This is a genomic window from Burkholderia glumae LMG 2196 = ATCC 33617 (assembly GCF_000960995.1).
Lineage (GTDB): Bacteria > Pseudomonadota > Gammaproteobacteria > Burkholderiales > Burkholderiaceae > Burkholderia > Burkholderia glumae.
The window spans coordinates 2724057-2952816 of record NZ_CP009435.1 but is presented as its reverse complement, the minus strand read 5'-3'; the positions used below and the strand labels follow the sequence as shown (position 1 = coordinate 2952816).

Below are 228760 nucleotides of genomic sequence, written 5' to 3'. Positions count from 1 at the left end.
CGGTGCGTCGGCGGACGGCCGGCGCGGGCGGTCGAAGGCGGGCGCCGCATGGGAAAGATTTGCAATCGGGATGTAGCGATTGCCGCCGCCCAGCCGCGGCGCGGCGCGGGGGCCGCCCGCGGCGAGCCCGGCAGGCGCAGGGCGGGGGCCTGATGCGCGCCGCTGCGGCACGCAGGTTGCGTCCGGTTTGCCGAGGTTTGCTAATCGCCCGCGACGAAGGTGGACAGGGCGCCGGCCGCCGGTTCGTGGCCCGCGCGCCGGACCGCGCCACCGGCGCCGTTCCGCGTTCGCCGGCGGGCCCAGCCCACCCGACGATGCCGCCATGCGCAAGCGGCGGCACCGGCGATATGACAAGGAGCCCAGATGAACCAGCCCGTCAAATCCAATCCCTATCCGCAGCAGCAGCACGAGAAAGCCGGCCAGAGCCCGGTGAAGACGCCCGCCGCCGGCAAGGACCAGCCCGATGCCGGGACGCAGGCGGCCGGCTTCGCGAGCCGGCAGACGCCGGAGACGATCGCGGGCAAGACCCCCACCGGCCTGCCGCCGATCGAGCGCGGCGATCGCGGCGCGCAGCACGGCGATCCGGTGCGGCGTGCCGCCGAGCGCATCACCTCGCTCGACAATGCCAACATGGCAGCCACCGACAATGCAGTGGACGTGGACGGCAAGGGCCTGGAGGCGCGCCGCGAAGCCTCGCCGCGCCAGGACAACGTGATTCACTCCAACGCCTCGCTCGACGAAGCGACCCGGCCGCCCGCCGAGGGGCTCGGCGGCATCGACAGCCAGCCGCCGTCGGAAGTGCTCGCGCGGCCGGGCTGGCGCGTGGAAAACCGCGGCACCGTGACCGTGGAACACACCAACGGCGAGCGGGCGGAGCGAGTGTTCAGCTTCGAGCGTTCGTCGCACTGAGGTTCACCGCCGGCCGGCAGGCGCGACGCGCGGTTCCGCCGCCGCGCCTGCCCGCGTGCCGGGCCTTGCCGCCGTTCCCGATGCGCCGTTCCCCGCGCGGCGCCGCGGGTTTCGTTTCGTGCTAGGCTTCGCTGCGGCCCGGGCCTGACCGCCGGCCCGCCGTCGTGCCGGGCGCGGCGCGCGCTGGCCCGGCACGCCGGTCGATCCCGGCGCTGCCCCGAACCGGCGCGAATCCCATGATGCACGGCTTCGCGCCACGCCTTCGGGCTTCGCCGCCGGGCACCTCCTTTCGTCACGCTTCGTCTTTCCACTCATGTCGACTCTGCCTTCGTCGCCGGCACGCGCCCCGCGTGCGCTCGGTGCCATCAATCCGAAGTCACTCGGTTTCGCGCTGCTGCTCGTCGTGCTCGGTGCCGTCTATCTCGCGCGGGCCGTCAGCCTCCGGCAGGCCGCGCTGTATCTCGTCGGCGCGCTGCTCGGGATGACGCTCTATCACGCCGCGTTCGGCTTCACGTCCGCGTGGCGCGTGTTCATCGCCGACCGCCGCGGCGCCGGCCTGCGCGCGCAGATGCTGATGCTCGCGATCGGCGTGCTGCTGTTCTTTCCCGCGCTGTCGGGCGGCACGCTGTTCGGCCATCCGGTGACGGGGCTCGTCTCGCCGGCCGGCACCTCGGTCGTCGTCGGCGCGTTCCTGTTCGGCCTCGGCATGCAGCTTGGCGGCGGCTGCGCCTCCGGCACGCTCTACACGGTGGGCGGCGGCAGCACGCGCATGATCGTCACGCTGCTCGCGTTCGTGGCGGGTTCGGTGGTGGCCACCGCGCACATGCCGTTCTGGACCTCGATGCCGCAGTGGAAGCCCGTCTCGCTGGTGCATGCCTTCGGCGTGCTGCCCGCGCTCGCGCTGAGTCTCGCGGTGTTCGCCGCGATCGCCGCGCTGACCGTGGTGATCGAGACGCGCCGCCACGGCGGCCTGGTGCGCGAGGCGCGCGCACCGCACACCTCGCCGTGGCTGCATGGCCCGTGGCCGCTGCTGGCCGGCGCCGTCGCGCTCGCCTTGCTCAACTTCGCCACGCTCGCGCTGTCGGGGCGGCCGTGGGGCGTGACCTCCGCGTTCGCGCTGTGGGGCGCGAAGGGCTTCGCCGCGCTCGGCATCGACGTCGCGAGCTGGAAGTACTGGACGGCCGGCCCCAACGCCGCCGCGCTCGCCGCGCCGGCCAGCCACGACGTGACCACCGTGATGGACATCGGCATCGTGCTGGGCGCGATGGCGGCCGCCTCGCTGGCCGGCCGCTACGCGCCCGTCTGGCGCGTGCCGCTGCGCTCGCTGCTCGCCGCCGTGGCGGGCGGGCTGCTGCTCGGTTACGGCGCGCGGCTCGCGTATGGCTGCAACATCGGCGCCTACTTCAGCGGAATCGTCTCGGGCAGCCTGCACGGCTGGCTCTGGCTCGTCTGCGCGTTCGCCGGCAACGTGCTGGGCACGCGGCTGCGCCCGTGGTTCGGCCTCGAAGTGGAGCGCGTGAAGCCCAGCGGATGCTGAGCTCGCCGGGCGCCGGCTTTCTGCTACATTACGCCTCGCGCCGCTCGCAACGACGGCGCCCGGGCCGCGCTGCCGCCGCCGGCGCGCGCGGCGTCCGGCCAGAACGACATCCATCCGCTGAGAGAACAACCATGATCCAACAGGCAGTCCGGCTCGCATCGGCCGGCGTGGCGCTGGCCGCATCGGCCGCGTTGCTGTCGCCCGTCGCGCACGCGGCCGGGCCGGCAGTCAAGAAGGTCAAGCTGCTCGAACTCTATTCGCGCTATGCGCACGACGGCCAGTCGGTCACCGGCCTGCCCGAGTATGGCGACGGCAAGCGCATCCTGTTTACGGCGGTGGTGGTCGAGCAGTCGCAAGGATTGGTCGGCAATACGCTGCTGGTGGCGGCCGACCCGTCGCAGCCCGACGAGCCGCTCGCGCGCCTGACCGGCTACGACGAGAAGGAGGCGCGGAAGATGGCGGCGCTGCCGGCGGGCGCGAAGTTCAGCGCGATTTGCGCGCTCGCGCTCACCTCGGGCTCGGACTTCCTGGCGCTGCATGACTGCGTGGTGAAGCCTTGAGCGCGCCGCCGAGGTGCCGCTTGGCCGCCGTGCTGGGCGGCGTGGTGCTGGCCTGCGCGGCGCCGGCCGGCCATGCGGCCGCCAAGGCCGACCCGCACGCGCTGATCGAGCAGCTCGTGCAATGCCGCGCGTCGTTCGACGATCTGGTCAGCTTCAACGACCGCGTCGATGCGCATGCGGTGGGCTTTCCCGAGGCGAAGCCCATGCCCGGCACGTCCGGCCCGGTGTGGACCGTCAAGCCGGCGGTGAGCGCGCTCGGCGTCAGTTCCGACACCGTGCTGTTGAACAGCCGCAGCAGCGTGTTCGTGGTGGTGGCCTCGCCGCACGCCGCCGACGACGTGCTCGCGCTGGGCCAGCGCGAGGGCCTGGGCGTGGAGCTGAAGATGGGCGGCTACGCGGTCGTGCGCAAGGACCTGGACCAGCGTGCCGCGCGCGCGTTCAACATCGACGGCGGGCATTACGCGGCCGGCTGCGTCTATGACGAGCCGGCGTTCGACGCGGCACGCGCCGCGCGCTACAACGCCACGCCGCAGCGCCGCGCGGAGAAGAAGGCGCTGGAAAAGGCGCTGCAGCAGGCGCAGTGAGGCCGGGCCTGCCGCGCCGCGCGGGCGGGGCGAGCCGCCGGCTCAGTCGGGGCGCTCGAAATCGCGGGTGACCCAGCGCGTCGCGCTCGCCTTGTCGAGGCGGAAGCCGGCCTGCACGGTGGCCTGGCCGAGCTGCTCGCCGGTTTCGTCGAACGCCTTCAGCACGGCATAGGGCTCGTCGTCGTCGGGCACGATATCGAGCGTCACCGACACCGCGCGCGCCTCCACGTGCACCGTGACCTCCTTGTGCAGCATCGCCTCGCGCTGCTGCTCGTGGCGGCGCAGCACTTCCGAGGCGGTTTTCACCAGCGTGCGGAACGCCGCCGCGTCGAGCGGCTTCGGATTCTTCTTGTCGCGCCCCATCGTCCAGGGGCCGACCAGCGCCGGCTCTGCCTCGCCGTCCTTGATCATCGCGACGGCCCAGCCGTCGTCGTCCTCGTTCTTGATCACGCGCGCGGTCCAGCCGCTGTCGTGCCAGAGGCCGTCCTCGTGGATCGGGCTGTCGTCCTGGGCTGGGTCGGTATCGGTGGCGTGGTCGGTCATGAGGCGTCGGGCGCGGGTTCGGGGGCTTGGGTGGGCGGCTATTGTAAACGTTTCGATCGGCGGCAATGGTGCGCGCCGCCGCAGCTGGCCGTGCGGCCGGGTGGTGGCTGCTGAACCCTTTTTTCGGCAGAATGCGCGAGGGGCTGCAAAATCAATGGGTTAGCGAGAGGCGGGAAATTTGGGGGGTGCGAGGTGTCGGGCGGGAATTGGTTTTTGAATCAAGGGGGTAGGTGGGTTTTTGTTCAGTTATCTGCCGGGTAGGCAGCTTAGAAAGGGATCTCGACGTATCCGTTTCGCATGACGCGGTTATCTGCCGGGTAGGCAGCTTAGAAACTCGCGGTAAGTCATGCCGCGTCCCCGTTCGAGGTTCGCTGCCGTGTAGGCAGCTTAGAAATCAGGGCGACGTCAGAGAATCCTGTTGAAGCGCGTTCGCTGCCGTGTAGGCAGCTTAGAAATGCACGCACTGGCCGGTGCCGTGTGCGCTCGTGGTTCGCTGCCGTGTAGGCAGCTTAGAAAAGAGCAGCAGGCGCTCCAGTTCGCGCCGGTAGGTTCGCTGCCGTGTAGGCAGCTTAGAAAATGCTCGACGCCGCTCCCGACGTATTCGCCCGCCGTATTGTTGGCTGGCGCGTCAGTTCGTCGATGGCCACGGACTTCGTTCTTGATGCGCTTGAACAGGCGTTGTACGCACGCCAACCAAACGCCGACGGGACCTTGATACATCACTCCGATAGGGGGTCTCAATACGTCAGCATTCTCTACAGCGAACGTTTGGCCGAGGCGAGTATCGAGCCGTCCGTCGGCAGCCGTGGCGACAGCTACGATAACGCGCTGGCTGAAACGATCAACGGCCTGTACAAGACGGAACTGATTCCCGCCCGCCGAGGCTGAGGCAAACTACTACAGGCAACTCAGAAATGCTGCTGAAGTGCCTGCATCAACTTAAACCAACCGGCCTCCACGATTCCCGGTGCGGTTCACTCGCTTCGAGCGACGTGCCTACATTCACGAAGCATTCCTCAAACTTGGCTGCTCGATCATCTGTTGGAACATCTTCAGACGAGCTGAGCAGGGTTTTTGAACTGGCCTCTAAGTGGTTCAATGACAGCAAGGGTTTTGGTTTCATCACGCCGGACAACGGCGGCGAAGATCTGTTCGCGCACTTCTCCGAAGTCAGCGGCGACGGCTTCAAGACACTCGCTGAAAATCAGAAGGTCAGCTTCGAAACGAAGCGCGGCCCGAAGGGCATGCAGGCGGCTAACATCAAGCCGCTGTAAAGGTTGAAAAATCGGCACCTCGCCACAGGTGCCGAAGTACCGCGACACCCGCACGACGCTTTTCGCCAGAGGTCGATGCATTCGATCCTGGCTGCCCCGGCGAGCGATTCGCCGGGCGCTACATACCTCAGTTCCATCATCTTTCTTTGGCTTCAACGTCACTTCCTTGCGTTTCGCTGCGGCGGATTCAGCCCGCAAGCGCCCCGGAGCGACAGGTTTTTTGCGCCGCGACACGGCACTCGGCCGCACGCGAGCACGTGCTCGAGCAACACCAAAATTAAATGGCATAACGAACAAAATCAGCGGTGCAACGGCTACGCCGTCCATCCCACATCGCATCGGTCGCCGGACGGTAGCTTCTCATCCAACCTGCAGATCGAAGGCGTTGCAGGCCGCTACGAATTCTATTCGCTCGACTACTTCAGCAGCGAGGCACAGGCACTACAGCACTCGGCCCGTTGGGCTCGCGACTGAATCGGCACGCGCGGGTGACGGCGGTGTGCCCAGTTCGAGGCGAGTAGCGCATCCCGACCGTCTGCGCCCGATACTGGTGTGCCTGCTTGTTGCTGTGATTCACGATCACGCGGGCGTTCGCCGCCCGGTGCTCGTCGCTGCGCCCCCGGCGTGATATCGCGCATGGTGTTTCGCCGACTACCGAGGAACCGGAATGGCTAAAGAAGAACTGCTGGAACTCGACGGCATCGTTGACGAAGTGCTGCCGGACAGCCGCTACCGCGTCACGCTCGACAATGGTGTCGTGGTAGGTGCATATGCGTCCGGCCGTATGCGGAAGAATCGCATCCGAATCCTTGCCGGTGATCGGGTCACGCTGGAACTCTCGGTGTATGACCTGACCAAAGGACGGATCAATTTTCGACATAAGGATGAGCGTAGCGGCGGTGCAGCGCCGCGAGCTTCGTTCCGCCGCCGTTGATGGCGTGATTGCGAGCGCCTGCTGCGTGCCGGTGCCAAGAGGCTGCCGGTAAATCTACAACCATTGCTGCCCAATCCAAACCAAGGAAAAAAATGGCTACCATCATTCTGAAGCCCGACGAGCCCGTGGAAGTTGCATTACGCCGTTTCCGTCGCGGGATCGAGCGCACCGGCCTGATTCCAGAACTGCGTGCCCGGGCCGCCTATGAAAAACCAACGGCAGAGCGCAAGCGTAAGAAGGCCGCCGCGGTGGCACGCCTGAACAAGCAGATCAAACGGTCGTTGCCACCGAAAAAACGCTACTGATCGGTAGAAGTTCAGCCTTGGTCCGACAGCAAGGCCGTGCCAGATGTATCGCGGTCGCGCGCCTCTGCAAGCGCTCATCGCGGGCAAGCAGGTATGGCGTGAAAAAGCGAGCCGCCTGAATCCGATCTGACAGTCACGCAGCGTCGGAACGGGTAACTGTCAGATCGGGGCGCGACTTGTGCCGCTTACAACCCCATCCCTCACTTTCCCCCGTCGCATCGAGAAACGTCCCCGTAACGAACGATGCCTTCGCGCTCGCCAGCCACAGAATCGCGCGCGCCACTTCTTCCGGTTGCCCGCCACGCCCCATTCGCCTGCTGCGCGCAGAGCATGGGGCCGATCGCGTTCACGGCGAACACGCGCTGCATGCGTTCGAAGCCGAGGTCCTCCAGGCGCGACTGCCGCGCGATGATCGCGGCGTTGTTCACGAGTACGTCGATCCGGCCGAACTCGCGGCCGATCGCGGCAAACAGCACGGCCACCTGTTGCGGGTCCGCACTGTCGGCCCGCACGCGCCACCACGGCGCCGCGCGCCACCTGCCTGATCACGGCGCGCGCGGATGCCGGCGCAGCAGCAGCGCGAGCGGCAGCACGGCCAGCGCGGTGGCCGCCGTCGCCAAGGTGGCGCCGTGGACGCCGACCCGGTCGCCCAGGAACGCATAGGCAAGCGGGGAGAGCGCGCCCGACGCGATGGCGCCGGTGTAGAACAGCGCAAACGCGCGCTCGGTGTGCTCGACCGCCGTCAGTTCGGGCACGGTGCCATAGAGCACGGACGAGGTGCCGTTGAGCATCATGCCGAGCAGCGGCAGCAGCGCCATGGCCGGTGCCAGCGGCAGCCAGATCACGGCGAGGATCAGCGCGGCCGTGCCGCCTTCGGTCGCGAGCGCGGTGCCGATCACGCCCATCCGCGAGCCGAGCCAGCCGCAGACGAACTTGCCGGCGGCCCCGCCGATGAACACCAGCGCGAGCGCGGTGCCCATCATCGATGGCGAGATGCCTTTGTTCTTCATCAGGAACGGCAGGAAGGTGAGCAAGCCCATGCGCACGGCCGTGTCGAGCACGCCGATCGTGAGCAGCAGCGAGAAGCCGCCGCGCCAGCCAGCCGGCGGGCAGTTGCAGCGTGGCCATGGTGCCCGCGTAGATCGCGCGCAGCGCGGCCAGCGCGCCGTAGCTGAGCCCGAAGTCCGCCTGCCAGACCGGCAGCAGGGCGTAGATCATGTCGGTATAGCCGTCGTGCAGCGCATGCGCCGTGCATGAGAGCCACAACCCGCGCGAGCGCGGAACGTCGGCCGGGCGGCGGGCGGCGCCGGCCGCCACGCCCGGCCTCGGGCCGCCAAGACCGGTGCCGCCGCCGCCGAAGCGATCGCGGCATCCCCGCCGTCAATCCCGAAAAAGATCGACCTGACGTGCTCACCGGCGCCCACGCGGGTGAATCGTCCCGCTACAATGCGCCCTTTTTTCTCGAAAAAGACGCATGACGATGAAATGGTTAGCCGCGCTGGGCCTGCTGTCGATCGCGGCGAGCATCCACGCCGCGCCGTGTTCGCAGTTTTCCCCGGCGGGCCTCGAGCCCGAACTGACGAATCCGAAGATGGTCAGGCAGGCGCGCCTGCTCTGTTATTCCGACTTCGCGGTGCTGCACTCCGGCATCACGCACACGCCGCTCTGGTCGGCCGAGCATCTGACCGCCGCCCATCTGGCCGACGCCAGGGACGAGGTGCGCACCAATCGCTTCTTCGCGGAAACGCGCCTGCCGGCGGGCGAGGGCGCGACGCTGGCCGACTACCGGCGCAGCGGCTTCGACCGCGGCCACATGAGCCCGGCGGGCGACCGCTGGAACGATGTGGCGATGGCCGAATCGTTCTCGCTGGCGAACATGATTCCGCAGAACCCGCAGAACAACCGGCGCCTGTGGGCCCGCGTGGAGGAAGCGGTGCGCGCGATGGCGATGCGCGACGGCGAGGCCTACGTGGTGACCGGCCCGATGTTCCATGGCAGCGAACTGCAGACGATCGGCGCGAGCCGCGTGATCGTGCCGACCGAGATCTTCAAGCTGGTCTACCTGCCGGCGCGGCGCGTGGCGTTCGCGATCGTCGTGAAGAATGCCGACGTGAAGCGCTACGATATCGAAACCGTGCATCAACTGGAGGCCGCCAGCGGGCTGCGTTTCCCCGGCGTGCCGGAACGACTGAAGGATATGAAGGTAGGAGGGCTGTCCGGTGTCTAAGACGAATTTCCCCGCATTTGCCGACGACAGCACCGTCGTCAACCTGGCCGGCGACGCGCTGACCATCAGCAACGATCCGTCGCGCATCCGCGTGAGCGGCGAGCTCGAGATCGCCCGCGACCAGGCCGGGCTGAAGCGCGCCCAGGCGCTGCTGGCCGTGTTCGCCAGCATCGTCGAGGCGCTCGAGGCGGTGCCCGACCTGCCCGCGAAGCTCGCCGACGAGCCGCCGGCGCCCACCGGCCGGATCGCGAACCCGTTCTGAGCCGGCCCGCCGCGCCGGCCGCGCGGCGCCGTCACGGGCGCGGGCGCGGCGCGAATGCGGTATAAGGTACTGCTTCAGGACATCGACCTATCGGGGCCGGCCATGCATCGAATCGGATATCTGCTCAGCGACGGGTTTCAGATCATGGCGCTGGCGTCCCAGACCGTGTTCGAGGTGGCGAACCTGGTGGCCGGCACGCCGTTCTACGCGGTCGAGAATTATTCGATCGCGGGCGGCCCGCAGCGCTCGTCGCTCGGCATGCGGGTCGAGACACGGGCGCCGGCGCCGCGCGGCGGCGTCGATAGCTGGCTGGTGGTGGGCGTGATCGATCCGCTGGCGGTGCCGCCGCCGGACGATCTGGTCGCGTTCCTGCGCCGTTCCAGCGGCCGCGCGCGCCGGGTGGCGGGCATCTGCACCGGCGGCTTCGTGCTGGCCGAGGCGGGGCTGCTCGACGGGCGCCGCGCCACCACGCACTGGGCCTTCGCGCGGGCGCTGCGGCAGGCGCATCCGGCGGTCCGGATGGAGGACGATCGCATCTACATCGTGGACGGGCCGGTCTGGACCTCGGCGGGCATGACGGCCGGGCTCGACCTGGCGCTGGCGATGGTCGAGCAGGACCTGGGCGCCGACCTGGCGCGCTCGGTCGCGCACAAGCTGGTGATGCATCAGCGGCGCGCGGGCGGCCAGTCGCAGCACTCGGAGATGCTCGAACTCGCGCCGAAGTCGGATCGCATCCAGAACGCGCTGAACTATGCGCGGCAGAACCTGCATCGTTCGCTGTCGGTGGAGGAGCTGGCCACCGCCGCGCATCTGAGCCCGCGCCAGTTCAGCCGCGTGTTTACGCTCGAGACGGGGCAGTCGCCGGCCAGGGCGGTCGAGGGGCTGCGGCTGGAGGCGGCGCGCCTGATGGTCGAGCGCGGCACGCATCCGCTCGAGGTGATCGCGCGCGAGACGGGCTTTCGCGACCGCCGCCACCTGCGCGAGGCATTCGTGCGCGGCTTCGGCGTGCCGCCCCAGGCGGTACGGCGCGAGGCGCGCGGCGGCTGAGGCGGCCGCGCGGCGCCGCCACGGCGGACGGCGAGCATCCGGGCGCACGGCCGCCGCGCGTGGCGGCGCCGGCCCGATTCACGGCCTCAGTCCGGCGGCGCCGGCACCTCGATCGCGAGCAGCGCCGAGCTGACCGACTTGCCGTGGGCATCGAGCGCCAGCGAGCGCGTGACGCCGCCGCCCAGCGCCTCGCCGAGCACGAAATTGAAGGCGGCCAGCGCCGGCAGCTCGTGGCGCACCACCTCGCCCCGCACGAACGCGCCGAGCCAGGCCTTCACGCGCGCGGCGCTCAGATGCTCGCGCACATGGGCGTAGTGCCGCGGATCGCGGCAGATCACCGAGACGTTCAACGTGTTGCCCTTGTCGCCGGTGCGCGAATGCGCGAGTTCACGCAGTTGCATCGTCGGCCTCCACCATCGTGAAAACGGGCCGCACCAGCTCGCGCGGCAGCAGCACCGACTGCACGGCCAGCACCTCGCGCGCGGCCTTCGTCACGCCGCCGCCGCCGGCCGGCCCGTTGGTATAGAGCGTTTCCACCTCGTTGCCGATCCGCGCCGCGTCGGCCGCCGTGGCGGTGCGGCCCGCCACGCGCAGGCGCACTTCGGCGGGCTCGTCGCGCGGGCCGGCCAGCGTGTTGCCGTACAGCGCGTTCACGCCGATCAGGTCGATGCGCAGCTCGCTCACCGCCACGCCGGTCAGCGCCAGGCGCTCGCGCACGATCTGGCCGGCCAGCCGCGCGCGCGCCGTTGCGCCGGGGCCGCCATACGAGATCTGGCCTTCGCCGACATGGCCGTCGGTGTAGGCCACCGACACCTTCAGCGTGTCGGGCCGCGCGCGGCCGGCGCCGCCCGTCACGCGCACGCGGTCGGGGCCGTCGGGCACGACCCGCACGGCGCTGAAATCGGCGCTCACGTCGGGCTGCAGGTAGCAGGCCGGATCGTGGATCTCGTAGAGCAACTGCTGCTTGCAGGTGTCCACGCTCACGCAGCCGCCGGCGCGCGCGAGCTTGGTGATGGTCGCGGCGCCGTCGGCCGACACCTCGCCGATCGGAAAGCCGAGCCGCGCCAGATCCGGCACGTCCAGCCAGCCGGGATCGGCGAAATAGCCGCCCGTGACCTGGCCCGCGCATTCGAGCAGATGGCCCACCACGGTGGCCTGCCCGAGACGCGTCCAGTCGTCCATCGGCCAGCCGAATGCATGGATCAGCGGCGCGGCGAACAGCGCCGGGTCGGCCACGCGGCCGGTCAGCACCACGTCGGCGCCGGCGGCCAGCGCGGCGACGATCGGCTCGGCGCCGAGATAGGCGTTGGCCGCCACGATGCGCTCGCGATAGTCGGTCACCGCGTCGCCCGATTCGAGGAAGCGGAACGCGCCGCCCAGTACCGGCGCGAGCACGTCGTCGCCGCTCACGGCCGCCACGCGCAGCCGGCCCAGGCCCAGCGAGGCCGCGATCCGCGCGGTCTCGCGCGCGGCTGCGAGCGGGTTCGCGGCGCCCATGTTCGAGATGATCCGCACGCCGCCGGCGGCGGCCGCGGGCAGCACCGCGCGCATCCGCGCGCCGAGCAGCGGGTCGTAGCCGAGCGCGGGATCGGCGCGGCGCGCCTGCTGCGCGATCGCGATGGTGCGCTCGGCCAGGCATTCGAAGATCAGGTAGTCGAGCGCGCCGTGCTCGGCCAGCTCGACGGCGGGCTCGATGCGGTCGCCGGAATAGCCGGCGCCGGCGCCGAGCCGGATCGGACGATCCAGGGTAGGGACGGTCATGGTAAATGGTCCGGTTGCGCACGCAACGACAGGGATCGCGCCGTCATCGCGTCAGAGCGGGAACACGCCGAGCGCGACGGCGGCGATCGTCATCACGACGGAGGCGCCGAACAGCAGCGGGAACGTGAATTTCTGGTGCTCGGCCAGATCGATGCCGCACAGTCCGACCACCAGGAAGGTGGCCGGCGTGAGCGGGCTGACGGGAAAGCCGGTGGTCATCTGGCCGAGCAGGGCGGCCTGGCCCACCTGCACGGCCGGCACGCCGAGCCGCCCGGCGACCTCGGCGATCACGGGCAGCACGCCGAAGTAGAACGAATCGGGATCGAACAGCAGGCTCAGCGGCATCGCGAGCAGCCCGAGCGCGACCGGGATGTGGCCGGCCATCGACGGCGGCACGAAGCCCACCGCCGCGCCCGCCATCGCCTCGAGCATGCCGCTGCCCTGCATGATGCCGGTGAACACGCCGGCGGCGAGCAGGATGCCGGCCATCATCAGCGCGGCGCGCGCGTGGGCGTCGATGCGCCGGCGCTGCATCTCGACGTCGGGATAGTTGACCACCAGCGCGATGCAGAAGCCCACCATGAAGGTCAGCGCGGGCGGCACCCGCTCGCCCAGCACCACCATGCTGCCGAGCACCAGCACCGTCAGCGCCAGATTGAAGCCGAACAGGTGCGGGCGGCGCAGCGCCTGCTGGTCGGGCGTCAGCACCCGCTCGGGGATCGGGATCGCGCCGTGCGCGGCGATGCCGAGCCGCGCTTGCTCGCGGCGGCCCAGCCAGTACGCGGCGCCGAACACGAACGCGAGGCCCACGGCCTGCACCGGGATCAGCGGGTTGAACAGCGCGGAGACCGGCAGGTGCAGCGAGGCCGAGGCGCGGATCATCGGCCCCGTCCAGGGCAGGAAGTTGATGCCGGCCGCCATCGACACGGCCGCGGCGAGCACGCGCCGGTCCATCTTCAGGCGGTCGTAGAGCGGCAGCATGGCCGGGATCGTGACGAGGAAGCAGACGGCGCCCGAGCCGTCCAGGTGGATCAGCAGCGCGAGCAGCGTGGTGCCGACCACGATGCGCGTGGGGCGCGTGCCCACCGCGCGCAGGATCCGGTCGATGATCGGGTCGAGCGTGCCGGCATCGGTGATGGTGCCGAAATAGAGGATCGCGAACACGAACATGCCCACCACCGGCGCGAGATTCTTAAGCCCGCCCACCACGAAGCCGCCCACCTGCAGCCCGAAGCCGCCCGCGAGCGCGGCGGCCAGCGGCACCACGATCAGCGCCACGAGCGGCGAGAGCCGCCGCGTGAGGATCGTGCCGAGCAGCACGACGATGGTGGCGAGCCCCAGCAAGGGCAGCATCATGGTGTCTCCGGTCTTGTGTTTCGATGAGGGCGAGCGTAGTTTCGCCACCGCGATAACACAATTGAAATGATTTGATCGCAGCAATCACGCTTCGTTATGGATGAGACATGGACCTGAACCTGCGCGAGCTTCGCGCGTTCGTCACCGTCGCGCAGGCCGGCAACTTCACGCGCGCGGCCGCGCGCCTGCATCTCTCGCAGCCGGCGCTGACGGTGCAGATCCGGCGCCTCGAGCAGACCGTGGGCGCGCGCCTGTTCGACCGCAACAGCCGCAGCGTGGCGCTCACGCAGACCGGCCGCGAGCTGCTGCCGCTGCTGCAGCGCTCGCTCGACGACATGGAGCGCGTGCTGCGCGATGCGCGCGCGTTCGGCGACGGCACCGCCGGCACGGTGCGGCTGGCCTGCCTGCCGACCTTCGCGGCCAGCGTGCTGCCCGACCTGATCCGCGAGTTCCGGCGGCGGGTGCCGCAGGCGCGCTTCGAGATTCGCGACGTGGTGGCAAGCGCGGTGGACGCGCTGGTGCGCGGCGAGGAGGTCGATCTCGGGCTGACGGGCGGCGAGCGCGTGGACCCGGCGCTGGAGGTGCTGCACGCGGGCGCGGACCGGCTGGTGGTGGTGTGCCCGCGCGGGCATCGGCTCGCGCGGCGGCGCCGCGTGACGGCCGCCGACCTGCTGGCACAGCCGCTGGTGCTGACCGCGCGCGGCACCAGCGTGCGCGCGGTGGTCGACACGGCGCTCGCGGCCGCGGCCGGGGCCGGTCCCATGCCCGAGCTGGCCTGCGAGCCGACCTGCATGATGACGGCGGTGGCGATGGTGCGCGGCGGGCTCGGCGTGACGATCCTGCCGGCCTCGGCACGCGAGGTGCTGGCCGAGCCCGAACTGGTGGCGCGGCCGATTGCCGAGGCGGGCTTCGTGCGGCCCGTCGCGCTCGTGAAGCGGCGCGGCCGCACGCTGCCGCGCATCGCCGAGGCATTCGCGGCGGCGCTCGTCGCGCACGGGTTGCACGGCGCGGTGCAACCGCCGCCGCCCTGATGGAAAGCGACGGCCGCGCGTGCGCAAAGACGCGCGCCGGGCGGCAGCGAAAGGCGCCGAGTGCAACGGTGCAACCGATTGTTCAGTTGACTAGGTATCTTCGCGCGCGTGGGCGAAATCACCAAGCCGGACGGCTCGCCGGCTCCGTGACAGCCCCGTAGAATTCGCGCCAAACCCAGGCGTGACAAGCTTGTGACGGTCTTCCCCGGCGTGCCGCCGCTTTTCTCGAAATCGCTTGCCAAGGTTATTTTGTTCACCCATTCTTGTCTATACAAGATCAGCGTTGATCGTGGTGTGGCAGGGAAATTCCGAACCTATGGGGAATGTCGACATGAAGAGTAAGCACAGCCGTCTCGCAACGCTCGTGATCGGAGCGGTCCTCGGATCCGCGCTGATGGCCGGGTCCGTGCAGGCGAAGGACTGGAAGTCCGTCACGATCGCGCTCGACGGCAGCTATGCGCCGTGGAACCTGACCTTGCCGGGCGGCAAGCTGGGCGGCTTCGAGCCCGAGTTGGTCGAGAATCTCTGCGCGCACGCGCAATTGCAGTGCAAGCTCGTCACGCAGGACTGGGACGGCATGATCCCGGGCCTGCAGGCCGGCAAGTTCGACGTGCTGATGGATGCGATCTCGATCACGCCCGACCGCGAGAAGATCCTCGCGTTCTCGCAGCCCTACGCGGCCACGCCGGCCACCTTCGCGGTGGCCGACACCAAGATCCTGCCGAAGTCGTCGCCGGCGCTGGGCGCGGTGCGGCTCGACAACGACGCGCGCAGCGCCGCGCCCGCCATCGAGATGCTGCGCAGCGCGCTCAAGGGCAAGACCATCGGCCTGCAGTCGGGCACGATCTACACGGCCTTCATCAACAACAACTTCAAGGACGTGGCCTCGGTGCGCGTCTACAAGAGCGCGCCCGAGCGCGACCTGGATCTCGCCAACGGCCGCATCGACGCGTCGTTCGACGACATCACCTACTACACCGCGAACGCCGGCAAGTCGCACGTGGTGCCGGCCGGCCCGGTCATCACGGGGCCGGTGTGGGGGCAGGGCGAGGGCCTGGCGTTCCGCAAGACCGACACCGACCTGAAGGCGAAGTTCGACGCGGCGATCACGGCCGCGAAAGCCGACGGCACCATCAAGAAGCTGTCGATGAAGTGGTTCAAGACCGACGTGACGCCGTAAGCGTCGCGCCGGCTCTCGCGGCGCCGCGTGCCGCGCCCGGCGGGGCGCGCGGCGTCAGTCCGGTCGTGCTGGATCATCTGGTTTGCCTGGGGTAGCCGCCATGTCGTCTCTCATCACCATGCTCGGTTTCGGATCGCAGGGCTGGGGCAGCGTGCTGCTGCTCGGCGCGCTGATGACGATCGTGCTCACCTTGTCCGCGCTCGCGATCGGCTCGGTGTTCGGCGGCCTGGTGGCCGCCCTGAAGCTGTCGCGGCGGCGTACCCTGCGCGTGCTCGGCGATGCCTACACCACCGTGTTCCGCGGCGTGCCCGAGCTGCTGGTGATCTACCTGTTCTACTTCGGCGGCTCCTCGCTCGTCACCACGGTCGGCCAGTGGTTCGGCGCCGACGGCTTCGTCGGCGTGCCGCCGTTCGCGATCGGCGCGGTGGCGGTGGGCATGATCTCGGGCGCCTACCAGGCCGAGGTGTATCGCGCCGCGGTGCTGGCCGTCTCGCGCGGCGAGCTCGAGGCCGCGCGCGCGATCGGCATGCCGCGCCTGACGGCCGTGCGCCGCGTGCTGATTCCGCAGGTGCTGCGCTTCGCGCTGCCGGGCCTCGGCAACGTCTGGCAGCTGAGCCTGAAGGATTCGGCGCTGATCTCGGTGACGGGGCTGGCCGAACTGCTGCGCGCCACCCAGGTGGCGGCCGGCTCCACCCACGAGTATTTCCTGTTCTTCGTCGCGGGCGGCGTGCTGTACCTGCTGATGACGAGCCTCTCGAACCGCGTCTTCGGCACGGCCGAGGCGCGCGTGGGCCGCTCGTTCAAGCGCAGCTTCGCACGCAACTGACGTCACGGCGGCCACCTCATGCCTATCGATTTTCCGTTCCTGCTCGACACCATGCGGCAGCTGATCGCCGCCGTGCCGACCACGCTGGGGCTGTTCTTCCTGTCGCTGGTGCTGGGCGGGCTGCTCTCGCTCGTGATCGTCACGCTGCGCGTGTCGCCGCACTGGCTGCCGAACCGCTTCGCGCGCGCCTACATCCTGGTGTTCCGCGGCTCGCCGCTCCTGATCCAGATGTTCCTCGTCTACTACGGGCTCGGCCAGTTCGGCGTGATCCGCGAGAGCTTCCTGTGGCCGGTGCTGCGCGAGCCCTACGTGTGCGCGGTGCTCTCGCTCGCGCTCTGTACCGCCGGCTACACGGCCGAGATCATCCGCGGCGGCCTGATGGCGGTGCCGGTCGGGCAGATCGAGGCCGGCCAGGCGATCGGCCTGTCGGGCTTCGCGCTGCTGCGCCGCGTGATCGGCCCGATCGCGCTGCGCCAGTGCCTGCCGGCTTACTCGACCGAAGCGGTGCTGCTCGTCAAATCCACCGCGCTCGCGAGCCTGGTGACGGTGTGGGAGGTCACGGGCGTCGCGCAGCAGATCATCCAGCAGACCTACCGCACCACCGAGGTGTTCGCCTGCGCGGCGCTGATCTACCTGTTCCTGAACTTCTTCGTGGTGCGCGTGCTCGGCTGCGTCGAGGCGCGGCTCTCACGCCACCTGCGCGCCGCGCCGGCGCTGGCGGCGCCCACCGCCGCCACGCTCGAGGCGCGCCGCGCCGCGCCCTGAGCGATCGCCCCATTCCCAGTTGGAGACACGCATGCCTGCCGTCAATCCCGTCGCGCTGTCCGCGCGCAACATCCACAAGTCGTTCGGTGATCACCACGTGCTCAAGGGCATCTCGCTCGACGCGCACGAGGGCGACGTGATCTCGATCCTCGGCGCGAGCGGCTCGGGCAAGAGCACCTTCCTGCGCTGCCTGAACCTGCTCGAGATCCCCGACGACGGCGCCGTGACGCTGGCCGGCGAGGAACTGAAGATGACGCGCCGCCGCGACGGCACGCTGCAGCCGGCCGACCGGCGCCAGGTGGACCGGGTGCGCTCGCGCCTGGGCATGGTGTTCCAGAACTTCAACCTCTGGTCGCACATGACGGTGCTGGAGAACGTGATCGAGGGGCCGATGCGGGTGTTGAAGCGCAGCCGCGCCGAGGCGGTGGAGGAGGCCGAGGCGCTGCTCGCGCGGGTCGGCCTGGCCGAGCGGCGCGGCCACTATCCGGCGCATCTGTCGGGCGGCCAGCAGCAGCGCGTGGCGATCGCGCGCGCGCTGGCCATGCATCCGAAGGTGATGCTGTTCGACGAGCCGACCTCGGCGCTCGATCCGGAGCTGGTGGGCGAGGTGCTGCGCGTGATGCGCTCGCTCGCCGAGGAGGGCCGCACGATGCTGGTGGTCACGCACGAGATGGGCTTCGCGCGGCACGTATCGAACCGCGTGATGTTCCTGCACCAGGGGCAGGTGGATTCGGACGGCACGCCCGACGAGGTGTTCGGCGAGCAGAAGTCCGAGCGGTTCCGCCGCTTCGTGTCGGGCCACGAGGACCGCAATGCCAACTGATTCACCATCCGGACGAAGGTTGCGGATGCAACGGTAGTCCGTCCACCTCATCATCGTCCGATCCGCAGGTACCGCCATGGCCATCCTTCGTTCCGAGCGCCCGCTCGACTGGCGCGACATCGCCGCCGTCGCCGCCGGGGCGCCGCTGCACCTTTCCGACGCGGCGCGTGCGAGCATCGTCGCCGCGCGCGAGCTGGTCGAGCAGATCGTCTCGCGCGCGATCCGCGCCTATGGCATGAACACCGGCGTGGGCGCGCTCTGCGACGTGGTGGTGTCGCCCGCCGACCAGCACGATCTCTCGCACCACATCCTGATGAGCCACGCGGTGGGCGTGGGCGCGCCGCTCGGCCGCGAGGAGACGCGCGCGATCATGGCCGCCGCGATCAACAACTTCGCGCACGGGCATTCGGGCGTGCGCGTGGAGGTGGTGGAGCGGCTCGCGGTGCTGCTCGAGGCGGACTGCCTGCCCGAGGTGCCGGCGCTCGGCTCGGTCGGCTACCTGAGCCACATGGCGCATATCGCGCTGGTCTGCGTCGGCGCGGGCCACGTGCGGTGGCGCGGCGAGCGGCTGACGGGCGCCGACGCGCTGGCCCGGCTCGGGCTCGCGCCGCTCTCGCTCGGCGCCAAGGAGGGCCTGAGCCTCGTGAACGGCACGCCCTGCGTGACCGGCCTGGCCGCGCTCGCGCTGCAGCGCGCCGGGCGGCTGCTCGACTGGGCCGACGCCGTGTCGGCGATGAGCTTCGAGAATCTCGGCGGCCAGATGGCCGCCTTCGATGCCGAGGCGCTCGCGTTTCGCGTCTCGCCGGGGCTCGCCGAGGTGGGGGCGCGCATGCGCGCCGCGCTCGACGGCAGCGGGCTGCTCGCGGCCGCGCTCGGCCGCCATACGCAGGACCCGCTTAGCATGCGCACCATCCCGCACGTGCACGGCGCCGCGCGCGACGTGCACGCGGCCACCGCCGAGGTGGTCAACCGCGAACTGGCTTCCACCACCGACAACCCGATCGTGACGGGCACGCCCGACGCGCCGCGCGTGTTTTCCCAGGCGCACGCGGTGGGCGCCTCGATCGCGCTGGCGATGGACAGCCTGGCGGTGGCCGTGGCGCAGGTCGCGGCGATGGCCGAGCGGCGCATCGACCGGCTCGTCAATCCGCTGGTGAGCGGGCTGCCGGCCTTTCTCGCGCAGCCGGGCGGCACGCGCTCGGGCTTCATGATCGCGCAGTACACGGCGGCCTCGCTGGTCGCCCAGAACCGCCGCGAGGCGGCGCCCGCGAGCCTCGACGGCGGCGTGACCTCGGGCCTGCAGGAGGACCACCTGTGCCATGCCACGCCGGCCGCGCTGAAGGCGCTGGTGGTGATCGAAAATAGCTGCCGGATACTTGGGATAGAATTGCTCGCCGCCGCGCAGGCCTATGATCTGCAGCCGGTCGAGGCGGCGCGCGCGCCCTACACGGAGGCCCTGCATGCGCGGATTCGCGGCGAGATCGCGACCTACCGCGATGACCGGCCGCTCGCCGACGACATCGCGTTCGCGTTCCGGCTGATCGCCGACGGCGCGCCGCCGCCGCTGCCGGACCCCGTGACGGTGCGGCCGGTGGCGGGCACGCTGGTGTCGGATGCGGCGCCGCCCTCGGCGGGCGGCCCGCTGGCGTCGGCCAACGACGTGCTGCCCGCGGCGATCGGCGGCTGACCGGCGGCCTCCTGCGGTCGCGGCCGGCCGATCGCCCCTCACCGACGAAGTCGAGAACAACGATGATCAGGAATCCAGTGGACGATGCGCAGCAGCCGGCGGGGGGGCGCAAGCCGGCGCCCGCCTATGAGCAGATCAAGCGCTACGTGATCGGCCACATCGCCAGCGGCACCTGGAAGCCCGGCGAGATGATCCCGTCCGAAACCGAGCTCGTGAAGGAATTCGGCGTGGCGCGCATGACCGTCTCGCGCGCGCTGCGCGAACTGACCGCCGAACGCGTGCTCACGCGCGTGCAGGGCTCGGGCACCTTCGTCGCGCCGCGCGACGTCGAATCCACCGTGCTCGACGTGCGCAACATCGCCGACGAGATCGTGGCGCGCGGGCACCATCACAGCGCGAAGGTGCTGCTGCTGGAGGCGAGCCTCGATCCGCAGGCGTGCGCCGCGCTCGATCTGGCGGCCGGCCCGGTGTTCCATTCGCTGATCGTCCATTACGAGGAAGGCGAGCCGATCCAGTACGAGGATCGCTACGTGAACCCACGGGTGTTTCCGCAGTACCTGGAGCAGGACTTCACGGCCGAGACGCCGAACCGCTACATGGTGCGGCTCGCGCCAATCCAGCGCGCCGACTTCCGCATCTATGCGCGCAAGCCCGAGGCGCCGATCCGCCGCCATCTGTCCATGGAGATCGGCGAGCCGTGCCTGCTGATGTGGCGGCGCACCTGGGTCGGCGAGGCGGTGGCCACCGCCGTGCAGCTCTGGCACCCGGCCTCGCGCTTTCACCTGGCCGGCAGCATGTGAGCGCCGGGCGGGGCGCGCGAACCGTTGCCAAGCAAAACGCCCCCGCATCGAGACGATGCGGGGGCGTGGAGGGCGCAGGGCGCGGCGCCGGAAGGCAAGCGCCGCGCGCTGCTCGGCCCGGGCTTACTGCACCTTATTGCACCTGCCGCTGCCGGGCCACGAACTTGCCGTGATACCGCACCACCGGCCGGATCTGGCGCACCATCGACGGCGCGCCTGCCATCTGCCGCAGCGAGACCGCCGCCGGGCCGCTCACCGAGGTCAGCGCGGCCGTGCGCGAGGCCGGCGCGAGCTGGTTGCTGACCAGCAGCGCCGCGTCGTTGCGCAGGTTGGTCAGCAGGACCGGATCGGTCACGCGCGACAGTTGCGGCAGCAGCGCGCTCCAGGCGGTGTCGCTGTAGTTCGTCACGTAGTAGTCGAAGCCGGTGGGGTTCGCCAGCACCGCCGAGCAGCCGTCGAGCCGCACCTGCGTCTGCGTGTCGGAGAGCGCGAGCGTCTTGCGATTGATGAGGCCGTCGCCATACGCGAGCGTCACCGGGATCGTCCACTGCGTGCCGGGATAGGCGTTCTGATTCGGGAACGGTGCCTGTTTCAGCGTGACGACGTTCTGGTTCTTCGTCAGGTCGCACTGCGTGTCGAGCGACAGCAGCGGCACCCCGGTCTGGCGCACGAAGCTGTCGCCGATCGGGCCGACCTTCTGGCCGCTCGCGTTCGACAGCGCATCCCACAGCCGCTGCGGCGTGCCGTTGCCGAACGAATAGTCGGCCAGATACTGCTGCAGGCCCTTGCGCATCACCTCGTCGCCGAGATAGCCCTCCAGCATCTTCAGCACGTGGCCGCCCTTGTCATAGACGAAGGTGCCGGCGTTGATCACGAAGTCGTTCGAACCGAAGGCGTTGAAGTTCGGCTGCACCGGGAACGCCTTGGGGCCGATGTCGGCCTTGATCACGGCCGCCTTGTTGCCGGCGTCCTGCACCCAGGTGAACACGTCAGGATGGAACTGGATCGCGGTGCGCGTCTCGAAGTACGTCGCGAACGACTCGTTGAGCCAGACGTCGTCCCACCAGTCGAGCGTGACGAGATCGCCGAACCACTGGTGCGCGGCCTCGTGCGTCAGCACCGTGAGGCCATAGCGCGACATCGGCGTGCCCGGCTTGGGCAGGATGTCGTCGGCGAACTCCAGGATCGCCCCCCAGTTCTCCATGCCGCCGAAGTTCAGGTCCTTCTGCGCCTTGAACTTGTCGTTCGCGGCGATCGTGTCGAACTTCGTCAGCGGCAGCGGGATGCCGGTATAGCGGTAGTAGTAGTCGAGCGCCTGCTTGGTCTCGTTCATCGCCGGCTTGGCCCATTCGCTCATGCCGGGCGGCGTGAAGATGCGCAGGTGCAGACCCTTGCCGCCGGGCAGCGGGCTCGTGAAGTCGTCCTCCAGCGTATCGAACTTGCCGCCGCCGAAGAACAGCAGGTACGACGGCATCGGCGGGGTCTTCTCGAACGACACCAGCTTGTAGCCGCCACCGATGTTGGCGGCCGGTTTCTCGGCCGCGTTCGACACCACGCGCCACGCCTGCGGCACCTCGGCCGACACTTCATAGGTGGGGCGGAACGCGGGCTCGTCCCAACCCGGGAACCATTGGCGCGAGAGGTCCGATTCGCCCTGCGTGAGCACCGCGCCGCTGGAGGTGCCGTCGGTGCCGACCAGATCGACGCGGAACAGGCCCTCGGCGGCCGAGCAGCCCGGATAGGGATCGTTGTCGCAGCTGCCGACCGTGCCCTTGGCCGGATCGCCGTGCGAATCGAAATTGATGACGCCCTGCCATTCCATGTGCAGCGAGTAGCTGCCGCGCGGGATCGTGCCGCTGGCGGGGCGCAGCTGGTAGTAATCGCCCTGGCCCTGGGGCGTGGCGATCAGCTGGATGTTGCCGGGTTGCAGCGTGAGCTTGCCGTTGCTGAACTGGATGCGATGGCCGGCCACCACGATCGCGTTGACGTTCTGCTTGACGTTGATCTCGACGTCGGCGCGGCCCTGGAACTGGTTCAGGTCGTCGTTCGGACGGAACCAGAGCTTGTAGTTGACGGGCACCACGGTGTCGGGCATTTCCACCGGCGGGGTGCCGGGGTTGCCCGTGGCCTTGGTCGGCGCGGCGGTGCCGGCCGGGTTGTTCGCCGCGCCGAGCGAGACGGCCGACCCGGTGCCGCCGTCGTCACCGCCGCATGCGGCGAGCGCGAGCAGGCCGATCACGGAGAGATGACGGATGTTGCGGATGCGCTTCCACATACCGATGCCTCTGCAGTTGAAATGAACGGTTGATATCAGATTGAAACCGGCAGGCAATACCGCTCCCTCGCCGGTCGATTGCGGCGAAATGAAATGGCTGTCTCTCCGGATGAAGCGAAGGCGGGAATTACGCGTAAATCAGGTAATGAAATCCATGATCGAGAGCCCTGTTGTTTAAAAATGGTTGGCAAAGCGGCCGCGCTCTGCGGCGCGTGCCGGCTCGACGACACCGATCCCGGGCATCGCCTGCGCGATGCGGGCGGCGCCTGCCGCAAGGCGCGGCGCCGATCAGCGGCCCGCGTCGGGAAGGCCGCCGTGCGGCCTCGGCTGACAGCGGGCCGACGCCTGGCTGAACGGCGGCTGCCGTCGAATCCGTGAGCGAATATACATCGTAATTTTTTGTAATGGAACAACAGGATTGTCTAAATCATTCGATCCGAATTTTTTTCCGATTCAAAAATCGATAAAGAAAAATATGCTTGCAGATTGAAATGTCCGTTTGAATCCGGCGCGTAATCGTGTCGTGAAATGAGAGGATGGCGGCGATATTTTCATTTCGGTGCGCCCCCGCCATGAAGCGGCGCCGCGCGAGGGCAGGCAAAATGAAACCGGGCCGTCAGGCGAGCCGCGGCGGCAGGTGGCGGGTCGGCCCGGCCGGCGGCGCATCAGGAGCGGTGCCGACGGCAGCGCCGGGTGCCCGCGCGATTGATACGGATTACCAAGCAATTTGCTGCCACCGACTTGCGCAAGCCGCCGTGCAGGCTGCCCGGTGCCCGGCGTGCGGCCGGTCGGCCGCGGCGCGTGCCGCTTCCCGCAGCCTCACCGAACGCCGCGGCCGCCGGCCGAGGCCGGCACGGTGGGGCAAGCCGCCGCCCGGGAAAACCCGAAGCCCTGCACCGCGCCGAACGTCGTATGATGCCCTTCAATTGGCTGGACCATTAAACCAATCGAAGCGCCCGCGCCGAACCCGGGGTTCGCGTGCCGGCGCCGATTGCCATCCGAACGACGCAGCACGCCAACCGATCCACGACCGCTCACCATGCCCATCATTCGCTCGATGCGCGTCCTCGACGTGCGCTTTCCGACCTCGCAACGGCTCGACGGTTCCGACGCGATGAACCCCGATCCCGACTACTCGGCCGCCTACGTGATCCTCGACACCGATCACGACGGCCTGGCCGGCCACGGCCTGACCTTCACCATCGGCCGCGGCAACGAAATCTGCTGTGCCGCGATCGAGGCGATGCGCCACCTGGTGGTGGGCCTCGATCTCGACTGGATCCGCGAGGACATGGGCCGCTTCTGGCGACACCTGACCTCCGACAGCCAGCTGCGCTGGATCGGCCCCGACAAGGGCGCCATCCATCTCGCCACCGGCGCCGTGGTCAATGCCGCCTGGGACCTCTGGGCCAAGGCCGAGGGCAAGCCGCTGTGGCGCCTCGTGGCCGACATGACGCCGGAACAGCTGGTGCGCTGCATCGATTTCCGCTATCTCACCGACGGCCTCACGCGCGACGAGGCGCTGGCGCTGCTGCAGCGCCAGGCGCCCGGCAAGGCCGAACGGATCGCCACGCTCGAGCGCGAAGGCTACCCGTGCTACACCACCTCGGCCGGCTGGCTCGGCTACGGCGACGACAAGCTGCGCCGTCTCTGCCAGGAAGCGGTGGACGCCGGCTTCCGCCACGTCAAGCTGAAGGTGGGCGCCAATCTCCAGGACGACATCCGCCGCGTGACGATCGCGCGCGAGGTGATCGGCCCGGACCGCCAGTTGATGATCGACGCGAACCAGGTGTGGGAGGTGGGCGAGGCGATCGACTGGGTGCGCGAGCTGGCGTTCGCCAAGCCGTGGTTCATCGAGGAGCCGACCAGCCCCGACGACGTGGAGGGCCATCGCAAGATCCGCGAGGCGATCGCCCCGGTGCGGGTGGCCACGGGCGAGATGTGCCAGAACCGCGTGCTGTTCAAGCAGTTCATCATGCGCGGCGCGATCGACGTGGTGCAGATCGATGCGTGCCGGCTGGGCGGCGTCAACGAGATCCTGGCGGTGATGCTGATGGCGGCCAAGCACGGCCTGCCGGTGTGCCCGCACGCGGGCGGCGTGGGGCTGTGCGAGTACGTGCAGCATCTGTCGATGATCGATTACGTGTGCATCGCCGGCACCCGCGAGGGCCGCGTGATCGAGTACGTGGACCACCTGCACGAGCATTTCCTGGCGCCGTGCGTGGTGCGCGACGCGGCCTACCTGCCGCCGACGGCGCCCGGCTTCTCGATCGAGATGAAGCCCGAGTCGCTCGAACGATACCGCTTTCGCGGCAAGCCCGGGGCGAGCGCCGCCTCGGCCTGATCCGGCGGCACCGTCCCGGAACCCGACGCACCTGAACGCATCGGGCAGCGCATTCACGGAGGCACCCAGTTGAATCTCGATCTCGAAGACAAGGTCGTGCTGGTCACGGGCGGCGCGGCCGGCATCGGCGGCGCGATCACGCGCGCGCTGGCCGCCGAACGCGCGATCCCGGTCGTGCTCGACCGCAACGCGCCCGGCGACGCGTTCGCGGCCGAGGTGCGCGCGCTGCAAGCGCGCACGCGCTTCGTGCGCGCCGACCTGCTCGACGACGCGCAGTGCGAGGCCGCCGTGGCCGCCGCGCTCGCCGAGTTCGGCCGCATCGACGCGCTCGTCAACAACGCCGGCGTCAACGACAACGTCGGCCTCGGCGCGGGCCGCGCGGCCTTCGTCGCCTCGCTGGAACGCAACCTGATCCATTATTACGCGATGGCGCATCATTGCGAGCCGCACCTGAAGGCGAGCCGCGGCGCGATCGTCAACCTCTCGTCGAAGACGGCGCTGACCGGCCAGGGCGGCACCAGCGGCTATTGCGCGGCCAAGGGCGCGGTGCTCTCGCTCACGCGGGAATGGGCCGCCTCGCTGGCGCCGCATGGCGTGCGCGTCAACGCGGTGGTGCCGGCCGAGGTGATGACGCCGCTCTACGAATCGTGGCTGGCGAGCTTCGACGATCCGGCCGCCAAGCTCGCCGCGATCACGCAGCGCATCCCGCTCGGCAAGCGCATGACGAGCGCCGACGAGATCGCCGCCACCGCCGTGTTCCTGCTGTCGGCGCGCGCGGCGCACACCACCGGCCAGTGGCTGTTCGTGGACGGCGGCTATACCCACCTCGACCGCGCGCTCGGCTGAGGTGCCGAACCTGGCGTCATGCAACGCCACCCTTGACCCTTGCAACGCCGCGCTTCGTGACGCGCGGCCCAACCTGGAGGACACCCGATGCGGCAATGCCTGGCGCTGGACCTGAAGGACGACCCGGAATCGATCGCGCGCTACGAAGCGCACCACCAGCGGATCTGGCCGCAGATCGCGGCGCATCTGCGCGGGCAGGGCGTGACCGCGATGGAGATCTACCGGATCGGCAACCGGCTCACGATGGTGATGGAGACCGACGACGCCGTGTTCGATGCCGAGCGGATGCGGGCCGCGAGCCTGGCCGATCCCAAGGTGGTGGAGTGGGAGGCGCTGATGGACACCTTCCAGCAGCCGACGCCGTGGAGCGAGCCCGGCACGAAGTGGACGCCGATGGTGCGCATCTTCGATCTCGCGCAGCAGTGACGCGGCGCGCCGCGCGCGCGGCCGGCACGGCAATCGACCGGAACGGATCAGCAAGGAGACAGGCAACATGCAACAGGTATCGAGGGCCGGCGCGGCGCCGGCCGGCACGACCGAACGCAGGCGCGACTGGCGCACCGCGTTGCTGCTGGTGACGAGCCTCTTTTTCATGTGGGGCCTGTCGTATGGGCTGCTCGACGTGCTCAACAAGCATTTCCAGGACGTGCTGCATGTCAGCAAGGCGGAGTCCGGCCTGCTGCAGGGCGCCTATTTCGGCGCCTACTTCGTGATGGCGATACCGGCCGCGCTGCTGATGGAGCGCTTCGGCTACAAGCGCGGCATCCTGCTCGGCCTCACGCTCTACGCGATCGGCGCGCTGCTGTTCATTCCGGCCTCGGCGGCGGCGAGCTTTCCGTTCTTCCTGTTCGCGCTGTTCGTGATCGCCGCCGGGCTGGGCTGCCTCGAGACCGCCGCGAACCCCTACGTGACCGAACTCGGCGCGCCCGAGACCGCCGAGCGCCGGCTCAACCTCTCGCAGTCGTTCAACGGGCTGGGCAGCTTCCTCGGGCCGCTGATCGGCGGCGCGTTCTTCTTCCAGGCGGCTTCGCCGGGCGAGAGCGCCGAGGCCGGGCTCGGTTCGGTACGGGTGACCTACGTGGTGATCGCGGTGGTGGTGGTATTGCTCGCGCTGCTGATCGCGCGCACCCCGATGCCCGACATCCGCCAAGCCGCCTCGCCCGCGCAGCGCGCGGCCGGCGCCTCGCTCTGGTCGCGCCCGCACTTCGTCGGCGGGATCGCCGCGCAGTTCTTCTACGTGGCCGCGCAGGTGGGCGTGGGCGCGTTCTTCATCAACTATGCGATCGTCCACTGGCCGGCGCTGAGCGCCCAGCGCGCCTCGTTCCTGCTGTCGGTGGCGCTGTTGCTGTTCATGGCCGGGCGCTTCGTCAGCACCGCGCTGATGGGGCGAATCTCGCCCGCCGCGCTGCTGAGCGTCTACGCACTCGCCAACGTGGCGCTGAGCGCGGTGGTGCTGGCCGGCATCCCGGTGGTCTCGGTGCTGGCGCTGATCGCCATGTTCTTCTTCATGTCGATCATGTTTCCGACCATCTTCGCGCTCGGCGTGAAGGACCTCGGGCCGCAGACCAAGCGCGGGGCGTCGTACCAGGTGATGTCGGTCGTCGGCGGCGCGATCATGCCGTATGCGATGGGACGCGTGGCCGACGGCGCGGGGGTGGGCGCGGCCTATCTGCTGCCGCTCCTGTGCTTCGCGATCGTGGCGTGGTACGGCTGGCGCGGCAGCCGCGTGGCCGGCGCGTGAGCCGCGCGGCGGCAGGCTGCCGGGCGCGCTCGGCAGCCTGCGCCAACAGGTTAGAATCGCCGTCCGGTTCACGTTCGCCCGCCCGGCCGGCGGCGGGCGGCGAACGCTTTCCAATCCGATGCTCCTCGCCCGCGCCAGCATGCCGATCCAGCCCATCCAGAACCGCCGTCTCTACCAGCAGATCGCCGACCAGCTGCGCGCGATGATCGAATCGGGAGGCTTTCCGCCGGGCAGCTACCTGCCGCCCGAGCGCGAGCTGGCGGCGCAGTTCGGCGTCTCGCGTACCTCGGTGCGCGAGGCGCTGATCGCGCTGGAGGTGGTCGGCCTGGTGTCGGTGCGGGTCGGCGACGGCGTCTCGGTGCGCCCGCGCCCGGCCGCGGCGCAGACGCCGGAGCTGCCGCGTGCGAGCCGGCTCGAGGTGGATCCCGAACTCGGCATCGAGATCGATCCCGACGCGGAGATCGCGCCGTTCTCGCTGCTGCAGGCGCGCAAGCTGATCGAGCCGGAGGCGGCCGGCCTCGCGGCCGTCAATGCGTCCGACGCGCAGCTCGACGCGATCCGCGAGGCGTTCCTGCGCAACCAGCAGGACAACCGCCGCGGCTCGACCACCCATCCCGGCGACCGCCTGTTCCATATCCGCATCGCCGAGGCGAGCGGCAACGATGCCTACGCGATGATGATCCGGCAGATGCTCGCGCATCGCTACGATCCGCTGTTCCAGCGCCTGCAGCGGCTCTATACGCCGCGTGACATGCCGCATCGCTCCGAGCTCGAGCATCGCGCGATCCTCGACGCGCTGGCATCGCGCGACGCAAAGGGCGCGCGGCGCGCGATGCTCACGCATCTGAACTCGGTGATCCGGATCTTCTCGCGGCAGTCGGCCTAGCGCGGCTCAGGCGGCGGGCCGCGCCAGCAGCAGCACCGTCAGCGAACGCACGCCCTGGGCGCCCTGGATCAGCACGCCCTCGATGTCGGCCGTTGCCGAGGGGCCGGTCACGAGCGCGGCGTAGTTCGCGTGGTGGAAGTCGCCGAGGCGATAGAGGTCCTGCAGTCCGTCGACGATGTCGGCCGGATCGAGCAGCACCACCAGATGCTGGACCAGATAGCCGAGCGCGTTGACGCGGTATTCCTCCTCCGACAGCCAGACCGAGCCGGTTTCGGCCACGCCGTAGCGCGCCCGCACCACGCCCACTTCCACCTCGTGCAGCGAGGCGGGCGGGCGGGCCGGGTCGAGCAGCTCGGCGGCCCTCAGCTCGGGGGTGGCGGTGAGCGGCGTGTGGCCGGGGAACTGCGCGGCGAACCAGGCGGGCAGCTCGGCGTGGGAGGCCGGCGCCGCATGGCGGCCGCCCATCGTGGCCAGATTCGCGCAGAAGCGCTCGAGGCGCGCGCCGGCCGGCGTCGCGAAGCGCGGCAGCGCCGGCAGCGGGTGCGGATCGTCGGGGGCGGGGCCGTCGTCGTCGTGGCGCACGGCGATGCGCTGCGCCGCGCGCACGCGCAGCAGGAATTCCTCGCGGGACGTGTTCATGTCGATTCCTTGTCGTGATTCGCGGTGGCGGGGCGACCGCCGTCGGCGCCCGTGGTTGGAAGGCGCGAGGCTGCCGGGGCCGACGCCTGCGGCGCGCCCTTGCCGCGATGCGCCTCGTACCAGTCGCGAAACGTCTCGCGCGGCGCGTCGGGCAGCTCGCGGCCCTTGCTCCAGGTGTTGAGCGGGTTGTAGAGCACGAGGTTCGGCAGCCGGTGCAGGGCGCCCTGCAGCGAGCGCACCGAGGCGCGGTACAGCGCCGGGTTCGCGAGCAGCTTGCCCGCCACCTTGATGAGCCCGCGCTTCACGCGCGGCAGCTCGCCTTCCTCGGCCACCACCTGCCGCCACTTGTAGAGCTGCTCGTGGATGTTGATCTTCACCGGGCAGACGTTGCTGCAGCTGCCGTTCATGGTGGAGGCGAACGGCAGCGTGCTGAAGCGCTTCAGGTCGTAGGCCGGGTTGAGGATCGCGCCGATCGGCCCGGCGTAGGTGCTGCCGTAGGACAGCCCGCTGCTGCGCCGGTACACGGGGCAGGTGTTCATGCAGGCGCCGCAGCGGATGCACTTGAGCGAGTACCAGAAATCGTCCATCGCGAGCCGCGCCGAGCGGCCGTTGTCGACGATCACGTAATGCAGTTCGGTGCCCGGCCGGGGGCGGCGGAAGTGCGAGGTGTACTGCGTGATCGGCGAGCCCAGCGCGCTGCGCGAGAGCAGCCGGATGAACACGCCCAGATCGGCGATGCGCGGGATCAGCTTCTCGATGCCGATCGAGACGATATGCACGGGCGGCACGTTGGCCGAGAGGTCGGCATTGCCTTCGTTGGTGCAGACCACCACGGTGCCGGTCTCGGCCACCGCGAAGTTGCAGCCCGTCATGCCCGCGCCGGCCGTGAGGAAGGCCGGGCGCGTGGTGACGCGCTGGCTCTCGGCCAGGTAGTGGATGTCGTCGTTGGCGGGATCGGTGCCCAGCGTGCGGCCGAACAGTTCGGCCACGTCGCCGCGCAGCTTGTGGACGGCCGGCACCACCACGTGCGAGGGCGGCTGGTGGTCGAGCTGCTGGATGCGCTCGCCGAGGTCGGTCTCCATCACCTCCACGCCGCGCGCGGCGAGGTATTCGCGCAGCTCGCACTCGTCGGTCAGCATCGACTTGCTCTTGACCAGCGTGGTCGCGCCGTGCGAGGCGAGGATGCCGTGCACCACCCGGTTGTGCTCGGCCGCGTCGAGCGCCCAGTGGACCTGCACGCCGTTGGCCTCGGCCTGCGAGGCGAACTGCCCGAGATAGTCGGCCAGGCGCGAGAGCGTGTGCTCCTTGATCTGCGAGGCGAGCAGGCGCAGCGTTTCCCATTCGTCGATCGAGGCGGCCTGCGCGTCGCGTTTCATGCGCAGGTCCCAGAGGCGGCGGTCGTGGAAGGCGACGTGTTCGGTCTTGGCGAGGAACGCCTCGGCGGCCTTCGCGTGATCGACTGGCATCGTCTTGTTCATGCGCGTGCCTCCGTGCGGCCGCCGCGGGCGGCGGGCCTGCCGCGCGGGGCCGGCGCGGCCAGCTGCGCGGCGTCGAGGCCGTTGAGCACCTGCGCGAGGTGCAGGAAGCGCACCGGCCGCTGCTCGCGCGCGGCGCAGCCCTGCTGGTGCATCAGGCAGGACATGTCGGCCGAGACGATGAATTCGGCGCCGGCCTCGTGATGGTCGCGCACCTTGTCCCGGCCCATGCGCACCGACACGGCCTGCTCGGTCACCGAGAACGTGCCGCCGAAGCCGCAGCACTCGTCGGGCCGGCGCGGCGCGGCGAAGCGGATCCCGCGCACGCCCGCGAGCAGCGTGCGCGCCTTCGACCAGGACTCGCCGGGAATCTCGCTGGCCGAGGCCGCGTGGAGATGGCGGATCGCGCTGCAGCTCTCGTGCAGCCCGACCGTGTGCGGGAACGCGGCCCAGGGGAACTCGCGCACGCCCAGCACATCGTGCAGGAACTCGGTCAGCTCGTAGGCGCTGGCGCGCACCGCGGCCACCTTCGGCGATTCGCCGACCGCCGTCAGGTGCCGGCGCACGTGGTGCACGCAGCTCGAGGATGGTCCGACCACGTAGTCGTAGCCGGCGAAGTTCTCGACGAACAGCGCCTCGGTGCCGGCCGCGTCGGCCTCGCAGCCGTTGTTGGCGAGCGGCTGGCCGCAGCAGGTCTGGCGGCGCGGGTAATCGACCTCGAGGCCGAGTTTTTCCAGCAGTTCCAGCGTCGCGACGGCGACTTCCGGGTATAGCGCATCGATGAAGCACGGGACGAACAGGGCTACCTTCATTTGCATCTCCAGCGGGGGGGAAGCGGGCACCGCCGGGGGGAGCCGGTGCCGTCGGGGTCGTGCCCGCCGCGCGGGGCGGCCGCGGGCGGCGGCTGCCGCCGCCTCGCCGGGCGCCGTCAACCGATGGCCGCCATGATCGACAGCGGTGCGACATTCCGGCAAACTGGTACGACCAGTTTATGCGCCCCGACCGGCACCGCTTCCCATGACATTCTTCTGATGAAAACCCTCAACCAGACCGAGCGGATCGTGCGCGAGATCGAAACCCAGCTGATCGAGGGCGCTTGGGCGCCCGGCCAGCGGATTCCGGGCGAGCGCAAGCTGGCCGAGGCGATGGGCGCGGCGCGCTCGACCGTGCGCACCGCGTTGCAGCGGCTCGTCGCGCGAGGGCTGCTGGCGAGCCGGCCGATGTCGGGCTTCTACGTGTCGGACCGGCTCCAGACCGGGCTCATCTCGCCATGGCGGCAGCTCGTCAGCGAGCATCCCGAGCTGCGCCCCGACATGCTCGAATTCCGGCTGATGCTGGAAGGCACCACCGCCTATCTGGCCGCGATACGCGCCACCGACGAGGATCTCGCGCGGATCGAGGCCGTCACCGACGCGATGGCCGTCGCGCATCGCGCCGGCGACCATGCGGGCGGCTCCCGGCTCGACGGCGACTTCCACGCGGCGCTCGCGAGCGCCTCGCACAACGCGATGCTGCGGCACCTGCAGGCCAGCCTCGCGAAGATGCTGCATACCCACATCTCGCTCAACAACACGCGGCTCGTCGCGCTGCTCGAGCAGGCCTCCGGGCAACTGCTCGGGCAGCATCTGGCGCTCTGGGAGGCGATCCGCGCGCGCCGGCCCGAGGACGCGCGGCGGCTGATGCTCGAACACATCGGCTTCGTCTGGCAGCGGCTCGAACCGGAGCTGCCGGTGACGATGCTATGAGCCACGCCCGCCTGCGAGCGCATCCGGCGGCGCCGTCGCTTGCCCGATCCACGTCCACGTTCACCGATCCGATGACGCCATGAGTTCCCTGCTGATCCGCAACGTCCGGCTCGCGAGCGGCGCCAGCGCCGACATCCGCATCGACGGCGAGCGCTTCGCCGCGCTCGCCCCCGCGCTCGACGCGCCGCCCGGCTGCACGGTGGAGGACGGCGGCGGGGCGCTCGCGCTGCCGGGCCTCGTCGAGGCGCACACGCATCTGGACAAGACGCACTGGGGCCTGCCGTGGTTTCGCAACGAGGTGGGGCCGCGGCTGGTCGACCGGATCGAATTCGAGCGCCGCTGGCGCGCGACGAGCGGCCACCACGCGGGCCGCCAGTCGCTCGCGCTGGCGCGCGCCTTCCTCGCGGCCGGCACCACGCGGCTGCGCACCCACGTGGACGTCGACACCGAGGCCGGGCTCAAGCATCTGGAGGGCGTGCTGGCCACGCGCGAGGCGTTGCGCGGCACGCTGGAGATGCAGATCGTGGCGTTCCCGCAGTCGGGCGTGCTGGCCCGTCCCGGCACGGCGGCGCTGCTCGACGCGGCCTTGCGCGCGGGCGCCGATTGCCTGGGCGGGCTCGATCCATGCGCGATCGAGGGCGACCGGACGGCCGCGCTCGACTTGCTGTTCGGGCTGGCCGAGCGGCACGGCAAGCGGCTCGACCTGCATCTGCACGAGCGCGCGGCGATGGGCGCCGCGTCGCTCGGCGCGATCCTCGATCGCACCGCCGCGCTCGGCATGCGCGCTCGCGTGGCCGTCAGCCACGGCTTCTGTCTCGGCGGCATCGACCCGCCCGCGCGCGACGCGCTGCTGGCGCGGATGGCCGCGCTCGAGGTGGCGCTCGTCACCAGCGCGCCGCCCGACGTCGAGGTGCCGCCGCTGATGGCCTGCCGTGCGGCCGGCGTGACGGTGGCCGGCGGCAACGACGGGATTCGCGATACCTGGACCCCCTACGGACGCCCCGACATGCTCGAACGCGCGATGCTGATCGGCATGCGCTACAACCTGCGCCGCGACGACGAGCTGGCCGTCGCGCTCGACTGCGTGACCGGCTCGGCCGCACGCGGCTGCGGGTTCGCCGACTACGGGCTGGTGCCGGGAGCGCGCGCCGATCTGGTGCTGGTGCAGGCCGACACGCCGGCCGAGGCGGTCGCGGCACGGCCGCCGCGGCGGCTGGTGGTGGCGGCGGGGCGCGTGGTGGCGCGCGACGGCAGCCTGCTCGATTGAGCGCCGCGCGGCCCCGCGGCGGGCCGCGCGATGGCGGGCATGGCGCCTGCTTCGTGGTGCGGCGCGCGCCGCACGCGTGCACCGCCGGGCTTGCCGGGCGCGCCTGGGCGGATCGCGCGCGGGGCGGCGCAGCGGGCCCGGCGAGCGATCGCGGGGCGGGCTCGCTGCGCCGCTCGGGGTGGGGCGGGAAGCAGGCCGCCCGCGCCGGCGGGCCGGGCGCCGAAGCCGGATCGCTGCTGGAATGGGGGCTCATTCACGAGCGCCCGGAGCCGCCCATGATCGAACCTCCCGCTAGCCCAGCCGCCGCGTCGCACGCGGCCCCCGAGGCACACGACGCCCTCGGCAAGCTGCTCGACAGCCTGCACCGGCGCGGCTTCCTGCGCGTGGCGCACGACTTCGTCGATGCCAACAGCCAGGTCGCGGAGATGCTCGGCGGCCTGAGCCAGCCCGAGGTCCAGGCCGGCATGCAGAACCTCGCGGTGCTGTTGACGGCGCTGTCGCGGATTCCCGCCGACCAGCTCGGCCGCTTCGCGTTCGCGGCCACCGATGCCGTGAACCACGTCGCGAACTGGCGGCCGGCCGACCACCGCGACGCGGCGCCCGGCGTGACGGGCGCCTACCGGCTGCTGCACGACGAGGCGCTATGGCAGGCGGTGACGCCGCTGCTGGAAGGCTTGAAGGTGTTCTTGCAGCGCCTGCACGAGGCGCCGCCGGCGGCAGGCCCCGGAGCCGGCGGCGCCTGAAACAGGCGCGCGGCTACCCGCTCGGCAGGGGGCTGATCGAGGCGCTGAATCCGGCCGGCGGCGGGCCGCGCCCATCGGATCATCGGATCGCAGCGGCCGGCCCGCTGGCTCAGGCGCCGGCGGGCGCCGCGTAAGTCTCGCGGCCGGCGGCGCGCAGCGCCTCGATCATCAGCGCGGCGGCCGGCGAGAGCAGCTTCTCGGCCGGCGTGATGAGCCCGAAGTCGTCCATCCGGCATTCCATCGGCAGCGGCAGGATCTCCACCATGCCGTGCCCGGCGTAATAGTCGGCCACGTCCTCGGCCAGCACCGCGATCATGTCGCTCTTCTCGAGCAGGCGCGTGATGAACAGCAGCGCGGGCGTCTCCACCACGCTCGACGGCGGCGCGAGGCTGGCACGCTGGAACATCAGCTCGAAGCGGTGGCGCAGCACGCTGCCGGCCGGCGGCACGATCCAGGCGTGGCGCCGCAGCTCCTCCAGCGCGCTGGGCGCGTCGGCCAGCAGCGGATGCCCGCGCCGCACCACGGCACGCACCAGCTCGCCGGCCAGCGTTTCGTAGCGCAGCTGGCGCTTGTCGTGCTCGGGCGAGAGCCGGCCGATCACGATGTCGAGCTTGTCCTGCGCCAGGCGTTCGAGCAGCACGTTGCTGGTGTCGATCTCCACCGAGATGCGGATGTCGGCGTGGCGCCGCTTCAGGTCCGCCACCGCGGCCGGCAGCAGGCGCACGCCGGGCGAGGTGATCGCGCCCACCGCCACATGCCCGAGGCGTCCCGCCTTCAGCGCGCTCAGTTCCTCCTGCGCCTGCTCCAGGCTGCCGAGCGCGGCGCGCGCATGGCGGATCAGCGCGTCGCCGTACAGCGTCGGCTTCACGCCGCGCGGCATGCGCTCGAACAATACCGTGCCGAGCATCTCCTCCAGTTCGCGCAGCAGTTTCGAGGCGGCCGGCTGCGTCATGCTCAGCGCGGCCGCCGCGCGGTGGATGTTGCCTTCCTCGGCGAGCGCCACCACGAGCAGCAGCTGCCGTGTCTTCAGGCGCGTGCGGATGTACCAGGGGTTCGAATCAAGCATGAAATTAAGTATTTGCACCGATACGGAGATCGATATGTGAGACGTCCAACTTTTCATTAGTACGTTATCAACTTTGTTAATAGACTGCACGCAAATCTAGCCACCGCAAGGCAAACGATGTCGGCAAGCAAACCGAAGCTGCGATCCCAACAATGGTTCGGCACCACGGACAAGAACGGCTTCATGTATCGAAGCTGGATGAAGAATCAGGGTATTCCCGACCATGAGTTCGACGGCAGGCCGATCATCGGCATCTGCAACACCTGGTCGGAGCTGACGCCCTGCAACGCGCACTTCCGCAAGCTCGCCGAGCACGTCAAGCGCGGCGTGTACGAGGCCGGCGGCTTCCCGGTCGAATTCCCGGTGTTCTCGAACGGCGAGTCGAACCTGCGCCCGACCGCGATGCTCACGCGCAACCTGGCGAGCATGGACGTGGAAGAGGCGATCCGCGGCAACCCGGTGGACGCGGTGGTGCTGCTGGCCGGTTGCGACAAGACCACCCCGGCGCTGCTGATGGGCGCGGCCAGCTGCGACGTGCCGGCCATCGTGGTGAGCGGCGGCCCGATGCTGAACGGCAAGCTCGAGGGCAAGGACATCGGCTCGGGCACGGCGGTGTGGCGCCTGCACGAATCGCTGAAGGCCGGCGAGATCGATCTGCATCATTTCCTGTCGGCGGAGGCGGGCATGTCGCGCTCGGCCGGCACCTGCAACACCATGGGCACGGCCTCGACGATGGCCTGCATGGCCGAGGCGCTCGGCGTGACGCTGCCGCACAACGCGGCGATTCCGGCCGTGGACGCGCGCCGCTACGTGCTCGCCCATCTGTCGGGCAGCCGCATCGTGCAGATGGCGCTGGAGGATCTGAAGCTCTCGAAGGTGCTCACGCGCGCCGCGTTCGAGAACGCGATCCGCACCAACGCGGCGATCGGCGGCTCGACCAACGCGGTGATCCACCTGAAGGCGATCGCGGGCCGCATCGGCGTGCCGCTGGAACTGGAAGACTGGATGCGCATCGGCCGCAACACGCCGACGCTGGTGGACCTGCAGCCGTCGGGCCGCTTCCTGATGGAGGAGTTCTACTACGCGGGCGGCCTGCCGGCGGTGCTGCGCCGCCTCGGCGAGGCGCAGCTGCTGCCGCATCCGGACGCGCTGACGGTGAACGGCAAATCGATCTGGGACAACGTGCGCGAGGCGCCGAACTACGACGAGGAAGTGATCCGGCCGCTGGACCGGCCGCTGATCGCCGACGGCGGCATCTGCATCCTGCGCGGCAACCTCGCGCCGCGCGGCGCCGTGCTCAAGCCCTCGGCCGCCACGCCGGAGCTGCTCAAGCACCGCGGCCGCGCGGTGGTGTTCGAGAACTTCGATCACTACAAGGCGACCATCGGCGACGAGTCGCTGGAGGTGGACAAGGATTCGATCCTGGTGATGAAGAACTGCGGCCCGCGCGGCTACCCCGGCATGGCCGAGGTCGGCAACATGGGCCTGCCGCCGAAGCTGTTGCGCCAGGGCGTGAAGGACATGGTGCGGATCTCCGACGCACGCATGAGCGGCACGGCCTACGGCACGGTGGTGCTGCACGTGGCGCCGGAAGCGGCCGCGGGCGGACCGCTCGCGGCGGTGCGCAACGGCGACTGGATCGAGCTCGACTGCGAGGCGGGACGGCTGCATCTGGACATCAGCGACGAGGAACTGGCTCGGCGCCTGCGCGACGTCGATCCGAGCGCCGCGCCGGGCGTGGCCGAGCAGGCCGGCCGCGGCGGCTACGCCCGGCTCTATGTCGATCACGTGCTGCAGGCCGACGAGGGGTGCGACCTCGACTTCCTGGTCGGCATGCGCGGCGCCGAGGTGCCGCGCCACTCGCACTGACGGACCGGCCGCGGCCGCGGCCGCCGCGTGCTTGCCGGCGGTGCCGGCCGCGCGCCGCGGCCACCGGCACCGCCGGCAAGGTTCAAGGAGACACGATGACGAATTCGCAGGACGGGCATGCCGGTGCCACCGAAGGCGCGCAGGAGCGGCAGATCGTCGGCCATATCGCCCGGCGGCTGGTGCCGTTCCTCGCGCTGATCTACGTGGTGGCCTATGTGGATCGCACCGTGGTGGGCTTCGCCAAGCTGCACATGAACGCGGCCGTGGGCCTGAGCGACGCCGCCTATGGGCTCGGCGCGGGGCTGTTCTTCGTCGGCTATTTCCTCTGCGAGGTGCCGAGCAACCTGGCGCTGTCGCGCTACGGCGCGCGCGTCTGGTTCGCGCGCATCCTGTTTACGTGGGGCGTGATCACCATGGCGATGGCCTGGGTCAGCGGCCCGCACAGCTTCTACGCGCTGCGCTTCCTGCTCGGCGCGGCCGAGGCGGGCCTCTTTCCCGGCATCCTCTATTTCCTCACGCAATGGTTCCCGATGCGCCATCGCGCCGGCGTGATCGGCCTGCTGGTGCTCGCGCAGCCGGTCGCCGGCATCGTCACCGGGCCGCTGGCCGGTGCGCTGCTGGAAACGCACGGCCTGTTCGGCCTCGCCAACTGGCAGTTGCTGTTCATCGCCACCGGGCTGCCGGCGGTGCTGCTCAGCGTGCCGACGCTGCGCGTGCTGCCCGAATCGCCGGCCCAGGCGCGCTGGCTCGGCGAGACCGAGCGCCGCTGGATCGAGCGCGAGCTGGCCGCCGACCAGCGCAGCCACGCGCTCGACCCGCATCGCAATGCGCTCAGCGCCCTGAAGGACCGCCGCGTGCTGCTGCTGGCCGCGCTGTACCTGCCGTTCCCGATCAGCATCTACGGGCTGTCGCTGTGGCTGCCCACCATCATCAAGGGCTTCGGCGTGAGCGATGCCACGGCGGGCTGGCTGTCGGCCGTGCCGTACCTGTTCGCGGTGGCCGGCCTGCTGATCGTGCCGCGCCACTCGGACCGCCGCCGCGAGCGCTACGGCCACATCGTGGTGGTCACCACCGCGGGCGGCCTGACGCTGGCCGCGAGCGCGTGGGTCCACGCGCCGGCCCTGCAACTGCTGCTGCTGAGCCTGACCGCGTTCTCGCTCTACTCGATCCAGACCGTGGTCTGGGCGCTGCCGGGCGAGTTCCTGAGCGGGCCGAGCGCGGCCGTGGGGATCGCGACGATCAACTCGCTGGCCAACCTGGGCGGCTATTTCGGCCCCTACGGCGTGGGCCTGATCAAGGACGCCACCGGCAGCCTCGCGGCCGGCCTCTATTTCCTCGCGGCGACGCTGCTGTTCGCGGTGCTGATGACGTTCGTCGTGCGCGCCGCGCTGGCCAGGCCGCCGCGCGACGAGCGCGACGGCGCGCTCGCGCGCCAGCCGTGACGCCGCTTCCGCATGATCCGTTTATCGACGCTATCCAGGCAGGACCGAAGGACACCATGAATACGAGTCGCTCCCCCCGCTACCGCGGCGTTTTCCCCGTCGTGCCGACCACCTTCACCGAGACCGGCGAGCTGGATCTGGCGAGCCAGAAGCGCGCCGTCGATTTCATGATCGACGCCGGCTCGGACGGCCTGTGCATCCTCGCGAACTTCTCCGAGCAGTTCTCGCTCGCTGACGACGAGCGCGAGCTGATCACGCGCACCGTGCTCGAGCACGTGGCCGGCCGCGTGCCGGTGATCGTCACCACCACCCACTACGGCACCGGCATCTGCGCGGCGCGCAGCCGGCGCGCGCAGGAGCAGGGCGCGGCCATGGTGATGATCATGCCGCCCTACCACGGCGCGACGTTCCGCGTGCCGGAGCCGGCGATCCAGGAGTTCTACGCGCGCGTGTCGGACGCGATCGACATCCCGATCATGATCCAGGACGCGCCCGCGAGCGGCACGGTGCTGTCCGCGCCGTTCCTCGCGAAGCTCGCGCGCGAGGTCGAGCAGGTGGCCTACTTCAAGATCGAGACGCCGGGCGCGGCCAACAAGCTGCGCGAGCTGATCCGGCTGGGCGGCGATGCCGTGGAAGGGCCGTGGGACGGCGAGGAGGCGATCACGCTGCTGGCCGACCTGAACGCCGGCGCGACCGGCGCGATGACGGGCGGCGGCTATCCGGACGGCATCCGGCCGATCCTGGCGGCGCATCGCGAGGGCCGCGCCGACGACGCCTACGCGCTGTACCAGCAGTGGCTGCCGCTCATCAACCACGAGAACCGCCAGGCCGGCCTGCTGGCCTGCAAGGCGCTGATGAAGGAGGGCGGCGTGATCGACTGCGAGCTGCCGCGCCATCCGCTGCCGGCCATCCATCCGGACACGCGCGCCGAGCTGCTCGCGATCGCGCGCCGGCTCGACCCGCTCGTGCTGCGCTGGGGCAAGTGAGATCCACGGACCATGACCATCAACACGACTACCTATACCCTCGGCATCGTCGGCGTCGGCAAGATCGCGCGCGACCAGCACCTGCCCGCCATCGCCACCAATCCGGGCTTCCAGCTGGTGGCCGCCGCGAGCCGTAACGCGCAGGTCGAGGCGGTGCGCAACTACCCCGATCTCGCGGCGCTGCTGGCCGCCGAGCCGGGCCTTCACGCCGTCTCGCTGTGTGCCCCGCCGCAGGTCCGCTACGAGCAGGCGCGCGCCGCGCTGCTGGCCGGCAAGCACGTGATGCTCGAAAAGCCGCCCGGCGCCGGCGTGAGCGAGGTGGAGGCGCTGCGCGCGCTGGCGCGCCAGCACAACCGCACGCTGTTCGCCACCTGGCATTCGCGCCATGCGAGCGCGGTGGAGCCGGCCCGCGCCTGGCTGGCCGGACGCGAGGTGCGCGAGGTGCAGGTGCGCTGGAAGGAGGACGTGCGGCGCTGGCATCCCGGGCAGCAGTGGATCTGGGAGGCGGGCGGCCTCGGCGTGTTCGATCCGGGCATCAACGCGCTGTCGATCGTCACGCAGATCCTGCCGAACCCGGTGCTGCTGCGCGCGGCCACGCTGCACGTGCCGGCCGACTGCGCGACGCCGATCGCCGCCGAGCTGGACTGCGTGGACGCGGCCGGCGCGCCGGTGCGCGCCGAATTCGACTGGCGCCACGGCCCGGTCGAGCAATGGGAGATCGATGTCGACACCGCCGACGGACGGCTGTCGATCGCCGAGGGCGGCAAGCGCCTGACGATTGCCGGCGAGGCGGTCGCGCTCGATGCCGAGCGCGAATACGCCTCGCTCTACGAGCGGTTCCACTGGCTGATCGGCCATGGCACCGACGACGTCGACGTGAGCCCGCTGCGGCTCGTGGCCGACGCATTCATGCTGGGCAAGCACGTCGAGGTCGAGCCGTTCGGTCACTGAACGGCCCGGCCTCGATCATCACCATAACCGAGGAGACAGAAACATGATTCGCAACACCCGCCGCCTGACCCTGCGCGTCCTGCTCGCAGCCATGTGCGCCGCGCCGCTCGGCTTCGCCGGCACGGCCAGCGCCGAGGCGCCCCTGAAGATCGGCTTCCTGGTCAAGATGCCCGAGCAGGCATGGTTCATCAACGAGCAGAAGGCGGCCACCGCGCTCGGCCAGAAGGAGAACTTCTCGGTCGTCAACATCGGCACGCCCGACGGCGAGAAGGTGCTGGCCGCGATCGACAACCTCGGCGCGCAAGGCGCCAAGGGCTTCGTGATCTGCGCGCCCGACGTGCGCCTCGGGCCGGCCATCGAGCGCCGCGCCAAGCAGTACAACATGAAGTTCGTGACGGTGGACGACCAGCTCGTCGATTCGTCCGGCAAGCCGCTGCCGAACGTGCCGCACCTCGGCATGTCCGCGTTCAAGATCGGCAACCAGGTCGGCCAGGCGATCATCGACGAGATGAAGAAGCGCGGCTGGAAGCCCGAGGAAGTCGGCGCGCTGCGCATCACCGACTACGAGCTGCCCACCGCCAAGCTGCGCACCGACGGCGCGACCCAGTCGCTGCTGGCCGGCGGCTTCCTCAAGCAGAACATCTTCGACGCGCCGCAGAAGACCACCGACGACGAAGGCGGCTTCAACGCGGCCTCGCCGGTGCTCGCCCAGCATCCGAACATCCACAAGTGGGTGATCTTCGCGCTGAACGAGGAATCGGTGCTGGGCGCCGTGCGCGCCACCGAGCAGCTGCACGTGCCGAGCGCCGACGTGATCGGGGTGGGCATCAACGGTGCCGGCGAGGCCTTCGCCGAGTTCCAGAAGACCCAGCCGACCGGCTTCTACGGCACCATCGCCGTGAGCTCGACCAACCACGGCAAGCAAAGCGCACAGAACCTGGTGAACTGGATCCGCACCGGCAAGCAGCCGCCGCTCGACACCCAGACCACCGGCACGCTGATGACGCGCGAGAACTGGAAGGCGGTGCGCGCCGAACTCGGGATCTGAGGATGATGCAACGAGGCGACCGACAGGCGGCATGCAATGACTGATCAACTCATGACGGACGCGGGCCCGGCCCCGGCAGGCGGCGACGCCGCGCGCCCCTACCTGGAGCTCGACGGCATCACCGTCAGCTTTCCGGGCGTGCGCGCGCTCGATCAGGTCTCGCTCGCGGTGCGCGCGGGCGAGGTACACGGCCTGATGGGCGAGAACGGCGCCGGCAAGTCCACGCTGCTGAAGGTGCTGTCGGGCCTGAACCAGCCGCAGGAAGGCACGCTGCGGCTGGCCGGCGTCGAGCGCCGCTTCGCCACCACGCGCGCGGCGATCGATGCCGGCATCGCGATCATCTACCAGGAGCTGCATCTCGTACCCGAGCTGACGGTGGCGGAAAACCTGATGCTCGGGCAACTGCCGAACCGCCTCGGCGTGCTCGACGAGCGCGCGCTCGTCAAGCGCGCCACCGACGAACTGCAACGGCTCGGCGAGCGCATCGATCCGCGCACGCCGGTGAAGGATCTCTCGATCGGCCAGCGCCAGATGATCGAGATCGGCAAGGCGCTGATGCGCGACGCGCGCGTGATCGCGTTCGACGAGCCCACCAGTTCGCTGTCGGCGCGCGAGACCAAGAACCTGTTTCGCATCATCGACGCGCTGCGTGCCGACGGGCGCGCGATCATCTACGTCACGCACCGCATGGACGAGGTCGATGCGTTGTGCGACCGCGTCACGGTGTTCCGCGACGGCCGCCGCATCGAGACCTTCGACTCGGTGGCCGACCTCGATCGCAACCGCCTGATCGCGGCGATGGTGGGGCGCTCGATCGCCGACGTGTACGGCTACCGGCCGCGCGCGACGGGCGAGGTGCTGCTCGAGGCGAAGGGGCTGATGGGGCCGGGCCTGGCCGAGCCCTTGTCGTTTACGGCGCGGCGCGGCGAGATCGTGGGCTTCTTCGGACTGGTGGGCGCGGGGCGCTCCGAGCTGATGAAGCTGATCTACGGCGCGGTGCGCGCGAGCGCCGGGCACGTCGAGCTGGGCGGCCGGCGCATGAACTTCGCGAGCCCGCGCGACGCGGTGCGCGCCGGCATCGCGCTGTGCCCAGAGGACCGCAAGCAGGAGGGCATCGTCGCGATCGCGTCGGTGGCCGACAACCTGAACATCAGCGCGCGGCGCCATTTCAGCCCCGCGCGCTTCCTGCTCAACGAAAGGCGCGAGCGCGAACTCGCGCAGGAGTACATCCGCAAGCTCGCGATCAAGACGCGCAACGGCGATACCGCGATCGGCACGCTCTCGGGCGGCAACCAGCAGAAGGTGATCCTGTCGCGCTGGCTGGCCGAGCGCATCGAGGTGTTCCTGATGGACGAGCCCACGCGCGGCATCGACGTGGGCGCGCGCGCCGAGATCTACCACCTGCTGTACGACCTGGCCGAGGCCGGGCGCGCGGTGGTGATGGTATCGAGCGATCTGGCCGAGGTGATCGGCGTGGCCGACCGCATCGTGGTGATGCGCGAGGGGCGCATCGTCGGCAGCGTGCCGAAGGCCGAGGCCTCGCCCGACGAACTGATCAAGCTCGCGCTGCCGCGCTGAGCCAACCACTGCGGCGCGCCTGCGAGCTTCGCGGCGCGCCGTTTCGAAACGATGGACCGGAAATGAATCAAGCCATGCAGCCAAAGGGTACGCCCTCCGCCAACGAGGCCGCCGCGCCGATCACGCCCGCGCGTGCGCGGGCGTGGGACATGATCAACAAGTCGGGCATCGTGGTGGTGTTCGTGGTGCTGTTCGCCGTGCTCTCGGCGACCGTGCCCGACTTCCTCACGACCCGCAACATCCAGGGCCTGCTGCTGTCGGTCACGCTGATCGGCTCGATCGCCGTGACCATGATGTTCGTGCTCGCGCTCGGCGAGGTGGACCTCTCGGTGGCCTCGATCGTCGCGTTCTCGGGCGTGGTGGCCTCCACCGTGATCACCGCCTCGCACAGCGTGCTGCTCGGCGTGGCCGCCGGCGTGCTGGCGGGCGGCGCCGTGGGCCTCGTCAACGGCGTGCTGATCGCGCGGTTCCGCATCAACTCGCTGATCGCCACGCTGGCCATGATGGAGGCGGTGCGCGGGCTCGCGTTCCTGACCTCGAACGGCGACGCGGTGATGATCTCCGAGGAGCGCTTCTTCGACCTCGGCAGCGGCTCGTTCCTCGGCATCTCGTTCCCGATCTGGAGCAACATCGTCGGCTTCGTGGTGTTCGGCTTCCTGCTCAAGAAGACCGTGTTCGGCAAGAACGTGCTGGCCGTGGGCGGCAACAGCGAGGCCGCGCTGCTCGCGGGGCTGTCGGTCACGCGCATCAAGATCACGGTGTTCGTGCTGCAGGGGCTCGTCACGGGCTTCGCCGGCGTGATGCTGGCCTCGCGCATGAGCCTCGGCGATCCGAAGACCTCGGTGGGGCTGGAACTGGGCGTGATTTCGGCCTGCGTGCTCGGCGGCGTGTCGCTGACGGGCGGCGTGGCCACCATCGCCGGCGTGCTGGTGGGCGTGCTGATCATGGGCGCCGTGCAGGACGCGATGAGCCTCGTGAACGTGCCGACCTTCTACCAGTACCTGATTCGCGGCGGCATCCTGCTGCTGGCCGTGCTGTTCGACCAGTTCCGGCGCAGCAAGCGGGCCGTGTGAACGCGAGGCCGGCCTGGCCGGCCCGCGTGTGAAGAGGATGACAAGGGCCGATCGTGGTGGCCCGGCCGATGCGGCCGGGCCACCCGATCGGCCCTTGTCGTTGCCGGCGGCTTCGCGTGGGCCGGCCGAACAGCCGCGAGGAGCCGCGAGGTGGCGCGAGCAGCATCCTGGCCGTCACGAGAGGCCGGATTTCCTTACGCCATCCGTCCGCCAAGACCTTTTCAACCGCCCGTCAAAGGGCGGGGATGTGTCATGTCGAGCGGGGCGCGGAGGGTACTGCTCCGCGGGCCCGCCACACGCCCTCGGCGGCATAGATGACAAGCGCCGCCCAGATTGCACCATAGCCGACCAGTTTCACCAGGCCGAACGTCTCCCGGTAGACCAATACGCCAAGCAGCAGCTGGATGGTGGGGGTAACGTACTGCACGATACCCAACAGCGACAAGGGGATGCGCCGGGCGCCGGCCGCAAACAGCAGCAGCGGTATGGCGCTCACCGGGCCTGCTGCCGCGAGCAGCAGCTTGATCCCGATCGGTGCCGCGACGAAGCCCGATTCGCCATGGGCTGCCAGCCACAACAGATATAGGAAGACGACGGGGAACAGCAATAGCGTCTCGAGCGCGAGTCCTTCCAGTGCACCGAGTTGCGCGGTTTTACGTAGCAGTCCGTAGCTGCCGAAGGTTAAGCCGAGCACGAGACTCACCCACGGGGGCGCACCGTTCTGCCAAGTCAGCCACAGCACGCCGACAGTTGCGGTGGCCACGGCTACCCATTGCCACTGCCGCAGCCGCTCATGCAAAAACACGAAACCCAGTAATACGTTCGCCAAGGGGTTGATGAAATAGCCGAGGCTGGCCTCCACGACTCGCCCCGAATTGACTGCCCAGATATAGATCCCCCAGTTGGCGGATAGCAAGGTAGCGCACGACGCAAAGCGTAGGACGGTGCGCGGTTCACGCAGGGAAATGGGCAGCCAGTTCCAGTTTCGCCGAACCGTCAACAGGATGGCAATGAACACCAGCGACCACGCCATTCGATGTGAAAGTATTTCGAGCGGCGAAATCGCATGCAGCGCCTTGAAGTAGATAGGAAAAAGCCCCCAAAGAAAGAAGGCGAGAAATGCATAAAGAATGCCGATGTTCATCGTGTATGGGTGGCGCGCGGCGCACGGCGGAAAGGGGATTGATTGGCGGGCACGGTCGATCTGGGTGGTGAGCAAAACGTGTCTGCAGAGCAGACGCTCGATGGATGGCGCGATTCGAATCGGCTTCACTCGGTTGTGCGGTCAGCCCGTTTGCGCCGCTCCTGCCACGCCTCGCCTTGATCGGCGCCGGCGGATGTCCGTCGCAAGCGCGCCCTCGTGCTCGACTGCCCAGCGCTCGATGTCCTCGTCCAGCTTCGTGCTCATCGTCTCTTGGCTCGTCACGACGTGCGCGGGCTTTCAACGAGGCAAGCAGCATATACCAGAAAATTCACGGCCCTCAATGATTTTATTTTTTTAGAAACGAAATGAATTCGAATTCAAGAAATATTTAATTAATGGGAAATTATTGGAATTATCCGGCTGCTCAATTATGTTATGAAGAATTGTATTGTCTGTAAAAAATCTCCGTGATAATATTCGTAAACTAACCAGATAGTTAACAAATTGATATGGTTGGCGAAATAGCGTAATCGTCTTGCGTTTCACGAAGTTTTGCAATGCCAGGTTGCTTGCGATGTGAATCATTTTTGAATTGATATCGAAATGGACGAATTCGATTTGATGCATTGCTTTCCATGAGGGCAGTGGATTGCAATGAAACCATTGGCATCGGTTTCATCAGGACTGCTTGGCGCGCCGGAGGATATCCCGGCGGGCGAGCTGCGTGCCGCTGGCGACGGTGCGTGGAAGCGGGTGGTGCGCGAGAAGTCGAGCTGGTCTGCCGCGTGCGGCAGGGCGTGCAAGCGGCCCCCAATGCCGGCGGCCCGCCGGCCGCGTAGGCCCGGCTTGTCGCGTCAATGCGCATGCGGCCGGATTTCACATCTCGTGGCAATGCATGGGGTTTGCCGGGCCAATCACGGTGATATTTCGCGCTGCGCACTGCTTGGCACCGCGGACAGATCGGGTGCGTCGCAAATGCAAACGAGCTTCATGATTCAAGTTGAAAGAGGGTATCCGCAGGCAAGACCGTGTCACCGTTATTTGAATGGCGCCCGGACATTCCAGGTCGACTCGCCGTGATCGTGCTGCGCTTTTGTCGAAGCGGAAGTTTCCATCATGTATTTCCTCGCCGGCCTGCCATTTTGATTTCAAATCTATCTTTGGGATGATTTATCCTGCAAACAGTCATGAATAATGCCTATTCGATTGCGCATCTGACAGCTTTAGGACTCAATCCCCCTCAGCTCATCGAGGCGGCGAGCAACGCAGGCGCCCAGTATGTAGGGCTGCGGCTCAACCGCACCACGCCCGACGAGCCACTCTACGATTTGATCAACGATCGGGCCCTGATGCGGGAAACCAAGGCCCGACTGGCCGCGACCGGCATCAAAGTATGGGATATCGAAGCGGCTCGCATGGACCCACTTCGCGATCATCTCCACTATCAGGATTTTCTCGAGGCCGGTGCAGAGCTGGGAGCGAAATACGTGCTGACCCAGTTGCCGGATTGGGACCGAAGCCGCGCCGTCGACAGGTTTGGCGCTTTTTGCGACATGGCGAAGCCGTTGAATCTCAATGTCAGCCTCGAATTTGTTTCCTGGACCGACACGCCGAATCTGGTCGAGGCGGCTCGCGTGCTGCGCGAGGTGAATCGCCAGAACGCCACCATGTTGGTCGATCTGTTGCACTTTGACCGATCCTACTCGAGTCTCGAGTTGCTCGCGACGCTGCCACGCGATTGGTTCAAATGGGCGCATGTGTGCGATGCGCCTGCCGATCATCCTGTCAGTCTGGCTCAAGCGATTTACACGGCGCGCTGCGAACGACGCTTGCCGGGGGAGGGGGGGCTCGACGTCAAGGGAATTCTTGATTGCCTGCCCGCTGATATCGTCTACGCGCTTGAAATCCCCGGCGAACCGACGGTAGAGAAAATTGGATACTCGGAATATATCCGGCGGTCAGTAGAAACCACTCAGCGGCATTTGGATGAAATATCGGTTGAGTAATCACGTGAAGCTGAGGAAATATGAAAAAGGACCCGATTGTAGAATGTGACGTGCTGGTCGTTGGCTCTGGAGCGGGAGGTCTGTCCGCAGCCGTGACGGCGGCGATTTTGGGCCTGCGTGTCATGGTTGTGGAAAAAGAAGACGTTTTCGGCGGCACCACGGCGTGGTCCGGCGGGTGGCTGTGGATTCCACGCAATCATCTGGCTGTTCGTGCCGGTATTGAAGAAGACATCGAGGTGCCCCGTACCTACCTGCGCAGCGAACTGGGCGGCCAGTTCGACGAGGCCAGAGTCAATGCGTTCCTTGAACACGGCCCTGCGATGCTGGATTTTTTCGAGAGCCATTCCTCGGTGCGTTTTGTCGATGGCAACGCCATTCCGGATTTTCACGTGACGCCTGGCGCGAAGACCGGCGGGCGCTCCGTCTGCGCGATGCCGTTCGACGGACGGCAGCTCGGCCCATTGATCGACAAGCTGCGCCAGCCCTTGTCGGTTATCACCCTCGGCGGGATGGGGCTGATGGCCGGACGCGATATCACGCATTTCTACCGGGCGACGCGGTCGGTGCGCTCGGCGCTGTACGTGACGCGCCGTCTCGCTCAGCTTGCATGGCACAAGCTGCGGTATGGGCGTTCGATGCACCTGGTAAACGGCAACGCGCTGATTGCCCGCCTGTTGAAGTCCGCCATCGATGCCGGTGTCGATTTGAATGCGGGTGCAACCGTAATTGATCTCATAACGGAAAAGCAGCGGGTGGCGGGCGCACATCTGAAGATCGACGGCGCAGTGCGCGAGGTACGGGCTTTGCGCGGTGTGGTCCTGGCATGTGGTGGGTATCCGCACGATATCGAACGGCGGAAAAGCACTTTTTTCTATACGCCGAGCGGGCTTGACCATTGGTCTGCCGCGCCGCGAACCAATACCGGAGACGGCATTCGCCTCGGTGAATCTGTCGGTGGCCGCTTTGACGACACGCTGCACGCACCGGCGGCATGGGTGCCGGTCTCGCTGGTTCCGCAACAAAATGGCGCCGAGGATGTGGTGTTCCCACATCTGATAGACCGAGCAAAGCCGGGGGTGATAGCCGTCAGCAAGGCCGGCGAACGTTTCGTCAATGAAGCCTCGCCGTATTACGATTTTATTTCGGCGCTGCTCGAGATAACGCCGGCGGGCGAGGACGTCCATGCGTGGCTCATCTGCGATCACCGCTTCCAGCGGCGTTACGGCCTGGGCTTCTCAAAGCCATTTCCCTTTCCGATTCAACCGCATCTGGACTCCGGCTACCTGCTGCAGGCGGCGACCCTCGATGAACTTGCGGTGCGATGCGGTATTGAACCGCGGGCGCTCGTCAGGACGATACAGACCTACAACGCCCACGCGAGGGACGGCGCCGATCCGCAGTTTCATCGAGGATCGACGCCCTTCAATCGCGCCCAGGGCGACTCGCTACACGCGCCCAATCCTTGTGTCGCGCCTATCGAAAGGGCGCCTTTCTATGCCGTGAAATTGCTGCCTGGCAGCCTCGGCACCTTCCAGGGACTGCAGACCGATGCGCAATCCCGGGTCTTGGACGGCAATCATCGCGTCATTCCCGGCTTATATGCGGCCGGCAACGATAGTGCAAGCGTGATGGGCGGATTTTATCCGAGCGGCGGCATCACGCTTGGCCCGGCGATGACGTTTGGCTACCTCGCGGGCCGCTCGCTAGCGGGGGAACGGGAGCGCGCGAGCCGTATTGCAGAAAATGAAATTGAAGTGGCGCGGTGAAATCGCTTGCATGGCGCAGATCCTTGCCGCTCGCGTGGCATTGCAGATCGGCCCAGCAAGCCCGAGGAGCCGGCGAGACCAGATGAGCGGCCCGGCATGTGACTCGACAACCGACACGGCAGCAAAGATTGTCCGAATCGTCGAACAGGAGCGGCAGACCATGTGAGCAGAAACTACCGGCGAGGGTGTCGGAGCACGGCGCACCGCCGCCGCCCCTTTCCGAGCGCCGCCAATTGGCAATATTGATATTTGAACAGCAAGGAAAAACCGAAATGCAAAGCGTCGTGATTGACTCTCACCAAATGAACATGCCTAAGCTGGGCTTGGGAACGTGGCCGATGGTGGGCGAGGAATGCACGCGGGCCGTTGCGCTGGCTCTGGAACTCGGCTATCGGCACGTCGATACCGCAGCGGCCTACAACAACGAGGAAGCAGTCGGTCGTGCGCTGGCCGAATCCAGTGTGTCGCGCGATGATATTTATCTGACCAGCAAGGTGTGGTGGGACAAACTATCCCCGGCGGATATGCAGCAATCGCTCGACAACTCGCGGCGGTCGTTGCGGACCGACTATTTGGATTTGTTCCTGATCCATTGGCCGAGCAAGGACTGGGATCTCGAACGCACGATCGACACGCTGATTTCGTTTAAGGAACGTGGGTACGCCCGTAACATAGGGGTGGCGAACTTCCCGTTGCCCTTGCTCCGCCAAGTGGTGGTGGAGATGGGCGCCCCGATCGCTGCGCATCAAGTGGAATACCATGTCACGCTTGGCCAGAGCAAGCTGCTGCAGTTCGCGATCGAGCATGATATTGCGCTGGTTGCCTATAGTCCGCTGGCGCGCAACCGGGCGGCCGAGATCCCGGAGATTCGTCGTATCGCAGAGAAGCACGGCGTGCTTCCGACTCAGGTGGCGCTCAAATGGCTGCTCGACCAGCCGAATGTCGCTGCCATTCCCAAGGCTGCCAGCCGTGTCAATCAGTCGAGCAATCTCGAATCCTTCAAGGTCCAGCTTGACGACGAGGACCGCGCGCTCATTGCTGCCCTTCCAAAAAATCAACGAGTGGTGAGCCCGGAATTCGCCCCCCAATGGGATCCGGCCGAATGACGGCGCCGCAACAGGCGGCTTTCGAAGAAGGGGAGCAAGCCGCGCCGACAGCATGATTTTCGAAAGTGTCGTCGGCAGACGAGGCAGGCGGCGATTTTCACGAGCGCCTCGTGGCGGTCGGCAAGGCGCTCGACTCGAATGCGCAGGCGTCTGACGCGGTGCAGCCGCGCGGCCTGCGCCAGCCGCCCATTCCCGAGCCGCATTCCCTCCGCGCGCGGCCAGGCCCGTTGCGCATGGCTCGCTTCTTGCTGCTACCCGACGCGCGAATCCGCTGCGCATCGCTGACTTGCCCGAGGATGGCGGGTGCCGCCCGGCAGGGCGGTGCGCCGGCAGGTCCTGCGCGGCAGCGGCATTGTAGTTTTTTCCGTCAACGGAAAGTCCCGCACCGGGCCGGCGCGCGGCGCAAGCCCGGCCGGCCCGTGCCGCTCGTCGCCGTCGCACGCGCATCCCAGACAACGGAGTCAGCCATGTTCATCAACCAGTGGTTCTTGCGGCGCGCGCTGGCGATGGCCTGCGTGCGACCGATCGGCAGCGCGGACCCGACCGGCCGCCCGCAGGTGATCGCCCATCTGGCCGCGCAAGCCGGCCATGCCCGGCGCCTGCTCGTGACCGGGCTCGACGGCGACCGCGTCAGCGTGCTCGGCGGCGAGGCGGCGCCGGCAGCGACGACGCTCGCCGGACTTGGGCGGCAGCAGCTGAGCTACGTCGTCTACCTGCGCCGCTACATGTTTCACGAGCGCGAGGCCTGGCGCGTGGTGCTGGGCGTGCGGCTGCACGGCTACCGGCTCGCGGCATGGCTGGGCGACCTGCGCATGCGCGGCTTCTGGCACGCCAACGCCCCGCGCGCGGCGCGCATGGAGGTACTCGGGCGGATCGCGGCGCTGTCGGCCGAACTGTCGTCGCAGGTGGCGCCGGCCGCGCTGCTGGCGCTGGCCGACTGGCCGCAGGTGCCGCGCGACGCCGCGGTGGACGAGCGGCGCCGCTGCCTGGAGCGCATCACGGCCACGCTGGTCGCGGCCGGCTACGTGCGCAAGACGGCCGCGGGCGGCTTCGCATTGAGCCCGCGCGGGCACGCGGCGCTCGAACGCTACGATGCCGACCTGCGGCGCCATTGCCGTCAGTCCGCGCTGCGCCACGCGCTGAACGCGCTGGTAGTGGTGGCCGGGATCGCCGCGCTGGAGGCGGGCGGCACGATCCACGCACCGTCCCGGCCGGCCGACGACGGGCTCGACACGCCGCACTCGTGCGCGCCGGCCGATGCTGACGGCAGCGACGGCAGCGGCTGCGGCCGCTTCTTCAGCGAGGGGCCGTCGGCGATCGCGCCGGCGCCGTTCAGGCTCGACACCGTGCATCGCCCGGTGCCCTCCGCCGGCATCGAGCCGTCCGGCGCGCGGCGTCACGGCGCGCACAAGGGCGCGCGCCCGGGCGCGGTCTGGCCGCGCGTGGCGCCGTCCGGCGCTGCGGGCACGGGCGGCCATCGGCTCGCGGCGGGGCAGCAGAGCGCCTGACGGGCCGCGCGCGGCTCGCTGTCATTCAGCCGGCATGCCGGTTGGCTGGGCGTGGGGGCCGCCGCCGTGGGGCGGACGGGACGTGGCGGGTGGGGCGTGAAGGACGTGAAGGGTGCGATGCCGGGCCGGCGTCGCGCCCGCGGCAACGGCCGGTCCGACGCGGCACGCGCATCGCGGCGGCGTGCCGGGCGCGACGCCGCTGGCCTGGCGCAGGCGCGGCGGCCGGCGCGTGGGGGCGGCGGGCGCGTCGAGTCCACCGCGCCGGGTAGCGGGACGGCGCGGCGAACCGGCCCGGGATCCGCCGCCTCGCGAGCCCGGGCCTCGGACGGCGCTATTTGACGACGCGCTTGGCCACCACCATGCCGATCACCAGGAAGACGATGCAGAGCACGAGGAACAGGCCGAACAGGAACTTGGCGATTGCCGCCGAGCCGGCGGCGATGCCGGTGAATCCGAACAGTCCGGCGACGATGGCGATCACCGCGAAAATCAAGGCCCATTTGAGCATGGCGGTTGGCTCCCGAGAGTTGAAGGGTGGAGGAAGGGCGAGATGTCGAAGCTCGACGCCGGCCACGGCGTGCCGTGCCGGCCGCCCGTTCACCATGCAATTGCCGCGCCAGTTCGCGTCAGGCGCGCCGGGCGCCCGCGCCGCCGGGCTCTCGTGGCGCGACGGCTCGCCCGCGCTGGCCGCCGCCGCCGGGGCAGGCGCCGGTAAATACTACAATCCAGCCAAGGCCGCCTTGCAAGAATGGCGGCATCCGGCGGCTGCGGCGCGGCAGGCGCGCCACGCCGCATCGAACGCACGGACCGCCAGCGCGCGGGCCGTGCCACGGTTCGCGCGCAGGTGGTATCGAACCTGCTTGCGCGGTGCAGATTGTCCATGACAAGGAAACCCGAATGAATCGATCTCTGGTACGTCTCGCTGCATTGACCGTCGCCGTGTCCGGCGCCGCGCTGCTGCTCAACGGCTGCGGCCTGATCGGCGGCAAGCGCGGCAACGCGGCCGTACCACAACCGGCCAGGCCCGTCGAACTCGATCGCTATCTGGGGCGCTGGTACGAGTTCGCGCGCTACGAGAACCGTTTCGAGCGCGGTTGCGACGGCGTGACCGCCGACTACGCGCGGCTACCGGACGGCCTGATCGAGGTCGTCAACGCCTGCGCGCGCGATGCGAACGGCGCGCCGCGCGTCTCGAAGGGCCGTGCGAAGCCGGTGCCCGACAGCATGGGCGCGAAGCTGAAGGTGTCGTTCTTCGGCCCGTTCTATGTCGGCGACTACTGGGTGCTCGACCATGCGGACGACTACAGCTGGTCGATCGTCGGCGAACCGTCGGGGCGCTTTCTCTGGCTGCTGACGCGCGAGGCGCATCCGTCCGCGCTGCTGCGCCAGCAGCTCGTCGCGCGCGCGGCCGAACTCGGCTACGACACCTCGCTGCTGCGCATGACGGCGCAGTAGGCGCGCGGGCCGCCCGGGGCCGGGCGTGAGGCCCGGCCGCGTCCTGCCCGCCTGCCGCGCGGCTCCCTATACTGGCTTGTTTCCATTGCGATGCCTCGACACCTCATGTCTGCCATCATGTCTGCCAAACGGATCGTCATGGCCGGCCTCGGGGTCGCCGCCGGCCTTTACCTGGCCGCGGCCGCCGGGCTGTACCTGATGCAGGACCGCCTGCTGCTGCCGTCGACGCCGGGCACGGCCGATCCGCGCGGCATGCCGCATCCTGGCGAGCGCGTCGAGCGCTGGCAGATCCGCGGCGCCTATGCCGGCTACGTCGTCACGCCGGCCGGGGCGGCGCCGCGCGGCACCGTGATCGTCTACCACGGCAACGAGGAGTCGGCGGAGACCAAGCTGCCGCTGGCGGACGTGTTCGCGCACGCCGGCTACCGCGTGGTGATCGCCGAATACCCGGGCCACGGCCGGCGTGCCGGAGCGCGCACCATGCGCGCCGCGCTGGCCGCCTCGCGCGAGGCGCTCGCGCAGACGCTGGCGAGCTGGCCCGGCGAGGTCTGGCTGGTGGGCGAATCACTCGGCGCGGGAATGGCCGCGCGGGTGGTGCAGGGCAACGAGCACGCGCTGGCCGGCGTCGCGCTGATCACGCCGTGGGACACGCTCGCCTCGGTGGCGCACGAGCAGTATCCAGCGTTTCCGGTGCGCTGGATGCTGCACGACCCGTTCGATTCGGTCGCGGCGACCGCCGCCTATCGCGGCCCGCTCGTGATCATCGGCTCGCAGCGCGACACGCTGATCCCGGTGGCGCACGCCGAACGTCTGGCGCGCGCGCATCCCGGCAGCCGCCTGATGCTGCTGCCGGAGGCGAACCACGACAGCTGGTTCGACGCAATGACGGCGCCGCGCTGGCAGCAGGTGCTGCACTGGCTGGGAGCGGCATGAGGCGGCGCGAGGCGGCAGCCAGGCGGGCGCCGGCGCGTCGGCCCTCACCCCTTGGTCGCTCCGAAGGTCAGCCCGGCCACGAAGTGCTTCTGCATCAGGAAGAACGTCGCCACCGACGGCAGCGCCGCGAGGATCGAGCCGGCCGAGACGAGGTTCCACGAGGTCGTCCACTGGCCCTTGAGCGCGGCCACGCCCACCGTGATCGGCGCGGCGTCGTCGCCCTGCGTCAGGCACAGCGCCCAGAAATAGTCGTTCCAGACGAAGGTGAACACCAGGATCGCGAGCGCCGCGAGGGCGGGGCGGATCAGCGGCACCACGATGCGCCAGAACACCGTCCATTCGCCCGCGCCCTCGATGCGCGCGGCCTCGATCAGCTCGAACGGCAGCTGCTTGATGAAGTTGCGCAGGAACAGCGCGCAGAAGCCGGTCTGGAACGACAGATGGAACAGGATCAGCCCGCTCACGCTGTTGTAGAGGCCGAGCTTCAGCGTGAGGTCGCGCACCGGGATCATCAGCACCTGGATCGGCACGAAGTTGCCGGCCACGAAGGTGCCGAACAGCGCCGCGTTGCCGGGGAACCGGTAGACGGCGAGCGCGAAGCCCGCCAGCGCCGCCAGCACGATCGAGCCGGCCACCGACGGCAGCGTGATCAGCACGCTGTTCCAGAGATAGTGCAGCATCGGCGAGGCGCTCAGTGCCTCGCGGTAGTTCTCGACCAGCGCGAAATGCTGCGGCCAGCCCCAGTAGTCGCCGGCGTTCAGTTCCTCGGTGGAGCGCACCGAGGTAATCAGCACGGCGATGAGCGGCAGCAGCCACAGCAGCAGCGCGAGCGGCAGCGTGAGCTTGTAGAGCCTGCGCGAGACGGGCTTCCAGCGGTCGATCGGCATCGGAAACATGCGGGCGTCTCCTGTCGGACGGTCAGTGTTCGCTGCGCAGCAGATGGCGCAGGTGGTAGACGATGTAGAGCATCATGATCGCGAACAGCACCACCGCGATCGCCGACGAATAGCCGAAGCGGAAGTACTTGATCGCCTGGTCGTACATGTAGTACGCGAGCACGGTGGAGCTGTCGAACGGGCCGCCCGAGGTCATCACCGAGATCAGGTCGAAGCTGCGCAGCGCGCCGATCACCGTCACCACCACCGCCATGAACGTGGTGGGCCGCAACTGCGGCAGGATCACGTGCCAGAGCAGCGTCCAGCCGCGCGCGCCCTCCATGCGGGCGGCCTCGATCTGCTCGGCGTTCAGCGTGGTCAGGCCGGTCAGGTAGAGGATCATGCAGTAGGCCGTCTGCGGCCACAGCGCGGCGAAGATGATGCCGGGCGTGGCGTAGCGGGGATCGCCGAGCACCGGGATGCCCTGGCCGATCAGCAGCTTGAGCAGGCCGAAGGTCGGATCGTAGAACCACGAATAGATCAGCCCGACCACCACGCCCGACAGCACGAACGGCGCGAAGAACAGCGACTTCACCACGCGCATGCCGGCCACCGCCTGGTTCAGGTACAGCGCGATCGCGAGGCCCAGCGGCGGCGCGAGCAGGAACAGCAGCAGCCAGATCAGGTTGTTCTTCAGCGCGGTATAGAACGTGTCGCTGTGGATCAGCTCGGCGTAGTTGGCCAGGCCGATGAAGTCGGGCTCGCTCATGCCGTCCCAGTGGTAGAACGACAGCCGGATGGTGGACACCACCGGCCACACCACGTAGAGCGCGAACATCAGGCAGGCCGGCGCGAGGAACAGCGCCGCGGCGAGCCGCTGGCGGCGCTCGGTGGGCGAGGCGCGCCGGCGCGGCCGCGGCGCGTGCGCCCGGGGGCGCGGCGGCGCGGCGCGGCCCGCGCCGGCGGGCTCGCCGCCCGGCTCGTTGCGCTGCGCGGCGGCCGCAGCCGGCGGCGAGGAAAGCACGATACGTGGCACGGCGGATCTCCTTGATGGTCGCGGGGGGCGGCGGCACGGGCGGCCTGCGGCCCGCCCGGTGCCGCCGCCGGCCCCGCTCGCTTCCAGTTCACTGCGGGTTCGGTTCCCGCATCACTTCCGGTAGATGCGCTGGCGCGCGGCCTCGAGCTGCGCGAGCACCGCGTCGAGCTTGCCCGGATCGGCGAGGAACTGCTGCATGCCCTTCATGCCCTCGTCGGCCATTTCCTTGGTCATGTCGCGATCGTAGAACTGCGCGATGCCGCCCTTGGTGTCGGCCAGCAGGTGGAAGGCAATCCTCGAGATCGCGTCGTCGGGCTCCGGCGAGCGGCTGTTGGCCGACAGCGAGCCGAGCCCCTTGGCCAGCTGCGCGCCGATGGCCGGCGTCTCGACGAACGCGAGGAACGCATGCGCGTCCGCCTTGTTCTTGGCCTTGGCGGGGATGTGCAGCGATTCCACCGGGCCGTCCTCGGCGATCGGCACGTTCGCGTCGATCACCGGGAAGCGGAAGAAGCCCATGTCCTGCCGCACCGCCGGCGTGAAGCCGCCGGTGATGAAGGTGCCCATCAGCATCATCGCGGCCTTGTCCTGGAACAGGAACGGCTGCGCCGCGTCGAGATCGTAGGACAGCGCGTTGTCGATGAAGTAGCCCGCGTCGATCAGCTGCTTCCAGGTGGTGTAGACCTTCTTCACGCGCGCGTCGGTGTAGGGGATCTGGCCGGCCATCAGCTGCTGGTGGAACGCGTTGCCGTTCAGGCGCAGGTCCAGGTAGTCGAACCAGCCGGCCAGGGTCCACGCATCGCGGCCGCCCACCGCGATCGGCGTGATGCCGGCGGCCTTGAGCTTCTTGCAGTCGTCGAGGAACTCGGCCCAGGTGGTCGGCTCGGCGGTGATGCCGACCTTCTTGAACAGGTTCTTGCGATAGAACATCCCCCACGCGTAGTAGACGGTGGGCGCCGCATAGGGCTTGCCCTGGTACGACGAGGCCTCCTTCGTCGAGGCGTACATCGTGTCCCAGTGGTTCTTCTGCCAGTCGGCGGACAGGTCCTCGAACAGCCCGCGCTTGGCGTAGTAGGCCATGCGCTCGCCGTCGTGCCAGTTGATGATGTCGGGCGGCGCCGTGGTCAGCCAGTTCGGCAACTGCACCTTGTAGGCTTCCTCGTCGACGAACGCGAGCTTGACGTCGGTGCCGGGGTGCGATTGCTTGAACTGGTCCACCACCTGGGTCCACACCGCACGCTGGCTCGCGCCCTTGTACGCGATGTTGACGCTCAGCGTGCCGGCCAGCGCGGCCGACGCCGACAGGCCGGTCAGCGCGGCCACGGCGAGCGCGGCGAGGCCGCGCCGGAAGCGGGGTTGAAGGTTCATCTGCTGTCTCCTGGTTGCGGTTGTTGTCGGAACTGCGGAATGGCGAAACAACGAAATCTGCCCGCGAACGCGCCGCGCGGGCTCAGCCGGCCGCGGTGCGATAGGCGGCGACACCGGCGGCCTCGATGCAGCGCGCGCCGACCACGATCGCCGCATCGGGGATCGCCGCGTCGATCCGGTAGGGCTCGGGGCCGTAGTTGAACACCCAGGTCAGCCCGCCGCGCCGGCTCACGCGCACCGCGTCGCCGAGCGGCACGGGCGCGAGGCCCGCCTCGCGCGCGACGCGCGCCAGCAGCGTCGCCGTGCCGGCCTCGTCGAACAGGCTCGCGAAATAATGGAACACGCCGTGGCGCAGATAGGCCGGATGACCGTCGTGAAAGCGTGCGCGGATCTCGACCGACGCCGCCTGGGCCGGGTCGATCTCGACGAGATCGCGCCAGTGGCGCGCCGGCGTCTCGAAGGCCGCGGCGTCGGGCGCGGCGGCAACCTGCACGGTCTCGGCGAGCGTCGGCCGCAGCGACTCCACGCGCCAGACGCGGATCGGCAGATGCGCCGCGAGCGGGCCGGGCGGCAGGTTCGCGGGAATCTGCAGATCGGGCGTCTTCGAGCCGGTGCGCGGGCCGAGCACGACCTGCGCGCCGCAGCTGGCGAGCCGCTGCGCCAGCGCCTCGGAGACGATCGGCAGCGGCGGCACCACCACCAGCCGGTAGCCGTCGAGCGGCGCGTCCGGGGCCACCACGTCCACGTCGAAGCCGAGCGAGCGCAGCGCCGAGTAGTACTCCACGACGAAGCGGGGATAGTGGAAATCGGCGCCTTGCGGATGCACCTCGAACAGCCATTTCGCGGTGTAGTCGAACAGCAGTGCCACGCTGGCGCGCACCGGCGCGGTGGCCCCGGCCTCGGCGTCGGCGAGCAGCGCGCGCAACTCGCCGGCCACCTGGGCGGCCTCGCTGCCGCCGAGGTCGAGCCGGTTGTCGGGCGTGTTCAGCCCCGCGTGCATCTGCTCCTGCGCGAACGGGGCCTGGCGCCAGCGGAAGTACGAGACGCAGCCGGCGCCGTGGGCGAACGCCTCCCAGCTCCAGAGCCGCACCATGCCCGGCAGCGGCGCCGGGTTCCAGTGCGCCCAGTTCACCGGCCCCGGCTGCTGCTCCATCACCCAGAACGGCAGCCGCGACATGCCGCGGTAGAGGTCGTGGTTGAACGACGCGAAATCGGGGTGCCCGGTGCGCAGGTAGCGCGCCTTCACCTCGGGCGCGTACCACTGCTCCTCGAGCGCGCCGAGCGGATAGCTGTCCCAGCCCGCCACGTCGAGGTCGGCCGCCACCGGATAATGGTCGAACTCGGTGAACAGCTGCATGAAGTTGTGCGCGATCGGCCGGCCCGGCGAATGCGCGCGGAGGATCTCGACCTGCATCCGGTTGTAGCGCCGCACCTCGTCGGAGGCGAAGCGGCGATAGTCGAGCCGATGCGACGGGTGCGCCTCGGTGACCGTGCCGACCGGCGCGTCGATCTCGTCGAAGCTGCGGTATTCCATGCTCCAGAACACCGTGCCCCAGGCCGCGTTGAGCGCCTCGATGGTGCCGTAGCGCGCGCGCAGCCAGTCGCGAAAGCGTGCCTGCGCGGCCGGCGAGTAGCTGACCACGGTCTGGTGGCAGCCATATTCGTTGTCGGTCTGCCAGTAGGCCACGGCCGGATGGGCGCCGTAGCGGCGCGCCACGGCCTCGCAGATGCGCTGCGACGCCTCGAAGTAGCTCGGCGACGAGAAATCGTAATGACGGCGCGAGCCGAACGCGCGAGGCCGGCCGTCGGCGCCGACCGGCAGGATCTCGGGATGCCGGTCGACCAGCCACTTCGGCGGCGTCGCGGTGGGCGTGCACATCACGACCTGCAGGCCGGCCGCGCCGAGCACCTCGATCGCGCGGTCGAGCCAGCCCCAGTCGTATTCGCCCGGCTGCGGCTCGATCCGGCTCCAGGCGAATTCGGCGATCCGCACCTGCTCGATGCCGAGCGCCTTCATGCGCGCGGCATCGTCGTTCCACATGGCTTCCGGCCAGTGTTCGGGGTAGTAACAGACTCCAAGGCGCATCGGTCGATCCTCGATCGTTGGGGGTGGGGCGCGTGGGTGGCGGGCCGCCCGGGCGGCGGGCGCGCGCTTCGATAAACGGTTCGGCGCGCTGCCCTCAGGCGGGCGAGAGCGCGGCCGGTGCCGGCGCGGCGATCGCGAAGCCGTCGGCGGCGAACAGATGGCAGGACGCGGCGGGCGCGCGCAGCCGGACCGTGTCGCCGGTCGCGACGCGCAGCTCGCCGGGGGCCTTCGCGATCAGCGTGCCGTCGGGCTGCTCCAGGTGCACGTAGCTGTGCTCGCCGAGCGCCTCGACGAGCGTCACGCGGCGCGTCAGCAGCAGGGCGCCGGCGTCGCTCCCGCCGTCGGCCGCGCAGCATTCCAGATGCTCGGGGCGGATGCCGAACGTGACGGCGTCGCCGGGCGCCACGCCGGCGCCCGCGAGCGGCAGCCGCACCGTCTCGCCGCCGCCGTCGAGCCGCACGCTCAGGCCGCCGGCGTCGGCCGCGAGCACGTGCGCGGCCAGGAAGTTCATGCGCGGCGAGCCGATGAAGCCGGCCACGAAGCGGCTCGCGGGCCGGTAGTAGAGATCGAGCGGCGCGCCCACCTGGGCGATGCTGCCGTATCGTTCGGTATCCTCACCGCTGTGCAGCAGCACGATCTTGTCGGCGAGCGTCATCGCCTCCACCTGGTCATGCGTCACGTAGACCACGCTGGCCTCGGCGAACTGCCGGTGCAGGCGGCCGATCTCGATGCGGGTCTGGCCGCGCAGCGTCGCGTCGAGGTTCGAGAGCGGCTCGTCGAACAGGAACACGCCCGGCTCGCGCACGATCGCGCGGCCGATCGCAACGCGCTGCCGCTGGCCGCCCGAGAGCGCCTTAGGATGGCGCTCGAGGAGCGGTTCCAACTGCAGGATGCGGGCCGCCTCGCGTACCTTGCGGTCGATCTCGGCCTTCGGCGTCTTCGCGAGCCGCAGGCCGAAGGCGATGTTTTCGTAGACCGTCATGTGCGGGAACAGCGCGTAGCTCTGGAACACCATCGCCACGCCGCGCTGGGCCGCCGACAGCTCGTTGACGCGCCGGCCGCCGATCGCGATCTCGCCGTCGCTGACGTCCTCCAGGCCCGCGATCATCCGCAGCAGCGTGGACTTCCCGCAGCCCGAGGGGCCCAGGAACACGCAGAACTCGTGCGCGCCGATCTCCAGATCGACGTCGCGGATCACCGGGGCGGCCTCGCCATACGCCTTCTGAACGCCCTTCAACGAAATGCTCGCCATCGCTGCGTCTCCATGATGTAATCCGGAATGACGGAGATTAAGCGCTTAACCTGCGAGCCACGAAAACGACCGCCGTAGCGATCGTGTCAGGCCGTCTCCGTTTTTTCCTTCTGATATCGGCTCATCATGCAACGAGCCGGCGCCGCTGACAAATATTGAGACTAGATTTCATTTATTGAGACAATGCCGACCCTCGCCGAAGTCGCCCAAGCCGCGGGCGTGACGCCCGCCACCGTCTCGAACGTGCTGCGCAACCGCGGCCGGGTCGGGGCGCTCACGCGCGAACGCGTGCTGGCCGCCGTCGAGGCGCTCGGCTACCGGCCGCACCTGGCCGCGCGCGCGCTCGCGGAAGGGCGCGCGCCGACCATCGCGCTGATGGTATCGAGCATCGCCAACCCGTTCTATCCGGAATTCGCACTAGCGGTGGAGAGCGCGCTGCGCGGCAGCGGCCGCTACCTGATCATCTGCAACACCGAGAACGATCCGGGCATCGGCCGCGGCTACCTGGAGCAGATCGCCGGCACGCTGTCGGAGGGCGTGCTGGTGATGAACGCGAACCTGGATCTGGACGACCTGCATGCCACCGTGGCACGCGGCACGCCGGTGGTGCTCTGCATGTGGGAGCGGCCCGAGCTGCCGCCGGGGCTGCCTTGCGTGGCGGTGGATTTCCGTCTGGCGGGCGAACTGGCGGCCAGACATCTGCTCGCGCTCGGCCATCGGCGGATCGGCGCGCTGGTCGGCAGCAAGGTGTCGGGCATCCATGCGGCACGCTGCGAGGGCTTCGTCGCCGCGCTCGACGCGGCCGGCCTGGACGGCGCGCGCGCGCCGGTGCGCTACGCGCCGGACACGATCGAGGGCGGCTACGCGGCCGCGCGCGCGCTGCTCGCCGAGTCGCCGCAGCTCACGGCGCTGTTCGCCACCAACGACCTGCCCGCGCTCGGCGCGATGCACGCGGCGGCCGACGCCGGCCGCCGCGTGCCGGACGATCTGTCGGTGATCGGCATCACCGACATTCAACTGGCCGCGCAGTCGCGGCCCGCGCTGACCACCGTCGCCGTGCCGACCGCCGAGGCGGCCGCGCTGGCCGTCGCGCTGCTCGCGGAACTGGCCGGGCCGGGCGGCGCGAGCGGTGAAGGCGGCGCGCACGCGGCGCCGCGCATGCGCGTGACCGGTGAGCCGCGGCTCGTGGTGCGCGCCTCGACGGCACCGCCGCGCGGCGCCGTCGCCTGATCGCGCGGCGGCCGATGCCGGCCGCCGCGCGAGGCACGCACGACATTCGGTCCGGCTGCGCCGGCCGATGAATCGATTAGAATCTGATTAACATATCAACCCGGCCACTGCCCGCAAATGGAAACCAAGACTGCACGATTGACCGTCCTGATCGACCCCGCGAAAAAGGCGGCATTCGAGCGGCTGTGTGCAGAACAGGACATCACGCCGTCGCAGGTCGTCCGGCAATTGATCCGGGACTATCTGGCCCAGCACAACGTGGAGTACGGCACCGCGAGCACGGCCGTCGGGCGCGGCGCGCGACGCGGCAAGTAAGCAGCAAACAAGCGCGGCTGCCGCGTCATTCCTTGATCGCCCAGCGGGGCCGGCCGCACTCGCTCCAGGCCAGCCGTCCGATCTCGAAGCGCCGGCCGCGCTCGAGCCGCACGGCCAGGTCGTGCAGGCCGAGCGCCGCCGAGAAATCGAAGCCACCGGCGCGTTTGGCCAGCACGGCGGCGCACGGCAGGGCGCTCGCGCCGTTCCACGCGAACACGATGCAATTTCCCGCATTGCTCGTCATCAGGACCGCGCGCGCCATGCCGAACACGGCCTCCACCCGCGCGAGATAAACCGGCAACGCCGGATCGTCATCGACGAAATTCGCCACCAGGACGCCGTTGCCGCGCAGCCGCTCGCGGCACGCTGCCAGGAAGGACTGGCTCGCGCATTGGGCCGATATGCCTTGGGCCTCGAAGGCGTCGAGCAGGATCACGTCCGCCGACACCTCGGGGCGGTCCATGTAGTGCGCGCCGTCCGCGCAGATCACCTCGAAGCGGTCGCCGTCGGCGGGCAGGTGGAAGCGATCGCGCAGCGCGATCACGCCGGGGTCGATCTCGACGGCCGTGATCGTGGTGGCGGGCAGGTGCCGATGGCAGTACTTGGCCAGCGAACCGCCGCCGAGCCCGATCATCAGGACCCGCGCCGGCGCGGGCGCGAGCAGCACGAAGCCCATCATGATGCGCGTGTATTCGAGCACCAGCCGCTCGGGTTCGGCCAGCGACATGAAGCTTTGCGTCGCCGACAGATCGAAGTGCAGCGACACCGTGCGCCGCGTCTCCAGCACGATCGGCTGGTTGCCGCCCAGCGACGCGGCGAACACTGCCACGAACGCATCCCACGCCGTCCGGTCCCGATCCATCAGCGCCTCTACCCCACAGGATTCGCGTCAGGCCTTGCGCAGATAGCACGCCTTCAACATGAAACTGCCGGCATCGGTGCGGCAGTCCACTTCGTGATCGCCGCTGGCGAGCCGGATGCCCTTGATCCGGGTGCCGACCTTCAGCGTGATCGACGAGCCCTTGACCCGCAGGTCCTTGATCAGCACCACCGAGTCACCGTTCGCGAGCACGCTGCCGTGCGCGTCCCGCACCAGCTCATCGGCAACCGGCGCCGGCTCGTCGGCGCCGGCGCCGGGCGACCACTCGTGACCGCAATCCGCGCAGACGACGAGGCCGCCGTCGGGATAGGTGTTGTTCATCGAGCATTGCGGGCATGCGGGCAGGGCTGACATGGCGGGTCCATCGAGGGGTGGCGGGGCGGCCGCGCGGGCGGCCACGGCTTGAATGTGCATAACATTATAATACAAGGCACATGTTATGATGATGGCGGGATAATGTCGGGATGGTCGGTGTACGCGCCGGTTTCCGTGTTCATCAGGCTTTTTGGCTCAGGCCACCGGCAGGCGTTCGCCCCGCTTGCCCCCCCTCCTCGGAGACGACGTCATGGCAATTTGGGTGGAGGTGAGGCTCGCGACGGCGCGGGACTTCTCGGCCAGCGGCGCGTGCGGCGCGGCGCTCGCCGAATGCGCGCGGCGCTTCCGCAGCGACATCCGGCTGAGCGCGGACGGCCACGAGATCGATGTGAAAACGGCGACCTGGGCGCCGCGCCTGCGCGCGGGCGCGCTGGTGCAGCTGCTGGTGGCCGGCCAGGACGAGGAGGCCGCGATCCGCGACCTGCTACCGCTGCTGCAGGCGAACTGAGCGCGCCGCGCGGCGGGGATCGGCATCGTGCGCATCGCGCATTCTTCGGCGAGCGTGAGCACCGCGCCGAGGCCGGGCGCGATGCGCGCCGAGATCTGCACGGCGGGAATCCGCACGCCGAAACGCGTGAAATCGAAATTGTCGAATTCGCCGACCGAATCGTCCGGCGCGATGTGGCCGTGGTTGCCGCCGTGCTGGCGTGTCGGCCCAGCCCGGGCCGTCGCGCAGCGCGCGATAGACGTCGTGGACCAGCTGCTCGCCCTTGGCCACGTCGTGGTTCGGATGCTGGCTGTTGCCGCTCGCGCTGAAGTCGGGCTCCCGGACGTCGCCGTCGGCAAAATGTAAGGACAAACAACGATTCGCGTCGTGACCTGAAGCCGGATCGGCGACGGTCTATGATCGTTCGAATAGCGAAACTTCCGGCCGTCCCGTCCGAGGATGCACCGGCGACGAGCCGATCGCAAGATTATTGCGCCGGGCGTAGAAGTCTTTGCATCCTCACAAATCAATGCAGTGCACAAAGCGACGTAGTATTTTCACTCCGCGTTCCGGGTCGATCCCCGGAAATCGCGGCTGCCCATGGCCGGCTTTGCGCGCCGGCATCGATTCCGTCACGAGGGCGTGAACGCGAAGCAGTGAAGCGCCGGGGCAGCGATGAGCGTTTGAATTCGGCCAACCCGAGAATGGAGGCAGCGACCGTGGCCACACAACCGGAAGATCGCGTCGAACCCGTGCAGATGGGGGCGCATACGTCCGCCTATCGGCTTGTCGAGCAACTCCTGTCGCGCGCCGACGTCCGTCTCGACGGTTCGCGCCCGTGGGACATCCGGCTGCTAGACCCCAAGGTGCCCGAGCGCGTGCTCGCCTACGGCAGCCTCGGCTTCGGCGAAGCCTACATGCAGGGGCAATGGGAGTGCGACCAGCTCGACGAACTATTCCGCCGCATCCTGGTGGCACGGCTCGACGAGCAGGTGCATGGCACGCGCCTGATCTGGCAGGCGCTGCGGGCGCGCTGGACCAACCGCCAGACCGCGCGCCGCGCGTGGCAGGTGGGCGAGCAGCACTACGACATCGGCAATGCGTTCTACGAGGCCATGCTCGACCGGCGCATGACCTACACCTGCGGCTACTGGAGCGACGGGGCGACAACGCTGGATCAGGCGCAGGAGCACAAGCTCGACCTGATCTGCCGCAAGCTCGGACTCAAGCCCGGCATGCGGTTGCTCGACATCGGCTGCGGCTGGGGCAGCCTGATGGGCTACGCGGCCGAGCGCTACGGCGTGTCCTGCGTCGGCGTGACGATTTCGAAGGAGCAGGCGGCCTGGGGCGCGAAACGCTATGCGCACCTGCCGATCGAGTTCCGCCTGACCGACTACCGCGACCTGGACGAACGCTTTGACCGGATCGCCAGCGTCGGCATGTTCGAGCACGTGGGCGCGCGCAACTATCGGACCTACATGGAGGTCGCGGAGCGCTGCCTGGCCGACGACGGATTGTTCCTGCTGCACACGATCGGCAAGAACCGCCGCGAGACCATGCCCGATCCGTGGATCGACCGCTACATCTTCCCGAACGGCGAAATTCCGGCGCTCGCGCATGTGGCCGAAGCGGTGGAAGGCCTGTTCGTGGTGGAGGATCTTCACAATTTCGGCGCCGACTACGACCGGACGCTGATGGCTTGGTACCGGAACTTCGAGGCAGCCTGGCCGCGCTTCGCCGCCGAGAAGGGCGAGACGTTCCACCGGATGTGGCGCTACTACCTGCTGTCGTGCGCGGGCGGCTTCCGCGCGCGCGAGATCCAGCTGTGGCAGTGGGTGCTGTCGCGGCGCGGCGTGGTGGGCGGATACCACCGGCCGTAGCTGTCTAGCCCCGCTCCCGCGGGGTTTTGTTTGTACCGTGCACACCAGCCCCGAGCGGGCTAGGCCGCGAGATGGCCGGGGAAGCCGATGGTCTGTGCGAGGATCGGCAATTCGTCCTCGTTCAGGCTCAGCGCCTCGGCCAGCGCACGATGATTGATCCAGCCGCGCACCACCGATCCCAAGCCGGCCGCGGCGCAGTAGAGCGCCACGTTCTGGGCGATCGCGCCGGCTTCGACGGCCGCGAAGATATCGAGCTGCGAAGGCGGCATGCCCGCCAGTGCGGCGGTGCGGACCACATAGACCAGGTCGAGCGGGGCCTGCCCCACGAAATCCTGGTAGCCCGTCAGGTTGCGGGCATCGACCGCGTGCTTGAGCAGCAGCAGATGCATGAGCGGATCGTAGCGATACACGCCGCCAGGCAAGGCCACGTAAAGGTCGATTGCATCGGCCCCGTATGCCGATGGCGCGGTGCGGCCCGCGCTGCCGGGGCGGTTGATGCCATCGGCGGCCCACAGCATCGCGCCGAGCGAGGCCGGCGGCAGCGCCTCCGCGGCGAAGGACCGGCAACTCGAGCGAGACGCCAGCGCCGCCATCAGTGGCACGCCGCCGTCGAGGCAGGGGCGCGGCAGGTCGATGACAGCCGCCGGCGTTTCCTGGAGTGCCGCCGGCCGTGCCGGCGGCGTCGGCGCATAGGTCAACAACTGCGGTTCCATCTGCGATTCTCCTGAGCGATCCCGCCATCGGCCCGACATGGAACGGCGGTGATTGGACGATAAGCCGGCGGCTTGGTCGGCGCTTGACCCTGGTCAATCGAGAGTCGTGGGATGCCGGACGTGCGCGGCCGGCACGGATTAATGAGCGTCATAGGTGCGCTTGTCCGCGCGAGCACAAGCCGAAGTCGCGCGGCGTGAGCAGGCGCAGGGCGCGCTGGGCGTCGTCGAGGGTGTGGAGCGGCAGCGATCTCCCTCCCGGACCGGCACCGGAAGGTAGCCGCAGTGGTCCCGATGCGCGTGGGTTAATGCTTGACGAAGTCGATGATCATCTTTCCGGTGTCGCCGTCGAGCGAGGCGGTCGGCTCGTCGAGGATCAGCAGGTCCGGCCGGCCGACGATGGCGCGCGCGATCGCCACCCGCTGCTGTTCGCCGCCCGAGAGCTTGGCCGGGGGCATCTGCACGCGATTGCCGAGCCCGACCGCCTGCAGTTGCGCGCATGCCTCGCGCATCGCCTGCTCCCACGCCAGTCGCTTGAGGATCAGCGGGATCGCGACGTTTTCCGCCGTGCTCAGCCTGGGAAACAGGTGATAGTCCTGAAACACGAAGCCTATGCGGTGCAGCCGGAACTCCGCGATCCGGTCCTTGTCGAGCGACCACAGGTCCACGCCGTCGATCGATACCGACCCGGCATCGGGGCGCAGGATGCCCGAGATCACGCTGAGCAGCGTGGTCTTGCCGCTGCCCGACGGCCCCACGATCAGCAGCATCTCTCCGAAGCGGGCCTGCATTGACACGCCGTCGAGCGCCTGGGTACGCGTCTCGCCCGAGCCGAAACCCTTGGCCAGGCCGCGTGCGTCGATCGCGAGCTGGCTCATGCTCAGCTCCGGAAAATGTCGAACGGCTCGATACGCAACACGCGTCGCACGCCGAGGTAGCTCGAGATCGCCGCGATCACGACCACCATGCCGGCCGCCAGCAGGAGATTGCCGTAGGTGAGCAGTGCGGCGTAGCCGGGAATTTGCAGCTTCGCCAGGCTGATCAGCAGCACGCACAGGCCGACCCCGATGCCGTAGCCGGTCAGCGCGGTGAAGGCCGCCTGGAATAGGATCATGGTGACCAGTGTCAACGTCGGACGTAATTTCCCCAGAAGTGTCGAAGTAAAATTCCCCACCCTGTTCGGACGGTGATCAGCCGGCGACGTGATCGAATGGGTTCCTTCGGGGGCGGCCCGGGCGCCGGCGAGCCGGTTCAGCGGGCACGGGGTTCAGGGAAGACGGACGGTTGCGCAGATGGTCCGGCAGCAGATCGGCGTGTTCTCGCAGGCGGTACGATGTGCCTTCGATCTGCACGACGATCGCGTGGTGCAGCAGCCGGTCGAGCAACGCCGCGGCCACCACGCTGTCGCCGAACACGTCACCCCATTCACCGAAGCTGCGGTTGGACGTCAGGATGATCGCGCAGCGCTCGTAGCAGGCGTTGACGAGCTGGAAGAACAGATTGCCGCCGTTGGAGCCGATGGGCAGGTAGCCGATCTCGTCGACGATGAGCAGGCTGTTACGGGCAAGGAAGCGCACGCGCTGCGCCAGGTTGCCTTCCCGTTCGGCCTTGGCCATCGAGTTCACGATCTCGGCCAGAGAGCCGAAGTAGACGCTCTTGCCCGCGCGTACGGCTTCCACGCCCAGCGCAATGGACAGGTGCGATTTGCCCGTGCCGGGCGGCCCCAGGAAGTGAACGGTCTGCCGTCGTTCGATGAACTCGAGTTGCGCAAGCGTCATGATGCGATCGCGATCCAGGCTCGGCTGGAAGCTGAAGTCGTAGCCGGCCAGCGTCTTGATCGTGCCGAGCCGCGCGGTCTGCAGCGCCATCCGGATGCGGCGTGTTTCGCGTGTCGTGAACTCCTCGCCCAGCAACGTTTCCAGCACTTCGAGCATCGAACTGTCGCCTTGCTCGAAGCGGTTCAGGGTGGCATCCAGCGTTTCGAGCGCGCGCGGCATGCGCAGGCCGACGAGATAGCGTCGGATGCGCTCCAGTGTCGAGGCAGGCATGCTGTTCATGCGGTCCTCCCGGCTTCTGCGAGACGTCTTGCGACCTGGTCATAGAACGACAGGGGCCGGCGAGCCACGCTCGCCGTCACCGATGGCACGGGGTGCCGTGCCTGCTGCTTACGCTGGTTTGCACGCCGATGACCGGGCAGCAGCGAGGTTCGTCGTCGGCCTTCTAGCACGGGATGAACCGCCAGCAGTTCACCGTCCTCGTAGATGCGGATCTCGTGCGCCAGACTGTGAACGTCGAGCACGCGCTTGCGCGTACGATCGGGCACGCTGTAGTAATTGCCACCGACCGAGACGAGACCTTCATGGCTCACGCGCCGTTCAAGCCGGATCACGCCGTTGAAGGTGCCGGGCGGCAACGCCTGCAGCGTAGGACGCTCCTCATTGAAGTGCTGAGCGACGACGCGGTGCGTCGTGCCGTGCACGCGGACATTGGCGACCGTGTCGAGCCACTCGCGCAGTTGGCGGTTCAGGTCGGCGAGGTTCTGGAAACGGCGCGCCAGGAAGAAGTCCTGCCGGATGTATCGATACGGGCGCTCGATCTTGCCCTTGGTCTTGGCGCGATACGCCTTGCAGGCCCGCGGCGCGAAGCCGTAGTGCTGCGCAAACGCGACCAGCTTCGCGTTGTAGACGATGTGCCTCTCGACTTCGCTGAGCACGGCAGCCTTCATTCGGTCGTACAGAATCTCACGCGGAGCGCCGCCGAGGTGCTCGAACGCTTCCATGTGGCAGCGCAAGACGGTCTGCAGGTCCTGATGCTCGACGAAGCGTCCCCAGAGATAGCGGCTGTGCCCGAGTACAATCGAGAACAGCCAGATCGAACGCCGCTGGCCGGGCGCGTCGTCGAACTCGACACTGAAGTGCGCGAAGTCCACTTGAGCCTGATGGCCGGCGGGCGTCTCAAAGCGTACCTCGAAGCCGCGCTGGCGGGGCGGCCGGACCTCCCGAACCAGGTCGCCCAGCGCCGTGCGACCGCCCGCGTAACCCATCGCCCGGACCTCACGCAGCAGACGCTCGACGCTCAATTCGGGAAACTCGCGTACGCGTTCGGTGATGTACTGGACGAACGGATCGACCACGCACGGTCGCGGCGTACGTGGACCGTAACGCGGCGCCTGAACGCCATTCCTGATGTATTTGCGAACGGTCTTGCGGTCCATACCCAGTCGAGCGGCGATGGCCGAAATACTCAGCCCTTGCCGATGCAATTCCAGAATCGTCATCACTTCCTCCAGCTCGACCACCGACACCCCCACGACGGATCTCCAGGGCAATATGGTCAGCGATCGACAGGACGGCGCCGCTACCGCGGCGCCGTCAGATAAAAAAACTGGGGAAAATTACTTCGACGAAAGTGGGGAGTATCTATCCGACGCTGACAGACCAGATCACGGTTGTTCGCGCCGATGGCCTCCAGGGCACCGAACTTGTCGAGGTTCTCAAGGATGAATGCGTAGAAGGTCTGGCCGGAGATCGACAGCCCTATGAGGAAGCTGATCACCGTCATCAGCAGGATATTGGTGCCGAACCCGGTCTGGTATTTGTAGAAGCGCGCGATCTGCGCGATGAACTCCTCGCGCGTATAGGCCAGGTAACCGAGCGAGCTCACGGCGGCCTTGATGCGTGGGATATCCGCGGGGCTCTTCGGCTCCACCAGGATGTAGGAGATCGTGAAGCGGGGCGAGGGGATGTACTGGACCGCGCGCGCATAGGTGGTGTACAGCGTGGGTGTGCCGAACAGGCCGCTCGCGGCCACCTTGGCGATGCCGACGATCACGCCGCGATGGTCGTTCAGATCGAAGTCGGTGCCGATCGTCGGGGTCCCGAGCTTGCGGAACTCCGTGTCGTCGATCGCGATGAAGCCGTTCTCCGCGTAGATGTCCTCGATGCGTCCGCTCGACATGGTCGGGCTGCCCGCCAGCTTGTTTCATGGTTATCCGTGCGTTCCAAAGAGATTCGATAACTATATAGTTAGGTGCCTCTCAAGTTCCGTGTTTTCATGCCGCTATAGAAGCTATTCAGAACGCCTGCCTGGTGCGAGATCAGGGCTATAGTCACATGAAAGCAAGCCGCTCGATCAGCCTCGGCAAGACGGTACTGCGCCGCCGGGGGCAGCACGGCAAGGCAATCGCGCCGAATCAACAAAATGAATCGAAGTGAATTTTATTTTTGGATCGAGCATTCCGAGCCCATTTAGATGAGTGAATTAAATTCCTCCTGCTCCCCTTCCTTGATTTGGAAAAATACGCAGATGTCGCGCATTGCCAGCTTCTTGAGCGTATGCCGCCTGACAATCACCGCTATCGACAAGATGCGCGTTGAAATCACTGCGTTGCGGCGGGCAGTGTGCGAATCTGCGGAGCACTACGCCAGAAGGCATCGGGTGGCGAACTACGTCGCCTTGATCGAGGCGGTTTTCCCGTCGGCAACTTCGGGCAATCTGGATAAGGCGAGAATATTGGCAATAAAGATGCAATCGGCATTGGAATTTGCGGCCGAAGCTTTGAGCAAGCTGCCTGATGCGGCCATCGCGGAGGTAGGGGGAGTGGTTCCTTCTGTGGAGTGCGTAATTGGCGATCTATTTGAAAAGTCCAAAAACAACGCCGAGATGCTATTGAAAATGCTTGATATCGCAGAAAGCGAAATTTCTTTGCTCCAGGAAGTGCTGATGATTCTGTCCGAGTGAGGGTGGGGCGATTTTAATCCTCAGCTGTCGAGTGTTGATGTTCGCGCAGAACTGGCCCACCAGGCCTGCAAAATTTTCATCGAAATAGGGTGATGCAACCGACAGCGCCCCGCCACGACCATCGATTCCCGCAGCGATCATCAGCCAAGCGGCCCGCTGATATTCCCGCCTCCGTGTTGTTGCGCGTCCGACCATGCCGAGGACGATCCCGAGGTACTATCAACGTTGGTTCGGCCCCGGCTTTGTGTTGTTCGGCTCGCACACCGGCGGCAATTCGCAAACGCAGATTAAAATATACACGGCGCTCAAACACGAGTAGGCGCTGGTTCCAGGGACGTTGATCGGCTCACCGCTACTCGCCTACTACCGACATCTACGACTTCTTTTGCGATGCGAAGACCCGATATGGATCTAGCCCCGACAGTCATCGAGCAATATGAAGCGGCGCTTCGAACTGCAATGCTCGCCAACGACGTCGAAGCGCTCGACGAATTGTTGGACGATGACCTGGTATTCACTGCGCCTAATGGACAGGTACTCTCGAAGGACGACGATCTTTCGGCTCATCGCGAGAAGCTTTTGCGTCTCGATAGACTCGATCTTCACGAGACCCAAGCGCACGCGGTAGGCGAGATGATCCTGACTACCACAAAGGCGACGCTCGTTGGCCACTTCGGCGCAATGGCTATTGACGGGACGTTTGCCTACACACGTTTGTGGCGTCAATCCGGCACACGCTGGCGCATCGTCGCTGGGCACGCGGCCGAGATCACATAAACACGCTTGCCGACCGAGTGCGTTTCATCGTGCAGGGTCTGGAAGAAGGGGCAATAGGACATCTGACGCTCCTTTCGGGAGAGAGAGGCAGCTTCCGCCGCACAACCCCAGCCATTTCGTAGCCGGGGGATCGAGCAAACACTATCACGCCGCGGACATGATCATCGTCGCCTTGTTTCTCCGCTGCGCTTTGGCTCCTTTGCCGGCATTGCTGAGACCGGTGCAGTCGGCATCGCGCCGAGCTCGGCAAGCTTGTCTCGTGCCTCGCGATATTGCTCGTAGAATTTGGCCCACTTGCTGAAGCCGCCGAGTTCGCCGACGGCACGCAGCATGGCGAGGTGGGAGGCGGTAAGCAACTGCACGGTGGCTTCGAGCTCGGCAATACCGGGACGGCCTCGCTTGTGCGAGACCAGTCCAGCCGCGCCAGACTCGCGGTAACGCTCGACAAGGCGTTGAACTTGCCGCACCGTCACGCCCAGCCGTTCGGCCGCACGACCAGGCTTCAGACCCATGTCCACCACAGCCCGAATCACCTTCAGGCGGTCGAGTTCTCGCATGTTCAATGTCACCAGTGTTGTTCGGTGCAAGGCCGGCTCCACAGTCCCATGAGGAACCGGCAAGCATACCGAGGGCGAAACGCGACATTTCTAAGTAGCCAGAACACGACATTTCTATAAAGCTACTACAACCAACAAGTTCGATAATTCATATTATGTCAAATTGAATTGAACCTAAGCAGAGCCGACGCCAGCACAATCAACGGCCCCGGCGCCTGCCGCACAAGCCGCTTGCGAGGCTTGATGCGCACGTTCAGCTCCGGTTCTCGGTAAATCCGGCACACGCGCTTCCATTCCGCCGTACTTGCTGGGCCAGTTGTAGAACTTCGCCGTGCTGACGCCCAGTTCCCGGCAAATCTCCGGCACCGCCACGCCAGCCTCCGCGCGCTTGAGCGCATCCATGATCTGGAGCCGCAGTGCGCGGCCGGGCGGCTCCGATCAACGAGGCGGCAGACTGGCTGGCTGCTTGCACGGCTGGCTGACGAGCGAATCCCCGCAGTCCAGGCAACAGGCGGACGGCTGCGTCGCCACCTTTCTAATTGTTTACAATATCAAAACAAAAAGCCCCATTAAATCCAAATATTCCCCGTTTATCGGACATCCAGGCGTCCGGATTCGGCTTTGACATCGACGCCAACGGCCGTCTGCGGTTTTATGTCAAAAATCCTTGCAATACGGAAATTTCATGGTTTTCCATATCCCAGGTGAAAGTGCGCGATGAAAATTCCGGCGCGAATAAAAATCAGCTTAACCATCTTTCTTAAATTGAAATTTTCCCCTAGAGTATCGATAGTATCGATACTTCGATCGCCGCGTTTGCGATCGCGAACCTGAGATGAGCCGAGAGCCAATGACCCATTCCATCGTTACATTTCGTCATACAGATCTGACCCGATGCGAGGTTAATAGCAACCTGTTTTGCATCGGCATTCCTTGTCTGCAACCGTTGCTGCCCGATCGGGCAGCATGAGATAGCCTTACCGCAGCTGCGCGCGGTTGATACCGGCTGGGCCGCCAAGGACCAGGATATCGCGCGCGATCGCGAACCGGCACGCCATGAGCCTTGCCGCCAGGCAGGCGAGTGATCGGTTTTCCGAGCAGCCCCGGCTCCGAGGCGGCGGTTCGGATTGCGATTCGGGTTCTCCGCTCAGGGCGCTTCACGCGTCGTCATTAAAACGGCGTCTCGAGTGTCGTGCCTCGGCGCGGCCCGCAATATTCCATGATGCGACGGCTCATTAATCGGCAAGCTCGATTAATGAGCATTTCAATAACCATTCCTGCGCTCTGGAATTTCCGGGCGAGGACATTGAAGGAACTTCTGCATATCAATGCAAGATTTTCTCCAGATTTGGCTATACGAATTTTCCCGTATCGAAAAACCGCAGCATCTCGGCGCCACATTGAGCCGGGTTGCGGCGATACTCGGTTACGAATTCGTGGCTTATGGAATACGACGTCCGCTGCCACTCAGCAATCCTCCTTCGCTGACGGTATCGAACTACCCTGCCCGCTGGCAGGAACGCTATCAGGGGCTGAGGCTCGCCGAGATCGATCCGGTCGCGCGCGCAGCGAATGCGAGCGATCGGCCGGTGGTGTGGTCATCGCAGGGCAACGACTCGGATCAGGCGTTCTGGCAGGAGGCGTCGTCGTTCGGCCTCATGCACGGCTGGTCCTCCGCCACGCGCGGCGCGGAAGGTACGCTGGGCGTCCTGTCGCTGGCACGCGGCGGCGACGCCATCGATGAGGTCGAGCGCGATCGAAACGAATTCATCGTGCACTGGCTCGCCAATGTCGCGCACGCCGCGCTGGCGCCATTCCTGCCCGCGGCCGGCGAGCCCGAGGCCAATCTCACGTCGCGCGAAACCGATGTGCTGAAGTGGACCGCCGACGGCAAGACTGCCTATGAAATCTCGCGAATTCTCAGCATTTCGGAGAGCACCGTGAACTTCCACGTGAAGAACATCATGTCGAAGCTGGGTACTTCCAACAAGATCCAGGCCGTGGCGAAGGCGGCGCTGACGGGCATGCTCTGAGGCAGGCAGGGCGCGGCGGCGCCCTGCCTCGCCGCTGCGGGCGCCGCGGTTCAGGCAGGCGCGGCCTCGCGCGCATCGAGGAACGCGCCGATGTGCGCGACGAGTTCCGGATTGCCGCGGCACAGCTCATAGTGATCACCAGCAACCTCCACACTGCCCGCATGGCCCGGCAACAGGGCGCCGATGGCCATCGACCCGGCCGGGGCGACGTGCAGGTCGGCGCCCGATACCACGGTGAGCGCAGGATGGGCGACCTGCCGCGCCACCTCGGCCATGTCGATCGCGCGATACGCCAGATAGTTGATGCCGTAGCGATGCAGATGCCGATCAGACGAGAACGGCTCGGTCACCTGAAACTCGCCGCGGGTTCGCTCGGCGCTGGCCGCCAGCTTTTCCTGGATCGAACCCGCCAGCGTCCGGCTGCGCGCCGCGAGCGACAGGAAGATGTCCATCTGGCGCTGGATTTCGGTGGGTTCGGCGTGCGCCGCGGACGGCAGGTATTCGCCGCCCACCAGCACCAGCCGGGCGATCGCCGCGGGCGCCAGCCGGGCCGCCAGCAGCGCGACGCCCGCCCCCGAGCAATAGCCCAGCACGTCGGCGCGGGCGGGGCCGCCCGCCGCTGCGGTGGCGCGGATCACGGCCGTCAGATCACGCGCATGCAGTCGGGCGTCGAAGGTGGTGGTGTCGTCGTCGCGCTCCACGTCGAGCAGGAACCGCGACTCCCAAGTGACGACGTCGAAGCGCGCGTGCAGCGCCGCGTAAGCGCGTGTCAGCATCGCATGGCGCGCACCGAACGGCAGGGCCACGACGACGGTCGGCATGCCCGGGCGCACGGCGGAGCGAAATACGTTCAGCTCGCGCCCGTCGTCGGCGAATATCGACTCTCGAATCATTTTCTGGCCAACCCTTGCAAGGCGATCGCAGCGGCAGCACTCAGGCCGGACGCAGCGCCGCGCGGCGCCATAGATGAACAAACGGCGTGGTCATTGCCGTGGTCGCGAGCGCAACCAGCAGCAGCACGGCATACGCGCCCTGCGACAGGGCCTGCATCTGCAGCCCGGCCGACAGCACGACCAGTTCCACCAGCCCGCGCGTGTTCATCAGCGAGCCGACCAGCGCAGCGTCGCGTCGCGGCAGCCCGGACCAGCGCGCGCCCAGGTACGAGCCGCCGAACTTGCCCACGAAGGCGACCGCGAGGAACGGCACCAGCCAGCCCCACTGGGTTGCGCCGTCGAAGGTCTCGAAGCTCACTTGCAGCCCCGAGTAGACGAAGAACACCGGCAGCAGCACCGCGTTGACGAAACCCTCGATTTGCCGCTCCCAATGCGCCTGGAGCCCGGGCACGCCCCGCAGCATCACGGCGGCGAGCAGCGCGCCGAACGCACTGTGCACGCCGATCGCGGTGGTGGCCCAGGCCGACACCGTCACGTAGGGCACGACGACGGCCATCAGCGCGCCCGGGGAGTCGCGCCGCGTCGCCTCGCCGGCCAGCGGCGCCACCACGAGCCTCACGACGAGCTTCGACACCACGAGGAACACGGCGATGCCTGCCACCACGCGCCATGCGCTCGACAGATCGGCCCCGGCCACCGCGATCGCCGACACGAAGGCCAGCATCACCCAGCCTGCCAGGTCGGTCAGCATCGCGGCGGACAGCGCGAGCATGGACGGCGGCGAGCCGATCAGGTCCGTGTCGGCCACGATTCGCACCATCACCGGCAGCGCCGAAACCGACAAGGCCACGCCGCAAAACAGCGTATAAGGCAAAGTCGCGACCTGTGGCGCGAGCGTATCGTGCGACAGCCAGCCGATCGCGCAGCCCCCTGCCAATGGCAGCAGCATGCCGATCGCGGCGACCTTCACGGCCGGCGGTGCCGCGCCCGCCGCGGTGCGCCGCGGATCGGCACCGAGTCGCAGATGCAGGCCGATCTGGAACATCAGCATGATCACCCCGACCTCGCCGAGCTGGGTGAGCCCGGCCGACACGGCCGGCCCGAACAGGGCCGTCTGCAGGCTCGGATCGACCGCGCCGAGCACCCCCTGCCCCAGCACGATACCCGCCGCCAGCTCGCCGACCACTCGTGCCTGGCCGAGCCGCTGCGCGAGCCAGCCGAAGCACCCGCACGCGGCGACGATCAATGCCAATTGCAACAGCCAGGTGACCATCCGGACGCTCCCTCGAGTTGATGTATGCGGTGCCGCGCGAGCCGGCGAATCACCGGCCGCGACGGCACCGCAAGTAAAAATCAAGTGAGGCTTACGGGCAACTATCAACTCTTACAGGGCTGAGCACGGCGGCTCCGACCTATAGAAGTTCATAGTTTTGCAAACCGATCGCATCGTCTCTAATGAGCGCAGCCATCATCGACGGGCAGGCATGACCGCCGTCGCCGCGCCGCCCTGCTCCGGTCGCCGTTCGGTGCTGGCTTCATACCGGGCATCATTCGGCATCCTATTTTTTCGGGGAGATTCATCATCTTGACCTCCGTCAGCGTCAACCGGCTGTTCGATTCCCAAGCGCGGCTGAACCCCGGCGCGATCGCCGTGTCGGGTGGCGGCACGCATCTCACCTACGCGCAGCTGGCGCGCTGCGCCGATCATCTCGCGCGGCGTCTCGTCGAGGCGGGGGTCAGGCCGCTCGATCGCGTGCTGCTGTGCCTGCCGCGCTCGCTCGACGCGGTAATCGCGATGCTCGCCGTGGCCAAGACGGGCGCGGCGTTCGTCCCGGTGGATCCGTCCTATGCCGCACCGGTCCTGCACGCCTACGCGCTCGATAGCGGCGCGCGCTACGCGCTGGTGCGTCCTGGCGAAGGCGCGGCGCTGGGCGAGGCGGCACGGCTCATCGAGGCGCACGATCTCGCTGCCGCGCGCGACGCCGACGCCCCCGTGGTGGATGCAGGCCACGACGGCGAAGCGCCGGTCTACGTGATGTTCACTTCGGGCAGCACGGGCCGCCCGAAGGGCGTGATCGTGCCGCATCGGGGCGTGGTACGTCTGGTGCGCGACACCAACTACATCCGGATCGACGCGACCGATACGCTCGCGCTGCTCTCGCCCATCACCTTCGACGCCTCGACCTTCGAGATCTGGGGCGCGCTGCTCAACGGCGCGCGGCTCGCGGTCTACCAGGAGCCGGGCTTCGATCCGAACGCGGTCGGCCGGCTGGTGGCCGAGCAGCGCGTGACGGTGATGTGGCTGACCGCTGCGCTGTTCCATCTGGTGGCGCGCCGCTTCGTGCGGCTGCTCGACGGCGTGCGGGTACTGCTGGCGGGCGGCGACGTGCTGCACGCGAAAGCGGTCCACGCGGTATTCGACGCCCACCCCGGGATCATCCTCGTCAACGGCTACGGGCCGACCGAGAACACTACCTTCACCTGCTGCCACGTGATGCGCAATGCCGAGCGCCCGCAAGGCTCCGTGCCGATCGGCCGCGCGATCACGGGCACCACGCTGTGGGTGCTCGACGAAGCGCTGCAGCCGGTGCCCGACGGCACGGAAGGCGAGCTCTGCGTGGGCGGCGCCGGTGTCGCGCTCGGTTATCTGAACGCCCCCGAGGCGACGCGTGCCGCGTTCCTCACCTGGCCGCACCAGCACGGCCTGCTGTATCGCACCGGCGACCGGGTACGGCGCGGGCATGACGGCGTGGTCGAATTCCTCGGTCGCAAGGACCGGCTGGTGAAGATTCGCGGCTATCGCGTCTCGCTCGACGAACTGCAGAAAGTGATCGCGACGATTCCAGGCGTGGAAGAGGCGATCGTCTCGGTATCGGAGGACACGCTCGGCGAGCGGCGGCTCACCGCGACCCTGCAGGCCGCCGATGCCGGCCCCGAGCAGCAGGCCTTCGTGCGCCGCGAGCTGCGCAAGCGCGTGCCGCCGTTCCAGATTCCCGACGAGATCCATATCCATTCCCACCTGCCGTTGAACGCCAACGGCAAGCTCGACCGGCACCGCGTGCCGGCTGCATGACGAGCCCCTGCCTATCCGGAGAGAAGCTATGACCAACACCATCGATATCACCGAAACCATCCAGGCGACTTGCCGCGAGCTGTTGAAGTTGCCCGACCTCGCCCCCGGCGAGGATTTCTTCGATCGAGGCGTCAGTTCGCTCACCGTCGTCGAGCTGCAACTGCGCATCGAGGAGCAGCTTTCGCTGCAGGTCGCGACCAGCAAGCTGATGGCCGCGCCGTCGATCGACGGCTGGGCCAACGCCTACCGCGACGCCGCCAGCGCGGCATGAGCGCCGGCGGCGCATCCGGCCGTTTTCCGCAACACCCGTTACCATCCGAGGAGGCACTCCCATGTCACAATTCAAACTGACGCCCGAGGACATCGCGCGTTTCCGAGAACAAGGCTATCTGGGCCCGTTCAAGCTGTATTCGGAAGACGAGGCACGCGAGCGCTACCGCCAGATCCGCTCGCAGCTGTTCGATCGCGAATACGCGATCTACGATCTGCCCGCCACGAGCCCGATTGCGAACTACGATCGCCACCTCGACGTGAACCTGCTCAGCGAGCACGTCACGCGTCCGGAGATCGTGCAAAAGCTCAATGCGATCCTTGGCCCGGATCTCATCTGCTGGCGCTCCGAGATGTTCCCGAAGTATCCGGGCGACGAGGGCACCGACTGGCACCAGGCCGACACCTTCGCGCATGCCTCCGGCAAGCCGCAGGTGGTGTGGCCAGGCGACGGCCGTTTCGGCGGCGCCATCACGGTCTGGACCGCGCTCACCGACTGCGACGAGGAAAACGGCTGCCTGCGCTTCGTGCCCGGCACCCATGAGGAGATGTTCTACGACGAGGCGAAGAAGATGGCCTTCGATCCGTCGAACATCAACGCGCTGGAGAAGGACGGCATCAAGCGTGGCTTTTTCGGCTACGACTATCGCAGCCTGCAGAAGGATCCGGACTGGAGGCCGGACGAAAACGCCGCCGTGTCGCTCAAGATGAAGGCCGGCGAATTCGTGATCTTCTGGTCGACGCTGATGCACTCCTCGTTCCCGAACTCCACCAAGGATCGCACCCGCCTCGGCTACGCCTGCCGCTATGTGCCGACCTCGGTGCAGATCTACCCCGACACCGATACCGTCAGCGAGTACGGCAGCGAGGTTCGGCTCGACAAGTACGGCGTGGTGCTGGTGTCCGGCGAGGATCATTTCGACCACAACCGCCGCGTCACCTGCAACGCACGCGGCCTGCCCTTCATGCAGAGCGTCGAGGCATGAGCGTGGCGCGCGGCGCGGCCAGCCCGGCTCCGCCCCGCTGCGTCGCGCGCCGTGCCAGATCCTTGTCCCAGCTGTTTCTCCCCCTCCTGCCTCATCTGCCAGCCAGGATTCCCGAATGAAAGTCATTCCCTTGTCACCGGCGCTCGGTGCCGAAGTTCGCGGCATCGACCTGACCCGCCCGTTGTCCGCGCGCACGCGCGACGATATCGTCGGCCTGCTCACCGAGCATCAGATGCTGGTGTTTCCCGACATGTCCATGTCGAGCGAGCAGCAAATCGCGATGAGCCGCAATTTCGGCGAGCTCGAGCCGCATCCGATGACGACCAACACCTCGCCCTACCCGGAAATAACGGTGGTCTCGAACGTGACCACCGACGGCAAGCCGCTCGGTTATCCGACGCCGCCGTTCCAGCTCTGGCATTCCGACCTCTGCTACCTGGAGCGGCCCGCGAAGATGACGCTGTTCTATGCCGAGTCGGTGCCCGAGCAGCATGGCGACACCTGGTTCGCCAACATGTTTCGCGCCTACGACACGCTGCCCGAGCACCTGAAGGCCGCGCTCGACGGCCGCAATGCCGTCTTCAGCCTGGACGGCAGCCTGGTGAAGCGCTGCCGCAAGATCGGCTTCGACCTCAACATCGCCGCCGACGACTTCAAGCCGACCGTCTCGCATCCCGCCATCCGCGTCCACCCGGAGTCGCTGCGCCGCTCGATCTTCGTCAACTGGGCCCATACCGACAGCGTGGAGGGGTATTCGCCCGAGCAGAGCGAGGCGCTGCTGGAGCAGGTCTTCGCGCACTGCCTGAACGAGGACTTCATCTACCGTCACCGCTACACGGCCGGTGAACTGGTGATCTGGGACAACGCCTCGGTGATCCACACCAATTCCCCGCACGTCCCGGTCGGCAATCGCATCATGCGCCGCGTGATGGTGACCGGACAGGCTCCGTTCTTCCAGTAATCGGGCCGCCAGACCGGCGTCCGATACCCGGGCGCCGGGCCGTGTTCGCTGCCGGCCCGGCGCCCCTTCCCTTCCCGTCCCGCCTTTGCCCTTCCTCCCACTCTTCGGCCGGTTTCGGCCAGCATGCCGGACGCCTGACCGAAGTCGCCCATAGAGCCCTCGCCGCGCCTGCCAGCCTGGCGGCCTGCGCTGGCCCGGCGCCCGACTCGTCGAGCCGCGGCAAGCAGCCGGCGCCGCGCCTCACCTCGCCCGCCTTGGCGGCTCCGCTTCACTCACCCGGAAACCTCACCGCCCCGGCTCGCCACCGGCTGCTCGGCGCCGCCCGGCAGGCCGGCCTCGGGGGCGACAACCATCGGCGCGAAGCCGATGGCGAGGGCCAGCGTCGCGACGGCGGCGATCAGCAAGCCGAGCGCCGAAGCCGACTGCCATTGCATCAGCGTCGCGCAACTGGCCACGCCGGCCGCGATCATGAACTGCTGCACGCTGCAGATCGTCGATGCCTGGTCCGCATGCTCGCGGAACGGATACAAGGCGGCGGCGAAATTCGGCGCGATCAGCATGCCGGTGCCGAACATCACCAGCGCAAAGGCCGCGATGACCGGCACGACCGCCGTGCAAAGGCTAGCCGTGGCGGCCACCGCGAGCCCGCCCAGCAAGGCGCAGGCACAGGCGAGCCGGGTGCGGCGGGCCTCGCCGAAGCGGCGGCCGGCGGGAGGCGCGAGCAGCGAACCGGCAATCTCGAACACGCCGCAGCAACAGAACGCGATCGAGAATTCGTTCTGGCTCAGACCGTAGCTGCCGAACAGGATGCCGGGCAGGAACGAGAAGAAACAGAAGTTGATGGTCGTGCCGATCGCGCAGAGCAGCGCGTGGCGCCAGAAGCGCGATGCACCGAGGATGCGCAGATAGACCTCGCGCGAAGGCTGCCGGGCATCCAGGCCGCGAACCCCGAAACGCGCCAACGGCTGTCGCGCGAAAAACACCATGGTCGCCACCGAGATCGCCAGCAGCAGCAGGAACACCGCGCGCCACGAGCCGCCCAGCTGTAGTGCCTGCGAGCCGACCACCGGCCCGGCCAGCGGTGCGGCCGTGATCGCGACCGTCAACAGCGTGGTGCCGCGCAGGTTGTCGGCGCGGTCACGCGCCTGGTCGGCGATCGCCGCATACGAAAGCGAGACGCAGATCGCGGCGGCGGCGCCCTGCACGACCCGGCAGGCGATGAACAGCGCGATCGACGAGGTCGCGGCGCAGCCGGCCGTGGCCAGCGTGAAGGCCACCAGCGCGAAGCGGATCGCTTGGCCACGGCCGATACGGCGGGCCAGCTCGCCGATCGCGAACTGGGTGGCACCCAGCGAGACCACGAAGGCGCTCAGCGTTAGCTGCAGCTGGTTGGGCGTCGCGCCGAGCGCGTCGCGCAACACATCGAGCGCGGGCAGGTAGAGATCCATCGACAGCTGCCCCAGCATGACGACGGGTACCAGGATCCAGACGATGGACGATGAGGGATTCGAACGCAGGCTCATGGGAACGCGTCTCGTGATGGGAAAGGAGGCAGGCGGATGGGAGAGCGGGTGGCCGGGCCCGGCCTGCGATGCACGGCCGGACCCGGCGGTCCCGGGCAGAAGCAGCGACTCGGCGATTCGACGATCAGCGGATCGGCTCGTTCGCGGTCTCGAGCGTGAGCGCGGCGAGCGCCGCCGCGTGCCGCTCGATATAGAAATGGTCGCCGTCGAAGTCGTGACGCGAGCCCGGCCCCTCGGTGAGCGTGGCCCAGGCGCGCAGCCCATGCTCGGTCACGCTCGGGTCGGCGCGTCCGCTGCAGACCACGATCGGGCAACGCAGCCGTGGTCGGCCGGCCCGGAACACATACGATTCGTAGAGCCGGAAATCGTCGCGCAGCACGTTCATGAAGTAGCGCATCGATGCGGGTATCTGCGCGATCTCGGCCGGCATGCCGTTGAGCGAATGCACCGCCGCACTGAATGCCGCATCGTCGAGATGCGCGATGCGTTTCTCCTCGGCGATCATGGGCGGCGCGGACAGGCCCGACACCACCAGCCGCGTGACGGGTTCGATGCCGCTCGCGCGGCGCGCGGCGTGGTTGACGCGCATCGCCAGTTCATAGGCGATCAGCGCGCCGAAGCTATGGCCGAACAGGACGGGCGGTGGCGCGGCCAGCGCGAGGTACTCCAGGGCGATCTCGTCGAGCAGCGCGTCGAGATCGGTGGCAGCGGGCTCGTCGGCGCGTGCGCCGCGCCCCGGCAGCTGCACGCCGGACAGGCCGACGCCCGCCGGGAGATGGGGCTTCCAGGCGTAGAAGCGCTCGATGCTCGCGCCGGCCCATGGAATGCAGAGCAGGTGCGCTGCGCCCTCGTCGGGGCTCAGCAGCGTGCGGATCGCGTGGCGGCGGCGTGCCGGGGCGGGCGCCGCCGCCTTCGCCACCTCGGGCGCGGCGCGCGCCGCGTCGAGTCGGATCGGGCGGCTCGTCATCGCGCGCCTCCCTTCGGGGCGGTGAGCGTGCCACGGTTCGAATGCACCTGGAACGCGCAAACCTCGCGAAAACCGAGCCGGCGATAGACGCCGAGACCGTCCGGCGACGCCTGCAGGGCGGCGCGGCGTGCGCCGAAGCGCTCGCGCGCCTCGCGCAGCACCGCTTGCAGGGCGACCGTGCCGAGCCCGCGCCGGCGCCACTGCTGCGCGGTGCTGACGTCGAACACATGGGCGACGTCATCGGCCAGGTAGATCGCGACGGTGCATACCGGCACCCCGTCCAGTTCCCCGAGATAGAGCTTGAGCGGCTCGTCGGCCGCCAGACCGAGTTCGGCGGCTTGCCGGTAGAACGCATCGACGCAGGGGTCCGGCGGCACGAACAGCGCGCCGATCAAGGCACCGAAGCGCGCGATGTCGGCGGCCTCGCCGATCTGCCGGATCCGGAAGCCGTGCGGCGCGCCGATTTCGGGCAACACGGCCAGCTCGGCCAGCATCCCCACATCGGTTTCCTCGGGTTCGAAGCCGGCCTCGCCGAGCGCGTCTCGCAGCGCCTCGTCGGCCGCGCGATCGGACGCCCACCACGCGGCCGGCAGCCCCGCCGCACCGAAGCCGCGCGCGATCTCGGCAATCGTGTCGGGATGCGTGCCCGCGTCGGGCGAGCTGATCACGAGATTGAAGGTGTCGGTCGGCAGAGCGCTGTTCACGACCAGGTGGCCGTCCGTCTCGTGCACGCGCATTGCCGCGCCGATGCGGCGCGGCAGATAGCCGTTCTTGTGCTTCATGCCGTCGATCAGGATCGCGAGATCGGCCTCGAGGCTGCCCGCCCCGGCGGCCGGCGCGCGCAGCGTGATGTCCACGCAGCCGTTGAGCAGGCAGGCCTCGAGGCCCGCCTGACGGCAGGCCTCGACCATCTTGCGCGCCTCGCGCATGGCCAGCGAGCTCTCGTCGTATTCGAGGCTGCTGATGAAGGTGAGCCACGGCTCCTGGGCCATCGCATAGATGAAGACGCGCTGCGCCCCGATGATCTCGGCGAGCCGGAAGCCGGCGGCACAGTCCGAGCCGTTCAGGCGCCGGCTCTCGTCCATCGAGCGCGCGATGCGGGTATCGAGCATCGAACCGTACAGCCAGGATACCGGCGCCCCTTCGCACTCCATGCCGATGAACAGCGTGTCGATGCGCCCATAGCGCGCGCGGATCCGCTGGTACAGGCGGTCGTCGAGATTATTGCTATCGGCCACCATCAGCACGCGCCGCTGCGGCGTTTCCACCAGGAAGCCGAGCTTGCTGCGAATGTCGAGATCGCCATGCTCGCCGAGGAACGGCACCGCGTGCAGCGTGCCGTTGCGCAACGGCAGTGCATCGAATTCGCTCATCACCATCACGTTCGCGAAACCGAGCGCCTGCGCGACATGCTTCATCGACGGGTCCATCAACTGGCCGTAGGTGTTCTGCGGCACCACGATGGTCTTCACGCGGTCGCGCAACTGCAGCAGCGTCTCGAGCACGAAGTGGTCGTGATGCGAGTGCGTGATCACCACGTAGTCGATCACCTCGGGCAGGTCGTCGTAGGTGAAGCGCGGCGACTGGCCGTCGAATGCGTAGCTGACGAGCGGATCGAACAGCAGGTTCTCCGCGCCGGTTTGCACCAACACGCAGGCATGGCCGAAATAACGGACACGGGGTTCGTGCGGCTCGCTGCGCGGGGCCGGCGGCGGCTCGCGGGTAAACAGCGCGGCGAGTGCTCCGGCCTCGGTGCCGGGCGCAGTGCGCGCGAGCAGCGCGTCGAACTGATCCTGATCGAGCCCGTGCCGGCGCGCCGCGCTCAGTGCGATGGCGAGCGGATCCGCGAACGGCAGGTCGAGCAGCACGTCGCCGCTCGAGGGCAGGCGCGGTGTGCTGAGGCAGAATGGCCGGCTGTCGTCGGACTGCGACGCGAGCGCGAAGGATTGCAGCGCGCGGGTATCGTAAGCGTCGTAGAACAAGGCCTCCATCAGGCGCGGATAGGCCAGGTTGCCGCGTTGATACGCCAGCTCGACCAGGCCGCGCAGGCGCTGCGGCAGCCGTGCGTAGAACGCGTTGAGCGAGTGGCCGTCGGCCTCCTTGAGCGTGGCGGCGAGCGCGTCGAGATCGTCGGCCAGGCCGAGCAGCGCCGCGCCATCGGCGCGCGTGGTGTCGATCAGCGCCTGCATGGCCGGCACGTCGGCCAGGTCGAGCCCCTGGGCGAACGGGCCGCCGCGCATGCGGGGGTCGTCCGCCGCCTTGCCATGCAGCGACGGGTGCTGGACGAACGACGCCATGATGGCGAGGTGGTGCCGTGTCAGATACGCGGCGGTCGGTGGATAGACGAGCCAGGGGTTCGCGTGCCAGCGATTGACCAGCGGCTCGATCTTGACATGCTTCTTCAGGAAGTATCGGGTTGTCACGGCTCTCTCTCGTTGATCTTATAAGTTGTTGAACTGCTCCACCTCGGCCGCCGGCAGCGGAGCCGCGGGCGCCTGCGCGAGGCCTGCTGCGAGCCCCAGGCGCTCGCCCAGCATGCGTGCCTGCCCGGCAACGCTCGGTGCGTCGTAGCAGTCCACCACTTGCATCGGCAGCGCATGCGTCGAGGTGAGCTGCGCCACGCACTGCGCGACGGTCAGCGAGTTCGCGCCCTGTTCGAACACGTTGTCGATGCCGCGCAACGCCGGTTGCCCGAGCAGCCCGCGCCACTGCGCCAGTAGCAGCACCTCCAGCGCGACCAGGGTGGCAGGCGGCGCGCCGGCCGCGGGCGGCGCGGCGGCGCCGGCCTCGCCCGCGCGAGCCGCCTCGATCCAGTGGCGCTGCCGCTCGAATCGATAGGTCGGCACGGCGACCGGCGGACGGCCCCGCCTGCCTGCCGAGAGGCGAAAGTCTAGCGCAATGCCGGCACGCCACAGTAATATTTGTAAGTCCAATCCGGCCGGGGTCGACAGCGGCTCGTCGCTCGTCAAGCTCGCGCCGTCGGCCCACTCCAGGCGCCACGCGCCTTGCGACACGTCGAGACGCAGCGGCGCGCTCTGGTCGTGCCGGATGCCGAGCGCCGCGAGCCGGGCCGCCAGCGCATCGGGCCGGTCGGCATGCTGCGTCACGCCGAGCCGCTGCGCGACCGCCGCCATCTGCTCGGCGGCGATCCGCACGCCGGCCGCAAGCGGCGCGGCCGCCCGCGCCGGCGCCGCCCGCAGCCGCGCGACGGCCTCGGCGGGGCCGCTCGCGCTGATGGCCAGGCGATGTTCGAAGGCACGGCGGCCGACGCGCGTGGCCGCCGCGAACGCGGCGAAGCCGGCTGCGTCCGCCTCGTTCATGGCTTCCAGCGCCTGCACGTAGGCATCTCGCAATGCCGCGAGCGAGGCGGCGCTGCGGGCCGACACGACAATCGCCTGCGGGCCGTCGCAGGCTTGCGGCTCGCAGTTCGGCGCCTCGGCCACCACCACGTGCGCATTGGTGCCGCCGATGCCGAACGAGCTGAGCGCCGCACAGCGGGGCCGCTCGCGGCGCGGCCAGGCGACGGGCTCCCGGTTGATGGTAAACGGCGCGTCACCGAAGCCGATGCGCGGGTTGAGTTCGCGGAAATGCGCGGTGGGCGGAATCGTGTCGTGATCGAGCGCGAGGCACAGCTTGACGAGCCCCGCGAGCCCGGCGGCGGTGTCGAGATGGCCGATCTGCGTCTTCAGCGCGCCGAGATAGCGGGTGCGGCCCGTGCCTGCGCCGCCGAACACCTGGTTGAGCGCGCGCGCCTCGATCGGGTCGCCGAGCGGCGTGCCGGTGCCATGCGCCTCGACCAGGTCGATGTCGTCGAGCGCGACGCCGCAGTCGCGATAGGCCCGCGCGATCACCTCGGCCTGCCAGCGCGGGCTCGGCGCCGTGAAGCCGACCTTGTCGCGGCCGTCGTTGTTGAGCGCGCTGCCCTTGATCACGGCGCGCACCGGATCGCCGTCGGCGAGCGCGGCCGCCAGCGGCTTGAGCACCACCGCGCAGGCGCCGTTGCCGCGCACCGTGCCGGAGGCGTCGCGATCGAACGCGCGGCACACGCCATCGCGCGAACCGATCATGTTCTCCGAGTAGACGTAGCCCGACTGCTGGGGCAAGGCGATCGACACGCCCCCCACCACCGCTGCCGCGCAGTCGCCGCGCTGCAGCGACAGGCAGGCGTAGTGCAGCGCCACCAGCCCGCTCGAACAGCCGGTCTGCAGGTTGACGGCCGGCCCGTGCACATCGAGGAAATAGGCCAGGCGGGTGGCAAGAAAGTCCTTGTCGTTGAGCATCAGCAGCTGCAACTCGCCGTGACGCTCGCGCAGCGCCGGGTCGGGCAGCAGGTGGCGGATCAGGTACTGGCTCAGGCCCGAGGTGGTGAACAGGCCGAGCGAGGCACCCGCGCAGTCGCTGGCCTGAGCATCCTCCAGCGCCTCCCAGACGACCTCCATGAGTACCCGGTGCTGAGGATCGAGCAGGTCCGCCTCGGCCGCCGACAGCTTGAAGAACGGCGCGTCGAATGCCTCGATGCCGTCGATCACGCCGCGGCGCGGCACGTAGCGAGCCCGATCGACCTCGCCCAGCGCCTCCAGCTCGGCGGCCAGCTGCTCGGGCGTGAAGGTGGTCAGGCCGTCCTCGCCCGACATCAGCAGGGACCACAGTGCGTCGGGGCCGCGCGCGCCCGGCACGCGCGCGCCCACGCCGATCACCGCGATGTCGAGGGCGGCCGCGCCGGCCGCCTGGCGTGCATCATGCGAGTGCGTCATGGGCGGTCCATTCCTCCAGGAAGTCGGCCAGCGTGCCGACGGTGACATGCTCGAACAGCGCGACGATGTCGAGTTCCTTGTCGATGCCGCGCTCGGCGAGGCGCTGCGACAGGGTTTCGTAGACCGACATGATCTTGAGCGAACTGCCGCCGACGTCGAAGAAATTCTCGCCGTCGCCGAAATCTCCATGCCCGACCTCGCCGGCCCAGATCTCGCGCACCAGGGTGCGGAAATCGGCCGGCGCCGCGGCGCCGCCGTCGTCCGTCGGCGCCGCGCTCCAGGCCGCCTCGTCGCGCGGATCCGGCAGCGCGAGCGCGGCCAGCGCGACGCGCGCCGTACCCGTGAGCGCGGCGAGCACGCGGTCGAGATTCGCGCAGATCCGCGCGATCAGCGTCTCGCTGTAAAGCTCGGTGTGGTACTCGACCAGCACGCGGTAGCTGCCCTCCTCCTTGCGCAGGGAAAACAGCAGGTCGTACTTGGCCACGCCGCGATCGAGCGGCACCCGGCGCGCCGTGAAGCCGTCCATCTCCAGCGTTTCGGCCTGCTCCGGCTCCAGGTTCACCATCACGCGGAAGGCCGCGCGCCGCAGCGCGGTGCTGGCCTGCAGCGCGTCGAAGATGTCCTCGGCGGCCACGTGGCGATGCGTCTGCGCGTCGGCGAGGGTGAGCGCCACCGCCTGGGCGAGCCGGTCCAGATCCCAGTCGGCACCGCTGCGCACCCGCAGCGGCAGCGTGTTGACGAAGAAACCCACCAGCTCGCCGTCGGCGAAATGGTCGCGCTGCGAGAAGAACGAACCGATCGTCACGTCCTCGGTGCCGGCGCCGTGCCGCAGCAGCGCGGTCACGGCGGTGGTGAACAGCGCGAAAGGCGTCACCGCGCGGCGCGCGGCGGCTGCCTCGAAATCGCGGCTGATCGCGGCCGGCAGCCGGTGGTGATGGAGCCGGCCGGCAAAGCGCGCGACCGGCTTCGCGTCGGGCGCGACCAGGTAGGCGGTCGCGCCGCGATAGTCGCGCAGCTGCTCGACCCAGTAGGCCAGATCGGCGTGCGCCGCCGTGCCGCCGCGTGTCTCGGCGGCGAAGTCGGCGAACCGGCGCGCGGGCGCGGCGTCCACCGCCAGCGGCGCGTCGCCGGCCCGGTAGTCCCGCTCCAGTTCGGCGAACAGGACGTTCATCGCGCGGTCGTCCACCGCGATGTGATGGAACACGAAGATCAGCCGCCCGGCATGATCGCCGAGCCGCAGCTCGGTCACGCGCAGCATCGGATCGTGGCGCAGATCGAAGGGCCGCATCGCCTCGGCCGCGATCAGCGCCTCGGCGCGCACCATGCGCTGCTCATCCGGCTCGGCACGCAGGTCGACGCTGGCGAGCACGAACGGCGCGGCCTCGCGCTCGCGGATCCGCAGGGCGCCGTCCTCCCAGGCATAGGTGCTGCGCAGGATCGGATGGCGGGCCAGCCAGTGCGTGACGCAGCGCGCGAGCCGCGCGCGCTCGAGCGTGCCGCTGTAGTCGAATACCAGCGGAGCATTCGACACGGCCCGCCCGCCGGGGCTGTTCTCCAGCAGCCAGATGCCGCGCTGGGCCGCGGTAGCGAGCGTGCCGCCCACGGCCGGCCCGCCCGCACCCTCGCGCGGCTGCGCGGGCGCCGGCGCGGCGGGGGGCGCCACGGGTGCCGCGACCGCAGCCGCCGGCGACGGTGCCGGCGCGGCTGACCGTGCCTCGGCGGGCTGATTCGCCGCGCGCCGCGAGCCGATCGCGGCCGCCAGCGCGGCCGGCGTGCGCAGGCGGAACACGTCGGCGATGCTGACCGTCACGGCGAAGCGCTGCTGCAGCAGAAAGGTCAGCTGGGCGCTCAGCAGCGAGTTGCCGCCGATCCGGAAAAAGTCGGTGTCGCTCGCCACGTCGGTGCGTGCCATCAGCGTGGCGACCACCTCGCGGACCTGCTCTGCGAGATCGTCGACGGCCGGCTCGGCGCGATAGCACGCCGAGGCGATCCGCTCCAGTGCGGTGCGGTCGGTCTTGCCGTTGCCGTTCAGCGGGATCGCCGCGATCGGCTCGACCCGCGAGGGCACCATGAAGGCCGGCAGGCGGCTCTGCAACTGATCGAGGATCTCGTGTCCCGGCACCTGGCCCGGCTGGGGCACCACCAGCGCGACGAGCTGGTCGTTGCCCGAGGGATCGACGACCTTCACCACCGCCGCGTCGGCCACGCCCGCGATGCCGCGCAGCGCGACCTCGACCTCGCCGGGCTCGATGCGCACGCCGCGCACCTTGACCTGCCGATCGGCGCGGCCGAGGTAGCGCAGCAGGCCGTCGTCGTCGAACTGCCCGAGATCGCCGGTGCGATACAGGCGCAGCCCCTTCAAGGGGCCCTGCGCGACGGTCGGGAATTTCTGCTCGGTGAGCCGCGGGTCGTTCAGGTAGCCGAGCGCGACGCCCTCGCCGCTCAGGCAGATCTCGCCGACCGCGCCGGGCTCGACCGGCATCAGGGCGTCGTCGAGCAGGTGCGCGGTCTTGCCCGGCAGCGAGCGGCCGATGCTGACGGTACGGCTGCTGCCGTGGCGCGGTACGGCATGGCCGGTCGAATAGGTGGTGTCCTCGGACGGGCCGTAGAGGTTATAGACCTGCCGCACCTGCGGCGCGGCGTCGTGGATCGCGTCGACCAGATCCTGGTACAGCGCCTCGCCGGCCAGGTTGACGACCCGCGTCGCGGCCGGGAAGCGGCGGCGACGCACCAGCTCCCGAGCGGCGGACGGCACCGTGTTGATCAGGCTGACGTCGAATTGCGCATCGGCCTCGAGCAACTGCAGGATCGAGTCGACGAGCACCACCTTGCTGCCGGAGCAGAGGGTGCAGACCAGCTCGAAGAGCGACAGGTCGAAGGTGATCTGCGTCGAGGCCAGCACCGCGCGGCGCTCGTCGGGGCGATAGGCGGCGCGATACCAGTCGATCAGGTTGCGCAGGCTCGCCTCGCCGATCAGCACGCCCTTGGGCGTGCCGGTCGAGCCGGAGGTAAACACCACATAGGCCGGGGCGTCGTCGCCGCGCGGCGCGGCGGGACGCCAGCCCGCCCCCTGCGCCGCGCCGGGTTCGGACGGCAGCACGATCGCGCGGCACTCGGGCGGCAGCAGCGCGGTCAGGGCCTGGCTGGTCACCACATGGGTGATGCGATGGCTCAGGACGATCTCGCGGATCCGCTCGGGCGGATATTTCTCGGTGAGCGGCACATACACGGCCTGCGAGCCGAACGCGGCGAGGATCGCGGCGGGCAGCCGGAAATCGCGCGGCAGCAACACGCCGACGAGGGTGCCGGGGGTGACGCCCGCCTCGGCGAGCCGCGTGCCGATCGCGGCGACGCTCGCCAGCAGTCCGGCGTAGCTGAGCTGCCCGGACGGGCCTTCCAGCGCGAGCGCGTCGGGCTGCGCGGCGCAGGCCTGCTCGAACTGGGCATAGACGGATGGTGCGGATTGGGTCATTGCACGGCTCTCTCTGAATGGACTGCCATGTTTGGGATCATTGATTGACGGCGAGCTGCGCGTCGCGCTCCAGCAGCTTCGCTTCGATATGCTCGACGAGCAGGCCGAGCGTCCGGATCTCGTAGATGATCATCGCGTGCAGGCCGATCTGATAGCGATCCTTGATCATCGAGACGAACTGCACCGCGCTCAGCGAATGGGCGCCCTGCTCCAGCAGCACGTCGTCCCAGCCGAGTCGTGGCGCGCCGAGGATGGCCGCCCAGCTGCGCTCGACGAAGCGGTGCAGGTCGGAGCGGTAGACCTGGCCGTCGTCCTCGCCGGCGCGCGTCCCGGCCTCCTGCGCGACGTCTCGCAGCCGCGCCAGCTCGGTGACCTTGCTAACCTCGCCCCAGTGCTCCAGCACCGAATCGAAGTCGATCGTCGAGATCACCAGCCGGGGGCCGAAATTCCAGTGCAGGATGCGATCGTAGACGGCGGCGATCTCCTGCTCGGTCATGTGGTTGCGCATATGCTCGCGGCTCAGGTCGGCGAACTGCGGCAGCACGTTCGGGCGCGTCAGCCGTTCGGCGTTGACGGCCCCCCAGTTGGTCGAGCACACGTCGCCGAGCTCGGCCGCGAGGCCGGTCTGCGCGATCGCGTCGACAAAGGCATTGGCCGCCGCGTTGTCGATCTGGCCGAGCCCGCCGATGATCGAGTTCATGCTCGAGCAGAGAATCAGCTTGGTGACGGGATGCCGCCTCAGATAGGCGAGCAGGTGGTAGGTGCCGTACACCTTGGCCGCGAACACCGTATCGAAATGGGCGATGTCCTTGTTGTCGATCATGCCGTTCTCCACGCGGCCGGCCGCATGGATCACGCTGTGGATCGCGCCGTGGCGCGCGCGTGCCGCGTCGAGCGTGGCGCCCAGGGCCTGCGCGTCGGTGATGTCGCAACGCTCGATGCACACCGTCGCGCCACGGCGTTCCATCGCGCGAATGCGCTCGATCTTGCGCGAATACGGATGCTCCGCGCCGTGCTCGGCGAGCCACGCGTCCCATTGCTCACGCGGCACGAAGCGCGACGAGTTCAGCAGCAGGATGGTGCAGGCCGCCCGGCTCGCCAGATAGTCGGCCACGCTCAGGCCCAGTTCGCCGAGCCCGCCGAACACCACGTAGAGGCCCTCGGCCGCCACTTGCGGGGCGCATTCGGCCGGCACCGCGAAGCGCTCGTAGACGCTCTGCCAGCGCCGCCCGTGACGCAGCGCGACGATCTCGTTGGCGGCCGTCAGCGGCTCGAGGAATTCGAGCCCGAGGCGAGCCGCCGACGGGCTGGCGGTGAACAGCTCGCGCGCCGCCACGTCGACGATCCGGCAGTCGATGAACGCATACTCCTTCTGGAGCGTGCGGCTGATGCCCAGCACGGTCGCCTTGTCGGGATGCAGCGCCTCGCCGGGCGAGAGCGCTACCAGTTGCGAGGCGGCCACCAACACCGAGCACGAGCCGGTGCCGAGCGTCGCGAGGTTCAGCGTGCGTGCCAGATAGATCAGGCTGAAGAGGCCCGGCGTCTGGTGCTCGGCGAAACGCGCGGGCGTGCCGTCCCAGTCCGCCTCGGGGGTGAGCCACGCGTGTACCACGTAGCGCGGCAGGCCGGCGCCCGCGGCGAGCGCGTCGAGCAGTTGCCGGTAGTCGTCCTCGCGGGCCGGATCGATCGCGAAGGTGTGTGCGTCGATCGCCGCGAAGCCCGTGCCGGGCACGACATAGGTGCAGCGTGCCGCATCCGCCCAGGGGGCGGCGAGCCGGGCCTCGCGGCTCGGCGCAAACACCAGCACCGGCGCGTCGCGAAACGCCTCGACGCGCTGCGTGCCCGCGGCGAGCGCCGCGGTCTCGCGCCAGGTCGGCTTATAGAACCACTGGCCGATGTCGTCGATCTTGCTGTTGCGCCGCTCGGCCTCGCTGCTGACCGGCAGCCACTGCACCGTCCTCGCGAACGCGTAGCCCGGCAGGGAGACCTTGCGGCGCGGCTCCCCCGCGTGCGCCGCGCGCCAGTCCACCGGCACGCCGGCCTGCCAGGCCACGCCGAGCAGGCGGGTGAGGAAGGCGTCGTCGAGCGAGGGTGCGCCCAGTTCGACCACGCGGCCATGCAGCGGCAGCCGCGCGGCGCCGTCGAGCGTGAGCAGGTAGTCGGTGGGCGTCGGTTCGACGGCATGGCCGGCCAGCACGTCGGCGAGCGCGTCGCCGACGGTCGCGGCCAGCGCCGCGGGCAGCACCGGGTGCGGCTGAGGATGGGCGTCCACGCCGAGCCCGCGCAGCCGCGCGACCAGCAGCAGCGCGTAGGCGGCGATCCGGTCGGGCGGCGCATACGCGTCGAGGCCCGCCAGGCTGCCAGCCTCGCGTGCGCGGATCGCGCGCCAGGTCGCCTCGGGATCGTTCGACACGGTCGCCACCAGCAGCCGGTGCCGCTCGCCCTGCCAGATGTGCGGGGCGGCCACCGCCAGTTCGTCGGCGGCCTCGGCCGCGTCGCCCGCCACCACCGCGAGCCGGTGCGCGAAGGCCTTGCGCCCGACGTTGGTGGTGTAGCAGAGATCGGCGAAGGGCGGCGGCTCCGCGCCGTTCAGCCGGCCCAGATAGGCCAGGCGCAGCGCCTCCAGCGCCTCGGCGCTGCGCGCCGACAGCGTCAGGCAATAGGCCGCGCGCGTGGCCGGCAGCGGCTCGAGGGGAGGCGCCTCGGCCAGGATCGCGTGCGCGTTGGTGCCGCCGATGCCGAAGCTGCTGACGGCGGCAAGCCGCGGCATGTCGGAGCGCCACTCGCGGCCCTCGGCGTTGACCTCGAACGGCCCCCGCGCCAGGTTCAGGCGCGGGTTGGCGGTCTCGAAGCCGAGCGAGGCCGGCAGCCACCGATGCCGCAGGGCCAGCGCGGTCTTGATCACGCCCGCCGCGCCGGCCGCCACGTCGATATGCCCGATATTGGACTTGACCGAGCCGATCGCGCATTTCGTCGTCCGTGCGTCACGCTCGCTTGCCTCGGCGGCGTAAGCGTCGGTCAGCGCGGCGATCTCGATCGGGTCGCCGAGCGAGGTGCCGGTGCCGTGCGCCTCGACGTACTGGATCTGCGCGCAGCCCACGCCGGCCGCCGCGAGCGCATCGCGAATCACGGCACGCTGGCCCGATACGCTCGGTGCCGCGTAGCCGACCTTGTCGCCGCCGTCGTTGTTGACCGCGCTGCCCTTGAGCACGGCGTAGATCTGGTCGCGATCGCGCAGCGCGTCGGCCAGGCGCTTGAGCACCACCAGCCCGGCGCCGTTGCTGAACACGGTGCCCACTGCGCGTTCGTCGAAGGCGCGCACCTGCCCGTCCGGCGAGAAGAAGCTGTCCTGGCTGTACAGGTAGCCGCGCGTGTTCGGCACGTTGATCGACACCGCGCCCGCCAGCGCGAGATCGGCCTGATAGCTGAGCAGATCCTGGCAGCCGGCGTGGATCGCCACCAGCGAGGTCGAGCAGGCGGTCTGGATGTTCACGCTCGGCCCTTTCAGGTCGAGCAGGTACGACAGGCGCGTAGTCAGGTAGTCGCTCAGGTTGCCGAACAGGATGCTCTGGCCGTCCCGGTCGAGATCGACCGCCTCGGAGCGGAACACCACCGAGTGCAGATAGCTGTTCAGGCTCACCCCGGCATACACGCCGACCCGGCCCGGATCGACGCCCGGTACGAAACCCGCGTCCTCGAACGCGTGCCAGGCGAGCTGCAGGAACACGCGCTGCTGGGGGTCCATCAGCCGCGCGTCGTGGTTGCTGATGCCGAAGAACGCGTTGTCGAAGTATTCGATGTCGCGCAGCCGGCCGCCGACCGGCACGTAGTTCGGCGCGCGCAGATGCGCGGGATCGATCCCCGCCGCGAGCAATTCCTGCTCGTCATAGCGTTCCAGCGAGCAGCGCCCGGCCTCGAGGTTGCGCCAGAATTCGCGCACGTCGGCGGCACCGGGGAATGCGCCGCTCATGCCGATGATGGCGATGTCAAGATCACTCACTTTGCGACTCCATGCTAAGTTTCCTGGATTGGTAATAGTCGTGCCGGCGGCGTGCGGGGGCCGGCGCTGCGCCCGTGCGTGCGGGCTCCGGTTCCGGGGGCGAGCGCGGGGCCTGGGCTTCGGCCAGCCGCTCGATGGTCGGGAAGCGGAACATGTCGATCGCGGCCAGATCCCAGTCGAGCGCCTGATTGATGCCCTCCACCAGCTTCAGCGCGATCAGCGAATGGCCGCCCAGTTCGAAGAAGTTGTCGCGGATGCCCACCGGCTGCACGCCCACGCATTCGCTCCACAGCGCGGCCAGCACGCGCTCCACCTCGTTGCGCGGCGGCACCAGTTCGTCCTTGAGCGGCGGGCGCGGCGCCAGCTCGACCGCGGCCGGCGCCGCGTCGTCGCGCTCGCCGAGCACCCAGTTGCGGTAGCGGCCGAGCAGATCGCCGCTGGCCACCACCACGTGCGCAGGCCAGCCCAGCGCGGCGAGCCGGCCGAGCACCGCGAGCCCCTCCTCCTCGCTGATCGCGTAGTGATCGATACCGATGTCGGCGTTGCCGTCCTCGCGCGTGTCCTTGAAGAAGGCCCAGGCGTCCCAGTCGATCACGCTCCAGGCACAACTCGCGCTGCTCGCCGAGCGTGCATAGGCATTGAGCAGCGAGTGCGAGGCCGCGTAGCCGTACAGGCCGATCCCGCCGAGCGTGGCCGAGATCGACGAGACCACCATCACGCGCGACACCGCCAGCCGGCGCGTCAGCGCGTGCAGGTTGGCGCAGACCGCGAGCTTGGGGGCGATCAGCGCGTGCAGGTAGGCGTGGTCGGTGTCGTTGAAGGCGCGATAGTGCATGTCGGTCGGCGCGCCGGCCGCATGCACGATCAGATCGAGCGAGCCGAAAGCCTGCTCGGCCTCGCGCGCGGCGTGTTCGAGCGCGACCGGATCGGTTGCGTCGGCGTCGATGAAGCGGATCCGGTGGCCGGCCTGCACCATTCGCCCATACAGGCCGTGCCGGCGCCGCAATGCCGGGTCCGAGGCGGCGCCCGGATCGTTCAAGGCGGCGGCCACGCGGGTGGCGCCACGGCTGACGATCGCCACGTCGGCGCCGGCCACGCTGGCGAAGAACGCCGCGTAGACCATCCCGACGTTGCCGGCGCCCCCCACCACCAGCACCGAGCGCGGCGCGCGAGCGGCCTGCGGCGCAGCGGAAGCGCCGCGCCGCAGCCGGCGTTCGAGCAGCCGCCCGGCGTCCACCCGCAGGAAGCGCCCTGTCTCGTCGAGGCAGGCCTCGGCAAGCCGGTCGCGCGCGGCAGCGGCGCCGGCAGCCGTGCCGGACTCGCCGTCCAGCGCCGCGGGCTCGACTTGCAGCGTGCGGCACCGCAGCCGCGTGAATTCCTGCTGCGCCACGGTGGCGAAGCCGTCGATCCAGGCGTGCGCCGCGCACGGTTCGCCGGATGCCGGCGTCAGCGCGACGAGCGTGACGTCGAGCCTGCCTGGCAGCACGGCGCGCAGGGCGCCGAGCCGGCCTTGCAGCAGCAGCATCGCGGCGATCGGATCACGCTGGCCGTCCACCGGCGGCGGCAACGCCACCAGCACGCGCCAGACGCGGCGCGGCGGCTGGCCGGGGCGGGCCTCCCCGCCACCCGGAGCCTGCGGCGCGGCGGCGGCGAATGCGGCGAGACGGGCCTCGAAACCGGCGGCGGGCTGGTCTGCAACGAAATCGTCAAGCACGCTGAGCCGCGCATGGCGCGCGAGCCGCCGCGCCAGCCGGCTCGCGAATTCGCCGCCGTCGCCGATCAGCAGCAGCGGCGCCTCGTCCGCGCGCGCCGCGTGATCGGCCGCGGCGTGCCGGGCCGGCGCCGCCTCGGCCCATTCGTGCTCGTAGAGCCAGGCGTCCAGATCGTCCTGCTTGCGATAGGCCGCGGGCGCCGCGTCCGCCGCACGGCGTGCGGCCGGTGCGTCGATCCAGCAGCGCACCTCGTCCAGCGGATGCGGGGGCAGCGGCACGACCTTGCCGCGCGATTCGCCGTACAGCGGCAGCCAGTCGATCTCCATTCCGTTGACCCAGCATTGCCCGAGCAGCGTGTCGACGGTCACGGCCTCGGCGCCGGGCAGCAAGGTGGAGAACGACGCGGCCTCGGCCGGCAAGGCGCGCGCCAGCGCGTTGACGAGCGACTTGCCGGGCCCCGCCTCGATCCAGGCGCCGAACGGCACCTGGCCGGCCAGCGTGGCGAGGCAGTCGCGAAACCTCACCGTGCCGCGCAAGTGGTCGATCCAGTAATCGCGCGTCGCGAAGCGCTCGGGGCGATCCGCGCGCCCGTCGAGATTGGCCGCGATCGGAAAGCGCGGCGGGTGCAACGTGACGGCGTCGAACGCCGCGGCGAACTCGAGGCTGCTGGCCGCCATCAGATGCGAATGGAAGGCGTGCGAGGTCGGCAGCCGCACGCTGGCCAGCCCGGCCTCGGCAAGCCGCCCGGCCAGCGCGTCGATGGCCGCCTCGGTGCCGCCGAGCACGCACGAGGTCTCGCTGTTGACGGTGCAAAGCGATACCTCGGGGCCGACGAATCCGGCTACGCGCGCCTCGTCGCACAGCACCGCGAGCATCGCGCCGCGCGGCGCGCGGCTCATGATCCGCGCGCGTGCGCCGACGATCCGCACGGCATCGTCGAGCTCGAATACGCCGGCGAGCGTCGCGGCCACGTATTCGCCGAGGCTGTGACCGGCCGCGGCGACCACCGGCAGGCCCATCTCGATCAGCAGCATGCCGAGCGCGTATTCGAGCGTGAACAGATACGGCTGCAACACGGCGGTATCGCGCAGCGCCGCCTCTTGCGCATTCAGCTGCGCGCGCGGATCGTGGCAACCGGCCGCGACAAAGCGGGCCGCGCAGGCATCGAACAGGTCGCGGAACCGGCCGCCGCGCGCATGCAATTCGCGTCCCATGCCGGCGTATTGGGTGCCCTGCCCCGGAAACAGCAGCACGACCCCCGCATGGCGCCAGTCGGCGTCGGCCCTCAGGCGGGCGGGCGCGGCCGCGCCGAACACCAGCGCGCGCCGTTCCGCATGGTGCCGCCGGAACAGCTGCGAGGTGTAGCGCGCGTCGCCCGGCGGCAGCGTGCCGGCGTCAAGCGCCTCCCGGCTGGCGCGCTCGATCGTGTCGAGTGCCTGCGGCGTGCGCGCCGAAAGCAGCAGCGGTCCGTTGTCGACACGGCCGGCCGGCTCGGGTTCGGGCACCTGCTCGATGATCACGTGGGCGTTGCTGCCGCCCACGCCGAGCGCGCTGACCGCGGCGCGGCGCGGCGTGCCGGGGGTGTCGGGCCACGGCTCGGCGCGCGTGGGGACGTAGAACGGCGAGCCCGCCAGCGTCAGCTCCGGGTTCGGCGCGGTGAAGCCGGCCAGCGGCGCGCGGATCCGATGCGTCAGGCACAGCGCGGCCTTCAGCACGCCCGCCAGGCCGGCCGCGACATCGGTGTGGCCGATGTTCGCCTTGACCGAGCCGAGCGCGCAATGGGCCTGCCTGCCCTCGCCGCTCGTCTCGCCATAGGCGTCGCGCAGCGCGCGGAATTCGATCGGATCGCCGAGCGTGGTGCCGGTGCCGTGCGTTTCCAGATAGCCGATGGTGGCCGGATCGATGCCGCTGCGCTGGTAGGCACGACGAATCGCATCGGCCTGCCCGGCCACGCTCGGCGCGGTGTAGCCCGACTTGCGGGCACCGTCGTTGTTGACCGCCGAGCCCCGGATCACCGCGAGGATCGGATCGCCGTCGCGCCGTGCGTCGGACAGGGCCTTGAGCGCCAGAACCACCGCGCCGTTGGTGAACACGGTGCCGCTCGCGGCCGCGTCGAACGGGCGGCAGACGCCGTCCTTGGCCAGCACGCCGTCACGCTGATACAGATAGCCGGCGTGCTGCGGCGTGTGGATCGCCGCGGCGCCCACCAGTGCCATCCGGCACTGCCCGGTCAGGATCGCCACGCGCGCATTGTGCAGCGCCAGCAGCGAGGACGAGCAGCCGGACTGGATCGACATCGCCGGGCCGTGCAGGTCGAGCTTGTAGGCGATGCGGGTGGCGGCGCAATCGCCGCTGTTGCCGAAGACCACGTCGGCGAGCGCGAGGCTGCCGGGCGGATGCCCGCTCAGGTTGTTCAGCAGGTAATGGGCAAAGCCGACCGAGGCGAATACGCCCACCTCGCGGGTGGCCGCTCCCACCTGCTCGAGCAGCTGGTGCGCGAGGCTCAGCAGCACGCGCTGCTGCGGGTCGATCGCCTGCGCCTCGCGAAACGTATAGCCGAAGAAGCGATAGTCGAAGCGATCGATATCGTCGAGCACGCCGGCGCGCCGCACGTACTCGGCCCGGGACGACAGCGCCGCGTCGACGCCCGCCTCGCGCAGCGCCGCGTCGGACAGCGTGCTGATGCAGTCGCGGCCCTCGATGATGTTGCGCCAGAAGGCGTCGATGCCGTCGGCGCCCGGCAGCCTCAGCCGGGCGCCGATCAATGCCACCTGTTCCATGGTGTCCTCAAGGTTGCGTGGTGAGCGTGAGTTGCCCGATCGTGGTGTCCGGCGCATGCACGCAATCGAGCAGGATCCGCATCAGTTCGGCTGCGAAATCGTCGATGGCCGCCGCGTCGAGCACGTCGTGGCTGTATTCGAGAAACAGTTCGGTCGAGGTGCCGAAGTCGTTGACCTCCAGCGACAGCTCGAACTTCGATCCGGTCGGCCGCAGCGGAATCTCGTGCACCGGCAGGCCGGCCATCGAGAACGCATACATCGAGCGGTCGATGAAGTTGAAGAAGGTCTGGAACACCGGCGTGCGGCCGAGCGAGGCATCGGCCACCAGCCGGCTCGCGACCGCCTCGAACGGCACGTCGGCGTATTCGTAGATCGCGAACAGCTCGCCGGTCATGCGCTCGACGAAGGCATCCAGGCGCGCGGCCGGATCCAGCGCGATCGGCAGCACCACCGTGTTGGTGTGCAGGCCGACGTCCAGCAGCGTGTCCGGCGTGCGGTTCATGGTGGCGAGGCCGACGTTGACGAGCGGCTCGCCGCTGGCCTGATGCAGGGCCAGCGCGTAGGCGCCGAGGAACAGCGCCGCGAGCGGAATGCCGCGCTCGCGCGAGTAGCGGCCCAGCGCCTCGCGCAGCGGTGCGTCGATCACGATGGGCCGGCTTTCGCCGGCCAGGCTGCGGATCTCGGGAAACGGCGCGGTATAGGGCAGCGGCAGCACGCGGTCGGCGAGTGCGAAGCGCTCGATCAAGGCCTCGACGCGCGACTCGGGCACCGGTTCGCACCGCGCGGCGGCCGGCGCGGCCAACGGGCAAGCCGCGGCGGGATCGGCGAGCAGCGCCTCGTAACGGGCGCCGAGTTCGCGCAGGAAGTTGCCGCAGCCGATGCCGTCGATCACGATGTGATGGAACAGCATGAATACCGCGTCGCCGCCGCCGTCGAGCGGGAACGCATGCGCTCGCCAGAGCGGGCCGGTGCCGAGCTCGAAGGGCTCGCGCAGCATGCGTTCCAGCACCGGACGCAGCGCGGCGAAGCCGATCCCCGGATGGCGCACGAGCAAGCTCCCGGGCGGCAGGCTCACGCAGCGCTTGACGAGGCCGCGGGCACTCGGTTCGAACACGGCGCGCAGCGATGGATGGGCCGCCAGCACGTCGCGCAGCGCCCGTTCGAGCAGATCGAGATCGATGCCGTTCGGGAACCGCAGGCCGACCGGGATGTTGTAGGTCTGCCTGACCACCGACACGCTGTCGAGGAAATACAGCGCGCGCTCGCTCGCCGACGGCGCGTGTTCGTGCGAGGCGGGCGCCGCGGGCCGCGCGCCGCTCTCGTCCGCCAGCAGGCTTGCGCCGCCGGGCGCCGTCGAGGCCGATGCCGCGTCCGGCGCGGCGCCTTGCGCCTCGGCCCGGCGTCGCAGCGCGGCGGCGCCGGCGTGACGCATGGCTTCTTCGCCGGCCCCGCACCGGTTCAGATACGCGGCCAGCGCGCGCACACTGGAGTGCGACATGAGGCTTTCCAGGCCGATCTCGAGGCCGAAGTCCTTGCGTACCTGCGCGATGATCCTTACCGCCGACAGCGAGTGCCCACCCAGCGCGATCAGGCTCGCATCCGGATCGACCTGCCCGACGCCCAGCACCTGGGCATAGATCGCTTGCAGTGCCGTTGCACGCGCATCGAGTGCATCGGGCGCGGCAGCGCCATCGCACGCGCCGGACGCTCCGGCGCCGGCCAGTCCATCAGGTGCCAGCGCCTCGAGCAGCGCGCGGCGATCGATCTTTCCATTGGCATTGATCGGCCAGCTGGCGGGCATCAGAATCCGTGCCGGCACCATATAGGCCGGCAGCCGCGCGGCCAGCGCAGCTCGCAGCGGCGCCTCGGCCAGCGGCTCGCCGGCACGCGCCATCACCCAGCCGATCAGCATCGGCTCGGCAGCCGCCGACGTGCTGACCTGCACGATCGCCCGCCCCACCCCATCGAGCGTTTCGAGCTGGCGCTCGATCTCGCCGAGCTCCACGCGGAAACCCCGGATCTTGATCTGCCCATCCTCGCGGCCGAGGAAATGCAGCGCGTCCTGCGCGTCGCGATAGGCGAAGTCGCCGCTCAGATAGACACGCCCCAGGTCCGGGAGCGTGACGAAGCGCTCGGCGCTCAGGTCGGCACGGCCGCGATAGCCGCGCGCCACGCCGTGCCCGCCGATCGCGATCTCGCCGCGGCTGAATCGCGGTGCCGTCCGGCCTCGCCTGTCGAGCAGATGGACGGTAGTGTTGCCCAGCGGCTCGCCGAGCGTGACCTCGGCCGTCTCCGGGCCGGCCAGCGTCGACCAGATGCTGGCCTCGGTCGGGCCATAGACCAGCCGCACCGATGCGCAGGTCTCGCGCAGGAAGCCCAGGATCGACGCGTCCACCGGCTCGCCGCCGCACAGCACGTGAAGCCGGCTGCTCCCACCCCAGCCGCCCGCGCGCAGTACGTTGAACAACGATGGCGTGCCCTGCAGCCAGTCGATGCGCTCGTGTTCCAGGGTACGCGCGAGCGCCGCCGCATCGAGCCGCACCGGTTCCGGGCAGGCCACCATGGTGCCGCCCGACACCAGCGGCCACAGCATCTCCAGCAGCGAGATATCGAAGCCGATGGTGGTGGTGGCCAGCATGCGGTGGCCGGCGCCGGCGGGCAAGCGCTCGCGCATCGCCATCAGGAAGCTCGCCAGGTTGCGCTGCGTGAGTTCGACGCCCTTGGGGGTGCCGGTCGAGCCCGAGGTGTAGATCAGGTAGGCCAGCGCATCGGGGTCGTCAGCGGCAGCCTCGAACGGCGCGAGTTCGGGCGCGGCGAACACCGCCTCCGACAGCGCCAGGGCGGGCGGATCGCCCTCGGCCGGCTCGCCTTCGCGGCAGAGCGCGGCCAGTCCGGCGTCGGCGACGATGCCGGCGCGGCGCGCCGGCGGCAGGTCGAGCGGCAGCGGCACATAGGTCGCACCGGCCCGCCAGATGCCGAGCAGCGCCGCGAGCAGGACGGCGCCGCGCGGCATTGCCACGCCGACGCGATCGCCGCGAACGACGCCGATCGCCTGGAGTTGATGCGCGACGTGGTTGGCGGCTTCGTGCAGCGCGCGCGCGGTGACGGGATGACCCGGCCGGCCCGCCACCAGGCGCGCCGGATGCGCGAGCAGCGCCGCGTCGATCAGCGCGGCCGCCGAACCGGACGGTGCCGGTGCGGCGAGCCTCGCGTAACGCTGCGCGAATGCCGCGTCGTCGCGCAGCGCGAGGTCGCCGATGCGGCGCTCGGGGTGCGCCACCAACTGCGCCACGATGGTGTCGAAGTCGCGCGCCAGTTGGCGCGCCACGGCCTCGCTCAGTACCTCGGTGCGATATTCGAGGATCAGCTCGATGCTTTCGTCGCCATCGTAGAGCAAGGCGAGATCCTGCTTCGCGGCACCGGTGAAGCAGGCGACCTGCCGGGTCGCGACGCCGTCCAGATCGAGCATGTCGAGCGCGAAGCGGGCCGGGATCAGCGCCACGTTCAGGCAAGGCGCGGCCGCGTCGTTGAGCTCGCGCCGGGCGATCCGCATCAGGTCGACTTGCGGGAAATCGGCGATCGGCTTGGTCACCCGGCGCTGCTGCCGCATCTGCTCGAGGAGCGCCTGCACGGTGAGCTCGTCGTCGAGCGAGAGGCAGGCGGGCACGAAGTTGATGAACGAACCGAACATTCGCGAGAGGGCCGCCGCGCGCGTATCGACCGGATAGGCGATCGACACCGTGTCGAGCTGCAGATAGCGGTGCAGCAGAATGCCGAATGCGCTCATCAGCACGATGAACGGCGTGGTGCGGGTCTGGCGCTGCACCTGCTTCAGGTTGACCGGCAGGGTCCAGCGAAACTGCGCCGCGCCGCCGCCCGGAGCCGCCTCGCGAGCGAAGGCGAGCCGGCCGAAATCCACTCCCGTGGCGCGTCCCGCCAGCTGCTCGCGCCACGCGGCGGCGGCGCGCTCGTGCTCGCTCGCGCTCCAGCGCTCGCGCTCCAGCGCCAGGGCAGCGGCGAACGACGGGCCGCTCACGGCGGCCGCGCGGTAGGCATCGAGGTCGCGATAGGCTGCGGACAGGTCGGCGAGCAGTATCGCCGCGGAGGCGCCGTCCACGCAGACATGGTGAATATTGAGTACCAGCCGGTAGGTATCGGCGCCGGTGCGGACCAACAGGAAACGATGTACCGGTTCGCTGGCCAGATCGAACGGCGCGCGCACCGCCGCCTCGATCGCGGCGGCCGCGCGCGCGTCTCGCGTGGCCGGATCGAGCGCGGTGAGATCGAGCCGCGCGAGCGTGTCATGCGCGGCGGGCGCCAGCGTCTGCTGCGGAACGCCGTCGCATTCCGAGAAGCGCATGCGAATCGCCGGATGTGCGTCGGCCACCGCCGTAAACGCCTTCGCCAGCCGCTCGACATCGAGCGGGCCGTTGATGTCGAACAGCAGCGGATTGTTGTACGCCGGATCGTCCGGCGCGTATTTCCATTGCAGCCACATTGCCATCTGACTGTGCGTCAAAGGCAATGCCGGCTCGAGCGCTGAGGGCATGCGACGTTCCTGGAATGAAAGAGGAAAAACGATCGATGGAGGGTTCGCTTCATTGCGTGAAGCAGCGTAACGCGCATCGTCCTCGCCAGAAACTATGAGACTTTATAGGTAGGTTTCGCGCGCTCCGCCATTGCAGCGTGAACGCGGGCCGGTTATGGTTCGCGACGAACCCGTCCGACCCATTCCCGACAATGTCCAATCCCCTTCTCGATCCGCACGCGCTTCCCGATCCCGATGCGATTCTCGACGACCATCTCGGCCCCGCGCTCGACGCCTGCATCGTCGCGCTCGACGCCGCCGTCGCATGCGCCTGCGAAACCGCCGTGCCGGCCACCTGGGAAAACGTGGCGCAACCGCTGAGCGCCGCGCTCGATGCGCTGGGCACGGTGGCCGAACGCATCGAGCATCTGCTGTCGATTCGCGATTCGGCCGGCCTGCGCGCCGCCTACGGCCAGTCGCTCGTCGCCCTCGCCGCGGCGCATGCGCGGTTTCGCCAGAACGAGACGCTGCTGGCCCGCTATCGCGAGCTGGCTGCGTCGCCGGGCTTCGCTGCGCTCGCGCCGGCACGCCGGCGCGTGGTGCACAATCTGATCGAGGACGCGCTCGCGGCGGGATGCGGTCTCGCGCCGGGCGCACGCACGCGGCTCAACGCCGTGCGCGAGCGTTTGGCACTGCTATCGAAACGATTTCTGGATAATCTCGCCGATGCGACGCGCGCCTACGCCTACCACGTCACGGACGAGGCGGAGCTGGCCGGGCTGCCCGAGGCGACGCGCGAGGCAACCCGTGCGGCCGCCTCGCGCGCGGGCAGCGACGGCCATCGCCTGACGCTCGATTACGCGATCTATGACGATGTGATGCGCTTCTCGACGCGGCGCACCCTGCGCGAGCGGCTCCATCGCGCGCGCTCGACACGTGCCTCGCTGCCGGGCGTCGAGCATGCGAACGGGCTCGCGGCCTGGGACAACGAGCCGGTGATCGGCGAGATCCTCGCGCTGCGCCACGAGGATGCGCGCCTGCGAGGCCATCGCGATTTCGCCACGGCCTCGTTGAGCCGCATGATGGCCGGCACGCCGCAACGAGCGCGCGACTTCCTCGACGATCTGCACCAGGGAGCGCTCGCGCGTGCGCGCGAGGAATGGCTGGCCTTGTGCGAGCTGGCACGCACCGAGTTCGGGCTGGCCGAACCGGCACCCGCCGATCTCGCGTTTCTGGCCGAGCGGTTGCGCGCGCGCGAGCACGGCGCGTCGAGCGACGAGGTACGCCTTTACTTTCCCGAACCCGTGGTGCTGCGGGGCCTGTCCGATCTGATTTCCCGCCTGTTCGGCATCCGCTTGCACGAGGAGCGCGGCGCTACCGCGCGCGCCGGTATCCGATGGATGCGCGTCGAGGATGCCGACGGCCGGCTGCTCGCGCATTGCCGTCTAGACCTGCATGCACGCCCGGGCAAGCGCGACGGCGCCTGGTCGGCAAGCGGTCGCGCGCGCGGCCGGCATGGCGACGGCAGCCTGCGCACGCCGGTGGCGCATCTGATCTGCAATCTCGCGGCGACCGACGACGCACCGCCGTGCTTCACCTTCGAGCAGATCGTCACGCTCTTTCACGAAATGGGCCACTGCCTGCACCACATGCTGACCACCGTGGACGAGAGTGCCGTGGCCGGAACCCGCGGCGTCGAGTGGGACGCGATCGAGTTCCCTTCGCAGTGGCTCGAATACTTCTGCCAGGATCGCGAGGTGGTGACCTCATTGAGCGCGCACGTGGTCACCGGGGAGCCGCTTCCCGACGCACTGTGCGATCGCCTGTGCGCCGCGCGCCGCGTCGACCGCCATATCGAGCTCGTGCATCAGATCGCGCTGTCGATGCAGGATCTCGCGCTGCATTGCGCGCACGCGCGGCCGGCCGGCGTTTCCTGGCAGGCGCACGCCGCCGCGCTGCACCGGCGCTACGAGGTGGTGCCGCTCGATCCGCTCGCCCGGACGCTGCACACCTTCAGCCATGTGTTCGCCGGCCCTTACGCCGCCGCGTACTACAGCTACCTGTGGGCTCGCGTGCTGGCCGCCGACGCCTATGCCGCCTTCGAGGAGGCGCGGGCCGAGCGCGGAGAAGCCGGCCTGCGCGAAACCGGAATGCGGTTCCGGCGCGAGATCCTGGAGCCGGGCGGCAGCCGGCCGACGCTGGCCTCGTTTGTCGCGTTCCGCGGCCGCGCGCCGGATCCCGCGGCCTTGTTGCGCGAACAACGCGGCTCGGCCTGAACCAGCACGCACGGCCTGGCCCGGTGTCGTGCCCGCCGGGGCGGGACCAATGCCTGTGCGCCGCAGCGTTTCAGCACGATGCTTTCCAGACGATCGATGATGTCCTGAGGTCGGCTCTCGAAACGCTCCGGGGTTAGCAGCGTCATTCTCAAGACGGGACTGCGCTGGCGCGACCTGCTCGCCGAGATGGGCTGCGGTTCGGGCGTGACATGCTGGCGACGGCTGCGCGATTGGCAGCAAGCCGGCGTGTGGGATCGACTGCACGCCGCGCTGCTGGCGAAACAGCGAGCGGCCGAGAAGATCGACTTCTCCTGCGTGGTCGTCGACTCATCGTCGATTCGTGCGCTTGGGGCGGGCGAAAAACTGGCCCGAACCCCACCGATCGAGCGCGCCCCGGTTCCAAGCACCACCTCGCAACCGACGCCAACGGAACGCCGATCGCGGCAACCCTGAGCGGCGCCAATCGCAACGACGTCACCCAACGGGTTCCGCTGATCGAGGCCATCATGGGGCTGCTCCATCGGCCACATCGACCTGCCGCCGCGTGAACCCGCCGCACAGCTGGGGAATCCTCTACAGCAACACCACCTCATGCTTGACGGGCGCCGGCCCGTCCTCGTCGCCCGTGCCGGCCGCCTCGCGCTCGGACACGATGCGGCCCGGCACCTCGGCCGCGAGCCGGCCGCACTTGAGCCATTCGAGTACGAGCGGCCAGAGCTTCGCCTCGAAGCGGCTGTGGAAGAACGCGAAGTGGCCGATCTCGGTTTCGCCTGCCAGGGCCGGCGTGAGACGCAGATGCGTGACGCGGCTGTGCGTGAAATAACGCAGCAGCCGCTCGATCGCGGCGACCGTGCCGAACGGGTCGTCGCTGACGCTGACGGCGAGAATCGGCGCCCGCAGCGCCGCGAAGCGCCGCACCAGGGCGCCGCGCTCGGCGGCGCTGCGCCGGATCGGCGGGTGCCGGTAGGTATCTTCGAACGCACCGCGGCTGCGGCTCCACGACAGCGCCACGCCGCGCGGCGTGTCCTCCATCCAGCCGAGCCGGCGCGCCGGGAAGTAGCCGCACAGCGCGGTCAGCACCGGCATCACCACATGCCACTTCCAGAGCATCGACACCATGCTGCGCGGCGCGTAATCGCGCCAGTGCGCGTACTGCGCGCCCATCGTGAAGACGCGGCGCACCAGATGGTTGGACGGCGCCAGTCCGAGCGCGAAACCGCCGATGCTGTGCGCCACCACGTCGATCGGCTGGCCCGGAAACGCGGCCGCCACATAGCCGAGCACCGCCTCGGTATCGCGCTCGCCCCAGTCGAGCCAGCTCGCCTCGAGCCGGTGCAAGGCGCGCGGGCGCGATTCGCCGATGCCGCGATAGTCGTAGACCACGGCGTCGCAGTCATGGCGGTACAGCCAGGCGGCGAAACGAAAGTAATAGCGGCAGCGCACCGAGGTGGCGGCGTTGACGATCACCACCGGGCGCGGCGCGATCGGGTCCGGCGCGGTGGCATGGCGCCAGACGAAACCGCGGATCGGATAACCGTCGGCGGCGGTGATGGTGACCGCTTCGGGGCTTGCAGGAGAAGTGTCCATGTCGTGCGTTTTTTCCAATCGTGGCGGTTGTTCCATCACATGCATAGAGTGCATGTCGAGCCTATTCCGATCAATCGGGGCAGGTTTCCTGACCGTTATTGCACTTGACCTCCCCGTTTAACTCAATCAATCTTCTCGCATCGCTCGGATGAGGCACGCGCATGACAGCCCCGCTCATCAAACTTCCTTCGCTCGATTTGATGCGCGGCTACGTGGCCGTCGGCCGCCGCATGAGCATCACGCTCGCCGCCCAGGACCTGTGCCTCACCCAATCGGCCGTGAGCCGGCAGGTCAACGCGCTGGAGGAAGCGCTCGGCGTCCGCCTGTTTCATCGCGGCTATCGTTCGATTTCGTTTACGCCCGAGGGCGAGCGGCTGTTTCGCGCCGCCGACGGCGCGGTGCGCCAGTTGCAGGACACCATCGAGGCGCTGACCCATCCGAAGGTGCGCCAGCCCGTGACGATCACGGCCAGCATCGGCGTGGCGAGCCTCTGGCTGCTGCCGCGGCTCGGCGAGCTGCAACGCATCCACCCCGGGGTCGATCTGCGCGTGGCGGCCACCGACAAGCTGCTCGACCTGCGCGCCGAGGGCATCGACCTGGCGATCCGCTACGCGCCCGCCGACCATGCGCCGGCCACCTCGCTGCGCCTGTTCGACGAGACCATCGTGCCGGTCGCCTCGCCCTCGCTCGGCGTGGCGACGCTCGACGCCGGGACGCTGGCGCGCCACGTGCTGCTCGAATTCGACGGCGCGCGGCGCCCGCTGCTGCAATGGGCCGACCATCTCGGCGCGCTCGGGCTCGATGCCGCGCAGGCGCGCGGCATGCTGCGCTTCAACCAGTACGACCAGGTGATCCAGGCCGCGCTGGCCGGGCGCGGCATCGCGCTCGGCCGCATCGCGCTGGTCGAGCCGCTGCTCGCCGACGGCAGGCTGGTGGCGATCGGCGCCCCCGGCGCGCCGCGCGCGAGCGGCCACGCCTACTGGCTCCACCAGGCCGAGCTGACGCCGCGCGAGGACGTGCGTGCCGTGATCGACTGGATTCTCGCGGCCACGCGCGCCGGCGGCGAGCCTGACTCGGCGGCCTGACGCGGCCCCGCCCCCGCCCGCCTCTACCAAAGCTGGTAGTTGTCCCCGCGGCGGCCAGCTAGTGAAATCGTGAGCATCTCAACGACGGTCCCGCACCGTGCCGGCATCGTGCCGCGCGCGCCGGGGCCGCTCCCTGGAGGAATGCCACGATGAAGAACACGAAGGTAGCGCTCGCCCTCGCCCTCTCGGCACTGGCCGGCGCCGCGAGCGCCGCGTCCGGCGCGCCGGACGCGCAGCGGGTGGTGAGGATCGACGGTTTCGGCGCGGAGTCGGGCGTGCTGCGCCCGTTCGGCGCCAACAGCGAGGCGGCGCTGCGCGCGGCGGCCAAGGAGATCAACGAGGCGGGCGGCGTGAAGCTCGGTGACGGCGCGCGCGGCAGGATCGAAATCAGCTATCACGACGACAGCTGCGCGCCCACCGAAGGCGTGGACGTGGTGCGCCGGCTGGCGCAGACCAATGCGCTGATCGCGGTGGGCACCACCTGCTCGCCGGTGGTGCAGGCGGTGTTCGGTTCGCTGCAGAAGAAGGCGGGCGACACGGCCGACTCGGGCCTGCGATTCCCGGTGTTTACCGACGTGGCGATGAAGATCGGGCTGGCCAAGACCTCCGACTGGTCGTTCCGCAACATCCCCGACGAGAACGCGATGTACACCGATGTGTTCGCCTGGGTGCGCCGCGAGCATCCGGACGCGCGCACGCTCTACGGCGGCGTCGAGCAGAACTTCGTGCATTCGAGCCAGACCTGGTACCAGGTGATGAAGCCGCGCGCGCAGGCGGCCGGCTTCGAGGTGCTCGGCGAGACGCGCTGGCTGCTCGACGACACCAACTTCGCCGATCAGGTGCGCGACATCAAGCAGAAGAACGCCGACGTGGTGGTGATCTCGGCGCACCCGTACTCGGCCTGCGGCGTGCTGAAGGAGCTGCAGCGCCAGAACGTCCACCCGAAGGTGCTGGTGGGCCTGACCAGCAGTTCGACGCCCGAGCTGATGAAGATCTGCGGCCCGGCGGCCGAGGGGCTGGTGATCCCGACCAGCTTCGCGCCGATCAACGCCCGCGCCGAGCGCGCCGCGAAGGAGACGGCCGCCTATGGCGGCTACGCGGACCTGCACAGCATGGCGGCCTACGAGATCCTCTACATGATCAAGACGGCGATCGAGACGCAGGGCGTGCTGGCCAAACCCGACAGCGTGCAGGCCGATCGCGACAAGCTGCGCGAGGGCCTGGCCGCCATCCGCACGGCCGACGGCCTGCTCGGCCCGGTGGGCCGCACCGCCGAGCGCGAGTCGGTCAAGCCGTTCGTGCTGGTGCAGGCGCACGACAGCGTCTGGCAGGTGATCGAGCGGCCCGCCGCGCCCAACGCAGTGGCCAGCAACGGCCCGGCCGCGCGCCAGCCGTGACGCGGCCGCTGGTGGAACTGCGCGGCGTGGGCCGCCGCTACGGCGCGCTCCACGCGCTCGCGGGGCTCGACCTGACGATCCGCGCCGGCGAGACGCTCGGCCTGATCGGGCCGAACGGCTCGGGCAAGAGCACCACGCTCGGCATCGTGGCGGGCACGCTGCGGCCGAGCGCGGGGTCGATCCGCATCGACGGCGCGGACGTCACGCACGAGCCGGCCTGGCGCCGCGTCACGCACGGCATCGCCTGGACCTGGCAGCAGCCGCGCGTGTTCACGCGCCTCACGGTCGAGGCCAACCTCGCCGCCGAGGGCCGCGAGGCGGCCGATGCGGCGCTCGCGTTCGCCGGGCTCGCGCACCGGCGCCGCGCGCTGGCCGCCACGCTGACGTTCTCGGAGCGGCGCCGCCTCGAGCTCGCGCGCGCGCTGACCACCCGGCCGCGCCTGCTGCTGGTCGACGAGCCGGCCTCGGGGCTCGACGAGGCCGAGATCGCCGAGCTGCGCGCGCGGCTCGCCGAACTGCGCGCGCGCGGCGTGGCGATCGTGGTGGTCGAGCACCGGATCGGCTTCATCGCGGCACTGGCCGAGCGCATCGTGGTGCTCGAGAACGGCCGCGTGCTGACCGAGGGTGCGCCCTCGCGCGTGCTGGCCGAGCCGGCGGTGCAGCGCGCCTGGCTCGGCGCCGCTGCGCCGGCCGCGGATGCGGCCGGGCCGGGCCGCGGGAACGCCCTGCCCGCCCGCCCCCGCGGGCGCGCCTGAGATGCTCGCGCTGCTGTTCGACGCGCTCGCGCTCGGCGCCGCCTATGCCCTGCTGGCCAGCGGCTTCACGCTGGTGTTCGGGGTGCTCGGGCGCGTCAACCTCGCCTATGGCGCGACGGTGATGCTCGGCCTCTACGTGGCGATCCGCGCCACCGCCGCGCTGCCGCCCGCCGCGGCGTTCGCGCTCGCGCCGCTGGTCGCCGTGGCCGTGACGGTCCTCGCCAACCGCTACGTCGACCTGCTCTGCTTCGCGCCGCACCGCGACGGCTCGGGCGTGACCGCGATGGCGGCGAGCTTCGCGGTCTGGATGCAGATCGAGGAAGCCGGCGCGCATCTGCTGAGCGCGCATGCCAACCCGTGGCCCTCGCCGTTCGCGAGCCTGCCCGCCAGCTGGCAGGCGCTGCCGCTGCGGGCCGAGCATGGGCTCGCGCTCGGCTGCGCGGCGCTCGTCACGTTCGGCTGCCGGCGCCTGATCGAGCGCACGCGCTTCGGTCTCGCGGTGCGCGCGATCGTCGACGACCGCGCGGCCGCGACTCTCGCGGGCGTGGACGTGCGGCGCGTCTCGGCGCGCGTGGTGGCGCTCTCGGCCGCGCTCGGCGCGCTGGCGGGCTGCCTGATCGCAGGCATCCACGGCCAGGTCAGCGCGATGTTCGCGATGTGGGCGACGCTCAAGGGGCTCGCGGCGGCCGTGATCGGCGGCTTCGGCTCGCTGCCGGGCGCGGTGGCGGGCGGGCTCGCGCTGGGGTTGATCGAGGCGGCCCTGCAGGCCCTGTTCGGCGCGCAGGCGCGCGACCTCGGCGGCGACCTGCTGCTGTTCGCGGCACTCTGCGCCTGGCCGGGCGGCCTCGCCTCGCTGCTGCCGCGCAGGCTCGGGCGCGGCGCTGCCGCGCCGGCCGACGGAGCCGCCCGCCCATGACGCTCGTCACCAACCTCGGCCTGCTGTCGTTTCTCGCGCTGTCGGCCTACGTGCTGGCGATTGCCGGCGATTTCTCGTTCGGCCAGCAGGCGCTGTTCGCGATCGGCGCCTACGCGGGCGCGTCGGCCACGGTGCTGGGCGGCTGGCCGCTCGGCGCGGCGCTCGCGGTGGCCGCGGCCGCCGGCGCGCTGGCCGGCTGGCTGCTGCGCGCGGCCACGCTGCGGCTGTCGGGGCTGCGCTTCTCGCTGGCGATGCTGGCCGCCGCCGAGACGATCCGCCAGTTGCTGCTGCTGATCCGCGTGCAGCGCCCCGGGCCGGACGGCGAGCCGATCGGCCCGGGCGGCGACGAGGGCTTCGCCGGCATCCGCTACGTGTTCGAGCACGGCATGACGCCGGCGCAGGTCGCGCTGATGGTCTGGGCCGCGCTCGGGCTGGTGCTCGTCGCGCTGGCAGGATTCGAGCGCACCCGCCGCGGCCGCGCCTGGCGCATGGTGGGCGAGGACCCGGCGCTGGCCGCCGCGCTCGGCATCGACGCGCGGCGCGCCAAGCTCGCCGCCGCCACGCTGGCCGGTGCCGTCGCCGCGCTCGGCGGCGCGCTCTACGCGCATTGCAGCACTTATATCGAACCCGACAACTTCGACGTGATGATCGGCATCCACGGCCTGTCGTATGCGCTGATCGGCGGCCTCGGCTCGCCGTTCGGGCCCTTGCTCGGCGTCGCGCTCGACCTCGGCCTGCTGGAAGGCACGCGCTTTTTTCACGGCTACCGGATGATCGCGTTCGGCGGGCTGGTCGCCGGCCTGCTGGTGGTGCGCCCGCGCGGGCTCGTCGACGAGGCGCTGGTGGCGCGGCTCGGCGCGCTGCTGCCGCGCCGCGCTTCAGGCCGGCCCCCGCCGGCGGCCTCGGGCTCGGCCGTAGCGCGCGTCTTTCACCCGGCTTCGCCCCCTACCCCCACCTCCACCGATACGGAGCAAGCATGAAACCGTCCCATCGCGCGCGTGCGCGCCGTCTGATCGTTGCTTTTTTTGAATCAATGATGGCGATCGTGCTGCTGATCGCTCCGCTGTTCGCCAACGCGGCCGCGCCGCCGCCCACCGCCCGCATCGGCTGCACGCGCGCCGGCGGCGGCGACGCCTACGACTGCACGATCCGCCTTGCTGCACCCGGCGGGGCGCCGCTGCGCGACGCGCGCTTCACGGTGAGCGCCGACATGCCGTCGATGCCGATGGCGCACAACCTGAGGCCGGTAGCGGCCGTGCCCGACGCGGCGCCCGGCGTCTATCGCGCCCGCCTCGCGCTCGAAATGCCGGGCGTGTGGCTCGTGCGGCTCGATTTCAGCACGCCGGCCCGGCTCACGATCGCGCGCAAGCTCAGCTTCGACGACGCCGGCGCGCGCTAGCTGCCATGCACGCGGCGCAGGCCACGCACCGGCGGCCCCCCGCCCCGGCCCGCCTTCATGCATGCAGCGAATGCGAAGCGTGCCGCGATCTCACTTGATGCGCCGTCACGCTCTACGCTTAAATGAGCGTGCGTTCGCCTGCCCGCGATCGGCGCGGGCCGTACCCCGCGCGCCGCCCGCCAGGCGCGCGGCGCGACATGATCGGGAACCTCAGGGAGACGGGATGCAGATTGGTTCGGAGCGCGCCTGGCACTACCGCTGGCTGCTGGTGATCGCAGGCGGGGTGGTGATGGGCGGAGCCCTCGGCGTGCGCAGCGTGCAGGGCCTGTTCCAGGTGCCGGTCACGCTCGACCACGGCTGGTCGCGCGAGGCGTTCGGCCTCGCGTTCGCGCTGCAGAACCTGATCTGGGGCATCTCCCAGCCGTTCACGGGCATGATCGCCGACCGCTTCGGCTCGGCGCGCGTGATCTTCGCGGGCAGCGTGCTCTATGCGCTGGGCCTCGCGGTGATGGCGCTGGCCGCCTCCACCGGCGCCTATACGCTGGGCACCGGCGTGATGGTCGGCATCGCGCTGTCGGGCACCGCGTTCGGCGCCGTGTACGGCGCGCTCTCGCGGCTGTTCCCGCCCGAGCACCGCAGCTGGGCGCTCGGCGTGTCGGGCACGATCGGCGGGCTCGGCCAGTTCGTGATGGTGCCGCTCGCCCAGGGCATGATCGATTCGTTCGGCTGGGTGCGCGCGACCTTCGTGCTGGCCGCGGTGATGCTGGCCGTCGCGCCGCTCGCGGCCTGGCTGCGCGACCGGCCGCTCGCACGTGGCGCCGAGGGCGGCGACCCGCAGACGATCCGCGCCGCGGTTCGCGAGGCGCTCACCCACCGCGGCTTCTGGCTGCTCAACATCGGCTTCTTCGCCTGCGGCTTCCAGCTCGCGTTCGTCGCCGCGCACCTGCCGGCCTATCTGCTCGACCACGGCATGAGCGCGCGCCAGGCCAGCGTCTCGCTGGCCGTGATCGCGCTGGCCAACACGGTCGGCACCTTCCTGTGCGGTTACGCGGGCGGCTTGTGGCGCCGCAAATACCTGCTGGCCGGCATCTACTTCACGCGCGTGATCGCGATGGCGCTGTTCGTGCTGCTGCCGCTCACGCCGGCCAGCCTCTACGTGTTCTCGTTCGTCACCGGCCTGATCTGGCTCGGCACGGTGCCGCTCACGAGCGGCGTGGTCTCGCAGGTCTTCGGGGTGCGCTACATCGCGACACTGTTCGGCTTCGTGTTCTTCGGCCATCAGCTGGGCAGCTTCTTCGGCGTCTGGATCGGCAGCCTCGTCTACGACGCGGTGCATTCCTACCTGCCGCTCTGGTACGGCTCGATGGCGCTCGGCGTGGTGGCGGGCCTCGTGCACCTGCCGATCAACGATCGCAGCGTGGCGCGCCTGGCGGCGGCGCCCGCCGCCCGGCCCGCATGAATACGCGCCCCGGCACGCCCGGCGCACCGGGCACGCCCCGGCGGCGCGCCGGCAGCTGGCCGGCGCCGCCGGCCGTGCGCCGGGCCGGCCGCCACGCCTGGCCCGGCTGGCGCCGCGTGCTGCTGGGACTCGCCGGACTCGCGCTGCTGGGCGTCACGTTCGCCGCGTGGCTGACGCCGTCCACCATGCTCGCGCTGCTGTCCGGATTCTCGATGTGTGGATGAGGGATTCCATCATGGCTACCTTGCCTCTTGCCGTTGACAGCATGACCGGCTTCGCGGCCGGCGCCGACGCGCCGCGCGCGCGCCGCCATGCACCACCTGGGTGGCGCGTGCCGGGGCCGTGCGTGGCGCGCGCGGCCTGCTTTCCCGCCGACGAGGAGTGCGTGCAGGACCTGCTGCTCGACTACGAGAAGGGACTGCTGCGCCTGGGCGTGAAGCTGCTGCGGCTGGGCGCCGAGCTGACCTCGCTGCCGGGGCCTTACGCGGCGCCGCACGGGGCCGTGTTCCTGGCCGAGCTGGACGGCCGGCCGGTGGGCTGCGCGGCGCTGGTGGTGCACGACGCGCCGCACGACATGCCGGCGCGCACGGCCGAGATCCGGCGCCTGCACGTGAGCGCCGCGCATGCCGCGCCGGCGCTCGACGCGCTGCTCGCGCGCAGCGTCGCGTTCGCCGCCGAGCTGGGCTGCCGGACCATCCGGCACACGCCGCTGCCGGACGCGCTCGAGCATCGCGAGAGCTTCGCGCGCCACCGCTTCATGCCGGCCGCCGCGCCGGACGCCGCCGCGGCGCCGCCCGGCGTGCTGATGCCGGCCGGCCTGCGCGCCGTGCCGCTCGCGCGCGCGATCGCGCCGGCCCTGCACCGTTACTTCTCGACGAACGCGCGCTCGATCACGTAGTCGCCCGGCTCGCCCTGATGCGGCGAGACGCGCAGGCCGCGCGCATCGAGCAGCGCGCCCAGATCGTTCAACAGCGAGGGGCTGCCGCACAGCATCGCGCGGTCGTGCTCGCGCGACAGCGGCGGCACGCCGAGATCCGCGAACAGCTTGCCGCTCTCGATCAGGTCGGTGATGCGGCCGCGGTGGTGGAACGGCTCGCGCGTGACGGTCGGGTAATAGACCAGCTTGTCGCGCAGCATCTCGCCGAGGAATTCGCTGCCGGGCAGCTCCTCGCGGATGAAGTCGGCATAGGCCAGCTCGCTCACGTAGCGCACGCCATGCACCAGCACCACCTGCTCGAAGCGCTCGTACACCTCGGGGTCCTGGATCACGCTCAGGAACGGCGCGAGCCCGGTGCCGGAGCCGAACAGGTAGAGCCGCCGGCCCGGCAGCAGGTCGTCGAGCACCAGCGTGCCGACCGGCTTGCGCGACACCAGCAGCTTGTCGCCGGGCTTCAGGTACTGCAGGCGCGAGGTGAGCGGGCCGTCGGGCACCTTGATGCTGAGGAACTCGAGATGGTCGGCATGCGCGGCGCTGGCGATGCTGTAGGCACGCGTGAGCGGCTTGCCGTCGATCTGGCAGCCGATCATGACGAAATGGCCGCTGGAGAAGCGCAGCCCGGCGGGCCGCTCGGCGCGGAAGCTGAACAAGGTATCGTTCCAGTGATGGACGCTGAGGACGGTCTGTTCGGTATAGGCGGACATGATGGGTTCGAGGACGGGTGGCGGAAAATCCGGCAGGGCCGGACGGGAAGCCGCGTTCAGCGGAACACGACGGTGCGCGCGCCGTTCATCAGCACGCGATGCTCGCAGTGCCACTTGAGCGCGCGCGCGAGCACCACGCATTCGATGTCGCGGCCGATCGCGGCCAGCTCGCGCGGGCCGGCCGCGTGGTCGACGCGCTCGACGTCCTGCTCGATGATCGGCCCTTCGTCGAGGTCGGAGGTCACGTAGTGCGCCGTCGCGCCGATCAGCTTGACGCCGCGCGCGTGGGCCTGGCGGTACGGCTGCGCGCCCTTGAAGCTGGGCAGGAAGCTGTGGTGGATGTTGATCGCGCGCCCGCGCAGGCGCTCGCACAGCTCGGGCGAGAGGATCTGCATGTAGCGCGCGAGCACCACCAGCTCCACGCGCTCGCGCTCCAGCAGGCCGAGCAGGCGTGCCTCCTGGGCCGGCTTGCCGCCCGCGGCGGCGTCGAGCGGCAGGTGGTGGAACGCGAGCCCCGAGCGCTCGGCCATCTCGCGCAGGTCCTCGTGGTTCGACACCACGGCGGCGATCTCCACCGGCAGCTGCCCCACGCTCTGGCGGAACATCAGGTCGTTCAGGCAATGGCCCTCGCGGCTCACCAGGATCGCGGCGCGCGGCCGCCAGCCGGCGTCGTGGACCTCGATCTGCATGTCGTAGTCGCGGCGCAGCGGGTCGAGCAGCCGCGCGATCGCCTCGGGGCCGGCGGCGCGGCCGGGCGCCTCGAGGTGCACGCGCATGAAGAAGCGGCCCGGCGCGGCGGCGGTGCCGTCGGTGCCGGCCGGCGTGGCGCATGCGTCGAAGTCGCTGAACTGCTGCGCGTCGACGATGTTGCAGCCGGCCTCGTAGAGCGCGCGCGACACGGCGTACACCACGCCGCGGCTGTCGGGGCACGACAGCCGCAGCACGAACTCGCGGCCCGCGGGCGCGGCGGCCCGGCCGCGCACGCGGGCCAGCACCTGCGCGGCGTCGTCGTGACGGCGCGCGTGCGGGGAATCGATCAGGGTTTCGTTGCGGGTCACAGGTTGTTCTCCGGAAAGCCGATGCCGATCGGCACCACCATGCCCGCGACCGGCAAGTCGTCGCGGGCGATCCAGGCGGCGAGCGCGTTCGCCACCGCGAGCGCGCCGTTGGGTTGGAAGCGCAGCGCGAACGCCTTCAGGCCGTCGCGCGCGTCACGCCAGGCCGAGGCGTCGGCGGCCTCCTCGGCGGCCGGCTGCAGATGCGCGGCATTGACCTTCACGCCGAGCCGCAGCATTTCCTTGCCGAGGCTCTTGACCGCCGCGTGGCGCGCGCGCACGTCCACCGGCAGCGCGGCGGGCGTGGTGGCGAGGTAGTAGCCCATGCTGTCCTCCTGCGTGAGCGTCCAGATCTGCGCGTTGCCGCCACGGCGCAGCAGCGTCGCGGCGGCCTGCAGCGCGGCGAGGAAATCGCCGAGGCGCGCCTCGAGCCGCTGCGCGAACGCGTCGAAGGCATCGAAGCCGTCGACCTCGGGGGCCGCCCCGGCCGCGCCAGCGCCGGTCGGCGCATCGTGCGGCCGGCCGAACACGATCGTGTCGAACGGGCCGTGGCTCGCGTCCCACGCGGCCAGTTGCGCGGCGGGATGCGCGGCGCGCACCTTCACCACGCCGGGGCCGCCGTCCTGGAACGTCAGGCCGCCGTCGGCGCCGGCCGCCGCGGCGCCGTCGCGCCGATGCGCGAGCACCCGCGTGCCGGCCGCCGCGAGGCGCGCGCACAGCGCCTGCTCGATCACGCCGTGCGCGTCGATCACGAGCGCGCGCGCGCTCATGCGGTGGCCTGCGAGCGATGCTCGATCACCAGCGCGGCAAGCCCGCCCACGCTGTTGCCCGAGGCCTCGATCAGCGCGCGGTTCAGCACCGGCAGGCTGACCCGGAAGCGGCCTTCGAGCGCCACCTGCAGGTCCAGCACGTCGAGCGAATCGAGCGCCAGCCCCTCGTCGAGCAGCCGCGTGTCGGCGCCGATCTCGGCCGGGTCCACGCCGGCCGCCGATTCGAGCGCGGGCAGCAGTTCGGTCCTGATCACCTCGATGATCTCGTGCTTCGTCGTTACGTCGCTCATGCTTGTCTCCGTCTGGGTTGAGGGTCCGGCGGCGCGCCGCGCGGCTACTGCGTCAGGTACAGCGTGACGGTCGCGCTCATGCAGCGCTCGGTGCCGCGCAACACCACCGCCTCGAAATTCGCCACCGCGCCGGCGCGCGGCGCGGCGCTGCCGGCCGGCAGCGTCACGCAGGCCTCGAGCGCCTGCCCGGGCAGCACCGGCTGGACGAAACGCGCGTTGCGCACGCCCACCAGGTGGCAGCGCGCCTCGCCGCCGCGCCGCTGGCCGACGAGCAGGTTCGCGGTCTGCGCGACGAACTCCACCAGCAGCACGCCCGGCACGATCGGCGCGTCGGGGAAATGGCCGGCGAACCACGGCTCGTCGGGCGCGAACTGCTGGAAGCCGCGGATCGCGAGGCCGTCGGCGGCCACCTGCGCATGGCGCACGAACAGGAACGGCGCGCGATGCGCGAGCAGCCGCGTCACCGCGTCGGGGCCGAGCGCGGTGCCGGCGTCGAGCGTGGCGCGCGCCTCGGCGGCGGCCGGCGGGCGGGCGGCCGTCATGCGCACACCCCCGCCGGCTCGCCGGCCGGCAGATGCGGCGCCAGCGCGTCGACCAGCGCCTGCGGGTGCCGCACCGCGCGGCGCGTGGCGCGCTCCACCGCCACCATCTCGATGCTGATGCGCGCGATCGCGTCCGCGCCGCGCGTGACCTCGGTCACCCACAGCGAGCGCGAGGCCGTGATGCCGCCGATCCGCGAACGCAGCGCGAGGCGGTCCTCGAGCCAGGCCGGCGCGTGGTAGACGGCCTCGACGCGGCGCACGATGAACAGCAGGCCGTCGGCGGCGAGCCGCGCGAACGAGTAGCCGGCCGCGACCATCAGCCGGTTGCGCGCGCGCTCGGCCATCTCGATGTAGCGCGCGTGGTAGACGATGCCGCCCGCGTCGGTGTCGGCGTAGCCGACGTCGTAGAGCAGCGTGATGTCGTCGTCGGGATCGGGTTGCATGCTTGGGCTCCGTGAAGAAGTTGCGTATCGGGAACTGCGTGCCCGCTCGATGGTGTCGGCGCGCTCAACGGTTGAAGCCGCCGTCGAGCCGCAGCGTGGTGCCGTGCAGGTAGCCCGGTTCGAGCAGGAACGCCACCGCGCGCGCCACCTCGTCGGCCTGCCCGACGCGCCGCGCCGCGCTGCCGCCGACGATGTGGGCCGTCATCGCCGGCGTGAGGCCGGCGATCATCTCGGTGTCGATGAAGCCGGGCGCCACCGCGTTGGCGGTGAGTCCCGCGGCCGCGTAGCGCCGCGCGAGCCAGTGCGTGAAGCCGATCAGCCCGCCCTTGCTGGCCGCGTAGGCCACCTGCCCCTCCTTGCCGGCCACGCCGCCGAGCGAGGCGAGATTGACCACCGCCGGCGCGCGGCCGCGCAGCAGGTGCGGCAGCGCCGCGCCGGTGACGCGGATCGCGCCGAGCAGGTTGGTGCGCAGCACGTTCAGATAGCGCTCGGCCTCGAGCGTGACGAACGCGCCGTCGTCGACCATGCCGGCGTTGTTGACCAGCGCGTCGAGCCCGCCCAGGCGCCGCGCGGCCTCCTCGGCCAGCGCGCGCGCCGCGTGCGGGTCGGTCACGTCGGCGCGCAGCACGGCGGCCGTCACGCCCGCCGCCGCCAGCTCGCGTTCGAGCGCGGCGGCCGCCCGCGCGTCGTGACGGTAGGAGGCCGCCACGCGCCAGCCGGCCGCCGCCAGCCGCCGCACGATCGCCGCGCCGATGCCGCGCGTGCCGCCCGTCACCAGCACCGCGCGCCCCGCCGGCGCGCTCATGCGCGACGGCGCGAGACGCTGCCCGCGATCACGATCTTCTGGATCTCCGAGGTGCCCTCGTAGATGCGCAGCGCGCGCGCCTGCCGGAACAGGCTCTCGGCCGGCGAGCCGGCCACCAGCCCGGCCGCGCCGAACAGCTGCACCGCGTCGTCGGCCACCCGCGCGAGGCCGTCGGTGGCGACCAGCTTGGTGATGCTGGCGTGCGCGGCCACCTCGGCCACGCCGGTGTCGAACTCCCAGGCGGTGCGCGCCACCAGCAGCGCGGTGCTGTCGGCGAACGCCGCCATGTTGGCGATCTTGTCGATCGTGAACTGCTGCTGCAGCAGCTTGCCGCCCGCCACCGGCCGCTCGCGCGCCCACTCCAGCGAGGCGGCCAGCGCGCGCCGCGCGAAGCCGAGCGCGGCCGCGCCGACGCTGGCGCGATAGATGTTGAGGATCTCCATCGCGTAGCGAAAGCCCATGCCGGCCGTGCCGATCAGCGCGTCGGCCGGCAGCGCGGCCTGCTCGAACGCGAGCGAGGCGAACGCGCGCGGCGCGAGCAGCGCGATGCCGTTCGGCGTCACGCCCGCGGTGGCGGCCGGCACCGAGAGGAAGCTCAGCCCGAGCCCGCCCGGGCCCTCGCCGGTGCGCAGCAGCACCGCGTGGTGGTCGGCGATGTCGCCGTTCGACACCCAGGTCTTGAGGCCGTCCACCGCATAGCCGTCGGCGGTGCGTTCGGCGGCCACCGCCACCGCCGCGAGGTTCGAGCCCGCCTCCGGTTCCGACAGCGCGAGCGAGCCGATGACGGTGCCGTCGCGCAGCCCGGGCAGCCAGGCCGCGCGCTGCGCCGCGCTGCCGTACCAGGCGATCGGCGCGGCCGCGAGCCCCTGGATCGAGAACGCGAAATCGACCAGGTCGTCGAGATAGGCGAACGCCTCGCGGATCAGGCACAGCGCGCGCACGTCGGGCCGTTCGCGGCCCGGCGCCGGATCGACCGCATGGCGCAGCCAGCCGTCCTGGCCGAGCAGGCGCGTGTAGAGGCGCCCGCGCTCGGCCGCGTCGAGCCGCTCGTACTCGTGCGGCAGCCACGCGTGGGCCTCGACCCAGGCCTCGAGGTCGGCGGCCAGCGCGCGATGGGTGGCGTCGTAGAACGGCAGGTTCAGGATCGCCGGATCGAAAATCTTCATGCTGCTCCCGTACTGGAATGGTGGATGACGTTCAGGCGAGGCCCGCGAGGCCGAGTTCGTCGAACAGGCTGCGCAGCGTCGCGTAATCGCGCGACAGCCGCACCCCGGCGTTGCGCGCGTCCAGGCGCGCCAGGATCCGCTCGCGATGCGGCACCGCCAGATACGCGAGGATCGCGTGCCAGGCGGTGGTGTCGGGGGTCGTGAACACGTCGAGCGCGGCGGCGATCTCGGCGGCGAACGCGGCCTGCCCCGGCGCGTCGAGCGCGCGGTAGACCGAGCCCACGATCTCGTGGAAGCCGGTGCCGTGCGCGGCCTCGTCGCGCCGGTGCAGATCGGTGTTGATGCGGTTCAGCGGCTGGATCGACTGATCGGTGGAGACCTGCGTCAGGTAGGCGTTGATCGACATCTCCGCGACCGAGGCATAGGCGAGCCGCACGATCGCCGCCTCGCGAGCGTCGCGCGCGGCGGCCAGGCGCGCGCGCTGCGCGGCGCCCACCAGCGGCTCGGGCACCTCCAGGTCGCCGAGCCGGTGCCGCGCGCGCGCGCAGTGGCAGACCTCGAGGCACATCAGGATGTGGAACTGCTCGTCCACCTGGATCTGCGCGAGCGTCTGCTTGAGCCGCGCGTCGCCGGTGCCGGGCAGGCGGCGCTTCAGCAGCAGGCTGCAAAGCGGCTGCACGATCTCGTCCTCCAGGTACATCGCCTTCTCGTTGTAGGCGACCCAGGCCGCGCCGAGCAGGCGCAGCTTGTCGGCGTGCGGCAGCGGCGCGAAATCCTCGTCGTCCCAGAACGGCACCATCGAGATCGGGAACTCGGGGATCGAGTCGTCGCAGTATTGCGTCAGGTCCAGCCGCGGCTGCCGAACGGCCACGCGGTGGTCCCAGCTGGCGGCGAGCCGTTCCACCACCTTGGCGGTGAAGCTCGCATCGTGATCGAGTGTCGTATACATGGTGCTGTCAGTCTCCCGGCGGCTGCGATGCGGCCGGCCGTTGCTCGGTGGGGGGCCGGCCGCGGCGCGCGTCGGGCACGCGCCGCGGCCGGATCGCGCGCATCACTGCACCGTTTCGAGCGCGCGCGCCTGCACGCTGCGCTGCCGCGCGGCGCCGGCCTCGATCGCGTCGAAGAACGCGAGGCGCGCGTCCACCAGCGCCTCGCCCGCGCTCAGCATGGTCTGCACCCGCTCGCCGTCGCGCTGCGCGATCTCCACCAGGATGTCGCGCATGGTCTCGGCGTGGCCGTCGTCGCATTCCACGTGGATGTGGAAGAACGCCAGCGCGCCGGCGGCCGCGCCGTGCGCCTCGAAGCCCTTGATGAGGTCGGCGTAGACCACCGGCACCAGCGCCTCGGCACCGAGGCACAGCGCGGCCAGGCCGCGTGCCGGGTCGGGATGGCGGCAGTGGTCGAACATCGTGTCGATCAGCCGGCGCGTGCCGATCAGCGGCCGTGCGCCGTCCAGCGACAGGCCGAAGTGTTCGAGCATGGCGCGGTACACGAGGCTGTGAGGGGTCTGGCTGTCGTCGGTCAGGCCCAGCTCCTCGCAGAGGTTGCCGGCCAGCTTCTGCACGTCGGCGTTGTCCGGCAGGTTCGCCATCAGCGCGCACAGGTAGCGCGTGAAGTAGCTGCTGTAGAGCCCCTGCTGCACCAGGAACAGCTTCAGCTCGTCGAGCGGTACGTCGCCCGAGCGGCAGCGCGCGAGAAACGAATGGTCGCGAATGCGGGCCACCAGCCCGGCCCTCGCCTCCTCCAGTACGTCCAGATGCATCTCCATCGTCCATCACTCCTTGCCCAAGTGGCGTTTTCCGCCGGCCTCGCCAGCGTCCTTCAGAAACGCCGCGATCCGCTCGTGCAGATCACGGCTCGTATGTACCGCGAAATGTCCGGCCGCCTCGACGATCTGCAGCGCCGCGCCGAGCGCGCCGGCCACCGCGCGCGAGGTGGCCGCGTGGATCACCTCGTCCTGCGCGCCGTGCAGCACCAGCGCGGGCAGGCCGAGGCCGGCCAGCCGCGCGGCCCAGTCGTCGCGCCGGCAGCCGTGCTGCAGGCGCGCGTAGCGCACGATCGAGGCGTCGTCCACGAACGGCAGCGCGTTGAGGATCGCGAGCTGGCCGTCGGGCGTGCCGTCGTCGGCGCGGCGCGCCTGCCCGAGCAGCACGCGCACCAGCGCGGCCTGCCCGTGCGCGCCGCCCGCGATGCGATCCCAGAGCGGCAGCACGCTGGCCTGGTAGGGGGTTCTGTCGGCCACGCCGGGCAGCTCGATCGACGGGCTCAGCAGCACCAGCCGGCCGGCCGTGACGAGGCCCTCGGCCAGCGCCTGCGCGGCCACGTTCGAACCGGCGCAGTAGGCCACCAGCGCGAACGCATGCGGCACGGCCGCGCCGCCCTTGGTGCCATCGCCGCCGCCGAGCGCGGCCAGCACCTCGGCCGCGTCGCGTGCGTGGCGGGCCAGCGAGAGATCCTCGGCGCCGGCCGCGCTGCCGGAGGCCGGCAGCCCGCGCGCCTCCCAGCCCACCACGTGATAGTCCGCGGCGAGCCGCGCGACCAGCGGCGCGACGAACGCCACCGACACGCCGAGCGCGTTGCAGACGAGCACGGTGGGCCGGCCGCGTGCGCCGGCCTCGTAGGCCGCGAGCGGCGTGCCGTCGCTGGCGGTGACCTCGCGCGCACGCAGCGCGTCGAGCGCGGCCAGTACCGCGAAGCCGCGCACCTCGGCCGGCAGCCGGCCCGCGAACGGATTCGGCGCTGGCCTCGCTGCCATCGCCGCGCTCGCCTCGTTGCCGTTCATGCGCTCGCCTGCGCCGGCGCTTGCCTTGTCGATCGGGTTCATGAGGCGGCCTCCTGCTGGCTGGATCGATGGCCGGCGCCGCCGGGCTTGCCGACCAGCACGCAGGTCGTCACCGGGCCGAGCCCCTTGACGACGAGCGCGTGCAGCCCGGGCTGCCAGCGGCCGGCCAGCCCCTCGGCCAGCGCGAGCGGTGCGCCGGCCGCGAGCCGCTCGACCGCGCCGGGCAGCCCCGGGGCGACCAGGTGCAGCGCCGGCTCGAGGCCGGCGGCGGCTTGCCCGGCCATGGCGCGGGCGGCCGCCACCAGCGGCCGGAAGCCGTCGCCGCGCGCGGCCTCGAAGGCGGCGTCGTCGAACAGCCGCTGCGACCAGCCCAGCAGCTGCCCCGCGTCGCCCGCGCGCGGCGCGCCGGCCGCGAGCCAGACCAGGCCGACGCCGGCATGGATCGCGGCGGCCTGCGCGAACGGCGCCTGCGCCCGCGCGCGTGCCACGTAGCGCTCGCTCGGCAGGTCGAAGCCGCCCGCGCACATCGCATCGGCATGGCCCGCCACGATCTGGCGCGCCGCGCCGACGATCGCGTCGAGCCCGGCCTGATAGCCGAGAAAGCTCAGATTCGGGCCTTGCAGCTCGCCCAGCGAGGCGAGAATCGCGGCGGTGGCGTTCGGCAGGCCGGTGGCGTACCACGACGGCGTGACGCGCTCGAAGCCATGCTCGTGGACGGCGCTCAGACACTGCTCGGCCACCTCGATCGAGCCGAACAGCGTGCCGAGGCTCACGCCCGCGCGCGGCGCGGCGCACCGCCGGTCGTCGTCGCCGAGCGCGGCGCGCAGGCGCTCGAAGGCGGCCAGCGCGAGGCGCGCCTTGACGGGCAGCGGGCCGACCTTGCGCGAGCGGCGCTCGGCATGCAGCCAGGCGTCGGCCGGCGTGCCGGGCGCGTCGGGCGCGGCGCCGGCGGTGGCCACGATGCGCAGCGCGGCTGTCGGATGGTGGCTCATGCCGCGCCCTCCTCGAGCTCGTGCAGCGCGGCCGGATCGGTCAGCACCATCACGCAGTTGTTGCCGCCGAAGCCGAACGCGTCCACCAGCACGCTGGCGCCCTCGAGCGGCCAGCCCGCGCCGTCGACGATCGGCGCGTCGCCGAGCGCGGCGTCGCGCGCCTGGAGATTCGCGGTGGGCGGCAAGCTCCGATGCCGCAGCGCGAGGCACGCGGCCGCGAGCGAGAAGGCCCCGGCCGCCGCCTGCGGATGGCCGAGCGTGGCCTTGATCGAGGTGACGGGCGGCAGCGCGTCGCTGCCGAACGCGGCCGCGAAGGCGGCGCGCAGCGCGGTGATCTCGGCGATGTCGTTGGTCGGCGTGCCGGTGCCGTGCGCGAACACGCCGGCCGGCCGCGCGGCACGCCCGCCATGCGCGGCCGGCGCGGTCAGCGCCGCGATCAGCGTGCGCGCCACGCCCTCGATGTCGGGCGCGGTGGCATGCGCGGCGTCACAGCCGGCCGCGCGCGCGCTCACCACCGCGTGGATCGTGGCGCGCCGCGCCAGCGCCGCGTCGAGCCGCTCCAGGCAGACGCAGGCCGCGCCCTCCGAGAGCACCACGCCCTGCCGGCTCGCGTCGAACGGCCGGCAGGCGTCGCGGGTGGCCACGCGCAGGCCGTTGAAGCCGCACACCGTGTATTCGAGCAGCACGTCCACGCCGCCGGCCACCATCGCATCGGCCTCGCCCGCCAGCAGCGCGTCGATCGCCAGCGACGGCGCGAGCAGCCCCGACGAGCAGGCCGTGGACAGCACGGCAAGCGGCCCCTGCCAGCGCGCGGCGTCGCCGGGCAGAAGCCGGCTCGCGTCGAACTCGGCCACGCCGGCCGCCTCGCCGCCATGGCGGCCCAGCAGCGCGTTCTCGGCCACCTCGACGCCGGCGGTGGTGGTGCCGAGCACGCAGCCGATCCGCATCCCGGCCGGCGCGGCGCCCGCAGCCGGCTCGGCCGGCCCGCCGTGGGCCAGCCCCGCCGCCTCCAGGCAGCGCTCCACGGCGAAGCGCGCCAGCGCCGCGGCGCGGTTCTCGACGCCGCCGCGCGCCACATCGAGCGCGCGCCACTGGGCCTCGGGGATCGCCACGCAGTTGTCGACCGGATAGGCCGCGAGCGAGCGCTTCGGCCAGGGGCCGCGCAGCTCGGCGCGCCCGGCCAGCGCGGCCCACAGCGCGGCGGGCGTGGAGCCGGCCGGCGAGATCAGGCCGATCCCGGTGATCGCGACCGGCGGGCTCATGCGGCGGCCTCCCGCTGCGCGGCGGCGACCACGGCCTCGGCCAGCGAGGCCAGCGTCAGTTGCGCCAGCGAGCCGGCCGGCAGTTCGATCGCGTAGCGCGCCTGACAGCGCACGATCAGGTCGATCAGCTCGACCGAATTCAGGCCGGTCTCGACGATCGGCTGTTCCAGCCCGAGCGCGTCGGGCTCGACCTGCAGCATCGCGGCGAGCATCGCGCGCAGCGTGGCAATGGCCTCGGCACGTGCCTCGGCGAGCCGTTCTGGCCAGGCCGGGTGCGCGGTGGACGAATGGGCGTTCAAGTCGGAATCCTCGTGGTGGTCGGAGTGGCCGCGACGGTCGTGGCGACCCTCGCGGTATCGGGTTGCATCCGGTAGCGGAGCGCGCGGCGCATCTCGCGCTCAGTGCGGCCGCGGCGCGTCGCCGCCGGGCCGCGCGGCGGGCACGGCGGCCGGCGGCGCCGCCCGCATCGTCGCGAGCCGCAGCGAGCAGGCGATCGCCACCAGCGCCAGCGCCGCGATCGCGAAGGTGACGCTCGAGATGGCCTGCGCCGAGCGCGGCACGTCGCCGGGCCGTGCGATGGCCAGATAGACCGAGCCGAGCGCGGCCACGCCGATCACGATCGACAGCTGCACCGAGGTGGAGACGAGGCCGCTCAACGCGGGCGCATGGCGCGCCGCGGTGCGCTGCGTCATCTGGCTGACGGTGGTGCCGAACGTGAGGCCGTGGCTCGCGCCGGCCAGGAACAGCAGCGGCACCATCAGCGCGGCCAGCCAGCCGAACTGGCGCGCGCCGGTGCCGAACGCGGCGTTGGCCACCACCATCACGGCCAGCGCCGCGGCGGGCGTGAAGCGCAGCAGCCGCGCCGGCAGCTTCGACCAGCTCACGTTCGAGATGCCGAAGCCGAATGCGTAGGCCGCGAACACGAAGCCGGAGATCATCGGCGAATCGCCCAGCCCGGTCTGCAGGTACAGCGCGCAGGCGAACAGCCAGCCGCCGTAGCCGATGAAGCCGATCGACACCACCGCCAGGCCGGGACGGATGCCGGGCGCGAGCAGCGCGTCCAGATCCAGCAGCGGGGCCGCGCCGCGCCGCGCGAGGCCGTGCTCGAAGCGCAGGAACACCGCCAGCCCGGCCACCCCGGCGGCCAGCGCGACCCACACCCAGGCGGCCCAGCCGGCGTCGTGGCCGAACGTGAGCGGCACCACCACCAGCAGCATCGCCGCCGTCAGCAGCGCCACGCCGGCCAGATCGAGCCGGCGCCGCTTGGCGCCGGCCAGGTCCGGCAGCACCGCGGGCGCGTACAGCAAGAGCACGATGCCGATCGGCACGTTGATGAGGAACGCCGGGCGCCACGACAGGCCGCCCAGGTTCGCGGTGATGATCAGCCCGCCGAGCGCCTGGCCGGCCGTGGAGCCGAGCCCGAGGATCATCGAGTAGTAGCCGATCGCGCGGGCCCGCTCCCGGCCCTCGTAGCTGCGCTGGATCAGCGACATCACCTGCGGCACCAGCATCGCCGCGCCCACGCCCTGCGCGAGGCGCCCAGCGATCAGCAGCCAGGTGTCGGGCGCCAGGCCGCAGGCCAGCGACGAGATCGTGAAGATCGCCAGGCCGTGGATGAACAGGCGCCGGTAGCCGTGATCGTCGCCGAGGCGCGCGCCGGTGATCAGGAACACGGCGTAGGCGAGGATGTAGCCGGCCACCACGAGCTGCAGCAGCGCGCCCGAGATGCCCAGGTCGGCGCGCAGCGCGGGCGCCGCGACGTTGACGATCGAGGTATCCATCGCCGCCATGCCCTGCCCGATCAGCAGCAGCGGCAGCATGCGGCGATGCGGCCGGACCGGGGCGGCGGCGCCCGGCGCGAGGGTGGAGGAATTCGACATGCCGGCTCCCTCGCCTTACGCGATCACGTCGCGCTTCAGGTGTTCGAGCTTGCCCTCGACGTCCTTCCAGCGCGCGGCGTCGGGCAGTGCCGCCCGCTTGCTGGTGATGCTGGGCCAGTTCTGCGCCAGCTCGCGGTTCAGGTCGAGGAAGATGCGCTGCTCGGGGGCGAGTGCGCTGTCCTGGCGGATCGCGTCCACCGGGCATTCGGGTTCGCACACGCCGCAGTCGATGCATTCGTCGGGATCGATCGCGAGGAAGTTCTCGCCTTCGTGAAAGCAGTCGACGGGACACACGTCGACGCAATCGGTGTGCTTGCACTGGATGCAGTTCTCGGTCACGACATAGGTCATCGAATTTCTCCTGGGGACGATGAGGGTTCGCTGGGGTGAGGCGTTGGTTGCGTTGCGGGTTCTGCTGTCGGGTGTGGCGGGCAGCCGGCTCCTGTCTCGCCTGCGCCGCGGCGGCCGGAGCACGGCTCAGGCCCCTGCCGCGGGCGGCGCGGCCGGCCGGCCGCGCACGTGCAGCGCGCGGCGCGCGGGGAACATCGCCACCGAGGCCACCGTGCATTCGCGGCGCACGTCGCCGGTGGGCGGCACCTCGATCGGCGCGCGCGCCAGGCCGTCGAGACAGGCGCGCGCGTCGGCCCCGGCCGGCAGGCTCGCCAGCAGCTCGCGGCAGGCCTCGAGCCGGCGCAGCGACGAGCTGCGCGCGAACGGATTGAGCGCGTCGTCGGACGCGAGCCCGGGGTGCAGGAAGTGGTTCGCGTGCGCGTGCTGCGCGCCCTCCAGCACCACCAGCGCATCGGGCGTGTACTCCACCGTCACCACGCGCGCCGCGTCGGCGATCGTCAGCGCGCGCGAGCTCGCGAGCGGCAGCGCCTGCAGCGTGTCGAGGCATTCGTCCACGCTCGCGCAGCGCTCGAGCAGATGGCGGATCGCCAGGTAGCCGGGGATGCCGGGCCGCCACTGGCCGCCGAGCACCAGGTTCAGCCCGATCGCGAGGCCGCGATCGTTGATGCCGAGGTAGCCGACCAGGCCCGTGAAGCTGAGCAGCGCCACGCCGGCCGGCCGCGCCGCGCCCGGGGCGCCGGCGATCTCGAGCACGTTCAGCTCGCCGGCCATGTCGCCGTTCAGGTCGATGGTCTGCGCGACGATCGATTCGCCGCCGGCATGCCGCCCGAAGGTGGTGCAATCGCCGCGCGCCGGAATCCGCTGGAAACCCGACAGCTCGCGGCGCAGCTGCAGCAGGAACGCATCCTCGGTGGCGATGTCGGCGCCCTCGGCCAGGCCGTGGATTTCCTCGGCCAGCTCGGGCAGCACGCGTTCGATCTCGCGGGTGTGGCTGGCGATCAGCGGCGCGAACTCGTGCAGGCGGCGTGCCGAGACGAGCGGCTCGAGCCGCGTGACGCGATCGCCGAGAAAGCGCGCGATCGGCTCGCGCAGCGCCGCGCCGTGCTGGCGGCCGACCTCGCGGCGCGAGCCGGCAAGGCGCAGGCAGCGCGCGGCGTCGAGATCCGCCTCGATCAGGAACGGCGAGGCGGGCGGCGCGGCGGCCGCGGCCGGGTCAGCGAAAACGGGTTGCGCGGACATCGGGCCACTCCGATTTGAGGATCGAGTAATAGACCGCGTCGCGGCGCCGGCCGCTCGGCATGAAGTTGAAGCTGCGCATCACGCCTTCCTCGGTCGCGCCGATGCCGCGCAGGCCGGCCCGCGCGCGCTCGTTGAGCACGTCGGTCTTGAACTCGACGCGCTCGCAGCCGAGCTCGCCGAACGCGTAGTCGAGCAGCAGGCCCTTGGCCGCGCGGTTCACGGCGGTGCCGCGATACGGCGCGCCGAGCCACGACCAGCCGATCTCGAGGCGCCGGTCGGCGGCCGCGAGATTGCCGAACGCGCTGGTGCCGGCGAACTGGCCGCTCTTGCGGTCGATGATCGCGAACACCACGCGCGTGCCGGCCAGCGAATCGGCGATCGCGCGTTCGAGGAACGCCACCAGGCTCGGCTCGTCGTGCACCACCGACACCATGTAGGTCCAGCTCTGCGGGTCGTAGGCGATGCGCGCGAAGCCGTCCTTGTCGTCGAGCCCGATGCGGCGCAGCGTGACGACCTCGTTCTCGAGCGTCGTGTTCAGTATCGCGGGGATGTTCCAGGTCATGTCGTCTCCGTCTGGATCAGGTCACGGCTTTCGAGGACAGCAGGCCGACGATGTCGCGCGCGCTGCGCAGCGCCGCCAGATCGTCCTCGGTGAATTCGGTCAGCGGCACGCCCGCGCTTTCGCAGACCGTGCTCATCAGCACGATCAGGTCCAGCGAGGTCAGGCCGAGGTCGTAGACGAGGTCGGCGTCGAGCGGCAGCGCCGCGGCCCCGGCGGCATCCTTGCCCGCCGCCTCGGCGAGGTGGCGCCGCACGATCGTTTCAATTTCGCTCACGCTGAAGCTCCATAGAGTTGGTCGATTTCCTGCCGGAACGCGTTGAAGATCTCGTTGCGCTTCGGCTTGAACTGCGAGGTGACGAAGCGCGTCTGGCCGCGAAACGGCTCGGGCGTGATGAACGCGCGCACGATCCGCTCGTCGGGCGCGAGGCTCGCGTTCAGCTCGCTCAGGTGCGCGCGGATCGCGGCGTGATCGGCGCGCGCGTCCTGCGGCGACACCACCGCCACCAGGAACGGCTTGCCCGAACCGAACAGCACGCACTCCTCCACGCCCTGGTGCGCCTTCACGCGCTCCTCCAGGCTGCGCACGTGGACGTTCTTGCCGTTGGCCAGCACGATCAGATCGTCGGCGCGCCCGAGGATGTAGAGGAAGCCGTCCTCGTCGATGCGCGCGAGGTCGCCCGTCCTGACCTCGCCCGTCGGCAGGAAGATCTTTTCGCTCGCGCCGGGCGCGCTGTAGAGGTAGCGCGTGTTCACCGGCTGCTCGGCGCCCACCACCAGCACGCCGTGCTCGTCGATGCGCGCGCGCTTACCGGGCAGCAGGCGCCCGACGCTGCCGGTGCGCGCCTGGCCCGGATAGTTCTTGCTGACGATGCAGGTCTCGTTCATGCCGTAGCCCTCGAAGATCGGCACGCCGGCCTCCTCGAAGAAACGCAGCGTCTGCGGGTTGGCCGGCGCCGAGCCGGTCCACAGGTAGCGGATGCGGCCGCCCAGCAGCGCATCGATGCGCAGGCGCCGTGCGGCCGGATCCGTCTCGCCGGCCGGCGTGAGCCGTTCGATGCGCTTCTTCACGCCGTCGAAGAAGCCCGGTACGCCCATTACCACGGTGGGCGGCTGCCGGCGCGCGATCTCGAGCGCGTACTCGAAGCGCGTGACGGTGGTGGCATGGCCATACGCCAGCGCCGAGTAGATCCAGTAGCGCTGTTGCAGCAGCGACAGCGGCAGGAACACCAGCAGGTCGTCGTCGGGGCCGTGCGCGTAGATCTGCTGGACCGCCGCGAGCGAGGCGTCGATGCTGCCGACGCGCGCGGCCAGCCCCTTCGGCTCGCCCGAGCTGCCCGAGGTGAACTTGATGGTGGTGACGTCGTCCTCGCCATAGACGGCCGTGTCGAACGCCGGCGCGACCGGATCGACCTCGCGGCCGTCGCCGGCCTGCGCCACCACCGCCTCGACGAGCTCGCGCAGGTCGTGGACGCCGCGCGCGGCGAACGGCGCGCCGCCGTCGGCCAGGATCGCGTCGAGGGCATAGCGCTCGACCAGCTCGCGGTTGGCCTCGAACTTGCCGAACTCGAAGCCGGCCGTGACATAGCCGGCCTTCAGCGCGGCCAGGTCGAGCAGCACCCAGGCCAGCCCGTTGCGCGCGACGATGCCGATCCGCGCGCCGCGCTTCAGGCCCGCCTCGCGCAGGCGCAGCGCGAGCCGCGCGGCCAGCGCGTCGAGCTGTGCGTGCGTGAGGTCGATGCGGCCGCCCTGCTGGAAGAACGTCACGCGCTGCGTGGCGTGCTTGCCGCCGTTCGCGGCCACCGCGTTGATCACCGATGGCGGGCGCGTCATCAGACCGAGCCCTCCGCGATGGTGGCCGCGCGCGCCACCGCCGGCTCGGGCAGGCGGTCGGCGGCAAGGTTGCGGTAGCTGCCGGCCGCGAAGCCCTGGATCGTCAGCCGCTTCGCATCGGGCGTCATCAGGTAGTTGGCGAGCGCGGTGTAGAGCGCTTCGAGCCAGAGCGTGCGGCGCCGGATGCGCAGCATGTCCTCGGTGCCGTACTCGGCGCCGTCGGCACGCACCACCCGCACGTCGTAGAAGCCGCGGTAGCGGCGCCCGGCGATGTTCAGCGGCGGACGCGACATGTCCGGCCCCGGCACGCGAATCGAGAACTTCACGCGCGCCCGGTTGTGCGCGGCGCGGTGCATGTCCGAATGCGCCGAGATGTCGGGCACGAGCGGCGGGTAGTACCAGTGGCGCGACTGGCGCACCAGCGGCCGGTCGAGGTTGCCGGGAATGAAGTGCCAGCGGTTGAACTGCATGCGCTTTTGCACCGAGCTCGCGATCACCGCGCTCTCGGCCTCGCCGTAGCGCTCGACGGTGCGGTGCGAGACGTAGGCCGTGAAGAAGCTGGCCGGCGTGAGCGCGTGGATCGTGTCGATCAGCGTGGCCTCGTCGTAGCTGACCAGTTGCCCGATGTCGCGCAGCGAGCTCGACATGCCGTAGTCCGAGCGCGTGGCCAGCACCGCCGAGGCCACCGTCTTCTCGATCAGGTACTCGGTCCAGCTGGTGACGGCCGGGCTGCCCGCGTCGCAGCCGATGCCGGCCACGTCGCGCGCGATCGCCGCGTTGGCCAGCAGTGCCATCGCCACGTACTCGGGCGGCTGGAATTCGCCGTGCGGCGAGACCAGGCCGCGGAAATCCTCGCCGAACTCGCGATACCACTGGTCGGCGGCCTCGGTCGAGGCCGTCGAGTCGAGAATCCGCTCGGTCTTCTGGAAGTTCAGGCCGTAGATCCAGCGGTAGCGCAGCCACGGCTTGCCGATCGCGCAGAGCGTCTGCTCGCGGATCAGCGCGGCGCGCTCGAACAGGTCGAGCTCGGCCGGCACCGCCACCTCGCAGCCCGCCTTCGTGTAGCTGTCCGAGAGCTGGTTCAGGCGCCCCACCACGTCGCGTGCGCTGAGCATCGCGCCGTTGAATTCCTCGAAGCGCACCGAACGGCCCGACAGGAACAGCGCGTGCAGCGCCGCCACCACCAGCCGCTCGTCGTCGCTCCAGTCGGCATAATCGCGCTTGCGCAGCGCGCTCAGGAAGCCGCCGCCGCTCTTGCTGTCGATCAGGTTCACGTAGCGGTCGATCAGCGCGAAGAAGCGGTCGCCGACGTAGAAGCAGACCGATTCGACGTGCTCGACGTGGTCGATCACCTCGTCCAGCACGCGCGGCAGCTGCCCCTCGGCATGGACGCGATCGAGCGCGGCGCGCACCTCCTTCATGCTTTCGCGCTCGACCGCGCGCCATGCTTCGGCCTCGGCCTCGATGGCGGCCAGCACGGCTGCACCCGCGTCGACGAAGCCGAGCTCCACCCAGCTGTCCGCCTCGTCGTAGGCGATCTTCGGCTCGGCGGCGGGGCGGATGTGCAGGCGGCCCAGCGAGTTGACGTAGAGCCGCAGCGTGGTGTCGGCCGGCGCCGGCGCGCTCGCCTGAACGCGCAGCTCGGGGTGCCGTTCGAGCACCGCCAATGCCGCGCGCTCCGGGACGCCGAGCGCGAGACGCGCCTGGTCGAGCGGATAGATGCCGCCGTGCGTCGCGGCGGACAGCGCGACGTCGTAGGCGGTACGGCCCGCATACGACTCGCCACGCAGGTACTCGGTCATGTCGAAACCGTACAGGCTGTGCGATGCGTGGTCTTGCGTCGGCGTATGTGCTCTGGGGTCCATCGTCCCTACCTCTCTTCGGCCAAAGAAACGTGATCGGATGGCGGGCGCGTCGCGGCTCGCGACGGATACCCGCCAGGTGCTGGGTTCGTATCGATTGGATGAAACGCGGCGCCGGACGCGCGGGAATGGCGGGCCTGCCGCCGGTGGCCGTCACGCGATCGCCGATAACTGATTTCAGCGCTTGCCGGGTTGCGTGACAACTACCAAACTTCGGAGTCCAATTTATTGTTATGGCGGCAGGCGATGCAAGAACGTGCTGCCCCGGCCCGGCGGCGGCGCCGCGAGGCAAGCGGGCTCAGCTCAGCAGGCCGAGCATCGCGGCACGCACCACCGCGGAGGTCTTGTTGACCGTCTTGAGCTTGGCAACGGCGTTTTTCACGTGGAAATTGACGGTATCGACCGAGATGCGCAGGATCGTCGAGATCTCGCCCGAGGTCTTGCCGTCGGCCGCCCACTTGAGCACTTCCACCTCGCGGTCGGTCAGGCCGCGCTCGGTATCGGGCATCAGCTTGGGCATCAGCACGCGTGTCATCGCCAGGTGCGTGGTGCTGACCAGCCAGCGCATCCGGAATTCGTTGCGCTCGAGCTCGGCCGGCGTGACCGGGCCCGTCGAACGCGCCAGCGTGAGCATGCCCGACACGCCGCAGCTGTCGAATGTCGACTGCGACCAGCCGTGGCGCAGGCCGTGTGCCTGCGCGTCGCGCCATAGCTCGGGCGTGCGGGAAAAGAACGCGTCGGTCCAGACCACCGGCGTCTGGAAGCGGCGCATGTGCTTCATGGTCGGATCGATGTCGATGTAGCCCGCTTCCATGTAGCGCTGCTTCCAGGCCTCCGGGTAATTGCTGAGCAAGTAGATTTTCGGCCGCGATACCGGCCACGGAATCCGCAAGCCGTATCCGCAGAATTCGTAACCGAGGTGATTCGCCGCGCCCTCGATCAATATCGAAATCTCTCGTTCCGAACTCGCACCCTCGAGTCCGGACAAGAGTTCCCCAGCCCAATCGTACATTTCGCCTCCTCGTGGAATTTCCGTGCCGGCTGCCGCACACCGCGGCCAATGCCCGATGTGCCGGTCAACAAGAATCGGTGATTCCGCGTGCCGCCTCAGTCCGGCTATTTTGATACGGAAGAGTGCGCCGCCGACCGATGCCGATCCTCGGCGCGCAAGCGCAATTGCGTGATATTGACGACGCCCTCTCTCATGAGCGTCATGACGACTCCTGCCCTCTTCGAATATCGGAAGGTATATTGTGGGTTGTACAGCGGAGGAATTTCCAAGCGATTGAATTACTGATTTATCGGAACCCGCATCGGCGACGTCATATTGAACGCGAGCGCACTGCCTGCTTCAAATTACTTTTTCGCAGCGTTCACATGAATGACCGGCATACAGGTATTTCGCAGTCTGCATATAACATTTCCCAAAAATAATCTCGCAATTTTCCTCAGTATTTTCCCGCCCTTTTTCGGCGCCCCGCCGCGCACCGCCGGCCCGCCCGCGAGCGCGTGCCGCGGCACCGGCCCGACAAGGCGGACCGCCATCAGCGAGCTCGACGGCGGCCCCGCAATTGAACGGCCGCTCATCGATGCAGAAACTTCCACACATCGATTTCAGGGTAAATACTCATATATTTGCGTGATCGACAATGTCACGCAAACCAACCTGCGACAAACGGCAAAACCTGTGCCGCACCCCGGTTCTGCCGAGACCGGTAGCGAATGACGGATATTTTGTGTCATTTCCGGATCAGCCCGGCCGCGCGGCTGTTCAATTGGCAGCCCGGGCCGGCTCCGGTAACGACAGGGCACTCATGTCGTTTGCCCGAGTGATTATATGGCGAGCACTCCCACGCCATACCTACCATAAATGGCGGGTTCCAAATTTCCAGGCAGATCGTACAGTGTCGCATTCATCCGGGTCAATAACCGGAAATGTGATATTCGCCATACGGGCGCGGCGCCGGGCCGGCATTCCACATAATGAAGAAAATATCGGATACGCTGGCGCGGCGTTCATCGGGCGCGCAACCAACGATGCCGAATCCCGTTACATTACGCACCCGTTCAATCCCAAATAATATCCAATCCATTTTCTCTTATATGCAATGATTTTATTTATCGGTTGACGGGTGTCGCGTCGCCGCGGCCCCGGCCGGGCAGCGTCCGGCGGCCCGCGAAGGCGCGCTGGCCCGGCTCGTTGGTTGCGGGACGGGCAACTCGCCGCCGCTGCCCGCTGCCGCCGGCACCGGCATCCGGTTAGTCACGGCGGCACGGAGCACCGAGTCACGCGGCTGCCTGACTCGCCTCGCCGCCGCGCGGCTGATGCGGTGATGGCGGCCGCTGCGCTGCGGGCCGACGGCGATCGCGCCGCGCCGGGACGGACGAAATCCGCGCACAATGGCGGGAGCGCCGGCGCCGGGCGAGTCGGCCGAGGAACCGCGCTTGGCTCCTTTTCGATGCGCCCGCCTCATTTCGATTTCCCGATGACACGCTCCGAACGATTCGTCTTTGCCGCCGCTGCCTGTCTGCTGGCGACCTCGCTGGCGCTGCCCGGCGCCGCCCTCGCTCGAGACGCGGCCGCCGCCGCGCCGGCAGGCCCGGCCTACGGTCCCGAGCTGCAAGGCTTCGACTATCCGTGGCCGGTGTCGCGCTTCAGGTTCCGCTCGCAGCGGCAGGCGCTGCAGATGGCCTATCTCGACATCGCCCCGGACCCGGCCACGGCCAACGGCAAGACGGCGGTACTGCTGCACGGCAAGAACTATTGCTCGGCCACCTGGGCACCCACCGCGCGCGTGCTGTCGAAGGCCGGCTACCGCGTGATCGCGATCGACCAGATCGGCTTTTGCAAATCGAGCAAGCCCGAGCGTTACCAGTTCACGTTCCAGCAGCTCGCGCGCAACACCAATGACTTGCTGCATTCGCTCGGCATCGAGCATGCCACCCTCATCGGCCACTCCACGGGCGGCATGCTCGGCATCCGCTATGCCCTGCAATATCCTCGCGAGACCGACCGGCTGGTGCTGGTCGATCCGATCGGCCTGGAGGACTGGCGTGCCAAGGGCGTGCCGCCGGTGTCGGTGGACCAGTGGTACGAGCGTGAACTGGGCACCAGCGCCGAGCGAATCCGCAACTACGAGCGCAACACCTATTTCGCGGGCCAGTGGCGCGCCGACTACGAGCCGGCCGTGCAGATGCTGGCCGGCATGTATCGCGGCCCGGGCCGCGAGCAGGTGGCGTGGGATTCCGCGCTCGTCTACGACATGATCCTGACGCAGCCGGTGGTCTACGAGCTGCCGCAACTGCAGGTGCCGACGCTGCTGATGATCGGCGACAAGGACAGCACCGCGATCGGCAAGGAATACGCGCCCGCCGCGATCCGCCCGACGCTCGGCAACTACCGGCAGCTCGCGCGCGCCGCGGCCGCCGCGATTCCGGACCTGACGCTCGTCGAGTTCCCGGACGCCGGCCACGCCCCGCAGTTGCAGGACCCGCAGCGCTTCCACGCGGCGCTGCTGCAAGGGCTCGACGCGAAGCGCGACACGCCGTGAGCGCGACGCCCGGGGCGGCCCCGGGGCGCACCCGGGTCGAACCCGCCGGGCCGAGACAGCCGGCGCGCCCGCACTCGCCTCGCTATGGTTCCCGCTGAAGCGCCGGACCTCCACCTGCTCGCCGCGCGGCACCGCGTCGGCGGCTTGGCCGCCCCCGCCCGGGCGGCTCGTGCCGATCCACGAGCGCGCGGCCAATACGCAGGCGCCGGCGGGCACGAAGCGCCGCGATGCCGGGCCGGACCGCGATCGCACGCCCGATGTCCCCTGCCTCGCCGTACCGTCCATCTAACTTTTTTATATTTACATTAAAAAAGTTTGACACGCGGCCTACGCCAAGATAATTTTGCGCAAGCCAGAAGAAAGACGACGATGCAACGAGGGAACGCCACACACGAAACGGTGACGGCGCGCATCTCATTTCATCAGCAATACTGACTATTGTTCCGCTGCCGTATCGCTTTCCCGTTACGGCGCCGGAGCCCGGACCAACGAATCCGGGCGTATTCCATCGGCGTCATGCCTCACGCATGCAGCCGGCTTCACGACGCGCATTCGCGCGCCGGCATCACCGCCCTCCGGCAAAGCAGCAACGCAGTCCAGCAGCGGCCTGATTCCCACCACGCATTCCATTCGATCCTATCTGGAGATATGCATGAAAAAATCTGTTCGCACTACTTCGCATCTGAAGCTGGCTTCCTTCCTACTGGCCGCCTGCGCGTCGTTCGCGCAGGCGCAAACTCCGTCGCCCTCGACGCCTGCCACCGGCGCCGCGTCCGAGAACATCAATCAATTGATCGTCAAGCTGAAACCGGCGGCGGCCGCGGCGCGCGGCAGCACGTCGATCACGACGGCGGCAGCCGACATTCACGGCGTGATCGACCGCGTGCTTGCCGCGCGCCGCGCCCGTGCGACGACGCGCGCGTTCGGCGCCGCAGCGGCGTCGGCGCCGGGCAACGCGGGCGACCCCGCCGCCAACATCAGCGTAAAGCGCGAGATGGCGGACGGCGCGACCGTGCTGCGGCTGCAGCGCAGCCTGCCGGCCGCCGATGCCGCCGCGCTGGCGAATGACTTCGCGGCCGACGCCGCGGTCGAATATGCCGAGCCCGACGCACACATGCATGCGCTGCTGGTGCCGAACGACACGCGTTACGGTGAGCAATGGGGCTACGCGAGCGGTATCGGCGGCGCCAACCTGCCGAAGGCATGGGATATCACGACCGGCTCCGCGAACGTGGTGGTGGCGGTGGTCGACACCGGCTACCGCCCCCACTCCGACCTCGCGGCGAATGTGCTGCCGGGCTACGACTTCATCTCGGACCCGAACAGCGCGAACGACGGCAACGGCCGCGACAGCGACGCGACGGACCCGGGCGACTGGGTCTCGCAGAGCGAGGTCGACGATCCGGACGGTCCGTTCTACCGCTGCCAGGTCGACCAGTACGGCCGCACCTTCGCGAGCGACAGCTCATGGCACGGCACTCACGTGGCCGGCACGATCGGCGCGGTCTCGAACAACGGACGCGGCGTGGCCGGCATCTCGTGGAAGGGGAAAATCCTGCCCGTGCGCGTGCTCGGCAAGTGCGGCGGCGCGCTCAGCGACATCGCGGACGGCATGCGCTGGGCGGCTGGCCTGAGCGTGCCGGGCGTGCCCGCCAACCGCACGCCGGCGCGCGTGCTGAACTTCAGCCTCGGCGGCGGCGGCAGCTGCAGCCGCACGTACCAGAGCGCGATCAATGCGGTGGTGGCTGCCGGCGCGACGGTGGTGGTCGCGGCCGGCAACGAAGCCGCGCAGGTCTCCACCTCGCAGCCGGCCAACTGTCAGAACGTGATCGCCGTGGCCGCCACCGACGTGAACGGACGTCGCGCGAGCTTCAGCAACTACGGATCGGCGGTGAAGATCGCCGCACCGGGCGTCAACATCCTCTCGACGCTCAACAGCGGCAAGACCTCGCCGGCCGCCGACAGTTACGCGTCCTACAACGGTACCAGCATGGCCACGCCCCATGTGGCCGGCACCGTCGCGCTGATGCTGGCGGCGAACGGCTCGCTCACGCCCGCGCAGGTGTTGCAGAAACTGCAGGCATCGGCGCGGCCGTTCCCGAGCGGCTCGGGCTGCTCCACCAGCACCTGCGGCGCGGGCCTGCTCGACGCGGGCGCGGCAGTCAGCGCGGCGCGCCAGTAACGGGCGGTACGCGCGGTCGAGCCCGGCCGCCGGGCGTCATCGCCGGCGCGGACCATTCGGTGCGCCGCCGGTCGAGCGGTCGGGAGCGTTGGCGAAAGACCGTGCGGCCGCCCCTTAACGGCCGGGCACTTGCCCGGCTCAGGCGCTGCTGCGCACCTCGGCCGGCACGCGGGCGCGCCGCGTCGCCACCGCGTTCACGCGCGGTGCGGCTCGCTCGATCGCGGCCGGTTCGAGCTGCGCGGCCGGCGCCTGGATGGCGGCGGCGCGCGGCGCCGGCAGGCCGGCCAACTCGCAATAGAGCGCGAGGTAGCGTGCGGCCGGGCCTTCCCAGCTCGAATCGCGATTCATCGCGTTGCGCTGCAGCGTGCGCCACGATTTCGGCTGTGCGAACAGCTCGAACGCACGGCCCAGCGCCTGCACCACGTCCCCCACCCGCTCACCGTCGAACAGGAAGCCGGTCGCCTCGCCGACCGGCGCCGCCTCGGCGTCCTGCGCGGCTGGCGCGCAGTCGACGATCGTATCGGCCAGGCCACCCACTCGCGAGGCCACCGGCACGGTGCCGTAGCGCATCGCATAGAGTTGCGTCAGCCCGCACGGCTCGAAGCGGCTCGCATGCAGCAGGATGTCGGCGCCCGCGTGCAGCCGGTGCGCGCGCGTCTCGTCGTAGCCGATATGGACGCCCAGCCGCCCCGGCCACTGCGCGGCCAGCCGGCGCAGTTCGGCCTCGATCGCCGCGTCGCCCTGCCCCAGCACCGCGAACTGCGCACGCGGCCAGCGCGCGAGCGCGGCCGGAATCGCCTCGCACACCACGTCGGCCAGCTTCTGCCCGGTGAGCCGGCTGCCGATCGCCACCAGCGGCGCGAACGGGTCGACCTGCAGCCCGTAGCTCTGCTGCAGTTCGCGCTTGCAGGCGTGCTTGCCGACCAGATCGTCCACGCCATAGCCCTGCGCGAGCGCGGCGTCGTCGCGCGGATTCCAGAGCGCGTCGTCGATGCCGTTGACGATGCCCGACAGCTTGCCGGCGTGCGCGGCCAGCACGCCCTCCATGCGGTTGCCGAAGCGCGGCGTGAGGATCTCCTGCGCATAGCGCTCGCTCACCGCGGTGAGGCGGTCCGCGTAGACGATCGCCGCCTTCATGCAGCTCAGCGCGCCATAGAATTCGATGCTGTGCGGCTCGTGCGGGGCCGGCGCCAGCAGCTCGGACGGAATGCCGGCATAGGGCGCGAGCCCCGTCGGATAGTTGCCCTGGAACGCGAGATTGTGGATCGTGAAGATGCTGCGCGCAGGCGAGCCGGCCAGCTTCATCAGGAGCGGCGTGAGGCCGGTATGCCAGTCGTGCGCATGGACGATGCGCGGGCGCTTGACGCCGCGCACGCCCGAGGCGATCCGCGCGGCGGCGGCCGACAGCGAGGCGAAGCGCACGAAGTTGTCGACGTAGTCGCGCCCGCATTCGTCCTGATAGAGGCCGCTGCCGCGCCGCCCGTACAGATGCTTCATTTCGAGCAGCAGGACCGGCACGTCGGAGTCAGGCATCGCGGCGCGCCACAACCGCGCGTCGCCGCCGGGCAGGTCGCGGATGGTGCCCAGCGGCGTCGGCGCGACCGCGTGATCGAAGGCGGATTCGTAACCGGGCAGCAGGATCGACGCGTCGACGCCGCGTTGCCGCAGCGCGCTCGCCGAAGCGCTGACCATGTCGCCGAGGCCACCACTCTTGGCAAGTGGCGCGGCTTCGGCGGCGACCATCAGGACGTTAAGCGACAAGGTAACTCCCACTGAGTTCGGTTGATCGAGTGCAGCGTGCGCGGCCGGCACACGCCGGCGGCACGCGGTCCGGGCAACCATCGCGCGGCATGGCGGCTCCCGGACAGGGCACAGGGTATTTAGCAAGCTCCAAGCCAGCTTTGCGGAACGATCACGAAAAATCTGCTGCGCGGCACCAGAGGCCCTTCCGGCGAGGCGCCCACATGCCAGTGGCGGCGCGCTGCCCGGCCCGGCCGCCGCACCGCAACATCGGCGTGCATGTAGTTTTGACATCGGACCGACAGAGGCTTGTAGTTTTCGCCGGAGCACGCGCGGACGATTCGTTTCAGCCGTGGCTGGCAGCGTCGGCGCGCGTTGCGGGTGGGGGCCGGCAGGGCCGGCCTGGCCGCGCGACGGCAAAGCGCGGCGCGCGAAAAAAACGCGGCGGGGACCGATCGCGCTTGCGGCCCGGCCGCCGATGCCGCCCATGCTACCCATGCCACCCATGCCGCCGCTGCCGCGGATCGGCGCCGATCCCGCCGGCAGCCTCGAGGCCGCGGCACGATGTCGATTCACATTCATGGAACGCGCGTAACGGGCGGCGGGCCAGCCCGCCGGCGATGCGCCCCTGCCGTCGCCCTCGGGTGCCGCAAACGCCGGCGGCGGCAGTCGCCGAGCCTGGATGCGCAGCCGGTTCGCGCCACACGCTCGCGAGCCCCTCGCCGGGCAAGCCCATCATCGTCAGTGAACACGCGTCGCCTCCGCAGCGGCGCGGCGATCGTCGCCACGAATGCGCGCCGCCCCCCGTGTAACGGCATTCCCGTAACGGCATGTGACGTAACGGCATGCGGTGCCCCGCCGGCCATCGCGGCCCCGGTCCGCGGCCGGCCGCCGACGGCGAGCCCGGCCATGGCGGGGCGCCCCGGCCCCGAGACGCCGCCGCCCGCCCGCTCTCGTGCCGTTCGTGACGCCGCCTCGAACCCGTCATCGGCATGGCACGCCCATTGCTGCCCGCAGTGGGCAGCCAGGCAAGGCGATGCCGATGCCCGCCGTCGATCGCCTTCCGCGCGCGCAGCGCGACCATGCCGGCTGCGCCGCCCGCCCCCCGTTCGCCAACCCGGAGACCGCCGATGTCCGAACCGCTCCTTCCCGCCGCCGATCCCGATCTGCCGGCCACGCTCGACGCGTGCCGCCGCTGCGAGCTGTGGGCGTCCGCCAGCCGGCCGGTGGCAGGCGCCGGCCCGCGTCGCGCCGCGATCATGCTGGTGGGCGAGCAGCCGGACGCGCAGGACGATCGCAGCGGCCAGCCGTTTTCCGGCACCGCCGGGCGGCTGCTCGACCGCGCGCTGACGGAAGCATCGCTGGCGCGCAGCGAGACCTATGCCACCTACGCACTCAAGCATCTCAGGCGCGACGCGGCCGGCCGGCCGCGCGCCGACGAAGCGCCGGCGGGGCACGAACTCGATGCCTGCCGCTACTGGCTCGAGCGCGAGATCCGCAGCGTCGCGCCGCGCGTGATCGTGGCGTTCGGCACTGCGGCGCTGCGCGCCGTGCTCGACGATCCGCAGGCCGCCGTTCACCGCATGCCGCTGCCGTACCGGCTGCCCGGCGGCGAACGCGTGATCGCGACGCTGGCGCCGGCCCAGGTGCTGCGCACGCGCGGCGCCGATTCGCGCGAACGCGCCTGGCAGCAGATCGTCAAGGCGCTGCGCGCGGCGCGCCGGATCGCGCAGGCGGCCGACGAAACGGCCGAGCCGGCCACCAGCGCGAGCAGCCCCGCCGTGTAGAACAGGCCGGGCTCGACGCCAGGCGGCCCGAACCGCGGCACGCCATGCGTCGCGTAGCCGTGGGCGGGCTGGCGATCGCCGCCGATCCGGCCCGGCGCCAGGTATCCCGGCCGTGGCGCGCGGCGACGCGGTGCGAGGCAGCCGCCGTGCCGGTTCGGCGGCCCGGCCGGCGGTGGCGCGCGGTGCCGCTACAATTGGCGTTTGCCGGCCGTCGCGCCGGCGGGCGAGGCGCGACGCCGCGAGCACCGCGCGGCACGCACGCGTCCGATCCGAACCGCCGTTTCCAGAACCGATGAGCGCAAATCACGATTCCCTGCCCGAGCCGGGCGCGCCGATCCGCATGGCCGACGTCGCGCGGCTCGCCGGCGTCTCGAAGATGTCGGTGTCGCGCGTGCTGACCGGCCAGCACGTCAGCGACGCCACGCGCGAGCGCGTGATGGACGCGGTGCGCAGGACGGGCTACGTGGCCGACGCGGTGGCGGGCGCGCTCTCGTCGGGCCGCAACAACGTGATCGCGGTCCTGGTGCCCTCGCTGTCGAGTTCGAACTTCGCCGACACGGTGCGCGGCATCGACAACGTGGTCGAGACGCGCAACCTGCGCCTGCTGCTCGCCAACACCGACTACCTCGCCGAACGCGAGGAAGCGCTGATCCGCTCGCTGCTGAGCCACCAGCCGCGCGGCATCGTGGTGACGGGCGGCCACCACACGCCGCGCGCGCGCACCCTGCTCGAACAGGCCGGCATTCCGGTGATCGAAACCTGGGAGCTGCCGGAGCAGCCGATCGACCGCGTGGTCGGCTTCTCGAACCGGGACGCCGCGCAGGCCATGACACGCTATCTGTACCAACGCGGCTATCGCCGGATCGGCTTCATCGGCAGCAGCTCGCTGCTGGACCTGCGCGGCATCGCGCGGCGCAACGGCTATCTGGCGGCGGTCGAGGAAGCCGGCCGGCACGCGCCGCGCGACGTGGTGCGGCCGATGCCCGCCAGCGACATGGCGCACGGCGCCGCGATGGGCCACAGCAGAGCCGCGCTGGGCCAGCTGCTGGCGCAATGGCCCGACACCGACGCGGTGATGTGCACCAGCGACATCCACGCGTTCGGCGCGATCATGGCCTGCCACCGGCTCGGGCTCACCGTGCCGGGCGACCTGGCCGTGGCCGGCTTCGGCGACTTCGAGGTGGCGCGCCACTGCTATCCGAGCATCACCACGGTCTCGGTCGATGCCTACGGGATCGGCCATGCGGCGGGCCGGTCGCTGCTGGCCGCGATCGACGGCTCGGAACGGCCCAGCGCCTCGCGCCGCGAGATCGCCTCGCAGCGCGCGCAGCGCCAGCAGCACGACGCGCCGCCGCTGATCCGGATTCCCTACGCGGTGGTCGCGCGCGAGAGCGCATAGGCCCGGCGGCGGCCATGCCGATGCGCCCCGCCCGCCGGTCGCCTTGCCCGGCCGCGCCCTGGCCGCGCGGTCCGGCGTGCCGCCCGCACCGCTCGCACCGCTCGCGAAACCCGGCACCAGCTGTGCGATGATCGCCATGCCGGCCGGCCTGCTCGCCACGGCGCCGTGCGGCGCGCAGCCGGACCGCATTGGCCCCCGCATGGCCCGCCGCCGCGGCGCCGGCTCACGCGGCCGCGGTGCGGTCGCGGTGCGGAGCGGCCCAGGCGCGCCGGTGCGAGCGGGGCGGCCGGATGCGGCGGCCGCGCGATCGGCGCGACGCGCTGAACCAACCGGCCCGGCCGCGCGGCATCGGCTCGCGAGGCGAGCCCGCGCCGGTGCGAGCGGGCGCTCAATCAGGGAGAAACAGATGAACGACAAGGTTGCCCTCGTCACCGGGGCGAGTTCGGGGATCGGCCGCAGCGTCGCGCTGGGCCTGCTGCAGGCCGGCTACCACGTGGTGCTGGCGGCGCGCAAGGTCGAGGCGCTGCGGCAGGCGGCCGAGGAATCGGGCGCACCCGAGCGCGCGCTGGCCGTGGGCTGCGACGTCGGCGACCCCGCCGCCGTGCAGGACCTGTTCGAGCGCATCGACGCGCACTGGGGCCGCCTGGACCTGCTGTTCAACAACGCAGGCGTGTTCACGCCGCAGTGCTCGCTGGAGGAGATGCCCGTCGAGCACTGGAAGCAGGCGGTGGACGTCAACCTCACGGGGGCGTTCCTCTGCACGCAGGGCGCGTTCCGCCTGATGAAGAAACAGCAGCCGGGCGGCGGGCGGATCATCAACAACGGCTCGATCTCGGCGCACGCGCCGCGCCCGCAGGCAGCCGCGTACACGGCCACCAAGCACGCCATCACCGGGCTCACCAAGGCGGCCTCGCTCGACGGACGCCGGTACAACATCGCCTGCGGGCAGATCGACATCGGCAACGTGGTCAGCGACATGAGCAGCCAGATGGCGCACGGCACGCTGCAGGCGGACGGCTCGCTGAAGGTCGAGCCGCGCATGAGCATGGACAACGTGGTGCGCGCGGTGCTCTACATGGACAGCCTGCCGCTCGACGCGAACGTGCTGTTCATGACGGTGATGGCGAGCCACATGCCGTTCGTGGGGCGCGGCTGATCGCGCCGGGCGCCAGCCGGGCCGGATGACGGGGCGGTGGTGCCGGCGCGCGGCCGGCCTCGCCCGCATGGGCGGCCCGGCCCGCGATGCCGCCGGGGCGGCAAGCGGCGGCATGAGGCGCTACGAGGCGGCATGAAGTGGCCTGAAGCGGCGCGAAACGGTTGCGCTGCGCGCGCGGCGTCGCTATCGTGACAGGCTTTCGCCGTCCCGCGCCCCGCGCGCGCCTCTCCCCGTGAACCACGCCTCGCCCTCCCTGACCTTTCGCGACGCGCTGCTCGCGATGCTCGGCATCGGCCTCGTCAACATGCTGGTCGCGCTCGACCAGACCGTGGTCAGCACGGCGCTGCCGTCGATCGTCGCCGACCTGCACGGCTTCGAGTACTACGCCTGGATCGCCAGTGCCTACCTGCTCGCCTCGGTCGTGACGGTGCCGGTCTTCGGCCGGCTCGGCGACTACTTCGGGCGCAAGCGCTTCGTGGTGGCGGCGGTGATCGTGTTCACGCTCGCCTCGGTGCTGTGCGCGCTCGCCACCGACATGCGCATGCTGGCCGTGGCGCGCGCGCTGCAGGGGGTGGGCGGCGGAATGATGGTGGGCACCGCGTTCGCGTCGATCCCCGATCTGTTTCCCGATCCGCGCGAGCGTGTCCGCTGGCAGGTGGTGATGGCCGCCACCTACGGGATCGGCACGGCGGCCGGGCCGTCGCTGGGCGGCTGGCTGAGCCAGCATTTCGGCTGGCGCTCGACGTTCCTGATCAACGTGCCGGTGGGCGCGCTGGCGCTCTACTTCATCTGGCGGCACCTGCCGCATTTCGCGCGCCCGCGCGAAGGCGAGGTCCGCATCGACTACGCCGGCGCGGTGCTGGTGGCGATCACGCTCGGCTGCCTGCAGTTCCTGATCGAGGCGTTGCCGGCACGCGGCTTCGGTGCCGGCACCGTGGCGCTGGCCGCGGTGGTGGCGCTCTCGTTCGGCGCGTTCCTCGCCTGCGAGCGCCGCGCCACGCACCCGATCGTGCCGCTCGACCTGTTCCGCGATGCGCAGCTCGTCACGCTGTTTACGCTCTCGACGCTGGCCGGCTTCGTGATGTTCTCGCTGATCTTTTTCGCGCCGCTGCTGCTGCAGGGCGGCTTCGGCCTCGACCCCGAGACGGCCGGCCTGCTCGCCACGCCGATCGCCGCCTGCATCGCCCTCGGCAGCCTGATCAACATCCGCATCGTCACGCATCTGAAGCGCCCCACGCTGATCCTCTCGGTCGGCTTCGGCCTGCTCGCGGCCGCCTCCGCCACGCTGGCCCTGACCGGGCCGCTCACGCCGCATCTGGTGCTGGAGGTGGCGATGGCCGCGGTGGGCATCGGCCTGGGCTTCATCCTCAACAACCTGAACGTGTTCGCCCAGGAGATCGCCGGGCGCGAACGCTTCGGCATCGCCACGGCGCTGCTGCAATCGACGCGGATGGTGGGCGGCATGCTCGGCACCAGCATGCTCGCGACGATCGTCCACCATCACTACGCGACGGGCGTGAGCGAGGCGGTGAGCGTGCTCGGCAGCGGCGCGGCCGCGCAGTGGGTGCCGCATCTGGCCGAGCCGCGCGTGCTGGTCGATCCCGTGCTGGGCGGGACGCTGCTCGGCCAATTGCGGGCCGCCGGCCTGGACGGCCCCGCGTTGCTGGAGGCCGCACGCCGCGTGATGGTGCAGTCGATCCACATCGGCATCGCGCTGGCCGGCTGCGTGGCGGTGGCCGCCGCGTGGCAGGTACGACGGATCGCGCATATCCGGCTGCACCGCGCGCCCAAGGTCGGCGACGCCGGCCCGCAGTGAGCGGCGTGTCCGCCTGGCGTGACGCGGGCTGCCCGAGCCAGGGCGGCATGATCCCGGTGCGGCGGCGGCCGGCCGCCGGCCGGAAACACGCCGCGCGGCAGCCTCCCCGGGGTCGGACACGGGGCGAATCCTCGGCGCTCGAGGCGCAGCGCTCAGTGGGTCCGCAGTTCGAACGGAAACGCCACGCGGCCCGTCTCGACGCCCTTCGTGTTGCGCATCGGCGGCCGATGAAACGCGGCCAGCGCGCCGCGCTGCGCCTCGCTGCCGATCCGCAGCCGCGCCAGCACCTCGCTCATCAGCATGTAGAGCACGGCGACGTTGCCGTCCTCGATCTTGGCCGCGATGCCGAGCGCGCCCTCGGCGCCGAGCCGCCGCGTGTCGTCCGAGGCCCGCACGCCGATCCCGTAGCAGCCGTCGGCGCCGAGCTTGCCTACCAGCGCGCCGTCGAACGCCCGCATCAGCTGGGTGCAGAAGCGCCCCTCGCCGGCCACCATCTCCGGATGGCGCGTCATGGCGCGATGGATGCGCGCGAGCGCCGTCGGGCGCGGCGCGTCGGCGCCGCCGTCGACGGCGTCGGCCGCCTGCGCGAGCCGGGCATAGACGAGCGCGAGGCGATCGAGCGGGAACGCCGGCGTGGGCAGGTTGCAGCCGTCGATGCTCCAGGCCACGCCGTCCTCGGGCAGGTCGCACAGCTCGGCCACGGTGCGCCTCACGCGCCGCTGCATCGGATGCTCGGGCAGATGATAGCCGTCGAGCGCCGCGCCGAGCGCGCGCGCACCGGCCAGCATCCCCGCGTGCTTGCCCGAACAGTTGCTGCACACGGCGCTCGGCTCGATGCCGCGCCGGATCCAATCGCGCGCGACGGCCTCCGAGATCGGCGGGTGCGGGCCGCAGCGCAGGTCGGGCTCGGCGGCGCCGAGCCGGGCCAGCATCGCGCGGGCGCGCTCGACATGGCGCGGCTCGCTGCTGTGCGAGGCGCTCATCAGCGCAAGGTCCGCCTCGTCGAAGCCGAAACGCTCGAGCGCGCCCGTTTCCACCACCGCGAGCGCCTGCGCCGGCTTGGCGGCCGAGCGCGCCAGCGTGACCCGGAACGGGTCGCCGAAACCGGCCAGCAGCCGGCCGGCCGCATCCACCACCGCGATCTGCGCGCGATGCGCGTTCTCCAGCGCGTCGCCGCGCCAGGTCGTCACCGCGACCGCGTCCGCCCCGCTCGCCTGGATGCCGTCCATGTCTTGCTCCTCCTGTCGATGCGCCGCGCGGCCTGGGCCGCTCGCGATTCCGGCGGCCGCGCGGGCCGCTTCGCCGGCGAAGTGTAGCGGAGCCCGACGGGCTTGGCGATGCGGGCCTTCAGCGGCGGCACGCTCGCCCGGTCGCTCGCAACTGAAATACAATCGTAAGCCACCACCTGCCCCGAGGGCCCTCCCGATGTCCACCCCAGCCGCACTGCCATGCGCGTCCGCCGAGCCGGCCCCCGACCACGACGCGCCGTTCGTGTTCGTCGTCAATGCCGGCTCGGGCCGGCGGCGCGAACTCGACACGCTGGTGGCCCAGCTCGACGCCGCGTTCGGCCGCAGCGGCCGCCGCTACGAACTCGTGAGCGTGGCCGATCCGTCGCAGCTGGAAGCGAGCGCCGCGCGCGCGGCCGGCCTCGCGCGCGGCGGCGTGCTGGTGGGCGTGGGCGGCGACGGCACGCTGCGCACGGTGGCGCGCGCCGCGCTCGACGCGGGCTGCGTGTTCGGCGTGCTGCCGCGCGGCACCTTCAATTACTTCAGCCGCGACCACGGCATTCCCGCCGATCCGGAACAGGCCATCGCGCTGCTGCTCAGCGCGCGCGTGCATCCGGTGCAGGTGGGCTTCGTCAACGATGCGCTGTTCCTCGTCAACGCGAGCCTCGGGCTCTATCCGAAGCTGCTCGAACAGCGCGAGGCCTACAAGCGCCAGTTCGGCCGCAGCCGGCTGGTGGCGCTAGGCTCGGCGATCGCCACGCTGCTGCGCCCGCACCGGCTGCTGCGGCTGCATGTCGATCACGAGGGCACCGCGCGCGAGTTGCGCACCACCACGCTGTTCGTCGCCAACAACCGGCTCCAGCTCGAACAAGTGGGCGCGGCCGAGGCGCCGCTGCTCGCGCAGGGCATGCTGGTGGCGCTGGCGCCGCTCGCGCATGGGCGGCTCGCGCAGATCCTGCTGTCGCTGCGCGGCGCGTTCAGCCGGGTCCGCGACGCGGGCGACGTGGTCGGCTTCGGCTTCACGCGCTTCACCGTCACGCGCGCCTCGCGGCGGCGCCGCCGCATCAAGGTCGCCACCGACGGCGAGATCGCCTGGCTCGACCTGCCGCTCGAGTTTCGCCTGGCCGACCGGCCGCTGCGCCTGCTCAAGCCCGAGCCCGACGTCGCCGAGCGCAACCGCGCATGAGCACGCTGCTGCAGGTTTCCGATCCGCATTTCGGCGCCGAATGGCCGGCCGCCGTCGATGCGCTGGTGGCGCTCGTGACCACGCTGCGCCCGGACCTCGTGGTGCTGTCGGGCGACCTGACGCAGCGCGCGCGCCGCCGCCAGTTCGACGCGGCGCGCGCGTTCGTCGACCGGCTCGGCCCGCAGGCGCTGCTGGCCATTCCCGGCAATCACGACATACCGCTCTTCGACCCGTTCGCGCGGCTGTGGCGCCCCTACGCGCGCTACCGGCACGCGTTCGGCGCGGACCTGGAGCCGGTGTTCGACGCGCCGACGCTGCTGGTCCAAGGCGTGAACACGACGCGGCCCGCGCGCCACACGGCGGGCGAAATCTCGGCCGCGCAGATCGAGCGCGTCGCGCGGCGCTTCGAACTGGCCCGGCCGGCACAGCTGCGCGTGGCGGTCGTGCATCAGCCGATCGCCACCGCCGGGCCGAGCAAGCGCCACGACCGCCTGCACGGCGCCGAAGCCGCGTTGCGCCGCTGGGCCGATGCCGGCGTCGACCTGGTCCTCGGCGGCCATACGCATCGGCCGGAAATCAACGCGGTGGCGGTGGCGGGCTCGACGCGCAAGGTCTACGCGATCCAGGGCGGCACCGCCGTGTCGTGGCGCGTGCGCGACGGGCAGCCGAACTCGGTCAACCTGATCGCCTATGACCACGCCGGCGAAGGCGCGCGCCGGGCGCGTGTCACGCGTTACGAACACGACGCGGCCGGCGGCCGGTTCGTCGCGGGCGAGCCGCGCGTGCTCGATCTCACGCCGGCCCATGCCGCGGCGCCCGCGCCGCGCTGAGGACACGACCGTCCCGCCCGTGTCCGCGCGTTATTCCCGCCGCGAGCGAAGGCGTGGCGGCGGGCGGCGCCGGCTGTGCGCCCGCCCCTTCGTTGAATTTCATAGACGGTCGGTCTAAAATCGGCCGCATGCCCGTGCCATCCGACAAGCCGCGCCGCGGCCGCCCCCCGAAGCACCCGCAGGCCCATGCCGACACGCGCGCCGTGCTGCTGCGCGCCGGCATGGAGCTGCTGACCGAGCAGGGTTTCACGGCCACCGGGCTCGACACCGTGCTCAAGCGCGTCAACATCCCGAAGGGCTCGTTCTATCACTACTTCGCGAGCAAGGACGCGTTCGGCCGCGAGCTGATGGAGGCCTATGACGCGTATTTCGCCGCGAAGCTCGACCACTGGCTGCTCGACGGCAGCCGCCCGGCGCTCGCGCGGCTCGCCGCGTTCGTCGCCGACGCCAAGGCCGGCATGGCGCGCCACGATTTCACGCGCGGCTGCCTGATCGGCAATCTGGGGCTCGAGCTGGGCGCGCTGCCGGACGATTTTCGCGACGCGCTCGAACGGATCGTCGCGGGCTGGCAGGCCCGCGTCGCGCGCTGCCTGAGCGACGCGCAGCGCGAGCGCACGCTCGCGGCCGACGCCGATCTCGACGCGCTCGCCGCGTTCTTCTGGATCGGCTGGGAAGGCGCGGTACTGCGCGCGCGGCTGGTGCGCAGCGCCACGCCGCTCGACACGTTCTTCAACGGGTTCCTCGCCGGCCTGCCGCGCGCGCGGCCGGCCCGGGCTCCCGCCCGTCCGCCAGCGGACTGATTCGCCACCGAGAGACGCACCATGTTCCACTGTCTTCTGATCGACCAGGACGCCGACGGCGCGAGCCGCACGCGCGTCGAGACGCTCGACGACACCCGCCTGCCCGACGGCGACGTGCTGGTCGAGGTCGCCTACAGCACGCTCAACTACAAGGACGGGCTCGCCATCACCGGCAAGAGCCCGGTGGTGCGGCGCTTCCCGATGGTGCCCGGCATCGACCTCGCCGGCCGCGTGGCCGACAGCACGCATCCGGCCTACCGGCGCGGCGACGCGGTGGTGCTGAACGGCTGGGGGGTGGGCGAGCAGCACTGGGGCGGGCTCTCGCAGAAGGCGCGCGTGAACGGCGACTGGCTGATTCCGCTGCCGGCCGGGCTCACCGCGCGACAGGCGATGGCGGCCGGCACGGCGGGCTACACGGCGATGCTTTGCGTGCTAGCGCTGGAGCGCCACGGCATCGGCCCCGCGCACGGCGACGTGCTCGTGACGGGGGCGAGCGGCGGCGTGGGCAGCTTCGCCATCGCCCTGCTGGCGCGGCGCGGCTACCGCGTGGTGGCGTCCACCGGCAGGACCCACGAGGCCGACTACCTGCACGCGCTCGGCGCCGCCGAGGTGATCGACCGCGCCACGCTGGCCGAACCCGGCAAGCCGCTGCAAAGGGAACGCTGGGCCGCGGCGATCGATTCCGTGGGCGGCACGACGCTCGCCAACGTCTGCGCGGCGACGCGTGCGGACGGCGCGGTGGCTGCCTGCGGGCTGGCGCAGGACATGGCCTTCCCGGCCACGGTCGCGCCGTTCATCCTGCGCGGCGTGAGCCTGCTCGGCATCAACAGCGTCACGCGCCCCTATGCCGAACGCGAGGCGGCCTGGCGTGCGCTCACCGACACGCTCGATCTCGCGCAGCTCGACACCATCACGCGCGAGATCGCGCTGGCCGATGCGATTCCGGCCGCGGCGCAATTGCTGGCCGGGCAGGTGCGCGGACGGCTCGTGGTGGACGTGAACCGCTGAGCCATGCGGGCGGCGCGTGGTCGTCAGCTACGAGACGGCCAGGGGCGCCGCCCTCGCGAAGCCGGGCGGCCGCGCCGCCCGTCCCGCCCCGCGCTCAGTGCTGCGCCGCGTTGCGGCGCAGCGCGTCGAGAATGCGCCGCTCGAGCGCGATGTAGTCGCCGCCGAAATGGTGATCGCCGCCCGTCTTGATCACCTCGGCACCGGTCTTGGCCAGCGCCGGGCACAGCGTGTCCTCCTCGGTGGCGCCGTAGAAGCACTGCACCCGCGCGAGCGGCAGCTTGTCGAACTCGGGCCGCACCTGCAGCGCCTTGTCGCTTGCCGGCATGCCGAGCCAGCCCGTCACGCGGATCTGGAAATCGGCGGCCGGCGCGAAGCCGAGCAGCGAGATCACGGCGACCTTGTCCTTCAGCGACGGCGGCAGCCGGTTGTAGGCGAACGGCATCACGTCGGCGCCGAACGAGTAGCCGATCAGCGCGACGTGCGAGGCGTGCCAGCGCGCCATGTAGGTCTGCATCACGCGCGCCAGATCGTGGCTGGTCTGCGCCGGCGTCTTCTCGCTCCAGAAGTAGCGCAGGCTGTCCCAGCCGATCACCGCCACGCCGTCCTTCTGCAGCGCTTCGGCGATGGTCTTGTCGAGATCGCGCCAGCCGCCGTCGCCGGAGATCACGATCGCGAGCAGCCCGCTGCCGGCGGCCGCGCCGCCCGGCGCGGCCGGCAGCTCGACGAGCGGCAGGTCCGACACGTCGAGTTGGTCGGCGCTGCCGTCGTGCAGGTGCGGCGCGAGCAGCGTGACGAGCCGCTCCACGTCGCCGCTGGCGGCCGTGTCGACGAAGCCGGGAATCTTGCGGCGGCTCACGGTCGGGTCCGGCGGGCACATCTTGAAGCGCGGATCGAGCCTGGCGGCCGGCGCCACCGCCACCGCGCCCGAAATCGTGTTTTCGGGCGCCTGCGCGAGCACCTGGCGCGCGAGCGTGCCGCCCTGCCCGATGCCGGCCACGATCGGCGCGAAATAGCGCGGGGTCTTCAGCTGCCGTTCGAGCTGATGGCTGACCGCCTCGGCGTCGCCCACCAGCTCGTGGCAGCTTTCCTTGGTCTTCGCGAGGTTCGCGGCGTAGCGCGCCGTATCGACGCCCACCGTCAGCGCGCCCGCCTTCGCGAGCGCCTCGGCGGTCGCCTGATCGGCCGCGCTCCAGCCGCCCGCGGCCGAATACAGCACCACGAAGCCGCGCACCTCGCCGTCCGGCCGCACCACGGTCACGTCCCCGTAGCGCCCGCCCGGCAGCCGGCCCGAACTGCGGCCGGCGAGCGTCGCGCCCGAGGCGGGACTCGCCGCCTCGGCATGCGCGGCCGCGCTGGCCGCCCTGTCCGTCTTCGCCTGCGCGCCGGGCGCCTGCACCAATGCGAGTGCCGCCGCGGCCACCGCCGCGTGCCGCTTCCAACCCTGAATCATCATGAACGCCGACCTCCCGCCAGCAAGGAAAGATCCGCGAGTGTAACGAAAACGCCGACCGATCCGGACGCCGCGAGATAGCGCGGCTCCCATTGCGGCTCGAACTTGCTCTTGAACGCGCGCAAGCCGCGGAAATTGTAGAACCGCCCGCCGAAGCGCCAGACCACGCGGCCGAGCCGGTGCCAGACCGACGACATCGGCGCCGTGCCCATCCCCGAAAACGGCGCCATGCCGAGGCTCAGGCGCCGGAAGCCGGCCTCCTTCAGGTACAGCGCGAGCTGCGTGAACAGGTATTCCATCGCATAGGGCGAGGCCTCGGGCACGTGCCGCATCACGCCCACCGTCGCGTCGGTGTTCAGGTCGGTGGTCATGAACGTGACGAACGCCACCGGCACGTCGTTCTGGCGCACCAGCATCACCGACTGGGTGGCGAGATAGCCGTCGTGGAACGCGGCGATCGAGAAGCTCTTCTCGCGCGCGTCGCGGCTGTCGAGCCAGTCGTCGGAGATCTCGCGCAGCACCGGCAGCATGTCGGGCACGCCGTGCGGCGGAATCACCTCCACCGACATCGCATCGCGGTCGCCGCGCCGCAGCGCGTAGCGCAGATGCGAGCGGTTCGCCCCCTTCAGGTCGAAGCGCTCGAGCGCGATGTGGGCCTCCTCGCCGAGCTTGACGAGCGTGAGGCCGGCGTCGAGATAGAGCGGCAGCGCCTCGGCCCGCACCTGGTAGAACGCGGCGCGCCCGCCGTGCGAGTGGGCGCGCGCGATGAACTGGTTGACGAGCCCGGCCCACTCGTGGCGCGGGCCGACCGGATCGTAGAGCGCGGCCCAGGTGCGGCCGTGCTTGGCGTACATCAGGAACGCCTCGCGCGACTCGGAAAACAGGAAGCTCTTGTCGCCCATCAGCGCGAGGCCCACGTCGCTGCGCTCCTGCGCGCGAATGATGCGCGCCGCGTCGGCCAGATCCTGCGGCTCGGGCACCACGAAGCGGCCGGCCGCCGGGCGCAGCAGCTGCCAGAGCGAGACCATCGCCGCGAACACCCCGGCCGCGAGCGTGGCGCGCAGCGCGCGCGAGGCGCGCTCGTCGAACGAGAATTGCGACCAGATTCCATGCGTGTAGGGAATGTCGCGGAACGCGAACAGCAGCACCCAGACCGCCAGCATCAGCACCAGCGCCACCGAGACGAACCAGCCGACCGTAAACGGCTCGGCGAACAGCGAGGAATGCCGGTTGAAGCGGCGCCGCGACACCAGCAGCAGCAGCAACAGCACCACCAGCACGCCGGCCTCGACGAACGCCAGCCCCTTGGCGAACGACAGCGCGAGGCTGGCGAGCGTGAGCGCGAGCGCCATCCACCAGGCGGCGTCGAGCCGGCGCAGCAGCCCGCGCGCGACGAACAGCAGCGACACGCCGAGCACGCTGCAGAGCACCTGCGAGCCTTCGAGCACCCATAGCGGAATCACGTTGCGCAGCACGGCGATGCGCTGCCAGAACGCCGGCGTGGCGCCCGACACCACCAGCATGCTGCCCACCGCGAAGGTGACGAGGCTCAGGAACAGCGGTGCGAGCTGCGAGACCTGGGCGGCCTGCGACGAGACGAAACGCTGGCTGACCGCGCGCCCCTCGAACACGGCCAGCAGGCCGGCCGACAGCACCAGCGGCACGCCGAAATAGATCGCGCGATAGGCGATCAGCGCGGCCAGCATCGAGGTGGGCGGCACCGCGCCGCCGAGCGCGAACGTCATGGCCGCCTCGAACACGCCGATCCCGCCCGGCGTGTGGCCGATCATGCCGAGCAGCAGCGCGGCCGCGTAGACGGTGAGGAAGGTGACCAGGTCGACGTGGCCGTGCGGCAGCAGCGACCACAGCGCGAGACCGGCCGCGGCGACGTCGACCATCGCGAACACCAGCTGGCCGATCAGGTCGCGCCGCGACGGCACGTCGAACGACAGCCAGCGCCAGCGGAGCTGGCGCGGCACCGGCCCGCAGCAGGCGATCAGCCCGGCCAGCAGCACCAGCAGCACCACGCCGGTGGCACGCAGCCAGCCGCTCGCCACCGGCAGCATCGAGGCCAGCGGCCCGGAGCCGCCCACCATGCCGAACGCCGTCATGGCGACGATGCCGAGCACCAGCGTGCCGCCCATGAACACCGTCATGCGGCCGACCTGGGCCGCGCTCACGCCCGAGGCGCCGTACACGCGCACCCGCACCGCGCCGCCCGTCAGCGCGCCGAAGCCGGTGGCGTTGCCGAGCGCGGTGCCGGCGATGGTGCCGATCCACAGCGACACGCGCGGCACCTTCGCGCCCACGTAGCGCAGGCCGATCGCGTCGCGCGCCACCAAGCCGGCGTAGCTGAGCGCGGTGGCGCCGAGCGCGCCGGCCCATTCGCCGGGCGCCAGGTGGCGCAGGTTGCGGATCACCGACTTGTAGTCGACGGTCTCCGACAGGTGCTGGAACACGAACAGCAGCGCAATGCCGATGCCGAGCGCGAGCAGCGGCGAGACAAGCCGATCGAGCGGAATGGACTGGCGAACGCGCGCGATCTTGGCCGCCGCGCGCCGCGATAAATCACTGAAGGACATGAATCTGAAAAGTCAGGCTGGAACCTGTCGCGAGAATTGACGCCGCCGCCGTTGCCGCCGTCGTATGCGGCCGCGTCCCCGGACGCGGTCTTCGCAGGCATGACGCCCCGGCCCCTGCCGGCGTCAGGATGCGCGAGTCTAACGGAGCAACATTACAAATTGTTTTTCGCAAGCCGAGCCGGTTCCGACGAGCGGCCGACGATCCGCCCCCGGTGTGTCGAGCCTGCGCCGCGCTCCGCGCATGATACTGGAAAAGCGCGCCGACGACTCCGGCGGCGACTACGTAAAGGCAAGCCCCTAGCGGGTTTTCACTGCTAGGGGCTGGCGCTCCGGGATCGGGCCATGCACGCTTGGCGCCGGACACGACCGCCACACCGGCAGGATATCGAAACGTGGCCGTTTCCGACAGGAATATTACGAAAATCTTTCGATTTTTGACGATCGACGAGGCTGCGGCACGGGGAGCGGCCCGGGAGATCCCGGCGCGGCCGCGGTTCAACTGATGTAGACCACGCCGTCGCCCTGCTGCAGATGCGGCGAAACCGGGTCGTCGCGATGCACGGCGATCATGTTCAGCCCGGCCGGCACGCAGCGGTAGCCGAACTCGTCGAGGAAGCGCTCGACCAGCACCGGATCGGTCTTCAGCACCTCGATGGTCAGCATCGGCCGGCAGCGGCGCAGCGTGTCGCGCGCGCCCGTGAGCGCCTCCAGCTCCATGCCCTCGATGTCGAGCTTAATCAGGTCCACGCGCGCGAGGCCCAGCGAATCGATGCTGACCATCGGCACCGTGGTGCCGGCCGCCGTGTCATACGAAATCACCTGGCCGATGAATTCGTTGCCGTCACGGCGGCGCAGCTCCAGGCTGCCGAAGCTCGCCTGCGAGAGATAGTCGGGCTGCGGGATCACCAGCTCGCCGCAGCGCTCGCCGAGCGCGGCCAGCTTGGCGCGCGCGTTCAGGCAGTTGTTCAGCACGATGTTGCCGGCCAGCGCGTAGAACACGATCTCCTGGGCCTCGAAGCTCAGCACCCGGCCCCAGCCATGCATGTGCCGCGCCCATTCGATCGTATGCACGCCGATGTTGGCGCCGCCGTCGATCGCCACGATCCCGTCACCGTGCAGCTCGCGGCGGCGCGTGAGCATCGCCAGCACGAAGCCGATCTCGCTCGCGTCGAAGCAGCCGTTCTGCAGGATCTGGTGCCCGACGCCGTAGGTGTAGCCCTCCACGGCGGTATTGTGATCGTGGCGGTTCACGATCATGGTGCCGTGATTCGAGGCCGCCAGAACGAACGCGATCGGCCGGTTGGGAAATGCCATCTCGATGCCCTCCGCAAAGGTGGTCCATGCCGGCAATCGATGCGCCGCCGCGGCGGTGCCGCTTCAGTGCGGCAACTGCGGCGCGATGCGGCTCATCAGGTCGCGCGCGCCGTGCGGCGTCAGGCGCGAGCCGTCGAACGACAGGCCCTGCCGCGCCCGTCGCCCGCGCGCCTCAGGCAGCCGGCCTCGCTGCACATCGCATCATAGGCGCAGACTTGGGCGATGCCGAGCCGCCGTGCCGTGTCGGCGACGAGCCGGCCTTGGCGGCACGCCGCCGGATCGACGCCGGGTCGACGCCGAAATCCGCACGCGCGGGCAGCCCGGCATGCTGCGCGCAGCGGTAGACCCAATAAAGGGTCGGTAGCGAACTTTGCCACGCGCGACCTCCCCGGGCAATACGGTTCGCGAGACACCCGTTGCGCGGGCGGCGGCCGCGCTCGGGCCCGGCGCGGCCGGACGCGCGGCATCCCGGCTCGCTGGCCGGTGCCAGCGTATCCCGCCGGACCGCGCGCCGCCGCGACGGCGCCCGCGGGGCCGCGCTCGCAATGTAACGGGCGTAACCATCTGTGACGCGGCATGCGCGCCGCGCGAGGCGGCGCCATGCCTCGGCCGCGCGCCGGCACCTTGGCCGGCGGCCCAGGGCCGCGCGCCCGAGCGCGCCGCCCGGCCTCGCTGGCGCGCCCGCCGCGCCGGCCCACGCCCACGGCGCGCTCCCCATCCGCCGGCGCAGCCGGTAACATCTCGATCCCGCGCTTCGTGGCAAGCTGGCGGCCCGCATCGCCGGCCGCCGCTGGCCGCGCCGACAAGAAAAAGGTGTTTCGTCCATGCCCCTGACCGCCCGACTGGCGCGCCTGCTCGCGCCAATGACGTGGATGCTGCTCGGCCTCATCGCCATGCCGCTCCGGCCCGCGCAGGCCGCGCCGTTCGCCGCCTCGGCCACCAGCGCGAGCGCCGCCGCCGCGCCGTCGATCTCCTACGACGATGCCGTGGCCTCGCTCAAGCGCCTGCAGGCCGAGCAGGACCGCATCAAGCAGCAGACCTCGGCCGCCACCAGCAACCAGCAGCTCGACACGCTCGACGCGGCCGCCGAGCAGCTCGGCACCAACGTCGACAACCTGCTCGACGCGCTCACGCCGCAACGCGCGCAGCTGCAGGCGCAGCTCGACGTGCTCGGTCCTCCGCCCGCGGCCGGCGCGGCGCCGGAAACGCCGGCCGTGGCGCGGCAGCGCGCCGACCTGACCGCGCGCCGCGACCAGCTCGATGCGGTGATCAAGCAGGCCAGCGCCGAAAAGGTGGACCTCACCAACCTCAACCAGCAATTCGCGAAGCTGCGGCGCGGACTGTTGCGCGACCAGCTCGCGCTGCGCTCGGGCAGCCTGCTCGGGCCGACGTTCTGGGCGCCGCTGCACACCCCGCTGCCCGGCGACCGCCAGCGCCTGCACGCGTTCTTCGGCCAGATCGCCGCGCAGTTCGCGTTCGCCTGGGACCCCGAGCGGCGCGTCGGCACGCTGGTGATGCTGGTGCTGGGCGTGGCGACCTGGAGCTTGGGCCGGCGCCTGCTCGAACGCGGCTTCTCGTGGTTCTGCCTGAACCGGCTGCCGCCCACCCGGCTGCGCCGCAGCGCGCTGGCGCTGACCACCGCGCTCGCCACCCTGCTGGCCACCGGCACCGCCATGCAGCTGCTGCTGCTCGCGCTCACGCGCGGCGACGCGCTCACGCCCGCGCTCGACGACTTCGCCGGGAAGCTCGCCGAGCTGGCCCTGACCTGCGCGCTGATCGCCGGCCTCGGCCGCGCGCTGCTCTGCACGCGCCATCCGAGCTGGCGGCTGCCCGCCATCGCCGACCCGGTGGCGCTCGCGATGCAGCGCTTCCCGACCGTCCTGGCCGCGCTGCTGATGGTGTCCGGCACGCTCGAACAGCTGAACCGGATCGCCGACACGAGCCTGCCCGTGACCGTGTTCGGGCGCGGTATCGTCGCGCTGGTGGTGGCGCTGACGATCGGCGCCTCGCTGCTGCGCGCCAACCGCGCGCGCGCCGAGCTGGCCGCGGCCGGCGAGCCGCCCGAGGCGCGCTCCACGCTGACCGGCCTGATCCACGCGGGCGTGACGCTGGCCGTGATCGCCTCGCTCGCCGCGCTCCTGATCGGCTACATCACGGTGGCGCGCTTCATCACCTACGAGCTGGTCTGGTTCGAGATCGTGCTGTGCAGCTTCTACGTGCTGACCCAGCTCACGCGCGACGTCTGCGCGAGCCTGTTCTCCACCAGCTACGCGAGCGGCAACACCATCAAGCATCTGTTCGGGCTCGCCGATCACCATCTCGAACAGGCCTCGACGCTGCTGTCGGGCTGCGGCGTCGCGCTCCTGGTGCTGCTCGCCGCGCTGGCGCTCGTCACGGGCGGCTTCGGCACCACCCCGAGCGACCTGCTCGACAGCATGCTCACGATGCTCGGCGGCACCCGGCTGCGCAGTCTCAACATCGTGCCGGACCGCATCGTCAACGCGGTGCTCGCGCTGGTGATCGGCTTCTGGCTGCTGCGCTCGATCCGCCTCTGGCTCGACAACGAGTTCCTGCCCACGCTCGGCATGGACCCGGGCATGCGCGCCTCGCTCATCACGCTGTTCAGCAACCTCGGCTACGTGCTGCTGGTGCTGATGACGCTGTCGCTGCTGGGCGTGCAGTGGAGCAGCCTGGCGTGGATCGTCAGCGCGCTGTCGGTGGGGATCGGCTTCGGCCTGCAGGAGATCGTCAAGAACTTCGTGTCGGGGCTGATCCTGCTGACCGAGCGGCCGGTGAAGGTGGGCGACATGGTCAGCATCAGCGGCGTGGAAGGCGACATCCGCCGCATCAACGTGCGCGCCACCGAAATCCAGCTCGCCGACCGCTCCACCGTGATCGTGCCGAACTCGCAGCTGATCTCGCAGAACCTGCGCAACGTGACGATGGGCAACAGCACCCAGGGGGTGGCCACCCTGATGCTGACGTTCCCGCTCAACACCGATCCCGAGCAGGTGCGCGACCTGCTGCTCAACGCCTACCGGTCCCACCCCGGGATTCTGGAAAAGCCGGCGCCGTCGGTGACCTTCAGCCAGCTCACGCCGGACGGCATCACGCTCAGCGTGACCGGCTACGTGAACAGCCCGCGCGTGACGGCCTCGACCAAGAGCGACCTGCTGTTCGAGATCCTGAAACAGCTGCGCGCCGCCTCCATCACGCTGTCGAGCCCGCAGATGCTGATGATCCAGAACGCGCCGGGCAGCGAGCCCGCCGAGGACACGGCCGCGAGCCGCCAGCCATGACCCCGGCTGCGCCGGCGGCTCGCGGGCCCCAGCGGGTCTTCAGCGGGCCTTCACCCGGCCGTCACGGCCGTCATCAACGGTTGCAATCCCTTACCGCCGGTGAAGATCGCTGCCCCTATGCTGCGATCTTCACACCACGAGTTGGGGGAATGCCATGAACAGGCTCGTCTTGCTGCTGCCGGCGCTCGCCGCCGGCGCCGTGCTGACCGGCTGCGTCGCCTATCCGGCCGGCCCCGCCTACGGCGGCGGCTACAGCGGCTACGGCGGCGGTTACGCCGCTCAGCCTGGCTACGGACAGCCCGGCGTGGCCGTGGTGGACGTCAACGTCGGCTGGCATGGCGACCGCTACTGGGACGGCCGCCGCTACTGGGGCCGCGACGAATGGAACCGCTCGCGTTGGCCGGGCGGCTATGATGACCGCGGCCATGCCCGCGACCACGATGATCGCCGCTGGTGAATGCCGCGGCGGGCCGGCCTGCCGTCTCGGCACCGGCCCGCGTTGCCGCCCGGCCGGGTGCTTCGCATGCGCTGGCGTCGCCGCGCATGCCGCCTTTGCCGATCCGCTTCCTCCTCCTGCTCTGCTCACGCGATGAACCTGCCTACCCTGCATCCGCTGTTGCGCACCCTGCTCGCGGTCGCGGCACTCGCCACCCTGGCCGCGAGCCACCCGGCATCGGCGCAAGCCCAGACCTTCCATTTCGGCGAGGGCCAGGCGGCGCTGCCGGGCCAGCGAGCCGACGGCAAGGCCACGCCGCCGCGGGCGAGCGCCGCGCGGCCCCAGCCGGCGCCCGCCGCGCGGCGGGCGCCGGCTCATCGGCCGACCCACGCGCGCAGCCGCCATCGGGCTCGCCATACGCGTCACGCCGCGCCGCCCGCCGCCTACGCCCATCATTGACGCCGCGCGGCCGGCGCGGGCCGCCGACCGCCTCCGCTCGCGTCAGCGTGCGGAGGCGTCCGACGCCCTGCCCTCGGACGCCGCGCCGCCCGGCAGCGCCCGACGAATTTCGTCGACCATCGCATGCGCGGCGCCCGCCACGATCGCCGCATCGACGCCATAGGTCTGCCACTCGTCCCGGCCGTTCTTCGAGAACACCAGCGAGGCGCGCGACGACGACGCGTCGTCGGCCTTGCCCGAGTGCCACGTGATCACCACCTCGCAGGTATAGGCGTGCTCGGCCGTCTTGCGGCACGGCCCGTCCTGGCCGATCGAGGCGATGTCGGCGGCCACCGGCAGCGGCCGCCCGAAGAAGGTGTTGACGGGGCCGTGATTCTCGGCGTCGAGCGCCTGACGCACCGCGGCGTCGATATCGGCCGGCGCCGGGCCGTCGTGAAACCAGCCGCAGGCGGCCATCAACGGCGCGAGCGCGCCGGCGAGCAACAGGGTTCGAACTTGCATCGGCAGGATCCTTCAGGCGGCCCGCCGCGCGCCGCCCCTCGCGGCACGCCCGGCCGGGCTGCGCGCAGTGTGCCCCGGCAGGCCGTGCGCCGCCGTATCGAATCGTAAGCATTTGTTCGCCGGCGCGGGCGCGGCGCCTATACTGGACGTGCCCGGCCGCCGGCCGGCCCGCGGCCCCGCTCCGCGATCCCGCCACAGGAGGCCCGATGTTCTATCTGCTGACCTACGATCTGGTCGACAACTATCTCGAACGCCGCGGCGCATATCGCGAGGAACATCTCGCGCTCGCCCAGGCCGCGACCGAGCGTGGCGAGCTGCTGCTCGGCGGCGCGCTGGCCGATCCGGCCGACTGCGCGGTGCTGCTGTTCACGGGCGACACGCCGGCCGCCGCCGAGGCGTTCGCGGCGGCCGACCCCTATGTGCGCAACGGCCTCGTGCGGCAGTGGCAGGTGCGGCGCTGGAACGTGGCCGCCGGCCGCTACGCGCAGCGCTGACCGCGCCAGGGCCGGCGGCCCCGCTCACAGCCAGCCGGCGCGCCGGAAGCGCCACCAGAGCGCGAGGTCGGCCACCGCCATCACGCCGAGGCAGGCGTAGAAGCCGAAGCGCCAGTGCAGCTCCGGAATGTTGTTGAAGTTCATACCGTAGATCCCGGCCACCATGGTCGGAATCGCGAACAGCGCGGCGAACGAGCCGAGCCGCTTGGTCACCTCGCTCTCGGCGAGCGAGATCATGCCGAGATCCACCTGCACCGCCGTCACCACCATCTCGCGCCGCGCCTCCAGCGTCTTGGTGATGCGCTGCAGGTGGTCGTACACGTCGCGGAAATAATGCTCCATGCCGCTGCAGATCTGCGGCGTGCGCCCGCCCACCAGCTTCGAGAGCGGTTCGATCAGCGGCGCCGTGTGCTGGTAGACGGTCACGAGGCGGCGCTTGAGCGAATAGAGATCCTGGATGATGGCGCGCGCGGTGGCCGGCGACGACTTCTCGAAGATGCGGTCCTCCAACGCCTCCAGCTCGGCGCCGAGCCGCTCGACGGTGGGGAAATAGCGATCGACGACCTGGTCCATCAGCGCGTAGAACACGAACGCCGAGCCTTCCTTCAGCAGGTGCGGCTCGCGCTCGCAGCGCAGCCGCACGTCCTGGAAGCCGTGCGAGCTGTGATTGCGGATCGACAGGACGTAGTTCGGGCCGACGAACACGTTCAGCTCGCCGATCTCGAACTCGCCGGCGGCGTCGAACTCCACCGTGTGCAGCACGGCGAACAGCGAATCGCCGTATTCCTCGATCTTCGGGCGCTGGTGGCCGTTGCGCGCGTCCTCCAGCGCCAGCTCGTGCAGGCCGAACTCCTCGCCCATGCGTTCGAGCTCCGCCGGGCTCGGCTCTTTCAGCGCGACCCAGACGAAGCACTCCGGGCGCGCGACGTAGTCGCTGATGTCGTCGATTTCGATGTCGGCCAGCTTCCGGCCGTTCTGATACGCAACGCAGTTGATCAACATTGTGTCGGTGGAAACGTCCGTTTCGGTCTTGAAGTCGGTCCGCTAGTGTAGCGGCTGCGCCGGCCCGCGCGCAGCCGCCTGCCCGCCACCGCGTGCGCTTGCGCGCCCCGCCGTTCGCGGTCATCATCGCGCATGCATGGCGGCACCGCCGGTGCCGCGCGCACGACGCTCATGGCGTTCGCGCCGTTCCCGTCCGGCTTGCCGCCGCCACCTCCGGAGGCCCGCGCTCGTGAAATACCTGGTGTTTTTCTGCGGTCATGCCGGCACCGGCAAGACCACGCTCGCCAAGCAACTGATCGGCCCGCTGATGCGGACCACCGGCGAGGCATTCTGCCTGCTCGACAAGGACACGTTGTACGGCCGCTACAGCTCGGCCGCGATGGGCGCGCTGACGCAGGACCCGAACGATCGCGACAGCCCGCTCTACCTGCAGCATCTGCGCGACCCGGAATACCAGGGTCTGCTCGACACCGCGCGCGAGAACCTCGAACTAGGCATCAGCGTGCTGGTGGTGGCGCCGCTGTCGCGCGAGATCCGCGACGGACGGCTGCTGAACCGGCAATGGCTCGGCATCGGCCACGACATCGAGCTGCGCGTGGTGTGGGTGGAAACCTCGGAGGAAACCGCGCGCGCGCGCATCATCGCGCGCGGCAATCCGAACGACGCCTACAAGCTCGCGCATTGGGACGCGTACCGGCAGCGCCGCTTCGTGCCGGAGGGCGCCGCCTGCGAAGGGCTGCTGAGGTTCGACAACACCGCCCCGACCGGCGCCGATATCGAGGCGCTGCTGCATCGGATCGTGCCGCCCGCCGGCGGCGCGATGGTGCCGCCGCTGCCGGCCTAGGCGCGGCTTCCGGATACGCTTGCCGGGGCGGCCCGCCGCGCCCGCCGATCAGCCGCCCCGATCCCCGCGCGCGTGCGGGGCAGGCGCGCCGGCTCGCAGTTCGCGCTCAGGCGAGCGCGTGTGCCGGCACCAGCGTCGCGCCGTCGTAGAGCTTGCCGAAGCGGTTGCCGAGGAACGCCTCCAGCGACACCTGCTCCTGCCGCACGAAGCCGCGCTGCGGCAGCACGCCCTCGCGGAACAGGTCGAGCACGGCGCACATCGAGCCCGCGGTGGTGATCTGGATCGCGCTCATCGGCATGCCGCCGATCGAGTTGGCGAAGATCTTGCGCGTGAACACGTCCTGCACGAGCTGGCCGCGCTTCACGCCCGTCACGGTCACGAACACCAGCACCACGTCCTGCGTCGTGGTGGGCACCGCGCGGCGCAGCATCGCCTTCAGCGCGTCGCGGTCGGATTCTAGTCGCATGTCGCCGAGCAGGAACTGCATCAGGTCGCGATGGCCCGGATAGCGAACCGTCTTGTAGTCGAGCGTGCCCACCTTGTCGGCCAGCGTCTCGCAGAGCGTGCCGAGCCCGCCCGAGGTATTGAACGCCTCGTATTCGGTGCCGTCGAGCGAGAAGTGCTCGAGCCCTTCCATCGGCTGCACCCATTGGCGCTGGCCGTCGCGAATCGCCTCGCAGGGCTGGCAGTACTCGTTGACGAGACCATCCACGCTCCAGGTCAGGTTGTACTTCAGCGCGTTGGTCGGATATTCGGGCAGCGCCCCCACCCGCATCTTCACGTCGCGGACCTCGCTGAAGCCGGCCACCAGCGAATGCGCGGCAATGCCGATAAAGCCCGGCGCGAGCCCGCATTGCGGCATGAAGGCATGCTCGGCGCCCTCGGCGAGGCTGCGGATCGCCTGCGTCGCGCGCACGTCCTCGGTCAGATCGAAGTAATGGACGCCGGCGGCCCGCGCGGCGCGCGCGACGTTCACCGCCAGGTAGTACGGCAGTGCGTTGACGAGCGCGTCGAAGCCGTGGAGCGCGTCGCGCAGCGCGTTCGAATCGGCGGAGTCGACGCGGCGCGTGGCGATGCCGGCCTCGGCGAGCTTGGCAAGCGCGTCGGCGTCGCGGTCGAACGCGACCACGTCGTAGTCGCCGGCTTCGCGCAGCAGATGGGCAATGGTGTGGCCGATGAGACCGGCGCCGACGATGGCGATCTTCATGGTGACGCTCCTGACGTGTTTGTTGTGAGTGGCATGAGGTGCCTGTCAAAGAGTGTACGAATCGTCAAAAACACTTGATAGACGGAAAATGCAGCGCTTCGACGTCTGATTTCGTCGTTTTGACGAAGCATTTCGTCTCTATGACAAGTCACGACACGAGTCGCTCACGTTCCACGGGCGGCGCGCCGTGGATCACGCTGCGAAAGGCGCGAACGAGCGCCATCGCATCGTCAGACTCGCGACAACCGGGAAGGCAAACGGCGCCGCCCCGGTGCGCCGGCCGATGCGCGGCGCGACGGCGATGCCGGAACTCACACCGTGATCGTGCCGCGATCGATCTTGCGCGCGAGGATGATCGAGGTGGTGGTGCGCTCCACGCCGTCGAGCGAGCCGATCTCGTCGAGCAGGTCGTTCAGGCGGCCCGGCGAATCGGCACGCAGCCACGCGATGTAGTCGTATTCGCCGCTGACCGCGCAGAGCAACTGCACCTCGGGCATCCGGTCGAGCCGCCGGAGCACGTCCTGGCCGAACTTCGGCGCGAGGATGATGCCGACATAGGCCACCAGGCTCGCGTCGAGCACGTCCTGCCCCAGCCGCGCGCTGTAGCCGGCAATCACCTGCGTGCGTTCGAGCCGCTCGATGCGCGCGATCACCGTCGTGCGCGCCACGTCGAGCTGACGCGCAAGTTCGGCCACGCTCGCGCGGGCATTGGCCTGCAGCAGCGAGACGAGATTGCGGTCGAGCGCATCGAGTTGGTCGAGTCGAGGTGGGCGCATGACAATTTCCGTGACAAGGTGTCGCGATAATAGCGCCTTCCGAGATAAACGCGGCCGCGCGGGCGGCGCTTGGAAACGATGCGTGCGCGAGATTCGGTGATCGCGCGAATCGGTTCGCGCCGCAGCGATTTCGGTTTCGTTTCGGTTGTAAGCAGATGTCGCTGCGCTGCACATTTTTCCGCGAGCATGCTACTAATGATGCGCGGCTCCGGCTCACGGCTTGCTTCCGATCGATGGACGGGCAGTGCCGGCTGCCGTATGACATCACACAGGAGTTCAAATGAAAAAGATCTCGCTGACCCTCGCTGCGCTGTGCGCGCTCACCGGCTCGATCGCCGCCCAAGCCCAGACGCCCGCGTCGGCTCCCGCTCCCGCTGCCGCATCGGCGCCGGCCGCCACCCACGCTGCCCGCCACGAGGCACGTGTCGAGGAACGGATCGCCTACCTGCACAAGCAGCTGAAGATCACGCCGCAGCAGGAAGCCCAGTGGAAGCCGTTCGCCGACACGATGCGCGAAAACGGCGAAACGATGGGCCGCCTCTATGGCGAGCGCATGGAAAACAAGAAGACGGCCACCGCCGTCGACGACGTGAAGCAGTACGCCGAAATCGCCCAGGCGAACGCCGACGGCGCGAAGAAGCTGGTGGACACATTCAGCCCGCTCTACGACGCACTCACGCCGGAACAGAAGGCCCTGGCCGACAAGGCCTTCGGCGAGCGCTGGGAGCAGCATGGCCCGCAAGCCGCGAAGCACGCGCCGCGTCACGCCGCGAAGAAGCCGGCCGCGCCGGCGGCCGATGCGGCGAGCGCCCCGGCTGCGCAGTAAGGACGGCTGACCCGGGGCCGCGCCCCGGAATGCCGATGGCCCGGCCCGTCGCGGTCACGCGATGGGCCGGGCTTTTTTGCGCCGCTTGTTTGGCGTGCCGGCGCGGCGGCCGTGGGAGCGGGCGAAGTCGGGGCGCATTTTTGGCCGGCTGCCGCTTCTTGTCTCGTAGACCGAAGCAAAGTTGTCACCGTTTGCGAAGTAAAAGTGTCACTTCGCCGTTCGGCATAAGCTGGGCAACGGAAAACTGCCGCAAATGGCTTTGTCAAGTTCAGTGCTGGAGGCTGTTCGAATTGGTGATGAGAAGGAATCCTGCTGATTATCGAGCGAGCCTGCGTCGCTCCAGCGGTACCAGCTGGCAATGCGTTCCTTCAGCTGGGTGCGGTGATCCGCAGCCCTCATGCAGTGACGGGGTAGCGCGAAGTGTTGCCGGATCGGACCGAAACGTGAAAGGGAAGCCTGAGTGCGCAGCGGATCGCGAAACCCCTGCATCTGGCGCTCACGCCGGCGCGTGGGCTGGTGACTGTTTTCTGCCCGGTTGTTCACCTTGGCACAGGCCTTCACAAATACGTGCTTCACCCCGCCCAGTTCGGGCACCTCTGCCTTTGCCGCCGGATAGCTGCGCAACTGGTCGGTGACGATCTTCCGGGGTACCGGGTTTGCGCGCAGGATGCGTCTGAAGAAGCGCTTCGCGGCCGCCTTGTCGCGGCGCTTCTGCAGCAGCACGTCCAGTTCGATCCCATGTTCGTCCACCGCGCGCCACAGCACGTACGGCTCGCCGCGCAGCTTCACGAACAATTCATCGAGATGCCAGGTCGTGCCTGACCTGCCGCGCACGGCTTTCGTGCAATGGGCAAACTGCGCGCCGAACCGGTCACACCAGTTGCGTACTGATTCGTAGGTCACAGTCACACCGCGCTCAAGCAGCAGTTCCTCGATGTCGCGCAGGCTCAGATTGAAGCGGTGGTACCAGCGTACCGCGCAGCTGATGATCGAGGCCGGGAAGCGGTAGCCGTGAAACGGGTTGCGGATCTTTGGCATTTCCCCATTCTATCCGCTGGGCGCTTCAAGTTGACATTGCCCGTCTCTACCATAGTCGGCGGTGATGCTTTCTTAGCGAAACTCGCGCGGCCGACGCGAACAAGCGTCGACTTCAGTCCGGATAAGACAATTTGGAGCATAAGATTCGCTCCAGACATTAAGGAAATGTGCTTGTCCGCACATTGGAACCGATACCGATGACGCACGGTATACCACTCGCGATCGAGTAATACAAAGCCCGCATCGGCAAGGTAAGCCCGAGACATTTTGAAACGTTCGTCGCGGGTTATCACTGAAAAGAGGTCTCACTACTAACAATAACTGGAAAAGAGGTGTATCCGGCATCTTTCATTACCGAGTACCTAGTGCCAGATATCGTAGTTCAATATTAAGTTAAAGCACCCAAGTCGCACGCATTGGCAACGCCGTCAATACAACCTATCTCGCCATCCTTCGCAACAAGCCCTTCTCTGTCGCTTGGACCTCGATATACGACATCGACCGTAACGCCACGAGCTTCGATAGCGTTGGAAATTTGCTCTGACAGATGTCCGTCACTTAACGTCGGCTGTCGACCATCGGATCCGAGGCTCAATGACGTGGGCCGTCGCACACGATCACGCCACTTGTCCTGGAGGCCGGACGCCATACCGGATCGGGATCGCACACCTGCTCACGATTCCCAATCCGGCACGTAAATCCGACCTAAGCCGATCGCAGGGCTGGCACTAGTCTCCAACCTGTGTAGCGGTACTGCCAATCAATATGCAACCGCATTCGGTGTGATGACCATGTAGCGCCACACGCTCGCCGCCAATTGTCAACGTCGGATGCGCCTCAATGATCTTGTTAATGCCGTGCGATTTGCCATCGGGATATTTCTCTGGGCAATCAACGAGATCATGCAGACGAGCAATCGCCTTACCTCCAATCGTATGGATATCCGATCCGCTAATCACGCGCCCCCCATGTGATGTCGTATCTCCGACCACGATGATAGGTAGTGCCATCTTACCCCTCGACAAAATTGAGAACAAATTTACGCGTGTTGCCTGGATAGACGCACGCGTACATCAATCGCCTTCTTGATTGGAGTCTTCTTCTGGATAAGACGGGTAGGTGCTTGCTATCCTGCCTTTTATGTAAGCTATGCGATCGTTATATGCTTTCATCAAGCAAGCATTATCGCCGCAGGAATTCCGCACTGTCTTGATCCAATTGATTTGATTCAGTCTCACTGGATCTTGGTATGAAATTTCTTTCGAATTGGTCAGCATCATCGCTACGTAGCCACGATTGACGGTTGCATCAAGCTTAATCAGATCCGGATTCTTGCATATAAGGTGCTCGACATTCGTTGCCGCTTTATTGCAGTCGAAACTTTGCTCCGCGTTTATCGGCGCATGGCTCTGACGCTCGAAGGCGTACGCCCACGAACCGTCGAGCAGCACCATCTCGTCCGGCGATCGATAGATCATCGCTGACCGAAAGCCCGAGCATAGCGGCGCGTCTACATCACCCAGGATATAGGTGTCAGTCAGCGCCGCGCCTTTCGCATGGAATTTCGTGCTCAGAAAAGCATTGAATTTATCCCTGGAACCGAACGAATGAGAGATGACCGGGTCGACATAGAATTTCATTTTCTTGCCGATCTTTACGTTGCAACTATGCCCGGCGTAATGAAATGAAAACGCACTGTCATCGAAAGTGAGAAAGGCTGCGGTCTGTGGGTTGACCGGAAAGGGCAACTTGTGAGTATCATGGCCCTGTTCGAACTGTGCTGCACCTGTCATTCGATATGTTTCCTGGGCCGAAGCATACACCGGCATAAAGACCGCAGACACTAGAAGGAGTAAAATCTGTGCTAGTTTCTTCATGAAAGTAAAGGACATCCTTCGTTCAATGATTGGAATTGTAAGTACCTAGACAAAACATGTCGTGCTCTCGTTCACGGCGTGTCTTGTTCTCGATATCCAAGAATTCGACGGGCGCTCCTGTATAGTCACCGTTGTTCAGTTTGCGACACAGACTTGGCGCTTTGCTCAGACTGCCCATATTAAAGGCGAGCGAGATGAGTGCATCGTACTCGTGCTGGTAGAGGGGTACGCTGATCGCATTCTTGACACGACCTTCGATCACCGCGACATCGTTGTCAAAAAGTGTTTGAGCCTCCGCAACGGTTATCTTGCTCGACATCGCAATGTACCCGTTCGCCGCACAACTGCTTTTGGCAATCAGGTGACCCCAGCCAACCGTGCAGTAGCCTTTACTGTCGTTGTAATAGTAAGTATTTTCCTTCGTAGCGTCATAATGCACACTCTCCCACCCCTTGATAAATGCCTTGCCTTGATCCGAGGTCTTCAATTGCGCTATCGGGATCCGTTGACCAATAGGCTTGAGGGGAGGCGCATCGAGAAACGTCGCCTTATAGCCCTCCTGCAAAATTGCAAGCGAATCGATCAAGTCGCCGCGACGCTGGAACGGAGCGGCCAACGATGATCCGTTCAGTTTCGAATGGGGATCGAATCCGAGAGCGCCCGAATACGTCTCGAAATGGAGCATCGACACATTTTCGCTTCCGACGACATGCAGTGGCGTTCCATTTCCCTTCAACAGTACTCCGCTGTTAGCAAGAACTTGCCCCTGGCTTACTGTGTCTCCGACTTTCACCTTTGTGGACGATGGATCGACTTCGCCGTACAAAGCGATAAACTCTCGACCATCAGAAGTCTTATGATGAATACTGATCTGCCAAGTTTGGCAATAAAAAAATTCGCACTTGATAACGACGCCCGGTGCAATCGCTACAATCGGAGTGTGTGCCTGGACGTAAAGGTCTCGTGCCGCATGCTTTCGACCGCCAGCACGATTCGCACCAAATCTTGCCTGATCATGACCGCCGCCATGTAAAGGTTTGGTCCATGTATAGTCAGCCGACGTCGTCCCGTATACGCCCCCCTCGTCATTTAGCGGGCGGGTTTGTATTGGGAAAATGATAGGTGCAGCGCCCTGACGAGGCACCGAAGTCGGCGCTCCACTAGCGTTGTTCGGATGGTCGTTCTGCGGTGGGCTACCAGGTGGGTTTGGTTTCTTTGGCGTCGGCTCATCGGATTTCCGAGTTTCGGCAGGGGGGACCTTCAACTTTTGTCCTACTACGATGAGGTCTGATTTCAGTCCATTCACCCGCTTGAGCAAATCAACGCTCGTATGATATTTCTTCGCGATTGTGGTCAGATTGTCGTGCGGCTTGACAAGGTAAGTACCACGCCAGTAATCGCCTTTCGCCGTATCGTCGACCTTCGTCGGCAACTCATGTTTGGTCTTCGGGCTCGTCAGATTGAAGTAGGCCTGAGACAGAGACGCGTTCAAACGAGCGACTTCCTTCATCGTGTCGCTAGTCCAACGCTTCACATGCACGGATAGCGCGGTGCCCATTTGAACCGAGAACCGGATCGCGCCCTCCGAATTTGTCGATGCGGCGTGATAGACCTGATTTGCGCGGTCTTCCATACCCTTGATCTCGATTTTCAAATCCTGGATCGGTCGGCCAAAATGATCCTTGAAATAAACCGTTACGGCGGACAGAGGATCAGTGTTGGTATTCGGAGCGGTCATGATTTTTTGGATTGGCTCGAACGGCGTTCAGGCGCTGTGATTAACGTAATGGTCCGGGTCGTCTGGAGTGGCTTCGCCGGAATCGCTGGACGATGAGGCTACCGATTCGACTAGCCACGACCCTTGCGTGCCGACGAGCACCTGAAGGGTCTCGGGTTGGTCGGTCGTCAGGCGTGGCGTGCGGCCATGCTCATCGAGAGTACCCTGAGCCATCACCTCACCATTCTCTCGTCGCGCCGTATATTCGACCTCGCCGAACTCTCTTTGCCAGTAGACATCATAGACGTCGAGTCGATTGCTGAACGCTTTCGGCATGTCAAAGCCGGGTACGACGACAGGTAGCGACTTGGGACCCGGCAGCGCATGGTTGCCCGCATAGGCGATCCATTGCGCGGGCGTACCATGCTCGATTCCTGCACCGTTGATCCGGATATAACTACCGCGCGCGTTGAGCAGTATTTCCTCGGCGGCGGTGATCTCGATCCGACGCTTTGCGCTGATCAGTTTCAGAACCTGATCGGCGATTATTTCGACATTATCCGACTGCGCCTGGATTTCGACCTTGCCCTTTGCTGCGAATAGCTTCATCCCCGCATTCTTGACGAACAAGCTGACTTTTTCGGCCACGCTCGCGACCAACGATTTCCCAGCAGCCAGATGCGTACTTTCACCGCTGACGATATTTACGTGCTGGTCAGCCGTGATCTGTGTCGACTGCTGCGTTGATGTCGCGATACCGGCCGGGCTTGCAAACAACATGATCGGGGCCTTGAAACCGTTCGCACTCCCGGCACCGCCACCGGCGGTGCGACCTCCGGTAGAAATGCCAGCGACGCTTGCCTGCGTCGCGTCGGTAAATGCACGCAACGCATCATAACCTGCGCTGAGACTCTCAGCGCGATGCCCTGCACTTGCGTCAGAAAGCGACTGGACAACGCTTTGCGCGTTAGCGAGTTGGCCAGTCGCGTGACGCGCATCCATGGGCTGTTTGACCGATGCGTCGTAGCTTGAGACGAAAAGCCCCTGCGCCGCACGAATTGCCCCGTGAGCATCCGATTTCAAATCGAAACCGCTGCCGAGATAGGGGCCACGGGTGTTACCGTCCTGATCGATGAGATAGCCGAGATGAAGAAGCGTGTTCGAACTGCTGCTGAACAGTCGAACACGATTCTGCGCAGTAGCGTCGTCCAGGACCATCTCGTTGTAGCCAGCACCGGCATACTCTTTCGATCGATAGCCCGACAGGATGCCATTACTATGCCATTGCGGCTGAACGCGTCCGTTGTAAACGCGATGTAGCACGATGGGCCTGTCACAGTCTCCCCCGACATAACCAACCAGTACTTCTTCTCCGATCCTCGGAACGTGTACGCTTCCGTACCCCCCGCCTGTATCCGACTGCGCAACTCTCACCCAGCACGAGGCATTCGCGTCCCCCGAACTTTGGCGGTCCCATACGAACATGATCTTGACGCGGTTCAATGCGTCCGTATACACCTCTTCACCCTGCGGCCCCACGACAATCGCCGTCTCCAACTCCATCGTCGGCTTCTTGTGTTCGAACGGACTCCGATACGGAACAGTGACACGCTGTGCCTCGACTTCGACCAGATAAAAACCGGCCGAGCCATCTTCATGAGTGACGATCTCACCCGATTGCTCAAACTTTGCCTGTGCTACTTCGCTCTGCAAGCTATATGGGAAGCTCGCTTCGTGACTCGATAGCGGCAGATTGTTTTCGACGTACCGACGCACTTTTATCGATGCGAATTCTCGGTGCCCGGCCGGATCACGATCGTGCTCAGGATGCCCAGTCAGTACGAAGCGGCGGCCGGCATCAATGGCCCGAACACCTCCCACGCCAAGAAATCTCTTCGCCCTCGATTCCCATTCCTCTAGATGAATCTTCGAGAGATGTTCACCGCGATCCCGGCTCAGATACGTGTAGGCGCCGGTATATTCGTAGACTTCCGTCTGTTCCGGCAAATTCCCTTGACCGGCCATCGTTGGCAGCGTCGTACCTCTGGGGTTGGTAATGGGCGATGGTGCCTTGTAGTCAAAGGTACGCGTCGTATGTACGGTACTCTGCAATGTCCGCGAGCCTGCCCATTGCGTAAATGCATCCGTTTCGCTACGGGCGCCTGATCTGGAAAATTCGACCGGATTGGGAGATAGTTCGTCAAGCGAGTAAATGTTATCGGTCACGACGAGTTTGTGCGACTTGCCTTCATTGTCCTGACGCCAAAAACCGAACAAGCCTTCTTCTTCCATCAATCGATGAACGAAATTCCAATCAGTCTCACTCTGACGGCAATACGAGCGCGAGGGTAACGGCTTCAGCAAGGCGAATTCGAATTGCCCCCGCGCTTGTGGATGCGCATTAAATACATCGCTGAGGATGGCGTCAACACTCTGGTTCTGCCAGTACCGCATATCGCTGCGGAACTTTAAGAAATGCATCCACGAAGCGAAAGCCAATTGGTAACTTGAAAGGCTTCCGTCAGAACCAAGCCTACGAGCTGTATGGATGTATCCGTTGATCGGTAAATAGGACTTGTTCGCTTGCTGCAACCAAAGGGTCATCGGTTGAGCGATCAATGTTTTAAGCTCAATATCGCCCGCTGTGGACACCATGTCGAGCTTGACACTGAAGTCACGGCCAAGCTCGGAATAAGTCACCGCCCGACGCGGGACAAGCGCATTCTCCGGCAGCGATGGGATGCTCGCCTTGAGCAGGCGATCTTGCTGAATCAGGCCGCCACGAATCGCCTGAGCCACTTCGGTCATGTTCATGCGTTATCCATCTTCTTGTTTTTGCAGGCTCAACGGCCTACGCTCTCGCGGGAACGGCGTCCCCGTATATCGCCGCAATTTTAGCGCCGTTGACAGGTCGTGGGAGTGTACCTTGGTCGAGAAAGCCACAATATGGTATGACAAAAATTCATACCCTATATCTCAAGCAGTCGAGTTTGACGTGGCCAAGTCCATTGGGATTTTTTCTCCCAACAAATGTCTTTCATTTTCTCCGCAAATTGCTTTCATTTCATTGTCGTAACCTACATCGCCTGCATCCACAAGCGTGCGCAAAATGGGAGAGCCGGGCTTTGTCAAGTTCAGTGCTGGAGGCGGCAATGTCAACTTGAAGCGCCCAGCGGATAGAATGGGGAAATGCCAAAGATCCGCAACCCGTTTCACGGCTACCGCTTCCCGGCCTCGATCATCAGCTGCGCGGTACGCTGGTACCACCGCTTCAATCTGAGCCTGCGCGACATCGAGGAACTGCTGCTTGAGCGCGGTGTGACTGTGACCTACGAATCAGTACGCAACTGGTGTGACCGGTTCGGCGCGCAGTTTGCCCATTGCACGAAAGCCGTGCGCGGCAGGTCAGGCACGACCTGGCATCTCGATGAATTGTTCGTGAAGCTGCGCGGCGAGCCGTACGTGCTGTGGCGCGCGGTGGACGAACATGGGATCGAACTGGACGTGCTGCTGCAGAAGCGCCGCGACAAGGCGGCCGCGAAGCGCTTCTTCAGACGCATCCTGCGCGCAAACCCGGTACCCCGGAAGATCGTCACCGACCAGTTGCGCAGCTATCCGGCGGCAAAGGCAGAGGTGCCCGAACTGGGCGGGGTGAAGCACGTATTTGTGAAGGCCTGTGCCAAGGTGAACAACCGGGCAGAAAACAGTCACCAGCCCACGCGCCGGCGTGAGCGCCAGATGCAGGGGTTTCGCGATCCGCTGCGCACTCAGGCTTCCCTTTCACGTTTCGGTCCGATCCGGCAACACTTCGCGCTACCCCGTCACTGCATGAGGGCTGCGGATCACCGCACCCAGCTGAAGGAACGCATTGCCAGCTGGTACCGCTGGAGCGACGCAGGCTCGCTCGATAATCAGCAGGATTCCTTCTCATCACCAATTCGAACAGCCTCCAGCACTGAACTTGACAAAGCCACCCGTGCGCATCGCCCTGCCCGCGCCGCTCGCCCAAGCTCCCACGCCCGCCGAGTTTCACGCTACAGTGCGTGCTTTTCACCGAACAGCACGCGAATCATGATCGAATTGAAGCAGATCGACCTGCGCACGGACCCTGCCGCACAACGCGTCGTCAAGAATGAAACGGTGGAAGTGACATTCGCGCCCGAGGCGGGCGAACTGATAAGCCTGGAAGGCCCGAACCGCTATGCGGCCGGCGACGCGCTCGTGACGGGCTCGACGGGCGACCGCTGGGTGGTGTCGCGCGAGCGCTTCGACGCGAAATACCTGCCCGCGCAGCCCGATCTCGAACACGGCCGACCCGGCGCCTACCGCAATCGCCCGAGCGTCGTGCTGGCCCGGCGGATGGACGCCCCGTTCACGATCGCGCGTTCCGAGAACGGCGACGTGCTGCGCGGCGCGGCCGGCGACTGGGTCATGCAATACGCGCCCGGCGACTACGGCGTCGTCCAGGCGCAGCGTTTCGCGCAGGTCTATCGCGTCGCGGATTGAGCCGCAACGGCGCCGGGCGGCGCGGCAAGCAAGGCCTCAGGCGAACGCCTCGCCCAGCGTGAGCGTGGCCTCGCGCTCCACCGCCTGCCCCTCCGCGTGCCGCTCCTCGAGCGAGCCGATGAACGCCTCGACATAGGCACGCAGCACCGCGTGGCTGCGCGCGCGCTGCATCGGCCGCATGGCCAGATAGCGCGCCAGCGCGGCCGGCTCGATCCGCACGTCGAGCGCCATGCGGCGCGGCGCGGCGCCGAAGCGCATGCCGAGCCATTGCACATGCAGCAGGCGCCCCGCGTCGTCGCGGCGCTCGGCAAAGCGGGTCTGTTCGGGGAACAGGTCGCAGATCACATGCGCCAGCTCGTTGAATTCGGCGCTCGCGCAATCGTAGTGGTACTCATCCATCAGCGATCTCCGTGGCCGCTCAGGCCGCATTCGGCGCAGGCCGGCACCAGCGGGCGAGTCCGGCGATCAGCAGCATCGTCAGCACGCCATACAGCGTGACCATGGTCGAAATCGGCATCGCGCCGGCATTGAACGCGATCAGCGGCAGGTCGCCGATCGGATGCAGCACGATCGCGAGCGGCAGAATCCAGCGCTTGCGCGCCTGCACCCCGCGCCAGACGATCACCGACATCGCCAGCTGGAACGTGAACGCGGCCACGCATTCGAACACGCGCACGCCGATCGACGGCGCCGACATCGTCACCAGCATCATCTGGATGCGCAGCGCGAGATCGGTCGGCATGGTGGCGAGCTGTTCGTTGAGCTGGCCGCGCTGCGCCAGCCAGACGAGCCAGGTCCACTGGCCCAGCACGATCACGCCGACGAACCACGCCTGCGCGCCGCCGAAGCCGATGCCGTAGCCGAGCCCGCGTCCGTCGCCAGGCGAGGCGCCGTAGCGCCGCTCGACGAAGCGCATCCCGAGGTAGCGGCCGGCCTCTTCGAACACCGCGGCCGCGATCGTGCCGAACGCGACGAAGGCGGCCGGCTTGACCAGAAACTGCGTGATCGCGGGCAGGCCCAGCGCGAGCGCGTAGAAGCCGCGCTCGAGCAGCGTCGCGAACAGCATGAACGCGGCGACGCCGACGATCGCGTCGCGCCGGTCGAGCCTCATCGGGGCTTTCAGCAGACGGTACGTGACGATCGGCAGCAGCGCGACGAGCAGCGTGCCGACGATCAGCGCCACCAGCGTGGCGGGAGCAACAGTCATGACGTTCCTTGAGCGAGTGCGGGCGCACCGGACGATGCGCAACCCCGCATGATACTCAGCTTGAGGTGGACGTGCGCACGATCAGCTCGCCGGGCAGCAGCGCCTCGCGCGCGGCGCCGGTGGCGCCGTCGATCCGGTCGTGGACGAACTCCACGGCGCGCCGGCCGATTTCGTAGGTCGGCTGGCGGATGGTGGTGATGCCGAGCAGCTCGGCCCATTCGGGGTCGTCGATCGACAGCAGCGCCGTCTTGGCCTGCCAGCCGGCGCCGTGCCGCGCGTGCAGATGGCGCGCGAGCGCGAGCGCGACGGGCGCATTGGCGGCGAACAGCGCCGCGCGCCGCCCGGCCCGGCCGGCCGCCTCGATGCGCGCCTCGACCTCGGCCAGCGCGAGGCGCAGCGCGTGCGGCTCGCCGAGATCGGCGATCACGCTCGGCGCGGCCTCGTGGCCCGCCTCGGCCAGCACGGCGCGGAACGCCGCCTCGCGCAGCCGGCGCGAGCTGACCTGCTCGAACGGCTGCACCACGAACGTCACGCTGGTATGGCCTTGATCGAGCAGATGCGTGAGTCCGGCGCGCACCGCGGCGGCGTTGTCGAGGCCGACCAGGTCGGCCTCGAAGCCCGCCACGCGGCGGTCCACCAGCACGGTCGGAATCCCGCAGCCGCGCAGCGGCAGCAGCGCTTCCTCGCTCGCGCCGAGCGCGTTGACGATCATGCCCTCCACGCGGTAGGTGGCGAGCAGTTGCAGATAGCGGCGCTCCATGTCGGCTTCGTTGGCCGCATGGCAGATCAGCGGCATGTAGCCGAGCGCGTGGCAGGCGGCCTCGACACCCTGCAGCACCTCCACGGTGTAGGGGTTGGTCAGGTCGGCGGCAAGCAGCCCGAGCAGCCGGTTGCGGCCGCGCTTGAGCCCGCGTGCCATCTGGTTGGGCCGGTAGTTCAGGCGCGCGATCGCGGCCTCGATGCGGCCGCGCAGGTCGGCCGACAGCACGTGGGTCTCGCCGTTCAGGTAGCGCGAGACGCTGGTCTTGCCGGTGCCGGCTTCGCGCGCGACGTCGCTGATGGTCGCCGGGCGCGCGGCGGACGGCGGACGGAGCTCACTCATCGCGTGGCCCCCGGGCGGGTGCCATGCGCGAGGCGGGCGCGGCATCGGCAGAATCTCAACAAGCGGATCAACTGATCAATTCTCCAGTGAGCGCGGCCCGTGGCAGGTGTCCCCGGCCGGCGCGACGGCATGGCGGCCGCTCCCCGCGAGCGGAGGCGGCCGCCTGCCAGCGCGCGATCATAACGCAGCCGCTCGCAGCCCGAAACGAGGACTCGCTCGGTTCGCGCGCCGCCGTCGCGGACCGGCTGCGTCGCCAGGCCCGGCGCTCGACGGCGCGCGGTGACCGGCGTGGCGGCGCGGCCGGGGATCGTCCGCACGCTTGCGTCCGCAAGCGGCCGGCCTCAGCGGCGCCCGTTCAGCACGTCGCGATTGACGATGTTCTCGCGCAGCGTGCCGTCGAGCGCGCCGATCAGGTTCTCGGCCGCGTTGCGCGCCATCGCGCGGCGCGTCTCGCCCGTCGCCGAGCCGATGTGCGGCAGCGCCACCACGTTCTTCATCGCGAGCAGCGGCGAATCGGCCGCCAGCGGCTCCTGCTCGAACACGTCGAGGCCGGCGCCGCGAATCGTGCCGGCGCGCAGTGCCTCGATCAGCGCGGCTTCGTCCACCACCGGCCCGCGCGCGGCATTGATCAGGATCGCGCTGCGCTTCATCCTCGCGAACTGGGGCGCGCCGATCAGGTGCCGCGTCGCCTCGGTCAGCGGCACCTGCAGGCAGACGAAATCGGCGGTGGCGAGCAGTTCGTCGAGCGGCACGCGGCGCGCGCCGAACTGCGCCTCGGCCTGCTCGTTGGGGTGGCGGTTGGTGTACAGCACGCGCATCCGGAAGCCGAGCGCCGCGCGCCGCGCCACCGCCGCGCCGATCCGGCCGAGCCCGACGATGCCGAGCGTCTTGCCCTGGACGTCGGTGCCGTAGTACCGCTCGCCGATGCTCTCTTTCCACTCGCCCGCCTTGACGAACTCGGCCAGCTCCACCACGCGGCGCGCGCTGGCGAGCATCAGCGCGAACACCGTATCGGCGGTCGATTCGGTCAGCACGTCGGGGGTGTGGGCGAGCACGATGCCGCGCCGCGTCAGGTCGGCGACGTCGAACTGGTCGTAGCCGACCGAGATGGTCGACCATGCGCGCAGCTTCGGCGCACGATCGAGCATCTCGGCGGTGACCGGCACGCTCGCGCCGATCGCGCCGTCGGCCCCGGCAAGCGCCTCGGTCAGCGCCGCGGCGCCGTCGGCCTGGATCACCTCGGCGTGCTCGCGCAGATAGGCAAGCACCTCATCGGGCAGCGTCTTGTACGCAACGATACGATAAGTCATGCGATTCATTTCCCGGTGGTGGAGTGTGCGAGCGGCGGCGCGTCCGGCTGGGGCCTGACGATCAGCGTCAGCACCACCGAGGCCACCAGCGCCGCGCTCATGAATGCATACGAAGCGGCCGGCGTGCCGGTGGCACCGTTCAGATAGCCGACGAAATAGGAGCCGACGAACGAGCCGAGCGCGCCCATGCTGTTGATCAGCGCCATCGCGCCGCCCGCCACGTTCTTCGGCAGCAGCTCGGGCACGATCGCGAAAAACGGCCCGTAAGGGGCGTACATCGCGGCGCCGGCGAGCACCAGCAACGCGTATGAGAGCCAGAAATGCGTGGAGCCGAGCGCCCAGGAACCCGCGAACGCGAGCGCGCCGATCAGCAGGAACGGCCAGACGAACGCCTTGCGGGTGTCGAGCTTATCGGACGCCCACGACACGATGAGCATCGCGACCGTGGCGGCCAGGTACGGCAGCGCCGAGAGCCAGCCGGTGGCCACCATGCCGAGCGACGCCCCGTTGCTGACGATCGAGGGCAGCCACAGCACGAAGCCGTACACGCCGATGCTCCAGCAGAAATACTGCGCGCCGAGCACCAGCACGGCCGGCTGGCGGAACGCCTCGCGATAGTTGCGCACCGGCTTGAGCCCGGCCTGCTCGCTGGCGAGCGCACGCTCGATGTCGCGTTTCTCGTCGGCCGACAGCCACCCGGCCTGCGCCGGCCGGTCCTGCACCAGCCACCACCAGCACCCGGCCCACACCAGCGCCGGCAGGCCCTCCGCCACGAACATGTGGCGCCAGCCGTACTCGTGCACGAGGTAGCCCGACACCACCGACATCCACAGCACCGTGACCGGGTTGCCGAGGATCAGGAATGTGTTGGCGCGCGAGCGCTCGTGCTTCGTGAACCAGTTGCTGATGTAGATCAGCATGGCCGGCATCACGGCGGCCTCGACCACGCCGAGCGCGAAGCGGATCGCCATCAGCGAGGGGATGTTGCTGACCATGCCGGTCAGTGTCGCGCAGGCGCCCCACAGCACGAGGCTCCAGAACACCAGGCGCTTGACGCTGCGGCGCTCGGCGTAGATCGCGCCGGGAATCTGGAAGAAGAAATAGCCGAGAAAGAACAGCGCGCCGATCAGCGAGGCGAGCCCCTTGCCGATGCCGAGATCGTGGTTGATGCCGGCGGCCGAGGCGAAGCCGAAGTTCGCGCGGTCCAGATACGCGAGGCTGTAGGTGATGAAGACGATCGGCATGATCTTCCACCAGCGGCGAATCGCGAGCGTTTGTGGCATGGGGCTGTCTCCTTCGGCGGGTGTCGCCGTATCGCATTCTTCGTGTGCCGCGGGCCGCGCCCGCGGGTTGCGGCCTGTCGCGCGCCGCCTGCGCCGATTATCGCGCGAGCGGCGCCTCGGTGGCGGCCTGCGGCCCACGCGCCGCCGCGCCTTCGAGACGCTCGAGCTGCTCGCGCGTCGGCAGGCCCTCGGAGTCGCCGATCACCTGGATCGCGAGCGCGCCGATCCGGTTGCCGCGCGCCACCGCCGCGCCGATCGGCCGGCCCTCGAGCAGCGCGCTGACCACGCCGACCGCGAAGCCGTCGCCCGCGCCGACCGTGTCGACCACGCGCGCGACGCGCTCGCCCGCCACGGTCCCCTCCTCGCCGCGCGCCGTCAGGTAATAGGCGCCGGCCTCGCCGAGCTTGATGACCACGCCGGCGCGCGCGCCGTTGGCCAGATAGAAGCGCGCGATCTCGGCCGGCGTGTCGAGGCCGGTCAGCGCGCGGCCTTCAGCCAGCCCGGGCAGCACCCAGTCGGCATGCGAGGCGAGTTCGTTGAGCGTGCGCGCCATGACCTCGGCGGAGGGCCACAAAGTCGGGCGCAGGTTCGGGTCGAACGAAATGCTCCGGCCGGCCGCGCGCATCTCGCGCGCCAGATGGAACGCGAGCTCGCACGAGGTCGCCGAGATCGCCGGCGCGACGCCCGTCAGATGCAGGTGGCGCGCGCCCAGCACGTAGTCGGCGGCGTAGTCGTCGAGCGAGAGGTGGCTCGCGGCCGAGCCCTTGCGGAAGTATTCGACGTCGGGGTCGGCGCCGCCCTCGGCGCGCGCCTTGAGCTGGAAGCCGGTGCGGTGGCGTTGGTCGATCGTCACGCACGACGCGTCGATGCCCTCCTGGGCGAGCGTGTCGAGCACGTGGCGGCCGAACGAATCGGCGCCCACCCGGCTCACGTAGCCGACCCGGAAACCGAGCCGCGCGAGGCCGATCGCGACGTTCAGGTCCGCGCCGGCGATGCGCTTCGTAAACTGCTCGGCCTGCGCGAGCGGGCCGGGCGCGTTCGCGACGAACAGCGTCATCGCCTCGCCGTAGGTGATGACGTCGACAGGGGATTGCGGCATACGGAACACTCCTTCGGAAAAAGGGATCAGGCGGCTTCGAGCCAGGCCACGCGCCGGCGCGCGTCGGCGGCGAGATCCGCCGGGTCGAACGGAAACTCGATGCCGCGCGGCACATGGCGCGGCAGCGCAGCGAGCACCGGCACGCAGAGCGGATCGGCCGGCCGCGGCGCCACCGCGAAGCGGCGCGCGCCCTCGCCCGCCACGGCCTTGCAGTGAATGTATTCGACATGGGCGGCCAGCGCGCCGGCCGCGTCGAGCGGCACCTCGCCGGGCCAGATCCAGTTGCCGACGTCGAACGTCATGCCGATCAAGCCTGCGGCGCCTGCCTCGCGCAGCGCCGCGAACAGCGCGGTGAATTGCGCGAGCGTGCCGCCCAGCGCGAGCTGGCCGTTCTCGACCAGTACGCGCGCGCGCGTGCCGCGCAGCGCTTCCGCGAGGTCGCGCGCCTGCGTCGCGCCGGCGAAGCCACCGAGCTGGAGCTTCACGAAGCGCGCGCCCAGCGCATCGGCCTCGGCCAGCGCCGCGGCAAGCGCCTCGCGGTCGAGCGCGCCGTCGTCGCGATAGAGCCCGGCCGGGGTCGAATAGACGGCCCACAGGCCCGCAGCCGCGATCGCGGTGCCCAGTGCGGCCAGCGCGTGGCGCGACGCGTCGTGCGGCGCCGCGAACAGTTCGCGGCGCACCTCGAACCCCGCGGCGCCCGCCTGCGCCGCGGCCGCCACGAACGCGGCATGCCCCTCGCGGCGAATCGCATCGGCCCCGTAGGCGCTCGCGACGATCACGATGTCTGCCATGTCTGCCCTTTCCTCGATCGATCACGCTGGCCGAATCGATTCGGCGCGCATTATTTGGAACCGGTTCCAGTTCGATGAACCGAATGGTGCGCCCCGGGTTTTGCGGCGGCCATAGAGGAAATCCCTAGGCCTCGCGGCGCCAGCCGCGTCGGGGGCCTGCGGCGGAAGCGGCCGCGCGGCACGCGGCGAAAGCGCAGCCGGCGCGTCGCCCGGCCGGCTGCGGCGCGCTGCTCGCCGCGGGCTCATTCACCGGCTCGCCGCTCGCCCGCTTCGTCGCCCTGGGCCAGGCTCATCGCGAGAAACTTGGCGGCCACGCGCGACGGCGTGCCCGCGTGCGGCACCAGCACCGAGAACCGCCGCACCAGCGGTTGCGGCGCGATCGAGCGCATCACCAGCGCCGCATCGCCGCGCAGCGACATCGCCGAGACGAAACCCACGCCCATGCCGGCCCGCACCGCCTCCTTCACCGCCTCCACGCCGGCGATCTCGAGCGCCACGCGCACCGGCACGCCGGCCTTGGCGAAGGCACGCTCCACCAGCTGCCGCACGCCCGAGCCGGCCTCGCGCAGCACCAGCGGCGATTCGGCCAGCAGGTCGAGCGTGACGGCACGGTCGGTCGAGGCGGCAAGCGGATGCGAGGCCGGCACGATCGCGACGATCTCGTCCTCGCGCCATGGATGGACCGCCGTGCCGGGCGGCAGCGCGTCGCCGGGCGGCCCTTCGATCAGCGCGAGATCGAGCGCGCCGAGCGCGGCCACCACGTCGGCCGTGTTGCCGGTCATGGTCTGGATCGCGACCCCGGGCGCGAGCGGCCGGAATTCGGCGATCAGGTAGGGCAGCAGATAGCTGGCCGGCGTGGTGCTCGCCCCCACCCGCAGCGTGCCGCGCTCGACGCCGCGCACCGCGTCGCGGTAGGCGCGCGCCTGCGCGAAGGCGTCGCGCAGGCGCGCAGCCAGCGGCACCAGCTGCTCGCCGACCGGCGTCAGGCGCACGCCGCGCCCGTCGCGCAGGTAAAGCGGCTCGCCGAACTCGTCCTGCAGTTGCCGCAGTTGCCCCGACACGGCCGGTTGTGACAGATGCAGCGCCTCGGCCGCGCGGCTGATGTTCAGCAGCTCGGCCACGGTCGCGAACGTTATCAGTTGATCAGGGTTCATTTCGGAAAAATATCAGATTCCCCGATAGTGGATGTCATTAATCACAATTTCTCATATCGATATATCCAAATTAGGATTGGCGCATCCCATCGAACGCCGGAAGCCTCCCCATGAGCACCACCGCCCCCACCCTGTCGCACGCCGCCGCGTCGTCGCTGCGCGGCCAGTTGAACGGCGTGCTGTTCGTCGCGCTGTTCGCCGCGGCGGTCACGAGCCTGTCCGCGCTGCCTGCCGTCGCGCGGCTCGGCCTCTCGCCGCTGATCGTCGGCATCATCGCCGGCACCGTTTACGGCAACGCGCTGCGCGACGGCATGCCGGCCAGCTGGGCGGCCGGCGTCAACTTCTCGGCGCGCAGGCTGCTGCGCATCGCGGTGGCGTTCTTCGGGCTGCGGGTGAGCCTGCAGGAAATCGCGCAGGTCGGGCTGCCGGGGCTGGCCGTATCGGTGCTGGTGGTGCTCAGCACGCTGGTGATCGGCACCTGGGTCGGCACGAAGCTGCTCAAGCTCGACCGCGACACGGCGCTGCTGACGGCGGCCGGCAGCGCGATCTGCGGCGCCGCGGCGGTGCTCGCGTTCGAATCGACGCTGCAGTCGAAGCCGCACCAGAGCGCGATGGCGGTCGGCAGCGTGGTGCTGTTCGGCACGCTCTCGATGTTCGCCTACCCGCTCGCCTGGCATGCCGGCTGGATTCCGCTCGACGCGCAGGGCCTGGGCCTCTTCTTCGGCGGCACGATCCACGAGGTCGCGCAGGTGGTGGGAGCGGCGAGCGACGTGAGCGCGCAAGTGGTGCACACCGCGACGATCGTCAAGATGACGCGCGTGATGCTGCTGGTGCCGGTGCTGCTCGCGCTCGGCGCCTGGCTCGCGCGGCCGCTGCGCGGCACGCATGGCGCCGCCGCCGGACACGGCCGGCGCAAGCTCGCGGTGCCGTGGTTCGCGCTCGGCTTCCTCGGCTTCGTGATCGTGAATTCGCTCGGCGTGCTGGCCGACTCGACGGTCCATGCGCTGAACACGCTCGACACCTTCGCACTGACCATGGCCATGACGGCGCTCGGCATCGAGACGCGCCTCTCGCAGATCCGCGCGGCCGGCCCGCGTGCGCTGACGGCCGGCTTGGTGCTGTACCTGTGGCTGATCGCGGGCGGCTTCGGCATCACCTGGCTGGCCGAGCGCTGGCTTGGCTGAGCCCCCGGACCGCCTTCCCCGCCCCGCGCCGCGCCCGCCTCCCCGGGCGGGCGCGGCGCGGTGCTATGCTTGCGGTCGACTTTCTCCGCCCGCCGACCCCGTGCTGTCCTTTCTGCTGAAGCTGCGCACCCGCGCACAAACGCTGTTCCGCCTGTCGGACGCCCATACCATGCTGATCTGGTCGGTGATCGCCGGCATCAGCGGCGCGTTCGCGACGATCCTGTTCCGCGAGGGCATCGACACGATCCAGCGGCTGGTGTCCGGCTCGTCCGGCAGCTTCGTCGAGATGGCCAAGCGCCTGCCGTGGCAGACCCGGGTCTGGCTGCCCGCCGCGGGCGGCTTCCTGGCCGGCTGCGTGCTGCTGGCCGCGCAGCGCGGCCAGGCCAGGAAACCGGGTGCCGACTACATGGAGGCGGTGGCGCTCGGCGACGGCGTGGTGCCGGTCGGGGAAAGCCTGTGGCGCAGCGCGTCGTCGCTGCTGACGATCGGCAGCGGCGGCTCGATTGGCCGCGAAGGGCCGATGGTCCAGCTCGCCGCGCTGGCCGCCTCGCTGGTCGGGCGCCTCGCGCGCTTCGATCCGCCGCGCCTGCGCCTGCTGGTGGCCTGCGGCGCCGCGGCCGGCATCACCTCGGCCTACAACGCGCCGATCGCCGGCGCGTTCTTCGTCGGCGAGATCGTGCTCGGCGCGATCGCGATGGAAAGCTTCGGACCGATGCTGGTGGCCTCGGTGGTGGCCAACATCACGATGCGCGAATTCGCCGGCTACCGCCCCCCCTACGAGATGCCGGTGTTCCCGGCCGTGACGGGCCTCGAGGTGCTCGCGTTCGTCGCGCTCGGCCTGCTCTGCGGCGCGGCCGCGCCGCAGTTCCTGCGCCTGCTGGCCGCCTCGAAGGCGCGCTTTCGCCAGTTGCCCGCGCCGCTGCCGGTGCGGCTCGCACTAGGCGGGCTGGTGGTCGGCGTGATCTCGGTGTGGGTGCCCGACGTCTGGGGCAACGGCTACAGCGTGGTCAACTCGATCCTGCACACGCCGTGGACCTGGCAGGCGCTCGTCGTGGTGCTCGCATTCAAGCTGCTGGCCACCGCCGCCACCTCGGGCTCGGGCGCGGTGGGCGGGATCTTCACGCCCACGCTGTTCGTCGGCGCCACGGCGGGCGCCTTGTTCGGCCTCGCCATGCAGGCGCTGCTGCCGGGCCACGTGTCGGCCTCGTACGCCTACGCGATAGTCGGGATGGGCGCGTTCCTGGCCGGCGCGACGCAGGCGCCGCTGATGGCGATCCTGATGATCTTCGAGATGACGCTGAGCTACCAGGTGGTGCTGCCGCTGATGGTGTCGTGCGTGGTGGCCTACTTCGGCGCGCGCGCGCTCGGCCGCACCTCGATGTACGAGATCACGCTGCGCCGCCATCGCGACGAGGAAGAACGGCTGCGGCTGCGCGCCACCCAGATGCGCGCGCTGATCCAGCCCGCGCAGACGGTGGTGCGGCCCGACGCGAGCGTGGCCGAAATGGCGCGCGTGTTCCTCGAGTATCCGGTCAAATACCTTTATGTGACCGACCACGACGGCCGCTTTCGCGGCGCGGTGGCGCTGAAGGACATCACCTCGGACCTGCTGGAAGGCCAGGACACGCAGCACCGCACGGCCGCCAGCTATGCCCACACGCCGTTCCCGCTGCTCACGCCGGACATGGCGCTCGGCGCCGCCTTCGAGCACTTCATGAACTTTCAGGGCGAACGGCTGCCGGTGGTGGAGAGCCTCGCGGAGCCGGTGCTGGCGGGAGTGGTCTACAAGACCTCGCTGCTCGACGCATACCGGCGCATGAACGCGAGCCGCTGAGACGGCGCGGGCAGGCCGCGGGGCAACAGGCGCGCACGCCCAGGAAGCAGCAAGGAAGCCGCGAAGAAACGACCAGCAACAGCCGCAAGGACGCGGCGGGGGCTGCGCGCGAGGCGTTCCGGCCGCGGCCGGCGCTCGTCAGTCGGGCGCGCGGCCCAGCACGACGCGCGCGAAGAAGCCGGCCAGGGTCGCCTCGATCAGGTCGAGCGACACGTGCTGCGGGTCGGCTACGTGGAACGACTGCACGCCGTCGCACAGGCCCATCAGGCCGATCGCGAGCACCTCGGCGGGCAGCAGCAGCGGCGTGCCCGACTGCTCGACGAACATCTCGATGGTATGGGTCATGTCCTCGATCTTCTCGCGCATGAACGCGATGTAGCGGGTGCGGAACTTCGCGTCGCGCGCCGCCTGCAGCCGCGCCTCGCACCACAGCAGGAATGCCGGGCTCTTGCGCAGGAAGCCGCTGTAGAACGCCAGCGCGCTCGCCTCCATGCGCTCGCGCGTGCCGCCGGCCTCGAAGATCTGGTACAGCGCCGAGCGCACCGTCTCGTGATCGCGCCGCAACAGCTCGAACAGCAGTTCGGCCTTGCCGCCGAAATTCGAATAGAACGCGCCGCGCGTGTAGCCGGCCGCCGCCGCGATGTCCTCGACGCTCGCGGCCACGTACCCCTTCTTCGTGAATATCGCGTGCGCGGAATTGAGCAGGCGCTCGCGCGTCTGGTCTTTGCTCTGCTCGCGGGTCAGGCGCTTCGGTTTCATAGGCGCGCAGTCTAGCACCTTTCGATTTGCGATTCATCTTTGCATTCAGATACAACAGCGTATTAGAATCCACCACCGTTTCGAGCGAAAGTCGAACGTGTAAGCTCCATCGCAAGCAGCGTAATCGTTGCCGTCTGCACCGCCGCCCTCCCGGGCGGGCGGCCCCGGCGGCGCCCGGCCAGGCGCAGCGTGCCTGCCGGATTTCCTCGGCCTTTTCCCGTGAGGTTGCCGTGATTGGTTCCGGTTCCCGTGCAGTCCTCGTCGTCGGCGCCGCGCTCCTCGTCGCCGCCTGCCATCCCGGAGGCGACGGCGCGCCTCCCGCGCCGCGCCCGGTGGTGGCCACCCCGGTGGCCGCCGACGGCGCGACCGTCGCGACCACCCTGCCCGGCGACGTCGAGCCGCGCTACGCCACCCCGCTGTCGTTCCGGATCGCCGGCAAGATCGTCGAGCGCAGCGTGCGGCTCGGCGATACGGTGAAAAAGGGCCAAGCCGTGGCCCGGCTCGATCCCTCGGACGCCGAGAAGAACGCGGCGAGCGCGCAGGCCCAATACGACGCGGCCGCGCATGCGTTCAGCTATGCGCAGCAGCAGCTGGACCGCGATCGCGCGCAGGCCCGCGAGAACCTGATCGCGCCGGCGCAGCTCGAACAGACCGAGAACGCCTACGCCTCGGCGCGCGCCCAGCGCGACCAGGCCGCCCAGCAGCTCGCGCTGGCCAGAAACCAGCTGCAGTACACCACGCTGGTGGCCGATCACGCCGGCTACATCACGGCCGAGCAGGCCGACACCGGTCAGAACGTGGCCGCCGGCCAGGCCGTCTACCAGCTCGCCTGGTCGGGCGACGTCGACATCGTCACCGACGTGCCCGAGGCCACGCTCGCGCTGCTGCAGCCGGGCCACGCGGCCACCGTCACGCTGCCGGCGCTGCCGCAGCGCCGCTTCGAGGCGCGCGTGCGCGAGATCGCGCCGGCCGCCGATCCGCAGAGCCGGACCTACCGCGTGCGGCTCACGCTCAGCCATCCCGATCCGGCCGTGCGGCTCGGCATGACCGCCGACGTCGCGCTCGCGGGCGCTGCCGCCGACGGCGCGCGCTACACGCTGCCGTCCACCGCGCTGTTCCACGACGGCGCGGCACCGGCCGTCTGGGTGGTCCGCCCGGACGACACGCTCGAACTGCGCCGCGTCACGGTGGTGCGCTACGGCGAGAGCAGCGTCACCGTTTCGCAGGGCCTGCGGGCCGGCGAACGCGTCGTGCAGCAGGGCGTGCATACCGTCAGCGCCGGGGAGAAGGTCCGCGCGGTCGCGCCGCTGCATGCGGAGGACACCGCCTCATGAGCGCTCGCGACGAAGGCCGCTTCAACCTGTCCGCCTGGGCGCTGCGCCACCAGGCGCTGGTGGTCTACCTGATCGCGCTGGCCACGCTGGCGGGCCTGTTCGCCTATACGCGCCTCGCCCAGTCGGAAGATCCGCCGTTCACGTTCCGCGTGATGGTGATCCGCACCTTCTGGCCCGGCGCGACCGCGCGGCAGGTGCAGGAGCAGGTGACCGACCGGATCGGCCGCAAGCTGCAGGAAACGCCGGCCATCGACTTCCTGCGCAGCTACTCGCGGCCCGGCGAGTCGATGATCTTCTTCACGATGAAGGATTCGGCGCCCGTCAAGGACGTGCCCGAGACCTGGTATCAGATCCGCAAGAAGGTCGGCGATATCGGCGCCACGCTGCCGCAGGGCGTGCAGGGGCCGTTCTTCAACGACGAATTCGGCGACGTCTACACCAACATCTGGACGCTCGACGGCGACGGCTTCTCGGCCGCGCAGCTGCACGACTATGCCGACCAGCTGCGCGCGGTGCTGCTGCGCGTGCCCGGCGTCGGCAAGGTCGACTATTTCGGCGACCCGGACCAGCGGATCTTCGTCGAGATCGACAACGCGCGGCTCACGCGGCTCGGCATCTCGCCGAGCCAGCTCGGCCAGGCGATCAACGCGCAGAACGCGGTCACGTCCTCCGGCACGCTGACGGCCACCCACGACCGCGTCTATATCCGCCCGAGCGGCCAGTTCACCTCGGTCGAGGCGCTCGCCGACATGATGGTGCGCATCAACGGCCGCACCTTCCGGCTCGGCGACCTGGCCAGCATCAGGCGCGGCTACGACGATCCGCCCGTCTCGCAGATGCGCGCCAACGGCCGGCCGGTGCTCGGCATCGGCGTGACGATGCAGCCCGGCGGCGACGTGATCCGGCTCGGCAAGGCGCTCGAGGCCACCACCCGGCAGTTGCGCACGCAACTGCCGGCCGGCCTCACGCTGACCGAGGTGTCGAGCATGCCGCTTGCCGTCTCGCATTCGGTGGACGACTTCCTCGAGGCCGTGGCCGAGGCGGTGGCGATCGTGCTGATCGTCAGCCTGGTCTCGCTAGGGCTGCGCACCGGCATGGTGGTGGTGATCTCGATTCCGATCGTGCTCGCCATCACCGCCCTGTTCATGAACCTGTTCGGCATCGGCCTGCACAAGGTCTCGCTCGGTACCCTGGTGCTCGCGCTCGGGCTGCTGGTGGACGATGCGATCATCGCCGTCGAGATGATGGCGGTGAAGCTGGCGCAGGGCTACGACCGCACGCGCGCCGCCGCGTTCGCCTATACCAGCACCGCGTTTCCGATGCTGACCGGCACGCTCGTGACCGTCTCCGGGTTCCTGCCGATCGCGCTCGCTCAATCGTCCACCGGCGAATACACGCGCTCGATCTTCGAGGTGTCGGCGATCGCGCTGATCGCCTCGTGGTTCGCCGCGGTGGTGCTGATTCCGCTGCTCGGCTATCACCTGCTGCCCGAACGCAAGCGCGACGCGACGGCCGGCACGAGCGCGGCCGCCGCGCCGCACGAATCGGACCATCACGACGAGCACGACATCTACGACACGCGCTTCTACACGCGGCTGCGCGGCTGGATCGGCTGGTGCATCGAGCGCCGCTTCGTGGTGCTGGCGATCACGGTGGTGCTGTTCGTGGTGGCGCTGGGCGGCTTCTCGCTGATCCCGCAGCAGTTCTTTCCGAGTTCGGATCGCCCCGAGCTGCTGGTGGACCTGCGGCTGCCCGAGGGCGCCTCGTACCCGGCCACGCTCGAGCAGACCAGGCGCCTCGAGCAGGTGCTCGCCAAGCGTCCGGAGATCGACCACTCGGTGAGCTTCGTCGGCACCGGCGCGCCGCGCTTCTACCTGCCGCTCGACCAGCAGCTGCCGCAGCCGAACTTCGCGCAGCTGGTGGTGACCGCGAAATCGGTGAAGGATCGCGAGCAGCTCGCGAGCTGGCTCGCCCCGACCCTGCGCGAGCAGTTCCCGGCGATCCGCTGGCGCCTGTCGCGGCTCGAGAACGGGCCGCCCGTGGGCTATCCGGTGCAGTTCCGCGTGAGCGGCGACAGCATCGCCACGGTGCGCTCGATCGCCGACCGGGTGGCGGCCGCGGTGCGCCAGGACCGGCGCAGCCTGAACGTGCAGTTCGACTGGGACGAGCCGGCCGAGCGCTCGGTGCGCTTCGAGCTCGACCAGCAGAAGGCGCGCGACCTGAACGTGACCTCGCAGGACGTGTCGAGCTTCCTCGCCATGACGCTGACGGGCACCACCGTCACGCAGTACCGGGAACGCGACAAGCTGATCGCCGTGGACCTGCGCGCGCCGAAGGCCGAGCGCGTCGATCCGTCGAAGCTCGCCGCGCTGGCCATGCCGACGCCGAACGGCCCGGTGCCGCTCGGCTCGCTCGGGCGCTTGCGCGACACGCTCGAATACGGCGTGATCTGGGAGCGCGACCGCCAGCCCACCATCACGGTGCAGGCCGACGTGCGCGCCGGCGCCCAGGGCATCGACGTCACGCGGGCGATCGACAAGCAGCTCAATACGTTGCGCGCGCAACTTCCGGTGGGCTACCGGATCGAGATCGGCGGCCCGGTGGAGGAAAGCGGCAAGGCGCAGGCCTCGATCAACGCGCAGATGCCGCTGCTGCTGATCGCCGTGCTCACGCTGCTGATGATCCAGCTGCAGAGCTTCTCGCGCGTGCTGATGGTGGTGCTGACCGCGCCGCTCGGCCTGATCGGCGTGGCCGCCACGCTGCTGCTGTTCGGCCAGCCGTTCGGTTTCGTCGCGATGCTCGGCGTGATCGCCATGTTCGGCATCATCATGCGCAACTCGGTGATCCTGGTCGACCAGATCGAGCAGGACATCGCCGTGGGCCAGGCGCGCTTCGACGCGATCGTCGGCGCCACCGTGCGGCGCTTCCGGCCGATCACGCTGACCGCCGCGGCCGCCGTGCTCGCGCTGATCCCGCTGCTGCGTTCCAACTTCTTCGGGCCGATGGCGACCGCGCTGATGGGCGGCATCACGAGCGCGACGGTGCTGACGCTGTTCTACCTGCCGGCGCTCTACGCCACCTGGTTCCGCGTCAAGCCCACCGAGCGCGCCGAGGCGGACCGCACGCCGCCGCCCGCCACGTCCCACGGAGCCTGACGATGCCACGCTTCCCGTCCCGTTTCACCTCGCAGCGTCCGTCACGCGTCGCGCCGCGGCCGTCCCGCCGGCCGCGCCCGGCGCCGGCACTGCGGCCTCTGCCGCCGCTGCGGCGGCTGTGCGCCGCGGCCGCGCTCGCGGCACTCGCCGGCTGCTCGCTGTTCGGCCCCTCGGGCGCCGCGCCCGAGATGCCGTCGCCGGTGCAATACGGCGCCGCGCCGCTGCCCGAGCGCACCGTTGCCGCGCAGGGCGTCGCGCAGCATTTCGAGGTCGGTGCGCAGCCGCTGCCAGAATGGTGGAAGCGTTATCGCTCCGGGCGGCTCGACGCGCTGGTCGAGGAGGGCTTGCGTGCCAGCCCGACGCTGGCTGCCGCCGAGCATTCGCTGGCCGCCGCGCGCGAGCAGTTGCGCGCGCAGATCGGCAGCTCGCTGCTGCCGACCGTCGACGCCGGCGGCCAGGCCACGCGCCAGCGCGGCCTAGGGATGCCGGGCTTCGGCCCGCAGACCGTGCTCTACAATGCGTTCGTCGGCCAGCTTCAGGCCAGCTACACGCTCGACCTGTTCGGCGCCGCGCGCTTCGCGAACCGCGAACTGCGCCAGCGCGTGGACGTGACGGCGTTCCAGCTCGATTCGACGCGGCGCGCGCTCGCCGCCAACATCGTTACCGCAGTGATCACCTCGGCGACGCTCGCCGAGCAGCTGCGCACCACCGAACGGCTCGTCGCGCTCGCCAACGAGCAGGCCGACGACACCGAGCGCCGCAACCGGCTCGGCTCGGCATCGCATGCCGATCTGCTGAGCGCGCGCCAGGGCGCCGCCTCGCTCGCCGCGACGCTTCCCGCGCTGCGCCAGCAGTGGCTCAGCGCACGGCATGCGCTGGCGGTGCTGCTCGGCCGCACGCCGGACCAGGCGCCCGACGATCTCGCCCTGGCCGAGCTGCATCTACCCGAGGACGTGCCGGTGGCGGTGCCCTCCACGCTGCTGCAGACGCGCCCCGACATCCGCGCGGCCGACGCGGCGCTGAAAGCGGCCGCGGCGGCCGTCGGCGCGGCGACCGCGCAGCTGTTCCCGCAGATCTCGCTGTCCGCCGCGCTCGGGCAGGCCGGCTTCAGCTGGCCTGCGGCGCTGTCGGGCGCGGGCGGCATCTGGAGCGTGGGCGCCTCGCTGACCCAGCCGCTGTTCCACGGCGGTGCGCTGCTCGCGCAGCGGCGCGCCGCACAGGCCAGCTACGCGGCCGCCGTCGAGCAGTACAAAGCGACCGTGCTGGCGGCGTTCCAGAACGTGGCCGATTCGCTGGCCGCGCTCGACAACGACGCGCAGGCGCTCGACGCGTCGAGCCGCGCGGCCGACGCCGCGCGCGGCGTCTCGGACGACACGGCCGCACGCGTGCGGCTCGGCGCGCTGCCGCCGTCGGCCGCGCGCTCCAGCGAGCAGCAGTATCGCAACGCGCAGCTCGACGCGATCCGCGCGACCGGCGCGCGGCTCGCCGATACGGCGCGGCTGTTCCAGGCGATGGGCACGCCGCCGGAGGAAGCGAAGCGGGTGCTCGAGCCCTGAGGCGCCGACGCGGCGCACCGCGCGCCTGCCTGGCTCGCGTCGCGTGCCGCGCCCCCGCATCGCTTGCCGCCGGCGCGCGCCCTCACTCCCCGCTCCCGCCCAGCCCCAGCGCCCGCATGCGCCGATACAGCGTGCGCTCGCTCATGCCGAGCCGCGCCGCCAGCGCCTTGCGGGTGCCGCGAAAGGTGCGCGCCACCTGCCGCAGCGTGTCGTCGTCGGGCGCGCCGCGCGCGGCCGCGTCGGCGGGCGGTTCGCGCAACGCATCGGGCAGGTGCTCGACGCGGATCACGCCGTCGTCGGCGAACAGGCAGGCGCGCTCGAGCACGTTGCGCAGTTCGCGGATGTTGCCCGGCCAGGCATAGGCGTCGAGGCAGGCGCGCGCCGTCTCGTGCAGCACGTGGGCACGCGCGCCGGGCCGCGCGTCGGCGATGCGGCGCAGGATCGACTCGGCCAGCAGGCCGATGTCGCCGGGCCGCTCGCGCACCGGCGGCAGCTCGATCGGAAACGCGCTGATCCGGTAATAGAGATCCTGCCGGAAGCGGCCGTCGCCGATCATCTCGCTGAGCGGCTGATGGGTGGCCGCGACGAGCCGGAAGTCGGCGCGCAGCGCCTCCACGCCGCCGACGCGGCGAAACGTACCCGACTCGATCAGCCGCAGCAGCTTGACCTGCATCGAGGCGGGCACGTCGCCGATCTCGTCGACGAACAGCGTGCCGCCCTGCGCCGTCTCCACGAGCCCCGGCTTGCGCGCGTTGGCGCCAGTGAACGCGCCCTTCTCATAGCCGAACAGCTCGCTCTCGAACAGCGACTCGGCGATCCCCGAGCAATCGACCACCACGAACGGCCCGCCCGCCCGCGCGCTGGCCTCGTGCAGCGCCCGCGCGAACAGCTCCTTGCCGGTGCCCGATTCGCCGAGCAGCAGCACCGGCAGCATCGACGGGGCCACGCGCTGCAGCGCCGACAGCGCGCCGTTGAACGCATCCGAGCTACCCACCAGCCCGCCCGCGCTCGGCCGCGCCGAGGCGCTGCGCACGGTGGTCAGCCGCTCGACGTAGGCGATCACCTCGCCGCCGGCATCGAACACGGGCCGCATCTCGACGTCCACGTGCTCCGGCCCGCGCGGCGTGTGATGGATGTGCAGCACGCGCGAGGCCGTGCCCGATTCGAGCGCGGCGCGCATCGGACAATGCTCGCCGGCCTGGTCGCAGGGCACGTCGTAATGATGCGAGACGCGGTAGCAGTGGCGGCCCACATGCTCGCGGCCCGCGCCGCCGAACTGGCGCTGATAGGCGCCGTTCGCGGCGAGGATCCGATAGTCGCGATCGACCACGATCATCGGCTGCGGATCATGCTCCAGATACGACACGAGCGCGCCGAGCCCGGGCGCGGCGGCCGCCTCGACGCGCGGCGGCGCGCGGTCCGGATCGGCGGGCACGATCGGGATGGCGCGCCGCCCACCGTGCGGCCGGCGCGCGGCGCCGCCACGGCCGGGCGCATCGGGAGCGCTGGCCGCATTGGCGGCATCGGCGGCATCGGCGGCGGGAGCATCGGACGGCGGCATAGGCGCCGTCTCGGCGGGAGGGGAAAGCGGCATCGGGCGGGCTCGGTACGCGAAACGGAACAGCGGTGGAACGCGCCGCGCTCGGAGGCATTTTGCCTCGGCGCGACACGCTGCCAATTCTGCCACATCGCTGCCATGCATGGCAGTATTTGCGCCCCGGGCTCGCGCATCGCGGCACCGCCGCCCCGCCGTCTTTCCCGAAAAATAGTAGTCGGATCAATTGATTAAGCGATACGCGCGCGCCGTGCACGACGCTGGCACGCATCTTGTCTCGCTCAGGCGTTTTCCCGATTTCTGATTCCGGAGCATTGCATGACGTCCCAACCCGCCTTCACCGTCGATTCGTTCTTCGACCCGGCCACCAATACGGCCACGCACGTCGTGGTCGACACCGCCACGCGCGAGTGCGCGATCGTCGACCCCGTGCTCGATTTCGATCCGAAGTCCGGCCGCACCCACCACCGCAGCGCCGAGCGCGTCGCCGCGCAGGTGGAGGCACTCGGCGCGCGCGTGCGCTGGCTGCTGGAAACCCATGTGCACGCCGACCACCTCTCGGCCGCGCCGCTGCTGCAGGCGCGCTTGGGCGGCGAGATCGCGATCGGCCGCGAGGTCACGCAGGTACAGAAGGTGTTCGGCACGCTGTTCGACGCCGGCCCGGACTTCGTGCCGGACGGCCGCCCGTTCGACCGGCTCGTCGACGACGGCGACACGCTCGCGCTCGGCAGGCTCGCGATCCGCGCGATGCATACGCCCGGCCACACGCCGGCCTGCATGACCTACCTGGTGGCGCGCGCGGATGGCACCTCGGCGCCGGCCGAGACGGCCGCGTTCGTCGGCGACACGCTGTTCATGCCCGACTACGGCACCGCGCGCTGCGACTTCCCCGGCGGCGACGCGCGCACGCTCTACCGCTCGATCCGCAAGGTGCTGAGCCTGCCGCCCGACACGCCGCTCTATCTGTGCCACGACTACGCGCCCCAGGGCCGACCGGTCTGCCTCGTCACCACCGTGGGCGCACAGCGGCGCGACAACATCCACGTCCACGAGGGAATCGACGAGGACACGTTCGTGGCGATGCGTACCGCGCGCGATGCGACGCTGGAGATGCCGGTGCTGATCCTGCCGTCGGTGCAGGTCAACATGCGCGCGGGGCGGCTGCCGGAGCCCGCGGCCAACGGGGTGCGCTACCTGAAGCTGCCGATCGACGCGCTCTAAGGCGCCGCCCGCGCCGCCGGGCAGCGCCGCTTCGCTGCACCACCACAACAACGCCATCAAGCATATCCCCTGCCAGGAGCCCCAACATGTCCGTCCCGTCACCGGCCGCTGCCGGTTCCGCCCGCCTGCCCGCGGCACGCCACGAGATCGTGATCGTCGGCGCCGGCGCCGCCGGCATCGCTACCGCAGCGAGCCTGCTGCGGCGCGACCGCTCGCTCGACATCGCGCTCGTCGATCCCGCCGACACGCATTACTACCAGCCCGGCTGGACCCTGGTCGGCGGCGGCGTCTTCGATGCGGCGTCCACCGCGCGGCCAATGAAATCGGTGCTGCCGCGCGGCGTCACGCATATCCGCGCGGCGGTCACCGCGTTCTCGCCGGAGCACCACACCGTGACGCTCGAGGGCGGCGCCACGCTCGGCTATCGCGAACTGATCGTCTGCCCCGGTCTGGAACTGCACTGGGCCGGCATCGACGGGCTCGTCGACACACTCGGGCGGCACGGCGTGACCTCGAACTACCGCTATGATCTCGCCCCCTACACGTGGCAGCTCGTGCAATCGCTCAAGCAAGGGCGCGCGCTGTTTACCCAGCCGCCGATGCCGATCAAGTGCGCGGGCGCACCGCAAAAGGCGATGTACCTGGCCGCCGATCACTGGCGCCGCAGCGGCCGGCTGGCCGGCATCGAGATCGAATTCCACCTGGCCGGCGCGGCGCTGTTCGGCGTGCCGGCCTACGTGCCTGCCCTGATGGAGTCGGTCCAGGCCTACGGGATCGACCTGCGCTTCGGCGACCAGCTGATCGCCGTGGACGGCCCGGGCCGGCGCGCCACGTTCCGGCGCGCCCGCGCGGAGGCCGACGGCGGCGGCAGCGAGGAGATCACGCGCGAGTTCGACCTGCTGCACGTGGTGCCGCCGCAGCGCGCGCCGGGCTTCGTGCGCGACAGCGCGCTCGCCGACCCGGCCGGCTGGATCGACGTCGATCCGGCGACGCTGCGCCATCGCATGTTCGCCAACATTCACGCGCTAGGCGACGCGACCAACACCACCAACGCCAAGACCGCCGCCGCCGCGCGCAAGCAGGCGCCGGTGGTCGCCCACAACGTGCTGGCCGCGCTCGGCCGCGCGCGCGGCGTGGCGCGCTACGACGGCTACGGCTCGTGTCCGCTGACGGTGGCGCGCGGCCGCATCGTGCTGGCCGAATTCCTCTACGGCGGCAAGGTCGCGCCGACCTTCCCGAACTGGGTCAACGACGGCACGCGGCCGTCGCGCCTGGCCTGGTTTCTGAAGGAAAAGGTGCTGCCGCCGCTGTACTGGCATGCGATGCTGAAGGGCCGCGAGTGGTGTGCGCGGCCCGCGATCAGCGAGGCCTGAGCGGCCTCAGGCGCTCGCGCGGGGCCCGATGCAGGGGCGCGGCGCGCGACGATGCGGGGCGTCGCGATCGGCAAGTGGGCGGGGCGTGTGGCCCGCCCACGCTCAGGCGGCCGCCGCGAGCCGGCGCCGCTCGCGGCGCAGCATCATCATGTTCGCGCCGATCACGCCGATCGTCACGGCGACGATGAACAGCGTCGCGAGTGCGTTCATTTCCGGATTCAGGCCGAGCCGCACGCGCGAGAACACCACCAGCGGCAGCGTGGTCGAGCCGGGGCCGGACAGGAACGCGGACAGCACCAGATCGTCGATCGACAGCGTAAACGACAGCAGCCAGCCCGACACCAGCGCCTGCGAGATCAGCGGCAGCGTGATCGTGAAGAACACCTTCAGCGGCGTGGCGCCGAGATCGAGCGCGGCCTCCTCCAGCGACGGATCGAGTTCGCGCACGCGCGACTGCACGATGATCGCGACATAGGACAGGCACAGCATCACGTGGCCGAGCCAGATCGTCAGCATGCCGCGCTGCGCCGGCCAGCCGATCCACTTCGCCAGCTCGATGAACAGCAGCAGCAGCGAGATGCCCTGGATCACCTCGGGGATCACCAGCGGCGCGTTGATCATCCCGGAATAAAGCGCGAAACCGCGGAAGCGCCCCATGCGCGCCAGCACGTAGCCGGCCCAGGTGCCGATCGCCACCGAGGCGAACGCCGTCAGAATGCCAATCTTCAGCGACAGCCAGGCGGCCGCGATCAGTTCGTCGTCGCCAAGCAGCGCCGCGTACCAGCGCGTCGAGAAGCCGGACCAGACCGTGACCAGCTGGGACTCGTTGAACGAGTAGACGACGAGGCTCAGGATCGGGATGTAGAGGAACGCGAAGCCGACCGCCAGCGCGAGCAATCGCAGATAACGATTCGGCATCATTTGCGACGGCCCTCCGCTTCCTTGGCCTGGTAATGCTGGAAGACCGCCATCGGCACGAGCAGCAGCAGCACCATCGCGCAGGTCACGGCCGAGGCCATCGGCCAGTCGGCGTTGTTGAAGAACTCGTTCCACATCACGCGGCCGATCATCAGCGTGTTCGCGCCGCCGAGCAGCTCGGGGATCACGTATTCGCCGACGGCCGGAATGAACACCAGCAGGCAGCCGGCGATGATGCCGTTCTTCGAGAGCGGCAGCGTGATCGTCAGGAACGCCTTCCACGGCTTGGCGCCGAGGTCGTAGGCCGCCTCCAGCAGTCGCAGGTCCATCTTCACCAGATGCGCGTAGAGCGGCATCACCAGGAACGGCAGGTAGGTATAGACCATGCCGATGTAGACCGCGGTGTTGGTGCGATACAGCTCGATCGGCGCGTGGATCACGCCGATCCAGAGCAGGAAGTTGTTGAGCAGGCCGTTGTTCTTCAGGATGCCGATCCAGGCGTAGACGCGGATCAAGAACGAGGTCCAGAACGGCAGCATCACCGCCATCATCAGCAGGTTGCGCGAGGCCGGATTCGAGCGCGCGATGTAGTAGGCCATCGGGTAGCCGAGCAGCAGGCACAGCAGCGTCGTGACCGCCGCCACCAGCACCGAGTTCACGTAGGTCGCGAAATACAGGCTGTCGGTGAACAGGAACGCGTAGTGCGAGAAGTTCAGCTTGATGTTGAGCACGCCGTCGGCGAACGACGTCAGCTCGGTGTACGGCGGAATGCCGAGTTCGAGCTCGGCGAAGCTGATCTTCACCACCAGCACGAACGGCACCAGGAAGAACAGCACGAGCCACAAGAACGGCCCGGCGATCACGGCCGAGCGCCCGCTCAGGCCGAGCCTGCGAGCCGGCCACCAGACGATCCAGGACAGAGCGCTCATGAGGTCAGCACCACGCCGGCCGAGGCGCTCCAGCGCACGTAGATCTCGTCGTTCCACTGCGGCGTGTCGATCTCCGAGAGCGCGAGGCTCGTCACGTTGGCGATCACCGTCTTGCCGGAATCGAGCTTGATGTGATACAGCGAGTAGCCGCCCATGTAGGCCACGTTCGTGACCACGCCGTGCGCCCAGTTGTAGGCGCCCTCGCCCGGCTTGCGCGTGAGCGCGATGCGCTCGGGGCGCACCGAGACCGTCACCGCCATGCCGAGCGGGCCGGTGATGCCGTGGCTCACGTGCATGCGGCACGGCAGGTCCGGCGACTCGATGAACACGTAGTCGGGCTCGTCCTCCACCACCTTGCCCTCGAACAGATTGGTCGAGCCGATGAACTCGGCCGAGAAGCGGCTGTTCGGATATTCGTAGACCTCGCGCGGCGCGCCGATCTGCACGATCTCGCCCTCGCTCATCACGGCAATGCGGTTGGCCATCGTCATTGCCTCCTCCTGGTCGTGCGTGACCATGATGCAGGTGACGCCGACCTTGTCGAGGATATTGACGAGCTCGATCTGGGTGCGCTGGCGGATCTGCTTGTCGAGCGCCGACATCGGCTCGTCGAGCAGTAGCAGCTTCGGCCGCTTGACGAGCGAGCGCGCCAGCGCGACGCGCTGCTGCTGGCCGCCCGACAGCTGGTACGGCTTGCGGCCCGCGTAGCGGCTCATCTGCACGAGTTCGAGCGCATCGCGCACGCGCTCCTTCAGTTCGGCCTTGCGCACGCCTTCCTGCCGCAGCCCGTAGGCGACGTTCGCCTCGACCGTCATGTGCGGGAACAGCGCGTAGGACTGGAACATCATGTTCACCGGCCGCCGGTACGGCGGCAATTGCGCGAGATCCTCGCCGTCGATCAGGATCTTGCCCGAGGTGCAGGTCTCGAGGCCGGCGAGCATGCGCAGCAGCGTGGACTTGCCGCAGCCGGAACTGCCGAGCAGCGCGAACAGTTCGCCCTTGCCGACCGACAGATTGACCTGACGCACCGCAGTGGTCTCGCCGAATTGCTTGACTACGTCGACGATCTGCACGAAATTCGCGGCGGCGTCGGCCGGTGCGACGGCGGACGGTGCGCCGGTTAGCGGCATGCGCGACTGGCTATTCATGATCTGCTGCATCACTCCTGCGTGTTGATGAACCGAGGCGAACGGACGGCGATGCGCCTCGGCAAGGGCGCGCGAAGACGAACAAAGCCCCCGGGGTTGCCAGGGGCTTGGTGGATCGGCGCCGGTGCTCCGGGCTGGCGCTCAGCGCCCCGATTTCAGTTCCGTCCAGAGCCGGGTCTGCAGGCGCTGGATTTCCGGCGGCAGCGGCTTGAGCAGGAACAGCGTCTTGACCACGTCGGCGGGCGGATAGACGGCCGGATCGTTGGCCACGTCCGGGTTCACGAACTTGCGCGCCGCCGCGTTGGCGCTCGGGTAATAGACCGCGTTCGTGATCGCCGCGTTGACCTTCGGATCCTCGATGTAGTTGATCCATTCGAGAGCCGCTTCCTTGTGCTTCGCGTCCTTCGGGATCGCCATCACGTCGAACCAGACCGGCGCGCCGCCCTTCGGCACGTAGTACTCGACCTTGTACGGTTTCTTCGCTTCCTGCGCGCGATGCTTGGCGATCACGACGTCGCCGGACCAGCCGAACGCGAAGCAGATGTCGCCGCCGACCAGGTCGTTGATATAGCCCGACGAGTTGAACTGCGTGATGTACGGGCGGATCTTCTTGAGCACCTGCATCGCGGCCTGATAGTCGGCCGGGTTGGTGCTCATCGGATCCTTGCCGATGTAGTGCAACGTGGCGGCGAACATCTGGTCGGGCGCGTCGAGCACCGACACGCCGCACGTCTTCAGCTTCGAGATGTTTTCCGGCTTGAACAGGATGTCCCAGCTGTCGAGCGGCACCTTGCCGAGGATCTGCTGCGCCTTGTTCACGTTGTAGCCGAGGCCCGTGGTGCCGTAGGCCCAGGGCACCACGTACTTGTTGCCGGGATCGGCACCGGCCACCAGCGCCATCAGCTGCGGATCGAGGTTCTTGAGGTTCGGCAGCTTCGATTTGTCGAGCGGCGCGAAGATGCCGGCAGCAATCTGCTTGCCCGCGTAGTTGCTGGTCGGCACCACGATGTCGTAGCCCGAGTTGCCGGTGAGCAGCTTGGCCTGCAGCGTGTCGTCGCTGTCGTAGTTGTCGTAACGGACCTTCACGCCCGTCTGTTTCTCGAAGTTCGGGATCGTGTCCTTGGCAATGTAGTCGGACCAGTTGTACACGTTGAGCTGCGTATCCTTCGCCGCAGCCGCCGACGCGGCCACACAAAGCGAGAGCGCCACGAACCGGCCTGCCACCTTTGCTTTCATCCCGTTCTCCCGTCCGGCCGTGTGCGGCCGGTATGACTTGTCGTCACGACGGCCCGCGCCCTCGCGACCCGTCCCCTAAAACACCGAAAAGTATCACTAATCCCGTGGTGTCACAAAAAAATCGCGTCGATGTCGCACAAACGGGACACCTGCCGCCCTCCCCGGTCGGCGCCTGCGCCGGCGCGCCGGACGGGGAGCGGGAAGTGCGCGCATTTTATCGGGTTATACGCGTGTGTCCACCCGAAAAATAACCGCACACGCCGCACCTTGCCGCACGGCAGGCGCGGGCGTGGGCAGCCTCGGCGCGGCACCCGCGTTCCCTTCCCGTCCGGCGATCGACGCGTGCCGTTCCCGCCCGACCGCGTCCGGCCAAGGCCGCCTGAGCGCGGCCAATCCGTTTCGACCCTGCCGGCCGACCCGACGCCTGCTTTACAATGGCCCAACTCGTCGCAGTATCCGCGTTGCGGCGCGACCTTCCACCGTGCTTCGTCATCCCTCGAACTCATGCGCCATCGCTCCCGCCGTCGCTTCGCCCTGCCCCGCCGCGCGCTCGCCGCGCTGATCCCCGCTGCCTCGCTCGCCGGCGCCGCGATACCCGCGCACGCCACCGTGTCGCTCGTGCAGCCGGCGCGCGAGGCCGCCGCCAGCGCACCGCTCACGCTGACGCTGATCTATGCGGACGACGACCGCGCGCCGCTCGCGGTCACCACGCCGGACTCGCTCGAGGTGACCGTTACCGGCGCCGAGCAGGCGCCGGTAACGGTGCGGCTCGCTCGCGAGCCGGGCCTGCCGGCACGCTTCACGTTGCGCGCCGGCCAGTTCCGCAAGGTGCGATTTTCCGCGCCATGGCCCGACAGCGCGCGCGGCACGGTGACCATCACGCCGGTCGGCTTCGACGCCTCGGCCGCCGTGGTGTCGCTCGATCGCGGCCCGAACCAGGCGCGCGTCGCGCAGGCCGAAGCGGCGGAAGCGCGCCAGACGACACCGGCCGGCGTGGCCGCGGCCGCCACCCACGTCGCCGCGACGGCCGGCACGCCGCTGCCGACGGCCGACGCGCTGACCACCGGCTCGCAGGGGCTGCTGTCGAGAATCTCGTACTACGAACCGATGTTCATCGGCGCGGGCGTAAACGGCGACGTCACCGCCAAGCTGCAACTGAGCTTCAAGTACCGCTTGCACATGCCCGACGATCCGTCGTCGCGCGCGCTGCTCGACAACCTGTATTTCGGCTATACGCAGACCTCGATCTGGGATCTGTCGGCCGATTCGAGCCCGTTCCGCGACACCAGCTACAAGCCGCGACTGTTCTATTACGTGGCCGACACCGGCCTGCGCAGCAACTGGTTCACGCGGATGGGATTCGCGGCCGGGATCGGCCACGAGTCGAATGGCAAGGCCGGTAGCGACTCGCGCAGCCTGAACATCGCGTTCGTGCAGCCGACCTGGGAGTTCGGCGATCTGTCGGATTACCACCTGCAGGTGTCGCCGATGCTCTACTACTACGTCGGCATCAGCGACAACCGCGACATCGCCGACTATCGCGGCTACATGGATCTGCTCGTCAAGTACGGCAGCCCGGACGGCTGGCAACTGGCGACGACGCTGCGCAAGGGCACCCACCACTGGTATGGCAGCGTCGACACGCAGCTGTCGTATCCGCTCGCGAAACTGTTCGGCAATGCCTGGGGCGGCTATCTGTGGCTCGGCTTCTTCGACGGCTACGGCGAGGATCTGCTCGACTACAACCACCGCCAGCACTGGATCGCGCGCGTCGGCGTGAGCATCGCGCGCTGATGTTTTACCATAAGGCTTTGCCGCATCCCTCGACCGCCACCCATCCATGAGCTCCAACCTTCACGACAAGCCGGACAGCCCCTGCATCGGCGTCTGCTCGACGCTCTTCGACGACGTCTGCAAGGGCTGCGGGCGCACCGCGCTCGAAGTCGCGAACTGGGTGTTCATGAGCGAGGACGAAAAAGCAGCGGTATGGGAGCGCATCACGCGCGAGGGCACCGCGATGCGCTTCCAGTACGACAGGCTCTGACGCGCACTGACGCGGCACGCCGCGGGGAGCGCACCGAGCGCCGCCTCATGCCTGGACCGCGGGACGAAAAAAGGCGGCACGCGAGACAGCCGTGCCGCCCAACCCCAACACTTGTTACCGGTTCGTCAGAACTTCATACCCACGCCCAAGCCGACAATGATCGGATCGAGGTGAAGGCGCCCGATCGGCTGGCCGCCGAGCGTCGCGTCGGTATGCATCCAGATTTTCTTCAGGTCGACGTTCACGAAGAAGCGCTTCGTGACCTGAACGTCGACGCCGAATTGCAGGGCCGGCCCGAAGCTGCTCCGGTGGACCGCGACGCCCTCGCCTCCGACGTTGAGGCCGTCGTTGTAGAAATACGTGTAGTTCAGGCCCGCGCCGATATACGGCCGGACCTTGCCCGCGTGGTTGAAGTGGTACTGCAGCAGCAGCGTGGGCGGCAGCACGTTCACGCCGCCGAGATGACCGAGGCTCGAATTGACCTGATGCCGCGACGTACCGAGGATCAACTCGACGCCGAGATAGTCGCGGATCATGTAGGTGAAATCGAGCTCGGGGACGATGGCATTGTTCACACCGGCCTGGATCGCCGACAGCGTGCCGCTGCCGCGATCCGCGGGAGCGATTTCGATCGCGCGCAGGCGCGCGAGGAAGTCACCCGCGGCAATGCCGTCGCCTGGCGATGCGGCATGTGAAACCGATGGGATCATCGCGAAGCTTGCGGTAGCGGCAATGGCTGAAACCAGACAGCGAATTTTTTCTTTCATGGCAATAACCCCCTTGGAACGGTAGTGATTGTCAGGGGCCGGCGAGCGCGTCAAGTTGATGCTCATCAAGCCAGAGAGAACATGGGGCGGTTTGTCGCAGACTCGGGTGCCGCGCCGGTCAGCAACAACGCGAGCAGATCGCGCACGCTGCGGATCGCCTCGCCGAACGGCAGCGCCTCGCGGCCGCGGAAGAACAGGCCGTTGGCCACGTCGCCGCGCAACGCGGCGGCAAGCCGCGTATCGATGCAGAAGTGTCCGAAGCGTTCGACGCCGTCGCGCAAGCCGCACACGGACAGGCATTCGAACGCGGTTGGGCAGCGCTGCCGGAACGCGCCGAGCTTGGCGCGAATGCGGGCCTCGTGGCGCAGATAGCGATCGAGCCAGGGCGTGCGCACGGCACGCGCCGGCAGCCCGGTCACGCTGACGAATTCGACGATGTCCTCGGGCTGCGCGTGCGTGAGCACGTGCTTGAAGGCCGGATGCGCATCGCCTTCCTCGGTGACGGCGAACGGCGTGCCGAGCTGCACGCCGTTCGCGCCGAGCGCCAGCGCCGCGCGCACCGCTTCATGGCTGTTGATGCCGCCCGCCACGATCAGCGGGATCGATTCGCGGGCGAGCCCGAGCGCGCGGATCGCCTCGCTCGCCTCCTCCAGCACGCGCGCGAACGAGAAGCGCGCGTCGTGCATCTCCTCGATGTTGCCGACGCCGAGATGGCCGCCCGCATGCGCCGGATGCTCGATCACGATCGCGTCGGGCAGGCGTCCCTTCTTCATCCATTTCTTCAGCACCAGCGCGATGCCGCGGCTGTCGGACAGGATCGGGACCAGGGCGATGTCGTGGCCTTCGGTCATGTCGGGCAGATCGAGCGGCAGGCCCGCACCCATCACGATCGCATCGGCGCCCGCTTCGCAGGCCACGCGTACGTAGTCGGCATGCGCGCGCACCGCCTTCATCACGTTGACTGCGATCATCCCGCGGCCCTCGCTCCAGGTGCGGGCGCGGCTGATCTCGCGGCGCAGCGCCTCGAGGTTCGCGGCATCGAAGGTGTCGCGCACGGGGTTGGCCCGGCAGCGTTCGAGCAGATCGGCATGGTGGTGCCGCAGATCGATGCTCGCGATCGTGCCGAGCGCTCCCTCCCGCGCGACGCTGCCGGCCAGCCGGTGCGCAGAAATGCCGATACCCATGCCGCCCTGCACGATGGGCAGCAGCGCACGGCCGCGGATCATGAGCGGCGGAAAGGAACTGGAAATGGTCATCGAAAACTCGTCGAACGTGTCGAAAGCTTTGATGATCGGGGATCGGGAAATACAGAGGTTGATGCGCGTCAAACTCAAGGCGCCGGCGCGGCGCGCTCGCCATCGTTCAATCCCGAAACCGGGCGGCCGGGCCGCGAGACGCGTCCGTCAAAAGCAGCGCCCCGCGCTGCCGGCCGGTCCGGCGAGCGCGTTCGCGGGACGGGCGGGACGGGCGGGACGGGCGGGACGGGCGGGACGGGCGGGGCGCGCGGGGCGCGAGAGCGTCGAAGCCGGGCCGCTCAGGCCTTTTCCTGCGTCGCCAGGAAATCCTCGTAGTTGCCGCCGAAGTCGTTGAGCGTGCCGTCGGTGCGCACCTCGATGATGCGGTTGGCCAGGCCGCTGACGAACTCGCGGTCGTGCGAGACGAAGATCAGCGTGCCTTCGAACTTCTCGAGCGCGATCTGCAGCGACTCGATCGACTCCATGTCCATGTGGTTGGTCGGCTCGTCCATCAGCAGCACGTTGTGCCGGCCGAGCATCAGCTTGCCCCAGATCATGCGGCCCTTCTCGCCGCCCGACAGCACCTTCACCGACTTCTTGATGTCGTCCGCCGAGAACAGCAGGCGGCCGAGCGTGCCGCGCACGGCCGTCTCGTCGTCGCCTTCCTTGCGGTAGTCGTCGATCCACTCCATCAGCGTGACGTCGTCGGGGAACTCCTCGTAGGTGTCCTGCGGCATGTAGCCGACGCTCGCGTTCTCGGCCCACTTGACGGTGCCGTGATCGGGCTTGATCTGGCCGCGCAGCGTGCGCAGCAGCGTGGTCTTGCCCGCGCCGTTCTCGCCGATGATGGCGATGCGCTCGCCCGGCTGCACCGACAGGTTGAAGTTGCTGAAGATGGTGCGGTCGTATTTCTTGGTGATGGCCTCGGCCACCACCGCGATGTTGTGCAGCTTCTTCTCGAACTCGAAGCGGATGAACGGGTTCTGCCGCGACGAGGGCTTGAATTCCTCGATCTTGATCTTGTCGATCTGCTTGGCGCGGCTGGTAGCCTGACGCGCCTTCGACTTGTTCGCCGAGAAGCGGCGCACGAAGTCCTGCAGCTCGGCCACGCGCTCCTTGGCGCGCGCGTTCGCGTTGGCCTGACGCTCGCGCGCCTGCGCCGAGGCGAGCATGTAGTCGTCATAGTTGCCCGGCCAGACCTTCAGCGTGCCGAAGTCCATGTCGGCCATGTGGGTGCAGACCGAATTCAGGAAGTGACGATCGTGCGAGATGATGATCATCGTCGAGTTGTACTGGTTGAGCGTGTCTTCCAGCCAACGGATCGAGTTGATGTCGAGGTTGTTGGTCGGCTCGTCGAGCAGCAGCACGTCCGGCTTCGAGAACAGCGCCTGGGCGAGCAGCACCCGCAGCTTCCAGCCCGGCGCGACCTCGCTCATCGGCCCGTTGTGATACTTCTCGTCGATGCCGATGCCCAGCAGCAGCGCGCCCGCGCGCGCCTCGGCGTCGTAGCCACCGAACTCGGCAAACTTCGCCTCCAGCTCGGCCGCATGCATGTAATCGTCGTCGGTCGCGTCCGGGTTGGCGTAGATCGCATCGCGCTCGGTCATCGCGGCCCACATCTCGGTGTGGCCCTGCATCACCACGTCGAGCACGCGCACGTCCTCGTAGGCGAACTGGTCCTGGCGCAGCTTGCCCAGGCGCACGTTCGGCTCGAGCGCCACATTGCCGCCCGAGGGCTCGAGATCGCCGCCCAGGATCTTCATGAAGGTCGACTTGCCGCAACCGTTAGCGCCGATCAGGCCGTAGCGATTGCCCTCCCCGAACTTGACCGAAATGTTCTCGAACAGGGGCTTCGGCCCGAATTGCATCGTAATGTTGGCGGTAGAAAGCACGGCGTGGCCCGGTAGATGATGGATCGACTGAAACCGGGCATTTTAGCAGGTCTGGGTGAAGCGCTGCGGGCCGAGGCCGTCACCGCCGTCGGGGAAAATACGATGCGACGCCTTTATTGGCGACTGTTCACCGCGGACCGCCCGCCGCCGCGCCGCCGCGGGCCGGCGCGTCACCGCTTGTGCGCCGCGGCAGCCTTCGCCTGCGGCGACGCCTTCAGCTGCGAGAACAATTCCGAGCACGGCACGTCGCGGTTGTGGCTCGGCGCGATCAGCGGAATCAGCGCCGCGAACGGGTTGAGGATGCCGAGCCCCACCGCGGCGCCGGCGCGCAGCGCGAGCGCGCCGACATTGACGCCCACCTTCGGGTTCTTGAAGGTGCCCTTCACGTAGAGCGGCGAGCGCAGCGAGAACACGCGAAAGCCCTTGGTCTGCGGATGGATGCCGAGATCGATGCCCTCGTTGCGCAGGTCGAGATTGCCGTCCACGCGGATCACGGCGTCGTCGGTGTCGAGCGCGAACAGCTTCGAGTTCAGGATGCCGTCGGTGGCGACGAAATCGACGGCCGCGCAGTTGATCTTCACGTCGCGGTTGCCGAACAGCTTCTCGTAGACCACGTTCGCGACGTTGAGCCCGGCCGCCTCCATCAGCAGCCGGCTGATCGCGCCGTCGGTGGCGAGCGCCTTCAGCTCGCCCGTCGAAGTGGCGGCCAGCGCGGCGGGCGAATTGCCGGTGGCCGCGAGCGTCGCGTCGCCGTTGATCTCGCCGAGCGCCGACTGCATCACCTTCACGGTCGGGAACAGCTGCTTGAGCTCCAGGTGGCGCGCAGCCACCGAGAAGCGCCCCTTGAGCGGCACCGTACTGCCGTCGAGGCGTGCGTCGGTGGACAGCGTGCCGCCCGCCACGCCGAAGCGCAGCGGCATCAGCGACAGCACGCCGTCCTGCATCACGATGTGGGTGTAGAGGTCCGAGATCGGCAGCGCCTTGTCCTTGATCAGCTGGCGGCCCGTGAACTTCACGTCCGCGTCGAGCGCCTTCCAGCGGTCGGTGCGGAACGTCTCGACCGGCAGCACGCGGTCGGCCGGCTGCTTGGTGGCATTGCCCCGCGCGCGCTTGCTCGCGGTGCTGTCGGCCCCCACCACCGGCCCGAGGTCGGAAAAGCGCAGCAGGTTGGACACCAGCTCGACCGACAGCTTCGGCCGCGGCGAGCCCTGGGCGTAGACCAGCGTGCCGTGCAGGTCGCTGCCGCCCACCCGGCCGTCGAAGTTCTCGTAGCGGAACGTGCTGGCGTTGCGGCGGAAACGGCCCACCAGACGGCCGTCGGTGGCATAGGGCGGCGTGTCGGGCAGCGTCACGCCCGTCAGCGCATACAGATGCGACATGCTCGCGCCCTGCAGCCAGAGCCGCAGGTCGATCGCCGCCAGCTGCATCGGGTCGGTCAGCGTGCCGACGATCGCCAGGCGCGTGTCGCCGGCCTTCAGGTCGGCCTGCAGCGGAAACGGCCGGCGGGTGTCGCGCAGCGCCAGCACGCCGCCGATCTTGCCGGTGCCGTCGATCGGCACGCCCTTGTAGCGGCCGTGAACCACGAGGCCGAACGCATAGGCGGGCGGCGCCGCGGCCGCGCCGCTGGCGCCGTCCGCCCGGCCCGCCGAGGCGCCGGACGCGGCGGCCGGCACGCCGGGGGCGGCCGCGCTCGCGGCCGAGGCTGCGGACGCCGCCGCAGCGGCTGAAGCGGCCGCCGCTGCGGACGCTGCCTCCACCTTCTTCGCCAGCTGCGTCGCGCCGGCCCGGCCGATGCGCTGCGCCGACGCCTCGCGCGAGGCCGCCTCCTGCTGCTTCATCACTTCGCCGAGCGGAATCGGCTGACCGAGCGTATCGATCGCGATCTTCAGGTCGGCCTTGGTGATCGCGTCGCGATAGGTGACCGTCCCCTTGGCGAAGCCGAAGTCGTGAAGCTCGACCTTCCAGGTCGACGGTTCGCCCGACTGCTTGAACTGGAACGTCCAATTGTTGCGCCCGTCGGCGAGCCGCTCGACGTCGAGCGCGGGATTGACGATGTCGATCGAGGGAATCACCACGCGGTGCGCGAGCAGCGGCAGCACGGCCAGCTCGAAGCGGGCGGCGTCGAGCGTCGCGAATTGCGGCGACCGGGTCCAGTCGGGGTTGCCGATCGCGATGTCGTTGGCGGTGACGCTCGGCCAGGGCACCCATGCGCGCCAGCCGGTCTCGTCCCGCGGGCGTTGCCAGCCCACCTTCAGATCGCCGCGGATCGCGAACGGCCGGCCGATTTCGGTGCTCACACGCTGGTTGATCCAGGGGCGCGCGCGATTCCAGTCGAAGGTGACGATGAAGACGACGAGCGCAACGATCAGCACCACGAGGATGCCGATGATCCAGGCCGCCGTTTTGCCGATGACTCGTGGAAGCGTCATGCCGAGCTCCGTTGTTTTTATCGGGAAGTTGACCGAAGCGAAGGCCGCGCCGAACCCGCCGCAACCGAGTGTCGGTATTATGGCACCGCGCGCGAGCTCTCCTCCCCCATTTACCCTTTATTGCATTTATGACAGCAGCCCGCCTGATCGAAGCCCGCGGCCTGACCCGCCGCGACCCAGTCTCCAGGCGGCTGCTGGTCGCGCCGACCGACTTCAGCGTGCTGCCGGGCATGCGCATTGCTGTCACCGGCCCGTCCGGTTCGGGCAAGAGCGTGCTGCTGCGCGCGCTGGCGCTGCTCGACCCGCTCGACGGCGGCACGCTGCACTGGCGCGGCGCAGCCGTTGCGCGCGCATCGATCACGCGCTACCGGCGCAGCGTCGCCTACCTGCGGCAGCGGCCCGCCACCGCCGACGGCACCGTGGAGGATATCCTGCGCTACCCGTATTCGCTGGCCGTGTACCGCGACCTGCGCTTCGATCGCGACCGCGCCGTGACGCTCGCGCGGCAGGCGGGCCGCGCCGACGGCTTCCTCGATCAGGACGCGCGCGAACTGTCGGGCGGCGAGGCGCAGATCGCGGCGCTGCTGCGCGTGCTGCTGCTCGACCCCGAGGTGCTGCTGCTCGACGAGCCGACTTCGGCGCTCGATCCCGAAGCGGTGCAGGCGATCGAGGCGCTGGTGCAGGCGTGGTTCGCCGCGGCGCCCGAGGCGCGCGCGTATCTGTGGGTCTCGCACGACCCCGCGCAGGCGGCGCGGATCGCCTCGCGCCGCGTCACGATGCGCGCCGGCGTGCTCGGCGAAGCGGAGGCCGACGGCGGCACGGCGGCGGCGCGCGAGGCGCGCGACCGCGCCGGCGGGGCGGCCCGATGAGCCCGGTGCTGCAGGATCTGAGCCTCGGCGACGTCGCGCTCGCGGCCGCGCTGGTGGCCGTCAACGGGGCGCTCTCGTGCGCCCTCTCGCTGGGCCTTGGCCGCCAGCTCGCGATCGCGGCCGCGCGTACCGTGGTGCAGCTGCTCGCGATCGGCTACCTGCTCGGCTGGGTGTTCGGACATCCGCGCTGGTACGTGGTGCTGCCGCTGATGGCCGTGATGACGCTGGTGGCGGGCTTCGCCGGGGCCGCGCGCGGCGAGCGCGGCTACCGCGGGCAGCGCCTCGACAGCATCGTCTCGATCTGGATCGGCTCGTGGGCGGTGAGCGCGCTCGGGCTGTTCGTCGTGATCGGCATCCATCCCTGGTACGAACCGCAATACACGATCCCGATCCTGGGCATGATTCTCGGCAATGCGCTGACGGGCGTCGGCCTCGGCGTCGAACGCATGACGGGCGAGCTGACCGCGCGCCGCGACCGCGTGGAAGCCGCGCTCGCGCTCGGCGCGACGCGCTGGGAAGCGGCGCAGGACGCCGCCCGCCAGGCCGTGCGCGCGGGCATGATGCCGACCCTGAACCAGATGGCGGTGGTCGGCGTGGTCAGCCTGCCGGGCATGATGACGGGCCAGGTGCTGGCCGGCCAGCCGCCGCTGCAGGCGGTGCGCTACCAGATCGTGATCATGTTCCTGATCGCGGCCGCCGCGGCGCTCGCCACCGTCGGCGCCGTGCTGCTGACCTACCGCCGGCTGTTCTCGGCCGAGCACCGCTTCCTCGCCGCGCGGCTGGTCGAGCGCAAGCGGCACAAGAAGGCGGCCTGAACCGGCCAGGGCCGCGCCGGCCGCATCGCTTGGCGCGCCGAGGCTTCACCCATGGCGCGCGCCGGACCGGCCGGGCCCGCGGCGCCTCGGCTCAGGGATGGATCGAGATCGTGACGCGCGTGCCGTCGCGCAGCACGAGCGTCTTCGCACCGCCCTTGATCGGGATCGACACGCGCCGCACCTCGCTGACGGTGACCGCCTTCGGGCACTGCAGCGTCTTGCCGCCGGTCGTGACCGACGCGGTGCCGTCCGGGGCGCGGGCCTGGAAGCTGACCTGCACCGTCGCCACGCCCTTCGCGTCGACCGCAGGCGCGAGCCGCACCTGGGTCTGGCGCACCATCGCGCCGTTCGCGTCGCGCGGCGCCGAATCGGCATCGGGACAGCCGTCCGGCATCGCGACCGCGCCCGAAGGCGGCACCGATTTCCAGTTGAAATCGTCGATCTCGCCCGAGCGGATCTTGCGGGTTTCCTGGGAGGCGCCGTAGCGCTTCGAATCGACCTTCACCGTGTACTGGAGCTGGCCGTCGTTGCCGCCGGCGCTGGTCTTGACCGGTGGCGCCGCGAGCGCGGAGGCGCCGCTCGAGGCCGCCGCGAGCGCGGCGAGGCAAATGGAGAGGGACGGGTTGCGCAGGCTCATGCTGTCCTCCTGGTATGGCAGCGCCGCTGCGGGCGCCTGGTTTTATGGCAAGACACGATGCACGCGTGATTCAGTCTAGTCGCTGGCAGCCGCACCGGTGAGCGCGAACTGCCCGGTGTTGTCGCCGCGTCACGTTCGCCCGCCGTTACGGCCCGCCGGCGTGCCGCATCGGCTGCCCGCGCCCGCTTCATGCGGCTTGGCTTGCACTTCACCGCGGCGAGCCTCACTCGCGCCGGCCGGCGCGCGGCGTCCGCCCCGGTCGCGCGACATGCCACGCGGCGGCAGGCGAACCCCGGCAAGGCACGCCGCAAGCGACGGCGGCCCTGCCGCGCTGGCCCGCGGCAGCCGTGGTTGCCGGCCGTGCCGATTGCCTGCCGGCCCGGCTCCGGCAGGCAATCGCGCCCTCATCGGCACCGGCCCCATGCGGCGCGTCAGAACCCGCTCAGCACGAGCTTGCCGATCGCGCGGCCGGCTTCGAGCAGGCGGTGCGCCTCGCGCAGGTTGGCCGCGTTGATCGTGCCGAGGTGCTGGCCCACCGTGCCGCGCAGCGTGCCGGCGTCCACCAGCCGCGCGACCTCGGTCAGCAGCTTGTGCTGCTCGATCATGTCCGGCGTGCCGAACATCGAGCGCGTGAACATGAACTCCCAGTGGAATGCGGCGCTCTTTGCCTTCAGCTGCTCGACGGGCACCGGCCGCGCATTCTCGACGATGGTGCAGATCCCGCCCTGCGGCTTGACGAGCTCGGCCGCGGCCGGGAAATGACGGTCGGTGTCGTTGAACACCAGCACGTAGTCGACCGCCTCGAAGCCGGCGGCGCGGACCTGCGCGGGCAGATCGCCGAAGTGATCGACCACCTGGTCGGCGCCGAGCCGGCGCACCCATTGCGCCGATTCCGGCCGCGACGCCGTGGCGATCACCGTCAGCTGTCCGAGTTGCTTCGCGAGCTGGATGCCGATCGAGCCGACCCCGCCCGCGCCGCCGATCACGAGCACCGACTGGCCCGCGTCGCGCCCCTGCGGCGACACCTTGAGGCGGTCGAACAGCGCCTCCCAGGCGGTGATCGACGTGAGCGGCAGCGCCGCCGCCGCGGCGAAATCGAGCGACGCGGGCTTGAGCGCCGCGATCCGCTCGTCCACCAGATGGAACTCGCTGTTGGCGCCGGCGCGCGTGATGCTGCCGGCGTAGTAGACCGGATCGCCGACGCGAAACAGCGTCACGTCCGGGCCGACGGCGGCCACCGTGCCGGCCGCGTCCCAGCCCAGCACGCGCGGGCTGTCCTCGACCTTGTCCTGCGGCGCGCGCACCTTGGTGTCGACCGGGTTGACCGAAATCGCCTCGATCTTGACGAGCAGGTCGCGTCCTGCGGGCTCGGGCGTCGGCAACTCGACGTCGAGCAGCGCCTCGGGATGGTCGATCGGCAGGTAGCGGGTCAGACCTACGGCTTTCATGGCTTGGCTCCTTCGGGGGCAATCGGGGTTGGTGACGGGTCCGATCGTAAGCGGCCCGATCCTGAAGAAAAAGCGACATAATCCCGGAAACATTTTTTGGAATTTCCGGGTAATGAGCTCGACCCCGCCCTCGGATGACGTGCCGCCCTCCGCCCCCGACAAGCCGCTCGACCTGCTCGACGTGGCGCTGTTCGTGCGCGCCGCGCTGCTCGCGAACCTCTCGGCGGCCGGGCGCGAGTTCGGCGTCTCGGCCACGGTCGCGAGCACGCGGCTCGCGCAGCTCGAGCGCCAGCTCGGCGCGCGGCTGCTGCATCGCACGACGCGGCGCGTGACGCCGACCCAGGACGGCGAACTGTTCCTGGTCCGCGCGCAGGCGCTGCTCGACGCAGCCGACGCGGCGCGCGCGGCGGTCGGGCACGCGCGCCGCGAGCCGCACGGGCGGCTGCGCGTGTCGATGTCGTCGTCATTCGGGCGGCAGCACGTCGCGCCCGTGATCCCCGCGTTCCTGCGCCGCTACCCGCAGGTGTCGATCGACCTGCGGCTGTCCGACGAGCTCGTCGACCTCGTCGACGACGGCATCGACGTCGCGATCCGGATCGGCGCGCTGCGCGACTCGTCGCTGGTGGCGCGCCGGCTCGCGGTGAACCGGCGCGTGGTATGCGCCTCGCCCGCCTATCTGGCCGCGCACGGCACGCCGCGTCATCCGGCCGAGCTCGCGCGCCACCAATGCGTGATCCTCGGCGACCAGCGCGACTGGGCCTTCGAGACGCCGGCCGGGCCGCTCACCGTGCGCGTGGGCGGGCGGCTGGTGGCCAGCAACGGCGAGGCGATCCGCGAGGCGCTGGTGGACGGCTTCGGCATCGCGATCAAATCCACCTGGGACGTCGGGCCGAACCTGCGCGACGGCTCGCTGGTGACGGTGCTCGCCGACTATCCGCTCGCCGAGCCCTCGGCGATCTGGGCCGTCTATCCGAGCCGCGCCTTCGTGCCGCTGAAGCTGCACGCCTTCATCGATTTCCTCGCCGCGCATCTGGGCGACCCGCCGTACTGGGATCGCGCGCACGAGCGCATGCGCGCGACGGCCGCCGATCCCGGCCTCGCCTGAGGGCCCGCGCGCGCCGACCGGCTACAATAGCGACCTCTTGCGGCGCGCCTGGCGCGCCGTTTCCGCCCCACGCGACCCGTCATGACCACGAATCTCGTCATCCAGAGCGCAGCGCCGCTGTCCTCCACCCACCACACAACACTGCTGGCGCTCGCGCGCGGCCGCCGCCTCACGCCGATCGACGCGCACGCGATCCGCATCGAGGACGCACAGCCCGCGCAACGGCCCGACCTGTCGGTGTACTGCGGCGTGCATGGGCTCGACGCCGCATTCGTCGAGGCCGGCCGCCGGCTCGGCGACTTCGGCCTGCTTGCGATGGACATGGATTCGACCCTGATCACGATCGAATGCATCGACGAAATCGCCGATTTCTGCGGACGCAAGGCCGAGGTGGCGGCCATCACCGAAGCCTCGATGCGCGGCGAGATCAGGGATTTCAACGAGAGCCTGACGCGCCGCGTCGCGCTGCTGGCCGGGCTCGACGCCAGCGCGCTCGAGGCCGTCTACGCCGAGCGGCTGCGCCTGTCGCCGGGCGCCGAGACGATGCTGGCCGGCGCCCGCGCCGCGGGCCTGAAGACGCTGCTGGTGTCGGGCGGCTTCACGTTCTTCACCGAGCGGCTCGGCGAGCGGCTCGGCATCGACTTCACCCGCGCGAACCAGCTCGAGATCGTCGACGGCAAGCTGACCGGCAAGGTGCTCGGCGAGATCGTCGATGCCGACGTGAAGGCGCGCACGCTGCGCGAGACCTGCGCGACGCTCGGCATCGCGCCGGCCTGCGCGATCGCGATGGGCGACGGCTCGAACGACCTGAAGATGATGGCCGCGGCCGGCTTCTCGGTCGCGTTCCGGGCCAAGCCGGTGGTGCGCGACGCCGCCAGCGCCGCCTTCGACCACGTCGGGCTCGACGGCCTGCTGCGACTGTTCTGAGGCGCTCGCGCGCCTTGCCGCGGCGCGCCCATGCCAGCGGCGCATCGGCCCGGACCGGCACGCCGTTGCTGCTGATGAACGCAGCCGCGCCGCCACGCCGCCGGGCGGCGACGGGCCGCGGCCCTCGCCCCGAGTCAGGCGCGCGGGCGCGGCTGCGCCGGCTCGCTCAAGCTAGCGTGCTGCCAAGCGCGCGCTCGATATCGGCGCGCAGGTCCGCCTCTTCCTCCAACCCCACGTAGAAGCGCACCAGCGTGCCGCGATGCGGCCAGTTCGGCCGCATCGACGGCACGTCGTACGGCATCGCGAGACTGCGCGCGCCGCCCCAGCTCCAGCCGATCGCGAACAGCTCGAGCGCCTCGACGAAACGGTCGATCTGCCCGGGCCGGTAACGCGCGTCGAACACCACCGAGAACAGCCCGCCCGCGCCCGTGAAGTCGCGCACGAACGCCGCGTGCCCCGGGCAGTCGGGCAACTGCGGATGCAGCACCGCCGCGATCTCGGGCCGCGCCTTCAGCCACTTCGCTAGCCCGAGCGCGGCGCGGCTGTGCGCTTCGAAGCGCGCGCGCAGGCTCGGCAGGCCGCGCAGCACGAGCGCGCAATCGTCGGCCGACACGCCGATGCCGGTGCGCATCCGCGCGAGCTTGAGCCGCTCGTGCAGCGCCTGCTCGGCCGTGATGGTCGCGCCCATCAGCACGTCGCTGCCGCCCGACTGGTATTTCGTGAGCGCCTGCACCGAGACGTCGACGCCATGCTCGAACGGCTGGAACGCGAGGCCCGCCGAGTAGGTGTTGTCGATCGCGGTGACCACGCCGCGCGCGCGCGCCACGGCCGTGATCGCGGCGACGTCGGGCACCTCCATGGTGACCGAGCCGGGCGCCTCCAGCCACAGCAGCTTGGTTTCGGGGCGGATCAGCTCGGCGATGCCGGCGCCGACGAGCGGATCGTAGAAGCGCACCGAGATGCCGTAGTCGCGCGCGAGCCAGTTGCCGAGGTCGGCGTTCGGGCTGTAGACGTTGTGCGGAACCAGCACGTCGTCGCCCGTCTTCACGAAGCCGAAGTAGACGTTCATGATCGCCGCGAGGCCCGAAGGCTGCAGCAGCGCATGCGCGCCGCCCTCGATCACGGCGATCTGGCGCGCGAGCTCGAGCGAGGTCGGCGTGGCATGCAGGCCGTAGCGCCAGCGGTCGTCCTCGCGCCAGTCGAGCGAGCGCATCGTCGCGAGATCGGGGAACACGATGGTGGACGCGCGCGTGAGCGGCGTGACGAACGAGGCGAAGCCAGGCGGCAGTTCGGCTTCGGGCTGGACGATGCGGGTTTGGCGCGCGCGCTTCGGAGTGGTGTCGGTCATGGCGGAATCGGGGTGCGTGATGGGTGAATCGGCAACGAGGCCGAATCGAACGATCCGCACAGCCTAGCCCGAATCGCGCGGCTTGACCCGATACAGTCGAGCGCAGCCGCGCCGGCTCGGTGGGCCGCCGGGGCGGCGCGAACCGTGCCGCGATCGCGGGCGCCAGGGCCGCCCGCGCCCTGACTCAATCCGTGGTGCCGAGGTTGCCGACGCCGCCGACCGCGTGCCCGGCGGGCGCCGTGGTGCCCGAACGCGGCGCCGGTGCCGGCGCCGTGGCCAGGTGCAGCACGACCGGCTGCGGGTCCGACTCGTCGGCATTGGTGCGGTCCGCCGACAGCGCGCCCGAGGCATCGAGGCGGCCGGTCCAAAGGCCCGTGATGTTGGTGCCGTCGTTCGATTCCTCGAGTTCGAGCGTGTCGCCGTCACGATCGCCGGCCAGCAGGATCACCTGGCCCGTGTCGCTGTAGCGGTATTCGCCGTGCAGGCCCGACTCGCCCGCCTTCGGCCCGAGATGCGCGACGATCGCCCGGCCGCCGAGCGTGCCCGTGTAGCGCGGCAGCTTCTCGAGCGCCGGATCCGGCTTCAGCGGCGTGGCCGGCGCGGTGTCGTCGCGCTCCGGCGGTGCCGCGGCCGCCGCGGCGGCCGCTTCGGTGGTGGAGGCGCCGGAGGTGGCGGCCGCGGGCGGCTGCGCGGGCGGCTTCGCCGCAGGCGCATTCTGCTTCGCCTGCAGCGTGCCGGCGGCGAGGGCCAACGCGAGCGCCGTCGCGACTCGGATGCGGATTCGGGTTCGGCTGGCTGCCACGTCTTGTCACTCCTTGGGTTGCGTGGGCGGCCCGAAGCGGCCGCCCGGATGTCGTCAGATACGTTCGAACACGGCGGCAATGCCCTGGCCGCCGCCGATGCACATCGTCACCAGCGCATAGCGGCCCGAGATCCGATGCAGTTCGTAGAGCGCCTTGACGGTGATCAGCGCGCCCGTCGCACCGATCGGATGGCCGAGCGAGATGCCCGAGCCGTTCGGATTCACCTTCTCGGGATCGAAGCCCAGCTCGTTGGCCACCGCGCAGGCCTGCGCCGCGAACGCCTCGTTCGCCTCGATCACGTCGAGATCGGCCACGCCGATGCCGGCGCGCTCGAGCGCCTTCTTCGAGGCCGGCACCGGGCCGATGCCCATGTAGGCCGGATCGACGCCCGCGTGCGCGTAGGCCACCAGCCGCGCCAGCGGCTTCAGGCCGCGCGCCTCGGCCACGCGCCGCTCCATCAGCGTCACGGCCGCCGCCGCGTCGTTGATGCCCGACGCATTGCCGGCCGTGACCGTGCCGTTCTCCTTCGCGAACACCGGGCGCAGCTTGGCGAAATCCTCCGCCGCCGCGTCGTGGCGCACGTGCTCGTCGGTGTCGAAGCTGACGGTGCCGCGCTTCGAGCCGATCTCGATCGGCAGGATCTGGGTCTTGAAGTAGCCGGCCTTGGTCGCGTGCGAGGCGCGCCGGTGCGATTCGAGCGCGAGCGCGTCCTGCGCCTCGCGCGTGATGCCGTACTTCGCCGCCACGTTCTCGGCCGTCATGCCCATGTGGATCGCCTGGAACGGATCGTTGAGGGCGCCGAGCATCATGTCGACCGCCCGCGCATCGCCCATGCGCTGCCCGAAGCGCGCCGCCGGCAGCGTGTACGGCGCGCGGCTCATGCTTTCCGCGCCGCCCGCCACCGCGATCTCGGCGTCGCCGAGCAGCACGCTCTGCGCCGCCGAGACGATCGCCTGCAGCCCCGAGCCGCACAGCCGGTTCACCGTCAGCGCCGGCGCGTGCTGCGAGACGCCGCCGTCGATCGCCGCCACGCGCGCCAGATACATGTCCTTCGGCTCCGTATGGACCACGTTGCCGAACACCACGTGCCCGACCTCGTCGCCCGCCACGCCCGCGCGCGCCATCGCCTCGCGCACCACGCGCGCGCCAAGCTCGGTCGGCGCGAAATCCTTCAGGCTGCCGCCGAAATCGCCGATCGCGGTGCGTACTCCGCTGACCACCACCACTTCGCGTTGCATCGTGCCTCCCTGCCTCAAGTTGTGTCGAATGACCCGCAGAGTAATACGGAAGCGCCCGGCGGCAACCGAAGAATCCTTCCACCGGGCCGGGCCCGCCGCCGGCTGGCTGCCGCGCGGCCGCCGGCTCAGCCGTCCAGCAAGGCGCGCACCGCCCGCGCGTCGGGAATCGGCGCGACCGCGCCGTAGCCGCGCGTCGAGAGCGCCGCCGCCGCGTTCGCGTAGCGCGCCGCCACGAACGCGTCGTCGCCGGCCACCAGGCGCGCGATGAAGGCGCCGCCGAAGCAGTCGCCCGCCCCCGTCGCGTCGAGCGCCTCGACGACGAAAGCGGGCACCAGGCGGCGCGCGTCGCGGGTGGCCACGTAGGCGCCGTCCCTGCCGAGCTTCAGCGCGACCACCCGCGGGCCGCAGTCGAGCAGCGCGTCGACGATCGCATCGCGCTCGTCGAGGCCCGTCAGCACCGTCACGTCGTCCCAGCTCGGCAGGCAGATGTCGGTGCGGCGCAGCGCCTCCAGCATCACGGCGCGGGCGCGCGCGAGCGGCCACAGCTTCAGGCGCAGATTGGTGTCGAAGCTCACCTGCACGCCATGCGCGCGTGCCTGGTCGATGGCCGCGAACGCCGCGTCGCAGGCGCTCGCGCTGATCGCGAAACTGATGCCGGACAGATGCAGCACGCGCGCCGCGGCCAGCGCCTCGAGCGGCAGATCGCCCGGCGCGTAGCGGCTCGCGGCCGAGCCGGCACGCAGATAGTCGAACGCGTGGCCGTGCTCGCCGTGCGAGACGAAATAGACGCCGGTGGGGGCCGCCGCGTCGACGCGGACCGTCGCCGTATCCACCTGCTCGCGCCGCCACAGATCGAGCAGCAGGCGGCCGAAGTGGTCGCCGCCGACCGCCGAGACGAAGCCGGTGCGGGCCCCCTGGCGCGCCGCCGCGATGCAGAAGTTCGAGGTGTCGCCGCCGAAGCCTTGCAGATACTGCGGCGAGCCCGGCTGGGACTGGTTGAATTCGACCATCGCCTCGCCGAACGCGAGGATCTCGGGCCGCGCCGGCTGGCCCGACGCCGGTATGGTCCGTGTCATGCCGCTTCGACCTCGCCCCACAGGTCGTGGCCGTCCGCCCCGGTGATCGCCACCGATACGAAATCGCCGACCTTGTAGCGCTTCGCGCCCTTCGGCGCCGGCTCCACGTAGACCACGCCGTCGATTTCCGGCGCGTCGGCGGCCGTGCGGCCGATCCCGCCCTCGGCGTTCACCTCGTCGATCAGCACCTTCAGCGTCTGGCCGATCTTGCGCTCGATGCGGGCGGCCGACACTTCCTCGGCCACCTCCATGAAGCGCGCGCGGCGCGCCTCGCGAACCTCGTCCGGCAACGCGCCGTCGAGTTCGTTCGCCGTGGCGCCTTCCACCGGCGAATAGGCGAAGCAGCCGACGCGATCGAGTTCGGCCTCGCGGATGAAGTCGAGCAGCGTCTCGAACTGCGCCTCCGTCTCGCCCGGGAAGCCGGCGATGAAGGTGCTGCGGATCGTCAGGTCCGGACAGACCTCGCGCCACTTGCGCACGCGGTCCAGCACCTTTTCGGCGTTCGCCGGGCGGCGCATGCGCTTGAGCACGTCCGGGTCCGCGTGCTGGAACGGCACGTCCAGATACGGCAGCACGTGGCCGCGGTAGGCGCCCTCGGCCATCAGCGGGATGATCTCGTCGACGTGCGGATACGGGTAGACATAATGCAGGCGCACCCAGGCGCCGTATTGCGCGGCCAGCTCGCCGAGCGCCGCCACCAGCTCCGTCATGCGCGTCTTGAGCGGGCGGCCGTTCCAGAAGCCCGTGCGGTATTTCACGTCGACCCCGTAGGCGCTCGTGTCCTGCGAGATCACGAGCAGTTCCTTCACGCCCGACTTGAACAGGTTCTCCGCTTCCAGCATCACCTCCGCGACGGGACGCGAGATCAGGTCGCCGCGCATCGACGGGATGATGCAGAACGTGCAGCGATGGTTGCAGCCCTCCGAAATCTTCAGATACGCGTAGTGGCGAGGCGTGAGCTTGATGCCGGCGGCCGGCACCAGATCGACGAACGGATCATGCGGCTTGGGCAGATGGCTGTGGACGGCCTGCATCACCTCGCCGAGCGCGTGCGGGCCGGTGACGGCCAGCACCTTCGGATGAACTTCCTCGATCAGGCCCGCGCCGCTGGCGCTCTTCTTCGCGCCGAGGCAGCCGGTCACGATCACCTTGCCGTTTTCGGTCAGCGCCTCGCCGATCGCGTCGAGGCTCTCCTGGACGGCGTCGTCGATGAAACCGCAGGTGTTGACCACCACGAGGTCGGCGCCGTCGTAGGTACCGGAGATCTCGTAGCCCTCGGCGCGCAGCTGGGTGATGATCTGTTCGGAATCGACAAGGGCTTTCGGGCAGCCGAGACTGACAAATCCTACTTTTGGGGTATGGGACATCGGAATCTTGTGGGGGTGGAGCAGCAAAACCGAGAGTTTACAGCTATTTAGGGTTGAGCGACCCAAAACGAGCGACGAGCGGCAGCGCCAAGCGGCGCCTGCGCGTCGCTCGCGGATGCACCGCGCGAACTGCTTGAACCGTAGCTCCCCTGCGCGAAGGCGGCGCTCGACGCAGCCTTGCACCGGCACATCGATCACCCATCCCCAAAATGAAAAAGGCCGCCCGAGGGCGGCCCGTCGATCGCGCGTGTCGCGGTTCCGTACAGCGGGACCCACCTCGTCGGTGACCGAACTGATGAGGTCGGGCGGCAACTCGGCGCCGCAGTGCTCGGCCAGAAACGCCTGAATCTCGCGTCCGCTCATGCCGTTGGCGCTGTTGCGCTCGTTGGCCTGAGCAGGCACTCGGGCAACTCGGACAGCGGCCCTCGGCCCGCGGCTTGACGCGCCACCATTCGCCTTGGCTGCGTCATCGGCCTGCCCATGACTTTCACACCGCATGACAAGCGGCGCACTCGGCATGCTCCAGCGAGGTGGCGGATGCAATCGATAACCAGCGAAGCTACGAGTTCGCGTCGTGCTGCTGTCCGTCGAAGTTCAGCCTCGCCGCGCGGAAGACGTCCGCATTCTCGACGATCTCGACGATCCAGGTCCACAGCGGGACCATGCGAACGAGCAGCTCCATGCCCATCTCGGAAAGCTCATACTCGACCCTGGGCGGTATCGATTCGAAATCATGGCGGATCACCAGGCCGTCACGCTCGAGCTGTCGCAACGTGAGGGTCAACATGCGTTGCGTGACGCCGTGCATGCGCCTGCCGATTTCTGCATGGCGCAGTCTGCCGTACACGCCGAGCGTGTGGATGACACCGAGTGACCAACGGTTTCCGGCATGCGCGAGCAGTTCGCGCCGCAGTCCGTCGTCATCGTCCCGCAGGCCGTCGCACACGGTCTGCGAATAGTTGAGAAGTTCGTCTCGATCCAACTGCAGCTCTCCCGGTATCACGCATGTGCCTTCTTTCATGCACGCCTGCGCATTGCTAGACTGCCGCCACACCTTCATTGGCAGACTGGCTAGATGATGAACCAAAATGATCCCGATTCCATGTCGCAAAACATCCTCGTGCTCGGCGCCGGCGAACTCGGCCTCCCGGTGCTGCGCCATCTCGCGCGCCGCGCGAAGCACGTGGATGGCGCGAAGATCAGCGTGCTGTTGCGCGCAAGTGCCCTCGAGTCCGGTGCGCCCGGCAAGCGAAAGGATCTCGCGGAAATCCAAGGTCTTGGGATCGAGACGGTCGCGGGCGATCTGGTGAAGCATTCCATCACCGAGCTTGCCGAAGTATTCGCACGATATGACACGGTCATCGGTTGCGCGGGCTATGCCGCCGGCATCGACACGCCAATGAAGCTGGCGCGGGCGGCCCTGCAGGCAGGCATCCCGAGATACTTCCCATGGCAGTTCGGGGTCGATTTCGACGTGATCGGTCGCGGCAGTCCGCAGGACATCTTCGACGCGCAACTGGACGTGCGCGAGTTGTTGCGCAGTCAGCATCGGACCGAGTGGGTGATCGTCTCGACCGGCATGTTCATGAGCTACCTGTTCGAGCCGGACTTCGGTGTCGTCGATCTGCAAAACGACACCGTTCACGCCCTGGGCAGCCTCGATACCGCCGTGACGCTGACCACGCCCGATGATATCGGCGCGCTGACCGCCGCGATCGTGTTCGCGCAACCGCGTATCCGGAACGAGATCGTGTATCTGGCCGGCGACACCGTGACTTACGGGGAAGTCGCCGACAAGCTGCAAGCCGCCCTCGGCCGCCCCTTCCGCCGTTGCGCCTGGAGCGAGCAGTACCTGCTGGACGAACTGGCGCGCGATCCGCACAACATGATGCGCAAGTATCGCGCGGCTTTTGCTCAAGGGCGGGGTGTCGCATGGGACAAGAGCGGGACCTTCAATCACCGGCACGCCGTCCCGGTCACCGATCTGGCGTCGTGGATCGAATCGAACCTCACTTCGCGCCGCAGCGCGTAATCTCGCGTCCGGCCATCCAGACTGCCGGCGTCGAAAACCGACTCACCGAACGGAAAGCGGCAGCCGGCGAGACGGCGCGGGCCTGCGTGCTCCTTACCGGCACTGCGAGCGACACCGGCAGCGATCGCGGCATTCGAGCCGGCACGGCGAGGAGATCGCGCGGCGCTGCCCGCTGCCCGCTGCCGGGTGCCGCGCGGCTCGGCGGCGAACGGGCGGCACTGTCCTCAGGCGGCCGGGTCGAGCAAGGACAGTTCGTCGACGAAGGCCACGGCAAACGAGCCGGTGCCGCGTGCCGATGCGGCGCGTTGCGCCGCTATCTTGTAGATCGCGTGCGCCGCTGCCGTGGCCTCGAGCGGGGAGCGGGCATTCGCCAGCAAGCCCGCGATCAAAGCGGCAAGCGCGCAGCCGGCGCCGGTGACACGGGTGAGGCGCAGGTCGCCGCCGCTGACGGCAAGCAGCGTGTCGCCGTCGGTCACGTAATCCACTTCCCCGCTGACGGCCATCACCGCACCGCTCTCTTTCGCGAAGCGCTTGATCACCGCGATCGCCTCGTCGGAGCGCGCGGTGCTCTCCACGCCCTTGGCACCGGCATTGCCGCCCGCGAGCGCGATCAGCTCGCTTGCATTGCCGCGGATTGCGGTTGGCTTGTAACGCAGCAGCCGTTGCAGGGCCGCGTCGTACTCGGGGCTGCCGGCCCCGAACGCCACCGGATCGAGCACCCACGGCGTGCCTGCCTCGTGCGCCGAGCATGCGGCCGCCTCGAGCGTGTCCGGCGCGCTGCTGACGAGCGCGGCGCCGTTGATCCACAGCCCGGCCGCCGCCGCAGCGAAGCGGGTCGGCCAGTCGAGCGCGGCGCCGATGGCCGGCGCGCCGCCCACGGCCAACAGCACGTTTGCGCTGAGATTGGCCGCAATGTAGTTGGTCAGGCCATAGACGAACGGCCGGGCTCGCTGCAGTGCCGCCAGTTCGGCGCGCACCGCCGCGTCAGCCCATGAAATTTGCCGAGTCATGTCGATCTCCTGAAAGAGCGTTGCGATGAGCGTTCAGGCCGCGCCTGCCGGAAGTTCCCTGTCCGTGGCGGGTCGGGCCTTGCCGGGACGGTCAGGCAAGGCGTGCTTGGTCGCGCACGACGAGCGAATTCATCACCGCCTTCCCGTCGCGCAGCACGCCCCCGGTCAGCCCTCATGTTACGCAAGCTCGGCGGGATGAGCTCGATGGCCGCCCCGCCGGCAACAGTCGTGCGCCTCGATGAGCTTGCGCCCGGGCATGCGCGCAGACGCGATGGCGCTGCATCACGTACAAATTTTCAGAAGTCCGGCACACAGGCCGCCAATACCGCAACCGCCTCGGGGCAATCCTGCTGCTTGCGCCCATCCTGGTCCATCTCGCCAACGGGCCGCGCCATTCCTGGGCGACCACGCAAGAGCCATTGGCTGCCCCCGGATCGAAGGCAGCCAATGGCTTGGCCCTCAGCCGCTGCGATCAGCCGCCACGATCAGCCGATACGGGCGGCAGCCGGCGGCCAATCGCATCGCGGGCCTGCTTCACGACGCCATGAGGCGCGCGCCTCGGCGCTCAGAGCTGCGCCGGTATCGTGATGCTGCTCGGGCAGGACACCGTGGCGCCGCTGTCGGACGTGATCGGCTTCACCGTGCCGTTCGTGCCGACCGAGGTCGTCACACTGCTATGGCTGCCCAGTTGCAGTTCACCGTTCGTGACCGAGAAGGCGCTGCCGCCGCTGATCCGGGTGTTCGTCATGGTGATGCCGGTATTGCCCGAACTCGGCACGCCCATCAGGTCGTTCGACAGCCCGACGATGGCGCCTTGCTGCTTGGTGGCCGTGGCGATGATGTTGTCGATCGTGACGTTGGCGATGATCGGCAGCGCGCCGCCGGTGCCGGATGCGTAGGCGTAAGTGAACAGGAAGGGCTGCTGCACGTTGCGCATGCAGGTGTTCTTGTAGGTGACGCCGGTGGTCGCGCCGCTGTCCTTCGAGGTCTGGTCGGTCTTGATGCGGTAGCCGTAGTCCGTGCCGCTGAACTGCACGTTGCTGACGGTCACCTGCGACACGCCGGGCTGCGCGAGCGTGGTGCCGGCCGCTTCCTGGCCGCCGATCGAGATGCCGTGTCCGCCGCCCACGACGCATTGGCTGATGTTGACATTCGAGGTGGCCGCGCCGCCCGAGTTCGACTTGATGGCGATATCGTCGTCGCCGGTGTCGAGCAGGCAGTTCTTCACCGTCGCGGTCTGGGTGCCGATCAGGTCGATCGCGTCGGTGTTGGGGGCGAGATCGTCGCCGCTGGCGTTGCGCTTCGGGTTGGCGTAGATCCACACGCCGTCGATCGTCACGTTCTTGGAGCCCGACTCGATGACCAGTTGCTCCTTGGGCGAGTTGCGGATGATGAGCGCATTGTCGGTGGCGTTGGACGAGGTCGGGAAGCTGACGATCGACTGCGATTTTCCGG

193 protein-coding genes, 10 pseudogenes and 1 CRISPR repeat array (1 of these 204 running past the window's edge) are annotated in these 228760 nt (G+C 69.5%); of the genes and pseudogenes, 98 read left to right on the top strand and 105 right to left on the bottom strand.

Going from position 1 to position 228760, the window contains the following annotated elements:
- Positions 1–363: 363 nt before the first annotated feature.
- The 4 genes from KS03_RS25750 (at position 364) to KS03_RS25735 (ending at position 3590) form a co-directional block, all read left to right on the top strand.
- Complete coding sequence (locus tag KS03_RS25750) at positions 364–909, top strand: DUF3005 domain-containing protein (protein WP_015875842.1); 546 nt, start codon at positions 364–366, stop codon at positions 907–909.
- A 313-nt stretch (positions 910–1222) separates the two neighbouring features.
- Positions 1223–2446, top strand: coding sequence for a YeeE/YedE family protein (locus KS03_RS25745; protein WP_015875841.1), 1224 nt, complete (start codon positions 1223–1225; stop codon positions 2444–2446).
- A 131-nt stretch (positions 2447–2577) separates the two neighbouring features.
- Entirely contained in the window at positions 2578–3006 is a 429-nt protein-coding gene (locus KS03_RS25740; RefSeq protein WP_015875840.1) for a hypothetical protein, read from the top strand.
- A gap of 20 nt (positions 3007–3026) precedes the next feature.
- Positions 3027–3590 carry a hypothetical protein gene (locus KS03_RS25735; RefSeq protein WP_017433026.1) on the top strand — a complete coding sequence of 188 codons (564 nt, stop codon included), beginning with the start codon at positions 3027–3029 and terminating at the stop codon, positions 3588–3590.
- A gap of 42 nt (positions 3591–3632) precedes the next feature.
- Here the strand turns inward: KS03_RS25735 and KS03_RS25730 are convergent, their stop codons facing one another.
- Complete coding sequence (locus tag KS03_RS25730; RefSeq protein WP_015875839.1) at positions 3633–4133, bottom strand: hypothetical protein; 501 nt, start codon at positions 4131–4133, stop codon at positions 3633–3635.
- 245 nt (positions 4134–4378) lie between these two features.
- Positions 4379–4709: direct repeats of the CRISPR family, unit length 28 nt; unit sequence GTTCGCTGCCGTGTAGGCAGCTTAGAAA.
- Positions 4710–4727: 18 nt separating this feature from the next.
- Here KS03_RS25730 and KS03_RS25725 point away from each other — a divergent pair.
- The 6 genes and pseudogenes from KS03_RS25725 to rpsU all read left to right on the top strand — a co-directional run.
- Positions 4728–5012: pseudogene (locus KS03_RS25725) on the top strand (DDE-type integrase/transposase/recombinase); the annotation flags it as partial.
- Positions 5013–5109: 97 nt separating this feature from the next.
- Positions 5110–5211: pseudogene (locus KS03_RS31745) on the top strand (IS5/IS1182 family transposase); the annotation flags it as partial.
- Position 5212: 1 nt separating this feature from the next.
- Entirely contained in the window at positions 5213–5407 is a 195-nt protein-coding gene (locus tag KS03_RS25720) for a cold-shock protein (RefSeq protein ID WP_035977271.1), read from the top strand.
- A gap of 276 nt (positions 5408–5683) precedes the next feature.
- Entirely contained in the window at positions 5684–5881 is a 198-nt protein-coding gene (locus KS03_RS32975; RefSeq protein ID WP_080569363.1) for a hypothetical protein, read from the top strand.
- 193 nt (positions 5882–6074) lie between these two features.
- Entirely contained in the window at positions 6075–6341 is a 267-nt protein-coding gene (infA, locus tag KS03_RS30500; protein ID WP_015875838.1) for a translation initiation factor IF-1, read from the top strand.
- 92 nt (positions 6342–6433) lie between these two features.
- Positions 6434–6646 carry a 30S ribosomal protein S21 gene (gene rpsU / locus KS03_RS30495; RefSeq protein ID WP_015875837.1) on the top strand — a complete coding sequence of 71 codons (213 nt, stop codon included), beginning with the start codon at positions 6434–6436 and terminating at the stop codon, positions 6644–6646.
- Between the two features lie 208 nt (positions 6647–6854).
- On the opposite strand, the pseudogene KS03_RS25715 reads toward rpsU, so the two are convergent.
- A pseudogene (locus KS03_RS25715) lies at positions 6855–7158 on the bottom strand (SDR family oxidoreductase); the annotation flags it as partial.
- Between the two features lie 33 nt (positions 7159–7191).
- A pseudogene (locus KS03_RS25710) lies at positions 7192–7864 on the bottom strand (MFS transporter).
- 256 nt (positions 7865–8120) lie between these two features.
- On the opposite strand from KS03_RS25710, the gene KS03_RS25705 reads away from it, so the two are divergent.
- From KS03_RS25705 to KS03_RS25695, 3 genes are all read left to right on the top strand, one after another.
- On the top strand, positions 8121–8873 hold the full coding sequence (locus tag KS03_RS25705) for a DNA/RNA non-specific endonuclease (RefSeq protein WP_015875836.1): 753 nt from the start codon (positions 8121–8123) through the stop codon (positions 8871–8873).
- Positions 8866–9135, top strand: a complete 270-nt coding sequence (locus KS03_RS25700) for a hypothetical protein (protein WP_015875835.1) — start codon at positions 8866–8868, stop codon at positions 9133–9135. Before KS03_RS25705 ends, KS03_RS25700 begins: the two co-directional genes overlap by 8 nt.
- A gap of 102 nt (positions 9136–9237) precedes the next feature.
- On the top strand, positions 9238–10182 hold the full coding sequence (locus KS03_RS25695) for a GlxA family transcriptional regulator (protein ID WP_015875834.1): 945 nt from the start codon (positions 9238–9240) through the stop codon (positions 10180–10182).
- A gap of 86 nt (positions 10183–10268) precedes the next feature.
- Here KS03_RS25695 and KS03_RS25690 read toward each other — a convergent pair whose 3' ends face one another.
- Genes KS03_RS25690 through KS03_RS25680 form a run of 3 tightly spaced genes read right to left on the bottom strand, consistent with a single transcriptional unit; the run spans position 10269 to position 13296 of the window.
- Positions 10269–10583, bottom strand: coding sequence for an AtuA-related protein (locus KS03_RS25690; protein ID WP_015875833.1), 315 nt, complete (start codon positions 10581–10583; stop codon positions 10269–10271).
- The gene (locus tag KS03_RS25685) at positions 10570–11943 is read right to left on the bottom strand and encodes an acyclic terpene utilization AtuA family protein (RefSeq protein WP_045678913.1); all 1374 of its coding nucleotides are present in this window, start codon (positions 11941–11943) and stop codon (positions 10570–10572) included. The genes KS03_RS25690 and KS03_RS25685 overlap by 14 nt, the downstream gene beginning before the upstream one ends.
- Before the next feature lie 51 nt (positions 11944–11994).
- Positions 11995–13296 carry a CitMHS family transporter gene (locus KS03_RS25680; RefSeq protein ID WP_015875831.1) on the bottom strand — a complete coding sequence of 434 codons (1302 nt, stop codon included), beginning with the start codon at positions 13294–13296 and terminating at the stop codon, positions 11995–11997.
- Between the two features lie 110 nt (positions 13297–13406).
- On the opposite strand from KS03_RS25680, the gene KS03_RS25675 reads away from it, so the two are divergent.
- The 7 genes from KS03_RS25675 to hutC all read left to right on the top strand — a co-directional run bounded on the left by KS03_RS25675 (position 13407) and on the right by hutC (position 20411).
- Positions 13407–14330, top strand: coding sequence for a LysR family transcriptional regulator (locus KS03_RS25675; RefSeq protein WP_015875830.1), 924 nt, complete (start codon positions 13407–13409; stop codon positions 14328–14330).
- A 331-nt stretch (positions 14331–14661) separates the two neighbouring features.
- Complete coding sequence (locus KS03_RS25670) at positions 14662–15510, top strand: transporter substrate-binding domain-containing protein (RefSeq protein ID WP_015875829.1); 849 nt, start codon at positions 14662–14664, stop codon at positions 15508–15510.
- 100 nt (positions 15511–15610) lie between these two features.
- Positions 15611–16336 (top strand): ABC transporter permease, encoded by a 726-nt coding sequence (locus tag KS03_RS25665; protein ID WP_015875828.1) that lies wholly within the window; start codon positions 15611–15613, stop codon positions 16334–16336.
- An 18-nt stretch (positions 16337–16354) separates the two neighbouring features.
- Positions 16355–17101: an ABC transporter permease gene (locus tag KS03_RS25660; RefSeq protein ID WP_015875827.1), complete on the top strand. Its 747-nt coding sequence runs from the start codon at positions 16355–16357 to the stop codon at positions 17099–17101.
- Between the two features lie 31 nt (positions 17102–17132).
- The gene (locus KS03_RS25655; RefSeq protein WP_015875826.1) at positions 17133–17924 is read left to right on the top strand and encodes an ABC transporter ATP-binding protein; all 792 of its coding nucleotides are present in this window, start codon (positions 17133–17135) and stop codon (positions 17922–17924) included.
- A 76-nt stretch (positions 17925–18000) separates the two neighbouring features.
- Entirely contained in the window at positions 18001–19611 is a 1611-nt protein-coding gene (locus KS03_RS25650) for an HAL/PAL/TAL family ammonia-lyase (protein WP_015875825.1), read from the top strand.
- 62 nt (positions 19612–19673) lie between these two features.
- Positions 19674–20411, top strand: a complete 738-nt coding sequence (gene hutC / locus KS03_RS25645) for a histidine utilization repressor (protein WP_035977846.1) — start codon at positions 19674–19676, stop codon at positions 20409–20411.
- Positions 20412–20544: 133 nt separating this feature from the next.
- Here the strand turns inward: hutC and KS03_RS25640 are convergent, their stop codons facing one another.
- Positions 20545–22686: a M1 family metallopeptidase gene (locus tag KS03_RS25640; protein WP_015875823.1), complete on the bottom strand. Its 2142-nt coding sequence runs from the start codon at positions 22684–22686 to the stop codon at positions 20545–20547.
- A 93-nt stretch (positions 22687–22779) separates the two neighbouring features.
- On the opposite strand from KS03_RS25640, the gene KS03_RS32970 reads away from it, so the two are divergent.
- The 6 genes from KS03_RS32970 (at position 22780) to KS03_RS25610 (ending at position 28503) form a co-directional block, all read left to right on the top strand.
- Positions 22780–23064: a hypothetical protein gene (locus tag KS03_RS32970; protein ID WP_124836816.1), complete on the top strand. Its 285-nt coding sequence runs from the start codon at positions 22780–22782 to the stop codon at positions 23062–23064.
- Between the two features lie 661 nt (positions 23065–23725).
- On the top strand, positions 23726–25030 hold the full coding sequence (locus tag KS03_RS25630; protein WP_015875822.1) for an L-fuconate dehydratase: 1305 nt from the start codon (positions 23726–23728) through the stop codon (positions 25028–25030).
- Between the two features lie 69 nt (positions 25031–25099).
- Positions 25100–25876 (top strand): SDR family oxidoreductase, encoded by a 777-nt coding sequence (locus tag KS03_RS25625; protein ID WP_015875821.1) that lies wholly within the window; start codon positions 25100–25102, stop codon positions 25874–25876.
- Between the two features lie 87 nt (positions 25877–25963).
- A complete protein-coding gene (locus tag KS03_RS25620) occupies positions 25964–26302 on the top strand; it encodes an L-rhamnose mutarotase (RefSeq protein WP_015875820.1) in 339 nt (112 codons plus the stop codon).
- A gap of 67 nt (positions 26303–26369) precedes the next feature.
- Positions 26370–27617: an L-fucose:H+ symporter permease gene (gene fucP / locus KS03_RS25615; protein WP_015875819.1), complete on the top strand. Its 1248-nt coding sequence runs from the start codon at positions 26370–26372 to the stop codon at positions 27615–27617.
- Positions 27618–27756: 139 nt separating this feature from the next.
- A complete protein-coding gene (locus KS03_RS25610) occupies positions 27757–28503 on the top strand; it encodes a FadR/GntR family transcriptional regulator (protein WP_015875818.1) in 747 nt (248 codons plus the stop codon).
- Positions 28504–28509: 6 nt separating this feature from the next.
- On the opposite strand, the gene KS03_RS25605 is transcribed toward KS03_RS25610, so the two are convergent.
- From KS03_RS25605 to KS03_RS25595, 3 genes are read right to left on the bottom strand one after another with little or no spacing between them, the layout of a single operon-like run.
- On the bottom strand, positions 28510–29142 hold the full coding sequence (locus tag KS03_RS25605; RefSeq protein WP_015875817.1) for a LutC/YkgG family protein: 633 nt from the start codon (positions 29140–29142) through the stop codon (positions 28510–28512).
- Positions 29139–30620, bottom strand: coding sequence for a lactate utilization protein B (locus KS03_RS25600; protein WP_015875816.1), 1482 nt, complete (start codon positions 30618–30620; stop codon positions 29139–29141). The genes KS03_RS25605 and KS03_RS25600 overlap by 4 nt, the downstream gene beginning before the upstream one ends.
- A complete protein-coding gene (locus KS03_RS25595) occupies positions 30617–31429 on the bottom strand; it encodes a (Fe-S)-binding protein (RefSeq protein WP_015875815.1) in 813 nt (270 codons plus the stop codon). The genes KS03_RS25600 and KS03_RS25595 overlap by 4 nt, the downstream gene beginning before the upstream one ends.
- A 219-nt stretch (positions 31430–31648) precedes the next feature.
- On the opposite strand from KS03_RS25595, the gene KS03_RS25590 reads away from it, so the two are divergent.
- The 3 genes from KS03_RS25590 (at position 31649) to KS03_RS25580 (ending at position 34372) form a co-directional block, all read left to right on the top strand.
- Positions 31649–32362: a FadR/GntR family transcriptional regulator gene (locus tag KS03_RS25590; protein WP_015875814.1), complete on the top strand. Its 714-nt coding sequence runs from the start codon at positions 31649–31651 to the stop codon at positions 32360–32362.
- Positions 32363–32441: 79 nt separating this feature from the next.
- Positions 32442–33629 (top strand): amidohydrolase family protein, encoded by a 1188-nt coding sequence (locus KS03_RS25585; RefSeq protein WP_015875813.1) that lies wholly within the window; start codon positions 32442–32444, stop codon positions 33627–33629.
- A 275-nt stretch (positions 33630–33904) separates the two neighbouring features.
- A complete protein-coding gene (locus tag KS03_RS25580; protein WP_015875812.1) occupies positions 33905–34372 on the top strand; it encodes a hypothetical protein in 468 nt (155 codons plus the stop codon).
- Positions 34373–34481: 109 nt separating this feature from the next.
- Here KS03_RS25580 and KS03_RS25575 read toward each other — a convergent pair whose 3' ends face one another.
- Positions 34482–35438: a LysR substrate-binding domain-containing protein gene (locus KS03_RS25575; protein ID WP_015875811.1), complete on the bottom strand. Its 957-nt coding sequence runs from the start codon at positions 35436–35438 to the stop codon at positions 34482–34484.
- Positions 35439–35555: 117 nt separating this feature from the next.
- On the opposite strand from KS03_RS25575, the gene KS03_RS25570 reads away from it, so the two are divergent.
- The 7 genes from KS03_RS25570 to araH all read left to right on the top strand — a co-directional run bounded on the left by KS03_RS25570 (position 35556) and on the right by araH (position 44385).
- Complete coding sequence (locus KS03_RS25570) at positions 35556–37307, top strand: IlvD/Edd family dehydratase (protein WP_015875810.1); 1752 nt, start codon at positions 35556–35558, stop codon at positions 37305–37307.
- Positions 37308–37402: 95 nt separating this feature from the next.
- Positions 37403–38749, top strand: coding sequence for an MFS transporter (locus KS03_RS25565; RefSeq protein WP_015875809.1), 1347 nt, complete (start codon positions 37403–37405; stop codon positions 38747–38749).
- 56 nt (positions 38750–38805) lie between these two features.
- Positions 38806–39735, top strand: a complete 930-nt coding sequence (locus tag KS03_RS25560; protein WP_015875808.1) for a dihydrodipicolinate synthase family protein — start codon at positions 38806–38808, stop codon at positions 39733–39735.
- Between the two features lie 12 nt (positions 39736–39747).
- Positions 39748–40686: a Gfo/Idh/MocA family protein gene (locus KS03_RS25555; protein ID WP_015875807.1), complete on the top strand. Its 939-nt coding sequence runs from the start codon at positions 39748–39750 to the stop codon at positions 40684–40686.
- A gap of 43 nt (positions 40687–40729) precedes the next feature.
- The gene (locus KS03_RS25550; protein ID WP_015875806.1) at positions 40730–41734 is read left to right on the top strand and encodes an arabinose ABC transporter substrate-binding protein; all 1005 of its coding nucleotides are present in this window, start codon (positions 40730–40732) and stop codon (positions 41732–41734) included.
- Positions 41735–41770: 36 nt separating this feature from the next.
- On the top strand, positions 41771–43312 hold the full coding sequence (araG, locus tag KS03_RS25545; protein ID WP_015875805.1) for an L-arabinose ABC transporter ATP-binding protein AraG: 1542 nt from the start codon (positions 41771–41773) through the stop codon (positions 43310–43312).
- A gap of 62 nt (positions 43313–43374) precedes the next feature.
- The gene (gene araH / locus KS03_RS25540) at positions 43375–44385 is read left to right on the top strand and encodes an L-arabinose ABC transporter permease AraH (protein ID WP_015875804.1); all 1011 of its coding nucleotides are present in this window, start codon (positions 43375–43377) and stop codon (positions 44383–44385) included.
- 250 nt (positions 44386–44635) lie between these two features.
- On the opposite strand, the gene rarD is transcribed toward araH, so the two are convergent.
- Both rarD and KS03_RS33100 read right to left on the bottom strand, forming a co-directional pair.
- A complete protein-coding gene (rarD, locus tag KS03_RS25535; protein WP_015875803.1) occupies positions 44636–45529 on the bottom strand; it encodes an EamA family transporter RarD in 894 nt (297 codons plus the stop codon).
- A 141-nt stretch (positions 45530–45670) separates the two neighbouring features.
- Positions 45671–45793, bottom strand: a complete 123-nt coding sequence (locus KS03_RS33100) for a hypothetical protein (RefSeq protein WP_257739400.1) — start codon at positions 45791–45793, stop codon at positions 45671–45673.
- A 923-nt stretch (positions 45794–46716) separates the two neighbouring features.
- Between KS03_RS33100 and KS03_RS25530 the strand changes: the two genes are divergently transcribed.
- The 4 genes from KS03_RS25530 to KS03_RS25515 all read left to right on the top strand — a co-directional run bounded on the left by KS03_RS25530 (position 46717) and on the right by KS03_RS25515 (position 51915).
- Positions 46717–47535: a sugar phosphate isomerase/epimerase family protein gene (locus tag KS03_RS25530; protein WP_015875802.1), complete on the top strand. Its 819-nt coding sequence runs from the start codon at positions 46717–46719 to the stop codon at positions 47533–47535.
- A 20-nt stretch (positions 47536–47555) separates the two neighbouring features.
- Positions 47556–49301 carry an FAD-dependent oxidoreductase gene (locus KS03_RS25525; RefSeq protein ID WP_015875801.1) on the top strand — a complete coding sequence of 582 codons (1746 nt, stop codon included), beginning with the start codon at positions 47556–47558 and terminating at the stop codon, positions 49299–49301.
- A gap of 272 nt (positions 49302–49573) precedes the next feature.
- Positions 49574–50407 (top strand): aldo/keto reductase, encoded by an 834-nt coding sequence (locus KS03_RS25520; protein WP_015875800.1) that lies wholly within the window; start codon positions 49574–49576, stop codon positions 50405–50407.
- Between the two features lie 467 nt (positions 50408–50874).
- Entirely contained in the window at positions 50875–51915 is a 1041-nt protein-coding gene (locus KS03_RS25515; RefSeq protein WP_039203008.1) for a hypothetical protein, read from the top strand.
- A 331-nt stretch (positions 51916–52246) separates the two neighbouring features.
- Here the strand turns inward: KS03_RS25515 and KS03_RS30490 are convergent, their stop codons facing one another.
- Positions 52247–52423 (bottom strand): DUF1328 domain-containing protein, encoded by a 177-nt coding sequence (locus KS03_RS30490; protein WP_015875798.1) that lies wholly within the window; start codon positions 52421–52423, stop codon positions 52247–52249.
- 389 nt (positions 52424–52812) lie between these two features.
- Here KS03_RS30490 and KS03_RS25505 point away from each other — a divergent pair, with 389 nt between their 5' ends.
- Both KS03_RS25505 and KS03_RS25500 read left to right on the top strand, forming a co-directional pair.
- The gene (locus KS03_RS25505; protein WP_015875797.1) at positions 52813–53370 is read left to right on the top strand and encodes a lipocalin family protein; all 558 of its coding nucleotides are present in this window, start codon (positions 52813–52815) and stop codon (positions 53368–53370) included.
- A gap of 117 nt (positions 53371–53487) precedes the next feature.
- Positions 53488–54303, top strand: a complete 816-nt coding sequence (locus KS03_RS25500) for an alpha/beta hydrolase (RefSeq protein ID WP_232252255.1) — start codon at positions 53488–53490, stop codon at positions 54301–54303.
- A gap of 44 nt (positions 54304–54347) precedes the next feature.
- Here the strand turns inward: KS03_RS25500 and KS03_RS25495 are convergent, their stop codons facing one another.
- From KS03_RS25495 to KS03_RS25475, 5 genes are all read right to left on the bottom strand, one after another.
- Positions 54348–55199, bottom strand: a complete 852-nt coding sequence (locus KS03_RS25495) for a carbohydrate ABC transporter permease (protein WP_015875795.1) — start codon at positions 55197–55199, stop codon at positions 54348–54350.
- 22 nt (positions 55200–55221) lie between these two features.
- On the bottom strand, positions 55222–56205 hold the full coding sequence (locus KS03_RS25490; RefSeq protein WP_371821381.1) for a carbohydrate ABC transporter permease: 984 nt from the start codon (positions 56203–56205) through the stop codon (positions 55222–55224).
- A 120-nt stretch (positions 56206–56325) separates the two neighbouring features.
- Positions 56326–57579 carry an ABC transporter substrate-binding protein gene (locus KS03_RS25485; protein ID WP_015875793.1) on the bottom strand — a complete coding sequence of 418 codons (1254 nt, stop codon included), beginning with the start codon at positions 57577–57579 and terminating at the stop codon, positions 56326–56328.
- A gap of 82 nt (positions 57580–57661) precedes the next feature.
- Positions 57662–59665 (bottom strand): beta-galactosidase, encoded by a 2004-nt coding sequence (locus KS03_RS25480; protein WP_015875792.1) that lies wholly within the window; start codon positions 59663–59665, stop codon positions 57662–57664.
- A 94-nt stretch (positions 59666–59759) separates the two neighbouring features.
- Positions 59760–60917, bottom strand: a complete 1158-nt coding sequence (locus tag KS03_RS25475; RefSeq protein WP_015875791.1) for an ABC transporter ATP-binding protein — start codon at positions 60915–60917, stop codon at positions 59760–59762.
- Between the two features lie 183 nt (positions 60918–61100).
- On the opposite strand from KS03_RS25475, the gene KS03_RS25470 reads away from it, so the two are divergent.
- Together KS03_RS25470 and KS03_RS25465 are read left to right on the top strand one after the other, a co-directional pair.
- Positions 61101–62147 (top strand): LacI family DNA-binding transcriptional regulator, encoded by a 1047-nt coding sequence (locus KS03_RS25470; protein WP_015875790.1) that lies wholly within the window; start codon positions 61101–61103, stop codon positions 62145–62147.
- Between the two features lie 117 nt (positions 62148–62264).
- A complete protein-coding gene (locus KS03_RS25465) occupies positions 62265–62462 on the top strand; it encodes a ribbon-helix-helix protein, CopG family (RefSeq protein WP_015875789.1) in 198 nt (65 codons plus the stop codon).
- Positions 62463–62487: 25 nt separating this feature from the next.
- Here KS03_RS25465 and KS03_RS25460 read toward each other — a convergent pair whose 3' ends face one another.
- Together KS03_RS25460 and KS03_RS25455 are read right to left on the bottom strand one after the other, a co-directional pair.
- Positions 62488–63324: a fused MFS/spermidine synthase gene (locus tag KS03_RS25460; RefSeq protein WP_015875788.1), complete on the bottom strand. Its 837-nt coding sequence runs from the start codon at positions 63322–63324 to the stop codon at positions 62488–62490.
- 27 nt (positions 63325–63351) lie between these two features.
- Positions 63352–63696, bottom strand: coding sequence for a zinc ribbon domain-containing protein YjdM (locus KS03_RS25455; RefSeq protein ID WP_015875787.1), 345 nt, complete (start codon positions 63694–63696; stop codon positions 63352–63354).
- Between the two features lie 211 nt (positions 63697–63907).
- Between KS03_RS25455 and KS03_RS25450 the strand changes: the two genes are divergently transcribed.
- The 3 genes from KS03_RS25450 (at position 63908) to cfa (ending at position 66024) form a co-directional block, all read left to right on the top strand.
- Positions 63908–64165 carry an HPr family phosphocarrier protein gene (locus KS03_RS25450; RefSeq protein ID WP_017433257.1) on the top strand — a complete coding sequence of 86 codons (258 nt, stop codon included), beginning with the start codon at positions 63908–63910 and terminating at the stop codon, positions 64163–64165.
- A gap of 27 nt (positions 64166–64192) precedes the next feature.
- The gene (locus KS03_RS33445) at positions 64193–64510 is read left to right on the top strand and encodes a hypothetical protein (protein ID WP_042968115.1); all 318 of its coding nucleotides are present in this window, start codon (positions 64193–64195) and stop codon (positions 64508–64510) included.
- Positions 64511–64848: 338 nt separating this feature from the next.
- Positions 64849–66024, top strand: coding sequence for a cyclopropane fatty acyl phospholipid synthase (gene cfa, locus KS03_RS25445; RefSeq protein WP_373419875.1), 1176 nt, complete (start codon positions 64849–64851; stop codon positions 66022–66024).
- A gap of 59 nt (positions 66025–66083) precedes the next feature.
- Here the strand turns inward: cfa and KS03_RS25440 are convergent, their stop codons facing one another.
- The 6 genes and pseudogenes from KS03_RS25440 to KS03_RS25415 all read right to left on the bottom strand — a co-directional run.
- Positions 66084–66737 (bottom strand): nitroreductase family protein, encoded by a 654-nt coding sequence (locus KS03_RS25440; RefSeq protein ID WP_015875785.1) that lies wholly within the window; start codon positions 66735–66737, stop codon positions 66084–66086.
- A 305-nt stretch (positions 66738–67042) separates the two neighbouring features.
- Positions 67043–67618, bottom strand: a pseudogene (locus KS03_RS25435) (ABC transporter ATP-binding protein); the annotation flags it as partial.
- Positions 67615–67857 (bottom strand): annotated as a pseudogene (locus KS03_RS25430) (ABC transporter permease); the annotation flags it as partial. The pseudogenes KS03_RS25430 and KS03_RS25435, both read right to left, overlap by 4 nt.
- Positions 67858–67924: 67 nt before the next feature.
- The gene (istB, locus tag KS03_RS25425; RefSeq protein ID WP_012732871.1) at positions 67925–68791 is read right to left on the bottom strand and encodes an IS21-like element ISBcen28 family helper ATPase IstB; all 867 of its coding nucleotides are present in this window, start codon (positions 68789–68791) and stop codon (positions 67925–67927) included.
- Positions 68788–70044 carry an IS21 family transposase gene (gene istA / locus KS03_RS25420; protein ID WP_017432522.1) on the bottom strand — a complete coding sequence of 419 codons (1257 nt, stop codon included), beginning with the start codon at positions 70042–70044 and terminating at the stop codon, positions 68788–68790. Before istA ends, istB begins: the two co-directional genes overlap by 4 nt.
- A 125-nt stretch (positions 70045–70169) precedes the next feature.
- Positions 70170–70709: pseudogene (locus KS03_RS25415) on the bottom strand (ABC transporter permease family protein); the annotation flags it as partial.
- A gap of 276 nt (positions 70710–70985) precedes the next feature.
- On the opposite strand from KS03_RS25415, the gene KS03_RS25410 reads away from it, so the two are divergent.
- Positions 70986–71474 (top strand): hypothetical protein, encoded by a 489-nt coding sequence (locus KS03_RS25410; protein WP_230674356.1) that lies wholly within the window; start codon positions 70986–70988, stop codon positions 71472–71474.
- Positions 71475–71879: 405 nt separating this feature from the next.
- Positions 71880–72251 (top strand): nuclear transport factor 2 family protein, encoded by a 372-nt coding sequence (locus tag KS03_RS25405; protein WP_015875783.1) that lies wholly within the window; start codon positions 71880–71882, stop codon positions 72249–72251.
- A gap of 161 nt (positions 72252–72412) precedes the next feature.
- Here the strand turns inward: KS03_RS25405 and KS03_RS32965 are convergent, their stop codons facing one another.
- The gene (locus tag KS03_RS32965) at positions 72413–72820 is read right to left on the bottom strand and encodes a helix-turn-helix domain-containing protein (protein WP_230674357.1); all 408 of its coding nucleotides are present in this window, start codon (positions 72818–72820) and stop codon (positions 72413–72415) included.
- A 330-nt stretch (positions 72821–73150) separates the two neighbouring features.
- Positions 73151–73210, bottom strand: a pseudogene (locus KS03_RS33440) (hypothetical protein); the annotation flags it as partial.
- Between the two features lie 920 nt (positions 73211–74130).
- Here KS03_RS33440 and KS03_RS25395 point away from each other — a divergent pair.
- Positions 74131–74841: a LuxR family transcriptional regulator gene (locus tag KS03_RS25395; RefSeq protein ID WP_308507004.1), complete on the top strand. Its 711-nt coding sequence runs from the start codon at positions 74131–74133 to the stop codon at positions 74839–74841.
- A gap of 50 nt (positions 74842–74891) precedes the next feature.
- On the opposite strand, the gene KS03_RS25390 is transcribed toward KS03_RS25395, so the two are convergent.
- Positions 74892–75734: an alpha/beta hydrolase gene (locus KS03_RS25390; protein WP_015875733.1), complete on the bottom strand. Its 843-nt coding sequence runs from the start codon at positions 75732–75734 to the stop codon at positions 74892–74894.
- Between the two features lie 40 nt (positions 75735–75774).
- A complete protein-coding gene (locus KS03_RS25385; RefSeq protein ID WP_015875732.1) occupies positions 75775–77007 on the bottom strand; it encodes a cation:proton antiporter in 1233 nt (410 codons plus the stop codon).
- 312 nt (positions 77008–77319) lie between these two features.
- Between KS03_RS25385 and KS03_RS25380 the strand changes: the two genes are divergently transcribed.
- From KS03_RS25380 to KS03_RS25365, 4 genes are all read left to right on the top strand, one after another.
- Positions 77320–78807 (top strand): amino acid adenylation domain-containing protein, encoded by a 1488-nt coding sequence (locus KS03_RS25380; protein ID WP_015875731.1) that lies wholly within the window; start codon positions 77320–77322, stop codon positions 78805–78807.
- Between the two features lie 28 nt (positions 78808–78835).
- Positions 78836–79078 (top strand): acyl carrier protein, encoded by a 243-nt coding sequence (locus KS03_RS25375; RefSeq protein WP_015875730.1) that lies wholly within the window; start codon positions 78836–78838, stop codon positions 79076–79078.
- 61 nt (positions 79079–79139) lie between these two features.
- Positions 79140–80063, top strand: coding sequence for a chlorinating enzyme (locus KS03_RS25370; protein WP_015875729.1), 924 nt, complete (start codon positions 79140–79142; stop codon positions 80061–80063).
- A gap of 115 nt (positions 80064–80178) precedes the next feature.
- A complete protein-coding gene (locus KS03_RS25365; RefSeq protein ID WP_015875728.1) occupies positions 80179–81024 on the top strand; it encodes a TauD/TfdA dioxygenase family protein in 846 nt (281 codons plus the stop codon).
- A gap of 272 nt (positions 81025–81296) precedes the next feature.
- Here the strand turns inward: KS03_RS25365 and KS03_RS25360 are convergent, their stop codons facing one another.
- The 8 genes from KS03_RS25360 to KS03_RS25325 form a co-directional block, all read right to left on the bottom strand.
- Complete coding sequence (locus KS03_RS25360; RefSeq protein WP_015875727.1) at positions 81297–82547, bottom strand: MFS transporter; 1251 nt, start codon at positions 82545–82547, stop codon at positions 81297–81299.
- Positions 82548–82671: 124 nt separating this feature from the next.
- Positions 82672–83514: a thioesterase II family protein gene (locus KS03_RS25355; protein WP_015875726.1), complete on the bottom strand. Its 843-nt coding sequence runs from the start codon at positions 83512–83514 to the stop codon at positions 82672–82674.
- Entirely contained in the window at positions 83511–85937 is a 2427-nt protein-coding gene (locus tag KS03_RS33245; protein WP_015875725.1) for a GNAT family N-acetyltransferase, read from the bottom strand. Before KS03_RS33245 ends, KS03_RS25355 begins: the two co-directional genes overlap by 4 nt.
- Before the next feature lie 18 nt (positions 85938–85955).
- Complete coding sequence (locus KS03_RS25345) at positions 85956–88268, bottom strand: beta-ketoacyl [acyl carrier protein] synthase domain-containing protein (protein ID WP_045678912.1); 2313 nt, start codon at positions 88266–88268, stop codon at positions 85956–85958.
- Complete coding sequence (locus tag KS03_RS25340) at positions 88252–91740, bottom strand: non-ribosomal peptide synthetase (protein ID WP_015875723.1); 3489 nt, start codon at positions 91738–91740, stop codon at positions 88252–88254. The genes KS03_RS25345 and KS03_RS25340 overlap by 17 nt, the downstream gene beginning before the upstream one ends.
- Before the next feature lie 37 nt (positions 91741–91777).
- Entirely contained in the window at positions 91778–95740 is a 3963-nt protein-coding gene (locus KS03_RS25335) for an SDR family oxidoreductase (protein WP_015875722.1), read from the bottom strand.
- The gene (locus KS03_RS25330) at positions 95733–100232 is read right to left on the bottom strand and encodes a type I polyketide synthase (protein ID WP_015875721.1); all 4500 of its coding nucleotides are present in this window, start codon (positions 100230–100232) and stop codon (positions 95733–95735) included. Before KS03_RS25330 ends, KS03_RS25335 begins: the two co-directional genes overlap by 8 nt.
- Positions 100233–100239: 7 nt before the next feature.
- A complete protein-coding gene (locus KS03_RS25325; protein WP_015875720.1) occupies positions 100240–104781 on the bottom strand; it encodes a non-ribosomal peptide synthetase in 4542 nt (1513 codons plus the stop codon).
- Between the two features lie 191 nt (positions 104782–104972).
- Here KS03_RS25325 and KS03_RS25320 point away from each other — a divergent pair, with 191 nt between their 5' ends.
- Positions 104973–107036: a M3 family metallopeptidase gene (locus KS03_RS25320; protein ID WP_015875719.1), complete on the top strand. Its 2064-nt coding sequence runs from the start codon at positions 104973–104975 to the stop codon at positions 107034–107036.
- A gap of 108 nt (positions 107037–107144) precedes the next feature.
- Positions 107145–107542 (top strand): annotated as a pseudogene (locus tag KS03_RS30475) (transposase); the annotation flags it as partial.
- 67 nt (positions 107543–107609) lie between these two features.
- Here the strand turns inward: KS03_RS30475 and KS03_RS25315 are convergent.
- On the bottom strand, positions 107610–108677 hold the full coding sequence (locus tag KS03_RS25315) for an alpha/beta hydrolase family protein (protein WP_015875718.1): 1068 nt from the start codon (positions 108675–108677) through the stop codon (positions 107610–107612).
- Positions 108678–108784: 107 nt separating this feature from the next.
- On the opposite strand from KS03_RS25315, the gene KS03_RS25310 reads away from it, so the two are divergent.
- From KS03_RS25310 to KS03_RS32105, 9 genes are all read left to right on the top strand, one after another.
- Positions 108785–109708: a LysR substrate-binding domain-containing protein gene (locus KS03_RS25310; protein ID WP_015875717.1), complete on the top strand. Its 924-nt coding sequence runs from the start codon at positions 108785–108787 to the stop codon at positions 109706–109708.
- Between the two features lie 149 nt (positions 109709–109857).
- Complete coding sequence (locus KS03_RS25305) at positions 109858–111105, top strand: ABC transporter substrate-binding protein (protein ID WP_015875716.1); 1248 nt, start codon at positions 109858–109860, stop codon at positions 111103–111105.
- The gene (locus KS03_RS25300; RefSeq protein ID WP_015875715.1) at positions 111102–111860 is read left to right on the top strand and encodes an ABC transporter ATP-binding protein; all 759 of its coding nucleotides are present in this window, start codon (positions 111102–111104) and stop codon (positions 111858–111860) included. Before KS03_RS25305 ends, KS03_RS25300 begins: the two co-directional genes overlap by 4 nt.
- 1 nt (position 111861) lies before the next feature.
- Positions 111862–112776 carry a branched-chain amino acid ABC transporter permease gene (locus KS03_RS25295; protein ID WP_015875714.1) on the top strand — a complete coding sequence of 305 codons (915 nt, stop codon included), beginning with the start codon at positions 111862–111864 and terminating at the stop codon, positions 112774–112776.
- Positions 112773–113756, top strand: coding sequence for a branched-chain amino acid ABC transporter permease (locus tag KS03_RS25290; protein WP_015875713.1), 984 nt, complete (start codon positions 112773–112775; stop codon positions 113754–113756). The genes KS03_RS25295 and KS03_RS25290 overlap by 4 nt, the downstream gene beginning before the upstream one ends.
- Positions 113753–114175, top strand: a complete 423-nt coding sequence (locus KS03_RS25285) for a FixH family protein (protein ID WP_045678911.1) — start codon at positions 113753–113755, stop codon at positions 114173–114175. The genes KS03_RS25290 and KS03_RS25285 overlap by 4 nt, the downstream gene beginning before the upstream one ends.
- A gap of 223 nt (positions 114176–114398) precedes the next feature.
- Entirely contained in the window at positions 114399–115634 is a 1236-nt protein-coding gene (locus KS03_RS25280; protein ID WP_015875712.1) for an MFS transporter, read from the top strand.
- A complete protein-coding gene (locus tag KS03_RS25275; protein WP_035979457.1) occupies positions 115631–115858 on the top strand; it encodes a hypothetical protein in 228 nt (75 codons plus the stop codon). Before KS03_RS25280 ends, KS03_RS25275 begins: the two co-directional genes overlap by 4 nt.
- An 11-nt stretch (positions 115859–115869) precedes the next feature.
- Positions 115870–116532: a GNAT family N-acetyltransferase gene (locus KS03_RS32105; protein WP_155297050.1), complete on the top strand. Its 663-nt coding sequence runs from the start codon at positions 115870–115872 to the stop codon at positions 116530–116532.
- Here KS03_RS32105 and KS03_RS25265 read toward each other — a convergent pair.
- From KS03_RS25265 to KS03_RS25160, 22 genes are all read right to left on the bottom strand, one after another.
- Positions 116499–117275, bottom strand: coding sequence for a ferredoxin--NADP reductase (locus KS03_RS25265; protein ID WP_015875711.1), 777 nt, complete (start codon positions 117273–117275; stop codon positions 116499–116501). The genes KS03_RS32105 and KS03_RS25265 overlap by 34 nt on opposite strands.
- Positions 117276–117331: 56 nt before the next feature.
- Entirely contained in the window at positions 117332–118258 is a 927-nt protein-coding gene (gene purU / locus KS03_RS25260) for a formyltetrahydrofolate deformylase (RefSeq protein WP_045678972.1), read from the bottom strand.
- A gap of 71 nt (positions 118259–118329) precedes the next feature.
- On the bottom strand, positions 118330–119100 hold the full coding sequence (locus KS03_RS25255) for a hypothetical protein (protein WP_039204180.1): 771 nt from the start codon (positions 119098–119100) through the stop codon (positions 118330–118332).
- Positions 119097–119390: an acyl carrier protein gene (locus KS03_RS25250; protein WP_017925028.1), complete on the bottom strand. Its 294-nt coding sequence runs from the start codon at positions 119388–119390 to the stop codon at positions 119097–119099. The genes KS03_RS25255 and KS03_RS25250 overlap by 4 nt, the downstream gene beginning before the upstream one ends.
- 44 nt (positions 119391–119434) lie before the next feature.
- Positions 119435–119932, bottom strand: a complete 498-nt coding sequence (locus KS03_RS25245; RefSeq protein WP_015875709.1) for a 3-hydroxyacyl-ACP dehydratase FabZ family protein — start codon at positions 119930–119932, stop codon at positions 119435–119437.
- On the bottom strand, positions 119929–120375 hold the full coding sequence (locus tag KS03_RS25240; RefSeq protein ID WP_015875708.1) for an acyl-CoA thioesterase: 447 nt from the start codon (positions 120373–120375) through the stop codon (positions 119929–119931). Before KS03_RS25240 ends, KS03_RS25245 begins: the two co-directional genes overlap by 4 nt.
- Before the next feature lie 64 nt (positions 120376–120439).
- Entirely contained in the window at positions 120440–121180 is a 741-nt protein-coding gene (locus KS03_RS25235; RefSeq protein WP_015875707.1) for an SDR family NAD(P)-dependent oxidoreductase, read from the bottom strand.
- A complete protein-coding gene (locus KS03_RS25230) occupies positions 121177–122346 on the bottom strand; it encodes an acyl-CoA dehydrogenase family protein (RefSeq protein WP_015875706.1) in 1170 nt (389 codons plus the stop codon). The genes KS03_RS25235 and KS03_RS25230 overlap by 4 nt, the downstream gene beginning before the upstream one ends.
- A 31-nt stretch (positions 122347–122377) precedes the next feature.
- Positions 122378–123295 carry a diiron oxygenase gene (locus KS03_RS25225; protein ID WP_015875705.1) on the bottom strand — a complete coding sequence of 306 codons (918 nt, stop codon included), beginning with the start codon at positions 123293–123295 and terminating at the stop codon, positions 122378–122380.
- 102 nt (positions 123296–123397) lie between these two features.
- The gene (locus tag KS03_RS25220) at positions 123398–124114 is read right to left on the bottom strand and encodes an iron-containing redox enzyme family protein (protein ID WP_015875704.1); all 717 of its coding nucleotides are present in this window, start codon (positions 124112–124114) and stop codon (positions 123398–123400) included.
- Positions 124115–124120: 6 nt separating this feature from the next.
- Positions 124121–125170 carry an alpha/beta fold hydrolase gene (locus tag KS03_RS25215; RefSeq protein WP_015875703.1) on the bottom strand — a complete coding sequence of 350 codons (1050 nt, stop codon included), beginning with the start codon at positions 125168–125170 and terminating at the stop codon, positions 124121–124123.
- Positions 125167–126120 carry a beta-ketoacyl synthase N-terminal-like domain-containing protein gene (locus KS03_RS25210; protein WP_015875702.1) on the bottom strand — a complete coding sequence of 318 codons (954 nt, stop codon included), beginning with the start codon at positions 126118–126120 and terminating at the stop codon, positions 125167–125169. The genes KS03_RS25215 and KS03_RS25210 overlap by 4 nt, the downstream gene beginning before the upstream one ends.
- The gene (locus KS03_RS25205; protein WP_045678910.1) at positions 126117–127382 is read right to left on the bottom strand and encodes a beta-ketoacyl synthase N-terminal-like domain-containing protein; all 1266 of its coding nucleotides are present in this window, start codon (positions 127380–127382) and stop codon (positions 126117–126119) included. The genes KS03_RS25210 and KS03_RS25205 overlap by 4 nt, the downstream gene beginning before the upstream one ends.
- Positions 127379–127681: an acyl carrier protein gene (locus KS03_RS25200; protein ID WP_035979702.1), complete on the bottom strand. Its 303-nt coding sequence runs from the start codon at positions 127679–127681 to the stop codon at positions 127379–127381. Before KS03_RS25200 ends, KS03_RS25205 begins: the two co-directional genes overlap by 4 nt.
- Before the next feature lie 99 nt (positions 127682–127780).
- Positions 127781–129262 (bottom strand): MFS transporter, encoded by a 1482-nt coding sequence (locus KS03_RS25195; RefSeq protein ID WP_015875700.1) that lies wholly within the window; start codon positions 129260–129262, stop codon positions 127781–127783.
- A gap of 15 nt (positions 129263–129277) precedes the next feature.
- A complete protein-coding gene (fdxA, locus tag KS03_RS25190; protein WP_015875699.1) occupies positions 129278–129613 on the bottom strand; it encodes a ferredoxin FdxA in 336 nt (111 codons plus the stop codon).
- A gap of 126 nt (positions 129614–129739) precedes the next feature.
- A complete protein-coding gene (locus KS03_RS25185) occupies positions 129740–130852 on the bottom strand; it encodes a C45 family autoproteolytic acyltransferase/hydrolase (protein ID WP_015875698.1) in 1113 nt (370 codons plus the stop codon).
- Entirely contained in the window at positions 130827–131414 is a 588-nt protein-coding gene (locus tag KS03_RS25180) for a GNAT family N-acetyltransferase (RefSeq protein WP_015875697.1), read from the bottom strand. The genes KS03_RS25185 and KS03_RS25180 overlap by 26 nt, the downstream gene beginning before the upstream one ends.
- A gap of 16 nt (positions 131415–131430) precedes the next feature.
- Entirely contained in the window at positions 131431–131688 is a 258-nt protein-coding gene (locus tag KS03_RS25175) for a phosphopantetheine-binding protein (protein WP_015875696.1), read from the bottom strand.
- Positions 131685–133244: an AMP-binding protein gene (locus tag KS03_RS25170; RefSeq protein WP_015875695.1), complete on the bottom strand. Its 1560-nt coding sequence runs from the start codon at positions 133242–133244 to the stop codon at positions 131685–131687. Before KS03_RS25170 ends, KS03_RS25175 begins: the two co-directional genes overlap by 4 nt.
- Positions 133244–135109 carry a hypothetical protein gene (locus KS03_RS25165; protein WP_015875694.1) on the bottom strand — a complete coding sequence of 622 codons (1866 nt, stop codon included), beginning with the start codon at positions 135107–135109 and terminating at the stop codon, positions 133244–133246. Before KS03_RS25165 ends, KS03_RS25170 begins: the two co-directional genes overlap by 1 nt.
- Positions 135110–135404: 295 nt before the next feature.
- Positions 135405–136118 (bottom strand): autoinducer binding domain-containing protein, encoded by a 714-nt coding sequence (locus tag KS03_RS25160; protein WP_015875693.1) that lies wholly within the window; start codon positions 136116–136118, stop codon positions 135405–135407.
- Between the two features lie 369 nt (positions 136119–136487).
- Here KS03_RS25160 and KS03_RS31725 point away from each other — a divergent pair, with 369 nt between their 5' ends.
- Positions 136488–136832 carry a hypothetical protein gene (locus KS03_RS31725; RefSeq protein WP_127913953.1) on the top strand — a complete coding sequence of 115 codons (345 nt, stop codon included), beginning with the start codon at positions 136488–136490 and terminating at the stop codon, positions 136830–136832.
- 196 nt (positions 136833–137028) lie between these two features.
- Here KS03_RS31725 and KS03_RS32100 read toward each other — a convergent pair whose 3' ends face one another.
- The gene (locus KS03_RS32100) at positions 137029–137199 is read right to left on the bottom strand and encodes a hypothetical protein (RefSeq protein WP_153477561.1); all 171 of its coding nucleotides are present in this window, start codon (positions 137197–137199) and stop codon (positions 137029–137031) included.
- A gap of 393 nt (positions 137200–137592) precedes the next feature.
- Here KS03_RS32100 and KS03_RS25155 point away from each other — a divergent pair, with 393 nt between their 5' ends.
- Both KS03_RS25155 and KS03_RS25150 read left to right on the top strand, forming a co-directional pair.
- Positions 137593–138657 carry an alpha/beta fold hydrolase gene (locus KS03_RS25155; RefSeq protein WP_015875692.1) on the top strand — a complete coding sequence of 355 codons (1065 nt, stop codon included), beginning with the start codon at positions 137593–137595 and terminating at the stop codon, positions 138655–138657.
- A 652-nt stretch (positions 138658–139309) separates the two neighbouring features.
- Positions 139310–140839, top strand: coding sequence for a S8 family peptidase (locus tag KS03_RS25150; RefSeq protein WP_015875691.1), 1530 nt, complete (start codon positions 139310–139312; stop codon positions 140837–140839).
- Positions 140840–140977: 138 nt separating this feature from the next.
- Here the strand turns inward: KS03_RS25150 and glgA are convergent, their stop codons facing one another.
- A complete protein-coding gene (gene glgA / locus KS03_RS25145; RefSeq protein WP_015875690.1) occupies positions 140978–142600 on the bottom strand; it encodes a glycogen synthase GlgA in 1623 nt (540 codons plus the stop codon).
- A 1109-nt stretch (positions 142601–143709) separates the two neighbouring features.
- On the opposite strand from glgA, the gene KS03_RS25140 reads away from it, so the two are divergent.
- The 4 genes from KS03_RS25140 (at position 143710) to KS03_RS25125 (ending at position 148737) form a co-directional block, all read left to right on the top strand.
- Positions 143710–144366 (top strand): uracil-DNA glycosylase, encoded by a 657-nt coding sequence (locus KS03_RS25140; RefSeq protein WP_015875689.1) that lies wholly within the window; start codon positions 143710–143712, stop codon positions 144364–144366.
- 340 nt (positions 144367–144706) lie between these two features.
- A complete protein-coding gene (locus KS03_RS25135; protein ID WP_015875688.1) occupies positions 144707–145765 on the top strand; it encodes a LacI family DNA-binding transcriptional regulator in 1059 nt (352 codons plus the stop codon).
- Between the two features lie 406 nt (positions 145766–146171).
- Complete coding sequence (locus tag KS03_RS25130) at positions 146172–146921, top strand: SDR family oxidoreductase (protein WP_015875687.1); 750 nt, start codon at positions 146172–146174, stop codon at positions 146919–146921.
- Positions 146922–147201: 280 nt separating this feature from the next.
- Complete coding sequence (locus tag KS03_RS25125) at positions 147202–148737, top strand: MFS transporter (RefSeq protein WP_035979985.1); 1536 nt, start codon at positions 147202–147204, stop codon at positions 148735–148737.
- Between the two features lie 152 nt (positions 148738–148889).
- On the opposite strand, the gene KS03_RS25120 is transcribed toward KS03_RS25125, so the two are convergent.
- Positions 148890–149966, bottom strand: coding sequence for an asparaginase (locus KS03_RS25120; protein WP_015875685.1), 1077 nt, complete (start codon positions 149964–149966; stop codon positions 148890–148892).
- Between the two features lie 196 nt (positions 149967–150162).
- On the opposite strand from KS03_RS25120, the gene KS03_RS25115 reads away from it, so the two are divergent.
- The 4 genes from KS03_RS25115 to acuI all read left to right on the top strand — a co-directional run bounded on the left by KS03_RS25115 (position 150163) and on the right by acuI (position 153787).
- Positions 150163–151149: a diacylglycerol/lipid kinase family protein gene (locus KS03_RS25115; RefSeq protein ID WP_015875684.1), complete on the top strand. Its 987-nt coding sequence runs from the start codon at positions 150163–150165 to the stop codon at positions 151147–151149.
- On the top strand, positions 151146–151979 hold the full coding sequence (locus tag KS03_RS25110; RefSeq protein WP_015875683.1) for a metallophosphoesterase family protein: 834 nt from the start codon (positions 151146–151148) through the stop codon (positions 151977–151979). The genes KS03_RS25115 and KS03_RS25110 overlap by 4 nt, the downstream gene beginning before the upstream one ends.
- Before the next feature lie 128 nt (positions 151980–152107).
- On the top strand, positions 152108–152779 hold the full coding sequence (acuR, locus tag KS03_RS25105; RefSeq protein ID WP_015875682.1) for an acrylate utilization transcriptional regulator AcuR: 672 nt from the start codon (positions 152108–152110) through the stop codon (positions 152777–152779).
- 21 nt (positions 152780–152800) lie between these two features.
- Positions 152801–153787: an acrylyl-CoA reductase (NADPH) gene (gene acuI / locus KS03_RS25100; RefSeq protein ID WP_015875681.1), complete on the top strand. Its 987-nt coding sequence runs from the start codon at positions 152801–152803 to the stop codon at positions 153785–153787.
- Positions 153788–153881: 94 nt separating this feature from the next.
- Here the strand turns inward: acuI and KS03_RS25095 are convergent, their stop codons facing one another.
- From KS03_RS25095 to KS03_RS25085, 3 genes are all read right to left on the bottom strand, one after another.
- A complete protein-coding gene (locus KS03_RS25095) occupies positions 153882–155240 on the bottom strand; it encodes an AcvB/VirJ family lysyl-phosphatidylglycerol hydrolase (protein ID WP_015875680.1) in 1359 nt (452 codons plus the stop codon).
- Positions 155237–157819 (bottom strand): bifunctional lysylphosphatidylglycerol flippase/synthetase MprF, encoded by a 2583-nt coding sequence (gene mprF, locus KS03_RS25090; RefSeq protein WP_015875679.1) that lies wholly within the window; start codon positions 157817–157819, stop codon positions 155237–155239. The genes KS03_RS25095 and mprF overlap by 4 nt, the downstream gene beginning before the upstream one ends.
- Before the next feature lie 495 nt (positions 157820–158314).
- On the bottom strand, positions 158315–159133 hold the full coding sequence (locus KS03_RS25085) for an FkbM family methyltransferase (RefSeq protein ID WP_015875678.1): 819 nt from the start codon (positions 159131–159133) through the stop codon (positions 158315–158317).
- An 863-nt stretch (positions 159134–159996) separates the two neighbouring features.
- Here KS03_RS25085 and KS03_RS25080 point away from each other — a divergent pair.
- The 3 genes from KS03_RS25080 to KS03_RS25070 all read left to right on the top strand — a co-directional run bounded on the left by KS03_RS25080 (position 159997) and on the right by KS03_RS25070 (position 163327).
- A complete protein-coding gene (locus KS03_RS25080; RefSeq protein WP_015875677.1) occupies positions 159997–162432 on the top strand; it encodes a DUF3772 domain-containing protein in 2436 nt (811 codons plus the stop codon).
- Positions 162433–162586: 154 nt separating this feature from the next.
- The gene (locus KS03_RS25075) at positions 162587–162889 is read left to right on the top strand and encodes a hypothetical protein (protein WP_015875676.1); all 303 of its coding nucleotides are present in this window, start codon (positions 162587–162589) and stop codon (positions 162887–162889) included.
- A 132-nt stretch (positions 162890–163021) separates the two neighbouring features.
- Complete coding sequence (locus KS03_RS25070) at positions 163022–163327, top strand: hypothetical protein (protein WP_015875675.1); 306 nt, start codon at positions 163022–163024, stop codon at positions 163325–163327.
- A gap of 42 nt (positions 163328–163369) precedes the next feature.
- Here KS03_RS25070 and KS03_RS25065 read toward each other — a convergent pair whose 3' ends face one another.
- Positions 163370–163828: a hypothetical protein gene (locus KS03_RS25065; RefSeq protein ID WP_015875674.1), complete on the bottom strand. Its 459-nt coding sequence runs from the start codon at positions 163826–163828 to the stop codon at positions 163370–163372.
- 206 nt (positions 163829–164034) lie between these two features.
- Here KS03_RS25065 and KS03_RS25060 point away from each other — a divergent pair, with 206 nt between their 5' ends.
- Positions 164035–164322: a YciI-like protein gene (locus KS03_RS25060; protein ID WP_015875673.1), complete on the top strand. Its 288-nt coding sequence runs from the start codon at positions 164035–164037 to the stop codon at positions 164320–164322.
- 24 nt (positions 164323–164346) lie between these two features.
- Here KS03_RS25060 and corA read toward each other — a convergent pair whose 3' ends face one another.
- Positions 164347–165324 carry a magnesium/cobalt transporter CorA gene (gene corA, locus KS03_RS25055; protein ID WP_015875672.1) on the bottom strand — a complete coding sequence of 326 codons (978 nt, stop codon included), beginning with the start codon at positions 165322–165324 and terminating at the stop codon, positions 164347–164349.
- Between the two features lie 229 nt (positions 165325–165553).
- Between corA and KS03_RS25050 the strand changes: the two genes are divergently transcribed.
- On the top strand, positions 165554–166168 hold the full coding sequence (locus KS03_RS25050; RefSeq protein ID WP_015875671.1) for a P-loop nucleotide/nucleoside kinase family protein: 615 nt from the start codon (positions 165554–165556) through the stop codon (positions 166166–166168).
- A gap of 106 nt (positions 166169–166274) precedes the next feature.
- Here KS03_RS25050 and KS03_RS25045 read toward each other — a convergent pair whose 3' ends face one another.
- Together KS03_RS25045 and KS03_RS25040 are read right to left on the bottom strand one after the other, a co-directional pair.
- On the bottom strand, positions 166275–167375 hold the full coding sequence (locus KS03_RS25045) for a saccharopine dehydrogenase family protein (protein ID WP_017424832.1): 1101 nt from the start codon (positions 167373–167375) through the stop codon (positions 166275–166277).
- A gap of 311 nt (positions 167376–167686) precedes the next feature.
- The gene (locus tag KS03_RS25040) at positions 167687–168151 is read right to left on the bottom strand and encodes an Lrp/AsnC family transcriptional regulator (protein ID WP_015875669.1); all 465 of its coding nucleotides are present in this window, start codon (positions 168149–168151) and stop codon (positions 167687–167689) included.
- 280 nt (positions 168152–168431) lie between these two features.
- Between KS03_RS25040 and KS03_RS25035 the strand changes: the two genes are divergently transcribed.
- Positions 168432–168977, top strand: coding sequence for a Spy/CpxP family protein refolding chaperone (locus KS03_RS25035; protein ID WP_015875668.1), 546 nt, complete (start codon positions 168432–168434; stop codon positions 168975–168977).
- A 207-nt stretch (positions 168978–169184) separates the two neighbouring features.
- Here the strand turns inward: KS03_RS25035 and KS03_RS25030 are convergent, their stop codons facing one another.
- The 5 genes from KS03_RS25030 to KS03_RS25020 form a co-directional block, all read right to left on the bottom strand.
- Positions 169185–170015, bottom strand: a complete 831-nt coding sequence (locus KS03_RS25030; RefSeq protein WP_015875667.1) for an IS6 family transposase — start codon at positions 170013–170015, stop codon at positions 169185–169187.
- A 728-nt stretch (positions 170016–170743) separates the two neighbouring features.
- Positions 170744–171025: a PAAR domain-containing protein gene (locus tag KS03_RS30470; protein WP_015875666.1), complete on the bottom strand. Its 282-nt coding sequence runs from the start codon at positions 171023–171025 to the stop codon at positions 170744–170746.
- A gap of 63 nt (positions 171026–171088) precedes the next feature.
- Positions 171089–171892, bottom strand: a complete 804-nt coding sequence (locus KS03_RS30465; protein ID WP_232252257.1) for a lysozyme inhibitor LprI family protein — start codon at positions 171890–171892, stop codon at positions 171089–171091.
- A gap of 22 nt (positions 171893–171914) precedes the next feature.
- Positions 171915–173630 carry a glycoside hydrolase family protein gene (locus KS03_RS25025; RefSeq protein WP_015875664.1) on the bottom strand — a complete coding sequence of 572 codons (1716 nt, stop codon included), beginning with the start codon at positions 173628–173630 and terminating at the stop codon, positions 171915–171917.
- A 27-nt stretch (positions 173631–173657) separates the two neighbouring features.
- Positions 173658–176423, bottom strand: a complete 2766-nt coding sequence (locus KS03_RS25020; protein ID WP_015875663.1) for a type VI secretion system Vgr family protein — start codon at positions 176421–176423, stop codon at positions 173658–173660.
- Positions 176424–176798: 375 nt separating this feature from the next.
- Here KS03_RS25020 and KS03_RS30460 point away from each other — a divergent pair.
- Both KS03_RS30460 and KS03_RS25010 read left to right on the top strand, forming a co-directional pair.
- Positions 176799–177503: pseudogene (locus KS03_RS30460) on the top strand (IS6 family transposase); the annotation flags it as partial.
- A 177-nt stretch (positions 177504–177680) separates the two neighbouring features.
- Positions 177681–178115: a PGDYG domain-containing protein gene (locus tag KS03_RS25010; protein WP_015875662.1), complete on the top strand. Its 435-nt coding sequence runs from the start codon at positions 177681–177683 to the stop codon at positions 178113–178115.
- 36 nt (positions 178116–178151) lie between these two features.
- Here the strand turns inward: KS03_RS25010 and KS03_RS25005 are convergent, their stop codons facing one another.
- The 8 genes from KS03_RS25005 to KS03_RS24970 all read right to left on the bottom strand — a co-directional run bounded on the left by KS03_RS25005 (position 178152) and on the right by KS03_RS24970 (position 186061).
- Positions 178152–178514 (bottom strand): DUF3022 domain-containing protein, encoded by a 363-nt coding sequence (locus KS03_RS25005; protein WP_015875661.1) that lies wholly within the window; start codon positions 178512–178514, stop codon positions 178152–178154.
- 19 nt (positions 178515–178533) lie between these two features.
- Positions 178534–179322, bottom strand: coding sequence for a YhfC family glutamic-type intramembrane protease (locus KS03_RS25000; RefSeq protein WP_015875660.1), 789 nt, complete (start codon positions 179320–179322; stop codon positions 178534–178536).
- Between the two features lie 55 nt (positions 179323–179377).
- Positions 179378–180424: a LacI family DNA-binding transcriptional regulator gene (locus KS03_RS24995; protein WP_015875659.1), complete on the bottom strand. Its 1047-nt coding sequence runs from the start codon at positions 180422–180424 to the stop codon at positions 179378–179380.
- Positions 180425–180765: 341 nt separating this feature from the next.
- The gene (locus KS03_RS24990) at positions 180766–181734 is read right to left on the bottom strand and encodes a 2-hydroxyacid dehydrogenase (RefSeq protein ID WP_015875658.1); all 969 of its coding nucleotides are present in this window, start codon (positions 181732–181734) and stop codon (positions 180766–180768) included.
- A gap of 5 nt (positions 181735–181739) precedes the next feature.
- Positions 181740–183017, bottom strand: coding sequence for an MFS transporter (locus tag KS03_RS24985; RefSeq protein ID WP_015875657.1), 1278 nt, complete (start codon positions 183015–183017; stop codon positions 181740–181742).
- 97 nt (positions 183018–183114) lie between these two features.
- Complete coding sequence (locus KS03_RS24980) at positions 183115–184116, bottom strand: sugar kinase (protein WP_015875656.1); 1002 nt, start codon at positions 184114–184116, stop codon at positions 183115–183117.
- A 26-nt stretch (positions 184117–184142) separates the two neighbouring features.
- Positions 184143–184907, bottom strand: coding sequence for a TIM barrel protein (locus KS03_RS24975; RefSeq protein ID WP_015875655.1), 765 nt, complete (start codon positions 184905–184907; stop codon positions 184143–184145).
- A gap of 242 nt (positions 184908–185149) precedes the next feature.
- Positions 185150–186061, bottom strand: a complete 912-nt coding sequence (locus KS03_RS24970; protein ID WP_015875654.1) for a LysR family transcriptional regulator — start codon at positions 186059–186061, stop codon at positions 185150–185152.
- Positions 186062–186171: 110 nt separating this feature from the next.
- Here KS03_RS24970 and KS03_RS24965 point away from each other — a divergent pair, with 110 nt between their 5' ends.
- The gene (locus KS03_RS24965) at positions 186172–187245 is read left to right on the top strand and encodes a YeiH family protein (protein WP_015875653.1); all 1074 of its coding nucleotides are present in this window, start codon (positions 186172–186174) and stop codon (positions 187243–187245) included.
- Between the two features lie 100 nt (positions 187246–187345).
- Positions 187346–189079, top strand: a complete 1734-nt coding sequence (locus tag KS03_RS24960; RefSeq protein ID WP_015875652.1) for a ClcB-like voltage-gated chloride channel protein — start codon at positions 187346–187348, stop codon at positions 189077–189079.
- A gap of 138 nt (positions 189080–189217) precedes the next feature.
- On the opposite strand, the gene KS03_RS24955 is transcribed toward KS03_RS24960, so the two are convergent.
- A complete protein-coding gene (locus tag KS03_RS24955) occupies positions 189218–189838 on the bottom strand; it encodes a TetR/AcrR family transcriptional regulator (protein WP_015875651.1) in 621 nt (206 codons plus the stop codon).
- A gap of 230 nt (positions 189839–190068) precedes the next feature.
- On the opposite strand from KS03_RS24955, the gene KS03_RS24950 reads away from it, so the two are divergent.
- The 3 genes from KS03_RS24950 to KS03_RS24940 are packed head-to-tail and all read left to right on the top strand — an operon-like array spanning position 190069 to position 195883.
- Positions 190069–191172 (top strand): efflux RND transporter periplasmic adaptor subunit, encoded by a 1104-nt coding sequence (locus KS03_RS24950; protein WP_015875650.1) that lies wholly within the window; start codon positions 190069–190071, stop codon positions 191170–191172.
- Entirely contained in the window at positions 191169–194327 is a 3159-nt protein-coding gene (locus KS03_RS24945; RefSeq protein ID WP_015875649.1) for an efflux RND transporter permease subunit, read from the top strand. Before KS03_RS24950 ends, KS03_RS24945 begins: the two co-directional genes overlap by 4 nt.
- Before the next feature lie 2 nt (positions 194328–194329).
- Positions 194330–195883 carry an efflux transporter outer membrane subunit gene (locus tag KS03_RS24940; protein WP_015875648.1) on the top strand — a complete coding sequence of 518 codons (1554 nt, stop codon included), beginning with the start codon at positions 194330–194332 and terminating at the stop codon, positions 195881–195883.
- Positions 195884–195965: 82 nt separating this feature from the next.
- Here KS03_RS24940 and KS03_RS24935 read toward each other — a convergent pair whose 3' ends face one another.
- Positions 195966–197444, bottom strand: coding sequence for a sigma-54 interaction domain-containing protein (locus tag KS03_RS24935; RefSeq protein WP_257744616.1), 1479 nt, complete (start codon positions 197442–197444; stop codon positions 195966–195968).
- Between the two features lie 312 nt (positions 197445–197756).
- On the opposite strand from KS03_RS24935, the gene KS03_RS24930 reads away from it, so the two are divergent.
- Together KS03_RS24930 and KS03_RS24925 are read left to right on the top strand one after the other, a co-directional pair.
- The gene (locus tag KS03_RS24930; protein WP_015875646.1) at positions 197757–198659 is read left to right on the top strand and encodes an MBL fold metallo-hydrolase; all 903 of its coding nucleotides are present in this window, start codon (positions 197757–197759) and stop codon (positions 198657–198659) included.
- An 86-nt stretch (positions 198660–198745) separates the two neighbouring features.
- Positions 198746–200032, top strand: coding sequence for an NAD(P)/FAD-dependent oxidoreductase (locus tag KS03_RS24925; RefSeq protein WP_015875645.1), 1287 nt, complete (start codon positions 198746–198748; stop codon positions 200030–200032).
- A 102-nt stretch (positions 200033–200134) separates the two neighbouring features.
- Here KS03_RS24925 and KS03_RS24920 read toward each other — a convergent pair whose 3' ends face one another.
- The 4 genes from KS03_RS24920 to KS03_RS24905 form a co-directional block, all read right to left on the bottom strand.
- A complete protein-coding gene (locus tag KS03_RS24920; protein ID WP_015875644.1) occupies positions 200135–200953 on the bottom strand; it encodes an ABC transporter permease subunit in 819 nt (272 codons plus the stop codon).
- Entirely contained in the window at positions 200950–201879 is a 930-nt protein-coding gene (locus KS03_RS24915) for an ABC transporter permease subunit (protein ID WP_015875643.1), read from the bottom strand. The genes KS03_RS24920 and KS03_RS24915 overlap by 4 nt, the downstream gene beginning before the upstream one ends.
- A complete protein-coding gene (locus KS03_RS24910) occupies positions 201876–203027 on the bottom strand; it encodes an ABC transporter ATP-binding protein (protein ID WP_015875642.1) in 1152 nt (383 codons plus the stop codon). The genes KS03_RS24915 and KS03_RS24910 overlap by 4 nt, the downstream gene beginning before the upstream one ends.
- Before the next feature lie 141 nt (positions 203028–203168).
- Positions 203169–204263 (bottom strand): polyamine ABC transporter substrate-binding protein, encoded by a 1095-nt coding sequence (locus KS03_RS24905; protein ID WP_015875641.1) that lies wholly within the window; start codon positions 204261–204263, stop codon positions 203169–203171.
- 504 nt (positions 204264–204767) lie between these two features.
- Between KS03_RS24905 and KS03_RS24900 the strand changes: the two genes are divergently transcribed.
- A complete protein-coding gene (locus KS03_RS24900) occupies positions 204768–206057 on the top strand; it encodes a phospholipase A (RefSeq protein WP_015875640.1) in 1290 nt (429 codons plus the stop codon).
- Between the two features lie 46 nt (positions 206058–206103).
- Positions 206104–206307 carry a DUF1289 domain-containing protein gene (locus KS03_RS24895; RefSeq protein WP_015875639.1) on the top strand — a complete coding sequence of 68 codons (204 nt, stop codon included), beginning with the start codon at positions 206104–206106 and terminating at the stop codon, positions 206305–206307.
- 125 nt (positions 206308–206432) lie between these two features.
- Here KS03_RS24895 and KS03_RS24890 read toward each other — a convergent pair whose 3' ends face one another.
- From KS03_RS24890 to KS03_RS24875, 4 genes are all read right to left on the bottom strand, one after another.
- Positions 206433–207074, bottom strand: coding sequence for an OmpW/AlkL family protein (locus KS03_RS24890; RefSeq protein ID WP_015875638.1), 642 nt, complete (start codon positions 207072–207074; stop codon positions 206433–206435).
- Positions 207075–207139: 65 nt separating this feature from the next.
- Positions 207140–208330 (bottom strand): NAD(P)H-dependent flavin oxidoreductase, encoded by a 1191-nt coding sequence (locus KS03_RS24885; RefSeq protein WP_015875637.1) that lies wholly within the window; start codon positions 208328–208330, stop codon positions 207140–207142.
- Positions 208331–208608: 278 nt separating this feature from the next.
- Entirely contained in the window at positions 208609–210201 is a 1593-nt protein-coding gene (locus KS03_RS24880; protein WP_015875636.1) for an ABC-F family ATPase, read from the bottom strand.
- Between the two features lie 170 nt (positions 210202–210371).
- Complete coding sequence (locus KS03_RS24875) at positions 210372–212630, bottom strand: AsmA family protein (RefSeq protein ID WP_045678908.1); 2259 nt, start codon at positions 212628–212630, stop codon at positions 210372–210374.
- A gap of 128 nt (positions 212631–212758) precedes the next feature.
- Between KS03_RS24875 and KS03_RS24870 the strand changes: the two genes are divergently transcribed.
- Positions 212759–213499 carry an ABC transporter ATP-binding protein gene (locus KS03_RS24870; protein ID WP_015875634.1) on the top strand — a complete coding sequence of 247 codons (741 nt, stop codon included), beginning with the start codon at positions 212759–212761 and terminating at the stop codon, positions 213497–213499.
- Entirely contained in the window at positions 213496–214314 is an 819-nt protein-coding gene (locus KS03_RS24865) for an ABC transporter permease (RefSeq protein ID WP_015875633.1), read from the top strand. Before KS03_RS24870 ends, KS03_RS24865 begins: the two co-directional genes overlap by 4 nt.
- 91 nt (positions 214315–214405) lie before the next feature.
- On the opposite strand, the gene KS03_RS24860 is transcribed toward KS03_RS24865, so the two are convergent.
- Together KS03_RS24860 and KS03_RS24855 are read right to left on the bottom strand one after the other, a co-directional pair.
- Positions 214406–214951 carry a DUF6013 family protein gene (locus tag KS03_RS24860; RefSeq protein WP_015875632.1) on the bottom strand — a complete coding sequence of 182 codons (546 nt, stop codon included), beginning with the start codon at positions 214949–214951 and terminating at the stop codon, positions 214406–214408.
- A 431-nt stretch (positions 214952–215382) separates the two neighbouring features.
- Positions 215383–216399: a zinc-binding alcohol dehydrogenase family protein gene (locus tag KS03_RS24855; protein WP_015875631.1), complete on the bottom strand. Its 1017-nt coding sequence runs from the start codon at positions 216397–216399 to the stop codon at positions 215383–215385.
- 112 nt (positions 216400–216511) lie between these two features.
- Between KS03_RS24855 and KS03_RS24850 the strand changes: the two genes are divergently transcribed.
- Both KS03_RS24850 and serB read left to right on the top strand, forming a co-directional pair.
- Positions 216512–217504 (top strand): LysR family transcriptional regulator, encoded by a 993-nt coding sequence (locus KS03_RS24850; RefSeq protein WP_015875630.1) that lies wholly within the window; start codon positions 216512–216514, stop codon positions 217502–217504.
- 81 nt (positions 217505–217585) lie between these two features.
- Positions 217586–218431, top strand: coding sequence for a phosphoserine phosphatase SerB (gene serB / locus KS03_RS24845; protein ID WP_015875629.1), 846 nt, complete (start codon positions 217586–217588; stop codon positions 218429–218431).
- A 166-nt stretch (positions 218432–218597) separates the two neighbouring features.
- Here the strand turns inward: serB and KS03_RS24840 are convergent, their stop codons facing one another.
- The 6 genes from KS03_RS24840 to KS03_RS24815 form a co-directional block, all read right to left on the bottom strand.
- Complete coding sequence (locus tag KS03_RS24840; RefSeq protein ID WP_015875628.1) at positions 218598–219779, bottom strand: cystathionine beta-lyase; 1182 nt, start codon at positions 219777–219779, stop codon at positions 218598–218600.
- 184 nt (positions 219780–219963) lie between these two features.
- On the bottom strand, positions 219964–220581 hold the full coding sequence (locus KS03_RS24835) for a hypothetical protein (protein ID WP_015875627.1): 618 nt from the start codon (positions 220579–220581) through the stop codon (positions 219964–219966).
- 54 nt (positions 220582–220635) lie between these two features.
- Entirely contained in the window at positions 220636–221820 is a 1185-nt protein-coding gene (gene bktB / locus KS03_RS24830; protein WP_015875626.1) for a beta-ketothiolase BktB, read from the bottom strand.
- 125 nt (positions 221821–221945) lie between these two features.
- Positions 221946–222896 carry a sugar kinase gene (locus tag KS03_RS24825; protein ID WP_015875625.1) on the bottom strand — a complete coding sequence of 317 codons (951 nt, stop codon included), beginning with the start codon at positions 222894–222896 and terminating at the stop codon, positions 221946–221948.
- Positions 222893–224263, bottom strand: a complete 1371-nt coding sequence (gene rimO, locus KS03_RS24820) for a 30S ribosomal protein S12 methylthiotransferase RimO (RefSeq protein WP_035978678.1) — start codon at positions 224261–224263, stop codon at positions 222893–222895. Before rimO ends, KS03_RS24825 begins: the two co-directional genes overlap by 4 nt.
- Positions 224264–224822: 559 nt before the next feature.
- Positions 224823–225245, bottom strand: coding sequence for a winged helix-turn-helix transcriptional regulator (locus KS03_RS24815; protein ID WP_015875552.1), 423 nt, complete (start codon positions 225243–225245; stop codon positions 224823–224825).
- 96 nt (positions 225246–225341) lie between these two features.
- Between KS03_RS24815 and KS03_RS24810 the strand changes: the two genes are divergently transcribed.
- On the top strand, positions 225342–226295 hold the full coding sequence (locus KS03_RS24810) for an aromatic alcohol reductase (RefSeq protein ID WP_035978680.1): 954 nt from the start codon (positions 225342–225344) through the stop codon (positions 226293–226295).
- 224 nt (positions 226296–226519) lie between these two features.
- Here the strand turns inward: KS03_RS24810 and thiM are convergent, their stop codons facing one another.
- Both thiM and KS03_RS24800 read right to left on the bottom strand, forming a co-directional pair.
- Positions 226520–227305 (bottom strand): hydroxyethylthiazole kinase, encoded by a 786-nt coding sequence (thiM, locus tag KS03_RS24805; RefSeq protein ID WP_015875550.1) that lies wholly within the window; start codon positions 227303–227305, stop codon positions 226520–226522.
- Between the two features lie 565 nt (positions 227306–227870).
- On the bottom strand, positions 227871–228760 hold the 3' portion of the coding sequence (locus KS03_RS24800) for a glycoside hydrolase family 28 protein (RefSeq protein ID WP_015875549.1). The gene runs 490 nt beyond the window's last position; the window shows 890 of its 1380 coding nt (coding positions 491–1380); the start codon falls outside the window, past its right edge — the gene reads right to left on this strand; the stop codon is at positions 227871–227873.

Excerpts from the sequence above, each read along its gene's own strand:
- KS03_RS25750 (WP_015875842.1), top strand. The coding sequence starts at position 364 with ATGAACCAGCCCGTCAAATCCAATCCCTATCCGCAGCAGCAGCACGAG.
- KS03_RS25745 (WP_015875841.1), top strand. The coding sequence starts at position 1,223 with ATGTCGACTCTGCCTTCGTCGCCGGCACGCGCCCCGCGTGCGCTCGGT.
- KS03_RS25740 (WP_015875840.1), top strand. The coding sequence starts at position 2,578 with ATGATCCAACAGGCAGTCCGGCTCGCATCGGCCGGCGTGGCGCTGGCC.
- KS03_RS25730 (WP_015875839.1), bottom strand. The coding sequence starts at position 4,133 with ATGACCGACCACGCCACCGATACCGACCCAGCCCAGGACGACAGCCCG.
- infA (WP_015875838.1), top strand. The coding sequence starts at position 6,075 with ATGGCTAAAGAAGAACTGCTGGAACTCGACGGCATCGTTGACGAAGTG.
- rpsU (WP_015875837.1), top strand. The coding sequence starts at position 6,434 with ATGGCTACCATCATTCTGAAGCCCGACGAGCCCGTGGAAGTTGCATTA.
- KS03_RS25705 (WP_015875836.1), top strand. The coding sequence starts at position 8,121 with ATGACGATGAAATGGTTAGCCGCGCTGGGCCTGCTGTCGATCGCGGCG.
- KS03_RS25695 (WP_015875834.1), top strand. The coding sequence starts at position 9,238 with ATGCATCGAATCGGATATCTGCTCAGCGACGGGTTTCAGATCATGGCG.
- KS03_RS25690 (WP_015875833.1), bottom strand. The coding sequence starts at position 10,583 with ATGCAACTGCGTGAACTCGCGCATTCGCGCACCGGCGACAAGGGCAAC.
- KS03_RS25685 (WP_045678913.1), bottom strand. The coding sequence starts at position 11,943 with ATGACCGTCCCTACCCTGGATCGTCCGATCCGGCTCGGCGCCGGCGCC.
- KS03_RS25680 (WP_015875831.1), bottom strand. The coding sequence starts at position 13,296 with ATGCTGCCCTTGCTGGGGCTCGCCACCATCGTCGTGCTGCTCGGCACG.
- KS03_RS25675 (WP_015875830.1), top strand. The coding sequence starts at position 13,407 with ATGGACCTGAACCTGCGCGAGCTTCGCGCGTTCGTCACCGTCGCGCAG.
- KS03_RS25670 (WP_015875829.1), top strand. The coding sequence starts at position 14,662 with ATGAAGAGTAAGCACAGCCGTCTCGCAACGCTCGTGATCGGAGCGGTC.
- KS03_RS25665 (WP_015875828.1), top strand. The coding sequence starts at position 15,611 with ATGTCGTCTCTCATCACCATGCTCGGTTTCGGATCGCAGGGCTGGGGC.
- KS03_RS25660 (WP_015875827.1), top strand. The coding sequence starts at position 16,355 with ATGCCTATCGATTTTCCGTTCCTGCTCGACACCATGCGGCAGCTGATC.
- KS03_RS25655 (WP_015875826.1), top strand. The coding sequence starts at position 17,133 with ATGCCTGCCGTCAATCCCGTCGCGCTGTCCGCGCGCAACATCCACAAG.
- KS03_RS25650 (WP_015875825.1), top strand. The coding sequence starts at position 18,001 with ATGGCCATCCTTCGTTCCGAGCGCCCGCTCGACTGGCGCGACATCGCC.
- hutC (WP_035977846.1), top strand. The coding sequence starts at position 19,674 with ATGATCAGGAATCCAGTGGACGATGCGCAGCAGCCGGCGGGGGGGCGC.
- KS03_RS25640 (WP_015875823.1), bottom strand. The coding sequence starts at position 22,686 with ATGTGGAAGCGCATCCGCAACATCCGTCATCTCTCCGTGATCGGCCTG.
- KS03_RS32970 (WP_124836816.1), top strand. The coding sequence starts at position 22,780 with ATGGCTGTCTCTCCGGATGAAGCGAAGGCGGGAATTACGCGTAAATCA.
- KS03_RS25630 (WP_015875822.1), top strand. The coding sequence starts at position 23,726 with ATGCCCATCATTCGCTCGATGCGCGTCCTCGACGTGCGCTTTCCGACC.
- KS03_RS25620 (WP_015875820.1), top strand. The coding sequence starts at position 25,964 with ATGCGGCAATGCCTGGCGCTGGACCTGAAGGACGACCCGGAATCGATC.
- fucP (WP_015875819.1), top strand. The coding sequence starts at position 26,370 with ATGCAACAGGTATCGAGGGCCGGCGCGGCGCCGGCCGGCACGACCGAA.
- KS03_RS25610 (WP_015875818.1), top strand. The coding sequence starts at position 27,757 with ATGCCGATCCAGCCCATCCAGAACCGCCGTCTCTACCAGCAGATCGCC.
- KS03_RS25605 (WP_015875817.1), bottom strand. The coding sequence starts at position 29,142 with ATGAACACGTCCCGCGAGGAATTCCTGCTGCGCGTGCGCGCGGCGCAG.
- KS03_RS25600 (WP_015875816.1), bottom strand. The coding sequence starts at position 30,620 with ATGAACAAGACGATGCCAGTCGATCACGCGAAGGCCGCCGAGGCGTTC.
- KS03_RS25595 (WP_015875815.1), bottom strand. The coding sequence starts at position 31,429 with ATGAAGGTAGCCCTGTTCGTCCCGTGCTTCATCGATGCGCTATACCCG.
- KS03_RS25590 (WP_015875814.1), top strand. The coding sequence starts at position 31,649 with ATGAAAACCCTCAACCAGACCGAGCGGATCGTGCGCGAGATCGAAACC.
- KS03_RS25585 (WP_015875813.1), top strand. The coding sequence starts at position 32,442 with ATGAGTTCCCTGCTGATCCGCAACGTCCGGCTCGCGAGCGGCGCCAGC.
- KS03_RS25580 (WP_015875812.1), top strand. The coding sequence starts at position 33,905 with ATGATCGAACCTCCCGCTAGCCCAGCCGCCGCGTCGCACGCGGCCCCC.
- KS03_RS25575 (WP_015875811.1), bottom strand. The coding sequence starts at position 35,438 with ATGCTTGATTCGAACCCCTGGTACATCCGCACGCGCCTGAAGACACGG.
- KS03_RS25570 (WP_015875810.1), top strand. The coding sequence starts at position 35,556 with ATGTCGGCAAGCAAACCGAAGCTGCGATCCCAACAATGGTTCGGCACC.
- KS03_RS25565 (WP_015875809.1), top strand. The coding sequence starts at position 37,403 with ATGACGAATTCGCAGGACGGGCATGCCGGTGCCACCGAAGGCGCGCAG.
- KS03_RS25560 (WP_015875808.1), top strand. The coding sequence starts at position 38,806 with ATGAATACGAGTCGCTCCCCCCGCTACCGCGGCGTTTTCCCCGTCGTG.
- KS03_RS25555 (WP_015875807.1), top strand. The coding sequence starts at position 39,748 with ATGACCATCAACACGACTACCTATACCCTCGGCATCGTCGGCGTCGGC.
- KS03_RS25550 (WP_015875806.1), top strand. The coding sequence starts at position 40,730 with ATGATTCGCAACACCCGCCGCCTGACCCTGCGCGTCCTGCTCGCAGCC.
- araG (WP_015875805.1), top strand. The coding sequence starts at position 41,771 with ATGACTGATCAACTCATGACGGACGCGGGCCCGGCCCCGGCAGGCGGC.
- araH (WP_015875804.1), top strand. The coding sequence starts at position 43,375 with ATGAATCAAGCCATGCAGCCAAAGGGTACGCCCTCCGCCAACGAGGCC.
- rarD (WP_015875803.1), bottom strand. The coding sequence starts at position 45,529 with ATGAACATCGGCATTCTTTATGCATTTCTCGCCTTCTTTCTTTGGGGG.
- KS03_RS33100 (WP_257739400.1), bottom strand. The coding sequence starts at position 45,793 with ATGAGCACGAAGCTGGACGAGGACATCGAGCGCTGGGCAGTCGAGCAC.
- KS03_RS25530 (WP_015875802.1), top strand. The coding sequence starts at position 46,717 with ATGAATAATGCCTATTCGATTGCGCATCTGACAGCTTTAGGACTCAAT.
- KS03_RS25525 (WP_015875801.1), top strand. The coding sequence starts at position 47,556 with ATGAAAAAGGACCCGATTGTAGAATGTGACGTGCTGGTCGTTGGCTCT.
- KS03_RS25520 (WP_015875800.1), top strand. The coding sequence starts at position 49,574 with ATGCAAAGCGTCGTGATTGACTCTCACCAAATGAACATGCCTAAGCTG.
- KS03_RS25515 (WP_039203008.1), top strand. The coding sequence starts at position 50,875 with ATGTTCATCAACCAGTGGTTCTTGCGGCGCGCGCTGGCGATGGCCTGC.
- KS03_RS30490 (WP_015875798.1), bottom strand. The coding sequence starts at position 52,423 with ATGCTCAAATGGGCCTTGATTTTCGCGGTGATCGCCATCGTCGCCGGA.
- KS03_RS25505 (WP_015875797.1), top strand. The coding sequence starts at position 52,813 with ATGAATCGATCTCTGGTACGTCTCGCTGCATTGACCGTCGCCGTGTCC.
- KS03_RS25500 (WP_232252255.1), top strand. The coding sequence starts at position 53,488 with ATGTCTGCCAAACGGATCGTCATGGCCGGCCTCGGGGTCGCCGCCGGC.
- KS03_RS25495 (WP_015875795.1), bottom strand. The coding sequence starts at position 55,199 with ATGTTTCCGATGCCGATCGACCGCTGGAAGCCCGTCTCGCGCAGGCTC.
- KS03_RS25485 (WP_015875793.1), bottom strand. The coding sequence starts at position 57,579 with ATGAACCTTCAACCCCGCTTCCGGCGCGGCCTCGCCGCGCTCGCCGTG.
- KS03_RS25480 (WP_015875792.1), bottom strand. The coding sequence starts at position 59,665 with ATGCGCCTTGGAGTCTGTTACTACCCCGAACACTGGCCGGAAGCCATG.
- KS03_RS25475 (WP_015875791.1), bottom strand. The coding sequence starts at position 60,917 with ATGGCGAGCATTTCGTTGAAGGGCGTTCAGAAGGCGTATGGCGAGGCC.
- KS03_RS25470 (WP_015875790.1), top strand. The coding sequence starts at position 61,101 with ATGCCGACCCTCGCCGAAGTCGCCCAAGCCGCGGGCGTGACGCCCGCC.
- KS03_RS25465 (WP_015875789.1), top strand. The coding sequence starts at position 62,265 with ATGGAAACCAAGACTGCACGATTGACCGTCCTGATCGACCCCGCGAAA.
- KS03_RS25460 (WP_015875788.1), bottom strand. The coding sequence starts at position 63,324 with ATGGATCGGGACCGGACGGCGTGGGATGCGTTCGTGGCAGTGTTCGCC.
- KS03_RS25455 (WP_015875787.1), bottom strand. The coding sequence starts at position 63,696 with ATGTCAGCCCTGCCCGCATGCCCGCAATGCTCGATGAACAACACCTAT.
- KS03_RS25450 (WP_017433257.1), top strand. The coding sequence starts at position 63,908 with ATGGCAATTTGGGTGGAGGTGAGGCTCGCGACGGCGCGGGACTTCTCG.
- cfa (WP_373419875.1), top strand. The coding sequence starts at position 64,849 with ATGGAGGCAGCGACCGTGGCCACACAACCGGAAGATCGCGTCGAACCC.
- KS03_RS25440 (WP_015875785.1), bottom strand. The coding sequence starts at position 66,737 with ATGGAACCGCAGTTGTTGACCTATGCGCCGACGCCGCCGGCACGGCCG.
- istB (WP_012732871.1), bottom strand. The coding sequence starts at position 68,791 with ATGAACAGCATGCCTGCCTCGACACTGGAGCGCATCCGACGCTATCTC.
- KS03_RS25410 (WP_230674356.1), top strand. The coding sequence starts at position 70,986 with ATGAGTGAATTAAATTCCTCCTGCTCCCCTTCCTTGATTTGGAAAAAT.
- KS03_RS25405 (WP_015875783.1), top strand. The coding sequence starts at position 71,880 with ATGGATCTAGCCCCGACAGTCATCGAGCAATATGAAGCGGCGCTTCGA.
- KS03_RS25390 (WP_015875733.1), bottom strand. The coding sequence starts at position 75,734 with ATGATTCGAGAGTCGATATTCGCCGACGACGGGCGCGAGCTGAACGTA.
- KS03_RS25385 (WP_015875732.1), bottom strand. The coding sequence starts at position 77,007 with ATGGTCACCTGGCTGTTGCAATTGGCATTGATCGTCGCCGCGTGCGGG.
- KS03_RS25375 (WP_015875730.1), top strand. The coding sequence starts at position 78,836 with ATGACCAACACCATCGATATCACCGAAACCATCCAGGCGACTTGCCGC.
- KS03_RS25370 (WP_015875729.1), top strand. The coding sequence starts at position 79,140 with ATGTCACAATTCAAACTGACGCCCGAGGACATCGCGCGTTTCCGAGAA.
- KS03_RS25365 (WP_015875728.1), top strand. The coding sequence starts at position 80,179 with ATGAAAGTCATTCCCTTGTCACCGGCGCTCGGTGCCGAAGTTCGCGGC.
- KS03_RS25360 (WP_015875727.1), bottom strand. The coding sequence starts at position 82,547 with ATGAGCCTGCGTTCGAATCCCTCATCGTCCATCGTCTGGATCCTGGTA.
- KS03_RS25355 (WP_015875726.1), bottom strand. The coding sequence starts at position 83,514 with ATGACGAGCCGCCCGATCCGACTCGACGCGGCGCGCGCCGCGCCCGAG.
- KS03_RS25345 (WP_045678912.1), bottom strand. The coding sequence starts at position 88,268 with ATGACGCACTCGCATGATGCACGCCAGGCGGCCGGCGCGGCCGCCCTC.
- KS03_RS25340 (WP_015875723.1), bottom strand. The coding sequence starts at position 91,740 with ATGACCCAATCCGCACCATCCGTCTATGCCCAGTTCGAGCAGGCCTGC.
- KS03_RS25330 (WP_015875721.1), bottom strand. The coding sequence starts at position 100,232 with ATGGAACAGGTGGCATTGATCGGCGCCCGGCTGAGGCTGCCGGGCGCC.
- KS03_RS25325 (WP_015875720.1), bottom strand. The coding sequence starts at position 104,781 with ATGCCCTCAGCGCTCGAGCCGGCATTGCCTTTGACGCACAGTCAGATG.
- KS03_RS25320 (WP_015875719.1), top strand. The coding sequence starts at position 104,973 with ATGTCCAATCCCCTTCTCGATCCGCACGCGCTTCCCGATCCCGATGCG.
- KS03_RS25315 (WP_015875718.1), bottom strand. The coding sequence starts at position 108,677 with ATGCACTCTATGCATGTGATGGAACAACCGCCACGATTGGAAAAAACG.
- KS03_RS25310 (WP_015875717.1), top strand. The coding sequence starts at position 108,785 with ATGACAGCCCCGCTCATCAAACTTCCTTCGCTCGATTTGATGCGCGGC.
- KS03_RS25305 (WP_015875716.1), top strand. The coding sequence starts at position 109,858 with ATGAAGAACACGAAGGTAGCGCTCGCCCTCGCCCTCTCGGCACTGGCC.
- KS03_RS25295 (WP_015875714.1), top strand. The coding sequence starts at position 111,862 with ATGCTCGCGCTGCTGTTCGACGCGCTCGCGCTCGGCGCCGCCTATGCC.
- KS03_RS25290 (WP_015875713.1), top strand. The coding sequence starts at position 112,773 with ATGACGCTCGTCACCAACCTCGGCCTGCTGTCGTTTCTCGCGCTGTCG.
- KS03_RS25285 (WP_045678911.1), top strand. The coding sequence starts at position 113,753 with ATGAAACCGTCCCATCGCGCGCGTGCGCGCCGTCTGATCGTTGCTTTT.
- KS03_RS25280 (WP_015875712.1), top strand. The coding sequence starts at position 114,399 with ATGCAGATTGGTTCGGAGCGCGCCTGGCACTACCGCTGGCTGCTGGTG.
- KS03_RS25275 (WP_035979457.1), top strand. The coding sequence starts at position 115,631 with ATGAATACGCGCCCCGGCACGCCCGGCGCACCGGGCACGCCCCGGCGG.
- KS03_RS32105 (WP_155297050.1), top strand. The coding sequence starts at position 115,870 with ATGGCTACCTTGCCTCTTGCCGTTGACAGCATGACCGGCTTCGCGGCC.
- KS03_RS25265 (WP_015875711.1), bottom strand. The coding sequence starts at position 117,275 with ATGTCCGCCTATACCGAACAGACCGTCCTCAGCGTCCATCACTGGAAC.
- KS03_RS25255 (WP_039204180.1), bottom strand. The coding sequence starts at position 119,100 with ATGAGCGCGCGCGCGCTCGTGATCGACGCGCACGGCGTGATCGAGCAG.
- KS03_RS25250 (WP_017925028.1), bottom strand. The coding sequence starts at position 119,390 with ATGAGCGACGTAACGACGAAGCACGAGATCATCGAGGTGATCAGGACC.
- KS03_RS25245 (WP_015875709.1), bottom strand. The coding sequence starts at position 119,932 with ATGACGGCCGCCCGCCCGCCGGCCGCCGCCGAGGCGCGCGCCACGCTC.
- KS03_RS25240 (WP_015875708.1), bottom strand. The coding sequence starts at position 120,375 with ATGCAACCCGATCCCGACGACGACATCACGCTGCTCTACGACGTCGGC.
- KS03_RS25235 (WP_015875707.1), bottom strand. The coding sequence starts at position 121,180 with ATGAGCGCGCCGGCGGGGCGCGCGGTGCTGGTGACGGGCGGCACGCGC.
- KS03_RS25230 (WP_015875706.1), bottom strand. The coding sequence starts at position 122,346 with ATGAAGATTTTCGATCCGGCGATCCTGAACCTGCCGTTCTACGACGCC.
- KS03_RS25225 (WP_015875705.1), bottom strand. The coding sequence starts at position 123,295 with ATGTATACGACACTCGATCACGATGCGAGCTTCACCGCCAAGGTGGTG.
- KS03_RS25220 (WP_015875704.1), bottom strand. The coding sequence starts at position 124,114 with ATGGAGATGCATCTGGACGTACTGGAGGAGGCGAGGGCCGGGCTGGTG.
- KS03_RS25215 (WP_015875703.1), bottom strand. The coding sequence starts at position 125,170 with ATGAACCCGATCGACAAGGCAAGCGCCGGCGCAGGCGAGCGCATGAAC.
- KS03_RS25210 (WP_015875702.1), bottom strand. The coding sequence starts at position 126,120 with ATGAGCCACCATCCGACAGCCGCGCTGCGCATCGTGGCCACCGCCGGC.
- KS03_RS25205 (WP_045678910.1), bottom strand. The coding sequence starts at position 127,382 with ATGAGCCCGCCGGTCGCGATCACCGGGATCGGCCTGATCTCGCCGGCC.
- KS03_RS25195 (WP_015875700.1), bottom strand. The coding sequence starts at position 129,262 with ATGTCGAATTCCTCCACCCTCGCGCCGGGCGCCGCCGCCCCGGTCCGG.
- fdxA (WP_015875699.1), bottom strand. The coding sequence starts at position 129,613 with ATGACCTATGTCGTGACCGAGAACTGCATCCAGTGCAAGCACACCGAT.
- KS03_RS25185 (WP_015875698.1), bottom strand. The coding sequence starts at position 130,852 with ATGTCCGCGCAACCCGTTTTCGCTGACCCGGCCGCGGCCGCCGCGCCG.
- KS03_RS25180 (WP_015875697.1), bottom strand. The coding sequence starts at position 131,414 with ATGACCTGGAACATCCCCGCGATACTGAACACGACGCTCGAGAACGAG.
- KS03_RS25170 (WP_015875695.1), bottom strand. The coding sequence starts at position 133,244 with ATGACGCGCCCGCCATCGGTGATCAACGCGGTGGCCGCGAACGGCGGC.
- KS03_RS25165 (WP_015875694.1), bottom strand. The coding sequence starts at position 135,109 with ATGGACCCCAGAGCACATACGCCGACGCAAGACCACGCATCGCACAGC.
- KS03_RS25160 (WP_015875693.1), bottom strand. The coding sequence starts at position 136,118 with ATGTACGATTGGGCTGGGGAACTCTTGTCCGGACTCGAGGGTGCGAGT.
- KS03_RS31725 (WP_127913953.1), top strand. The coding sequence starts at position 136,488 with ATGACCGGCATACAGGTATTTCGCAGTCTGCATATAACATTTCCCAAA.
- KS03_RS32100 (WP_153477561.1), bottom strand. The coding sequence starts at position 137,199 with ATGGATTGGATATTATTTGGGATTGAACGGGTGCGTAATGTAACGGGA.
- KS03_RS25155 (WP_015875692.1), top strand. The coding sequence starts at position 137,593 with ATGACACGCTCCGAACGATTCGTCTTTGCCGCCGCTGCCTGTCTGCTG.
- KS03_RS25150 (WP_015875691.1), top strand. The coding sequence starts at position 139,310 with ATGAAAAAATCTGTTCGCACTACTTCGCATCTGAAGCTGGCTTCCTTC.
- KS03_RS25140 (WP_015875689.1), top strand. The coding sequence starts at position 143,710 with ATGTCCGAACCGCTCCTTCCCGCCGCCGATCCCGATCTGCCGGCCACG.
- KS03_RS25135 (WP_015875688.1), top strand. The coding sequence starts at position 144,707 with ATGGCCGACGTCGCGCGGCTCGCCGGCGTCTCGAAGATGTCGGTGTCG.
- KS03_RS25130 (WP_015875687.1), top strand. The coding sequence starts at position 146,172 with ATGAACGACAAGGTTGCCCTCGTCACCGGGGCGAGTTCGGGGATCGGC.
- KS03_RS25125 (WP_035979985.1), top strand. The coding sequence starts at position 147,202 with ATGCTCGGCATCGGCCTCGTCAACATGCTGGTCGCGCTCGACCAGACC.
- KS03_RS25120 (WP_015875685.1), bottom strand. The coding sequence starts at position 149,966 with ATGGACGGCATCCAGGCGAGCGGGGCGGACGCGGTCGCGGTGACGACC.
- KS03_RS25115 (WP_015875684.1), top strand. The coding sequence starts at position 150,163 with ATGTCCACCCCAGCCGCACTGCCATGCGCGTCCGCCGAGCCGGCCCCC.
- KS03_RS25110 (WP_015875683.1), top strand. The coding sequence starts at position 151,146 with ATGAGCACGCTGCTGCAGGTTTCCGATCCGCATTTCGGCGCCGAATGG.
- acuR (WP_015875682.1), top strand. The coding sequence starts at position 152,108 with ATGCCCGTGCCATCCGACAAGCCGCGCCGCGGCCGCCCCCCGAAGCAC.
- acuI (WP_015875681.1), top strand. The coding sequence starts at position 152,801 with ATGTTCCACTGTCTTCTGATCGACCAGGACGCCGACGGCGCGAGCCGC.
- KS03_RS25095 (WP_015875680.1), bottom strand. The coding sequence starts at position 155,240 with ATGATGATTCAGGGTTGGAAGCGGCACGCGGCGGTGGCCGCGGCGGCA.
- mprF (WP_015875679.1), bottom strand. The coding sequence starts at position 157,819 with ATGTCCTTCAGTGATTTATCGCGGCGCGCGGCGGCCAAGATCGCGCGC.
- KS03_RS25085 (WP_015875678.1), bottom strand. The coding sequence starts at position 159,133 with ATGGCATTTCCCAACCGGCCGATCGCGTTCGTTCTGGCGGCCTCGAAT.
- KS03_RS25080 (WP_015875677.1), top strand. The coding sequence starts at position 159,997 with ATGACGTGGATGCTGCTCGGCCTCATCGCCATGCCGCTCCGGCCCGCG.
- KS03_RS25075 (WP_015875676.1), top strand. The coding sequence starts at position 162,587 with ATGAACAGGCTCGTCTTGCTGCTGCCGGCGCTCGCCGCCGGCGCCGTG.
- KS03_RS25070 (WP_015875675.1), top strand. The coding sequence starts at position 163,022 with ATGAACCTGCCTACCCTGCATCCGCTGTTGCGCACCCTGCTCGCGGTC.
- KS03_RS25065 (WP_015875674.1), bottom strand. The coding sequence starts at position 163,828 with ATGCAAGTTCGAACCCTGTTGCTCGCCGGCGCGCTCGCGCCGTTGATG.
- KS03_RS25060 (WP_015875673.1), top strand. The coding sequence starts at position 164,035 with ATGTTCTATCTGCTGACCTACGATCTGGTCGACAACTATCTCGAACGC.
- corA (WP_015875672.1), bottom strand. The coding sequence starts at position 165,324 with ATGTTGATCAACTGCGTTGCGTATCAGAACGGCCGGAAGCTGGCCGAC.
- KS03_RS25045 (WP_017424832.1), bottom strand. The coding sequence starts at position 167,375 with ATGAAGATCGCCATCGTCGGCGCCGGTCTCATCGGCCACACCATTGCC.
- KS03_RS25040 (WP_015875669.1), bottom strand. The coding sequence starts at position 168,151 with ATGCGCCCACCTCGACTCGACCAACTCGATGCGCTCGACCGCAATCTC.
- KS03_RS25035 (WP_015875668.1), top strand. The coding sequence starts at position 168,432 with ATGAAAAAGATCTCGCTGACCCTCGCTGCGCTGTGCGCGCTCACCGGC.
- KS03_RS25030 (WP_015875667.1), bottom strand. The coding sequence starts at position 170,015 with ATGCCAAAGATCCGCAACCCGTTTCACGGCTACCGCTTCCCGGCCTCG.
- KS03_RS30470 (WP_015875666.1), bottom strand. The coding sequence starts at position 171,025 with ATGGCACTACCTATCATCGTGGTCGGAGATACGACATCACATGGGGGG.
- KS03_RS30465 (WP_232252257.1), bottom strand. The coding sequence starts at position 171,892 with ATGAAGAAACTAGCACAGATTTTACTCCTTCTAGTGTCTGCGGTCTTT.
- KS03_RS25025 (WP_015875664.1), bottom strand. The coding sequence starts at position 173,630 with ATGACCGCTCCGAATACCAACACTGATCCTCTGTCCGCCGTAACGGTT.
- KS03_RS25020 (WP_015875663.1), bottom strand. The coding sequence starts at position 176,423 with ATGAACATGACCGAAGTGGCTCAGGCGATTCGTGGCGGCCTGATTCAG.
- KS03_RS25010 (WP_015875662.1), top strand. The coding sequence starts at position 177,681 with ATGATCGAATTGAAGCAGATCGACCTGCGCACGGACCCTGCCGCACAA.
- KS03_RS25005 (WP_015875661.1), bottom strand. The coding sequence starts at position 178,514 with ATGGATGAGTACCACTACGATTGCGCGAGCGCCGAATTCAACGAGCTG.
- KS03_RS25000 (WP_015875660.1), bottom strand. The coding sequence starts at position 179,322 with ATGACTGTTGCTCCCGCCACGCTGGTGGCGCTGATCGTCGGCACGCTG.
- KS03_RS24995 (WP_015875659.1), bottom strand. The coding sequence starts at position 180,424 with ATGAGTGAGCTCCGTCCGCCGTCCGCCGCGCGCCCGGCGACCATCAGC.
- KS03_RS24990 (WP_015875658.1), bottom strand. The coding sequence starts at position 181,734 with ATGACTTATCGTATCGTTGCGTACAAGACGCTGCCCGATGAGGTGCTT.
- KS03_RS24985 (WP_015875657.1), bottom strand. The coding sequence starts at position 183,017 with ATGCCACAAACGCTCGCGATTCGCCGCTGGTGGAAGATCATGCCGATC.
- KS03_RS24980 (WP_015875656.1), bottom strand. The coding sequence starts at position 184,116 with ATGCCGCAATCCCCTGTCGACGTCATCACCTACGGCGAGGCGATGACG.
- KS03_RS24975 (WP_015875655.1), bottom strand. The coding sequence starts at position 184,907 with ATGGCAGACATCGTGATCGTCGCGAGCGCCTACGGGGCCGATGCGATT.
- KS03_RS24970 (WP_015875654.1), bottom strand. The coding sequence starts at position 186,061 with ATGAACCCTGATCAACTGATAACGTTCGCGACCGTGGCCGAGCTGCTG.
- KS03_RS24965 (WP_015875653.1), top strand. The coding sequence starts at position 186,172 with ATGAGCACCACCGCCCCCACCCTGTCGCACGCCGCCGCGTCGTCGCTG.
- KS03_RS24955 (WP_015875651.1), bottom strand. The coding sequence starts at position 189,838 with ATGAAACCGAAGCGCCTGACCCGCGAGCAGAGCAAAGACCAGACGCGC.
- KS03_RS24945 (WP_015875649.1), top strand. The coding sequence starts at position 191,169 with ATGAGCGCTCGCGACGAAGGCCGCTTCAACCTGTCCGCCTGGGCGCTG.
- KS03_RS24940 (WP_015875648.1), top strand. The coding sequence starts at position 194,330 with ATGCCACGCTTCCCGTCCCGTTTCACCTCGCAGCGTCCGTCACGCGTC.
- KS03_RS24935 (WP_257744616.1), bottom strand. The coding sequence starts at position 197,444 with ATGCCGCCGTCCGATGCTCCCGCCGCCGATGCCGCCGATGCCGCCAAT.
- KS03_RS24930 (WP_015875646.1), top strand. The coding sequence starts at position 197,757 with ATGACGTCCCAACCCGCCTTCACCGTCGATTCGTTCTTCGACCCGGCC.
- KS03_RS24925 (WP_015875645.1), top strand. The coding sequence starts at position 198,746 with ATGTCCGTCCCGTCACCGGCCGCTGCCGGTTCCGCCCGCCTGCCCGCG.
- KS03_RS24920 (WP_015875644.1), bottom strand. The coding sequence starts at position 200,953 with ATGATGCCGAATCGTTATCTGCGATTGCTCGCGCTGGCGGTCGGCTTC.
- KS03_RS24915 (WP_015875643.1), bottom strand. The coding sequence starts at position 201,879 with ATGAGCGCTCTGTCCTGGATCGTCTGGTGGCCGGCTCGCAGGCTCGGC.
- KS03_RS24910 (WP_015875642.1), bottom strand. The coding sequence starts at position 203,027 with ATGAATAGCCAGTCGCGCATGCCGCTAACCGGCGCACCGTCCGCCGTC.
- KS03_RS24905 (WP_015875641.1), bottom strand. The coding sequence starts at position 204,263 with ATGAAAGCAAAGGTGGCAGGCCGGTTCGTGGCGCTCTCGCTTTGTGTG.
- KS03_RS24900 (WP_015875640.1), top strand. The coding sequence starts at position 204,768 with ATGCGCCATCGCTCCCGCCGTCGCTTCGCCCTGCCCCGCCGCGCGCTC.
- KS03_RS24895 (WP_015875639.1), top strand. The coding sequence starts at position 206,104 with ATGAGCTCCAACCTTCACGACAAGCCGGACAGCCCCTGCATCGGCGTC.
- KS03_RS24890 (WP_015875638.1), bottom strand. The coding sequence starts at position 207,074 with ATGAAAGAAAAAATTCGCTGTCTGGTTTCAGCCATTGCCGCTACCGCA.
- KS03_RS24885 (WP_015875637.1), bottom strand. The coding sequence starts at position 208,330 with ATGACCATTTCCAGTTCCTTTCCGCCGCTCATGATCCGCGGCCGTGCG.
- KS03_RS24875 (WP_045678908.1), bottom strand. The coding sequence starts at position 212,630 with ATGACGCTTCCACGAGTCATCGGCAAAACGGCGGCCTGGATCATCGGC.
- KS03_RS24870 (WP_015875634.1), top strand. The coding sequence starts at position 212,759 with ATGACAGCAGCCCGCCTGATCGAAGCCCGCGGCCTGACCCGCCGCGAC.
- KS03_RS24865 (WP_015875633.1), top strand. The coding sequence starts at position 213,496 with ATGAGCCCGGTGCTGCAGGATCTGAGCCTCGGCGACGTCGCGCTCGCG.
- KS03_RS24860 (WP_015875632.1), bottom strand. The coding sequence starts at position 214,951 with ATGAGCCTGCGCAACCCGTCCCTCTCCATTTGCCTCGCCGCGCTCGCG.
- KS03_RS24855 (WP_015875631.1), bottom strand. The coding sequence starts at position 216,399 with ATGAAAGCCGTAGGTCTGACCCGCTACCTGCCGATCGACCATCCCGAG.
- KS03_RS24850 (WP_015875630.1), top strand. The coding sequence starts at position 216,512 with ATGAGCTCGACCCCGCCCTCGGATGACGTGCCGCCCTCCGCCCCCGAC.
- serB (WP_015875629.1), top strand. The coding sequence starts at position 217,586 with ATGACCACGAATCTCGTCATCCAGAGCGCAGCGCCGCTGTCCTCCACC.
- KS03_RS24840 (WP_015875628.1), bottom strand. The coding sequence starts at position 219,779 with ATGACCGACACCACTCCGAAGCGCGCGCGCCAAACCCGCATCGTCCAG.
- bktB (WP_015875626.1), bottom strand. The coding sequence starts at position 221,820 with ATGCAACGCGAAGTGGTGGTGGTCAGCGGAGTACGCACCGCGATCGGC.
- KS03_RS24825 (WP_015875625.1), bottom strand. The coding sequence starts at position 222,896 with ATGACACGGACCATACCGGCGTCGGGCCAGCCGGCGCGGCCCGAGATC.
- rimO (WP_035978678.1), bottom strand. The coding sequence starts at position 224,263 with ATGTCCCATACCCCAAAAGTAGGATTTGTCAGTCTCGGCTGCCCGAAA.
- KS03_RS24810 (WP_035978680.1), top strand. The coding sequence starts at position 225,342 with ATGAACCAAAATGATCCCGATTCCATGTCGCAAAACATCCTCGTGCTC.
- thiM (WP_015875550.1), bottom strand. The coding sequence starts at position 227,305 with ATGACTCGGCAAATTTCATGGGCTGACGCGGCGGTGCGCGCCGAACTG.